227 protein-coding genes and 1 pseudogene (1 of these 228 only partly in view) are annotated in these 224,722 nt (G+C 71.2%); 107 read left to right on the top strand and 121 right to left on the bottom strand.

Annotated features, from left to right (window positions below; all coding sequences use genetic code 11):
* Positions 1-67 precede the first annotated feature (67 nt).
* The 3 genes from OHS58_RS42360 to OHS58_RS42350 form a co-directional block, all read right to left on the bottom strand.
* A complete protein-coding gene (locus OHS58_RS42360; RefSeq protein WP_328646035.1) occupies positions 68-997 on the bottom strand; it encodes a hydroxymethylglutaryl-CoA lyase in 930 nt (309 codons plus the stop codon).
* Entirely contained in the window at positions 997-1,563 is a 567-nt protein-coding gene (locus tag OHS58_RS42355) for a PH domain-containing protein (protein ID WP_247060903.1), read from the bottom strand. The genes OHS58_RS42360 and OHS58_RS42355 overlap by 1 nt, the downstream gene beginning before the upstream one ends.
* A gap of 85 nt (positions 1,564-1,648) precedes the next feature.
* Positions 1,649-2,449 carry a biotin--[acetyl-CoA-carboxylase] ligase gene (locus tag OHS58_RS42350; RefSeq protein ID WP_328646034.1) on the bottom strand — a complete coding sequence of 267 codons (801 nt, stop codon included), beginning with the start codon at positions 2,447-2,449 and terminating at the stop codon, positions 1,649-1,651.
* An 81-nt stretch (positions 2,450-2,530) separates the two neighbouring features.
* Here OHS58_RS42350 and OHS58_RS42345 point away from each other — a divergent pair, with 81 nt between their 5' ends.
* Entirely contained in the window at positions 2,531-3,604 is a 1,074-nt protein-coding gene (locus OHS58_RS42345) for a C40 family peptidase (protein ID WP_247060899.1), read from the top strand.
* A 1-nt stretch (position 3,605) separates the two neighbouring features.
* Here the strand turns inward: OHS58_RS42345 and OHS58_RS42340 are convergent, their stop codons facing one another.
* Complete coding sequence (locus OHS58_RS42340; RefSeq protein WP_328646033.1) at positions 3,606-4,034, bottom strand: hypothetical protein; 429 nt, start codon at positions 4,032-4,034, stop codon at positions 3,606-3,608.
* 104 nt (positions 4,035-4,138) lie between these two features.
* Between OHS58_RS42340 and OHS58_RS42335 the strand changes: the two genes are divergently transcribed.
* A complete protein-coding gene (locus OHS58_RS42335) occupies positions 4,139-4,477 on the top strand; it encodes a VOC family protein (protein WP_328646032.1) in 339 nt (112 codons plus the stop codon).
* Here the strand turns inward: OHS58_RS42335 and OHS58_RS42330 are convergent, their stop codons facing one another.
* The gene (locus OHS58_RS42330) at positions 4,478-5,503 is read right to left on the bottom strand and encodes an alkene reductase (RefSeq protein WP_328646031.1); all 1,026 of its coding nucleotides are present in this window, start codon (positions 5,501-5,503) and stop codon (positions 4,478-4,480) included.
* A 64-nt stretch (positions 5,504-5,567) separates the two neighbouring features.
* Between OHS58_RS42330 and OHS58_RS42325 the strand changes: the two genes are divergently transcribed.
* A complete protein-coding gene (locus OHS58_RS42325) occupies positions 5,568-6,455 on the top strand; it encodes a sigma-70 family RNA polymerase sigma factor (protein WP_328646030.1) in 888 nt (295 codons plus the stop codon).
* 9 nt (positions 6,456-6,464) lie between these two features.
* On the opposite strand, the gene OHS58_RS42320 is transcribed toward OHS58_RS42325, so the two are convergent.
* Both OHS58_RS42320 and OHS58_RS42315 read right to left on the bottom strand, forming a co-directional pair.
* Positions 6,465-6,674: a hypothetical protein gene (locus OHS58_RS42320; RefSeq protein WP_328646029.1), complete on the bottom strand. Its 210-nt coding sequence runs from the start codon at positions 6,672-6,674 to the stop codon at positions 6,465-6,467.
* A 66-nt stretch (positions 6,675-6,740) separates the two neighbouring features.
* Positions 6,741-7,739 carry a GlxA family transcriptional regulator gene (locus OHS58_RS42315; protein WP_326946225.1) on the bottom strand — a complete coding sequence of 333 codons (999 nt, stop codon included), beginning with the start codon at positions 7,737-7,739 and terminating at the stop codon, positions 6,741-6,743.
* Between the two features lie 71 nt (positions 7,740-7,810).
* On the opposite strand from OHS58_RS42315, the gene OHS58_RS42310 reads away from it, so the two are divergent.
* Positions 7,811-8,578 carry an NAD(P)H-dependent oxidoreductase gene (locus OHS58_RS42310; protein ID WP_328646028.1) on the top strand — a complete coding sequence of 256 codons (768 nt, stop codon included), beginning with the start codon at positions 7,811-7,813 and terminating at the stop codon, positions 8,576-8,578.
* Positions 8,579-8,636: 58 nt separating this feature from the next.
* Here the strand turns inward: OHS58_RS42310 and OHS58_RS42305 are convergent, their stop codons facing one another.
* Positions 8,637-9,386, bottom strand: a complete 750-nt coding sequence (locus OHS58_RS42305) for an SDR family oxidoreductase (RefSeq protein WP_328646027.1) — start codon at positions 9,384-9,386, stop codon at positions 8,637-8,639.
* Positions 9,383-10,240 carry an NAD(P)-dependent oxidoreductase gene (locus OHS58_RS42300; RefSeq protein WP_328646026.1) on the bottom strand — a complete coding sequence of 286 codons (858 nt, stop codon included), beginning with the start codon at positions 10,238-10,240 and terminating at the stop codon, positions 9,383-9,385. Before OHS58_RS42300 ends, OHS58_RS42305 begins: the two co-directional genes overlap by 4 nt.
* A 76-nt stretch (positions 10,241-10,316) precedes the next feature.
* On the opposite strand from OHS58_RS42300, the gene OHS58_RS42295 reads away from it, so the two are divergent.
* Positions 10,317-10,676 carry a winged helix-turn-helix transcriptional regulator gene (locus OHS58_RS42295; RefSeq protein ID WP_326946222.1) on the top strand — a complete coding sequence of 120 codons (360 nt, stop codon included), beginning with the start codon at positions 10,317-10,319 and terminating at the stop codon, positions 10,674-10,676.
* Here the strand turns inward: OHS58_RS42295 and OHS58_RS42290 are convergent.
* Positions 10,648-11,838, bottom strand: a complete 1,191-nt coding sequence (locus OHS58_RS42290; RefSeq protein WP_328646025.1) for an FAD-dependent monooxygenase — start codon at positions 11,836-11,838, stop codon at positions 10,648-10,650. The two genes, OHS58_RS42295 and OHS58_RS42290, sit on opposite strands and share 29 nt — an antisense overlap.
* Positions 11,839-11,911: 73 nt before the next feature.
* On the opposite strand from OHS58_RS42290, the gene OHS58_RS42285 reads away from it, so the two are divergent.
* Entirely contained in the window at positions 11,912-12,484 is a 573-nt protein-coding gene (locus tag OHS58_RS42285; protein ID WP_328646024.1) for a TetR/AcrR family transcriptional regulator, read from the top strand.
* On the opposite strand, the gene OHS58_RS42280 is transcribed toward OHS58_RS42285, so the two are convergent.
* Positions 12,481-13,044: a flavodoxin family protein gene (locus OHS58_RS42280; protein ID WP_328646023.1), complete on the bottom strand. Its 564-nt coding sequence runs from the start codon at positions 13,042-13,044 to the stop codon at positions 12,481-12,483. The genes OHS58_RS42285 and OHS58_RS42280 overlap by 4 nt on opposite strands.
* 80 nt (positions 13,045-13,124) lie before the next feature.
* Between OHS58_RS42280 and OHS58_RS42275 the strand changes: the two genes are divergently transcribed.
* Genes OHS58_RS42275 through OHS58_RS42255 form a run of 5 tightly spaced genes read left to right on the top strand, consistent with a single transcriptional unit; the run spans position 13,125 to position 17,385 of the window.
* Entirely contained in the window at positions 13,125-13,541 is a 417-nt protein-coding gene (locus OHS58_RS42275; RefSeq protein ID WP_326946218.1) for a MarR family winged helix-turn-helix transcriptional regulator, read from the top strand.
* Between the two features lie 56 nt (positions 13,542-13,597).
* Positions 13,598-14,389 (top strand): SRPBCC family protein, encoded by a 792-nt coding sequence (locus tag OHS58_RS42270; protein ID WP_328646022.1) that lies wholly within the window; start codon positions 13,598-13,600, stop codon positions 14,387-14,389.
* 34 nt (positions 14,390-14,423) lie between these two features.
* Positions 14,424-15,515 (top strand): sensor histidine kinase, encoded by a 1,092-nt coding sequence (locus OHS58_RS42265; protein ID WP_328646021.1) that lies wholly within the window; start codon positions 14,424-14,426, stop codon positions 15,513-15,515.
* A complete protein-coding gene (locus tag OHS58_RS42260) occupies positions 15,512-16,153 on the top strand; it encodes a response regulator transcription factor (protein WP_328646020.1) in 642 nt (213 codons plus the stop codon). The genes OHS58_RS42265 and OHS58_RS42260 overlap by 4 nt, the downstream gene beginning before the upstream one ends.
* A gap of 29 nt (positions 16,154-16,182) precedes the next feature.
* Positions 16,183-17,385: an FAD-dependent monooxygenase gene (locus tag OHS58_RS42255; protein ID WP_328646019.1), complete on the top strand. Its 1,203-nt coding sequence runs from the start codon at positions 16,183-16,185 to the stop codon at positions 17,383-17,385.
* Position 17,386: 1 nt separating this feature from the next.
* On the opposite strand, the gene OHS58_RS42250 is transcribed toward OHS58_RS42255, so the two are convergent.
* Positions 17,387-17,593 carry a hypothetical protein gene (locus OHS58_RS42250; protein ID WP_328646018.1) on the bottom strand — a complete coding sequence of 69 codons (207 nt, stop codon included), beginning with the start codon at positions 17,591-17,593 and terminating at the stop codon, positions 17,387-17,389.
* 233 nt (positions 17,594-17,826) lie between these two features.
* Between OHS58_RS42250 and OHS58_RS42245 the strand changes: the two genes are divergently transcribed.
* Together OHS58_RS42245 and OHS58_RS42240 are read left to right on the top strand one after the other, a co-directional pair.
* A complete protein-coding gene (locus OHS58_RS42245; RefSeq protein WP_326955928.1) occupies positions 17,827-19,464 on the top strand; it encodes an acyl-CoA carboxylase subunit beta in 1,638 nt (545 codons plus the stop codon).
* The gene (locus OHS58_RS42240) at positions 19,461-19,703 is read left to right on the top strand and encodes an acyl-CoA carboxylase subunit epsilon (protein WP_328646017.1); all 243 of its coding nucleotides are present in this window, start codon (positions 19,461-19,463) and stop codon (positions 19,701-19,703) included. The genes OHS58_RS42245 and OHS58_RS42240 overlap by 4 nt, the downstream gene beginning before the upstream one ends.
* Here the strand turns inward: OHS58_RS42240 and OHS58_RS42235 are convergent.
* Positions 19,696-21,081, bottom strand: a complete 1,386-nt coding sequence (locus tag OHS58_RS42235) for a hypothetical protein (protein ID WP_328646016.1) — start codon at positions 21,079-21,081, stop codon at positions 19,696-19,698. The genes OHS58_RS42240 and OHS58_RS42235 overlap by 8 nt on opposite strands.
* Before the next feature lie 172 nt (positions 21,082-21,253).
* Between OHS58_RS42235 and OHS58_RS42230 the strand changes: the two genes are divergently transcribed.
* On the top strand, positions 21,254-21,574 hold the full coding sequence (locus OHS58_RS42230; RefSeq protein ID WP_328646015.1) for a hypothetical protein: 321 nt from the start codon (positions 21,254-21,256) through the stop codon (positions 21,572-21,574).
* A gap of 7 nt (positions 21,575-21,581) precedes the next feature.
* Here the strand turns inward: OHS58_RS42230 and OHS58_RS42225 are convergent, their stop codons facing one another.
* The gene (locus tag OHS58_RS42225) at positions 21,582-22,022 is read right to left on the bottom strand and encodes a MarR family winged helix-turn-helix transcriptional regulator (protein WP_328646014.1); all 441 of its coding nucleotides are present in this window, start codon (positions 22,020-22,022) and stop codon (positions 21,582-21,584) included.
* Between the two features lie 9 nt (positions 22,023-22,031).
* Positions 22,032-22,925 carry an LLM class flavin-dependent oxidoreductase gene (locus OHS58_RS42220; RefSeq protein ID WP_328646013.1) on the bottom strand — a complete coding sequence of 298 codons (894 nt, stop codon included), beginning with the start codon at positions 22,923-22,925 and terminating at the stop codon, positions 22,032-22,034.
* 100 nt (positions 22,926-23,025) lie between these two features.
* Here OHS58_RS42220 and OHS58_RS42215 point away from each other — a divergent pair, with 100 nt between their 5' ends.
* Positions 23,026-23,526, top strand: coding sequence for a DinB family protein (locus OHS58_RS42215; RefSeq protein ID WP_328646012.1), 501 nt, complete (start codon positions 23,026-23,028; stop codon positions 23,524-23,526).
* On the opposite strand, the gene OHS58_RS42210 is transcribed toward OHS58_RS42215, so the two are convergent.
* Positions 23,507-23,674: a hypothetical protein gene (locus OHS58_RS42210; RefSeq protein WP_328646011.1), complete on the bottom strand. Its 168-nt coding sequence runs from the start codon at positions 23,672-23,674 to the stop codon at positions 23,507-23,509. The genes OHS58_RS42215 and OHS58_RS42210 overlap by 20 nt on opposite strands.
* Before the next feature lie 245 nt (positions 23,675-23,919).
* Positions 23,920-24,543, bottom strand: a complete 624-nt coding sequence (locus tag OHS58_RS42205; protein WP_326946206.1) for a nucleotidyltransferase domain-containing protein — start codon at positions 24,541-24,543, stop codon at positions 23,920-23,922.
* A gap of 175 nt (positions 24,544-24,718) precedes the next feature.
* Between OHS58_RS42205 and OHS58_RS42200 the strand changes: the two genes are divergently transcribed.
* The gene (locus OHS58_RS42200) at positions 24,719-25,345 is read left to right on the top strand and encodes a PadR family transcriptional regulator (RefSeq protein ID WP_247060859.1); all 627 of its coding nucleotides are present in this window, start codon (positions 24,719-24,721) and stop codon (positions 25,343-25,345) included.
* A complete protein-coding gene (locus tag OHS58_RS42195) occupies positions 25,326-26,942 on the top strand; it encodes a DHA2 family efflux MFS transporter permease subunit (protein WP_328646010.1) in 1,617 nt (538 codons plus the stop codon). Before OHS58_RS42200 ends, OHS58_RS42195 begins: the two co-directional genes overlap by 20 nt.
* Positions 26,943-27,555: 613 nt before the next feature.
* Here OHS58_RS42195 and OHS58_RS42190 read toward each other — a convergent pair.
* The gene (locus OHS58_RS42190) at positions 27,556-27,690 is read right to left on the bottom strand and encodes a hypothetical protein (protein WP_256475964.1); all 135 of its coding nucleotides are present in this window, start codon (positions 27,688-27,690) and stop codon (positions 27,556-27,558) included.
* Positions 27,691-27,795: 105 nt separating this feature from the next.
* On the opposite strand from OHS58_RS42190, the gene OHS58_RS42185 reads away from it, so the two are divergent.
* Entirely contained in the window at positions 27,796-28,428 is a 633-nt protein-coding gene (locus OHS58_RS42185; protein ID WP_328646009.1) for a Maf family protein, read from the top strand.
* Between the two features lie 100 nt (positions 28,429-28,528).
* Positions 28,529-29,881: a dicarboxylate/amino acid:cation symporter gene (locus OHS58_RS42180; protein WP_328646008.1), complete on the top strand. Its 1,353-nt coding sequence runs from the start codon at positions 28,529-28,531 to the stop codon at positions 29,879-29,881.
* A gap of 65 nt (positions 29,882-29,946) precedes the next feature.
* Here the strand turns inward: OHS58_RS42180 and OHS58_RS42175 are convergent, their stop codons facing one another.
* Positions 29,947-30,669, bottom strand: a complete 723-nt coding sequence (locus OHS58_RS42175) for a hypothetical protein (protein WP_328646007.1) — start codon at positions 30,667-30,669, stop codon at positions 29,947-29,949.
* A gap of 159 nt (positions 30,670-30,828) precedes the next feature.
* Here OHS58_RS42175 and OHS58_RS42170 point away from each other — a divergent pair, with 159 nt between their 5' ends.
* From OHS58_RS42170 to OHS58_RS42130, 9 genes are all read left to right on the top strand, one after another.
* On the top strand, positions 30,829-31,113 hold the full coding sequence (locus OHS58_RS42170) for an SAV_915 family protein (protein ID WP_247060851.1): 285 nt from the start codon (positions 30,829-30,831) through the stop codon (positions 31,111-31,113).
* Between the two features lie 106 nt (positions 31,114-31,219).
* Positions 31,220-33,013: an acetyl/propionyl/methylcrotonyl-CoA carboxylase subunit alpha gene (locus tag OHS58_RS42165; protein ID WP_326946201.1), complete on the top strand. Its 1,794-nt coding sequence runs from the start codon at positions 31,220-31,222 to the stop codon at positions 33,011-33,013.
* Positions 33,014-33,071: 58 nt separating this feature from the next.
* Positions 33,072-33,614: a DUF1707 SHOCT-like domain-containing protein gene (locus OHS58_RS42160; protein WP_328646006.1), complete on the top strand. Its 543-nt coding sequence runs from the start codon at positions 33,072-33,074 to the stop codon at positions 33,612-33,614.
* A gap of 7 nt (positions 33,615-33,621) precedes the next feature.
* Positions 33,622-34,011, top strand: coding sequence for a DUF1707 SHOCT-like domain-containing protein (locus OHS58_RS42155; protein ID WP_247060845.1), 390 nt, complete (start codon positions 33,622-33,624; stop codon positions 34,009-34,011).
* 21 nt (positions 34,012-34,032) lie between these two features.
* Entirely contained in the window at positions 34,033-35,217 is a 1,185-nt protein-coding gene (locus OHS58_RS42150; protein WP_328649945.1) for a sensor histidine kinase, read from the top strand.
* The gene (locus tag OHS58_RS42145) at positions 35,214-35,825 is read left to right on the top strand and encodes a response regulator transcription factor (RefSeq protein WP_328646005.1); all 612 of its coding nucleotides are present in this window, start codon (positions 35,214-35,216) and stop codon (positions 35,823-35,825) included. Before OHS58_RS42150 ends, OHS58_RS42145 begins: the two co-directional genes overlap by 4 nt.
* 65 nt (positions 35,826-35,890) lie before the next feature.
* Positions 35,891-36,913: a hypothetical protein gene (locus OHS58_RS42140; protein ID WP_328646004.1), complete on the top strand. Its 1,023-nt coding sequence runs from the start codon at positions 35,891-35,893 to the stop codon at positions 36,911-36,913.
* Positions 36,914-37,004: 91 nt separating this feature from the next.
* Positions 37,005-38,021, top strand: a complete 1,017-nt coding sequence (locus OHS58_RS42135) for a hypothetical protein (protein ID WP_328646003.1) — start codon at positions 37,005-37,007, stop codon at positions 38,019-38,021.
* Between the two features lie 81 nt (positions 38,022-38,102).
* A complete protein-coding gene (locus OHS58_RS42130; RefSeq protein WP_326946196.1) occupies positions 38,103-38,633 on the top strand; it encodes a GNAT family N-acetyltransferase in 531 nt (176 codons plus the stop codon).
* 278 nt (positions 38,634-38,911) lie between these two features.
* Here the strand turns inward: OHS58_RS42130 and OHS58_RS42125 are convergent, their stop codons facing one another.
* Entirely contained in the window at positions 38,912-40,651 is a 1,740-nt protein-coding gene (locus tag OHS58_RS42125; protein WP_328646002.1) for a glycerol-3-phosphate dehydrogenase/oxidase, read from the bottom strand.
* A gap of 244 nt (positions 40,652-40,895) precedes the next feature.
* On the opposite strand from OHS58_RS42125, the gene OHS58_RS42120 reads away from it, so the two are divergent.
* Together OHS58_RS42120 and glpK are read left to right on the top strand one after the other, a co-directional pair.
* Positions 40,896-41,648 (top strand): MIP/aquaporin family protein, encoded by a 753-nt coding sequence (locus OHS58_RS42120; protein WP_247060835.1) that lies wholly within the window; start codon positions 40,896-40,898, stop codon positions 41,646-41,648.
* 31 nt (positions 41,649-41,679) lie between these two features.
* The gene (gene glpK / locus OHS58_RS42115; RefSeq protein WP_326946194.1) at positions 41,680-43,194 is read left to right on the top strand and encodes a glycerol kinase GlpK; all 1,515 of its coding nucleotides are present in this window, start codon (positions 41,680-41,682) and stop codon (positions 43,192-43,194) included.
* 47 nt (positions 43,195-43,241) lie between these two features.
* Here the strand turns inward: glpK and OHS58_RS42110 are convergent, their stop codons facing one another.
* The 5 genes from OHS58_RS42110 to OHS58_RS42090 all read right to left on the bottom strand — a co-directional run bounded on the left by OHS58_RS42110 (position 43,242) and on the right by OHS58_RS42090 (position 47,637).
* Entirely contained in the window at positions 43,242-44,045 is an 804-nt protein-coding gene (locus OHS58_RS42110) for a VOC family protein (RefSeq protein WP_328646001.1), read from the bottom strand.
* Between the two features lie 80 nt (positions 44,046-44,125).
* Positions 44,126-44,776 (bottom strand): class F sortase, encoded by a 651-nt coding sequence (locus tag OHS58_RS42105; protein ID WP_328646000.1) that lies wholly within the window; start codon positions 44,774-44,776, stop codon positions 44,126-44,128.
* Positions 44,777-44,897: 121 nt separating this feature from the next.
* On the bottom strand, positions 44,898-45,482 hold the full coding sequence (locus OHS58_RS42100; protein ID WP_328645999.1) for a hypothetical protein: 585 nt from the start codon (positions 45,480-45,482) through the stop codon (positions 44,898-44,900).
* A 223-nt stretch (positions 45,483-45,705) separates the two neighbouring features.
* Entirely contained in the window at positions 45,706-46,161 is a 456-nt protein-coding gene (locus tag OHS58_RS42095) for a hypothetical protein (protein WP_326946190.1), read from the bottom strand.
* Between the two features lie 72 nt (positions 46,162-46,233).
* Positions 46,234-47,637: an NAD(P)H-quinone dehydrogenase gene (locus tag OHS58_RS42090; protein ID WP_326946189.1), complete on the bottom strand. Its 1,404-nt coding sequence runs from the start codon at positions 47,635-47,637 to the stop codon at positions 46,234-46,236.
* A gap of 128 nt (positions 47,638-47,765) precedes the next feature.
* Between OHS58_RS42090 and OHS58_RS42085 the strand changes: the two genes are divergently transcribed.
* A complete protein-coding gene (locus OHS58_RS42085) occupies positions 47,766-48,218 on the top strand; it encodes a gamma-glutamylcyclotransferase (protein ID WP_247060826.1) in 453 nt (150 codons plus the stop codon).
* Positions 48,219-48,280: 62 nt separating this feature from the next.
* Here the strand turns inward: OHS58_RS42085 and OHS58_RS42080 are convergent, their stop codons facing one another.
* From OHS58_RS42080 to OHS58_RS42055, 6 genes are all read right to left on the bottom strand, one after another.
* Positions 48,281-49,123, bottom strand: coding sequence for a DUF559 domain-containing protein (locus tag OHS58_RS42080; RefSeq protein ID WP_328649944.1), 843 nt, complete (start codon positions 49,121-49,123; stop codon positions 48,281-48,283).
* A gap of 220 nt (positions 49,124-49,343) precedes the next feature.
* Entirely contained in the window at positions 49,344-50,645 is a 1,302-nt protein-coding gene (locus OHS58_RS42075) for an amidohydrolase (protein WP_326946188.1), read from the bottom strand.
* Positions 50,646-50,871: 226 nt separating this feature from the next.
* Positions 50,872-51,174, bottom strand: coding sequence for a hypothetical protein (locus tag OHS58_RS42070; protein WP_326946187.1), 303 nt, complete (start codon positions 51,172-51,174; stop codon positions 50,872-50,874).
* Between the two features lie 59 nt (positions 51,175-51,233).
* Positions 51,234-52,229 (bottom strand): methylmalonyl Co-A mutase-associated GTPase MeaB, encoded by a 996-nt coding sequence (gene meaB / locus OHS58_RS42065; protein ID WP_247060823.1) that lies wholly within the window; start codon positions 52,227-52,229, stop codon positions 51,234-51,236.
* Between the two features lie 3 nt (positions 52,230-52,232).
* Positions 52,233-54,401 (bottom strand): methylmalonyl-CoA mutase, encoded by a 2,169-nt coding sequence (gene scpA, locus OHS58_RS42060; protein WP_328645998.1) that lies wholly within the window; start codon positions 54,399-54,401, stop codon positions 52,233-52,235.
* Positions 54,401-56,233, bottom strand: coding sequence for a methylmalonyl-CoA mutase family protein (locus OHS58_RS42055; protein ID WP_328645997.1), 1,833 nt, complete (start codon positions 56,231-56,233; stop codon positions 54,401-54,403). The genes scpA and OHS58_RS42055 overlap by 1 nt, the downstream gene beginning before the upstream one ends.
* A gap of 97 nt (positions 56,234-56,330) precedes the next feature.
* Between OHS58_RS42055 and OHS58_RS42050 the strand changes: the two genes are divergently transcribed.
* Both OHS58_RS42050 and OHS58_RS42045 read left to right on the top strand, forming a co-directional pair.
* Entirely contained in the window at positions 56,331-58,067 is a 1,737-nt protein-coding gene (locus tag OHS58_RS42050) for a serine/threonine-protein kinase (RefSeq protein WP_326955952.1), read from the top strand.
* On the top strand, positions 58,067-59,074 hold the full coding sequence (locus tag OHS58_RS42045; RefSeq protein WP_328645996.1) for a ketopantoate reductase family protein: 1,008 nt from the start codon (positions 58,067-58,069) through the stop codon (positions 59,072-59,074). The genes OHS58_RS42050 and OHS58_RS42045 overlap by 1 nt, the downstream gene beginning before the upstream one ends.
* On the opposite strand, the gene OHS58_RS42040 is transcribed toward OHS58_RS42045, so the two are convergent.
* Entirely contained in the window at positions 59,071-59,700 is a 630-nt protein-coding gene (locus OHS58_RS42040; RefSeq protein WP_328645995.1) for a MerR family transcriptional regulator, read from the bottom strand. The two genes, OHS58_RS42045 and OHS58_RS42040, sit on opposite strands and share 4 nt — an antisense overlap.
* 130 nt (positions 59,701-59,830) lie before the next feature.
* Here OHS58_RS42040 and OHS58_RS42035 point away from each other — a divergent pair, with 130 nt between their 5' ends.
* From OHS58_RS42035 to OHS58_RS42025, 3 genes are read left to right on the top strand one after another with little or no spacing between them, the layout of a single operon-like run.
* On the top strand, positions 59,831-60,787 hold the full coding sequence (locus OHS58_RS42035; protein ID WP_328645994.1) for a hypothetical protein: 957 nt from the start codon (positions 59,831-59,833) through the stop codon (positions 60,785-60,787).
* Entirely contained in the window at positions 60,787-61,206 is a 420-nt protein-coding gene (locus tag OHS58_RS42030; RefSeq protein WP_328645993.1) for an ABA4-like family protein, read from the top strand. Before OHS58_RS42035 ends, OHS58_RS42030 begins: the two co-directional genes overlap by 1 nt.
* Positions 61,203-61,982, top strand: coding sequence for a purine-nucleoside phosphorylase (locus OHS58_RS42025; RefSeq protein ID WP_326946179.1), 780 nt, complete (start codon positions 61,203-61,205; stop codon positions 61,980-61,982). The genes OHS58_RS42030 and OHS58_RS42025 overlap by 4 nt, the downstream gene beginning before the upstream one ends.
* 63 nt (positions 61,983-62,045) lie before the next feature.
* Here the strand turns inward: OHS58_RS42025 and OHS58_RS42020 are convergent, their stop codons facing one another.
* A complete protein-coding gene (locus tag OHS58_RS42020) occupies positions 62,046-63,206 on the bottom strand; it encodes a glycosyltransferase (RefSeq protein WP_328645992.1) in 1,161 nt (386 codons plus the stop codon).
* A gap of 30 nt (positions 63,207-63,236) precedes the next feature.
* On the opposite strand from OHS58_RS42020, the gene OHS58_RS42015 reads away from it, so the two are divergent.
* The 9 genes from OHS58_RS42015 (at position 63,237) to OHS58_RS41975 (ending at position 72,662) form a co-directional block, all read left to right on the top strand.
* The gene (locus OHS58_RS42015; protein WP_326955958.1) at positions 63,237-64,871 is read left to right on the top strand and encodes a phospho-sugar mutase; all 1,635 of its coding nucleotides are present in this window, start codon (positions 63,237-63,239) and stop codon (positions 64,869-64,871) included.
* The gene (locus OHS58_RS42010) at positions 64,871-65,323 is read left to right on the top strand and encodes a flavodoxin family protein (protein ID WP_328645991.1); all 453 of its coding nucleotides are present in this window, start codon (positions 64,871-64,873) and stop codon (positions 65,321-65,323) included. The genes OHS58_RS42015 and OHS58_RS42010 overlap by 1 nt, the downstream gene beginning before the upstream one ends.
* A 333-nt stretch (positions 65,324-65,656) precedes the next feature.
* Positions 65,657-66,064 carry a helix-turn-helix domain-containing protein gene (locus OHS58_RS42005; protein ID WP_326946174.1) on the top strand — a complete coding sequence of 136 codons (408 nt, stop codon included), beginning with the start codon at positions 65,657-65,659 and terminating at the stop codon, positions 66,062-66,064.
* Positions 66,061-66,582 carry a hypothetical protein gene (locus OHS58_RS42000; protein ID WP_247060810.1) on the top strand — a complete coding sequence of 174 codons (522 nt, stop codon included), beginning with the start codon at positions 66,061-66,063 and terminating at the stop codon, positions 66,580-66,582. The genes OHS58_RS42005 and OHS58_RS42000 overlap by 4 nt, the downstream gene beginning before the upstream one ends.
* Entirely contained in the window at positions 66,579-67,694 is a 1,116-nt protein-coding gene (locus tag OHS58_RS41995; RefSeq protein WP_326946173.1) for an MAB_1171c family putative transporter, read from the top strand. Before OHS58_RS42000 ends, OHS58_RS41995 begins: the two co-directional genes overlap by 4 nt.
* A gap of 1 nt (position 67,695) precedes the next feature.
* Positions 67,696-68,862 carry an amidohydrolase family protein gene (locus tag OHS58_RS41990; RefSeq protein ID WP_328645990.1) on the top strand — a complete coding sequence of 389 codons (1,167 nt, stop codon included), beginning with the start codon at positions 67,696-67,698 and terminating at the stop codon, positions 68,860-68,862.
* 746 nt (positions 68,863-69,608) lie between these two features.
* On the top strand, positions 69,609-69,998 hold the full coding sequence (locus tag OHS58_RS41985) for a hypothetical protein (protein ID WP_326946170.1): 390 nt from the start codon (positions 69,609-69,611) through the stop codon (positions 69,996-69,998).
* A 25-nt stretch (positions 69,999-70,023) separates the two neighbouring features.
* Entirely contained in the window at positions 70,024-71,313 is a 1,290-nt protein-coding gene (hisS, locus tag OHS58_RS41980) for a histidine--tRNA ligase (RefSeq protein ID WP_328645989.1), read from the top strand.
* A 59-nt stretch (positions 71,314-71,372) separates the two neighbouring features.
* Positions 71,373-72,662: a hypothetical protein gene (locus OHS58_RS41975; protein WP_328645988.1), complete on the top strand. Its 1,290-nt coding sequence runs from the start codon at positions 71,373-71,375 to the stop codon at positions 72,660-72,662.
* 71 nt (positions 72,663-72,733) lie between these two features.
* On the opposite strand, the gene OHS58_RS41970 is transcribed toward OHS58_RS41975, so the two are convergent.
* From OHS58_RS41970 to OHS58_RS41935, 8 genes are all read right to left on the bottom strand, one after another.
* A complete protein-coding gene (locus OHS58_RS41970; RefSeq protein WP_328645987.1) occupies positions 72,734-73,672 on the bottom strand; it encodes a sensor histidine kinase in 939 nt (312 codons plus the stop codon).
* Between the two features lie 266 nt (positions 73,673-73,938).
* A complete protein-coding gene (locus OHS58_RS41965) occupies positions 73,939-74,586 on the bottom strand; it encodes a response regulator transcription factor (RefSeq protein ID WP_326946167.1) in 648 nt (215 codons plus the stop codon).
* Between the two features lie 64 nt (positions 74,587-74,650).
* Positions 74,651-75,931 (bottom strand): cation:proton antiporter, encoded by a 1,281-nt coding sequence (locus OHS58_RS41960; RefSeq protein ID WP_328645986.1) that lies wholly within the window; start codon positions 75,929-75,931, stop codon positions 74,651-74,653.
* Positions 75,928-77,253: a cytochrome P450 gene (locus OHS58_RS41955; RefSeq protein ID WP_328645985.1), complete on the bottom strand. Its 1,326-nt coding sequence runs from the start codon at positions 77,251-77,253 to the stop codon at positions 75,928-75,930. Before OHS58_RS41955 ends, OHS58_RS41960 begins: the two co-directional genes overlap by 4 nt.
* Positions 77,250-78,320 (bottom strand): alpha-hydroxy acid oxidase, encoded by a 1,071-nt coding sequence (locus OHS58_RS41950; RefSeq protein ID WP_326946164.1) that lies wholly within the window; start codon positions 78,318-78,320, stop codon positions 77,250-77,252. Before OHS58_RS41950 ends, OHS58_RS41955 begins: the two co-directional genes overlap by 4 nt.
* A complete protein-coding gene (locus tag OHS58_RS41945) occupies positions 78,320-79,876 on the bottom strand; it encodes an NAD(P)-binding domain-containing protein (protein ID WP_442875498.1) in 1,557 nt (518 codons plus the stop codon). Before OHS58_RS41945 ends, OHS58_RS41950 begins: the two co-directional genes overlap by 1 nt.
* 136 nt (positions 79,877-80,012) lie before the next feature.
* A complete protein-coding gene (locus tag OHS58_RS41940) occupies positions 80,013-80,990 on the bottom strand; it encodes an aldo/keto reductase (RefSeq protein WP_328645984.1) in 978 nt (325 codons plus the stop codon).
* Positions 80,987-81,388 carry a MerR family transcriptional regulator gene (locus tag OHS58_RS41935; RefSeq protein WP_326955967.1) on the bottom strand — a complete coding sequence of 134 codons (402 nt, stop codon included), beginning with the start codon at positions 81,386-81,388 and terminating at the stop codon, positions 80,987-80,989. The genes OHS58_RS41940 and OHS58_RS41935 overlap by 4 nt, the downstream gene beginning before the upstream one ends.
* 84 nt (positions 81,389-81,472) lie before the next feature.
* On the opposite strand from OHS58_RS41935, the gene OHS58_RS41930 reads away from it, so the two are divergent.
* On the top strand, positions 81,473-82,087 hold the full coding sequence (locus OHS58_RS41930; RefSeq protein WP_328645983.1) for a TetR/AcrR family transcriptional regulator: 615 nt from the start codon (positions 81,473-81,475) through the stop codon (positions 82,085-82,087).
* Here OHS58_RS41930 and OHS58_RS41925 read toward each other — a convergent pair.
* Genes OHS58_RS41925 through OHS58_RS41905 form a run of 5 tightly spaced genes read right to left on the bottom strand, consistent with a single transcriptional unit; the run spans position 82,060 to position 85,913 of the window.
* Complete coding sequence (locus OHS58_RS41925) at positions 82,060-83,301, bottom strand: hypothetical protein (protein ID WP_328645982.1); 1,242 nt, start codon at positions 83,299-83,301, stop codon at positions 82,060-82,062. The genes OHS58_RS41930 and OHS58_RS41925 overlap by 28 nt on opposite strands.
* Positions 83,298-83,873 carry an RNA polymerase sigma factor gene (locus OHS58_RS41920; protein WP_328645981.1) on the bottom strand — a complete coding sequence of 192 codons (576 nt, stop codon included), beginning with the start codon at positions 83,871-83,873 and terminating at the stop codon, positions 83,298-83,300. Before OHS58_RS41920 ends, OHS58_RS41925 begins: the two co-directional genes overlap by 4 nt.
* Positions 83,870-84,844: a pentapeptide repeat-containing protein gene (locus OHS58_RS41915; protein WP_328645980.1), complete on the bottom strand. Its 975-nt coding sequence runs from the start codon at positions 84,842-84,844 to the stop codon at positions 83,870-83,872. Before OHS58_RS41915 ends, OHS58_RS41920 begins: the two co-directional genes overlap by 4 nt.
* A gap of 2 nt (positions 84,845-84,846) precedes the next feature.
* The gene (upp, locus tag OHS58_RS41910) at positions 84,847-85,470 is read right to left on the bottom strand and encodes a uracil phosphoribosyltransferase (protein WP_328645979.1); all 624 of its coding nucleotides are present in this window, start codon (positions 85,468-85,470) and stop codon (positions 84,847-84,849) included.
* A gap of 5 nt (positions 85,471-85,475) precedes the next feature.
* Entirely contained in the window at positions 85,476-85,913 is a 438-nt protein-coding gene (locus OHS58_RS41905) for a protein-tyrosine phosphatase family protein (RefSeq protein ID WP_326946155.1), read from the bottom strand.
* A gap of 93 nt (positions 85,914-86,006) precedes the next feature.
* Between OHS58_RS41905 and OHS58_RS41900 the strand changes: the two genes are divergently transcribed.
* The 5 genes and pseudogenes from OHS58_RS41900 to OHS58_RS41880 all read left to right on the top strand — a co-directional run.
* Positions 86,007-86,621 (top strand): DUF1707 SHOCT-like domain-containing protein, encoded by a 615-nt coding sequence (locus OHS58_RS41900; protein WP_328649942.1) that lies wholly within the window; start codon positions 86,007-86,009, stop codon positions 86,619-86,621.
* 84 nt (positions 86,622-86,705) lie between these two features.
* Positions 86,706-87,680 carry a deoxyribose-phosphate aldolase gene (gene deoC, locus OHS58_RS41895; RefSeq protein WP_326946154.1) on the top strand — a complete coding sequence of 325 codons (975 nt, stop codon included), beginning with the start codon at positions 86,706-86,708 and terminating at the stop codon, positions 87,678-87,680.
* On the top strand, positions 87,680-89,113 hold the full coding sequence (locus tag OHS58_RS41890) for an aldehyde dehydrogenase family protein (protein ID WP_328645978.1): 1,434 nt from the start codon (positions 87,680-87,682) through the stop codon (positions 89,111-89,113). Before deoC ends, OHS58_RS41890 begins: the two co-directional genes overlap by 1 nt.
* On the top strand, positions 89,106-89,972 hold the full coding sequence (locus OHS58_RS41885; protein WP_326955974.1) for an aldehyde dehydrogenase family protein: 867 nt from the start codon (positions 89,106-89,108) through the stop codon (positions 89,970-89,972). Before OHS58_RS41890 ends, OHS58_RS41885 begins: the two co-directional genes overlap by 8 nt.
* Positions 89,973-90,176: 204 nt before the next feature.
* Positions 90,177-90,488, top strand: a pseudogene (locus OHS58_RS41880) (beta family protein); the annotation flags it as partial.
* A gap of 79 nt (positions 90,489-90,567) precedes the next feature.
* Here OHS58_RS41880 and OHS58_RS41875 read toward each other — a convergent pair.
* Both OHS58_RS41875 and OHS58_RS41870 read right to left on the bottom strand, forming a co-directional pair.
* On the bottom strand, positions 90,568-91,407 hold the full coding sequence (locus OHS58_RS41875) for a GH12 family glycosyl hydrolase domain-containing protein (RefSeq protein ID WP_328645977.1): 840 nt from the start codon (positions 91,405-91,407) through the stop codon (positions 90,568-90,570).
* A gap of 104 nt (positions 91,408-91,511) precedes the next feature.
* Entirely contained in the window at positions 91,512-92,156 is a 645-nt protein-coding gene (locus OHS58_RS41870) for a TetR/AcrR family transcriptional regulator (protein WP_326955977.1), read from the bottom strand.
* Between the two features lie 180 nt (positions 92,157-92,336).
* Between OHS58_RS41870 and OHS58_RS41865 the strand changes: the two genes are divergently transcribed.
* From OHS58_RS41865 to OHS58_RS41850, 4 genes are all read left to right on the top strand, one after another.
* Complete coding sequence (locus tag OHS58_RS41865) at positions 92,337-93,569, top strand: cytochrome P450 (RefSeq protein WP_247060781.1); 1,233 nt, start codon at positions 92,337-92,339, stop codon at positions 93,567-93,569.
* Positions 93,570-93,582: 13 nt separating this feature from the next.
* On the top strand, positions 93,583-94,788 hold the full coding sequence (locus tag OHS58_RS41860; RefSeq protein ID WP_247060780.1) for a cytochrome P450: 1,206 nt from the start codon (positions 93,583-93,585) through the stop codon (positions 94,786-94,788).
* A 39-nt stretch (positions 94,789-94,827) separates the two neighbouring features.
* Positions 94,828-95,022 (top strand): ferredoxin, encoded by a 195-nt coding sequence (locus tag OHS58_RS41855; RefSeq protein ID WP_328645976.1) that lies wholly within the window; start codon positions 94,828-94,830, stop codon positions 95,020-95,022.
* Between the two features lie 142 nt (positions 95,023-95,164).
* Positions 95,165-96,169, top strand: coding sequence for a hypothetical protein (locus OHS58_RS41850; protein WP_328645975.1), 1,005 nt, complete (start codon positions 95,165-95,167; stop codon positions 96,167-96,169).
* Positions 96,170-96,218: 49 nt separating this feature from the next.
* Here the strand turns inward: OHS58_RS41850 and OHS58_RS41845 are convergent, their stop codons facing one another.
* The 5 genes from OHS58_RS41845 to OHS58_RS41825 are packed head-to-tail and all read right to left on the bottom strand — an operon-like array spanning position 96,219 to position 101,433.
* The gene (locus tag OHS58_RS41845; protein ID WP_328645974.1) at positions 96,219-97,298 is read right to left on the bottom strand and encodes an ABC transporter ATP-binding protein; all 1,080 of its coding nucleotides are present in this window, start codon (positions 97,296-97,298) and stop codon (positions 96,219-96,221) included.
* Between the two features lie 2 nt (positions 97,299-97,300).
* Positions 97,301-98,173: a carbohydrate ABC transporter permease gene (locus OHS58_RS41840; RefSeq protein ID WP_326946143.1), complete on the bottom strand. Its 873-nt coding sequence runs from the start codon at positions 98,171-98,173 to the stop codon at positions 97,301-97,303.
* On the bottom strand, positions 98,170-99,102 hold the full coding sequence (locus OHS58_RS41835; protein ID WP_328645973.1) for a carbohydrate ABC transporter permease: 933 nt from the start codon (positions 99,100-99,102) through the stop codon (positions 98,170-98,172). Before OHS58_RS41835 ends, OHS58_RS41840 begins: the two co-directional genes overlap by 4 nt.
* The gene (locus OHS58_RS41830) at positions 99,102-100,442 is read right to left on the bottom strand and encodes an ABC transporter substrate-binding protein (RefSeq protein ID WP_328645972.1); all 1,341 of its coding nucleotides are present in this window, start codon (positions 100,440-100,442) and stop codon (positions 99,102-99,104) included. The genes OHS58_RS41835 and OHS58_RS41830 overlap by 1 nt, the downstream gene beginning before the upstream one ends.
* Complete coding sequence (locus OHS58_RS41825) at positions 100,429-101,433, bottom strand: zinc-dependent alcohol dehydrogenase family protein (protein WP_326946140.1); 1,005 nt, start codon at positions 101,431-101,433, stop codon at positions 100,429-100,431. The genes OHS58_RS41830 and OHS58_RS41825 overlap by 14 nt, the downstream gene beginning before the upstream one ends.
* 128 nt (positions 101,434-101,561) lie before the next feature.
* On the opposite strand from OHS58_RS41825, the gene OHS58_RS41820 reads away from it, so the two are divergent.
* Positions 101,562-102,542: a sugar-binding transcriptional regulator gene (locus tag OHS58_RS41820; RefSeq protein WP_328645971.1), complete on the top strand. Its 981-nt coding sequence runs from the start codon at positions 101,562-101,564 to the stop codon at positions 102,540-102,542.
* A gap of 122 nt (positions 102,543-102,664) precedes the next feature.
* On the top strand, positions 102,665-103,351 hold the full coding sequence (locus OHS58_RS41815; RefSeq protein WP_328645970.1) for a hypothetical protein: 687 nt from the start codon (positions 102,665-102,667) through the stop codon (positions 103,349-103,351).
* Here OHS58_RS41815 and OHS58_RS41810 read toward each other — a convergent pair.
* On the bottom strand, positions 103,242-103,565 hold the full coding sequence (locus OHS58_RS41810) for a winged helix-turn-helix transcriptional regulator (RefSeq protein WP_247060771.1): 324 nt from the start codon (positions 103,563-103,565) through the stop codon (positions 103,242-103,244). The genes OHS58_RS41815 and OHS58_RS41810 overlap by 110 nt on opposite strands.
* 67 nt (positions 103,566-103,632) lie before the next feature.
* Between OHS58_RS41810 and OHS58_RS41805 the strand changes: the two genes are divergently transcribed.
* Positions 103,633-104,190: an NADPH-dependent F420 reductase gene (locus tag OHS58_RS41805; protein ID WP_326955984.1), complete on the top strand. Its 558-nt coding sequence runs from the start codon at positions 103,633-103,635 to the stop codon at positions 104,188-104,190.
* Positions 104,191-104,211: 21 nt separating this feature from the next.
* Here OHS58_RS41805 and OHS58_RS41800 read toward each other — a convergent pair whose 3' ends face one another.
* On the bottom strand, positions 104,212-105,264 hold the full coding sequence (locus OHS58_RS41800) for a C45 family peptidase (protein ID WP_328645969.1): 1,053 nt from the start codon (positions 105,262-105,264) through the stop codon (positions 104,212-104,214).
* A gap of 39 nt (positions 105,265-105,303) precedes the next feature.
* Positions 105,304-107,808: a DEAD/DEAH box helicase gene (locus tag OHS58_RS41795; protein ID WP_328645968.1), complete on the bottom strand. Its 2,505-nt coding sequence runs from the start codon at positions 107,806-107,808 to the stop codon at positions 105,304-105,306.
* 151 nt (positions 107,809-107,959) lie between these two features.
* Between OHS58_RS41795 and OHS58_RS41790 the strand changes: the two genes are divergently transcribed.
* Positions 107,960-109,228: a primosomal protein gene (locus tag OHS58_RS41790; protein ID WP_247060765.1), complete on the top strand. Its 1,269-nt coding sequence runs from the start codon at positions 107,960-107,962 to the stop codon at positions 109,226-109,228.
* A gap of 220 nt (positions 109,229-109,448) precedes the next feature.
* Here the strand turns inward: OHS58_RS41790 and OHS58_RS41785 are convergent, their stop codons facing one another.
* Positions 109,449-110,660: an MFS transporter gene (locus tag OHS58_RS41785; protein WP_328649941.1), complete on the bottom strand. Its 1,212-nt coding sequence runs from the start codon at positions 110,658-110,660 to the stop codon at positions 109,449-109,451.
* Between the two features lie 120 nt (positions 110,661-110,780).
* Complete coding sequence (locus OHS58_RS41780; RefSeq protein ID WP_326946133.1) at positions 110,781-111,875, bottom strand: adenosine deaminase; 1,095 nt, start codon at positions 111,873-111,875, stop codon at positions 110,781-110,783.
* 211 nt (positions 111,876-112,086) lie between these two features.
* Here OHS58_RS41780 and OHS58_RS41775 point away from each other — a divergent pair, with 211 nt between their 5' ends.
* Entirely contained in the window at positions 112,087-113,211 is a 1,125-nt protein-coding gene (locus OHS58_RS41775; RefSeq protein ID WP_326955989.1) for a PA containing protein, read from the top strand.
* A gap of 204 nt (positions 113,212-113,415) precedes the next feature.
* Here OHS58_RS41775 and OHS58_RS41770 read toward each other — a convergent pair whose 3' ends face one another.
* The 6 genes from OHS58_RS41770 to OHS58_RS41745 form a co-directional block, all read right to left on the bottom strand.
* The gene (locus OHS58_RS41770; RefSeq protein ID WP_328649940.1) at positions 113,416-114,699 is read right to left on the bottom strand and encodes a thymidine phosphorylase; all 1,284 of its coding nucleotides are present in this window, start codon (positions 114,697-114,699) and stop codon (positions 113,416-113,418) included.
* Positions 114,700-114,725: 26 nt separating this feature from the next.
* Positions 114,726-115,115 (bottom strand): cytidine deaminase, encoded by a 390-nt coding sequence (locus OHS58_RS41765; RefSeq protein ID WP_247060762.1) that lies wholly within the window; start codon positions 115,113-115,115, stop codon positions 114,726-114,728.
* Complete coding sequence (locus tag OHS58_RS41760; protein ID WP_442792255.1) at positions 115,115-116,392, bottom strand: ABC transporter permease; 1,278 nt, start codon at positions 116,390-116,392, stop codon at positions 115,115-115,117. The genes OHS58_RS41765 and OHS58_RS41760 overlap by 1 nt, the downstream gene beginning before the upstream one ends.
* On the bottom strand, positions 116,392-117,480 hold the full coding sequence (locus OHS58_RS41755) for an ABC transporter permease (RefSeq protein WP_326946131.1): 1,089 nt from the start codon (positions 117,478-117,480) through the stop codon (positions 116,392-116,394). Before OHS58_RS41755 ends, OHS58_RS41760 begins: the two co-directional genes overlap by 1 nt.
* Positions 117,477-119,048: an ABC transporter ATP-binding protein gene (locus tag OHS58_RS41750; RefSeq protein WP_326946130.1), complete on the bottom strand. Its 1,572-nt coding sequence runs from the start codon at positions 119,046-119,048 to the stop codon at positions 117,477-117,479. The genes OHS58_RS41755 and OHS58_RS41750 overlap by 4 nt, the downstream gene beginning before the upstream one ends.
* Positions 119,049-119,129: 81 nt before the next feature.
* A complete protein-coding gene (locus OHS58_RS41745; RefSeq protein ID WP_247060759.1) occupies positions 119,130-120,272 on the bottom strand; it encodes a BMP family lipoprotein in 1,143 nt (380 codons plus the stop codon).
* Between the two features lie 1,151 nt (positions 120,273-121,423).
* On the opposite strand from OHS58_RS41745, the gene sdhC reads away from it, so the two are divergent.
* The 5 genes from sdhC to OHS58_RS41720 all read left to right on the top strand — a co-directional run bounded on the left by sdhC (position 121,424) and on the right by OHS58_RS41720 (position 125,955).
* Positions 121,424-121,867, top strand: coding sequence for a succinate dehydrogenase, cytochrome b556 subunit (gene sdhC, locus OHS58_RS41740; RefSeq protein ID WP_086861784.1), 444 nt, complete (start codon positions 121,424-121,426; stop codon positions 121,865-121,867).
* A 1-nt stretch (position 121,868) separates the two neighbouring features.
* Complete coding sequence (locus OHS58_RS41735) at positions 121,869-122,282, top strand: succinate dehydrogenase hydrophobic membrane anchor subunit (RefSeq protein ID WP_247060758.1); 414 nt, start codon at positions 121,869-121,871, stop codon at positions 122,280-122,282.
* 19 nt (positions 122,283-122,301) lie between these two features.
* Entirely contained in the window at positions 122,302-124,056 is a 1,755-nt protein-coding gene (sdhA, locus tag OHS58_RS41730; RefSeq protein ID WP_326946129.1) for a succinate dehydrogenase flavoprotein subunit, read from the top strand.
* A complete protein-coding gene (locus OHS58_RS41725; protein ID WP_247060754.1) occupies positions 124,056-124,826 on the top strand; it encodes a succinate dehydrogenase iron-sulfur subunit in 771 nt (256 codons plus the stop codon). The genes sdhA and OHS58_RS41725 overlap by 1 nt, the downstream gene beginning before the upstream one ends.
* Before the next feature lie 163 nt (positions 124,827-124,989).
* Positions 124,990-125,955 carry a hypothetical protein gene (locus OHS58_RS41720; RefSeq protein WP_328645967.1) on the top strand — a complete coding sequence of 322 codons (966 nt, stop codon included), beginning with the start codon at positions 124,990-124,992 and terminating at the stop codon, positions 125,953-125,955.
* 62 nt (positions 125,956-126,017) lie between these two features.
* Here the strand turns inward: OHS58_RS41720 and OHS58_RS41715 are convergent, their stop codons facing one another.
* Both OHS58_RS41715 and OHS58_RS41710 read right to left on the bottom strand, forming a co-directional pair.
* The gene (locus OHS58_RS41715; RefSeq protein ID WP_326955993.1) at positions 126,018-127,412 is read right to left on the bottom strand and encodes a S8 family peptidase; all 1,395 of its coding nucleotides are present in this window, start codon (positions 127,410-127,412) and stop codon (positions 126,018-126,020) included.
* Between the two features lie 91 nt (positions 127,413-127,503).
* Positions 127,504-127,740: an SCO4848 family membrane protein gene (locus OHS58_RS41710; RefSeq protein WP_247060748.1), complete on the bottom strand. Its 237-nt coding sequence runs from the start codon at positions 127,738-127,740 to the stop codon at positions 127,504-127,506.
* Positions 127,741-127,783: 43 nt separating this feature from the next.
* Here OHS58_RS41710 and OHS58_RS41705 point away from each other — a divergent pair, with 43 nt between their 5' ends.
* Complete coding sequence (locus tag OHS58_RS41705) at positions 127,784-129,031, top strand: D-alanyl-D-alanine carboxypeptidase family protein (protein ID WP_328645966.1); 1,248 nt, start codon at positions 127,784-127,786, stop codon at positions 129,029-129,031.
* On the opposite strand, the gene OHS58_RS41700 is transcribed toward OHS58_RS41705, so the two are convergent.
* From OHS58_RS41700 to OHS58_RS41670, 7 genes are read right to left on the bottom strand one after another with little or no spacing between them, the layout of a single operon-like run.
* The gene (locus tag OHS58_RS41700) at positions 129,028-129,474 is read right to left on the bottom strand and encodes a winged helix-turn-helix transcriptional regulator (RefSeq protein ID WP_328645965.1); all 447 of its coding nucleotides are present in this window, start codon (positions 129,472-129,474) and stop codon (positions 129,028-129,030) included. The genes OHS58_RS41705 and OHS58_RS41700 overlap by 4 nt on opposite strands.
* Complete coding sequence (locus OHS58_RS41695) at positions 129,471-130,472, bottom strand: NADP-dependent oxidoreductase (protein ID WP_326955995.1); 1,002 nt, start codon at positions 130,470-130,472, stop codon at positions 129,471-129,473. Before OHS58_RS41695 ends, OHS58_RS41700 begins: the two co-directional genes overlap by 4 nt.
* Positions 130,473-130,480: 8 nt before the next feature.
* Positions 130,481-131,587 (bottom strand): acyl-CoA dehydrogenase family protein, encoded by a 1,107-nt coding sequence (locus tag OHS58_RS41690; RefSeq protein WP_328645964.1) that lies wholly within the window; start codon positions 131,585-131,587, stop codon positions 130,481-130,483.
* A gap of 56 nt (positions 131,588-131,643) precedes the next feature.
* Positions 131,644-132,657: an inner membrane protein YhjD gene (gene yhjD / locus OHS58_RS41685; RefSeq protein WP_326946123.1), complete on the bottom strand. Its 1,014-nt coding sequence runs from the start codon at positions 132,655-132,657 to the stop codon at positions 131,644-131,646.
* Between the two features lie 45 nt (positions 132,658-132,702).
* A complete protein-coding gene (locus OHS58_RS41680; protein ID WP_328645963.1) occupies positions 132,703-133,221 on the bottom strand; it encodes an ATP-binding protein in 519 nt (172 codons plus the stop codon).
* Positions 133,218-134,249, bottom strand: coding sequence for a tryptophan--tRNA ligase (gene trpS, locus OHS58_RS41675; RefSeq protein WP_247060740.1), 1,032 nt, complete (start codon positions 134,247-134,249; stop codon positions 133,218-133,220). The genes OHS58_RS41680 and trpS overlap by 4 nt, the downstream gene beginning before the upstream one ends.
* Before the next feature lie 46 nt (positions 134,250-134,295).
* Positions 134,296-134,655 (bottom strand): hypothetical protein, encoded by a 360-nt coding sequence (locus OHS58_RS41670; protein ID WP_326946121.1) that lies wholly within the window; start codon positions 134,653-134,655, stop codon positions 134,296-134,298.
* A gap of 524 nt (positions 134,656-135,179) precedes the next feature.
* Here OHS58_RS41670 and OHS58_RS41665 point away from each other — a divergent pair.
* On the top strand, positions 135,180-135,917 hold the full coding sequence (locus OHS58_RS41665; RefSeq protein ID WP_326946120.1) for a chitinase: 738 nt from the start codon (positions 135,180-135,182) through the stop codon (positions 135,915-135,917).
* 54 nt (positions 135,918-135,971) lie between these two features.
* Here OHS58_RS41665 and OHS58_RS41660 read toward each other — a convergent pair whose 3' ends face one another.
* Entirely contained in the window at positions 135,972-136,469 is a 498-nt protein-coding gene (locus OHS58_RS41660) for a MarR family winged helix-turn-helix transcriptional regulator (RefSeq protein ID WP_326955999.1), read from the bottom strand.
* Positions 136,470-136,534: 65 nt separating this feature from the next.
* On the opposite strand from OHS58_RS41660, the gene OHS58_RS41655 reads away from it, so the two are divergent.
* Positions 136,535-137,008 (top strand): cupin domain-containing protein, encoded by a 474-nt coding sequence (locus tag OHS58_RS41655; protein WP_326956000.1) that lies wholly within the window; start codon positions 136,535-136,537, stop codon positions 137,006-137,008.
* Here OHS58_RS41655 and OHS58_RS41650 read toward each other — a convergent pair.
* Positions 137,005-137,811, bottom strand: coding sequence for an exodeoxyribonuclease III (locus OHS58_RS41650; protein WP_328649939.1), 807 nt, complete (start codon positions 137,809-137,811; stop codon positions 137,005-137,007). The genes OHS58_RS41655 and OHS58_RS41650 overlap by 4 nt on opposite strands.
* A gap of 165 nt (positions 137,812-137,976) precedes the next feature.
* On the opposite strand from OHS58_RS41650, the gene OHS58_RS41645 reads away from it, so the two are divergent.
* From OHS58_RS41645 to OHS58_RS41635, 3 genes are all read left to right on the top strand, one after another.
* The gene (locus OHS58_RS41645) at positions 137,977-138,720 is read left to right on the top strand and encodes an MBL fold metallo-hydrolase (RefSeq protein WP_328645962.1); all 744 of its coding nucleotides are present in this window, start codon (positions 137,977-137,979) and stop codon (positions 138,718-138,720) included.
* Between the two features lie 325 nt (positions 138,721-139,045).
* The gene (locus OHS58_RS41640) at positions 139,046-139,630 is read left to right on the top strand and encodes a TetR/AcrR family transcriptional regulator (protein ID WP_328645961.1); all 585 of its coding nucleotides are present in this window, start codon (positions 139,046-139,048) and stop codon (positions 139,628-139,630) included.
* Between the two features lie 79 nt (positions 139,631-139,709).
* Positions 139,710-140,258: a permease gene (locus OHS58_RS41635; protein ID WP_326946116.1), complete on the top strand. Its 549-nt coding sequence runs from the start codon at positions 139,710-139,712 to the stop codon at positions 140,256-140,258.
* Between the two features lie 9 nt (positions 140,259-140,267).
* On the opposite strand, the gene OHS58_RS41630 is transcribed toward OHS58_RS41635, so the two are convergent.
* Together OHS58_RS41630 and OHS58_RS41625 are read right to left on the bottom strand one after the other, a co-directional pair.
* Positions 140,268-140,567 carry an SH3 domain-containing protein gene (locus OHS58_RS41630; protein WP_326946115.1) on the bottom strand — a complete coding sequence of 100 codons (300 nt, stop codon included), beginning with the start codon at positions 140,565-140,567 and terminating at the stop codon, positions 140,268-140,270.
* A gap of 201 nt (positions 140,568-140,768) precedes the next feature.
* Positions 140,769-141,992: an NADP-dependent isocitrate dehydrogenase gene (locus tag OHS58_RS41625; RefSeq protein WP_326946114.1), complete on the bottom strand. Its 1,224-nt coding sequence runs from the start codon at positions 141,990-141,992 to the stop codon at positions 140,769-140,771.
* A 258-nt stretch (positions 141,993-142,250) separates the two neighbouring features.
* On the opposite strand from OHS58_RS41625, the gene OHS58_RS41620 reads away from it, so the two are divergent.
* Genes OHS58_RS41620 through OHS58_RS41610 form a run of 3 tightly spaced genes read left to right on the top strand, consistent with a single transcriptional unit; the run spans position 142,251 to position 143,776 of the window.
* Complete coding sequence (locus tag OHS58_RS41620) at positions 142,251-142,760, top strand: hypothetical protein (RefSeq protein WP_247060728.1); 510 nt, start codon at positions 142,251-142,253, stop codon at positions 142,758-142,760.
* 25 nt (positions 142,761-142,785) lie between these two features.
* Positions 142,786-143,166 (top strand): DUF2203 domain-containing protein, encoded by a 381-nt coding sequence (locus tag OHS58_RS41615; RefSeq protein WP_328645960.1) that lies wholly within the window; start codon positions 142,786-142,788, stop codon positions 143,164-143,166.
* Between the two features lie 10 nt (positions 143,167-143,176).
* Positions 143,177-143,776 carry a class I SAM-dependent methyltransferase gene (locus OHS58_RS41610; protein ID WP_328645959.1) on the top strand — a complete coding sequence of 200 codons (600 nt, stop codon included), beginning with the start codon at positions 143,177-143,179 and terminating at the stop codon, positions 143,774-143,776.
* A 241-nt stretch (positions 143,777-144,017) separates the two neighbouring features.
* On the opposite strand, the gene OHS58_RS41605 is transcribed toward OHS58_RS41610, so the two are convergent.
* Positions 144,018-144,524, bottom strand: coding sequence for a hypothetical protein (locus OHS58_RS41605; protein WP_326946110.1), 507 nt, complete (start codon positions 144,522-144,524; stop codon positions 144,018-144,020).
* A gap of 132 nt (positions 144,525-144,656) precedes the next feature.
* Complete coding sequence (locus OHS58_RS41600) at positions 144,657-145,070, bottom strand: DUF2000 domain-containing protein (protein ID WP_328645958.1); 414 nt, start codon at positions 145,068-145,070, stop codon at positions 144,657-144,659.
* A 49-nt stretch (positions 145,071-145,119) separates the two neighbouring features.
* Here OHS58_RS41600 and OHS58_RS41595 point away from each other — a divergent pair, with 49 nt between their 5' ends.
* Complete coding sequence (locus OHS58_RS41595) at positions 145,120-145,899, top strand: helix-turn-helix domain-containing protein (protein ID WP_328645957.1); 780 nt, start codon at positions 145,120-145,122, stop codon at positions 145,897-145,899.
* A gap of 64 nt (positions 145,900-145,963) precedes the next feature.
* On the top strand, positions 145,964-146,557 hold the full coding sequence (locus tag OHS58_RS41590) for an HhH-GPD-type base excision DNA repair protein (RefSeq protein ID WP_328645956.1): 594 nt from the start codon (positions 145,964-145,966) through the stop codon (positions 146,555-146,557).
* Positions 146,558-146,605: 48 nt separating this feature from the next.
* Here OHS58_RS41590 and OHS58_RS41585 read toward each other — a convergent pair whose 3' ends face one another.
* The gene (locus tag OHS58_RS41585; protein ID WP_328645955.1) at positions 146,606-147,784 is read right to left on the bottom strand and encodes an MFS transporter; all 1,179 of its coding nucleotides are present in this window, start codon (positions 147,782-147,784) and stop codon (positions 146,606-146,608) included.
* 109 nt (positions 147,785-147,893) lie between these two features.
* Here OHS58_RS41585 and OHS58_RS41580 point away from each other — a divergent pair, with 109 nt between their 5' ends.
* Positions 147,894-148,217, top strand: coding sequence for an ArsR/SmtB family transcription factor (locus OHS58_RS41580; RefSeq protein ID WP_326946105.1), 324 nt, complete (start codon positions 147,894-147,896; stop codon positions 148,215-148,217).
* A gap of 195 nt (positions 148,218-148,412) precedes the next feature.
* Positions 148,413-149,594, top strand: a complete 1,182-nt coding sequence (locus OHS58_RS41575) for an MFS transporter (RefSeq protein WP_326946104.1) — start codon at positions 148,413-148,415, stop codon at positions 149,592-149,594.
* Here OHS58_RS41575 and OHS58_RS41570 read toward each other — a convergent pair.
* Both OHS58_RS41570 and OHS58_RS41565 read right to left on the bottom strand, forming a co-directional pair.
* Complete coding sequence (locus tag OHS58_RS41570; protein ID WP_442788251.1) at positions 149,591-149,914, bottom strand: DUF3017 domain-containing protein; 324 nt, start codon at positions 149,912-149,914, stop codon at positions 149,591-149,593. The two genes, OHS58_RS41575 and OHS58_RS41570, sit on opposite strands and share 4 nt — an antisense overlap.
* Positions 149,911-150,768 carry a bifunctional methylenetetrahydrofolate dehydrogenase/methenyltetrahydrofolate cyclohydrolase gene (locus OHS58_RS41565; RefSeq protein WP_328645954.1) on the bottom strand — a complete coding sequence of 286 codons (858 nt, stop codon included), beginning with the start codon at positions 150,766-150,768 and terminating at the stop codon, positions 149,911-149,913. Before OHS58_RS41565 ends, OHS58_RS41570 begins: the two co-directional genes overlap by 4 nt.
* Before the next feature lie 188 nt (positions 150,769-150,956).
* On the opposite strand from OHS58_RS41565, the gene OHS58_RS41560 reads away from it, so the two are divergent.
* A complete protein-coding gene (locus tag OHS58_RS41560; protein ID WP_328645953.1) occupies positions 150,957-153,833 on the top strand; it encodes a TNT domain-containing protein in 2,877 nt (958 codons plus the stop codon).
* 53 nt (positions 153,834-153,886) lie between these two features.
* On the opposite strand, the gene OHS58_RS41555 is transcribed toward OHS58_RS41560, so the two are convergent.
* Complete coding sequence (locus OHS58_RS41555) at positions 153,887-154,474, bottom strand: pentapeptide repeat-containing protein (RefSeq protein WP_247060710.1); 588 nt, start codon at positions 154,472-154,474, stop codon at positions 153,887-153,889.
* Positions 154,475-154,518: 44 nt separating this feature from the next.
* Entirely contained in the window at positions 154,519-155,001 is a 483-nt protein-coding gene (locus OHS58_RS41550; protein WP_328645952.1) for a VOC family protein, read from the bottom strand.
* A 75-nt stretch (positions 155,002-155,076) separates the two neighbouring features.
* On the opposite strand from OHS58_RS41550, the gene OHS58_RS41545 reads away from it, so the two are divergent.
* The 3 genes from OHS58_RS41545 to OHS58_RS41535 are packed head-to-tail and all read left to right on the top strand — an operon-like array spanning position 155,077 to position 157,064.
* Positions 155,077-155,916, top strand: coding sequence for a helix-turn-helix domain-containing protein (locus OHS58_RS41545; protein ID WP_328645951.1), 840 nt, complete (start codon positions 155,077-155,079; stop codon positions 155,914-155,916).
* A complete protein-coding gene (locus tag OHS58_RS41540) occupies positions 155,882-156,310 on the top strand; it encodes an acyl-CoA thioesterase (RefSeq protein WP_328645950.1) in 429 nt (142 codons plus the stop codon). The genes OHS58_RS41545 and OHS58_RS41540 overlap by 35 nt, the downstream gene beginning before the upstream one ends.
* Positions 156,311-156,341: 31 nt before the next feature.
* Positions 156,342-157,064 carry a class I SAM-dependent methyltransferase gene (locus tag OHS58_RS41535; RefSeq protein WP_326956012.1) on the top strand — a complete coding sequence of 241 codons (723 nt, stop codon included), beginning with the start codon at positions 156,342-156,344 and terminating at the stop codon, positions 157,062-157,064.
* Between the two features lies 1 nt (position 157,065).
* Here OHS58_RS41535 and OHS58_RS41530 read toward each other — a convergent pair whose 3' ends face one another.
* The 4 genes from OHS58_RS41530 to OHS58_RS41515 form a co-directional block, all read right to left on the bottom strand.
* A complete protein-coding gene (locus OHS58_RS41530; RefSeq protein WP_328645949.1) occupies positions 157,066-160,407 on the bottom strand; it encodes an error-prone DNA polymerase in 3,342 nt (1,113 codons plus the stop codon).
* A complete protein-coding gene (locus tag OHS58_RS41525; RefSeq protein ID WP_328645948.1) occupies positions 160,408-161,025 on the bottom strand; it encodes a hypothetical protein in 618 nt (205 codons plus the stop codon).
* Between the two features lie 2 nt (positions 161,026-161,027).
* A complete protein-coding gene (locus tag OHS58_RS41520) occupies positions 161,028-162,572 on the bottom strand; it encodes a DNA polymerase Y family protein (RefSeq protein WP_328649938.1) in 1,545 nt (514 codons plus the stop codon).
* Positions 162,573-163,044: 472 nt separating this feature from the next.
* The gene (locus OHS58_RS41515) at positions 163,045-163,755 is read right to left on the bottom strand and encodes a hypothetical protein (protein ID WP_328645947.1); all 711 of its coding nucleotides are present in this window, start codon (positions 163,753-163,755) and stop codon (positions 163,045-163,047) included.
* Positions 163,756-164,127: 372 nt separating this feature from the next.
* Between OHS58_RS41515 and OHS58_RS41510 the strand changes: the two genes are divergently transcribed.
* Together OHS58_RS41510 and OHS58_RS41505 are read left to right on the top strand one after the other, a co-directional pair.
* A complete protein-coding gene (locus OHS58_RS41510) occupies positions 164,128-164,616 on the top strand; it encodes a GNAT family N-acetyltransferase (RefSeq protein ID WP_328645946.1) in 489 nt (162 codons plus the stop codon).
* A gap of 46 nt (positions 164,617-164,662) precedes the next feature.
* Positions 164,663-165,415 (top strand): hypothetical protein, encoded by a 753-nt coding sequence (locus OHS58_RS41505; RefSeq protein ID WP_326946094.1) that lies wholly within the window; start codon positions 164,663-164,665, stop codon positions 165,413-165,415.
* 7 nt (positions 165,416-165,422) lie between these two features.
* Here the strand turns inward: OHS58_RS41505 and OHS58_RS41500 are convergent, their stop codons facing one another.
* The 9 genes from OHS58_RS41500 to OHS58_RS41460 all read right to left on the bottom strand — a co-directional run bounded on the left by OHS58_RS41500 (position 165,423) and on the right by OHS58_RS41460 (position 175,342).
* Complete coding sequence (locus OHS58_RS41500) at positions 165,423-166,205, bottom strand: hypothetical protein (RefSeq protein WP_328645945.1); 783 nt, start codon at positions 166,203-166,205, stop codon at positions 165,423-165,425.
* 27 nt (positions 166,206-166,232) lie between these two features.
* The gene (gene purH / locus OHS58_RS41495; protein ID WP_328645944.1) at positions 166,233-167,795 is read right to left on the bottom strand and encodes a bifunctional phosphoribosylaminoimidazolecarboxamide formyltransferase/IMP cyclohydrolase; all 1,563 of its coding nucleotides are present in this window, start codon (positions 167,793-167,795) and stop codon (positions 166,233-166,235) included.
* On the bottom strand, positions 167,785-168,402 hold the full coding sequence (gene purN / locus OHS58_RS41490; RefSeq protein ID WP_247063916.1) for a phosphoribosylglycinamide formyltransferase: 618 nt from the start codon (positions 168,400-168,402) through the stop codon (positions 167,785-167,787). The genes purH and purN overlap by 11 nt, the downstream gene beginning before the upstream one ends.
* Before the next feature lie 78 nt (positions 168,403-168,480).
* Entirely contained in the window at positions 168,481-169,986 is a 1,506-nt protein-coding gene (locus OHS58_RS41485) for a cell division protein PerM (protein ID WP_328645943.1), read from the bottom strand.
* Between the two features lie 146 nt (positions 169,987-170,132).
* Positions 170,133-170,915 carry a DUF5336 domain-containing protein gene (locus tag OHS58_RS41480; protein WP_326946090.1) on the bottom strand — a complete coding sequence of 261 codons (783 nt, stop codon included), beginning with the start codon at positions 170,913-170,915 and terminating at the stop codon, positions 170,133-170,135.
* A 207-nt stretch (positions 170,916-171,122) separates the two neighbouring features.
* Positions 171,123-172,013, bottom strand: a complete 891-nt coding sequence (gene sucD / locus OHS58_RS41475) for a succinate--CoA ligase subunit alpha (protein WP_247060690.1) — start codon at positions 172,011-172,013, stop codon at positions 171,123-171,125.
* Between the two features lies 1 nt (position 172,014).
* Positions 172,015-173,184 (bottom strand): ADP-forming succinate--CoA ligase subunit beta, encoded by a 1,170-nt coding sequence (sucC, locus tag OHS58_RS41470; protein ID WP_247060688.1) that lies wholly within the window; start codon positions 173,182-173,184, stop codon positions 172,015-172,017.
* A gap of 119 nt (positions 173,185-173,303) precedes the next feature.
* Complete coding sequence (locus OHS58_RS41465) at positions 173,304-173,648, bottom strand: hypothetical protein (protein ID WP_247060686.1); 345 nt, start codon at positions 173,646-173,648, stop codon at positions 173,304-173,306.
* The gene (locus OHS58_RS41460) at positions 173,645-175,342 is read right to left on the bottom strand and encodes a hypothetical protein (RefSeq protein ID WP_328645942.1); all 1,698 of its coding nucleotides are present in this window, start codon (positions 175,340-175,342) and stop codon (positions 173,645-173,647) included. Before OHS58_RS41460 ends, OHS58_RS41465 begins: the two co-directional genes overlap by 4 nt.
* 1,710 nt (positions 175,343-177,052) lie before the next feature.
* Here OHS58_RS41460 and OHS58_RS41455 point away from each other — a divergent pair.
* Positions 177,053-177,733: a M23 family metallopeptidase gene (locus OHS58_RS41455; RefSeq protein ID WP_326946087.1), complete on the top strand. Its 681-nt coding sequence runs from the start codon at positions 177,053-177,055 to the stop codon at positions 177,731-177,733.
* Positions 177,734-178,626: 893 nt separating this feature from the next.
* On the opposite strand, the gene pcrA is transcribed toward OHS58_RS41455, so the two are convergent.
* Positions 178,627-181,044, bottom strand: coding sequence for a DNA helicase PcrA (gene pcrA / locus OHS58_RS41450; RefSeq protein WP_328645941.1), 2,418 nt, complete (start codon positions 181,042-181,044; stop codon positions 178,627-178,629).
* A gap of 108 nt (positions 181,045-181,152) precedes the next feature.
* On the opposite strand from pcrA, the gene OHS58_RS41445 reads away from it, so the two are divergent.
* The 7 genes from OHS58_RS41445 to OHS58_RS41415 all read left to right on the top strand — a co-directional run bounded on the left by OHS58_RS41445 (position 181,153) and on the right by OHS58_RS41415 (position 188,153).
* Positions 181,153-181,578, top strand: coding sequence for a DUF1707 SHOCT-like domain-containing protein (locus OHS58_RS41445; RefSeq protein ID WP_328645940.1), 426 nt, complete (start codon positions 181,153-181,155; stop codon positions 181,576-181,578).
* A gap of 163 nt (positions 181,579-181,741) precedes the next feature.
* Complete coding sequence (locus OHS58_RS41440) at positions 181,742-182,038, top strand: chorismate mutase (RefSeq protein WP_247060676.1); 297 nt, start codon at positions 181,742-181,744, stop codon at positions 182,036-182,038.
* A gap of 64 nt (positions 182,039-182,102) precedes the next feature.
* Positions 182,103-182,417, top strand: coding sequence for a hypothetical protein (locus OHS58_RS41435; RefSeq protein ID WP_326956024.1), 315 nt, complete (start codon positions 182,103-182,105; stop codon positions 182,415-182,417).
* Positions 182,418-182,752: 335 nt separating this feature from the next.
* Positions 182,753-184,018, top strand: a complete 1,266-nt coding sequence (locus OHS58_RS41430) for a hypothetical protein (protein WP_328645939.1) — start codon at positions 182,753-182,755, stop codon at positions 184,016-184,018.
* 259 nt (positions 184,019-184,277) lie between these two features.
* Positions 184,278-185,144 (top strand): hypothetical protein, encoded by an 867-nt coding sequence (locus OHS58_RS41425; RefSeq protein WP_328645938.1) that lies wholly within the window; start codon positions 184,278-184,280, stop codon positions 185,142-185,144.
* Between the two features lie 215 nt (positions 185,145-185,359).
* Positions 185,360-187,000 (top strand): serine/threonine-protein kinase, encoded by a 1,641-nt coding sequence (locus tag OHS58_RS41420; protein ID WP_328645937.1) that lies wholly within the window; start codon positions 185,360-185,362, stop codon positions 186,998-187,000.
* A gap of 13 nt (positions 187,001-187,013) precedes the next feature.
* The gene (locus OHS58_RS41415; protein WP_328645936.1) at positions 187,014-188,153 is read left to right on the top strand and encodes a serine/threonine-protein kinase; all 1,140 of its coding nucleotides are present in this window, start codon (positions 187,014-187,016) and stop codon (positions 188,151-188,153) included.
* Here the strand turns inward: OHS58_RS41415 and OHS58_RS41410 are convergent.
* On the bottom strand, positions 188,150-189,052 hold the full coding sequence (locus OHS58_RS41410; RefSeq protein ID WP_326946079.1) for a LysR family transcriptional regulator: 903 nt from the start codon (positions 189,050-189,052) through the stop codon (positions 188,150-188,152). The two genes, OHS58_RS41415 and OHS58_RS41410, sit on opposite strands and share 4 nt — an antisense overlap.
* Before the next feature lie 103 nt (positions 189,053-189,155).
* On the opposite strand from OHS58_RS41410, the gene OHS58_RS41405 reads away from it, so the two are divergent.
* The gene (locus OHS58_RS41405; RefSeq protein WP_247060669.1) at positions 189,156-190,124 is read left to right on the top strand and encodes a DMT family transporter; all 969 of its coding nucleotides are present in this window, start codon (positions 189,156-189,158) and stop codon (positions 190,122-190,124) included.
* Between the two features lie 24 nt (positions 190,125-190,148).
* On the opposite strand, the gene OHS58_RS41400 is transcribed toward OHS58_RS41405, so the two are convergent.
* Together OHS58_RS41400 and OHS58_RS41395 are read right to left on the bottom strand one after the other, a co-directional pair.
* The gene (locus OHS58_RS41400) at positions 190,149-190,817 is read right to left on the bottom strand and encodes a response regulator (protein ID WP_247060668.1); all 669 of its coding nucleotides are present in this window, start codon (positions 190,815-190,817) and stop codon (positions 190,149-190,151) included.
* 40 nt (positions 190,818-190,857) lie between these two features.
* Complete coding sequence (locus OHS58_RS41395) at positions 190,858-192,183, bottom strand: ATP-binding protein (RefSeq protein ID WP_247060666.1); 1,326 nt, start codon at positions 192,181-192,183, stop codon at positions 190,858-190,860.
* Positions 192,184-192,362: 179 nt separating this feature from the next.
* On the opposite strand from OHS58_RS41395, the gene OHS58_RS41390 reads away from it, so the two are divergent.
* On the top strand, positions 192,363-193,658 hold the full coding sequence (locus OHS58_RS41390; RefSeq protein ID WP_326956028.1) for a PspC domain-containing protein: 1,296 nt from the start codon (positions 192,363-192,365) through the stop codon (positions 193,656-193,658).
* Positions 193,651-193,890 carry a hypothetical protein gene (locus OHS58_RS41385; RefSeq protein ID WP_326946076.1) on the top strand — a complete coding sequence of 80 codons (240 nt, stop codon included), beginning with the start codon at positions 193,651-193,653 and terminating at the stop codon, positions 193,888-193,890. Before OHS58_RS41390 ends, OHS58_RS41385 begins: the two co-directional genes overlap by 8 nt.
* 66 nt (positions 193,891-193,956) lie before the next feature.
* Here OHS58_RS41385 and guaA read toward each other — a convergent pair whose 3' ends face one another.
* Positions 193,957-195,513, bottom strand: coding sequence for a glutamine-hydrolyzing GMP synthase (gene guaA, locus OHS58_RS41380; protein ID WP_326946075.1), 1,557 nt, complete (start codon positions 195,511-195,513; stop codon positions 193,957-193,959).
* Positions 195,514-195,638: 125 nt separating this feature from the next.
* Between guaA and OHS58_RS41375 the strand changes: the two genes are divergently transcribed.
* The gene (locus tag OHS58_RS41375) at positions 195,639-196,184 is read left to right on the top strand and encodes a DinB family protein (protein WP_328645935.1); all 546 of its coding nucleotides are present in this window, start codon (positions 195,639-195,641) and stop codon (positions 196,182-196,184) included.
* Between the two features lie 92 nt (positions 196,185-196,276).
* Complete coding sequence (locus OHS58_RS41370) at positions 196,277-196,747, top strand: hypothetical protein (RefSeq protein WP_328645934.1); 471 nt, start codon at positions 196,277-196,279, stop codon at positions 196,745-196,747.
* A gap of 22 nt (positions 196,748-196,769) precedes the next feature.
* On the opposite strand, the gene OHS58_RS41365 is transcribed toward OHS58_RS41370, so the two are convergent.
* Positions 196,770-197,378, bottom strand: coding sequence for a rhomboid family intramembrane serine protease (locus OHS58_RS41365; RefSeq protein WP_328645933.1), 609 nt, complete (start codon positions 197,376-197,378; stop codon positions 196,770-196,772).
* A gap of 74 nt (positions 197,379-197,452) precedes the next feature.
* On the opposite strand from OHS58_RS41365, the gene OHS58_RS41360 reads away from it, so the two are divergent.
* Positions 197,453-198,487: a zinc-dependent alcohol dehydrogenase family protein gene (locus OHS58_RS41360; protein WP_328645932.1), complete on the top strand. Its 1,035-nt coding sequence runs from the start codon at positions 197,453-197,455 to the stop codon at positions 198,485-198,487.
* 66 nt (positions 198,488-198,553) lie between these two features.
* Positions 198,554-199,999 carry an aldehyde dehydrogenase family protein gene (locus OHS58_RS41355; protein ID WP_328645931.1) on the top strand — a complete coding sequence of 482 codons (1,446 nt, stop codon included), beginning with the start codon at positions 198,554-198,556 and terminating at the stop codon, positions 199,997-199,999.
* 1 nt (position 200,000) lies between these two features.
* Here OHS58_RS41355 and OHS58_RS41350 read toward each other — a convergent pair whose 3' ends face one another.
* The 3 genes from OHS58_RS41350 to OHS58_RS41340 form a co-directional block, all read right to left on the bottom strand.
* Positions 200,001-201,536 carry an FAD-dependent oxidoreductase gene (locus tag OHS58_RS41350; protein WP_442792254.1) on the bottom strand — a complete coding sequence of 512 codons (1,536 nt, stop codon included), beginning with the start codon at positions 201,534-201,536 and terminating at the stop codon, positions 200,001-200,003.
* Positions 201,537-201,654: 118 nt separating this feature from the next.
* Complete coding sequence (locus OHS58_RS41345; protein ID WP_326946069.1) at positions 201,655-202,377, bottom strand: maleylpyruvate isomerase N-terminal domain-containing protein; 723 nt, start codon at positions 202,375-202,377, stop codon at positions 201,655-201,657.
* Positions 202,378-202,387: 10 nt separating this feature from the next.
* Complete coding sequence (locus OHS58_RS41340) at positions 202,388-204,100, bottom strand: GMC family oxidoreductase (protein WP_328645930.1); 1,713 nt, start codon at positions 204,098-204,100, stop codon at positions 202,388-202,390.
* A 164-nt stretch (positions 204,101-204,264) separates the two neighbouring features.
* On the opposite strand from OHS58_RS41340, the gene OHS58_RS41335 reads away from it, so the two are divergent.
* Entirely contained in the window at positions 204,265-204,468 is a 204-nt protein-coding gene (locus OHS58_RS41335) for a DUF397 domain-containing protein (RefSeq protein ID WP_328645929.1), read from the top strand.
* Here OHS58_RS41335 and OHS58_RS41330 read toward each other — a convergent pair.
* The 4 genes from OHS58_RS41330 to guaB all read right to left on the bottom strand — a co-directional run bounded on the left by OHS58_RS41330 (position 204,452) and on the right by guaB (position 208,391).
* Positions 204,452-205,585 carry a GuaB3 family IMP dehydrogenase-related protein gene (locus tag OHS58_RS41330; RefSeq protein WP_247060642.1) on the bottom strand — a complete coding sequence of 378 codons (1,134 nt, stop codon included), beginning with the start codon at positions 205,583-205,585 and terminating at the stop codon, positions 204,452-204,454. The two genes, OHS58_RS41335 and OHS58_RS41330, sit on opposite strands and share 17 nt — an antisense overlap.
* 76 nt (positions 205,586-205,661) lie before the next feature.
* Entirely contained in the window at positions 205,662-206,156 is a 495-nt protein-coding gene (locus OHS58_RS41325; protein WP_328645928.1) for a hypothetical protein, read from the bottom strand.
* 2 nt (positions 206,157-206,158) lie between these two features.
* On the bottom strand, positions 206,159-206,653 hold the full coding sequence (locus tag OHS58_RS41320; RefSeq protein ID WP_326946065.1) for a hypothetical protein: 495 nt from the start codon (positions 206,651-206,653) through the stop codon (positions 206,159-206,161).
* A 226-nt stretch (positions 206,654-206,879) separates the two neighbouring features.
* Entirely contained in the window at positions 206,880-208,391 is a 1,512-nt protein-coding gene (gene guaB / locus OHS58_RS41315) for an IMP dehydrogenase (protein WP_326946064.1), read from the bottom strand.
* A gap of 129 nt (positions 208,392-208,520) precedes the next feature.
* On the opposite strand from guaB, the gene OHS58_RS41310 reads away from it, so the two are divergent.
* The gene (locus tag OHS58_RS41310; protein ID WP_247060636.1) at positions 208,521-208,916 is read left to right on the top strand and encodes a DUF5319 domain-containing protein; all 396 of its coding nucleotides are present in this window, start codon (positions 208,521-208,523) and stop codon (positions 208,914-208,916) included.
* Positions 208,917-208,983: 67 nt separating this feature from the next.
* On the opposite strand, the gene OHS58_RS41305 is transcribed toward OHS58_RS41310, so the two are convergent.
* From OHS58_RS41305 to OHS58_RS41285, 5 genes are all read right to left on the bottom strand, one after another.
* Complete coding sequence (locus OHS58_RS41305; protein WP_326946063.1) at positions 208,984-209,928, bottom strand: anti-sigma-D factor RsdA; 945 nt, start codon at positions 209,926-209,928, stop codon at positions 208,984-208,986.
* On the bottom strand, positions 209,929-210,501 hold the full coding sequence (locus tag OHS58_RS41300) for a sigma-70 family RNA polymerase sigma factor (RefSeq protein ID WP_247063912.1): 573 nt from the start codon (positions 210,499-210,501) through the stop codon (positions 209,929-209,931).
* 397 nt (positions 210,502-210,898) lie between these two features.
* Positions 210,899-211,495 carry a response regulator transcription factor gene (locus OHS58_RS41295; protein WP_003073605.1) on the bottom strand — a complete coding sequence of 199 codons (597 nt, stop codon included), beginning with the start codon at positions 211,493-211,495 and terminating at the stop codon, positions 210,899-210,901.
* A 131-nt stretch (positions 211,496-211,626) separates the two neighbouring features.
* Positions 211,627-212,481 (bottom strand): hypothetical protein, encoded by an 855-nt coding sequence (locus OHS58_RS41290; protein ID WP_328645927.1) that lies wholly within the window; start codon positions 212,479-212,481, stop codon positions 211,627-211,629.
* Positions 212,482-212,603: 122 nt separating this feature from the next.
* Positions 212,604-213,548 (bottom strand): MerR family transcriptional regulator, encoded by a 945-nt coding sequence (locus OHS58_RS41285; RefSeq protein ID WP_326946061.1) that lies wholly within the window; start codon positions 213,546-213,548, stop codon positions 212,604-212,606.
* Positions 213,549-213,739: 191 nt separating this feature from the next.
* Between OHS58_RS41285 and OHS58_RS41280 the strand changes: the two genes are divergently transcribed.
* Positions 213,740-214,060, top strand: a complete 321-nt coding sequence (locus OHS58_RS41280) for a WhiB family transcriptional regulator (RefSeq protein ID WP_305879369.1) — start codon at positions 213,740-213,742, stop codon at positions 214,058-214,060.
* Between the two features lie 271 nt (positions 214,061-214,331).
* Here OHS58_RS41280 and groL read toward each other — a convergent pair whose 3' ends face one another.
* From groL to OHS58_RS41265, 3 genes are all read right to left on the bottom strand, one after another.
* A complete protein-coding gene (gene groL / locus OHS58_RS41275; RefSeq protein WP_247060629.1) occupies positions 214,332-215,945 on the bottom strand; it encodes a chaperonin GroEL in 1,614 nt (537 codons plus the stop codon).
* Between the two features lie 97 nt (positions 215,946-216,042).
* Positions 216,043-216,336, bottom strand: a complete 294-nt coding sequence (gene groES, locus OHS58_RS41270; RefSeq protein WP_007031106.1) for a co-chaperone GroES — start codon at positions 216,334-216,336, stop codon at positions 216,043-216,045.
* Positions 216,337-216,546: 210 nt separating this feature from the next.
* Complete coding sequence (locus OHS58_RS41265) at positions 216,547-216,948, bottom strand: ArsI/CadI family heavy metal resistance metalloenzyme (RefSeq protein WP_326946060.1); 402 nt, start codon at positions 216,946-216,948, stop codon at positions 216,547-216,549.
* 73 nt (positions 216,949-217,021) lie between these two features.
* Between OHS58_RS41265 and OHS58_RS41260 the strand changes: the two genes are divergently transcribed.
* Together OHS58_RS41260 and OHS58_RS41255 are read left to right on the top strand one after the other, a co-directional pair.
* Positions 217,022-217,354: a metalloregulator ArsR/SmtB family transcription factor gene (locus OHS58_RS41260; protein WP_326946059.1), complete on the top strand. Its 333-nt coding sequence runs from the start codon at positions 217,022-217,024 to the stop codon at positions 217,352-217,354.
* 72 nt (positions 217,355-217,426) lie between these two features.
* On the top strand, positions 217,427-219,319 hold the full coding sequence (locus OHS58_RS41255; protein WP_326946058.1) for an N-acetylmuramoyl-L-alanine amidase: 1,893 nt from the start codon (positions 217,427-217,429) through the stop codon (positions 219,317-219,319).
* A gap of 61 nt (positions 219,320-219,380) precedes the next feature.
* On the opposite strand, the gene OHS58_RS41250 is transcribed toward OHS58_RS41255, so the two are convergent.
* Positions 219,381-220,757, bottom strand: a complete 1,377-nt coding sequence (locus OHS58_RS41250; RefSeq protein ID WP_328645926.1) for a glycosyltransferase family 2 protein — start codon at positions 220,755-220,757, stop codon at positions 219,381-219,383.
* A complete protein-coding gene (xrtP, locus tag OHS58_RS41245) occupies positions 220,754-221,263 on the bottom strand; it encodes an exosortase P (RefSeq protein ID WP_328645925.1) in 510 nt (169 codons plus the stop codon). Before xrtP ends, OHS58_RS41250 begins: the two co-directional genes overlap by 4 nt.
* A 312-nt stretch (positions 221,264-221,575) precedes the next feature.
* Here xrtP and OHS58_RS41240 point away from each other — a divergent pair, with 312 nt between their 5' ends.
* The 3 genes from OHS58_RS41240 to wecB all read left to right on the top strand — a co-directional run bounded on the left by OHS58_RS41240 (position 221,576) and on the right by wecB (position 223,780).
* A complete protein-coding gene (locus tag OHS58_RS41240; protein WP_328645924.1) occupies positions 221,576-222,340 on the top strand; it encodes a choice-of-anchor P family protein in 765 nt (254 codons plus the stop codon).
* 11 nt (positions 222,341-222,351) lie between these two features.
* Entirely contained in the window at positions 222,352-222,534 is a 183-nt protein-coding gene (locus OHS58_RS41235) for an LPXTG cell wall anchor domain-containing protein (protein WP_328645923.1), read from the top strand.
* Positions 222,535-222,628: 94 nt separating this feature from the next.
* Positions 222,629-223,780: a non-hydrolyzing UDP-N-acetylglucosamine 2-epimerase gene (gene wecB, locus OHS58_RS41230; protein WP_328645922.1), complete on the top strand. Its 1,152-nt coding sequence runs from the start codon at positions 222,629-222,631 to the stop codon at positions 223,778-223,780.
* Positions 223,781-223,842: 62 nt separating this feature from the next.
* On the opposite strand, the gene tsaD is transcribed toward wecB, so the two are convergent.
* Positions 223,843-224,722, bottom strand: the 3' portion of a protein-coding gene (tsaD, locus tag OHS58_RS41225) for a tRNA (adenosine(37)-N6)-threonylcarbamoyltransferase complex transferase subunit TsaD (protein WP_328645921.1). Its footprint extends 167 nt past the window's final position; only the last 880 of its 1,047 coding nucleotides appear in the window; its start codon lies beyond the right edge, outside the window; it ends in the stop codon at positions 223,843-223,845.

The following is a 224,722-nucleotide window of genomic DNA, read 5'->3' as shown; positions in this document are numbered from 1 at the left end:
TCGACGCGGCCGCGGCGCTGCCGGTCCCCCTTGATACCGCACCCCGCCACAGCCGGGTCAACCGAGGTCAGCTCAGCGCGGCGACCACCCGGGACGGGCTCGGGCGGCCGAGCTGTCCCGCCATCCACGTACTGGTCGCCACCAGGGCGGCCAGGTCGACACCGTGGGCGACGCCGAGTCCGTCCAGCATCCACACGAGGTCCTCGGTGGCGAGGTTGCCGGTGGCCGACTCGGCGTACGGGCAGCCGCCGAGGCCGCCCGCTGACGAATCCACAGTAGACACTCCACATCGGAGCGCCGCGAGGGTGTTGGCCAGAGCCTGACCGTAGGTGTCGTGGAAGTGCACGGCCAAAGTACCGACATCGCCGAACAACCCGATCAGCGTCTCGACCTGCCCCGCCGTCGCGACGCCGATGGTGTCGCCGAGCGAGAGCTGCGTGCAGCCCAGCTCCAGCAGCCGGCGGCCCGCGTCGGCGACCTGCTTCGCCGGCACGACGCCTTCCCACGGGTCGCCGAAGCACATCGACAGGTAGCCGCGGACGTCCAGCCCGGCCGCGCGGGCCCGCGTGACCACCGGCTCGAACATCGCGAACTGCTCGTCGAGCGAGGAGTTGAGGTTCTTGCGCGCGAACGTCTCCGTCGCGCTCGCGAAGATCGCGATGTGCTCGACGCCGGCTTCGAGCGCGCGGTCCAGGCCGCGCTCGTTCGGCACCAGCACCGGGTAGCGGACGCCGTCGCGGCGGTCCAGCCCGGCCAGCAGCCGCTCGGCGTCGGCCAGCTGCGGCACCCACTTCGGGTGCACGAAGCTGGTCGCCTCCAGCGTCGTCAGGCCCGCGGCGGCGAGACGGTCGAGGAACTCCAGCTTGACCTCGACCGGGACGATCGTCTTCTCGTTCTGGAGGCCGTCCCGCGGGCCGACCTCCCAGATCGTGACCCGCTCCGGCAACTCACCCGTGGCGGGGACCCGTTCCGGCAGGCCCAGTTCACGCGTGCCCATCAGCGTCGTCGGTCGCCGCGCGGTTGCGGCGGCAACGGCTCGGTCTGCTGGGGCGCCGGCGCGTGGTAGTCGTCGTTCGGGTTGTCGTTGACCTCGCGGTAGATCACCGTGTGCACCCGCTCGACGTGCGGGATGTCCTCGAACCGCAGCGGCTCGTGCGACGCCGACTCGATGATCAGCGTGCCGCAGCCGAAGACCCGGTCGAGCAGGCCGTGCTCGAACTGGACGCTGTTGATGCGGCTCATCGGGATGTCGATGCCGGTGCGCTTCAGCACACCCTCGCGGGCGATGAGGCGGTCGGTCGTCACGATGAAGTGGGTGGTGCGCCAGCGCACGAACGGCGTGAGGAACAGCCACACGACCAGCACGAGAGCGACCACCCCGATGGCGATCAGCCCGACCGTGTTCCACGGCGAGCCGGCGTCCCTCGCGAGGATCGCGAGCCAGGTGCCCGCGCCCAGGGTGACCAGCAGCGCGAGCGTCGGGAAGATCAGCATCTTGAAGTGCGGGTGACTGTGCACCACGACGTGCTCTTGCTCGCTGAGCAAATCGTCCGGATAAGCCACGGCGGACGCTCCCAAGGTCGGTGCGGCGGTGTCGTCCCACCGTACCGGCGAGACGCCTGGCCGGTACGTGCAACGCCCCAAACTTTCAGGCCGGGCGGACGTGCACCACGTCACCCGCGAACACGGTGTGCCGCTGACCGCCCGCCATGTCGACCTGGAGCTGCCCCGCGGCGTCGATGTCGGCGGCGCGGCCGACGAGGGACGTCCCGTCCGGCAGCTGCACCTCGACGTCCTGGCCGAGGGTCGCGCAGTGGGCGCGGTAGTCCCCGAGCAGGCCCGCTTCGGTGAGGTCGCCCGCCGCGTAGCGCCAGCGCCGTTCGAGGTCGTCGAACTCCGTGAGCAGCGCGATGGCGACGTCGGTGCGGTCGGTGGTCGTGGCGCCGTGCTCGGCGAGCGACGTCGCGGGCAGCCCGCCCGGCCCCGGCCGGACGTCGCCGAGCGGCAGGACGTTGAGCCCGATCCCGAGCACGATCGACGGGTCCGTGCCCCCGACGGCCTCCGCGAGGATGCCGGCGCACTTCGCGCCGCCGATGAGGACGTCGTTCGGCCACTTCAGCACGGCGTCGACGCCGAGACCGGCGGCGGCCGCGCGAACGGCCAGCCCGGCGACGACGGACAGTGACCCGAGCGCCGGGAACGACACGCCGGAGGGCCGCAGCGCGACGCTCAGGTACAGCCCCGCGCCCTTCGGCGAACTCCAGGTCCTGGCGCGCCTGCCGACCCCCGCGGTCTGCGTCTCGGCCAGCAGCACGGTCCGGTCCGCGGCGCCGTCGTCGACGGCTTTGCGCAGGTCGGCGTTGGTGGACCCGGTCGTGTCGACGACGTCGATCTTCGCGTAGCGGTCCTTGAGCGCCGCGCTCAGGCGGGCGGCGTCGATCTCAGGCATGTGCCCACCATATGGGAGTCCCCCTAACGTGCAAGCCGCTCGCTCGTTCACACAGAGGTGCGCTCTTCTAAGTTGGACCCCGTGACGACCAAGCCGACTTCCTGGGCTCGTGGTGCGGCCCTGCGCGGCCTCGTCGCGCTCCCGCTCGTCGCCGGGCTGGTCACGGCGGGCTGGCTGCTGGCGGACCGCACCCCGGAGCCCGCACCGGCCGCCGCACCGCCGCTGCCGACGGCCGCCGGCGCGGCGTCGGGCCCGTCGGTCCTCGAAGTGAGCGCACCGGTGAAGGCCCAGGAGCCGGGTCAGGGCGCGTCCGGCGCGGGCGGCAAGACCCCGCTGCAGCAGTGGGCCGACCAGCTGGCCGGCCCCCTCGACATCCCCGCGAACGCGCTCATCGGCTACGCCAACGGCGAGCTGGCGCTGCGCGGCGAAGACCCGTCGTGCCACCTGTCGTGGGTCACGCTCGCCGGCGTCGGCTCGGCCGCGTCGAACCACGGCCGCGGCGGCGGGAGCCTGCTCGGGCTGTCGGCGGCGCAGTTCAAGAAGTACGGCGCGAGCATCCCGGGCGTCGCGAAGCCTGCCGCGGACGACCCCAGCTCGGCGTCGGTCGCGGCCGGCCGGTCGCTCTGCGCGGGCGGCACCGACCTCGGCGCCGGCGCGGGCTGGTGGAAGGCGATCGCGAGCTACCACCCGGGCGGCGAGGCGGAGCTGTTCCGCCAGCGCGTGCTCGGCACGGCCCAGCTGTACGCGACGCTCTCGCTCGACCCGGCCCGCGCGGGCACCCCGTCGGTCCAGGCGGCCCGGTTCGCCCTCGGCCAGCTCGGCCTCCCGTACGTCTGGGGCGGCAACGGCCCGGACGCGGGCGCGGCCGGCTTCGACTGCTCGGGCCTGACGAAGGCGTCGTACGACAGCGCGGGCGTCGCGCTGCCGCGCACGGCGGACAGCCAGTTCCGCGCGATCCCGGCGGTCCCGCCGTCACAGGAGCCGCGCCTGGGCGACCTGGTGTTCTACGGCAGCCCGGCGACCCGCATCCACCACGTCGGCCTGTACCTGGGCAACGGCCTGATGATCAACGCGCCGACCGAGGGCCAGGCCATCCAGATCCACACGTACCACTCGAAGGGCGACGACTACGCGGGCGCGGGCCGCCCCGCCTGAGTCACGGCTTCTGCTCGATCGTCTCCGGCTTGTAGGCGAACACCGCGCCGTCGGCGGCGAAGACGTGCCAGTCCTCGCAGATCCGGTCGGTCCGGGTCTCCGCGCCGCGCGGCCACCAGTCGGCGGTCAGCGTGGCCGCCGTCTTCGTGGGCGCGCCCAGCACGCAGGTCGGCGGCAGTGCCGCGGTCGTGAACTTCAGGAGCCGCTCGGATCCCGTGGTCCGGATGACCTCGGTGACCCCCTTCGCCTGGTCCGGCACCCAGCCCGGCAGCCGCGCGTCCTGGTTCTTCTTGCCGTCCGCGCCACTGTCGTAGCCGACGGTCTTGACGTGCCCGTTCGCGTTCTCGTCGATGCCTTCCTCGAGACCGCACCCGGTCAGGGTGACCACCAGTGCCGCGCCGACGCCGATCATCTTCGTGCTCGTGTTCATGGGACGAGCTTCGCGGGCCGGCGCACCCGTCACATCGGTCGTCCGGTCGTGGACGAATGGCCATCCGGCCGATTTTGTCGGTGGTCGCCGCTAGCGTCGGCGGCATGTACGAAGTCGACTTCGTCGAGTTCCCGTCCACGTCGTCCGCGGCGTCGGGCCGGTTCTTCGAGCACGCGTTCGGGTGGGCGGTCACGCCGTACGGCCCGGAGTACGCGGACGTCCGCGCGGCCGGGATCACCTTCGGGTTCCAGGCCGACACGGCCGCGCAAGCCCCCGCGCCCCTCGTCACGATCCGCACGGACGACCTCGCGGCCGCCCGCACCGCCGTCGAGGCCGCCGGTGGGGTGGTCACGGTCGAGCCGTTCGGTTTCCCCGGCGGGCGGCGGTTCCACTTCCGCGAGCCGGGCGGGAACGAGCTGGCCCTCTGGTGTCCCGAGGAGTGATCAGCCGTGGCCCAGGTATCCGTCGACCCCGCCGCCGTAGTACGTCGCCGGGTCGCCGGCGGCGAGGTCGCGGCCGAGCGCGAACCGCGTCACCAGGTCCGGGTTCGCGACGAAGTGCCGGGCATACGAGACGGCGTCGGCGATCCCGGCCTCGACGACGGCGTTTCCCGAGTCCCGGTCGAAGCCGTTGTTGACGATCAGCGGTCCGTCGAACAGCCGCCGGTAACGCGCGAAGGCGGCGAAGTCCGGTCCCGTGTCCGGCCCGCGCAGGTGCAGGTAGGCGAGCGAGCCCAGTTCGCGGACCAGCTCGTCGAGGTCGGCCCGGACGCCATCGTCCACAGTGAACAGTCCGCCGGTCCAGTACGGCGCGAGCCGCACGCCCACGGCGATCCCGGCGCCGGCCACGGCGTCGACGACGTCCAGCACCAGCTTCCGCCGGGCCCGCGCCGAACCGCCGTACGCGTCGCGGCGCCGGTTCAGCCGCGGGTGCAGGAACTGCGCGAGCAGGTAGACGCCGTGCGCGGCGACCTCGACGCCGTCGAACCCGGCGCGCCGGGCGTTCACGGCCGCCGTCCGGTAGTCCTCGACGGTCCGCTCGATCTCGCCGGCGCTCATCTCGCGCGGCGTCACCGTGGGCCGCCGGCCGCTGGGCGTGTGCACGGACTCCGCCGGATCGACCGCGGACGGCCCCGCCGGCCGCGCGCCGAGGAACTCCGCGTGCGACACCGCGCCGGTGTGCCACAGCTGCAGCACGATCCGGCCGCCGAGCGCGTGCACGACGTCCGTGACCCGCCGCCACCCGGCGACCTGCTCCTCGGTATGCACCCCGGGCACGTCCGGGAAGCCGACGGCCCGGTCGCTCACCCAGGTCCCCTCGGTGATGACGAGCCCGGCGCCCGCACGCTGCGCGTAGTACTCGGCGTGCAAGTCCGTGGGCACGCGGCCGCGGGCGCGGGTCGTCGGCGCCAGCACCACGCGGTTCGGCAGGCGCCAGTCGCCCAGGTCGGCCGGGGTCAGCAAGCTCATCGGTCACCTCGGGTCGCGGGGATTCGTCAGGAGAGCGACGGCTGAGGCGAGCGGAAGGTGACCGATGGACGAGCTGGCGGAACGGTTCGAGGCCGAGCGCGGCAGGCTGCGCGGGCTGGCGCACCGGATGCTGGGCTCGGCGACCGAGGCGGACGACGCGGTCCAGGAGGCGTGGCTGCGGCTGAGCCGGGCGCGCGGCGTCGACAACGTCGCGGCCTGGCTGACCACGGTCGTCGCCCGTGTCTGCCTCGACGCCTTGCGCTCGCGGAAGGCGCGCCGGGAGGACCCGGTCGAGCTGCTGCCCGAGCCGGCCGCCGACGCCGACCCGGCGGGTGAGGTGGAGCTGGCCGACTCGGTGGGCCGCGCGCTGCTCGTGGTGCTCGACGCGCTGGGCCCCGCCGAACGGGTCGCGTTCGTGCTGCACGACCTGTTCGCGGTGCCGTTCGACCGGATCGCGCCGGTGCTGGACCGCACGCCGGTGGCGGCGAAGAAGCTCGCCAGCCGCGCGCGGCACCGCGTCCGGGGCACGTCTCCCCTGCCCGCCACCGACCTCGCCCGGCACCGCCGGGTCGTCGACGCCTTCCTGACCGCGGCCCGCGGCGGCGACCTCGACGAGCTGCTCACGGTGCTGGCCCCGGACGTCGTCCGCCGTGCCGACGCGGCCGCGTTGCCGGTCGGCGCGTCCCTCGAAGTCCGCGGCGCCCGCGCGGTGGCGGACGAGACGCAGGTGTTCGGCAAGCGGGCGCACTTCGCGGAACCGGCGTTGATCGACGGCTTCGTCGGCGTGGTCGTGGCCCCGCGCGGCCGGCTGACGCTCGCGTTGCTGGTGACGATCGAGGGAGAGCGGGTGGCCGGCTACGACGTGATCGCCGACCCGGCGCGGCTGGCTGCCCTGCGGATCACCTTGGTCACCGCAGCACCACCTCGACCGGAACCGGCCCCGGCGGGATGACCGAGCGGATCACCGGCGGCACACGGACGTCGTCGGCTTCGAAGACCACCGCAGCTGCTCGACGTCCGGGTCGGCGAGCAGCTCGTCCGCGCTGAGTTCGGCGTCGGCGTCGTCGATCACGCCCCAGACGTCCCAAAGGATCATCTCGTGCTTGTTCAGCGCGGCGAGGTCGAGCACGAGGTTATGCCGCGCGTACGGCAATCCGCGCAGGTGCGGCACGTCCAGGTCCGGGGAGACGACCAGCCGCCACGCGCCGTCGAGCCATGCCGGCCACGCCAGCGGGATTCAGCCGGCCTGCGCGGCCAGTTCGCCGCGGAACGTGACGCGGTAAGCGCTCGGTGACACGCCGAGCGCGGCCTGGAAGTGCTGGCGCAGGGACGCCGCCGTGCCGAAGCCGGCTTCGGCCGCGACGCGGTCGACCGGCAGGTCCGACTCCTCCAGGAGCTGGCGGGCGCGCTCGACCCGTTGCTGCGTAAGCCATTGCAGCGCCGAGATGCCGACCTCTTCGCGGAAGCGGCGGGTGAACGTGCGGGTGCTCATGGCCTCGCGGGCGGCGAGCTCGCGCAGCGTCAGCGGCCGGTGCAGGTTCTCCAGCGCCCATGCGCGGGCGGCCTTGGTCGACGACGTCCGCGGCTCGGGCACCGGCCGCCGGACGAACTGGGCCTGGCCGCCTTCGCGGTGCGGGGACACGACCGTGCCGCGCGCGACCTCGTTGGCGACCGCCGCGCCGTGGTCGCGGCGGATCATGTGCAGCACCAGGTCGATCCCGGAGGCGACCCCGGCGGACGTCAGCACGTTGCCGTCCTCGGTGTAGAGCACGCACGGGTCGACCCGGACCTCGGGGAACCGCTCCTGGAGCTCCTCGGCGGAGCGCCAGTGCGTGGTGGCCGGGCGGCCGTCGAGCAGGCCGGCCGCGGCGAGCACGAACGCGCCCGTGCAGATCGACGCGATCCGCGCGCCCGCCGGGATCAGCTCCAGCGCGGCCTTGAGGGCCGGCGTCAGCACCCGCGCCATGGGCTCGTACTCGGCGCGGGACGCCGGGACGATCACCGTGTCGGCCTCGGCGATGACCTCCGGGCCGCGGTCGACCGGGATGGTGAAGTCGGAGTCGGTGCGGACGAGTCCCGGCTCGAGTGCGCAGGTCACGACCTCGTACAGGGGCTCGCCCGACGCAGAGCGGGCCTGCCCGAACAGGCGGTGGACGATGCCGAGCTCCATCACGAGCATGCCGTGCCGGACCAGCACGGCCACGTGGTGGCGGTCAGGGTGCACGAATTCGGCCATGGCTCGATTCTTGCACAGGTTGGCCATCGGGCCACTCGATCGCGTCCGCCGGCGGCGTGATGATCGAGGTCATGAACGTCTTGTGGGTATTCGCGCATCCCGAGCCGCGCTCGCTGGGCGGGGCCCTCCGCGACGACGGATTACGGACGCTGCGGGAGCTAGGTCACGACGTCCGGGAGTCGGACCTGTACGCGATGAAGTGGAATCCGGTCGTCGACGCGGCCGACTTCGGCACTGTGGCCGGGGACGAGCGGCTGGTCGTCGGGGCGACGTCCGCTCGCGCGTACGCCGGCGGTGAGCTGAGCGCGGACATCGTGGCCGAGCACGAGAAGCTGGCCTGGGCGGACGCAGTCGTCGTGCAGTTCCCGTTGTGGTGGTACGGCATGCCGGCGATCCTCAAGGGCTGGTTCGACCGGGTGTTCGTGAAGGGTTTCGGCTACGGCGTCCGCGCCGACGACGGCCGTACGCTCCGCTACGGCGAAGGCAAGCTCGCGGGCAAACGCGCGATGGTGGTCCTGAGCGCGGGCGCCCGCGAACCCGCCCTCGGCCCGCGCGGGATCAACGGTCCGCTGAACGACATCCTGTTCCCGCTGCACCACGGGACGCTGTTCTACGCGGGAATGTCGGTCCTGCCCCCGGTCGCGGTGTACGGCGCGGACCGCGTGTCGCCGGAGGAGTTCGCCGAGTCCCAAGACCTGCTGCGCACGCGACTGTCCACTTTGGACACCGCGGGGCCACTGGGGTTCCGCACCCAGAACGGCGGCGACTACGACGACGACCTCGTCCTCCGCCCCGCCCACGCGCCCGGCGGCACCGGCCTCGCCATCCACCTCGGCTGACGTGCCGTGAGGGGCACCCTCAGGGCTTTGAAGTCCCTGAGGGTGCCCCTCACGGCGTCTACGCGGGCAGGGTCAGGCGCTGGCCCAGACCGCCGTCCACCGGGAGGTCCGCGCCCGTGGTGAACGTCGCGTCGAAGGCCAGGAACAGCACCGCCGTCGCCACCTCCTCCGGGGTCGCGTGGCGCTTCAACGGCGTCACCTCGTCGCCCGTGGCCTTGAACGCCGCCAGGACCTCGGCGGGGACGCCGGTCACGCCCATCGTCGGCGTGTCCGTGTAACCCGGGCTGACCACGTTCACCCGGATCCCGCGCGGGGCCAGCTCGGCCGCGTACGTCCGGGCGAACGACCGGACCGCCGCCTTCGCCGCGGAGTACGGGCCCATGCCGGCGATCCCCGCCCCCGCCGCGACCGACGTCGTGAACACGAACGAACCCCCGGGCCGCACCAGGCCCGCCAGCCGCTGGGCCGTGAAGTACGCGCCCTTGGTGTTGACGTCGAACGTGCGGTCGTAGACCTCGGGCGTCGCCGTTTCGTACGGCGTCAAGGTCGCGAAACCGACGTTGACGAACACCAGGTCCAGCTCGCCGAGCGTCTCCGCGGCGACCGTGCCCAGCGTGTCGATGTCGGCCAGGCTGGCCGCGTCCGAGGACAGCAGGTGCGCTTTGCCCGGCAGCGTTCCGCGCGACGACGAGACGTCGCGGCCGGTCAGCAGCACCTCCGCGCCGCCGTCGAGCAGCGCGCGGACCACCGCCAGGCCCATCCCGTGCGTGCCGCCGGTGACGACGGCCTTCTTTCCCAGGTACTTCACCGGATCTCCTCGATGACACTCGCGATCGCGTGCGCGCCGTGGCCCGCGTCGACCGCGCGGGTGAACAACTCCGCCAGCGGCGCGGGCACGACCGTGCTGATGCCCTGCGCCCGGCTCGTCTCGACCAGCAGCTTCAGCCCCGCCGCGTTGATGTCCAGGGCCGAGACGTCCGTTGCGTAGTCGCCGCTCGCCACCTGGGCACTCATGCCGGTGAGGAACCCGCCGACCGCCGAGAGCCACGGCAACGCCATCGGCGTGAACCGCTCCGGCGTGACGCCTTCGGTGCCGACCAGCGCGAGCGCGTGCAGGTAGCCGCTCATCGTCGACCACATGATGCCCAGCAGCGCCAGGTCGTACAGCGCCGCGAGCCCGGCGTCCTCGCCGAGGAACACCGGCTCCCCCAGCACTTCCAGCACCTCGCGCTGCGCCTCGAACGCCGCGGCCGAGCCGCCGTAGAGGATCCGCGCGGCCGGCGTGCCGATGCCCTGTGGGACGGCCATGATCACGCCGTCCACGTAGTCGATTCCCCTTGAGGCCGCCCACTTCGCGACGACGCGGGCCTGCTCCGGTGTGCCGGAGGTGAGGTTCACCAGCACCGCCGGCGTCAGCTCGGCCAGCACCGGCTGTTGAGTGTCGTGTGTGGACAGACAGCTGAGCACGACGTCCGCCGTGGCGACCTCCGCGGGCGTCGCCGCGAGCCGGGCGCCGCGGTCCAGCAGCGGGCCGGCCTTGAGCGGCGACCGGTTCCACACCACGACGTCGTGGCCCGCCCCCAAGAGCGCCCCGGCGAGGGCGGCGCCCATCCGCCCCAGGCCGAGCACGCCCACTTGTTTCTTGCTTTCTCCCATGCCCATCATGCTGCTGAAGCGCTTTACACTGGACAAGTACCGACTAATTCGTCGGGTACTCACCAAAACGTAAGGATCCTGCATGCTGACCCGAAGCTACCGGTGCGGGCTGGACGCCGCGATCGACGTCGTCGGCGGCCGCTGGAAGGCCCTGATCCTGTGGGCGCTGCACGCCGAGCCGCTGCGGTTCGGTGAGCTGCGGCGCAAGGTGACGGGGATCAGCGAGAAGATGCTGATCCAGGCGCTGCGGGAGCTGGAGGCGGACGAGGTCGTGCACCGCGAGGTGTTCCGCGAGGTCCCGCCGAAGGTCGAGTACTCGCTGACCGGCCTGGGTCAGCGGCTGAACACCGCGCTGCTGCCGCTGGGCGACTGGGGCGAGGAGAACATGGCCGGCATCGCGCAGCGCCGGGGCGTCACGCCGGCACCTTCGCATACTCCTTGAGCGTGATCGCGTTGCCCGCCTTGAGCGGCAGCTGCTCGATCACCTTGCGCCACGGCAGGTGCGGCAGCAGCCGCAGGTTGAGGTTCCGCAGCCGGATCCACGCGCGGGTCGGCGGCACGAACCACTTCCCGTTGCCCTCACCCAGTTTCTGGCACACGGCGACGAACTCGCGCATCTCGTCGTGGTAGGCGGTGAACGCCGTCACGTGGTCGCCGCCGGCCGCCGCGAGCTCGCCCGCCAGCACGTACGCGCCGACGACCGCCAGGCTCGTCCCCATGCCCGAGAGCGGCGCGGCGCAGTACGCGGCGTCGCCGACCAGCGCGACCCGGCCGGTCGAGTAGGTGTCGAGCTTGATCTGGCTCGCCGAGTCGAAGTAGAAGTCCGGCGCCTGCCGCATCCCGTCGAGCAGGGCAGGTGCCTCCCAGCCCGCGTCCGCGAAGGTCTCCTCGACGATCCGACGTTGCGCTTCGACGTCGCGGTGGTCGTACGCGAGCGGCTCGGAACCGAACCAGAACAAGGCTTTCGCTTCCGCGTGGTCGCGGGCGCTGTAGACGCCGATCGTGCGGTTCGGCTCGTTGTAGAACCGGCCGACGTGGTCGAGGCCGAGGTGGTTCGGCACGGTGAAGATCGAGACGTAGTAGCCGAGGTCGCGGCGGTACCGGGACTCGTCGCCGAAGACGAGGGAGCGCACGTTCGAGTGCAGCCCGTCGGCGCCGACGACCAGGTCGAATTCGCGCGGTGCGCCGTGTTCGAAGGTGACCGTGACGCCGTCGCCGTGCTCGGTGACGCCGGTGATCGAGTCGCCGAAGACGTACTCGACGTCGTCCTTCGTGGCGTCGTAGAGGATGCGCGAAAGGTCGCCGCGCAGGATCTCCAGCTCGCCGCTCTGGAACGTCGGCGGCGTGACCACCAGCGGCCGATCGTCTTCGTCCACATAGGTCACTTCGCCCATGTTCGTGGCCGCGGCCTCGACCTGGCCGAGCAGGCCCATCCGGTCGAGGACGCGCAGTGAAGCGCCGCGGAAGTCGACGGCGTAGCCGCCTTCGCGGAGCCGGGGCGCGCGTTCGACCACGGTCGGCGTGAAGCCGTAGCGACGGAGCCAGAAGGCCAGGGCGGGACCGGCGACGCTGGCGCCGGAGATGAGGACTCGTCTGTTCTGCATGCCGGCAACGGTAACCCGGATTTGGGCGATCGCGCAAGGCGATCGCATAAGACGTTCGTGCTAGTCTCGGGACATGGGCAACAAGGACGCACTGCTGGCGGGCGCGAAGCGCTGTCTCAACGAGAAGGGTTACGCCCGCACGAGCGTGCGGGACCTGGCCTCGGCGGCGAACGTCAGCATGGCCGCGATCGGCTACCACTTCGGCTCCCGCGAGGCGCTGCTCAACACCGCGCTGATCGAGGCGAACGAGGAGTGGGGCGAGACGCTGGCGAAGACCCTGCAGGTCGAGACGCCGCCGGACGCGTCGCCGGCCGAGCGCTTCGAGCTGATCTGGCAGCGGGTGATCGAGTCGTTCCCCGCGCACCGGCGGATGTGGGCGATGACGTTCGAGGCCTACACGCAGCCGGATCTCGACCCGGCCGTCCGCGCGCAGCTGGCGAAGGCGCTCGAACTGGCCCGCTTCGGGCTGGCGAACCTCTTCCAGGGCCTCGACGACGGCAGCGCCGAGGCCCGGGCCGTCGGCACCGTGCACCAGGCCCTGCTTTCGGGCGTGGTGCTGCAGTGGCTCGCCGACCCGGACCACGCCCCCTCGGGCGCCGACCTGATCCAGGGCCTGCGCCTGCTCACGAAGGACGTCCTGGCTTAGGCGGTGACGAGGTCCGCGCCGGTGAAGAAGGTCGACGCGGCCGTCATGGCCGCGTCGTCCAGCAGGACGTCGCCCGGGCGGCTGCCGTTGCCCAGCAGGACGCCGCCCCAGTTCATGCTCAGGTACTCAGCGCACAGCTCGAGGGTGCCGACCAGCGGCTGGGCCTCGCGCGCCGTCTCGCTCAGGACACTCACGCCCCACAACGACTTCCCGCGCATCCGCGGCTTGAACTCGACCGGCAGGCGCATCCAGCCGGACCAGTAGTCGAGGTACAGCTTCACGCTCGCCGCGACCGAGTACCAGTACACCGGCGAGACGATCACGATGTCCGTCGCGGCGAAGGTCGCGTCCATCAGCAGCTGTTCGTTCGCACCGGGCGCGGGGTGTTCGCCGGCGCCGTGACGGCGATCTTCGAACGGCGCCAGCGGCACCTCGGGCAGCCGGATCCAGCGCTGGTCCGCGTCACGCGGCAGCCCCTTGGCGGCCCGCCGGGCCAGCATCTCCGTGTTGCCCCCGGCCCGCGCGGCGCCGACCAGGAACAGGAAGCTGCGGTCGCTCATGATCAGGTCCCTCCAGTTACTTGCATGTACATATAAAGAGTGTCCCTACAGGTATCCTGAAGTCAAGAGGAGGTCGCGAGATGACCGTCGACGAACAGGCCTGGGGCCGCGTTCTGGTGCTGCACGCCCGTATCGAGCAGGAGCTGGGCAAGGCGCTGCACCGCCGCCACGGGCTCGGCCTGTCCGAGTACCGCGCGCTCGGCAAGCTGGCCGCGAGCCCCAAGGGCGAGTTGCGGATGCAGGAGCTCGCCGAGGCGATCGGGCTCAACCAGAGCTCGGTCAGCCGGATGTGCGCGCGCCTCGAAGACGCCGGGCTGACCGTGCGCGACCTGTGCGAAGACGACCGTCGCGGCGTCTACTCGGTGATCACCGAAGCCGGCCGCCGGCGCTACGGCGAGACCGAGCCGACCTACGGCGACGTCCTGCGCACCGCGCTCGACAAAGCCGCGAGCGACCCGGAGCTGGCCACGGCGGTCTCCGCCGTGCGCGGCGCTTGACCCTCATATTCCGCAGTGGTTATATACCGGCACAGGCAACCTAACAGGAGGACGCCGTGCCCGCGAAGCTGCAGACCGTCGACGATCGCCCCGCGCTCAGGCTGGAACGCCGCCTGAAGCACGCGCCGGAGAAGGTCTGGCACGCCATCACCGACCCGGCCGAGCTGGCGCACTGGTTCCCGGCCGCGGTCGACGTCGACCTGCGCGACGGCGGCGCGATCCGGTTCACCTTCCCGGGCACCGACGACGTCACCACGGGCCAGGTCATCACCGTCGACCCGCCCCGCGAGTTCACCTTCACCTGGAACGACGACACCCTGCGCTGGCTGATCTCCCCGGACGGCGAGGGCAGCCTCCTGGAGTTCACGCACACCTTCGGCCGCGGCGACCCGGCGATCGCGAAGCTCGCCGCGGGCCGCACTGCCGCGGGCTGGGACGTCTGCCTTGACACCCTCGAAGCCCGCCTCGCCGGTGAGAAGCACGAGCCGCCGGAGGACTGGCACGCCCCGATGGCGTCCTATGTGGACGATTTCGGCCTCGGCGACGGCGAAGTCCTCGCAGACGGCACGATCCGCTTCCGCCGTGACCTCGTCTGGAAATCCCCCGACGAAGTCCGCGCGCTGCTGCCCGGCGAACCCGGCTGGCACGTCGTCCACGACCCGCTCGAAGGCACCCGCGTCGAGTTCACGGAGGCCCCCGAAACCGACGTCGCCGCGCAGCTGGCCCGGCGGCACGAGCAGCTCGACAAGCTGTTCGCCGCCACCCACGGCGTCGAGCTGCCGGACTGGCCGGCCGAGCGCGTCGAGGCCGTGCGCAAGCACTACGCCGAGCGTCCGACTCAGGGTTGACGCGCGGCACGGGCGGCCGCATTACCGTCGGTTCATGCGATTTCGGACAGCCCTGGACGTCCTGGCGGCGGTCCTGCTGGGGCTCGGCGCCGGTGGCAACCTCGCCGCCGGAGCGTGGGCGCTCCCGTCTTGGCTGCCCGGGTGGCTCGGGTGGACGATCCTCGTCGCGAGCGTGGTTCCGATCGTCGTGCGCCGGTGGTGGCCGCTGACCACCTACGTCGGCTCCCTGGTGCTGACGGCGGCGGCCGTACCGATCGGCGGCCCGGTGCTCGGGGTCGCCGCGGTGGGTGCGGCCTGTGCGCTCTACGTCGTCGTGGGCCGGCTGGACAACCGGATCGTCCGCATCGGGTTCGTCGCCGGGCTGGCCGAGGTCGGCGTGCTCTCGTTCGCGCTGCCGACGCCGAGCGCGTCGCAGGCGGTGAACGTCGGCACGGGGGCGCTCATCGTCGGGTACGCGTTCGGCCTCACCGTGCGCGCCCGCCGGGAGCACGCGGTCACCGAACGGGACCAGGCGGTTTCGGCGGAACGGCTGCGGATCGCCCGCGAGATGCACGACGTCGTCGCGCACAGCATGAGCCTGATCGCGGTGAAGGCGGCGGTCGGCCACCACGTCGCGCCCGACCAGCCCGGCGAGGCGCGGGAAGCCTTGCGTGTCATCGAAGAGACCAGCCGCGAGGCGCTCGCCGAGCTGCGGCGGATGCTGGGCGTGCTGCGGGACGGCACCGGCGTCCCGGCGCTGGCCCCCGCCCCGACGCTCGACGACCTGCGTGCCCTCGCCGAACGCGCGCAGCAGGCCGGCCCGGCCGTCGACCTGGTCGTCGAGGGCCTCGACGAGCTGCCGAACGGCGTCGGGCAGTCGGTGTACCGGATCGTGCAGGAGGCGCTGACCAACGTCGTCAAGCACGCGGGCGCGACGACGTGCCGGATCCGCGTCACCGGCGAGGACGGCGAAGTGCGCATCGAAGTCCGCGACGACGGCCGCGGCGGCTCCGCGGAACCCGGCCACGGCCTGATCGGGATGCGCGAACGCGTGGCCGTCTACGGCGGCGAGTTCAGCGCCGGTCCCGGCGAGCGCGGCTTCCGCGTTTTCGCGCGCCTGCCCTACGAACCGGCCGTGGCGCGATGACCCGCGTCCTCATCGCCGACGACCAGGCGTTGCTGCGCGGCAGTTTCCGCGTGCTCGTCGACAGCGCGCCCGGGCTGACGGTCGTCGGCGAGGCGTCCGACGGCGTCGAGGCGGTGGCCCTGGCCCGGTACGAACAGCCGGACGTCGTGCTGATGGACGTCCGGATGCCCGAGATGGACGGCATCGAGGCGACCCGCCGCATCTGCGCGGAAACCGAGGTGCGGGTGCTGATGCTGACGACGTTCGACCTCGACGAATACGTCTACGCGGCTCTGCGCGCGGGCGCGAGCGGCTTCCTGCTCAAGGACACGCGCCCGGCGGACCTGCTGGCGGCGATCGGGATCATCGCCGGCGGCGACGCGCTGCTGGCGCCGTCGGTGACCCGCCGGCTGGTGGCGGAGTTCGCGCGGCTGCCGTCGGGTCCGGTGACGCGGCTGGACGGCGTGACGGCCCGCGAGCAGGAGGTCTTGACGCTGATCGCGCGCGGCCTGTCGAACGACGAGATCGCCGCGCGGCTGCACCTGGGCATCGCGACGGTGAAGACCCACATCGGCCGGCTGCTGCACAAGCTCGCGGCGCGGGACCGGGCCCAGCTGGTGATCGCGGCCTACGAGTCGGGGCTCGTCCGCACCGCCTGACGGCTACGGTGGGTCGAGGGAGGTACACCTTGAGTCGCAGCATCCTGATTTCCGGGGCCAGTATCGCCGGGCCCACGCTGACCCACTGGCTCGCGAAGGCGGGCTGGGCGGTGACCGTCGTCGAGCGCTTCGACCACGTGCGCGAGCAGGGCCAGAACATCGACGTCCGCGGGGTCGGGCGCCAGGTCATCCGGCGGATGGGCCTGGAGGACGCCGTCCGCGCCGCCCACACCGGGGAGACCGGCACGGACTTCGTCGACGAGCACGGCCGCGCGATCGCCGCCTTCGCCGGCGGCACCGACGACACCTCCGGTGGCACGGCCGAGCTGGAGATCCTGCGCGGCCAGTTCGCCAAGATCCTCTACACCCACTCCAAGGACGACGCCGAGTACGTCTTCGGCGACCAGATCACCGCCCTGCACGACGACGGTGACGGCGTGGACGTCGAGTTCCAGCGGGGTTCGCGCCGCCGGTTCGACGCCGTCGTCCTCGCCGAAGGCCTGCGCTCACGCAGCCGCGCGCTGGTCATGCCCGACGCGCGGATCGACGAACTGGGCCTGTACAACGCTTTCCTCGCGATCCCGCGCACCGGCGACGACACCGACCGGTGGCGCGTGCTGCCCTGCGGGCGCGGGCGAATGCTGTCGCTGCGCCCGGACAACCTCGGCACCACCCAGGCGTCGCTGAGCTTCACCTCCGACGTCCGCGGCCTGGACCGGCTCGGCCACGACGACGTCGCCGCCGTCCTGCGGGCGACCTTCGCCGACGTCGGCTGGGCGGCCCCACGCGTGCTCGCCGAGCTGGACAACGGCTCGCTGTACTTCGAGGACATCGGGCAGGCGAAGCTCGCCGGGTGGAGCCGCGGCCGGATCGCGCTGCTCGGCGACGCCGCCTACTGCGCGTCCCCGGTCAGCGGCATGGGCACCACCCTGGCGCTGGCCGGCGCGTACGTCCTGGCCGGAGAACTCGCCGGCCAGGACGACCCGCGCGACGCCTTCGCCCGCTACGAGCAGGTGCTGCGGCCGCTGGTCACGAAGGCGCAGCAGCTCCCGCCGGGGGCGCCGCAGATCGCCCACCCGCGCAGCCGGCTGCAGCTCGCCGCGTTCCGGACCGTCGTGCGCGTGGCGTCGTCGCCCCTGCTCGGCCGGGTCTCGGGCGTGGCGGGCAAGTTCATGACGCCGCCGGCCGAGGCGATCACGCTGCCGGAGTACCCGATCCCGGCCACCGCGTAGGTCAGCCCACCGCCCGGGTGAACGGGGCGAACCTCATCGCGGGGTCGCCGGGGAGCGGCCGGCCGTCGAGGACCAGCCGGTTCACGCCCTGAGCACGCAGGTCCAGCGCGACGACGTCGGACACCGAGCCCGATGAGGCAACCGGGCCGCCGCCGTCGAGGAAGGGGCCGACGTGACCATGGCACCCGCCGTCGACCTCGAAGCCCATCGTCGACGGCGTGCCGGGTGATCGCCCGGCCCAAGCCGCGCCGCACGAACCGGGGCGCGACCAGCACCATCGAGATCGACGCCACACGATCGAACGACACCAGGACGGCCGCTTCGGCCAGGTCGGCGCAGGCAAGCAGGTCGGCGGGGCCCAGGAGCCGGATCGGCGGGAAGGTCATGGACGTTGCCTACGCCACACGCGAAGTGACCGGCAAGTAGCTAAGCTCCCGTGGCATGAGCAGTGCGACGGAGCCGCTCGGGACGCCGCCCGAGGATGAACCGGACATCCACACCACGGCCGGCAAGCTGGCCGACCTGTACCGCCGGTACGACGAGGCGGTGCACGCGGGCTCGGCCCGCGCGGTGGAGAAGCAGCACGCCAAGGGCAAGAAAACCGCCCGCGAGCGGATCGAGCTGCTGCTGGACGAGAACTCGTTCGTGGAGCTCGACGAGCTGGCCCGGCACCGCTCGACCAACTTCGGCCAGGAGAAGAACCGGCCCTACGGCGACGGCGTCGTCACCGGTTACGGGACCGTCGACGGCCGTCCGGTGTGCGTGTTCAGCCAGGACGTGACGATCTTCGGCGGCAGCCTCGGCGAGGTGTACGGAGAGAAGATCGTCAAGGTGATGGACCTGGCGATCAAGACCGGCCGCCCGATCGTGGGCATCAACGAGGGCGGCGGCGCGCGCATCCAGGAGGGCGTCGTCTCGCTCGGCCTCTACGGCGAGATCTTCCGCCGCAACGTGCAGGCCTCCGGCGTCATCCCGCAGATCTCGCTGATCATGGGCGCGAACGCGGGCGGGCACGTCTACTCCCCCGCGCTGACCGACTTCGTCGTGATGGTCGACGAGACGTCGCAGATGTTCATCACCGGCCCGGACGTCGTCAAGACGGTCACCGGCGAGGACGTCACCTTCGAGGAGCTCGGCGGCGGCCGCACCCACAACACGAAGTCCGGCGTCGCGCACTACCTCGGTTCCGACGACGAGGACGCGATCGCCTACGTCAAGGAACTGCTCTCCTACCTGCCGCAGAACAACCTCTCGGACGCACCGGTCTTCGAGCCGGCGGACACACCGCCTGGGTTCTTCGAAGACGTCACCGACGCCGACCGCGAGCTCGACACGCTCATCCCGGACTCGCCGAACACGCCGTACGACATGCACGAGGTGATCAACCGCGTCGTCGACGACGGCGAGTTCCTCGAGGTCCACGAGCTGTTCGCGCCGAACATCATCGTCGGCTTCGGCCGCGTCGACGGCCAGAGCATCGGCGTCGTGGCGAACCAGCCGACGCAGTTCGCCGGCTGCCTCGACATCGACGCGTCCGAGAAGGCCGCGCGGTTCGTCCGCACCTGCGACGCGTTCAACATCCCGGTGCTCACCTTCGTCGACGTCCCGGGCTTCCTGCCGGGCACCGAGCAGGAGTGGAACGGCATCATCCGCCGCGGCGCGAAGCTGATCTACGCCTACGCGGAGGCCACGGTCCCGCTGGTCACGATCATCACGCGCAAGGCGTTCGGCGGCGCGTACGACGTCATGGGCTCCAAGCACCTCGGCGCCGACATCAACCTCGCCTGGCCGACCGCGCAGGTCGCGGTGATGGGCGGGCAGGGCGCGGTGAACATCGTGCACCGCAAGACGTTGGCCAACGCGGCGAACGAGGGCAAGGACGTCGACGAGCTGCGCGCCGAGCTGCTCCAGGAGTACGAGGACACGCTGCTCAACCCGTACGCGGCGGCCGAGCGGGGTTACGTCGACTCGGTGATCGTGCCGGCGCACACGCGCGGGCACGTCGCGCGGGCGTTGTCGTTGCTGCGCAACAAACGCGAGTCGCTGCCGCCCAAGAAGCACGGGAACATCCCGCTGTGAGCGACTCGGTGAACGACTCCGTGAGCGACGAGGTGCGGCCCCTGCTGCGCGTGGTCCGGGGCAACCCGAGCGACGCCGAGCTGGCGGCGCTGACGGCGGTCGTCGCCGCGGCGTCGGCCGCCCGGGGTCCCGGGAAGCCGAAGCCGCGGACGTCGTGGTGGGGCGACCACGCCACTTCGCTGCGCCGGCCGCACCACCCCGGCGAAGGCGCTTGGCGCGCCTCGGGTCTGCCTAACTGACGTTGAGCGCGGTGTCGTCCACGATGAACGACGTCTGCAGCTGCGAGCCCTCGACGCCGCTGAAGGCGAGCGTCACGGACTGACCCGCGAACGCGGACAGCGAGAAGGTCCGCTGCTGGTACCCGCTGGCCGCGTTGAGGTTGCTGTACGTCGCCAGCGTCGTGCTGCCCGCCTTGACGGTCAGCTTGTCGTACGCCGTCGTGCCCGTCTCGGCGGTGGTGATGCTGAGCCAGAACGAGAACGTGTACGACGAGCAGCCGGTCGGCAGCGTGACGGTCTGGCTGAGCGTGTCCGTGTGGGCGGTGCCGTAGCCGTCGAGCCAGGCGTTCCACGAGCCGCTGCGGGCGGGCGCGTCGGAGGCGTGCTGGCCGATGACGCTCGCCGACGCCGTCCAGCCGGTGTTGCCCGACTCGAAGCCCGGGTTGACCAGCAGCTGGCCGGCGGTGCAGCCGGTCGGCGGCGGCGTGGTCGTGCCGCTGCCCGCGAGCCACGCGGTCGCGTTGAGGCCGAGCGCGTCGTTGTCGGCCGTGGTGTCGCTCCAGCCGTTGTAGAGCGTGTTGCCGGACTGGCCGGTGCCGTCGTCGATGGTCGAGCTGTCACCCCAGATCGCGACGCGGCCCGAGCCGAAGGTGCTCGTCACGAAGAAAGCGTTGCTGTTGCCCGGAGACGACGTGCTCAGGAACGCGAGGCCCTTGACGTTGGGGTTGTCGGCGGGCTTGAGGGTGAACGTCGTGCCGTTGGCGATCAGGCTCTTCTTCACCGCGCCGAACGAGCCGTTCAGCACGGGGTTCGAGGAGTCGGTGATGGCCACCGGGTGATCGCTGGTGATGTTCTTGAGGTCGACCGAAAAGCCGAACGGGTCGGTGTTGTCGACGCCGTTGTTCGTCAGGAGGTCGTTGATGATCTTCGGCGAGTCCCAGCCGTCGTTGTTGCGGTCACTGCCGGTGTGGTCGGAGATCAGGAACAGGCCGCCGCCGTTCTGCACGAACTTCATGATCGCCGTCTTTTCGGCGGTGCTCAGGACGACGTTCGGTTCCGGCAGCACGAATTCGTCGAAGTTCTTGAGGTCCAGCGCGTTCGACGTGCCGTAGGTGATCGTGTTGCCCGCGGGCAGCGTCTTCAGGCTGTACTGCCCGGTCTTCTGCAGCGCGACGCCCCACGCCGAGAGCGCGCCGGTCCAGTCACTTTCCTTCTGTGGCGCGGAGTTCTGCCCGGTCGGGTCGGGCTGCGAGGTGCCGACGATCCAGTCGGCGTTGCCGGCGGTCTCGGCTTTGGTGTTGTCGAAGAGGATCCGGTGGGTGACGGCGGCGTGCGCGGGAACGGCGGTCAGCAGACCCGCGGCGAGCGTGGCGACAGCGAGCGGAATGAGGCGCTTCATGGTGCTCCTCGGCGATGGGGACCTGGACGGCATCGGTGACATCACGGTGACGAGCGGAGAAGAGGTCCTCCCGGCGGCAGGCGGACCGGCCGGTGAACTCCCGGCAACGTACCCCCGCCACGGCCCGACGAAAGTCGGGATCAGCGCACGTCGGGGTGGACAGCACGCATAGTTGCTCGCAGGTTTGAGCGGATTCGGCTGCTTCGGTCGGGCTTGGGAGGCGCCCGCAGATGTTGTCATCGGCCGCCTGCTCGACTCCTTCGCGCAGAACGGGACTTCGGGGAAGGCGCCGGAGCGGGCTCAGGACGAACCGGAGGTCCACGCGATCGACGCAGCTGAGCGCACTACCCGGTACAGCCAGGAGAAGTCGCCTGCCGGCAAGCAAGTCGAAGCCATCGACGCCGGCGGCAGGTTCGCGGCCCGACTGCTCGATTGGCGGCACATGGTCTTCTTCGCTTGGCTCGTATCACTACTCGGCCGACGCCGCCGTTGATCGTGGATCAGCGCACGTCGAGGAACACCGTCGGGACCTCGTTGTCCTGGACCACGCGCCCCAGCAACGTCGCCAGCAGATCGCGTTCGGCGGGCGGCAGGCCGCTCGCGAGCTCCTCGACCCGGCGGCACGTCGCCGCGTAGAAGTCCGCGGCCAGTTCGCGGCCTTCGCCGGTCAGGACCACCTGCACCGCGCGGCGGTCGTCCGGGACGGGCTCGCGGCGCACGAGCCCGCGCCGGACCGCGCGGTCGACGAGGCCGGTGAGGCTGGACTTCTCGAGGCCGAGCGTCGCGCCGAGGTCGCCCATGCCGTACGGCTGCGCCATCAGCACGCACAACAGCTGCCCCTGCTGCACGGTGAGCCCGTACTCGCGCGCCGACTCGGAGTAGACGGCGTTCACCAGGAACGACGACCGCACGAGTCCGGCCACCACGCCGAGAGCCTCCATCAGGCCACCCTACTTCGCGACCGCCTCGCGCACGGCGGGCGCGATCTCCCCGGCCCAGCGCGCGACGTCGTCGTCGGTGGGCGGCCGGCCACCCGGACCGAAGAGCACGAAGCCTTTCGCGTCGTGCTCCAGCACCGCACCGGTCAGCTCCTCTGTCCACTGCGCCGGCGAACCGCCGACCCAGCGGCCGTCGTCGCCACGGGTCTTCGTGAGCGGCTCGGCCGTGATGCGTCCGGGGAAGTTGTAAACGGTGACGACGTCCGCGGGCTCGCGGCCCGCTTCCTTCGCGGCTTCGTCGATCACCGGCCTCGACGTCCGGTAGCGCTCGCTGAGCCAGTCCGCGGCGTGGCCGGGCATCCACCCGTCGGCGACGCGCCCGGTGACGGCGAGGGACTTCGGCCCGACCGAGCCGGTCCACACCGGCGGAATCGCTTCCTCCGCCGGCGTCAGATTGGTGACCTGGTAGAACTCGCCGTCGAAGGTCACCGGTGCCCCGCCACCGCCAAGCTGTTTAACGAGCCGGATCCCCTCTTCGAAGGCGCGCACGGCTTGTCCCGGGCTGAGCTTGGTCACGCCGAGCCGCGCGATGTCGTCCCAGAGCCCGCCGACGCCCATCCCGAGCACGAGCCGCCCACCGCTCAGCGCGGACAGCGAGGTGACGGCCCGGGCGAGCATCGGCGCGGGCCGCGTCGGCAGGTTGGTCACGCTGACCAGCCCGGAGATCCGTTCGGTGCGCCCGAGAACGACGCCGATCTCGGCGTAGGCGTCGAGGCGGTCGGCGTTGTAGGGGTGATCGGAGACGCTGAACAGGTCGAGCCCACCCCGATCGGCCAGGACGGCCTGCCGCAGCGTGCTGCGCGCCGACGTCACCGCCGTCGAGCCGCCGATGCCGAAGAGCACCATGGTTCCTCCCAGTTGTTAGTTCGTGCTACGAACTGATTATGTATAGTTCTTACCACGAACTTCCATTAAACGGATTGCCCCGGCCGCTAACGTGGGGCGCATGACCGACCCCCACCTGGACCTGGCGGCGCGCGCCGGCGTCGCCGACGAGCGCGCCCTGCTCTCGGCGTTCGCCGACAACTACCGGGCGATCTTCCGCGCGAAGGTCGCGGGCCTGTCCGAGGCGGACGCCCGCCGCAGCCCGGTGCGGACCGGAACGTCGATCGGCGGGTTGCTCAAGCACCTGCGCTGGATGGAGCAGGCGTGGTTCCAGCGCGTCCTGGCGGACGAACCGAACCTCCCGGACCGTCCGGCGGGCGAGTTCTTCCCCACGAACGAAGACACGGTCGAGTCACTCCTAGCGGAGTACGACGCACAGTGCGAGATCTCACGACGCATAGCGGCCGCGCACGAGCTGTCGGACACGGGCGTGCACCACAACCTGGGCGAGGTGACGCTGCGCTGGATCTACGTGCACGTCATCGAGGAGACGGCCCGCCACGCCGGCCAGGCGGACATCATCCGCGAGCAGCTGGACGGCGTCACCGGCCCGGAGATCTAGCTGCGCGCTCGCGGGCGCGCAGCACAAGGGCCTCGGCGTTCCGGCCGGCCCGCTTGAACTCCTCCGCCGTGGCCGAGGTGTGGCTGTAGCCCGCCTTCGTCTTCAGCGCCAAGAGCGCCCGCAACGCCCGGCCGGCGTCCTTGTCCACCCTGGCCAAGTTCCACCGCGTCGTTGTTGTTCTCCCCCTGGGCGTGTTCGCCCAACCCGGCGCAGCAGAGCGCGTCGGCGGCCGCGATGCCCGCGTGCACGCAAAGGGTCACGTACGCGTCCCCGATCTCGCTGGGATCCTGTTCATCGACGAGGCCTCGCACCATGTCAGCCACCTCCCAGAACTGCTCGGCCTTGGCCAGCCGACCACCGAGGATCTCCGGGGTGCATCTCTTCGTCCGCACTTCAGCTCTTTCCCTTGCGCACCTGCCCGGCCAGCCACGAGTGACGACCGGCGACGGTGAGCCCCTCGCGCAGCACGTCGGCGAGCACCGGCTCGTCGCGGCCACGGGTGGCGACCTCGGTCACGGTGAATTCGAGGATCCGGGCGTCATTACCCGTCCAGCGGGAAACATCGGCAGCCAGACCGTCGACCTGAAGGGCCCAGCGATCTTCGTCGACGTCGTCCGGGCGGATCAGCACGAGGTCGATGTCGCTCTCGGCGGTCATCGAACCGCGCGCGGCCGAACCGAACAGCGCGCCGTACTTCGGTTGCGGCCGCCAGGAATCCAGCGCGGCTTCGATGCGCTGGAGCAGTTTCCCGCGCAGCCCCGACAGCGCGATGATGTGCTCCGCGGCGAGGTGGTCGCGGTTGAACCGGTAGGCGAACGCGTTGCCGACGCGGTCCGCGCCCACGATTCCCTGCAGCACCAATCGCCGCAGGACCTTCCGGATCCCCTCCTCCGAATGCGCGCCCAGGACGCGGTGCAGCTGACCGGTCGTGAACGTGCCCTCGTAGCCGGCCAGGGCGGCGAGCACGTCGCCGTCCAACGTCGGGGTCACCGTGGCCAGCGGCCTGCTCAGCTCCATCGCCACCCTCTCCAGAACCCGTACTATAGTACGTCTACCCGCACCATAGTACAGGTAGAGGTTGTTCGCACCGTGTACGCACGGTCACAGAAGACGGCGTGGACTGGTGGATAGTCTGCGCCGTATAGTCCACGTGGAATAACCGACCAGGAGTCACCCGGAGGGACCAACGATCATGGCTTCGGCCAAGCTGACCCCCCTCGGCCTCGCCGTGCTGGAACTGCTGCACGAGAAGCCCATGCACCCGTACGAGATGGCCCAGCTCATGCGCGAGCGGTACGTGAGCACCCGCGTCAACGTGAAGGCGGGCTCGCTCTACCACACCGTGGAGCGCCTCCAGCGGGACAACTACATCCAGGTCGTCGACACGCAGCGCGACGGCCGGCGGCCCGAACGGACCGTCTACGGCATGACGCCGACCGGGCTCGACGTGTTCAACCAGCGTGGCCGCGAACTGCTGGGCGATCTCGCCCAGGAGTTCCCCGCGTACCTCTCCGGGCTCGCCGTGATCGACGAACTGGGGCGCGAGACGTCGCTCATCGAGCTCGAGAACCGGCTGGTGCACCTGCGCGCCGCGGTCGCCGCGGACGACGCGGTCGTGCGGAGCCTCGTCGAGGACCAGACGCCGGAGATCTACTGGCTGGATTGGCGCTACAGCTGCGACCACCGCAAGTTCGAGCTCGAGTGGACCGAACGGCTCCGCGACGACCTGCGCTCCGGGCGGATCCCGTTCCAGGAGTGCGACGCACCCCACCTCACGCTCATCACCAGGGAAGACGACGATGAACGCAAGACAAGCTAACCCCTGGGCCGCGCTCAGCGCGCTGTGCCTCGGTTTCTTCATGATCCTGCTCGACACGACCATCGTGTCGATCGCGATCCCGACCATGCTGCGCGAGCTGAACGCCGGGCTGAACGCCGTCGTCTGGGTGATCAGCGTCTACCTGCTCACCTACGCCGTGCCGATGCTGTTCACCAGCCGCCTCGGCGACCGCTTCGGCCCGAAGCGCGTGTTCCTCGCCGGCCTGGTCGTTTTCACCGGCGCGTCGCTGTGGTGCGGCCTGTCCGGCAACGTCGAGATGCTGATCGCCGCGCGCGCCGTGCAGGGTCTCGGCGCCGCGCTGATGACGCCGCAGACGCTCGCGTTCATCACGCACCTGTTCCCGCCGGCCAAGCGCGGCCCGGCGATGGGCATGTGGGGCGGCGTCGCCGGGCTGGCGACGATCGCGGGCCCGCTGCTCGGCGGCGTGCTGGTGGACCACCTCGGCTGGGAGTGGATCTTCTTCGTCAACGTGCCGATCGGCGTGATCGCCATCGTCCTGACGGTGCTGCTGGTGCCGGACTGGCAGCCGAAGCACTCGCACGCGTTCGACGTCGTCGGCATCGTGCTCTCGAGCCTGGCGCTGCTCCTGATCGTGTTCGGGGTCCAGAACGGCCAGCAGTACGACTGGGGCACGGTCTGGGGCGGGATCACCGTGTTCGAGATCATCGGCGCGGGCGTGCTGCTGCTGGTGGCTTTCGTGGTGTGGCAACGCTTCAACAAGCGTGAGCCGCTCCTGCCGCTGCAGGTGTTCTCGAACCGGAACTTCTCGGCCGGGACGCTCACCGCGACGACCGTCGGCTTCGCGATGACCGGCATGTTCCTGCCGCTGGTCATCTACATCCAGTCGGTGCTCGGGCTGACCCCGACCATGGCCGGCCTGCTGACCGCGCCGATGTCGCTGCTGTCGGGGATCGCGGCGCCGTTCGTCGGGCGCGCGTCGGACAAGGTCAACGGCAAGTACCTGGTGATGTTCGGGCTCGCCGCGCTCGCGGCCGGGCTGGGGATCATCGCGCTGCAGGCGTCGCCGGACAGCAGCCCGTGGAGCTTCGTCCCGGCGCTGCTGGTGTGCGGCCTGGGCATCGGCTGCATCTTCTCGCCGATGAGCAACATGACGATGGGCTCGGTCGAGCCGCGGCTGGCCGGCACGGCGTCGGGCATCTTCAACACGTCGCGCCAGGTGGGCGGCGTGCTCGGCAGCGCCGCGATCGGCGTGATGCTGCAGGCGCAGGTGAGCTCGTCCATCGCGGACGAAGCCACGAAGGCGGCTACGCAGCTGCCGGAGCGGTACCGGGCGCCGTTCGCGGAGGGCATCGCCAAGGCCGCGGCGAACACGGGCGAGTTCGGTTCGTCGGGCGGCCCGTCGCCGATGCCGGGACTGCCGGCGGAGATCGCCGCGCAGGCCGGGCGGCTGGCCACCGAAGCGGTCCACAGTGGACTGACGGACGCCGCCCGCGCGACGATGCTGCTGCCGATGGGCGTGCTGCTGCTGGGCGTCATCTCGGCGTCGATGCTGCGGAAGGTCAAGCCGCGCTGGGAAACCTCGGCTCCGGCGACGGCCGAAGCCGCGACGGCCTGAGGCTCGGAACGTCCGGAGGCCGGCATCCCGCGGGGTGCCGGCCTCCGGTCGTTTCCGGGGTTGCGAACGGGCCGTTCGTGACGCCGGGGGCGCGAGTGGCCCCTTCGCGACGCAGCCGGGCGGGCACGAACGGCCCGTTCGCGACACGAGCAGCTGGAGCACGAACGGGCCGTTCGCGACGCGGGTGTTACGAACGGTCCCTTCGCGACAAAGTCAGCGGCACCAACCGGGCCGACCGTGGCCGTTCACAGCAGCGGCCCTGACGGGCCACTCGCGGCGCACCGGCTGAGCACGAACGGGCCGTTCGTGACACCGGCGGCGCGAGTGGCCCCTTCGCGACGCAGCCAGGCGAGCGCGAACGGCCCGTTCGCGGCGCACCGGTGGAGCACGAACGGGCCGTTCGCACCGCCGCCCCGGCACGAACGGGCCACTCGCGACCGGGACACCGGCACCACCACAAGGGAAACCCCGGCTCCAGCGACCGCCGAAGCCGCGACCGCCACGACGGCGTGAGACTCGGAACGTCCGGAGGAGAAACCGTGTGGGCCTCCGTTCCGGAGGTCGGGTTCCGGAGCGGAGGCCCACACGGACCGCGGGAGCGGTGGTCTGTCGGTCAGGTCGTCGCGGGTGGCGACGCCGCGGGCACCGAACCCGGCGACGAGCGAGCCGTCCGGGACTTCGAGGTCCGGCGTTTCGCCCACCACGGCGCTCGCGACGTCGCGGGCGAGTCCGTCACGCGCACGGTCATCAGCCACCTCCGCGCATATGTTGCGAGCCACAACAAAATAACTCGTCCCAGGGTGTGGCGCCGGTCACAATTCGGTCACGACGGGCGCCCCGGTACGTTCCGGGGGTGCATTCGGTCATCCTCGCCTCGCAGTCCCCCGCCCGGCTCGCCCTCCTGCGCTCCGCCGGTCTCGACCCGGCCGTGTTCGTCTCCGGCGTCGACGAGGACGCCGTCGCCGCTTCACTGCCCGATCCGACGCCCGCCGAGCTGGTCATGGCGCTCGCCGCGGCCAAGGCCGAAGCGGTGCTGGACCAGGTCGCCGCGGCGCACCCGGACGCCGTCGTGATCGCCTGCGACTCGATGCTGAACATCCACGGCACCATGGTCGGCAAGCCGGGCGATCCGGACATCGCGCGGCAGCGCTGGGCCGCGATGGCGGGGACAACCGGTGAACTCTTCACCGGGCACACGGTCATCCGGCTCGACGGCGGCGTGCGCGCGAAGGAGGCGTCCGGCTCGATGTCGACGACCGTCCGGTTCGGCACGCCGAGCGCAGCGGAGATCGACGCCTACGTCGGCACCGGGGAGCCGCTGCGGGTGGCCGGCGGGTTCACGATCGACGGCCTGGGCGGCTGGTTCGTCGAAGGCCTCGACGGCGACCACACCAGCGTCATCGGCCTCAGCCTCCCGCTGACGCGCCGCCTGCTGGCCGAGGTCGGCGTGAGTGTCGTGGATCTCTGGCGGCCTCCCGCATCCTGAGAAGAACGCCACCCGATGAGGTGATTTGGAAGAGTCCAGTTCTGCTTGACGTCGTCTTTACCCGGCAGAACTGGAAACTTTCGAGCACCGGAGTCGCCCCGTGTCTTTCGTACGGACATACACCAAACCGCGGGTGTTCGCGGCCGCGGTTCTCGGCTCGCTCGTCGTCGGCGCCCTCCTGGGCGTCGTCGCACGGCAGACCGAGGCCGGCTGGCTGACCGATCTCCTCGACCAGATCGGCACCATCTTCACCACGCTGCTGCAGGTCGCGGTGATCCCGCTGGTCTTCACGGCGATCGTGGTCGGCATCACCAGCCTGCGCGGGCTCGGCGGCGGCCGGACGGCCGCGCGCCTGGGCGGCAAGACGGTGCTGTGGTTCGCGATCACGTCGTTCATCGCGTCGCTGATCGGCATCGCCGTCGGCCGGATCTTCGACCCCGGCGCGGGCGGCCTCGGCGGCGTCGAGGCGACGGCGAAGAACGCCGACCGGGCCGCGAAGAGCGTCGACAGCTGGGGCTCGTGGAGCGCGTTCGTCAAGGGCCTGCTGCCGGAGAACTTCTTCTCGGCGTTCTCGGAAGGTGAGACGCTGCAGGTGCTGTTCCTCGCGCTCGTGATCGGCGCCGCCGCGTACAGCCTGGGCGACCGCGCGAAGCCGTTCGTGGACTTCACGACGAGCGTCTTCGAGATCATCCAGCGCTACCTCGGCTGGATCGTCCGGCTCGCCCCGCTCGGCATCATCGGCCTGATCGGCGCGGCCGTGTCCAACTACGGCGACGCCCTGTTCCGCCCGCTGTTCTCGACGACGCTCGCGGTGTACGTCGGCTGCCTGCTCGTGCTGTTCGTCGTCTACCCGATCCTGCTGCGGTTCGTGGCGAAGGTCAGCCCGCTGAAGTTCTTCGCCAAGGCGGGCACGGCGATCCAGTTCGCGTTCGCTTCGCAGTCTTCGGCCGCGACGCTGCCGCTGACCCGCCAGTCCGCGGTGAACCTCGGCGTCCAGCCGGCGTACGCGGCCTTCGCGACGCCGCTCGGCAGCGCCACCAAGATGGACGGCTGCGCGGCGGTCTTCCCGGCGATCGCGGCGATCTTCGTCGCGAACCTGGCCGGGGTGTCGCTCAACTTCTGGCAGTACGCCGGCATCGTGGTGGTCGCGGTGGTCGGCGCGCTGGCGACGGCCGGCACCACCGGCTGGCTGACGGCGTTCACGCTGACGACGTCGTTCATCGGCCTCGACGCCAAGCAGGTGGCCGTCGGCCTGGCGCTGATCTACTCGGTCAACCCGATCATGGACATGATGCGTACGGCCACGAACGTCGCCGGCCAGATCGCGGTGCCGGTGATCGTCGCGCGCGGCGAAGGCCTCCTCGACGACGAGGTCCTCAACGCCCCGACCGACAACCCGGAGCACAGCGACGACGGCACCACCGCCCGTCAGACCGAACCCGCCAACGCGTAACCCCGCAAAGCCGTGAAGGCCTCCTTACCGGCCGTAAGAGCCGGGAAGGGGGCCTTCACGGCGTTTCAGGGGCAGGCGCGCAGGTCGGCGCGGGTGAGGCGGACGGCCGGCCAGCCGCGCAGGTCCGACGGCGCGGTCACCTTCCGGGTGCAGCCGAGCGACTTGCCCGTCACGTCGTACACCTCGCCCAGCACCGGCGACGCCTGGCACTCGGGTGTGCCCGACGCCGCGTCCGGGCAGTCGTGGCGGACCACGATCACGTCCGGGCGGCCGTCGGCCGTGACGTCGTAGAGCGTGAGCGTCCCGGCGTCGGCGAAGTACGGCTTGCCCGGGTCGCGCCACACCCCGCCGCCGCGGACGAGCAGCTCGCCGTAGGCGCCGGTGCCGTCGTCCCCGACGTCGCCGCGGATCAGGCACGTCGGCGCCACGCCGTCGATGCAGGTCAGCGAGTTCGCGTCGAGCCGGGCCCCCAGCTGCGCGAGCGACAGGTCGAACACGGTGCCCGGCTCCGGGCCGACGCGCACCTGCGCCGAACCGCCGGCCGCGTCGGTCAGCAGCACCACCGGCGTCCCGCCGACGGTCATCGCCGCGAGCTGGCGGCACGGGCCGCCGCCGCAGGTCACGGCGGGCGGCTCGGTGCCGGCCGCGGGCTCGGAGACGGTGTCCGCCGGCGCGTCCGGGCGCGGGCGCAGCAGGAACACGGCGCCGATCGCGCCAAGCGTGATCACCGCGGCCAGCACGGCGGTGAGCAGCGCCGACCGAGGCGTCCGCACTGCCGAAGTCCGCATAAGACAGAGCGTAAGCCGCTTCGCCACCGTGCGTGGGCAGCGCCCCGGCGGGTGTGGCTGAAATCCCCCGGGGGGTGCACCACCTCACCGCGACCCCACGAAAGGGGGACGCCCCGAAGGGGGCACGAACAGCGGAGAGTGTCCGGTTATGTTGTCCGGGTGACGAACCCCAGCCTTCCCCCCGCGCTGTACCTCCCCACCGGCCCCGCCAGCCGCGAAGCCCAGGGCGCGTCGATCGAGCTGCGCCGCACGCCGGACGGCCGGACGGCGCTGGTCGCCTTCACCGCGCTGGACCGGCTGATCGACTGCTGCGGCGAGCACCAGCCGTGGGTGCTGGTCAGCACCGAGCACCTGCCGAAGGTGCACGCCGCGAACCCGTACGACGTGATCGTGCTCGACTCGCCGCTGCCGGACGACCTGCGCCACAGCCCGACGCTCGTCTGAGCGTGGTTCAGCTCTCACTCCGGAGACTCGTGCCGTCCTGTCCGTAGACTCCCCCGTACCGCGTGAGCGGTCAGCAATGCAGCTGTCGGGACGCAGGAGGTGCGGGGTGGCCGAGCAGGTCGGCGAATCCACCGGTGGTCCGGTGACCAAGATCCTGGTCGCCAACCGGGGCGAGATCGCGGTACGCGTGATCAGAGCCGCCAGGGACGCTGGCCTCGCCAGCGTCGCGGTGTACGCCGATCCGGACCGCGACGCACCGCACGTGCGCCTGGCCGACGAGGCCTTCGCGCTGGGCGGCACCACGGCCGCCGAGAGCTACCTGTCCGTCGACAAGCTGCTCGAGGCCGCGAAGCACGCCGGCGCCGACTCCGTGCACCCGGGCTACGGCTTCCTCTCCGAGAACGCCGACTTCGCCCAGGCGGTCATCGACGCCGGGCTGACCTGGATCGGGCCTAGCCCGCAGGCCATCCGCGACCTCGGCGACAAGGTCACCGCGCGGCACATCGCCACGCGCGCGGGCGCTCCGCTGGTGCCGGGCACCAAGGAGCCGGCGAAGGACGCGAGCGAGATCGTCGCGTTCGCCGACGAGCACGGCCTGCCGGTGGCCATCAAGGCCGCGTTCGGCGGCGGCGGCCGCGGCCTCAAGGTCGCGCGCACCCGCGAAGAGATCCCGGAGCTGTTCGAGTCGGCCACCCGCGAGGCCGTCGCGGCGTTCGGCCGCGGCGAGTGCTTCGTCGAGCGCTACCTGGACAAGCCGCGTCACGTCGAGGCGCAGGTGCTGGCCGATCAGCACGGCAACGCGATCGTCGTCGGCACCCGCGACTGCTCGCTGCAGCGGCGGCACCAGAAGCTCGTCGAAGAGGCGCCCGCGCCCTTCCTGTCCGACGACCAGCGCGCCCGGATCCACGAGTCGGCGAAGGCGATCTGCAAGGAAGCCGGCTACTACGGCGCCGGCACGGTCGAGTACCTCGTCGCCACCGACGGCACCATCTCCTTCCTCGAGGTCAACACCCGGCTGCAGGTCGAGCACCCGGTCTCCGAGGAGACCACCGGCCTCGACCTGGTCCGCGAGATGTTCCGCATCGCGCGCGGCGAGAAACTCCGGATCACCGAGGACCCCGAGCCCCGCGGTCACTCGATCGAGTTCCGCATCAACGGCGAGGACGCCGGCCGCGGCTTCCTGCCCGCGCCGGGCACGGTCACGAAGTTCCTCGCGCCGAGCGGCCCCGGCGTCCGCGTCGACTCCGGCGTCGAGTCCGGCAGCGTGATCGGCGGCCAGTTCGACTCGATGCTGGCGAAGCTGATCGTCACCGGCTCGGACCGCAACAACGCCCTCGAACGCAGCCGCCGCGCCCTGGCCGAGATGGTCGTCGAGGGCATGGCCACGGTGCTGCCGTTCGACCGCGTGATCGTCGACGACCCGGCGTTCATCGGCGACGAAAACGGCTTCAGCGTGCACACCCGCTGGATCGAGACGGAGTTCGACAACCGGATCGAGCCGTTCGTGGCGCCGGACGTCGAGGCGCCCGAAGAGGAGCCCCGGCACAACGTCGTCGTCGAGGTCGGCGGGCGCCGCCTCGAGGTGTCGCTGCCCGGCGGGTTCGCGCTCGAAGGCGGCGGTGGCGGCGGCACGGCCGTCAAGGCGAAGCCGCGCAAGCGCGCCGGTGGTGGCAAGGCGGCGGTGAGCGGTGACGCCGTCACCGCGCCGATGCAGGGCACCATCGTCAAGGTCGCCGTCGAAGAGGGCCAGTCGGTCGAGGCCGGCGAGCTGATCGTCGTCCTCGAGGCGATGAAGATGGAGAACCCGGTCACCGCGCACAAAGCGGGCACCGTCACCGGTCTTTCGGTCGAAGTCGGCGCCGCCGTGACGCAGGGCACGCAGCTTCTCGAGATCAAGTAGGGCAGTTCGTTACAGATGTCGTGGTGGGCCGCCCCCGAGGCGGCCTACCATCGGCAAGGTGACCGAAGTCCCGTCTCCGCAGCTGCGGATCAGCGACCAGAACCGCGAGTCCGCGTTGACCGCGCTCGGTGAGCACATGACCGCGGGGCGGATCGACATCGACGAGTACGGCGAGCGCTCGGCCCGCATCACCGCGGCCAAGACGCGCGGCGAGCTCACCGAGCTCTTCGCGGATCTGCCCTCGCCCCACCCCCACTACGACGAAACGCCGCAGGCCGCCGTGGCCGCGCCCGAGCCGGACAAGCAGGCCGGGCCCGCGCCGCAGCGGTCCGGCTCGCCCGAGAACTGGGCGCCGGCGCAGCGGTTCCTCGCCGCGATCGTGCCGCTGGCCTTCATCGCGGCGATCGCGCTGATCGCCACCGGCACGCTGGCCTGGCCGATCATCTTCGTCCCGATCGGGCTGACCGTGGTCGGCAAGTCGATGTGGGGCCACGGCTGGAACCACGACCAAGACCACCACGAGCGGCACCTGCACGACCGGGAGCGCCGCCGCGAGGTGCGCGACTCCTACCGCGACCGCCGGCGCGAACTGGGCCGCTGACGCCGCCGTGAGCGACATCCGCCTGAGCGACGCCGAGCGTCAGGACGCCCTCGACGTCCTCGAAGAACACGTCCGCACCGGGCGCCTCGACATCGACGAGTACGGCACCCGCTCCGCGCAGGTCGCCGCGGCCAAGCGGGTCAGCGAGCTCATCCCGCTGTTCGACGACCTGCCCTCACCTCGGCCCAGCGCCCTGGTGGGTGGCGCCGCCGCGCCCGGGGTCCCGGTGGTGACCGGGGAAAGCACCGTGACGCGCTTCCTGAACGCGAGCGCGGTGCCGATCGCCATCGTCGTCGCGATCGCGGTGCTCATCCTCAGCCGCGGGCGGCTGCTGATCATCTCGATCGCGCTGCCACTGGTGATCGCGATGCTCGCGGGGCTCCGCCGCCGGCGCTGAACCTGCGAGAATCGGCCCGTGATGGGCGTGGTTCCGGGCGCGCTGGACGCCCGGGGTGAGCGGCTGGCCGGGCCGATCTTCACCTTCGTCGGCTTGGCCGGCCTCGTCGCGTGCTCGTTCTGGGCGGCCGGCCGCGACGCGCACTGGAGCACCACGCTGGTCGTCGTCGTGGTCACCGCGCTGTGGCTGCCGCTGCTGATCCCGCTGTTCCCGCGCCGGAAGGCGCACCCGTGGCTGGCCGCCGGCTACTACGCCGGTGTCCTCGCGGGCGCGCTCGTGCTGGTGGCGCGCAACGACCTGTTCACCGGGTTCGCGTCGTTCGGCTACCCGCTCGCGTTCGTGCTGTTCCCGGCCCGCTGGGGGTTCTTCGCGGTGGCGGCGACCGCCGTGCTGCCGATGCTCGTCAACGGCTCGGACCCGCGGAGCCCGACGTGGGTGCTGGTCGCCTCGGTCGTCGGGCCGCTGCTGTACGCGGCCTGGTTCGTCGGCGCGGAGAGCGAGAAGCGGCGCAAGACGAACACCCGGCTGGAAGCGGCGCTGGCGGAGAACGCGGGCCTGCACGCGCAGCTGCTGACCCGGGCGCGCGAGGCCGGCGTGCTCGACGAGCGGCAGCGGATGGCCCGCGAAATCCACGACACGCTGGCCCAGGGCCTGACCGGGATCGTCACGCAGCTGCAGGCCGCCGACCGCGAGGACGGCCCGGGCCGCGACCGCCGGCTGGCCAAGGTGCGCACCTTGGCTCGCGACAGCCTCAGCGAAGCGCGGCGCGCGGTGCAGGCGCTGCGCCCCGAACCACTGGCCGAGTCCCGGCTGCCGGAAGCGCTTTCCGACCTGGCGGGCCGCGTCGCCGAGACGTCCGGGGTGGCCGTGCGCACCGAAACCACCGGTGACGTCCGGCCGCTGCTGCCCGAAGTGGAGGTCACGCTCTACCGCGTCGCGCAGGAAGCGCTGGCCAACGCGGAGAAGCACGCGAAGGCGTCCCGAATCGGGCTGACACTGTCCTATTCGGACGACGTCGTGCTGCTGGACGTCGTCGACGACGGCGTCGGGTTCAGCCCTGGTGACCGCGGCGACGGCACCGGCTTCGGGCTGGCGGCGATGCGCCACCGCGTCCAGCGGGTGGCGGGGACGTTGTCGGTCGAGAGCACCCCGGGCGGCGGCACGGCGGTCAACGCCCAGGTCCCGGCGCTGCCGGCGGCGTCGTGATCCGGGTCGTCGTCACCGACGACCACCCGGTCGTCCGCGACGGCCTCCGCGGCGCGTTCACCGGCGAGGCCGACATCGAGGTCGTCGGCGAAGCGGCGTCCGGGGTGGAGGCGCTGGCCCTCGTGGCCCGGCACCACCCCGACGTCGTGCTGATGGACCTGCGCATGCCGGAACTGGACGGCGTCGGCGCGATCCGCCGGCTCGCCGTCTCCCATCCCGCGGTGCGCGTCCTGGTGCTCACGACGTACGACGCGGAGACCGACGTCCTCCCGGCGATCGAGGCCGGCGCGACGGGCTACCTGCTGAAGGACGCCCCGGTCGCAGACCTGCTGAACGCCGTCCGCGCGGCGGCCCGCGGCGAGCCGGTGCTGGCGCCGAGCGTCGCGAGCCGGGTGCTGGGCGGTTTTCGCGAGGCCGGCCCGCTGACCCGCCGTGAGCTGGAGGTCCTGCGCCTGGTGGCGGCCGGGGCGACGAACCGCGCGGCGGCGCGGCAGCTGTTCGTCAGCGAGGCGAGCGTGAAGACCCACCTGCTGAGCGCGTACGCCAAGCTCGGGGTGAAGGACCGCGCGGCGGCGGTCGGTGAGGCCTACCGCCGCGGCCTGCTCTGAACCCGCCCTAAACCCGTCGCGGTGCTGACGCGTGTCGGTCACATCGAACCCGGGGAGGGAATCGGATGACTTTCGGATTCGCGAGGCGTGTCGCCGTGCTGGCGGCCGCGGCCTTGCTCACCACCACGCTCACCCAGTCCGCGGAGGCCTCGCTCGGCACCTGGCGGGTGGAGCTGCTGCCGTCGCCTGCCGGGTACCCGGGCGCGACGGGCTGGGTGCGCGGCACCGACAGCCACGGCGGTTTCGCCGGGAACCTGGTGCTGGACGGGGCATCCCAGGTCGTGACGTGGTCGGGCACGCAGGCGACGGTCCACCCGCTGCCGGCCGGGCTCCAGTCGCCCGCGGTCGCGGACGAGAACTCCGCGGGGACCGTGCTCGGCGACGTCGCCGACGCCTCGTTCCAGCGGCAGGTGTTCCTGCTGGAGGCCGGGAAGTACCGGCTGCTGCCGCGGCCCGCCGACCGGCCGTACGTGTCGGCGGCGGCCATCAACGAACGGGGTGACGTCGTCGCCACCGCGTCCGGGTGGTCCGCCGAAGACCCGGAGGTGCTGCTCTGGCGCGCGGAAGACCGGGAGCACCCGGTGGTGATCACCGGGGGCCCGTACCTGTCGGCGACCGACGTCGACGACGACGGGAGCGTGCTGGCCGACTCGTTCCCGGGTGCCGTGCTCTGGAAGGACGGCACGTTCACCCGGCTGACGGCCCCGCCGGGCGCCGGCTCCGTGCACGCGGCCGCCGTCCGGACCGGCCAGGTGGTCGGCAACTTCGCCACCGCGGACCAGACCCCGGGCGGCGTCCAGTGGCGCACCCCGGCCGACCCGGTGGTGCTGCCCGGCTCGGGCGCGGCGTTCGGCGTCAACCGGACCGGCCTGGTCGTCGGCTACGGCGACGTCTCGACGGGCCGGTTCAGCCCGCTGCGGGTCTGGCTGGGCACGCAGCCGTACGGCACGCTGCCGCCGGCCCCGGGCTTCGCGGCGGCCTGGGCGGAGGTCGTCGGCGACGACGGCGTCGTCGCGGGCACCGTGGCCAACAGCGAGCCGACGACGAACACCGGCCGGCCGGCGGTGTGGCGGTACTCCTCGCACTGACCCGTTTCGGCGGATTGCTCCTTTCGCCGGGCAACCGGACCCCGGCCTGCGACGTGGTGATCTTGCAGGTCGGGGGAAAGGGAGAAAGCCGATGAAGAGCAAGTTCTGGGTGCGGGCCGTGGCGCCCGTCGTCGCCACGCTCACCGTGGCGGCGCTGGCGCAGCCCGCCGAAGCCGTGACGAGCCGCCTCCCGTGGCAGCCGACGGTCCTGCCGCTGCCGCCGGGCAGCAGCGGCGGGTTCCTGACCGGTTCGGACGGGAAGGGCGAGTACACCGGGACGTTCCGGGTGAACGACGTGACGCAGGTCGTCAGCTGGCGCGGCGGGCAGCCCGTGGTGCGCGGCCTGCCGAGCGGGTACGAGCGGGCGGACGCCAACGACGAGAACCCGTCCGGGCAGGTGGCGGGCACCGCGCACGACTACCAGACGATGATCAGCCGGGCGTTCGTGCTGGACGCGACCGGGTTCCACCTCAAGGACGTCCCGGCGGGCTACGACTACGTGTTCGGCCTCGCGATCAACACGAACGGCGACCTGCTGGGCCAGGCCTACCGGGCCGACAACGGGCCCGGCGCCGTCGTCCTGTGGCGGGCCGGCGGGAACACGCCGGTGATCATCCCGCAGTCGGCGGACGTCTCGTCCGCGCGTGACCTGGACGACGACGGCACGATCCTGGTGAACTCGGGCACCGGCTCGGGCCTGTGGAAGGACGGCGTCTTCCGGCGGCTCTCGCCGAGCCCGTCCTCCCAGGCGACCGCCCTGGCGATCCGCAAGGGCGTGGTCGTCGGCGTCCGGAACTGGGGCGGCGAGCAAGCGGCCCGCTGGACCACGCCGGACACGACCGTCGGGCTGGAGGGCGGCGGCATGGCCTTGAGCGTCAACTCCGGGGGCTTGACGGCGGGGCTCGTGCCCAACCCGTCGGGCCCGGTGATCGTCGGGAACGGCGCGGTGTGGCGCGGCACGACCCCGGGCGTCGTCCGGGGCCCGAGCGGCTACGCCGTGTTCGAAACCCGCGTCGCGGCCGACGACGGCTCGCTGGCCGGGTTCGCCACGAACGGATCGCGGGACGCGGGCGGAGTGCCGGTGATCTGGCGCCTGCTGCCTGCGTAACCGGGCAGTCTTCTTGCCTTGACCGCGTCTTGATCGCCAGGCCGGGGGCGGTGTGCCGCCGGCCTGGCTAGGCTGGGCGGAGTGGAACCGGTGGAGATCAACGCGGGCACGTACTACCTGCGCCAGCTGCGCGCCGACCGGCACATCGACGACCGCGCGGTGCTGATGGAGGCGTTCGCCGACCCGACGCACCGCAAGTACGTCCTGAACTACCGCCTGCGCACCCTGGACGAGGCCACGGAGTACGTGACCCTGCGAGCGGCCCAGTGGGCGGGCGACGAGCGCTGCTCGTGGGCGATCGCCGAGCCGACGTCAGGACGGCTACTGGGCGAGGTGGGCCTGCGCGAGCTGAGCCTGGACGCGGAGTACGCGGAGGCGACGATCTGGATCCACCCCGCCGAGCGAGGCAAGGGCATAGCGACAACGGCGTTGAACGCGGCCCTGCGCTTCGGTTTCGGCGGCCTGGGGCTGACGGAGGTCAGCTACCGCTACGAGGAGAGCAACACGGCGTCGGCAATAGTCGCGGAGCGCTGCGGATTCACCTTGCTGGGCCCCGAAGACCACCCGGCTCCCACAGGCGAGCGCCTGATCCGCTGGCACCGCACGTCCTAGCAGCACCGGCCATCCAACGTCGCCGGCCATCACCGCCGCCGGCCGAAACTCCCCCCACCCTTCCCTGGGGGGCGGCCCCTAGGTCAGTCTATCGGCGCCCTCGGACGAAACCCGCCCAGAAGGGCGTCGGCGCCCGAGTTGCCCACAAGGCGGGGAGCCTGTGGACAACGCCGTGGCAAGCCGCCTGACGGCCTGCCGTGGTCGAACCGCCTGACGGCCTGCCGTGGCGAACCGCCTGGCAGCCAGGCCGCAGGCGGTTCGACCACGGAAAGCCGTGGTCAGCTGACCGGCGCCACGATGCCCGAACGGGCTTCCGGGGCCGCGATCCGCAGCGCGTCCGCCGCCTCGTCGCTCGGCTGGGACTGGGACTCGCGTTCCGCCTCGACCCGTGCGCGGTAGACCTCCACCTCGCGCTTCACCGTTTCGGGTGACCAGCCGAGGACCTCGCCGACCAGGTCCGCGACCTGTTCCGCGCAGTCGGCGCCGCGGTGGGCGTACTCGATCGAGATGCGCGTGCGGCGGGCCAGGACGTCCTCGAGGTGCAGCGCGCCCTCGTGCGCGGCCGCGTACACCACCTCGACGCCCAGGTAGTCCGGCGCGTGCTCGATCGGCTTGAGCAGCTCCGGGCGGCCCTCCGCGAGCGCCAGCACCTCGTGCACCAGCGAGCCGTAGCGGTCCAGCAGGTGCCTCACCCGATAGGGGTGCAGGCCGTGCTCCGCGGCCAGGTGGTCGGCCTGGTTGACCAGCGCGTGGTAGCCGTCCGCGCCGATCAGCGGGACCTTGTCCGTGATCGACGGCTGCGAACGGCCCGGCAGGTCGACCGCCGCCGCGTCGACGGCGTCCGCCGCCATCACCCGGTAGGTCGTGTACTTGCCGCCCGCGATCGCGACCAGGCCCGGCGCCACCCGCGCCACCGCGTGCTCGCGCGACAGCTTCGACGTCTCTTCGCTCTCCCCCGCCAGCAGCGGACGAAGGCCGGCGTACACACCTTCGATGTCGTCGTGCGTCAACGGCGTCGCCAGGACGCTGTTGACGTGCTCCAGCAGGTAGTCGATGTCGTGCTTGGTCGCCGCCGGGTGCGCGAGGTCGAGGTTCCAGTCCGTGTCCGTGGTGCCCACGATCCAGTGATTGCGCCACGGAATGACGAACAGCACCGACTTCTCGGTGCGCAGGATCATGCCCGACTCCGACACGATCCGGTCGCGCGGGACGACGATGTGCACGCCCTTGCTCGCCCGCACCCGGAATCGCCCGCGGCCGCCCGAAAGGCGCTGCAGCTCGTCGGTCCACACGCCGGTGCAGTTGATCACGACGGCCGCCGAGATCTCCGTCTCGCGCCCGTCTTCGACGTCGCGCACGCGCACGCCGGACACCCGGTCGGCTTCGCGCAGGAACCCGACCACCTGGGTCGACGTCCGCACGATCGCGCCGTAGTGCGCCGCGGTCCGCGCCACCGTCATGGTGTGGCGGGCGTCGTCGGACTGCGCGTCGTAGTAGCGGATCCCGCCGATCAGCGCGGACCGCTTGAGCGCCGGCACCATCCGCAGCGCGCCCGCGCGGGTCAGGTGCTTCTGCCCCGGGACGCTCTTGGAGCCGCCCATCGTGTCGTACATCAGCAGGCCGGCGGCGGTGTACGGCCGTTCCCAGACGCGGTGCGTCAGCGGGTAGAGGAAACTCACCGGCTTCACCAGATGGGGTGCAATCGTCGTCAGCATCAGCTCACGCTCGCGAAGCGCTTCCCGGACCAACCCGAATTCGAGCTGTTCCAGGTAACGCAGCCCGCCGTGGAAGAGCTTGCTCGACCGGCTCGACGTGCCCGACGCGAGATCCCGCGCCTCGAAGAGCGCGACCCGCAGCCCGCGGGTGGCGGCGTCCAGCGCCGTGCCCGCGCCGACCACGCCGCCGCCGATCACGACGACGTCGAAGGTCTCCTTGCCCAGCCGCTGCCAGGTCTCCTCCCGCTTGCGCGGGCCCAGTCGAGCCGGGTTCGTCTCCGCTGCGTGCTGCGCGCTTGCCACGTGACAGTCCTCCTCGAGCCGGCGAGGCTTCCAGCATTGCACGACCTGGTGATCCTCCGCCCGTTCGCGGAGGACACATGTGGCGTAACCCTCCGCGATCTTGAAAAGATTGCGCTAGCCGGTCCTTGGACCAGGCTTATACGCCCGGGTAACGTCGCCCGGACGTGGGTCGGCAACGGTGCCGTGGCACGCCGTGATCGACCTTGCGCAGAGTGTCCAGTGTGGCCAGTGTGGAGGTACAGCGGTGAGTGCTGGAGCAATAATCGTCTGGGAACTACTGGGAACAGCGGCGCTGATCCTGCTCGGCAACGGTGTGGTCGCGAACCACGTGCTGCGCAAGACCAACGGCAACAACGGCGGAATCCTGTTCATCAACTTCGGCTGGGCGTTCGCCGTCTTCACCGGTGCCAGCATCGCCGCACCGAGTGGCGCGCACCTGAACCCCGCGGTGACCCTCGGGCTCGCCATCGCGGACAAGACCAAGTGGGCCGACGTGCCCTTCTACTTCATCGGGCAGATGGCCGGCGCCATCATCGGCGCCCTGCTGTGCTGGGCGACCTACAAGCTCCAGTTCGACGACCACCCCGAGCCGGAGAACACGCTCGGCATCTTCTCCACGGCACCGCAGATCCCGAACCGGGTCTGGAACCTCGTCACCGAGATCATCGGCACCTTCGTCCTGGTGGCCTGGATCCTGCTCAGCCCGACCTTCGCCACCACCGGGGACGGCGGCACGCCGAACTTCGGCAACTCGGCGCTCGGCTACGCGGGCGTCTCGTTCGTGGTCCTCGTGATCGGTACCTCGCTCGGCGGGCCGACGGGCTACGCCATCAACCCGGCTCGTGACCTCGGCCCGCGCATCGCGTACGCGTTCCTGATGCCGATCCGGAACAAGGCGAACGCCAACTGGGGCTACTCGTGGATCCCGGTCGTCGGCCCGCTCATCGGTGGCGCTCTCGCCGCGCTCGTCTACCTCCTCGTGCACAACCTGACCTGATCGCCTCCCCCACGGAATTCCTGGAGCACAGATGACTTCGTACGTAGCCGCGATCGACCAGGGCACCACCTCGACGCGGTGCATGATCTTCAACCACGAAGGCCGCGTGGTCTCGGTCGACCAGCGCGAGCACGAGCAGATCTTCCCCAAGGCCGGGTGGGTCGAGCACAACGCCGAGGAGATCTGGGAGAACACCCGCCAGGTCGCCGCGGGCGCGCTCGCCAAAGCCGACCTCCACGCCCGCGACATCGTCGCCGTCGGCATCACCAACCAACGCGAGACCGCGCTGGTCTGGGACAAGTCCACCGGCAAGCCGGTGTACAACGCGATCGTCTGGCAGGACACCCGCACCGACCGGATCGTCACCGAACTCGGCAACCTCGGCGGCGGCCAGGAGCGCTACCGCGAGAAGGTCGGTCTCCCCCTCGCGACGTACTTCTCCGGGCCGAAGATCAAGTGGATCCTCGACAACGTCGAAGGCGCGCGCGAGAAGGCCGAGGCCGGCGACCTGGTGTTCGGCAACATGGACACCTGGGTGCTGTGGAACATGACCGGCGGACCGGACGGCGGCGTGCACGTCACCGACCCGACCAACGCCTCCCGCACCATGCTGATGGACCTCGACACGCTCCAGTGGGACCCCGAGATCGCCGCCGAGATGACGATCCCGCTGTCCATGCTGCCGGAGATCCGCTCCTCGTCCGAGGAGTACGGCAAGGTCCGCGAGAAGGGCGCGCTGGCCGGCGTGCCGATCGCGGGCATCCTGGGCGACCAGCAGGCCGCGACGTTCGGCCAGGCCTGCCTCTCGCCCGGCGAGGCCAAGAACACCTACGGCACCGGCAACTTCATGCTGCTCAACACCGGTACCGAAAAGGTGATGTCGCAGAACGGGCTGCTCACCACGGTCTGCTACAAGATCGGCTCGAACGACACGATCTACGCGCTGGAAGGCTCCATCGCCGTCACCGGTTCGCTGGTGCAGTGGCTGCGCGACAACCTCGGCATGATCGGGACCGCGGCCGAGATCGAAGAGCACGCGCGCAGCGTCGAGGACAACGGCGGCGCGTACTTCGTCCCGGCGTTCTCGGGTCTGTTCGCTCCTTACTGGCGATCCGACGCTCGCGGTGCGATCGTCGGGCTCACCCGGTTCGTCAACAAGGGACACCTGGCCCGCGCGGTGCTGGAGGCGACCGCCTTCCAGTCGCGCGAGGTGATCGACGCGATGAACGCCGACTCCGGTGTCCCGCTGAAGTCGCTCAAGGTGGACGGCGGCATGGTCGTCAACGAACTGCTCATGCAGTTCCAGGCCGACATCCTCGGCGTGCCGGTGATCCGCCCGGTGGTCAACGAGACCACCGCGCTGGGTGCCGCCTACGCCGCCGGGCTGGCGGTCGGGTTCTGGAAGTCCGAAGACGACATCCGCACCAACTGGGCCCAGGACAAGCAGTGGGACCCGTCGATGGACGACGCCCGCCGCGAATCCGAGTACCGCAACTGGAAGAAGGCCGTCACCAAGACCTTCGACTGGGTCGACGCCGAAGACTGACCGTCAGGGCCGGGGGCACGCGCCAACGGTGCCCTCGGCCCGCCCGCTCAGTCGTCCCAGCCCTCCGGTTTGCCGGATTGCTCGTTGGGCGCGATGACCAGGAACGGCACGCCCTGGTCGTCGACCAGCCGCACCTGCCGGCCGTGCGGTGAGTCGAACGGCTCGCCCACGGCCCGGCCGCCGAGCTCGACCGCCTTGGCCGCGCTCGCGTCGGCGTCCGCGACCCAGAAGTACACCGACCAGTTCGACGGCACCTCCGACGGCACGTCGGTGGGCATCCCGCCGATGCCGCCGATCGGACGGCCGCCGAGCAGCAGCACCGAGTACGTGAAGCCGCCGCCCGAGATGTCGTCGACGCCGTAGCCGAAGACCTTCTCGTAGAACGCCTTGGCCGCCGGGTAGTCCCGGCTCATGCACTCGTTCCAGGCCGACGTGCCCGGTGCCGCCGTCACCTGCGTGCCCGTGTGGTTGCCGGGCTCCCAGAGGCCGAACGCCGCGCCGCCCGGGTCGGTCGCGACGGCCATCCGGCCTTCCTTCATCACGTCCATCACCGGCACCACGATCCGGCCGCCGGCCTCGGTGATCGCCGCGGCCGCCTTGTCCACATCGGACACCGACAGGTAGGTCGTCCACACCGCGGGCATCTCCTGGCCCGCCGGGGTCTGGCCGATCCCGGCGACCGGACGCCCCTGCAGCATCGCCATGCCGTAGAAACCGGTCTCTTCACCGCCCGCCTGCACGTCCCAGCCCAGCAGGCCGCGGTAGAAGGCGACCGCCTTCGCCTGGTCGGGCACCATCAGGTCCACCCAGCTGGGTGTCCCGTCGGGCCATGGCTCGTCGTGGAACAACATGTCGGCTCCCTACCCTCGCTCGCGCCGCCTCGGGTGACGGCCGACACAGTGTGGCACCGGGGTCCGACAAAATCGGAAAATCAGCTCTGGACCAGGCGTGCGTAGACGACGATGTTGTCCACGTAGTTGTGCGCGCTCCGGTCGAAGACGCCGCCGCAGGTGATCAACCGCAGCTCGGGGCCGGCCGTGTCGTCGTACACGCCTTCGGCTTCGAAGTCCTTTTTGGGTACCTGGTGCACTTTCGTCACCTCGAAGAGCGCCGTCGAGCCGTCCTTGCGGGCGACCGAAACCCGGTCGCCGCTGGCCAGTTCCTTGAGGCGGAAGAAAATCCCCTTCTGGTGGTTGCCGTCGACGTGCCCGAGGACGACGGCCGGGCCGACCTCGCCGGGCGTCGGCGCGTAGGTGTACCAACCCGCCTGCAACGGCGTCGTCACCGGCGGGACCTGGATGGTGTCGTCCGGGTTGAGGCCGAGCGGGACCAGCGACGAGTGCGCGCCGATCTTCGGGATGTCGATCGAGACGGGCTCGGACTTGGGCAGCGCCGCGACGGCGTCCTGCGCGGCGCTCGTGGGCTGCGGCTGCACCGCGACCGGCTGGGCCGACGGCGGTGGCTGGGCCGTGGACGGCTCGGACCCGCCGCCCAGCGTCAGCGCCAGCACCGCCAGCGCGGCCAGCAGCGCGACGACGAGCGCGATCAGGTAGCCCCGTCTGTTCTTGATCCTCGTGGTCATGGTCTCCCCCGTGACTGGCGCCTGCGGTTCACACGTCCGGGTGGCCCGTTCGGTTGGGTCCCGACGGTACCTCCGCGGGCGGGCCGCCCCGGAACCCCCGTTCCGGAGCGGCCCTGGAGCGTCAGCGGCGTCGTGCCCGTCGGGCCACCACGAGACCGCTGCCTCCGACCGCGAGCACTCCCATGGCGGCCGCGGCCGCGAGGGGTGCGCCGGAACCGTCCGCCGGGCCGTCCGTGCCGCCGGTCTGCGGGGCGCCCGCGGGCACCTTGGCGACCTGCTTCGGAGCCGGACCCTTGGCCGGGAGCACCTGGAAGTACGCCGTCGAGGCCTCGATGCCGCAGTGCAGCGTGACGGCGTACCTGCCTGGCTTGACGTTCGCGACGGTGCCGGACCCGAGACCGGGGTTGTCGGCGACGACCGCGGCCGAGCGGATGCCGACCTTCTCGCCCGGCCAGGCCGAGCAGCCGAAGTCGAAGTTCACCCGCGCCCCGGGCAACCCCTTGCCCGGCGACAGGGACAGCTGCTTCTTGACCCGGGTCATCGGGCCGTCCGGGTACTCCGGCTCGGTCGGCTGCGCCGAGGGTGACGACGAAGCCGAGATGGCCGGCGCGGACGGCGTGGCTGTCGGCGCGGCCGCGAGCGCGGCGGTCGGCGCGAGAACCAGGAAAGCCGCGGCGACGCCCGCAACGACAACGGTGTTCTTCATTCTTTTCTCCCCTGTGGATTATGCTCGGAAACAATGGAAAACGGATGCCGTTCGCAGTTCCCCCTGCACGGCCTCATCCGTTCACCTACGCACCAAAAGACGTCTCCACCTGCGATCGGTTGCGCCCGAAGGTCACGAAAAAGGTCACGAAACCGACGGTGGGGAACTCATGAAAAAACCACCCGGGAGCGTGGCTCCGAGGTGGTCTTTTCGATTTCGGAAATCAGCCGGCCATGCTGCCGTCGCCCGCTTTCGCCGCACCGGACGGCACCTTCGCGACCTGAGCGGCGGGCACCGAGAACTGGGTGCTGTAGGACTTGTCGCCGCACGTCACGGTCAGCGGGTACGTCCCGGCCGCGGTGCCCGGCTTCAGGGTGGCGTCGGCGCTGATGTTCGCGTCGGCGCCCATGAACGGGCCCGGGGTGTAGTTGGCGAACGTCAGCGCGGGCGAGGAGAACGCCGGCGCCGCGCCTTCGCACTTCGCCAGTGCGACGTTCGGCGCGTCCCGGACGTACTTGTCCACGAGCGACTGGTTGATCGCGGTGTTGACGTTGAGCTGGACGCTGCCGGCGCTCGGCGCCGGCGCGGGGGTCGGACCGGTGCTCTGCGCTGTCGCCGGCGCCGCCAGCGTCGTCGCCCCGATCACCGCTGCCGCAACAAAAACCAACGTCTTGCGCACCTTCGCACCCTTCGCGTCCTTCAGCCTTACAACCGACAAGACGCGACGGGCGCGAAGGGGTTGCGTCGTGGATCAGTCGAGATCGTCGTGGCGCATCAACTGGCGCCCGGCCTCGGTGATCGAGCCCGACAGCGACGGGTACACCGAAAATGTCAGTGCCAGGTGGTCCACTGTGAGCTGGTTCTGGACGGCGAGCGCGATGGGAAGGATGAGCTCGCTCGCCTGCGGCGCCACGACGACACCACCGACGACCACGCCGGTGGCGGGGCGGCAGAACAGCTTCACGAAGCCTCGGCGGAGGCCCTCCATCTTCGCGCGCGCGTTGGTGGCCAGGGGCAGCATGATGGTGCGCGCGGGCACCTCGCCGGAGTCGATCGCGTGCTGGCTGATGCCGACGGTCGCGATCTCCGGGTGGGTGAAGACGTTGGCGGCGACGGTCTTGAGCTTGATCGGCGCGACGCCCTCGCCCAGCGCGTGCCACATCGCGATGCGGCCCTGCATGCTCGCCACCGAGGCGAGCATGAGCACGCCGGTGCAGTCGCCGGCGGCGTAGATCCCGGGAACGGAGGTGCGCGAAACGCGGTCGACGGTGATGAACCCGCCGGGGCCGGGCGAGATGCCGACCTTGTCGAGGCCGAGGTCGGCGGTGTTCGGGACCGATCCGACGGTCATCAGCGCGTGGCTGGCTTCGATCACGCGGCCGTCGGCGAGGTGGATCTCGACGCCCTTCTCGGTGCGCTCGACGCGGTCGGCGCGCGCCTGCTTCGCGACGGTCGTCCCGCGCTGCGAGAAGACCTCCTCGAGCACGGCGGCGGCGTCGGCGTCCTCGTGCGGCAGCACGCGATCGCGGCTGGAGACGACGGTGACCTTGACGCCCATCTCGGTGTAGGCGGACGCGAACTCGGCGCCGGTGACGCCGGAGCCGATCACGGCGAGGTGCTCCGGCAGCTCCTGGAGCTCGTAGAGCTGGCGCCAGTCGAGGATGCGCTCGCCGTCCGGCACCGCGCCGGGCAGCACGCGCGGGGTGGCGCCGGTGGCGATCAGGACGACGTCGGCCGGGAGCTTCTCGGTCTCGCCGTCCTGCTTGGTGACGGAGACCTTGTGCGTGGCGAGGCCGGGCTCTTCGTCGCAGAAGCGGGCTTCGCCGATGATCACGCGGACGCCCTCGCGCTGGACGCGCGCGCGGATGTCGGCGGACTGCGCCAGCGCGAGGCCCTTGACGCGGCCGTGGACGGTCGGCAGGTCGATGCTGGTGTCGGCCATGTCGGTGTTGATGCCGAGCTCACCGAGGTCGTGCATCTTCGCCAGCGCGCCCGAGCTCGCGATGAACGTCTTCGAGGGAACGCAGTCGTAGAGGACACAGGCGCCGCCCAGGCCGTCGCGCTCGACGATCGTGACGTCGGCGCCGTGCTGGGCTGCGACCAGCGCGGCTTCGTAGCCGGCCGGGCCCCCGCCCATGATCACGATCCTGGTCACCTGGGTCCTCCTCGAAGTGCGTGATAACGGTGGTCTCACCGTACGCGGCGAAGGTGGCCGGACACTGAAGTGGGCGAACACGCCGAGTGCGTCCACTCGGGTGAGCTGTGGGTCGCTACGCTGTCGGCGTGCCGTTGTATGCCGCTTACGGATCCAACATGGAGCCCGCCCAGATGCTGGAGCGCGCGCCGCACTCACCGATGGCCGGCTCCGGCTGGCTGGAGGGGTGGCGCCTGACCTTCGGCGGCGAGGACCTCGGCTGGGAAGGGGCCCTGGCCACGATCGTCGAAGACGCGGGTTCCCGCGTCTTCGTCGTCCTCTACGACGTCACGTCCCTGGACGAGACGGGCCTGGACCGCTGGGAAGGCGGCGAGCTGGGGATGCACAGCAAAATCCGCCTGAGAGTCCAGACGATGGACGGCTCGGTCCTGGCCTGGCTCTACGTCCTGGACGCCTACGAAGGCGGCCTGCCCTCGGCCCGCTACCTGGGCGTCCTGGCGGACGCCGCGGAAGCAGCCGGAGCCCCCGCCGACTACGTCGACGACCTCCGAACCCGCCCCTGCTCCGGCATCACCGGCTAACGGCTGTGTCGTCCCTCTAATCACGCGTGTCGACCCTTCAATCACGCGTGTCGACCTCCTGATCACGCCGCTCGACCGGATCGCCGGTCGAAGGCGCTCCGCAGGTCGGTCAGCAGCCTGCTGGGATCACGGAGATCAGCGGCGGCGGCACGGACGGTGACCCAGCCCCGACCCTGCATCTGTTCGTCTCGCTTGAGGTCGTAGTCGCGCCGTTCCTCGTGCGCGGCGAACCCGTCGTACTCGAGGGCGATGCGCCGGGTCGGCCAGGCCATGTCGAGCACGAAGAGCTTCCTGCCGTCGATGGCGGTGATCTCGTGCTGAGGCTCGGGCGCGGGAAATCCGGCCTCGACCACGATGAGCCGGAGCACGCTCTCGGGAGGCGACTCCGCCTTGCCCGTGGCGAGGTCCAGCAGCATCAGTGCCCTGTGGATACCTCGCCGGTCCCGGCGATCGTCGAGGCAGTCCCGCACGTTCTCCCGGAGCTTCGCGCAGTGGTCGGGAGGCAGGCCTCTCATCGCCTCGTCGACCGCCGCGAAGGCCGCGCGCTTGTCCCCGTCGCAGAGAAAATCTGCCAGCGCGCGATCGATCGAAAACATGGCCAGGCCATCGATCTCGATCATGTCCTGGTCCCGGAAGCCGCCTTGGTGCACGATTAAGCCGGTGCGCGATCGGATGCGGCGCGAATAGGGCACCGTTACGTGGACATCGCGGTCACCGGCGGCGGAAATACCATGCAGTGCAAGGGAAGTAGCGCCGGACAGAGTCACCGGTTGCCCCACGGCAAGCAGCGCCGCCGCGGCTCTCGTCGGCAGCTTCAACAGGTCGGAGGCATGCACCACAACGCCCCGCCACGGCTGGGTCAGTACGCCTCGTTCAAGCCCCTCGAGGACCTTCCGCCGGCCCAGAACCCGGTCAGCCTCGCTCCGCGAGAGGACCCCATGTCGCCTTGCCCAGTCGATCACGAAGTCAAGAATGAGGCCCTTCCATCGTGCGATGGAAGGGCCTCATCCCCAACCTGTGGATAACTACCAGCCTGTGGATAACCCTGTGTATGCCTCAGTCGTGACTGAAGCGTCGACACGCGTGATCAGGAGGTCGACACGCGTGATTGAAGGGTCGACACGGTCAGGCGAGGGTGGCTAGGGCTGTGTGGACCAGGGTTCGGACTCCGCAGGCCAGGGCCCGCTCGTCGAGGATGAAGGTCGGGCGGTGGATGTCCGATTGCGGGGCCGGGTCGCCTGGCCAGACGCCCAGGCGGGCGAAGGCTCCCTGGACGTGCTCCAGGTACCAGCCGAAGTCTTCGCCGCCGGAGGACTGCTCGGTGCCCGCCACCGCTTCTTCGCCCAGGGCCGCCTCGACGCCCGCGCGCATCAGGGCCGTGGAGTCCGCGTCGGAGACGACCGGGGGGACGCCTCGGCGGTAGTCCAGCTGGAAGCCGACGCCCGTGGGGGCCAGCAGGGACTCCACCGACGACGCCACCAGGGGCTCCAGCGCCGTCCAGACCTCGTGGTCGGCCGTGCGCAGGGTGCCGCGCAGGACGCCGTCCTGCGGGACGGCGTTGGCCGCCTGGCCCGCGTGGACCGCGCCCCAGACCAGCACCGTGCCGGACCGGGGGTCGACGCGGCGGGACAGCACCGACGGCAGTGACGTGATCACCGTGCCGAGCGCGTGCACCAGGTCGGCCGTCAGGTGGGGGCGGGACGTGTGCCCGCCCGGCGACGTGAGGCGCAGCTCGATCAGGTCCGCGGCCGACGTCAGGGCGCCGACGCGCATGCCGACCTTGCCGACCTCGAGCCGCGGGTCGACGTGCAGGCCGTAGATCCGGTCGACGCCGTCCAGCGCGCCCGCCGCGATCATGTCCAGCGCGCCGCCGGGCATGACCTCCTCGGCGGCCTGGAAGATCAGCCGCACCTTGCCGGGCAGCTCCGGCGCGCCGGCCAGGGCACGGGCCGCGCCGAGCAGGATCGACGTGTGGGCGTCGTGGCCGCACATGTGCGCCGCACCCTCCACAGTCGACGCGTAGGGCAGCCCCGTCGCCTCCGTGAGCGGCAGCGCGTCCATGTCCGCGCGCAGCGCGACGCACCGCTCGCCGCGGCCGATGTCGCAGACGACACCGGTGCCGCCGGGCAGCACCCACGGCTTGAGGCCGACGGCACGCAGCAGCGTGACGACCAGCTCGGTGGTCGCGAACTCGTGCCGCGACAGCTCCGGGTGCGCGTGGATGTGCCTGCGCCACGCGAGCACGTCGGTCGCGTTGGCGCGAAGCCAGTCGTCAAGCCAGAACGGGCCGCGGCCCGCACCAAGGTCCTCCACGGGAGCCATGGTTACGCCGGCTTCGGAAATGAGCGCCTCCGGCCCCTCGATAGGGGTGATGATGCGCCCGTGGGGGTCGCCTGGAACGTCCGGTCGTGAGTCGAGCACCGTCACGCCGCACCTCCTCCCGCAACACGGGTAACCCGCGCAGCGGCTGGGGTCACGCAACGTGCCGATCGTTCTTTCGTACGCATTTGCAGACGATCGTGCACCATGCAGGAGGCAAGCCGCGCCTCGAAACGAGGCGTCCTAGACGGCCGGTAGCTGATCTGCGTTGAACGGTGTGCAGTAGTTCGGCCAAGGCGAACGCCGACGGCTGCTCGCCCGTCCGGACGCAGGGTTACGACCCTTTGGCCTTCTTCGACCGGATCCGCCGGCCCCAGACGACGATGCCGAGCAGGACCACCGCGACCAGGCCGGCGATCAGCTTGGTCTTGGTCTTCTCGGCGTTCGCCTTGTCGGTCTGGGCCGGGTCGAGCACCGGTCCGGGCGCCTGGGTCTGCGTGAGCACGGGCGCCGCGCCGGCGTGCGCCACGGTCACCGTGACAGCCACCGGCCGCGCCGGTGCGGCCTGGGCGGGCGACGCGGTGAACAGCACCGCCCCCAGCAGGCCGGCAACGACCAGAGCACGCAGTATCGCCATGTCATCCCTTCGCCACGACCGGCGGTCAACCGGCATTCTGCCCGCACGGGACCCGCGGGTCAGCCACCACGTGGTGGACCGAACGCGTCGAGGATCCGCTGTGCACCGAGGGTAGCGGTCAGTTCACCGTCACGCACCGCCCGTTCGACGTCGGGAACGACCGTTCGCACGTCCGGATGCGCCGCCAGCCGACTCAGCAGATTTTCGCGCACCATCGACCACGTCCAGTCGACCTGTTGCTGCCGGCGCCGGGCGGCCAGCTCGCCGGACGCCGAGAGCGCGGCGCGGTGCTCCTCGATCGCGCCCCAGACCTCGTCGAGCCGCAGGTTGTGCAGGCCGCTGCAGGTCAGCACGGGTGGCGTCCACGCCGCGTCGGGCCCGTAGATCATCCGCAACGCGCCGGCCAGCTCCCGCGCGGCGCGGCGCGCGTCCTTCTCGTGGTCGCCGTCGGCCTTGTTGACGGCGATGACGTCGGCGAGCTCCAGGACGCCCTTCTTGATGCCCTGCAGCTGGTCGCCGGTGCGCGCGAGCGTCAAGAACATGAAGCAGTCGACCATGTTCGCGACGGCCACTTCGGACTGTCCCACCCCGACGGTCTCGACCAGGACGGTGTCGTAGCCGGCCGCTTCCATCAGCACGATCGTCTCGCGGGTGGCGCGGGCGACGCCGCCCAGCGTCCCCGACGTCGGCGACGGGCGGATGAACGCCCGCTCGTCGACGGCCAGGCGCGCCATCCGGGTCTTGTCGCCGAGGATCGACCCGCCGGTGCGCGTCGACGACGGGTCCACCGCCAGCACGGCCACGCGGTGCCCGGCGGCCGTCAGGTCCGTGCCCAGCTGGTCGATGAATGTCGACTTGCCGACACCGGGGACGCCGGTGATGCCGACGCGCCGCGCGCCACCCGCCGACGGCAGCAGCTCGACGAGCAGCTCCTGCGCCTGCGCGCGGTGGTCCTCGCGCTGGGACTCGACCAGCGTGATCGCCTTCGACAGCGTGCCGCGGTCACCCGCCAGCACGCCCTTGGCGTAGGCGGGGACGTCGATCTTGCGCGGCAACGCTCAGGACTCCTGCGCCGCGAGCTGGCCGAGCAGGTCGATGGCCGCGTCCGCGAGCACCGTGCCCGGCCCGAAGATCGCCGCCGCCCCGGCTTCGCGCAGCGCCGGGTAGTCCTGCGGCGGGATGACGCCGCCGACCACGACCATGATGTCCGCGCGGCCCAGCTCGGCGAGCTCGTGGCGCAGCGCGGGCACCAGCGAGAGGTGCCCGGCGGCCAGCGAGGACACGCCGACGACGTGGACGTCCGCCTCGATCGCCTGGCGGGCGACCTCGGCCGGGGTGGAGAACAGCGGGCCGACGTCGACGTCGAAGCCGATGTCGGCGAAGCCGGTGGCGATCACCTTCTGGCCGCGGTCGTGGCCGTCCTGGCCCATCTTCGCGACGAGGATCCGCGGCCGGCGGCCCTCCTCCTCGGCGAACTCCTCGACCAGCGAGCGGGCCTTCTCGACGTTCTGCGACTTCCCCACCTCCTCGCGGTACACCCCCGAGATCGTGCGGATCTGGCCGGAGTGCCGGCCCCAGAGCTTCTCCAGCGCGTCCGAGATCTCGCCGACGGTCGCCTTCGCCCGGGCCGCGTTGATGCCCAGTTCCAGGAGGTTGCCGCCGTTTCCGGCGCCCTCGGTGAGCCGCCGCAAGGCGTCGTCGGTGGCCGATTGATCACGCTCTTCACGCAGCCGCCGCAGCTTCTCGAGCTGCTGCGTCCGGACGCCGGCGTTGTCGACCTTGAGGACTTCGATGTCTTCATCGCCGGTGACCTGGTACTTGTTGACGCCGATCACCGGCTGCCGGCCCGAGTCGATCCGGGCCTGGGTGCGGGCCGCGGCCTCCTCGATGCGCAGCTTCGGGATGCCCGCGTCGATCGCCTTGGCCATGCCGCCGGCCTGCTCGACCTCGCTGATGTGGCCCCACGCCTTGCGCGCGAGGTCGTAGGTCAGCTTCTCGACGAAGGCGCTGCCGCCCCACGGGTCGATGACGCGCGTGGTGCCGGACTCCTGCTGCAGCAGCAGCTGCGTGTTGCGGGCGATGCGCGCGGAGAAGTCGGTCGGCAGCGCGAGCGCCTCGTCCAGCGCGTTGGTGTGCAACGACTGCGTGTGCCCCTGGGTCGCGGCCATCGCCTCGACGCAGGTGCGCACGACGTTGTTGTAGACGTCCTGCGCGGTCAGCGACCAGCCCGACGTCTGCGAGTGCGTCCGCAGCGAAAGCGACTTCTGCGACTTCGGGTCGAAGCCCTTCACCAGCTTCGCCCAGATCAGCCGGGCCGCGCGCAGTTTCGCGACCTCCATGAAGAAGTTCATCCCGATCGCCCAGAAGAACGACAGGCGCGGCGCGAACTTGTCGACGTCCAGCCCGGCTTCGGTGCCCGCCCGGATGTACTCGACGCCGTCGGCCAGGGTGTAGGCCAGCTCGAGGTCGGCGGTCGCCCCGGCTTCCTGCATGTGGTAGCCGGAGATGGAGATCGAGTTGTACTTCGGCATGTGCTGCGAGGTGTAGGAGAAGATGTCGGAGATGACCCGCATCGACGGCTGCGGCGGGTAGATGTAGGTGTTGCGGACCATGAACTCCTTGAGGATGTCGTTCTGGATGGTCCCCGCGAGCTGCTCCGGCCGCACCCCCTGCTCCTCGGCCGCGACGACGTACAACGCCAGCACCGGCAGCACCGCGCCGTTCATCGTCATCGACACGGACATCTTGTCGAGCGGGATGCCGTCGAACAGCTGGCGCATGTCGTAGATGGAGTCGATCGCGACGCCCGCCATGCCGACGTCGCCGGAGACGCGCGGGTGGTCGGAGTCGTAACCGCGGTGGGTGGCCAGGTCGAAGGCGACCGACAGGCCCTTCTGCCCGGCCGCGAGGTTGCGGCGGTAGAAGGCGTTCGACTCCTCGGCCGTGGAGAACCCGGCGTACTGGCGGATGGTCCAGGGCTGGTTGACGTACATCGTCGGGTACGGCCCGCGCAGGTAGGGCGCGATGCCGGGGTACGTGCCCAGGAAGTCCACATCGGACAGGTCGGCCGCGGTGTAGACCGGCTTGACGCCGATGCCCTCGGGCGTCTCCCAGGCCAGCGCGTCCGGGCCCTTGCCGGTGGCGTCCTGCACGGCCTTGGCCCAGGCCTCGCGGTCGCCCGGCTCGGGCGAACCGAGGTCGACGTCGGCGAAGTTCGGGATCGTCATCACGCAACTCCCAGCTTGGCGTGCAGACCGGTCAGGACTTCCAGGGCGTCGCAGCCGGCGAAGACGTTGCCGTCCACGCCGTCGTAAGAACCCTTGCCCGCCAGTAGTACGTGTTCGGCGCCCAGAGCAGCCGCGACTTCGGCGGCTTGGGCGGCGTAGGCGTCGTCGGTGCCGCAGATACAGGCGATCTTCGCGCCGGACGCGCGGAACGCGCCGGGCAGGTCGTCGGTCGCACCCGGGTTGACGACTTCGAGCCCGCCCGCCTGGAACAGGTTGGCGGCGAACCCGGCGCGCGTGGTGTGCGCGGCGACCGGGCCGAGCGTGGCCAGGAAGACCTTCGGCCGCTCGCCGTGCTCGGCGAGGTAGGCGTCGGACGCGTCGCGCAGGGCCTCGAAGCCCTCGGCGTAGCGGTGCCGCGGCAACCCACCGTCCACAGGGGACTCCAGCGGCTCCCGCTTCACGGGCTTCTCGGTCAGGTTCGGGAACTCGCTGACGCCGGTGAGCGGGTCGCGCCGGGTGGCGAGCCGCTTCGCGCGCTTGTCCCACGTCTCGGCGAGGCGGCCGGCGAGCGCGCCGGACGCCAGCTCCGCGACCAGGCCGCCCGCGGCTTCGATCGCGGTGAACTCGGCCCACGCGACGCGGGCCAGGTCGTCGGTCAGCTTCTCGACGTACCAGGAGCCGCCCGCCGGGTCGACCACGCCGGCCAGCTTGGACTCCTCCAGCAGCACCGCGTGCGTGTTGCGGGCGATCCGCGCGGAGAACGCGTCGGGCCGGCCGATCGCGGCGTCGAACGGCAGGACGGTGACCGCGGCCGCGCCGCCGACACCCGCGCCGAAGCAGGCGACGGTCGTGCGCAGCATGTTCACCCACGGGTCGCGCTGGGTCAGCATCGCCGGCGACGTCACGGCGTGCTGGCGCATCGGCGACGAGAAGCCGCACACCTCGGCGACGCGCGCCCAGAGGCGGCGGGCCGCGCGCAGCTTGGCGATGGTCGAGAACTGGTCGGCGGTCGCGGCGATCCGGAACTCCAGCTGCCCGGCCGCCACTTCGACGTCGAGGCCCGCGTCCGTCAACGAACGCAGGTAGGTGACGCCGGCGGCGACCAGCGCGCCCAGCTCCTGCACGTCCGACCCGCCCGCCTCGTGGAACGGCAGGCCGTCGGCGACGATCGTGCGCACCTTCGGGTACTTCCCGGCGACACGCGCGGCCAGCGCGGCGGCCGGTTCCAGCGCGACGCCGGCGCCGGTCCGGGCGGCGAGCCCGATCGGGTCGGCGCCCAGCACCGCGGTGGCTTCGCTCGCCGGGATCTCGCGCTCGTCGAAGATCTCGAACAACGCGGCCGCGGCGGCCTCGTACTCGGCGCCCGCGTCCAGCACCACCGGCGCGAGGTCGACGTAGACGTCGTTCAGCGCGTCGGCCAGAGCCGCGGGCGGCACGGTCAGCCAGATCGACGTGACGCCGCCTTCGAGGTCCGCGAGGATCGCCTTGTTGACAGCCTTGGGATCGGTGCCGGTGAACCGGGCGCGGACGTCCCAGCCCGTGCTGACCTGCCCTTCCGGGCTCGCCCCGCGCACGAACGGCGACAGGCCGGGGAAGCCGGCGTCGCCCGGCACGTCGTCCGCGGTGTAGAGCGGCTGGATCTCGATGCCGTCGTAGGTCCGGGTGACGAGCTTGCTCTCCGGGGCGCCTGTGAAGTCCTCCGGCAGCCTGCCGCTCTTGCGCAGCACGCCGGCCACGAGCTCCTGCCACTGCTCGCGCGTCGCCTGCGGAAACTCGGCCGCCAGGTCGAATTCGGAGATCGGCGCTGACTCCGGACCGGCCAGTTCAGTCATACCCAGTGATGGTAGAGGCACTCGACACGGACAGCCTGTGAGTCTGGTCGCCCCTGGGGGTGGTAGGGGTCGGAGCGGGGTACGACACAATTGGCGCGTGCCCCCCTCCAGCGAAGAGACACGACTGGTCGCCGGTCGCTACCGGCTGCGCTCGGTGCTGGGCTCGGGGTCCATGGGCACCGTCTGGTCGGCCTACGACGAGTTCCTGCACCGCCAGGTGGCCGTCAAGGAGATGAAGGTGCCGCCGGGCATCCCGTCGTCGCAGGCGGACGAGCTGCGGGAACGCACGTTGCGCGAGGCCCGCGCGATCGCCGTGCTGTCCCACCCGAACGTGATCATCCTGCACGACGTCGCCCGCGAGAACGACCAGCCGTTCGTGGTGATGGAGCTGCTGCCCTCGCGCAGCCTGGCGCACATCCTGCGCGACCACGGGCCGCTGACCTTCGAGCAGGCCGCCGCGATGGGCATCGCGGTCGCCTCCGCGCTGGAGGCCGCGCACGCCGCCGGCATCACCCACCGCGACGTCAAGCCGGGCAACGTCCTCGTGGCCAGCGACGGCCGGATCAAGCTGACCGACTTCGGCATCGCGCGCAACGTCTCCGAAGCGACCATGACGCGCACCGGGATCATGCTCGGCTCCCCCGCCTACATCGCGCCGGAGGTCGCCTCCGGCGGCGCCGTCACGCCCGCCGCGGACCTGTGGGGCCTGGGCGCGACGCTGTTCGCCGCGGTCGAGGGCGCGCCGCCGTACGACGCCGACGGCGATCCGCTGGAGACCGTCGGCAAGGTCGTCAACGGGAAGGTGCCCAAGCCGAAGGCCGGGCCGCTGGCCGACGTCATCTCGGCGCTGATGAAGAAGGAGCCGAACAAGCGGATCACGCTGCGCGACGTCCGGCACCGGCTGTACCCGCTGCAGACGAAGACCGCGCTCGACCTGTTCGGGCCCGAGCTGTTCCGCACGCCGGACGGCAAGAAGACGTCCGCCCAGCCGGACGCCACCGACACGCAGGTGATCAAGACCGTCCTGCCGGAGAAGGTGGAGAAGCAGGCCGAGAAGAGCGCCGAGCTGGCGTCGGACCCGGGCCCGCTGCCGTTCCTCAAGCCGCCGCCCGCCGCGCCGGCCCCGGCACCGCCGGCCGCCACGGTGTTCGTCCCGCCGCCGCCCCTGCCGCGGCCGGGACGGCGGACCGGCAAGGCCACCGCCGTGCTCATCGGCGTGGCGATCCTGCTCTTCCTGGTGGCCGCCGGCGGCGGGTTCGCGCTGGCCAGGACGGTCGGCGGCGAGTCGCTGCTGCCGCCGGCCGCCGAGCCGCGGCCGGCGTCCAACGGGCCCACCGAGGTGCCGCCGCCCGAGCTGGTGCGCCAGTCCGGCGACGCGAACGTGGCGACCGGGGTGAAGGGCGGCGAGTTCGGTCTCGGCGTGCCGAAGGGCTGGGAGAAGTTCGTCGCCCCGCACGACACCCGGTTCGGGCTGAGCACGGTCGTCCAGTACGTCTCGGACGACGGCCGCCGCGTGATCCGGCTCGAACGGCTGACGAACTACTTCGGCGACTACCCCAGCGACCAGCCCTACATCGACCAGCTGAAGCAGCTCTACCCGTCCGACGGCTTCCAGCTCTTCCCGCCGCAGCCCCTGGCGAACGGGACCACGCTGACCTTCCGCACGACCGACAGCGGCGACTCGACCAGCGTCACCCGCGTGACGTTCATGAACCTGCTCAAGGCGGGCTCGAGCCTCTGGATCTTCTCGGTCACCGCCCCGACCGAGCAGGAGGACGCGACCCGCAAGGACGTCTTCGAGCCCGTCGCCCAGTCGCTGACCATCTCCGACTGATGACCCGGTACGTCTTCGTCGGCGCGGGCGCGATCGGCAGCGCGCTCGGCGGCCTCCTCGCCCAGCGCGGTAGCTCGGTCCTGCTGGTCGCCCGCGGCGCGCACGCCGCGGCGATGGCGACCGGCGGCCTGACGCTGCGGTGCCCGGACGGCACGTCGACGCTCCGCGTGCCGGTGGCGACCGGCCCCGACAGCGTGCGGCTGACGGTCGACGACGTCCTCGTGCTGACGACCAAGACGCACCAGGCCGAAGCCGCCGTCGAGCAGTGGGCGGACGTGCCGGTGCACGACCGCGCCGGAGCCGTCGCCGGCAGCGCCGCCGAGCTGCTGCCGATCTTCACCGCGCTGAACGGGGTCGCCGGCGAAGAGATCGCGTTGCGCGCCTTCGACCGGGTCTTCGGCGTGTGCGTGTGGTTCCCGACGGTGCTGACCGAACCCGGCGAGGTCATCGTCCGCACCCGCTCGCCCCGCGGTGTCTTCCACATCGGCCGGTACGGTGCCGGCGACGACGACCTCGGTGCGCTCCCCGCGGACTGGGCCGCGGCCGGCTTCGGCGTCATCGCGGCGGCCGACGTCATGCGGTGGAAGTACCGGAAGCTGCTGTCCAACCTGAGCAACGCGCTGCAGGCGCTGCTCGGCGACACCACGGGCGCGGACGACCTGCGGCGCGCGGCCGAGGACGAGGGCAAAGCCGTCCTCGCGAGCGCCGGGATCGCCTACGCCGGCGACGACGAGGTCGACGCCGACTGGGGTGGCCTGTCGTTCGAGCCGGTACCCGGTGAGCCCGCGCAGCTGGGCGGGTCGAGCTGGCAGTCGCTCGTCCGCGGCACCGGCACGATCGAAACCGGCTACCTCAACGGCGAGATCGCCCTGCTCGGCCGCCGCATCGGACAGCCGGCGCCGGTCAACGCCAAGCTCACGGCACTGGCCCGCCACGCGGCTCGCGCGGGACTCCGGCCGGGCTCGCTGAGCGTCGAAGAGCTTCGACGGCTCCTGGGCCTCGGTTAGTCGGGAAGGTCGCCGAGGACCTCGCGGGACACCAGTTCCTGGCCGAGGTGGCGCAGGCCCGCGAAGATCCGGTCGCCCAGCACCGTCACCACCAGCCCGGCCTCGATGATCTTGTCGTACGACGTCAGGCCCGTCACCGTGTCGACGTCCAGCTCCGCGACGCGGATCGCCAGGTGCGCGTACTCCTCGAGGTGCTCCGCCAGCTTGTCGTGGCCCAGCTCCTTCGCCGTGGCCAGCGCCGCGACGAGGTTCCCGACCGCGACGTGCTTGCGCTTCAGCTCGCCCCAGCCGTTGCGGCGGACGATCCCGTCGAGCAGCTCCCACGCCCAGTCGGCGGCCTCGGCGGACACCTGGGGCGCCGGGCCGGCCAGCTCCTCCTGGACGACGCCCATCGTGCGGTGCGGGGTCTTGTCGCCGTCGATCGCTTCGAGCACCGTGCCGACCGAGGCCAGCGACAGCCCGCCGACCTCGGTGAGGGCCTTGATCAGCCGCAGCCGCTGGACGTGCGTCGCCGAGTACCGCGCCTGGTTGGGGCTGGTGCGCTCGCCCGGCGGCAGCAGGCCTTCGCGCAGGTAGTACTTGACGGTCGCGACCGGCACCCCCGACTCGGCGCTCAGTTCGGCCATCCGCATGCGTTTCCGCTCCGATCCCGCGTTCGGTTCAGGGTCAGCCTCCGGGGCAACCCTGAAGACTTCTCAGCATGGATACCTTAACTTCCCATAACGGAGAGCTTGACTATCCATTCTGGGAGGAACCATGACCATCCTTGCCGATCTCCGGACGAGAACCCGCGGGTGGCACCCGCCATCGCGGTACGCCGGCGCCGCCTTCGGCGTGGTGGCGGTGCTCTGCGTCGCCGCGATGCTCGTCGACCACCGGACGCTCGAAGGCGCGCCGATCTGGGTCAAGCCGCTCAAGTTCGCGATCTCCGGCAGCCTCTACTTCCTCACGTGGAGCTGGCTGGTCTCGCTGCTGCCGCGGTTCCGCCGCACAGCGGGCTGGCTGACGAACGCGCTCGTGGTGATCTTCACCGGCGAGTACGTCCTGCTGGCGCTCCAGGCCGCCCGCGGCCGGGCGAGCCACTTCAACAACTCGACCCCGCTGGACACCACGATCTACGACGTCATGGGCAAGATGATCATCGGGCTCTGGCTGGCGACGTTCGCGCTGACCGTCCTGGTCATGTTCACGAAGGTCGCCGACCGCGCGAGCTTCTGGGCCGTGCGCGCCGGCGCCGTCCTGTCGCTCGTCGGGATCTCGCTCGGCATGCTGATGACGAGCCCGACCGCACAGCAGCTCGCGCAGTGGAAGTCCGGTGGCACGCCGGACATGGTGGGCGCGCACACCGTCGGCCTGGCCGACGGCGGCCCCGGCCTGCCGATCCTCGGCTGGAGCACGGTCGGTGGCGACCTGCGGATCCCGCACTTCGTCGGGATGCACGCGCTGCAGGCGCTGCCCTTGCTCGCGATCGCGCTGCTCGCGCTGACCTCGCGGTTCCCGCGGCTGCGCGACGACGTCGTCCGCGCGCGGCTGGTCCTGATCGGCGCCGCCGGCTACACGGGCCTGATCGGGCTGGTCACCTGGCAGGCGCTGCGGGCGCAGTCGATCGTGCACCCGGACGCCGTGACGCTGGGCGCGGCCGCAACACTCGCGGCCGCCGTGGGACTGGCCTCGTGGGCCGTCGTGCGGACCCCTGACCGGGTGACCGTGTGATGGCCTGGTTCACCTGGGCGTTCCCGCTCGCGACGCCGTTCTGGGCGCTCATGATCCTGCTGCCGAAGTGGCGCTGGACGGCGCGGATCATGCGCTCGCCGTGGGTGCCGCTGCTGCCGCTGGTCTGCTACTTCGGGCTCGCGCTGCCGCACTTCGCGGAGTGGGGGCGGGCGATGCTGCGGCCCGACCTCGGCGTGCTGCAGACGCTGCTGGCGACGCCGTGGGGCGCCGGGCTCGTCTGGGCGCACCTCATCGCGTTCGACCTGTTCATCGCGCGGTGGATGTACTTCGAGGCGCGCTCGCTGGACGTCTCGCCGTGGATCGTGAGCCCGATCCTGCTGCTCACGATCTTCCTGTCACCGTTCGGCCTGGTGGCTTTCCTGGTCGTGCGGAGCGTCCGGATACGCTCGCGGGCATGAGCGCACAGGAAGCCGCGGCCGTCATCGCCGACCGCACTGGGGTGGACAAGCACGACATCGCCGTCGTGCTCGGTTCGGGCTGGCGCCCGGCCGCGGACGTCATCGGGGAGGCCGACGCGGAGATCCCGCTGGGCGAGCTGCCCGGGTTCGAGCCGCCGAAGGTGCCCGGGCAGGGCGGGACGGTGCGCTCGGTGCGCGTCGGCGACCGCCGGGCGCTGGTCCTGCTGGGCCGCACGCACTTCTACGAGGGCAAGGGCATCGACCCGGTGGTGCACAACGTGCGCACCGCCGCGGCCGCCGGCGCCCGGACGGTGCTGCTGACCAACGCGGCGGGCGGGCTGCGCCAGGGGTTCCAGGTCGGCCAGCCGGTGCTGATCGCCGACCACCTCAACCTGACGGCCCGCTCCCCGATCGTCGGCGCGAACTTCGTCGACCTGACGGACCTCTACTCGGCGCGGCTGCGTTCCCTGGCGAAGGAGATCGACCCGTCGCTGGAGGAAGGCGTCTACGCGGGCCTCACCGGGCCGCACTTCGAGACGCCGGCGGAGATCCGCATGCTGCGCACGCTGGGCGCGGACCTCGTCGGCATGTCGACGGTCCTGGAGGCCATCGCGGCCCGCGCCGCCGGCGTCGAGGTCTTCGGCCTCTCGCTGGTGACGAACCTGGCCGCGGGCATGACGGGCGAGCCGCTCAACCACGAAGAGGTGCTGGAAGCCGGCCGCGCGGCCGCGACCCGCATGGGCTCCCTCCTGCGCGACCTGGTCGCCCGCGCCTGACCGCAAAAGCCGTGAAGGCCTCCTTACCGGCTCTTATGGCCGGGAAGGAGGCCTTCACGGCTTTCAGGCGAACGACGGGAGCTGCGCGGCGACCTCGGCCGGGGACGGCATCGCCGCGACCTCCGCGGCCAGCACGCGGGCCGCGTCGCGGACGGCCGAGTCCGTCAGCAGGTGGCGGGCCTGCTCCGCGACGGCGTCCGGGGTGACCTCGGCGGCGAGCAGGCGGGCGCCGACACCCGCCGCGAGCACCGCGTCGGCGTTGCTGAACTGGTCGGCGCCCTGCGGGAGCAGCAGCTGCCCGACACCCGCGCCGAACGCGCCGAGCGTCGTGCCGCTGCCACCGTGGTGCACCACCAGGTCGACGTGCGGCAGCAGCGCCGACTGCGGCACCCACGCCGCGAGCCGCACGTTCGACGGCACTTCGCCCAGCGCCGCCGGGTCGACGGTCGGGCCGGTGGCGACCAGCACGTCGACGTCCAGCCCGGACAGCCCGGCGATCGCCGCGCCGAGGACACCGGCGTGGCCCATCGCGGTGCCGAGCGTCAGGTAGACGAGCGGACGCTGCTTGTCCAGCACGCCCGCGGGCAGCTCACCGGGCTCGCTCCAGCCGACCGGCCGCAGCGGGACGCGCCGCGCCCGCGCCCGGAAACCCGGTTCCTGCACCGATTCCGGGCAGATGTCGATGTACGGTCCGCCGAACGAAAGGTCGTCGCCGACGGTGATGCCCAGGCCGGCGGCGTGCGCCCGGATCGCGTCACGGATGTGCGTGACCATCGGGTCGTCGCTCGACACCCGGCCGAAACCGTGCGCCACCACGGGAATCCCGGCCTGCATCGCGGCGAACGCGCCACCGGAGTTGCCGGCCTCGCTGACGACCAGGTCGGGCCGCGCGTGCTCGAACAGCGGCAGCAGGTCGGCGACGAACCGCTTCGGCATGAGGTCGCCGAAGACCTTCGCGACGATCGGGCCGAGGACCTCCGGCGGGATCTCACCCGGCTGCCGCCGCGGGCCGGGCGGGCCGGAGGTGGCGAACGCCTGGCCGAAGGCGTCCTTGAGGGCGAGCCCGGCGGCGGCCGTCTCGAGCCCGGCTTTCCGCAGCTGGGGCAGGAAGTCTTCCGAAGTGGCGAACACGACGTCGTGGCCCGCGTCCCGCGCGGCCAGCGCCAGCGGGACGAGCGGGAACGTGTGACCGAAGGACCCCAGTGAGGTGAAGAGCAAGCGCACCCGCCCGACCCTAGCCCGTAGGCTGACGCGGTGACTTTGACCTCCACGCTGCGGGACGCCGCGTTCCGCTGGATCGCCGACGACCCGGACGCCGCCTCCCGCGCCGAACTGCAGGGGGTCGTCGCCCGGGCACTGGGCGGCGACGCCGCGGCCGCCGACGAGGTGGCCGACCGGCTGGCCGGGCCGCTGGAGTTCGGCACGGCCGGGCTGCGCGGGCCGGTGCGCGCCGGGCCCAACGGGATGAACGTGGCCGTCGTCACGCGCACCACCGCGGGAGTGGCGGCCTGGCTGACCGCGCAGGGGCACGCGGGCGCGCTGGTCGTCGTCGGCCGGGACGCCCGCCACGGCTCGGAGGACTTCGCCACGGCCGCCGCGGAGGTGCTGACCGCCGCCGGGTTCACCGTCCAGGCGCTGCCCCGCCCGCTGCCGACGCCGTTGCTCGCCTACGCCGTGAAGCACCTCGGCGCGGTGGCCGGGATCCAGATCACGGCGTCGCACAACCCCCCGGCGGACAACGGGTACAAGCTCTACGACGCCACCGGCGGGCAGATCGTGCCGCCGTCCGACGGCGAGATCGAGCGGGCCATCCAGGCCGCGCCGGGCGCGGTCGACGTGCCGCGCGAGCCGGGCGCCGGGGTCGTCGACCTGCTCGGCGGCTACCTCGACGAGATCGCCGCGCTCCCGCTCGGCGCCGAGCGCATCGTGCGCGTGGCCGCGACGGCGTTGCACGGCGTCGGCGCCGAGACGCTGCGCGCGGCCTTCGAGCGGGCCGGGTTCACCGACCTGCACCTGGTCGAGGCGCAGTCTGCACCCGACCCGGACTTCCCGACGGTGTCGTTCCCGAACCCGGAGGAGCCGGGCGCGACCGACCTGCTGCTGGCGCTGGCGGCCGAGGTGGACGCCGACCTGGCCATCGCGCTCGACCCGGACGCCGATCGCTGCGCGCTGGGCGTGCGCGAGCGGGACGGCTCGTGGCGGATGCTGCGCGGCGACGAGACGGGCGTGCTGCTCGGCTCGACCATCCTGTCCACTGTGGACCGCACGATGATGCCGGATCCCTTGGTGGCCACGACGATCGTCTCGTCGTCGCTGCTGGGCGAGATCGCCAAGGCCGAGGGCGCCCGTTACGCGGAGACGCTCACCGGGTTCAAGTGGCTGGTCCGCGCGGGCGACGACCTCGTCTTCGCCTACGAGGAGGCGCTCGGCCTCTGCGTGAACCCGGGGTTCGTGCGGGACAAGGACGGCATCGCCGCCGCGACGCTGGCGGCCGGGCTGACCGCGCGGCTGCGCGCCGAGGGCCGCACGCCCCTGGACGTGCTGGACGAGCTGGCGCAGCGGCACGGCGTGTACGTCACCGACCAGGTTTCGCTGCGGGTCACGGACCTGTCGGTGCGCGGCCGCCTGATGGGCAAGCTGCGCGAGGCACCCCCGGCCGAGGTCGGCGGCGTCGCGGTGACGCTGGAGGACCTGCTCCCCGACGCGGACGTCCTGCGCCTCACCGGCGACGGCGTCCGGATCGTGGTGCGCCCGTCCGGCACCGAACCGAAGCTGAAGGCGTACCTGCAGGTCGTCGAGCCGGTGCGCGACTCGTTGGCGGACGCGCGCGCGGCGGCGGGCACCCGGCTGACGGCGTTGCGGACCGACGTGGCGGCGCTGCTGTCCTGATGCCGAAGCTGCTGGTCGTGCACCACACGCCGTCGCCGTCGACCCAGGCGATGTTCGAGGCCGTGCTGGCGGGCGCGGCCCACCCGGACGTCGAGGGGGTCGAGGTGGTCCGCCGCGCGGCGCTGGCGGCCACGGTCTCCGACGTCCTCGAAACGGACGGCTACCTGCTGGGGACGCCGGCGAACCTGGGCAGCATGAGCGGCGCGCTGAAGCACTTCTTCGACACGGTCTACTACCCGTGCCTCGACGAGACGCGGGGCCGGCCGTTCGGGTACTGGATCCACGGCAACAGCGACACGTCGGGGACGGAGCGCCAGCTGCTGGCCATCACGACCGGGCCGGCCTGGGCGAAGGCGGCGGACCCGGTGATCGCGACGGGCGAGCCGGACAAGACGGTGCTGGCGGCGTGCACCGAGCTGGGCGGCACCCTGGCCGCGACGCTCATGCCCTGAGACGTCGGCGCCCTGATTGTCGCTCTGATTGTCCCGGAGAAAGTAAGAGGCCTGTCACCGGAAGCCCTGGGGGTCGACCTCCGGCAACAGGCCGTGCCAAGGGTTCGCCGTGAGGCGATCGACCTTGGTGCTATGAAGCGTACTACAGACGGCCGATCATGACGAGTCGGAGGCGCGCTTGCCTCTCGCCTTGTGGTTCTGTACACCCCCAGGGTACGGAAGAGCAAGGCGAGAGGCGAAGCAACTGTAAACCACTGCATACGATAGCTGTCAACATGTGCGTACAGTGGTTTCCCGGCTAGAATTTTCACGGTGGAAACTTAGGGGGCGGGGATGGCACAGGAACGCACCTTCGCGGAACGCCTTGCTGCCCTTATCGAGGCGGCCCGCCTCGACGGCCGGGCGCCGCACAGCTACCGCGAGATCTCGGCGGCCGTCGAGCGCGCCGGCGGGCCGGCGATGTCGCCCGCCTACCTGCAGCAGCTCGCGACCGGCAAGCGCGTGAACCCGAAGATCCACTACGTCGAGGCACTGGCCAGACTGTTCGGCGTGCCCGTCACCTACTTCTTCGACGCCGAAGCCACCGGCCCGGCCCCGACCGGCGAGGCCCAGCTGATGGCGATGCGCGCGCAGGAGCTGTCGCCGCAGGGCCGCCGGCAGGTGATGGACCTGCTGGACCTGGTCGAACGCTACGAGCGGGCCGAACGCGACGGCCGAAATCCGGAGGACGCGCCGCGATGAAGGAACGCGAGCTGCGCCGCCGGTGCCGGAAGCTGCTGAAGGACCTCGACATCGGGCCGCCGCTGGACGTCGAGCAGCTGTGCGCGCGGCTGGGCGAGCAGCGGGGCAAGCCGATCCGGCTGATGCCCTACCCGCTGGAGGTCCCGGGGCCGTTCGGCTGCTGGATCGCGACGTCGGCGGCCGACTACATCTTCTACCAGGCCGAAACGACGAAGCCCCACCAAGATCACATCATCCTGCACGAGCTCGGCCACATGCTCGCCGACCACCACCCGCAGGGCGACGCCGAGCCGGCGGACTTCCTGCGCGGCCCGGCTCCGGATCTTGACCCGGATGCAGTACACCGCGCCCTGCGCCGGACGTCCTACGATGACGCCCACGAGTGGGAAGCCGAGACCGTCGCGACCATCATCCTCGAGTGGGCGTCGGTCCTGAACTACACGATCCCGCGGCGCGCTGCGGACCGGGATCTTCGCCGGATCCAGGGGGCGCTCGGCGATCACCAAGGGTGGTTGTGAGCACACTTTTCAGCCCCGTGAACGTTCTCGCGATGGTGCTGTTCGCCGCGGCTTTGGCGTGGCGGATCTACCAGCTGGTCCGGGCGCCGACCCTGCCCAACTGGTCCGTCACCGCGTGCATCGCCGGGTTCGCCGCCGCGTTCCTCCTCCAGCAACAGGTGATCTCGGACGCCTTCGACGCCGTCTTCGGCCTCGGCGGCGCGCGGGTGGCGAACAACGCGCTGCTCGCCTGCGCCGTCTGCGCGCTGGTCCTGTTCTTCCTCGGCTCGGCGCTGGGGCCGATCCGCCGCTACGGGCGCGTGGTCGTCGAGCTGGTGCCGCTGGCCGCGGCGATCGCGCTGATGATCGTCGCGATGGACCTGACGCCGCCGGAGCTGCGCGGCGCCGCGCTCGGGCCGGCGACGATCCACGACAGCGGCGTCGCGTTGTTCTACCTGGGTGCCGGGCTGTACCTGATCTACGGCCTGATCGCCTGCACGGCGTGGATCGTGCGCTACCTGCGCGTCGCCGACCGGAACCTGCGGATCGGGCTGCGGATGAGCGCGGTCGGCCTCGCGAGCGCGGCCGTCGGCAGCATCTTCCGCGCGCTGTACATCGTGGTGGCGTGGGCGTTCGGGCCGGTCGTCCGGATCCTGCTGCTGCTCGGGGTGCCGTTCGTGATCATCGGCGGCGCGTTGTTCCTGGCCGGCGTCACCTACCCCGGCGTCCGGGCGCGGCTGTCCGCGATGCGGCGGCGACGGCGGCACCGGCACGAGCACCAGGCCCTCGATCCACTGTGGACGGTCCTGGTCGGCGCGTTCCCCAGCATCGTGCTGCGGACGCCGCCGCGCGAGCGGTTCTCGCCGCGCACCGTGCACCGCGTCTACTACCGCCGGGTGATCGAGATCCGCGACGGCCTGGTGCAGCTGTCCCCGTACCTGGACGCGGACTTCGGCGAGGTCGTCGCCACCGACCCGGGCGCCGCGGCGGCCGCGTTGAAGACGGCGTTGCGGCGGCACGCGGCGGGCGAGGAGAGCGACGGCCGCGCCAAGCAGGTGCTGCCCGCGGGAGCCGACGACATCGAATCCGACGTCCGGCCGCTGCTCGCGCTCTCGGCCGCGATGGGCGCGTGACGTGGACACCCTGATCACGGCCGGCCGGGTGCTGCCACGGCCGTCGACGCCGGTTCCGGATGGCGCGATCCTGGTGCGCGACGGCGTCCTCGTGGCGGTGGGTCCGCGAGCGGAGGTGCTGGCGCAGGCCGCGCCCGGCGCTGTCCGGCACGACTTCCCGACCGGCACGGCACTGGCGGGGTTGTTCAACGCCCACGTGCACCTGGCCTTCGACGCCTCACGCGAGATGCTGGCCCACTTCCTGGCGGGCCCCTCTTTGGAGGACGCCCGCGCACGGCTGGCGTCGATGCTGCGCAGCGGCGTGACGACGGTCCGGGACCTGGGCGACCGCGGCCACCTGGGCGCGGCGGTGCGGGCGTCCCTGGAGGGCGCGGCGGCCCCGCGGCTGCTGGTGTCCGGCCCGCCGATCACGGTGCCGGACGGCCACTGCCACTTCTTCGGCGGCGCCACGACGTCCGACGCGTCGATCCGGTCCCTGATCGACGAAAACGCCGCAGCGGGCGCGGACGTCATCAAGGTGATGGCCACCGGCGGCCAGATCACCGAGGGCGGCGCGGACATGTGGGAGCCGCAGTTCGACGCCCGGCAGCTGGCACTGATCGTCACGCACGCGGCTTCACACGGCTTGCCGGTAGCGGCCCACGCCCACGGCGCCGACACGATCGAGGCGGCGGTCGAGGCCGGGGTGTCGACGATCGAGCACTGCAGTTTCATGACGGGCCCCCGCACGTTCGACCGCCGGGATCCGGTGGCGGCCGCGATGGCCACCCGGGGGATTTCGGCGTGTTCGACGAGCAGCCGCAACTGGCGGACGATCGTCGAGAAGCTGGGTCCCGAGGTGGCACAGGCGATGTACGGCCGGTTGCCGTGGCTGGAGGAGCACGGGGTCAGGTTGCTGGCCGGTACGGACGCGGGCTTGCCGGGCTCGGTGTTCGACGACCCGGTCGGCGCGCTGGAGCTGTACGAGTGGCTCGGCTTCGGCCGCCGCCGGATCCTGGAGATAGCGACGGAGGACAGCGCGGCGGGGCTGGGTCTTTCGGCTGTAACGGGGCGGCTTGAGGCCGGGTTGGCGGCGGACGTGCTGGTGGTCGAGGGCGATCCGCTGGCTTCACTCGCAGCGCTGCGGAACCCGCTGCTGGTACTGGCCCGGGGCCGCGCGGCCGCGTAGGTCGGTCGGTCGGTCGGTCGCGAACGGGCCACTCGTGCCCGTTTCGGCACGAACGGTCCACTCGCGCCGGTTCGCCAAGCACGCGAACGGTCCCCTCGCGCCAGTTCACCAAGCGCACGAACGGTCCACTCGCGCCTGTGTTCGCGGCGCGAACGGACCTTTCGTGCCGACTCGCTGGACGCGAACGGACCACTCGCGCCCACTTCGGCACGAACAGACCACTCGCGCCGGTTCGCCAAGCGCACGAACGGGCCACTCGCACCCTCCGCGCACGAACGGACCACTCGCGCTCCACACGACACGAACAGACCGCTCGCATCGCGCGCCGGGCACGAAAGGGCCACTCGCGCCCGTTTCGGCACGAACGGGCCACTTGCGCCGCAGCGCTGAGCGCGCGAACGGACCAACCGCACCCTCTACGTCACGAATGGGCCGTTCGCGCCGCCCCCACCACGAACGGGCCACTCGGCCCAGCCTCAACACCAGCGGGCCACTCGCGCTGTCGCGCTGGGGCACGAACGGACCACTCGCGCCCGTTCCGGCACGAACGGGCCACTCGCGCAGCCCCCAACGTCACCCACCCGGCTGGAACCGCGCCCAGCCCACGCGCCACCACCGCCCCCCACCCCTCCCCTACGGCAAGGTCACCCCCAGCCGCTTCCCCGATCGGGGAACCCCAAGTTCCGTGACACCGTTTTAAAACAGTGTTACCGTAACTCTCGCCACCCCACCACAAAGGAGTCCCGATGCACGGCCCCATCCAGCTCTTCACCGTGATCGCCCTGGTCTCGCTGCCCACCGTGATGTACGGCGGCTACGCGCTGATGGGCGTCATGCGCGACCGGAAGCTCACCGAGCACCAGCGGGCGATGTTCCGCGCCGGGCACGCGCACGCCGGCGTTCTGCTGATCCTCGCCCTGGTCGCGTTGCAGATCCTGAGCCGCACGACCTTCTCCGACACCACCCTGTGGATCGGCAGTTTCCTGTTGCTGTTCGGGATCCTGGCGCAGTCCGGCGGGTTCTTCCTGCACCTCCTCCCGAACCGGGGGAAGCTCGGCGGGCGGGTGACGTCCGTCGGTGCTCTGCTGCTCGGTGCGGCGACGCTGCTCACCGCGTACGGGGTCGCATTCCCCTGACAAAACCGGTCGTTAAGCTGGTCACGTGCCTGAATACCTGCCGACCGCGCCCTACAAGGGGACCCGGGACTTCCTGCCCGCCGAGATGTCCGTGCGCACGCAGGTGTTCGGACATCTCTACGACGTCCTCGAGCGCCGCGGCTTCCTCCGCTACGACGGCCCGATCCTCGAATCCGCCGAGATCTACGAACGCAAGTCCGGCCAGGAGCTCGCCGACAAGCAGCTGTACACGCTCACCGACAAGCACGGGCGGCGGCTGGCGCTGCGCCCGGAGATGACGCCGTCGGTGGCGCGGATGATCGCCGGGAGCGCGAAGTCGCTGTCGTTCCCCGTGCGCTGGTACAGCCACCCGAACTGCCACCGGTACGAGGCGCCGCAGCGGGGCCGGGTGCGGGAGCACTGGCAGATCAACGCGGACATCTTCGGCTCGGACAGCGCCAACTGCGAGATCGAGATCTTCGAGCTGGTGCACGAGATGATGGCCGCGCTGGGCGCGACGCCGGACATGTTCGTGCTGCGCGTCAACGACCGGAACCTGCTGACGTCGGCGCTGACCGACGTCGCCGGCGTCTCCGAGGACCACCTCTCCCAGGTGTTCGCGCTGGTCGACCGCTGGGAGAAGTACCCCCGCGAGAAGCTGGCGGAGGGCGCTGGCGAGATCGGCCTGTCGGACAAGCAGTTCGACAAGCTGGCCGAGACGCTCGACATGGGCGAGGCGCTCCTGGAGGAGCTGCCGGCGGCGGTGCGGGAGCAGTCGAACCTGGTGAAGGTGCTCAACAGCAGCGCGGGGTCGCTGGTCAAGTACGAGCCGATCATCGTGCGCGGGCTGGCGTACTACACGTCGACCGTGTTCGAGGTCTTCGACACCGCGCCGGAGAACCGCCGCGCCCTGTTCGGCGGCGGCCGCTACAGCGACCTCGCGTCGATGTTCACCGCGCAGCAGATCCCGGGCATCGGCTTCGGCATGGGCGACGTCACGCTGATCGACTTCCTCGAGACGCACGGCCTCACCCCGGCCCCGCGCAGCGAGGTCGACGTCATGGTCATCCCGGTCACCGAAGACCTCTCGGACGCCGCCCGCACGGTCGCGCAGTCGCTGCGCCAGGCCGGGCTGCGCACGTCGACGCCGATCGAGCACCGCAAGCTGGGCAAGGAGCTCACCCGCGCGGACAAGGCGGGTGCGGTCGCGGTGGTGATCGTCGGCCAGGAGGACTGGGCGGCCGGCAACGTGACGGTCCGCAGCCTCGCCACGCGCGAGCAGAACCCGGTCGCCATCGCGGACGCGCCGGCGGCCGTCACCGCGCTGCTGGCCTGAAATCGGTTCGACTCCCCCTCGGTGCCCGGGGCATCCTGGGCGCCGAGGGGGAATGCCGGATGCTGGAAACAGAACTGACCGTCGAGGATCTCGACGAGTTCGCGGCCGGTGACGTCCGGCGCTGGGCGGAGTTCGACCTGGCGTTCCGGGGGTCGTGGTGGACCGGACACGACGCACGGCTGAGCCGCCGTCCTTCGCGGGCCGAACTGGCCGAGGCCGCGTGCCACGGGAATGGGCGCCTGCGCGAAGCCGCCGTCGAGCGGCTCGCGGTCCGCACCGATCCCGAAGTACTGCCCCTGTTGCTGATCCGCTGCGTCGACTGGGTGCGGCCGATCCGGGATCTCGCGCGGCCGCTGACACTGTCCAAACTGGACGAACCGGCGTTCCGCGCGATGCTGCCGCTGATCGGCGTGCTGCGACGGCGGCAGGTCGACGACTGGATGACCACACTGTTCCGCCAGGCGCTGACCCCTCGGCTGCTCGACGACGCGCTGGCCCTGGCGGACCGCGAGAGCCGACGCTTCGCACACAGTGAGGCGATCGGGCTTCTCCCGGCCGCGCGACTGCTCGACATCGCCACAACGGACCACGACTTCCGGATCCGATCGCGCTGCGGGGAAGAACTCCTCGACCGCGGTGCGGCCGTCGAGGAACTGCTCGCCGCCGGGACGCCGAAGATCCGGATGCGCGCTCTGACCCTTCTCGGCGAAGACACCGCGGTGGCTCACCTCGCCGACCGGGCGTCGGCCGTGCGCTCGATGGCGCAAGCGCTGGTGCTGAAGGCGGGCGGCGACCCGGCCGCGCACTACCGCGAGCTACCGATCTCCGCGGGCGTGCTCGCCGGGCTCGGCGAGACCGGGACGTCGGAAGACGCCGGACGGCTGGAGCAGAACCTCACCGACGAGCGGCCGCGGTTCCGGGCCTTGGCCGTCCGCGGCCTGCGCCGGGTGGCGCCGGAGTCGACGGCGGTGTCGCCGCTGCTGACCGACCCGTCCCCCGCGGTGACCCGGCAGGTCGTGGAGTTCCTGCGCGGCAAGCCCGCGCTGGTCGACGTGCCCGCGCTCCGGGTCCTGCTGAGCCCGGAGCACCCGGTCCACACGCGACGGGCGGCCGCGGCCCTGCTGCGCGACCGGGACACCTGGCTGCGGCTGCACACCGACCTCGGCCTGCTGCACGACCCGGACCTGGGCGCCGACGCGCACCAGGACCTGCGAGCCTGCCGGCAGCACCTGACGAACGTCTACACGAAACCGTCCGCGGAGGTGCGCGCGGACATCGAAGCGATCTACGCCGACCTCGACCCCGCACTGGCCCGCGAGATCCGCCTCGTACTGGGCTTCAGCACGTAACTCGCGTGATCAGACCCGGAACTCACGTGATCCGGCGTCGATCACGCGAGTTACGGCCTTGATCACGTGAGTCAGGCGAGGTCGGCGCGCAGCAGGCGGAGGGTGAACGTCGCTCCGGCGCCGGGGCGGGCGACGGCGGCGATCGTGCCGCCGTGGCCCGTCACCACCTCGCGGACCAGCGCCAGGCCCAGGCCGAAGCGGCGGCCGTCGCCCTCGGTGCCGCGGGCGAAGCGCTCGAAGATGCGGTCCGAATCCGCCGCCGGGAAGCCGACGCCCGTGTCGCGGACCCGCAGCTCCACGTACCGGTCGTCCGGCTGGCCGAGCCACACCTCGATCGAACCGCCCGGCGGGGTGTGGCCCAGTGCGTTGTCCAGCAACGCCGAGAGCACGCGCCGCAACGCCGTCGGGACGCCCTGGACGACGTACGGCCCGCGCTCGCGCGTCACCGCGATCCGGACCTGGCCCGCCCCCGCGCGCACCGCCTCGGCCGCGACCGCTTCCTCGGCCAGCACGCCCAGCTCCACCGGCACCAGCTCCGGCCGGCCACCGCACGCCTGCGCGGACAGCAGCAGGTCTTCGACGACTTCGCCGAGCTCCCGCGTCCCACGCACCAGCTGCTCCAGCCCGTCGCGGTCCCGCTCCGACGACCGCCGGGCCAGCAGCTGCGCCCGGGTGTGCAGCCGGGTCAGCGGGGCGCGCAGCTCGTGCGAGGCGTCCGAGACGAACGTGCGCTGCCGCCGCAGCGCGTCGGCCAGCGGCCGGATCGCCCGGCACGCCAGCACCCGGCCGCACACCACCGCCGCCAGCAGCGCCAGCAGCTCGGCGATCCCGAGCCCGAACAGCAGCGACGAGCGGTCCTGGATCTGGTACCGCTCCTCGAAGTACGCCTGCGAGACGACGCCGCCGTGGTTCTCCACGCGGATCGTGTACGTCATGCCGCCGAGCGAGCGGCGTTCCGTGTGGACATCACCCGGCGACGGCGTGAGCGCGGCCAGCCCGGCGACCGGCACCCCGGCCGGCGACGGCCCGGCGGGCGCATGTAGCGCGGGCGTGAACAGCCAGACGCAGCCGGGCGGGGTCGCGGTGGGGCCGAGTTCGATCGTGCGGGCCAGCGTCCGGTCGGCGTCGGCGTGCTGGCCCGACAGCAGCATCCCGTAGGCGATCCCGCCCGCGACGGCCACCAGCAGCGACACCACCACGGCGATCTGCGTGGTGATCACCCACCGCGCCCGGCGCAGGGCGCGGGCTTCGGGGTCTCCGGGGTCGCCGCGGGGTCTCACACCGCGCCGATCTGGTAGCCGAGCCCATGCACCGTGCGCACGACGTCCCGGCCGAGCTTGCGCCGCAGGTAGTAGACGTAGGTGTCCACAATGGACTCACCGGTCGAGTCGGCGAACACGCGGGTGCGCAACGCCGCCCGCGGGTGGATCGCCTTCGGCCGCTGGGCCAGCGCCCGCAGCAGCTCGAACTCGCGCCCGGACAACGTGATCCGCTCGCCGCGCGGTAGCACGACCTCGTGGCGCTGCAGGTCGAGCGCGGCGGTGCCGAGCGGGATGCACTCGGCGCCGTCGAGGTCACGGCGGCCCAGCGCGCGCAGCCGGGCCAGCAGCTCCTCGGTCTCGAACGGCTTGACGAGGTAGTCGTCGGCGCCGGCGTCGAGCCCGCCGACGCGGTCGGCGAGCGTGCTCAGCGCCGACAGCATCAGGACGCGCGTGGTCACCGCCCGGGCCCGGAGCCGGGCGAGCAGCTCCAGGCCGTCGAGCACCGGCAACCGGCGGTCGATGATCATCACGTCGTACCGCCCGGTGAGACCGAGGTGCAACCCCCGCTGACCGTCGTACGCCGCGTCCGTCTCGTAGCCTTCGTCCGCGAGCAGCTCGGCGAGCAGGCCCGCGAGTTCGCGGTCATCCTCGACGAGGAGCACTCTCGGTTTCTCCGCCGCATCGTGCACGACCCCATACTGGCAGTTATTTTCTGGTATTGAACCCTCAACTTTTCCCGGTTAGCGGTACCGGTTCCGCCATCAGGACCACTTCGGTGGTCCCTCTGCGGGCATCGCGGCGGTCGAGCCAGCTGAGCACCGGCGCGGTCATGACGGTCGTCACCAGAGCGACCAGCACCAGCACGGTGAACAAAGCGGGCGAAACGATCCCCGCCGCGAGCCCGACGTTGAGCGCGATCAGCTGCATCAGCCCGCGGGCGTTGATCAACGCGCCGACGCGCAGCGCGACCGGCTGCGACTCCCCCACCAGCCGGGCCGCGCCCCAGCAGGCGCCGAACTTGCCGATGATCGCGACCACGACGCAGAGCACCGCGAACAGCAGCAGCTTCGGGTCGGCGAGCAGGGCGAACCGGGTGTTCAGGCCGGAATAGGTGAAGAACAGCGGGAGGAACACGATCCGCCCGATCGGCATGATCTTCGCGAGCACGGCGTCCGCGGCGGGCACCCGCGGGAACACGATGCCGACGCAGAAGGCGCCGAACACCGCGTACAGGCCGATGATGTCGGTGAACCAGGCGGCCGCGAACAACGTCAACGCCGTGATCAGCATCTTCTGGTCGGCGGAGATCCGGTCGCTGCCCATCGCCTTCGCGAGCACCCGGCGCCCGACGAGCACCAGCAGCAGCGCGAACAGCAGCCCGCCGCCGACGGCGAGGGCCACCGGCCCGGCCGAGTCGGCGTGCATGCCGAGCACGACGGCCAGCAGGACCCACGCCAGAACGTCGTCGAGGGCGCCGCAGGCCAGCGCGAGCGAGCCGAACCGCGTCCCGCCGAGCCCGCGTTCGGTGATGATCCGCGCGAGCATCGGGAACGCCGTGATGGCCAGCGCGACGCCGACGAAGGCCGCCGACGTCACCAGCGAAACGCCGTCCTTGCCGATGCCGGCCCAGCTCGACCCGAACACCGCGACCCCGACGCCGAGCGCCAGCGGGACGACCGTGCCGGCCGCCGAAATCGCGCCGACCGACTTCACCGAGCCGCGGATGCTGCGCAGGCTGAACTCGTACCCCGCGCCGAACATGTAGATGACCAGGCCGATCTGGCCGCCGACGTAGAGCAGCGGGCGGACGCCGTCCGGGAACAACCCCGTCTGCACGGCCGGCAGGACCAGCCCGAGCAGCGACGGGCCGAGCAGCACGCCGGCGATCATCTCGCCGACCACCGGCGGCTGGCCCAGCCGCACCGCGACCATGCAGACGCCCCGGCAGACCACGAGGATGACCGCGACGGCGAGGAAGAACGCCGGCGCCGCTTCGGTGGGGGTCATGACTTTCCTCCGGCGAAGTAGGTCGAGCAGAGGGCTTGGCGACGGGCGTCGATGACCATGTACGTGCCGAACACGAGCTGGGCGAGGCTGCGCCAGACGTCTTCCCAGCGGTCGCGCACCGCGAGCCACACCAGCGGCGCGCGCTTGCGGCGGGCGCCGACGGGCGTGAGCAGCGCGGGACCGCGGTTCGGGATCGAGCGCGTGTGCCCGGCGGTCGAGGCGAGGCTGAACCGGCGCAGCACCTCCCGCGCCACGACGCGCATGGTCAGCGGCGCCAGCCCGCGTGCCGGGCAGGCGCGGTTCTGGGCGATGCCGAACGGGACGAAGTTGACGTCCTTCTTGGCCTGGACGGCGTGCGAGCACCAGCGTTCCGGGTCGAACTCCTCCGGGTGCTCGAAGCCGGCGTGGTGGAAGTCGGGGTAGCTGAAGCAGAGCACGGTGCCGGCCGGGATGGTCAGGTTCGCCAGCTCGATGTCGGCCGTCGAGATCCGGTGCGCGATGCCGAAGAGCGGGTACGTCCGCAGGCCTTCGTCGATGACGCGGTCGAAGTAGGCGTCGTCGTCCGGGTTTTCGGCGAGGCGCCGCTGCACGTCCGGGTGCTGCGCGACGATCATCAGCAGGTGCGCCATCGCCTCGGACATCTGCACGACGGCGGTGTTGAAGAACGTGCCCTGCAGGTAGTAGACCTGCTCCTGCGGCGTCAGCGACTCCGGCAGCGGGTGCGGGACGTCGTCGAGGCGCCGCCGCAGGTACTTCGTGAGCCGGGCCCGGCGGCGCATGTTCCGCGGCCGCACGCACTTCAGGGCCGAGACGACGTCGTCGGCGTTCGCCACGATGAGGTCGCGCGCTTCCGGCGGGCAGGGTTCTTCGAAGACCAGCTCGTAGTACAGCTCGGCCCAGATCGGCATCATCTCGTCGCGCAGCCGGATCAGGCCGCCGTCCAGCCGGTCCAGCACGTGCGTCGCGACCCGCCGGGTCAGCTCCTCGGAGTCCTTTTTGGACTTCACCAGGATGTGCCGGGTGCACTTGGCGACCTCGTCGTAGCGCGGCCCCGGTTCGAGGTGCTCCTGGTGCACCTCCGGGCCCGGCGCGAGCCAGTACCAGAACAGGTCCGACAGCGCCGCGCCGCGGCTGCGGCCGTTCGCCGCCGGGTCGGCGTAGACGCGCCGGAAGTCCTCGGCGCCGACCTGCTCGCCCGGGATCGTCACCGTGTCCTCGCCGTTGACCAGCGAGAAGATCTTCACCCGCAGCGCGACGACCCGGCCGGGCAGCCACGCGGGCGCGGTGGCCAGGGCCGCCGCGGCAAGCGCTTTCCCGATCATCGGCGCACCTGGTCCGGAGTGAGATCCGCCGGCTGCCGCCCGCCGCACATCGCGAGCGCCTGGTCGAAGTCCTCCCGCAGCAGTTCCAGCACCTTCGAGACGCCCTCGCGCCCGCCCGCGGCGAGTCCCCACACCACGGGACGGCCGACGCCGACCGCGTCCGCGCCGAGCGCCAGGGCCTTGACGACGTCGGTGCCGCGGCGGATCCCGCCGTCGAGCAGCACCGGCATCGCCCCGCCGACGGCCGCCGCGATCTCGGGGAGGACGTCGATGGTGGCCGGGACGGTGTCGAGCTGACGGCCGCCGTGGTTGGACACGACGATCCCGGCGACGCCGTGGTGCACCGCGAGGCGCGCGTCCTCGGGGTGCAGGACGCCCTTGATCAGCACCGGGAGCTTCGTCTTCGAGCGCAGCCAGGCGATGTGCTCCCAGTTCAGCCCGGCCGACATGACGATGTCGCGGACGTGGCTGGCGTTGCCGCCGCTGCGGTTCTCGCCGATATCGCGCAGGTTCTCGACGGCAAATCCCGACGGCAGGTCGTGGAAGTCGTTGCGGTCGTCGCGCTCGCGGCGGCCGAGCACCGGGGAGTCCACGGTGACGACGAACGCCTTGACGCCGGCGGCTTCGGCGCGCCGCACGATCGCCTCGGTGAACTCGAGGTCCGGTTGCAGGTAGAGCTGGAACCACAGGGCCGGGTCGGGCGCGACCTCCCGCGCCGCCGCGGCGACGTCCTCGATGGCCGTGGTCGAGGCCATGCTGACGATCATGATCGTGCCCGCGAGCGCCGCGGCCCGGGCCGTCGCGAGCTCGCCGTCGGCGTGCGCGAGCCGGTGGAACGCCGTCGGCGCGATCAGGATCGGCATGGACGCCTGGGAGCCGAGCAGCTCGATGCTCAGGTCCCGCTTGTCGCTGCCGCGCAGGACGCGGGGCAGCAGCTTCAGCTTCCGGAACGCGCTTTCGTTCTCGGCGAGGGTGATCTCGTCCTGCGCGCCGCCCGCGTAGTAGTCGTAGTGCGCCGGTTCGAGCCGTTGCCGCGCCACCGCCTCGAACTCCGCGATCGTGCGCATCACAACTCCTTGGTGAAGAACGCGGTCAGCGGTCCGATGTGGACTTCCCGGTCCCACTCGTTCTCGAGGTTCTCGGTCACGTGGTGGGTGGCGACCAGCTCGCCGCGGCGGTAGTGCCGGACGATCGGGTGCAGGTAGTGGCCCTCGCCGTGGTCGTTGGCCTGGTCCTGGCTGGCACGGGCGACGAAGTCGAACGGGTCGATCTTGTCGTGGTCCGGGCCGTAGTCGAGGGTGACGACGAAAGCGTTCTCCGGCGGGTCGTCCAGTACCCGCGCCACCGGCACCTCTTCGAGGTAGCGCGCGGTGTCGCCGTCGATCGTGAGGACGTCGCCGAGGAAGCCGAACTGCTGGTACAGCGCGGAAGTCCGGTTGATCCGGGTGATCACGGCCTCGGTCAGCGCGTCCGGTTTCGCAGGCAGCTCGGTGCTCGGCCACGGCGTCCCGTGGTAGCGCTCGCCGAGGACCTTGGCCAGCGCGCGGACGCCGTAGCGGAAGCCGTGGATGAACGCGCTGGTGGCCTTCTTGAAGTCGCGGACCTGCGTGATCGTGCCGGCGAAGTAGAGGCCGGGCACGTTGACCGACTCCCAGCTGGACGTCTGCGCCGGGAAGCGGTCGTTGATGGTGAGCTGCGGGCGCGTGTCGTCGTCGAAGACGTCGGCGTCGAAGCGGAAGCCGGTGCAGATGATCACGCGGTCGTAGCGGATCTCCTTGACGATCTCGTCGACCCGGGCGAAGGCGTACTTGACGTGGTAGCCGTCGGCGTCCTTGCGGATCTCGCGGACGTCGCCGTCGAGGATCGCGTGCTGCAGCTTGAGCTGGTACATGTCGAGGATGCCCGCGTTGTACGCGCGGAGGTGCCCGACGAAGTGCGTGCGCCAGGCCAGTTTCACCGGCCGCGGGCCGCCGACGTGCACGATCGCGGCCGTCTCGATCAGGTTGTCCGCCGTCTCGAAGGCGGAGTTCCCCTTGCCCAGCACCAGGACCCGCTGGTTCTTGAACTCCTGCGGGTCGACGGAGACGTCGGAGTACTGGTCGGCGAGCTCGATCCCGGGGATGTCCGGGGTGTAGGACTTGCTGACGCCGGTGGCCATGACCAGCCGTCGGGCGCGGAACTCGGCGTCACCGGCGGCGACCACGAAGATTTCGCCGTCACGCCCGATGCGCGTCACGCGCGTGTCGTACCGGACGTTGATCTGGTGCTTCGCCGTGTAATCGGCGAGGTAGCGGAGCAGATCCTCGGCGACCGGGAAGAGCTTCTCACTGTAGTCGGTGAAGAGCACCGGCTTGTCGTCGCCGTCGGCGAGAATCGAGTTCCAGTCCATCCGGAGGTTCAGCTCCGGGTCGGTCCAGCCGGTGTACTTCTTGTTGATCGAGATGAGCGTCCGGTGCCGCGGGTAGGTGCCGAAGAACGTGCCGGGCGCGGACCCGCCCTCCAGCACGAGGTACCGCCGGCCGGCGTGGCCGAGGAACTGCCCCAGCTGCAACCCGGCCGGCCCCGCGCCGACGACCAGATAGTCGAGAACTTCCTCGGACACGAAGACCTCCAGGCTCGGCACCGACCGCATGATCGGGACCGAGCCTGGCCCGGAGATCTCAGAAAACCTTCAGAGGCAACTCCCAGCGTGCCCGGCCTCGTGAGTGGTTAGGGCGGTTCTAACCGCCCTAACCACTCACGACGGGCCGGGGCGTGCGTTACTTGCCGGCTGCGCGGGCCAGGCGTTCCGGGTAGCGCTCTCCCGCGATCGCGTCCGCCGGGGCTGCCGCTTCGATGGCTTCGATGTCCGTCGCCGTCAGATCCAGCGATGCCGCCGCGACGTTCTCCTCCAGGTACTTGCGCCGCTTCGTCCCCGGGATCGGGACGACGTCCTCGCCGTGGGACTGGACCCACGCCAGCGCGAGCTGGCCGGCGGTGACGCCCTTCTCCTCGGCGAGCTTGCGCAGCGCGTCGACGATCGCCATGTTGCGCTCGATGTTGCCGTCGGCGAAGCGCGGCAGGCCGCGGCGCATGTCGCCCTCCGGCAGGTCCTTCACCGACGTCACCGCGCCGGTCAGGAAACCCCGGCCCAGCGGGGAGAACGGGACGACGCCGATGCCCAGCTCGCGGCACGTGTCGAGGATTTCGCCTTCGATGCCGCGCGTCCACAGGGACCACTCGCTCTGCAGCGCGGTCACCGGGTGCACGGCGTGCGCGGCGCGGATCGTCGCGGCGCTCGCCTCCGAGATGCCCGCGTAACGGATCTTGCCCGCCTCCACCAGCGAAGCCAGCGCGCCCCAGGTTTCCTCGATCGGCGTGTCCGGGTCGACGCGGTGCTGGTAGTAGAGGTCGATGTGGTCGACCCCGAGGCGCCGCAGCGACTCGTCGCACGACTGCTTGACGTACTCGGCGTCGCCGCGGGCGCTCATCGCGCCGTCGGTCCAGACGATGCCGAACTTCGTCGCGAGCACGACCTCGTCGCGGCGGCCGGCGATCGCGCGGCCGACGAGCTCTTCGTTGACGCCGCCGCCGTAGACGTTCGCCGTGTCCAGCAGCGTGACGCCGAGGTCGAGGGCCCGGTGGACCGTCGCGATCGACTCGTCTTCGTTGTCGAAGACGCCGTACGCCTGGCTCATGCCCATGCAGCCCAGCCCCTGCGCACCGACTTCCAGTCCGCCGAGCTTCCTCGTCTTCATGCGGAGATTTCCTCCCTGCCGGGTTCGATGCCGAGCACGCGCTGCTCGACCTGGGCGTAGTTGTCGATCTTGTAGTCGAGGACGTCGAGGCAGCCCTGCAGCTCGGCGATCCGCTCGGCGACCGACCGGCGCTGTTCCACCAGGAGCGCCTTGCGGCGGCCCGCGCTGGCGACGCCGTGGCGGCGCAGCGACGCGTACTCGCGCATGCTCTTGATGGGCATCCCGGTCGTGCGGAGCTTGGTCAGGAACCCCAGCCAGCCGAGGTCGTCGTCGGAGTACGCCCGGCGGCCCGCGGTGTCGCGGGCGGGCGGGTCGAGCAGTTTGATGCGCTCGTAGTACCGGAGGGTGTCGATGGACAGCCCGCTACGTCGAGCGGCTTCCGCTATCGAGTAGCTCATGACCTCGACACTACGACCTGGAGTGCACTCCAGGTCAACTCCACGCTCTGGCTATTCATAACAGCGTTCCGATACGCTGCGTGCATGGCTCGACCACGTACGCACGACGAAGCGCTCCGGCTGAAGCTCCTCGACCGCGCCGGTGAGCTGATCGCCGCCGACGGGCCGAAGGCGCTTTCCCTGCGGAAGCTGGCCGCCGACGCCGGGACGTCGACCACCGCCGTGTACTCCCTGTTCGGCAGCAAACCCGATCTGGTGAACGCGCTCTACACGGAGGGGTTCCGCCGGTTCGGCGTCCGGATGGCCGGGACCCCGCTGTCCGGTGACGCCGTCGAGGACCTCGTGACGCTGGGAAGCGCTTACCGCGCGAGCGCGCTGGCCGACCCGAACCTCTACGGGATCATGTTCACCAGGTCCGTCCCCGGGTTCGAGCCCAACGAGGACGCCGAAGAACTCGCCCGCGAGACGCTCAAGCCGCTGGAGCTCATCATCCGCCAGGCCATCGCCGACGGCGTCTTCGTCGACGTCCCGCCGGAGACGGTCGCGGTCGCCTGCTGGGCGTTCGTGCACGGGCTCGTCTCGCTGGAGCTGACCGGCAACCTGCCGGAGGAGTTCGACGTCACGAGCACGTACGAGACCGCCCTGCGCGCGAACGCCTCCGGCTGGCTGGCTCACACCAGCGGCAGCGTCCCGTCGTAGACGACCGCGCCGTGCGCGTCGAACGCCCGGACGTGCACCTTCGCGTCGGCCTTCCCGGCGTAACCGCGCGGCACCCAGCCGAGCGCCATCCCGTCGGTGACCACCAGGTCGCCGCCGCTACCGGTGCCGAACTCGAACCCGGCCGAGGTCGCTGAAGCGGGCAGCACCACGGCGAGCGGCATGCGGGCGATCCCTGGCGCCGCCCCCGCTTCGGGGCTGCCGAGCGTGTCCACCGGTAGCACCCGGGCCGGGACCTGGCGATTGCCAGCCAGGTCGGGGTAGGCGCGGGCCTGCGTCCCCGGCCGCCAGTAGTCCGGCTCCCGGGTGCAGACGATCACCCGGTCACCCCGGCCCCCCATGACGACCTGGTAGCCGCCTTCCTTCAGCAACGGTCCCGGCCGGTAGGCCGCGGCATCCGGGATCACCACGTCGGCGTCGGTGAGGCACTCGCCCAGGGCCCGGCCCGCGGCGGAGGTGCGGTCGGCCGGTTCCGGGCGGTCGGTCACCGCGAGCAGGGGCGCCGGCGCGTCCGGCAGCGCATTCGCCCGCCGGTCCCCGACGGCCACTTCCGACTTCGCCGGCAGCGCCCCGGTAAACGCCACGAACTGACGGCTGACCGGGGAAAAGCGGAGCCGCCACGAACTCACCGAACCACCGCCCGTCTTCACGATGAAGTCCGCCCGCGGCAAGGCCGGATCGACGACGCCGGCCGCCAGCCCGGTCGCGCTGCGCAGCAGCAGCCCGGTCCGCGTGCCGGGCGCGTACGCGGGTGTGGCTCCCGGATCCGACAGTGTCACGGTCGTCCCGGTCGTCTCGCAGAACAGCGGCTTGCCGGCGGCGGTCGCCGCGACCACCGCGTCGCCCTCCTGTTCCGCGGTGAACAGCGGGACCCACTCCGCGCGCGGCGGCACCCGATCGGTCTTGCCTGCCGCTCGGACCGCAGCCCAGCAGCGGTCCAGCGACGCGGTCGCCAGCTCGGCGTCGAGCGTCAGGCCACCACCGCCGGTGACCGCCGGCGCGGTGTCGGCAGGCGGCCGCACCTGCCGCGTCACGACCACGGCACCGGCGGCCAGAACAAGCACCGCGGCCGCCGCGGCGTACCAGACGTGCGTCTTCCGGTGTGGCTTCGCGATGCCCTCGTGGACGCTCGTCCGCAGCCGGTCGCGGACGTCGTCCGGCAGCGCACGCCGCGCCGGGAGATCTTCGATGCTCATTTCTCCTCCAGCAGGGCACGCAGCCGGGCGCGGGCCCGGGACAAGTGGGAGCGGACGGTGCCCTCGGCGACGGTCAGCAACGCGGCCGCGTCCCCGGTGCTCAGGTCGCCGAGCAGGCAGAGTTCGACGACTTCGCGCTGCGCCCTCGGCAGCGTCCGGACGGCCTCGACGATCCGCCGCAGCCGCTGCTCGCCGTCGAGCTGCTCGGCGACGGCGTCGGCGTGGTCGGACACCACCGGCGGGTCCGGGATCCGCCGGAGCAATCGCAACCGCCGTTTCGCGCCGCGGTATTCGTCGCGGGCGGCGTTGCCCGCGACCGTGTAGAGCCACGGCAACGCGCTGTCGCGCACCAGGGTGACGTCGGCGCGGCGGCGCCACGCGGTCAGGAACGTCGTGGACGTCAGGTCTTCGGCGCCGGACCACGACCCGGTCAGCCGGTACGCGTGGTTCCAGACGGCCTCGGCGTGCCGCTCGAACAGCTCGCCGAACGCGCCTTCGTCACCGCCGGCCGCCCGGTCCCACAGTTCGCGGTCACCGGCCTGGTCCACCGGTACCCCCAGATGGCTGCTCACACCTCGTCTGTGGCCGGCACCGCCGCGGGTGTTGCGCCGAACCGCGCGTCGCCGAGGTCGATGTCCGCGTGCTCGCCGCCGTCGAAGAGGACTTCGGCGTCGAAAGCCGTGTGGGAGAACTGGAACCGGCCGCCCGAGCGCGTCCGGGTGAAGCGGACCTCACGGGCGAAGTGCGCCCAGGAGAAGAAGGCGCCCTCCGCGAAGACCGACTGGTCGAAGTTCGCCGTCGAGGTGAACTCCGTGCCGTAGAACCCGGCCTGGCGCGTGAAGGTCGTGCCGCGGATGTGGACCGCGCCGAAGAACGTCGCGCGGCTGAAGTCCGCGGCCGCGACCGTGCAGCCGCTCAGCCGGAAGTCGACGAGCACAGCCCGCTGCAGGTCGATCGCCAGCCCCGGCCAGTAACCCGGTTCGTCGTGACCCAGGTGCGTCTTGAGCAGTTCCTGGGCGGCCAGCCGGACCTGCAGCTCGGCGTCGTCGTACCCGGGCGTCTCGCTGAGTTCCGCGGCGGACCGGCCACGCAGTCCGTCGGGCGGGCCGGCGAACGGCATCCGCAGGTAGGCGCACAGCACGTTGACGATCGTCTGACGCTGCTTCGGGTTGTCCTGGCCGAGCCGCTCCAGCGCGTACAGCCCGCCGAGCCGGACCGGCGCCTTGTCGTTGCCGAGCTGCTCCACGGCCTTCGTGTACAGCTCGGTGACGCGCCGCTCTTCGAGGTCCCGCTCGGTCACGCCCGCGACGCGGGTCGTCTCGGCCAGCTGCAGCTCCATCGTGCGCTGGCGGCGCGTCGCCAGCCACAGCGCGAACACCCCGCCGGCCCCCGCGCCGACGCCGAACGCCGTCTTGACCGCGTCGATCCGCACCGGCGCGTCGGGCCGTCCGGACCAGGCCAGGAACAGCCAGAGCAACGCGCCGGTGACGACCGCGACGGCGACCGCGACCACCGCGATCCACCGCCACCGCAGGACCGGCAAGGCTAGACGGCGCCGTACTGGCGGTCGCCGGCGTCGCCGAGGCCCGGGACGATGAAGCCCGAGTCGTTGAGGCGCTCGTCGATGCTGGCCGTGACCACCCGGACCGGCAGGCCGGTCCGCTCCAGGTGGGCGATGCCCTCGGGCGCGGCCAGCGCGCAGATCGCCGTGACGTCGTCGGCGCCGCGGTCGGTCAGCAGCCGGATCGTGTACTCCATCGAGCCGCCGGTGGCGAGCATCGGGTCGAGCACCAGCACCGGCCGGTTCGCGAGCGACTCGGGCAGCGACTCGAGGTACGGCGTCGGCTTCAGCGTCTCCTCGTCGCGCGCGAGGCCGACGAAGCCCATCTGCGCGTCCGGGATCAGCTTGTGCGCCTGGTCGGCCATGCCCAGCCCGGCGCGCAGCACCGGGACGAGCAACGGCGGGCTGGCCAGCTTGTAGCCCTCGGTGCGCGCGACCGGTGTGTGGATCCGCTCGGTCTTGACCGGCACGTCGCGCGTGGCTTCGTAGACCAGCATGACGGTCAGCTCGTGCAGCGCGGCCCGGAACGCGGCGCTGTCGGTGCGCGCGTCGCGCATCGTGGAGAGCCGGGCCTTCGCGAGGGGGTGATCGACGACGTGCACATCCATGCGGGTCAACTTAGCCGGTCGGCGAACCGTTTCACCCAGCCGCGCTGCCAGGGGGTTTCGACGGCGCGTTCGTCGTAGTTCGCGCGCACCCACGCCACGGCGTCTCCGGCCGGGACGCCGGAGAGCGTCGCGAGGCAGGCCATGACCGTCCCGGTCCGGCCCGCACCGCCGTAACACGCGACTTCGACGTTTTCGCCCGCCTTCGCCCGCTCGTGCAACGCGACGATCGACGCCCGCGCGGCCTTCGGGTGCAGTGGCAGCAGGAAGTCCGGCCAGGTGACCCACTCCTGCGGCCAGGTGACGCCGCCGCCGTGCTTGCGCCGCAACCGGCGCGTCCCCAGGTACAGCCCGAAATCCGGGTCCGGCCCACCCGGCGCGGGGCGCGCGAGACCGCGCCCGCGGACCTTGGTGCCGTCCGGGAATTCGACCGTTGGTGCTCCCATCGGCCCATCGTGCCCGTGTCCGCCGGAAGATGGACACGCAGTGTCGCGTTCGCCGCTAGGCTCCCCCGGGTGAGCGAACTGACGCCCGACCAGATGCGGGCCTCCGACGCCGACCGTGAGCGCGTCGCCCAGGTGCTGCACAACGCCCTCTCGGAAGGGCGAATCACGGTGAACGAACTCGAAGAGCGGCTCACCACGGTCTACGCGGCGAAGACGCTGGGGGAACTGAAGCCGGTGACGGCGGACCTCCCGTTGACCGGCGCGGCGATGGAGCAGGCGACGACGCGCGCGCTGGGCTTCCCAGACCAGCGGATCGGCGGCCACCCGGGCTCCCCGGTGTCGATCGGCGTCATGTCCGGCGCGATCCGCAAGGGCAGCTGGGTCCTGCCCCCGCAGCACAACAGCTTCGCCTTCTGGGGCGGCGCGGAGATCGACCTCCGCCAAGCGCGGTTCGCCGAAAAGCACTGCACGATCACGGCGGTCGCCATCATGGGCGGCATCCAGATCACGGTCCCGGACGACATCAACGTGGACGTCACGGGCATCGGCTTCATGGGCGGCTTCATCCTGGAGGACAAGTCGGGAGCACCCCCGGCCCCGCCGACAGCGCCGACGGTGAAGATCAACGGCCTCGGCTTCTGGGGCGGCGTGGTCGTCTACCGGAAACCGGCGCAGCGCAGCGAACCACCACAGATCGAAGGCGCCTGACCTCGACGATGTGACGCGTTATGCACCCAGCGTCACACCCAACGGGGGCTCGCGTTGTCGGACCCGCCGCCTAGACTCAGGCCCATGACAGCCACGACCAGCACGTCAGCGGCGCCGGCCACCCCGGCACCGCTGACGGACGCGACTCGCGACGAAGCGAGCCTGCGCCGCTTCCTGCTCGGGCTGCCCGGTGTCGACCAGGTCGGCGTCGAGCAGCGCGCGGCGGGCCTCGGCACGCGCAGCATCAAGAAGGACGCCAAGCGGTGGGCCATCGACACCGCCATCTCCATGGTCGACCTGACCACGCTGGAGGGCGCCGACACCCGCGGCAAGGTCCGGGCGCTCGCCGCGAAGGCGGTCCGCCCCGATCCCGAACGCCAGGACACCCCGCGCGTCGCCGCCGTCTGCGTGTACCCGGACATGGTCGAGACGGCCGTCGAGGCGCTGAAGGGCAGCGGTGTGCACGTCGCGAGCGTCGCGACCGGCTTCCCCGCGGGCCGCACCAGCCGCGAGATCAAGCTGGCCGACACGAAGATCGCCGTCGACGCGGGTGCGCACGAGGTCGACATGGTGATCGACCGCGGCGCCTTCCTCGAAGGCCGCTACATGGACGTCTTCGAGGAGATCCAGGCCATCAAGGCCGCCTGCGGCGACGCCCACCTGAAGGTCATCCTCGAAACCGGCGAGCTGGCGACCTACGACAACGTGCGGCGCGCGTCGTGGCTGGCGCTGCTGGCCGGCGGCGACTTCATCAAGACGTCCACCGGCAAGGTCTCCCCCGCCGCGACGCTGCCGGTCACGCACCTCATGCTGCAGGCGGTCCACGACTGGCACGTGACCACCGGCGAGCTGCGCGGCGTCAAGCCCGCGGGCGGCATCCGGACCACGAAGGACGCCATCAAGTACCTGGTCGCGGTGCACGAGGTCGCCGGCGAGCAGTGGCTGACCCCGGACCTGTTCCGCTTCGGCGCGTCCAGCCTGCTCAACGACCTGCTGCTGCAGCGCCGCACCCAGGTGGACGGCCACTACAGCGGCCCCGACTACGTGACGGTGGACTGATGCCCGTTTTCGAGTACGCACCGGCCCCCGAATCCCGGGCCATCGCGAACCTCAAGGACCACTACAAGCCGTTCATCAACGGCGAATTCGTCGACGGCTCGGGTGAGCCGCTCAAGACGATCAACCCGGCCACCGAAGAGGTCCTGGCCGAGGTCGGTACCGCGTCGAAGTCCGATGTGGACACCGCGGTCAAGGCCGCACGCAAGGCGTACAACAACGTCTGGTCGAAGATGCCGGGCACCGAGCGCGCGAAGTACCTCTTCCGCATCGCGCGGCTGATCCAGGAGCGCTCGCGCGAGCTGGCGGTGCTGGAGAGCCTGGACAACGGCAAGCCGATCAAGGAGTCGCGCGACTCCGACGTCCCGACCGCGGCGGCGCACTTCTTCTACCACGCGGGCTGGGCCGACAAGCTGGAGTACGCCGGTTACGGGCCGAACCCGCAGCCGCTCGGCGTCGCCGGGCAGATCATCCCGTGGAACTTCCCATTGCTGATGCTGGCCTGGAAGATCGCGCCCGCGCTGGCCACCGGCAACACCGTGGTGCTGAAGCCGGCGGAGACAACGCCGTTGACCGCGTTGGTGTTCGCCGAGATCTGCCAGCAGGCCGAGCTGCCGCCGGGCGTGGTGAACATCCTGCCGGGCGCGGGCGACATCGGCGCGTCCATTGTGGAGCATCCGGACATCGACAAGATCGCGTTCACCGGCTCGACCGAGGTCGGCAAGGCGATCCAGCGCGAAGTCGCGGGCACGGCGAAGAAGCTGACGCTGGAGCTGGGCGGCAAGGCGGCGAACATCGTCTTCGACGACGCGCCGCTGGACCAGGCGATCGAGGGCATCGTCAACGGCATCTTCTTCAACCAGGGCCACGTCTGCTGCGCGGGTTCGCGGCTGCTGGTGCAGGAGTCCATCGCCGAAGAGGTGCTGGAGAAGCTCCGCTACCGCGTCTCGACGCTGCGCCTGGGCGACCCGCTGGACAAGAACACCGACATCGGCGCGATCAACTCGGCCGAGCAGCTGGCGAAGATCCGCGGGCTCGTCGAAGCGGGTGACGCCGAGGGCGCGCAGCGCTGGACCAGCCCGTGCCCGGTGCCGGACCGCGGGTTCTTCTTCGCTCCCACGGTGTTCGCGAACGTCCACCAGTCGATGCGCATCGCGCGCGAGGAGATCTTCGGCCCGGTGCTGTCGGTGCTGACGTTCCGCACGCCGGACGAGGCCGTCGCGAAGGCGAACAACACGCCGTACGGGCTTTCGGCCGGGATCTGGACCGAGAAGGGCTCGCGCATCCTGTGGATGGCGAACCAGCTGCGGGCCGGCGTCGTCTGGGCCAACACCTTCAACCGCTTCGACCCCGCCGCGCCGTTCGGCGGCTACCAGGAATCCGGTTTCGGGCGCGAAGGCGGCCGCACCGGGCTGGAGGCGTACCTGAATGTCTGACCGAATCTCCGTAGCGAAGACGTACAAGCTGTACGTGGGCGGCAAGTTCCCGCGTTCGGAGTCCGGCCGGGTCTACCCGGTGACGGACGCGAAGGGCAAGTTCCTGGCGAACGCGGCCCACGCGTCCCGCAAGGACGTCCGCGACGCGGTGGTAGCGGCCCGCAAGGCCTTCCCGGGCTGGTCCGCGGCGACGGCGTACAACCGCGGCCAGGTCCTGTACCGGGTGGCCGAGGTCCTGGAGGGCCGCCGCGACCAGTTCATCACCGAAGTGTCCACTTCGGAGGGTCTGGCCCCGAAGAAGGCTGAGTCCACAGTGGACGCCGCGATCGACCGCTGGGTCTGGTACGCGGGCTGGACGGACAAGATAGCCACGGTCCTCGGCGCGGCCAACCCGGTGGCGGGCCCGTACTTCTCGTTCACCGTCCCGGAACCGACGGGCGTGGTGGGCATCCTGGCGCCGCAGCAGTCATCGTTGCTGGGCTTGGTCAGCGTCCTGGCCCCGGTCCTGGCCACGGGTTCGACGGCGGTGGTGGTCTCGAGCGCGGAGCGTCCCCTGCCGGCGATCACGTTGTCGGAGGTCCTGGCGACATCGGACGTCCCGGGCGGAGTGGCGAACATCCTGACGGGCCAGGCGTCCGAGCTGGGCTCCTGGCTGGCCTCCCACGGCGACGTCAACGCCCTGGACCCCACAGGAGCCGCGGCCGCGGACCGCCCGGGCCTGGCGCGAGAGGCGGCGAACACGGTGAAGCGGGTGCTGACGGTCCCGGAATCGGAGCCGGACTGGACGGTCGCGCCTGACCTCTCGCGGCTGCGCCGCTACCTGGAGGCCAAGACGGTCTGGCACCCACTGGGCGTCTGAGTTTTCGCAGGTGAAGCCACCACCCGGTCGCCGGGTGGTGGCTTTTCCAACCCTGGTCGCGTTGCGCGCGAAAGGTGGCGAGCCATCCTGGCCGTGTTCTCGGAGCTCGGCGGGTTCCGGTCCGTGAGCTTGCTGAGCGGTTCGATCCCGCGGACTCTCGCACAGACCTCGACGTGGGAGCAGCCTTGAACCGAGGAAACCCTCTGGGCGAACCTGGTCCGAGGGGCCGCCGCGGACCTTCGGCTGGGTGACTACGGCACGGTGCACCCGATTCCCGGCGGCGGCTTCCGCAGCAACCACGTCGCCATGAAGTACACCTGTCCGGACCACTGGCTCTATTCGCGGGAGCGGATGCCGGAGCCGGATGACCGCGCCGCCGATTCACCACGCGCCGGTGCGTTCCGGATCGTGTGCCGGCACCTGATCGAGTCGGACAACTTCGCCGGGCCGGACTTCTCGTGGGGCGACCGCGAGATCCACGAAGCCGCCACCGGCCGGGGGTCGCGGCTTCGGTGACAGCAGCAAGCCCGTTGCGCTGGCGACCTCGCACCACCTGGCCTACCTGGCCGGCCGCAGTGCGGCTTGACCCAATCCGCTAACTCATCGTCACCGAGAAGTCCGTCAGTGTGAACCTCGCCTTGCCGCCGCTCGTGGAGCAGAACTCGATGCCGTAGCCGATCTGGTTGACCGTCGGGTTCGGGGGGATGAAGCCCTTGCCGATGCCCCAGGCGATCATCGCCTTCAGGTCCACCGCGCCCGAGTACTGCGTCGCCTGGGAGACGAACGCGATGTAGCCGTCGTCGTCCGCCCAGACGTCGTACGCGTGGCCGTCCGCTGTGTACGTCCCGACCTTGTCGCCCGACGGTTGCTGCTTGAGGTTCTCCGTCCAGACCATCACCTCGGTCACGCCCTTGCCGTCGCCGACGCCGTTGAGCCAGAGGTCGTACGCGACGTCGTAGATGCCCGTGCCTGGGCCGCGGCCGGCGAACGTCGAGCGGATCACCGAATAGTCGTTGAACGGCTTTCCGTTCTGGTCGTTGATGTCCTTGTGGACGTTCGGATAGGTTTTCACCGACGTCGTCGACGGCTGGGTGGAATCCACGTACCAATTGTCGTACGCGCACGCGCGCAGCGTTTCCGGGCCCGCTTCGTCCGAGTTCCACATGTTGTTGTGGACGTAGTAGCCGCCGTCGGACCAGCCGCCGTCGGGGTCGCTCGTGGTGAACTCCGGGCTGCCGCAGTTGCGGACCGGGGTCGCCGACGGCGGACTAGGCGCAGGTCGAGACGCACTTCGCGGGACCGACGTCGGCGGCGCGAGGGTGCCGCTGGACGTCACCGGCGAAGACGCCGGAGGTGACGACGACGCGACGGGCGACACCGCGGCCGGAGCGGCCGGCGCCGCCGAACCGGCGTCCTGCCCGCACCCGACGAGCACGAAAAAGGGAATTACCGACAACACGGCCAGAGTTCTTCGTCGCATTTTCCCGCCTCGTCAACAATGGCAGAACGAGGCGGAACCCTAACACGGAAAAATGACGATCAGCCGGCTTCGGGATCGAGGTCGTGGGACGTGATCGGCCGGCCCGGCAACGGCGTTCCCGGCCGCGCGCTCAGCCCGTCGATCATGATGCCCACACAGCGGCTCGCCGCCATCGCCGCGACCTCGTCGGTCTTCGCGCGCATCTGACGCAGCATCGTCGCGAACAGGATCGCGACGTCACCCGCGCCGACGTCGTCGCGGAGCTTGCCCTCGGCCTGGGCGCCGCGGACGAACTCGTCCAGGACCACCAGGATCTCGTCACGCAGGCGGCGGACCTCCGGGTCGCCCTTCAGGATCACCAGCGCCCGGTGCGACACCATCGCCAGCTGGACGACCAGCTGCAGCTCGACCGACTGCCGCAGGAGCCGCTCGAGCGCGCGCCACGACGACGTCTCCTCCGCGGCGATCCGCTTGGCGTCGATCAGGACGCGCTCGAAGTTGTCCATCGCCACCGCGCGGACCAGGGCGTCACGATCCGGGAAGCGCCGGTACAGCGTGCCGACGCCGACGCCGGCCGCCCGGGCGATCTCCTCCATCGGCACTTCGGCACCGGACGCGGCGAAGATGCTCTTCGCGGCGGCCAGGATCTGGTCGCGGTTGCGCCGCGCGTCAGCCCGCAGGCTGGTATCGGGGTCTGCCGTCATGCCGTTCGCCTCTCGCTGAATCTGGCGCGGGGTGATTCTCGCATGGTCAGGCGCCCACACAGTGCATCCGCAAGATGTCACCCGTTAGCTAGTGGACGATGTCCTTCCACTTGGGTACGTTGGGTTCTAGAACCGGAATGTAATCCTCCACATACTTTCCGTCCGATTTGGGGATCCGAAATGACCGAAGTCGCCGAACCCGCCACGACCTCGACCGGGGAAGAGGTCTTCCCGCTGGTGCGCAGCTGCCCGTTCGCGCCGCCACCGGCGTACGAGAAGCTGCGCGAAGCGGGCCCCGTCCAGCGCGTCGAGCTGCAGTCCGGCCAGGAGGCCTGGGCGATCACCCGGCTCGAGGACGTCCGGCAGATGCTGACCGACCCGCGGTTCAGCTCCGACCGGTTCAACCCGGGCTTCCCGTTCCTGACCAAGCAGGGCCGCCCGGTGCGGCGGAGCAACTTCACCGCGTCGCTGATCAACATGGACCCGCCGCAGCACGGCTCGGCCCGGCGCGAGGTCGTCGGCGAGTTCACGGTCAAGCGGATGAAGGCCCTCCAGCCCCGCATCCAGCAGATCGTCGACGAGCACATCGACGCGATCCTGGCCGGCCCGAAGCCCGCCGACCTGGTCACCGCGCTGTCGCTGCCGGTGCCGTCGCTGGTCATCTGCGAGCTGCTCGGCGTCCCGTACGCCGACCACGACTTCTTCCAGGTCCGCAGCTCGACGCTGCTCAACCGCGACGTCGAGCAGGACGACCGGATCAAGGCCGTCGACGAGCTGCAGACCTACCTCGACCAGCTGGTCTCCACCAAGGAGGCCGAGCCGGCCGACGACCTGCTCAGCCGTCAGATCGCCAAGCAGCGCGAGGAACACGGCGAGGCCGACCACGACTCGCTCGTCTCGCTGGCGTTCCTGCTGCTCATCGCCGGGCACGAGACGACGGCGAACATGATCTCGCTCGGCACCGTCGCGCTGCTGGAGAACCCGGACCAGCTCGAGCTGATCAAGAACGACCCGGGCAAGACGCTCGACGCCGTCGAGGAGCTGCTCCGGTACTTCACGATCGCCGAGTTCGCGACGTCGCGCGTCGCCACCGAGGACCTCGAGATCGGCGGTCAGCTGATCCGCGAGGGCGAGGGCGTGCTCGGCCTCAGCTACTCCGGCAACCGCGACCCGGAGGCGTTCGACAACCCGGACGAGCTGGACCTGGAGCGCGGCGCGCGCCACCACGTCGCGTTCGGCTTCGGGCCGCACCAGTGCCTCGGCCAGAACCTGGCCCGGATGGAGCTGCAGATCGTGTTCGACACGCTCTTCCGCCGCCTCCCGGAGCTGAAGCTGGCCGTGCCGGTCGAGCAGCTGCCGTTCAAGCACGACTCGTCGATCTTCGGTCTGTACTGCCTGCCCGTGACCTGGTGAAAGAGGGGAAATCATGACGACAGTCGAGGAGCCGGTCCACCAGTTCCCGATGACCCGCACGTGCCCGTTCTCGCCGCCGCCCGCGTACCAGGAGATCCGCGAAGAGGAGCCGATCACCCGCGTCGGGCTCCCCGACGGCGGACGCGCCTGGGTGGTCAGCCGGCACGAGGACGTCCGGACCGTGCTGAACGACCGGCGGTTCAGCGCCGACCGGCAGCACCCGGACTTCCCGCAGCTCGTGGCGGGCGGGTTCCGGCGCCAGGGCGACGAGCGCACCATGATCACCATGGACGCGCCCGAGCACGGGCCGGCCCGCAAGGCCGTGCTCGGCGAGTTCACCGTGCGCCGGATGGAGGCGCTGCGGCCGCGGATCCAGGAGATCGTGGACGGCCAGATCGACGCGCTGCTGGCCGGGCCGAACCCCGGCGACCTCGTCGAGGCGCTGGCGCTGCCGGTGCCGTCGCTGGTGATCTGCGAGATGCTCGGCGTGCCCTACGACCAGCACGACTTCTTCCAGACCCACACGGCGAAGCTGATCAAGCGTTCGACGTCGCCGGAGGAGCGGCGCGCGGCGTTCGACACCATCCGCGGCTACATGGAAGAGCTCATCGCGGAGAAGGAGGAGAACCCGCCGGACGACCTGCTCGGCCGGCAGATCGTCAAGCTCCGCGAAGACGGTACTTACCGGCGTGCTTCGCTGGCCGCGACCGGTTTCCTGCTGCTGGTGGCCGGGCACGAGACGACGGCGAACATGATCTCGCTGTCGACGGTGGCGCTGCTCCGGAACCCGGAGCAGCTCGCGCTGCTGAAGGCCGACCCGGGCAAGACGCTCGACGCCGTCGAGGAGATGCTGCGCTACTGGACGATCGTCGACGCGGCGACCGCGCGGCTGTGCGTCGAGGACGTCGAGCTGAGCGGGCAGCTGATCCGGGCCGGCGAGGGTGTGCTCGCGCTGGGCTACGCGGCCAACCGCGACCCCGGGGCGTTCGACAACCCGGACGACCTGGACATCGACCGCGGCGCACGCCACCACGTCGCGTTCGGCTTCGGCCCGCACCAGTGCCTCGGCCAGAACCTGGCCCGGATGGAACTGCAGATCGTGTTCGACACGCTGTTCCGCCGGATTCCGTCCCTGAAACTGGCAGTTCCCGTGGAAGAACTGCCCTTCAAGGACGACGCGAACATCTACGGGCTGTACCGGCTGCCGGTCACCTGGTAGAGATCGAGCGGACGGCCCTCCCACCACAGGAGAAGAACCATGAAGATCATCGCGGACACCGGCAAGTGCGTCGGCGCGGGTCAGTGCGTCCTCACCGAGCCCGCGCTGTTCGACCAGAGCGAGGACGACGGCACCGTCATCGTCCTCGACGACCAGCCACGGGGCGAGCTGATCGAAAAGGCCCGCGAAGCGGTGCACGTCTGCCCGAGCCAGGCCCTCTCCCTCGATGAGTAGGTCTGCCGCAGCTCGTCGTGAGTGTTTAGGGCGGTTCTAACCGCCCTAAACACTCACGACCGAGTTATCCACACCGTTCCTGGTTATCCACAGATTTGCCGGGCGTCTCCTACGGGCCGATGGAGTCGACCATGGTCGAGATGTGCCTCTCAACCGACGGTGGTCCACCGACGAACTGCCGGGCTCGGCCAGACCGAGCTGGCCGGTCGTCCTCGACCGGCAACACGACATCATCAGCCACGGACAACTGCGCTCTTACGGCCACACCAAAGCGGACCTGGCCGCCAACGTGGAAGCCGGGCGATGGCAACGCGTGCTGCCGGGCGTCTACGCGACGTTCACCGGTCCGCTGCCCCGACCCGCGCGCTTGGCGGCCGCACTGCTCTACGGCGGCAGGCACGCTGTCCTGAGCCACCACTCGGCGGCGGAGGAATGGGGACTCGTCCCCATCACCGACCGGCCGGTGGAGATCACGGTGCCCTACACGAGTTCCGCCATCTCGCAGCTCCCAATCGTGGCGGTTCACCGATCGCGCGCCCTGCGGCACACGACACTGGCGACCACGCCGCCTCGTACCCGCGGCCCGGACACCATCGTCGACCTGGCCGTCTCGCAGGAGACCGCCCGGGACGCGACGCTGCTGGTGGTCGACCTCGTCAGCCGAAGTTCGATGTCGCTCGAAGCCGTCGAGAACTGCGTCTCGCAGCGCCCGCCCTTCCGCTACCGGGCTGCCATCCGCAGGGGACTCGGCCTGGTGCGCAACGGCTTGATGTCCGCTCTCGAAGTCGAGTACCTCGAGCTGGTCGAAGATCAGCACGGCCTGCCGCGAGGCGATCGGCAGACGCCGTTCGCCGTGGACGGGAAGACCTTGTGGGAGGACGTCACCTACGACAGCCACGGCGCCGCAGTGACCATCCGGCTCGACGGCCGCGCAACGCACGCCACAGCCGGAGTCGCCTTTCGCGATCGCCGCCGGGACAACGCCGCCGAGCTCGCGGGCAGGGCCCGGCTCGTCTACGGCTGGCAGGACGTCCACTCTTCGCCATGCGAGGTCGCCGCCGAAGTGCGGGCCATCCTGCTCCGCGAAGGGTGGAACCCGGACGGGAGCCGAGCGTCGAGCTGCCGACTCTGCCGCAGCTTGTCGTGAGTGTTTAGGGCGGTTCTAACCGCCCTAAACACTCACGACAAGGTGACCACTACGAGAGGCGGAGGGTTGTTTCCGGGTTGAAGGCGTGCGTTTCGCCTTTGCCGCGCAGGGCCACGCGGACGTTGTCGCCCATTCGGGGTGGGCGGCGGCCGTCGACGCGGACTACGAAACGGTCGTCGCCTACCTTGCCGTGGAGGTAGGCGTCCGCGCCCAGTTCCTCCACCAGCTCCACCACCAGCTCGAAGCCGCCCTCCGAGACCAGTTCCAGGGACTCCGGGCGGACGCCGAACGTGACCTCGCGCAGACCGGCAGAACCAGCCGCGGTGAGCACCGAACGTGGCAGCGGCAGGACGACGTCGCCGAGGCGGACGCCGCCCTCTGCCAGCGGCAGCAGAGCCAGGTTCATCGCCGGTGAGCCGATGAAGCCCGCCACGAAGGAGTTCGTCGGGTTGTCGTACAGCTCCCGCGGTGACGCGCACTGCTGCAACCGGCCGTCGCGCAGGACGGCCACCCGGTCGCCCATCGTCATCGCCTCGACCTGGTCGTGCGTGACGTAGATGGTCGTCGTGCCGAGCCGTTGCTGCAGCTGCGCGATGTTCGCGCGGGTCTCGACCCGCAGCTTCGCGTCCAGATTGGACAGTGGCTCGTCCATCAGGAACACGCTCGGCTCGCGCACGATCGCCCGGCCCATCGCGACGCGCTGCCGCTGCCCGCCGGACAACGCTTTCGGCTTGCGGTCGAGAAACCGCGTCAGGTCCAGCATCGCGGCGGCCTCGCCGACGCGTGCCCGGATGTCCGAAGCCGACATTCCCCGCAGCTCCAGCGCGAAGCCCATGTTGCCGGCCACCGTCATGTGCGGGTACAGCGCGTAGGACTGGAACACCATCGCGATGTCCCGGTCCTTCGGCGGCAGGCCCGTGACGTCGCGGTCGCCGATCCGGACAGCGCCCTCGTCGACGTCCTCCAGCCCGGCCAGCATCCGCAACGCCGTCGACTTGCCCGAGCCGGACGGCCCGACCAGCACGAGGAACTCCCCGTCCGGCACCGAAAGGTCGAGCTGGTCGACCGCCTTCACCGACGACACGCCCGGGTAGACGCGGGACGCCTTTTCGTAGACGACTGCAGCCATGGCTACTTCACCGCTCCCATCGACAGCCCGCGGACGAGGTGGTTCTGCGCGAACCAGCCGACGATCATCACCGGCAGCGACGCCAGCAGCGCGGCCGCGGACAGCTGAGCCCAGTACAGGCCCTCACTCGTGATGAACCCGACGAGGAACACCGGCACCGTGCCGGCCCGCGCCGCCGTCAGGTTGACCGCGTAGAAGAACTCGGTCCAGGAGAAGATCACGCAGATCAGCGCGGTCGCCGCGATCCCCGGCGCGACCACCGGCATGATGATCCGGCGCAGCAGCGTCGGCAGGTTCGCGCCGTCGATCCGGCCGGCCTCGATCATCTCGTGCGGCACCTCGAGGAAGAACGACCGCATCATCCAGATGGCCAGCGGCAGGTTCATCGACGTGTAGAGGATGATCAACGCCCACACCGTGTCCAGCAGCTCGGTGTTCTGGGAGATGATGTACAGCGGGATGATCGCCGCGACGATCGGCAGCATCTTCGTCGACAAGAAGAAGCCCAGTGCATTGGACGTCTTCTTCACCGGCGCCAGCGAAAGCGCGTACGCCGCCGGAATTCCCAGCAGCAGCACCAGCAGCGTCGAGATCACCGTGACGAACGCGGAGTTCGCCACGTAGGGCAGGAACCCGCCCTTCAGGACGTTCGCGATCTGGTCGAACGTCGGGCTGAAGAACAGCTTCGGCGGGTCGGTGTAGGCGTCGGACTCCTGCTTGAACGCCGTGAGGATCATCCACAGCAGCGGGAAGACGAACAGGATCGCGATCACCCACGTGACGACGGTGAGCGCGCCTGGGCCGAGCTTGCGCTTCGGCTTGCGGGCGGGAGCCGCGGTGGTGGCCGCCGAGGGGCGGGTCTCCAGGGTGGTCATTTGATGCCTCCGTCCACCGAGAACGTGCGGAACATCAAGCGCAGGGCGAAGGTCGCGACGATCATCGTCAGGATCACGACGATCACGCCCATCGCCGACGACTGGCCGACGTCGAAGCCTTCGAACGCGCGCTGGTAGATGTAGTACGGCAGGTTGGTGCTGGCCGTGCCCGGCCCGCCCTGCGTCATCAGGAAGATCGCGTCGAAGCTGTTCACGATGTAGATCGCGCCCAGCAGCGTCGCCAGCTGCAGGAACCGCGACAGGTGCGGCAGGGTGATGGAGACGAACGTCCGCCAGCGGCTCGCGCCGTCGACCGACGCCGCTTCCAGGACCTCCTTGGACTGGCTCTGCAGCCCGGCCAGGATCAGCAGCATCATGAACGGCGTCCACTGCCACACGATCTGGGCCATCACCGACGCCAGCGGGAACTGCGAAAGCCAGTCGGTGTCGGTGCCGAAGACGAAGTGCAGCAACCCGTAGGTCGGGTCGAACACCGTCGTCTTCCACAGCAGCGCGCCGGCTGCCGGCAGGATCAGGAACGGCGTGATCAGCAGCGTGCGGACGAAACCGCGGCCCATGAACTTCCGGTCCAGCAGGATCGCCAGGCCGAGGCCGAGCAGCAGCGCGACGAGCACGCACACCACGGTCAGCAGCACCGTGTTGAGCAACGCGACCAGGAACGTCGTGTCACTGAAGACGTCGATGTAGTTGTCCAGGCCGACGAAGTGCCGCGAACCCGGCCGGACCAGGTTCCAGGACTGGAACGAGTAGAACACGGTCAGCAGGAACGGCAGCTGCGTCACGGCGACGACGAAGAGCAACGCCGGCAGCAGCGGCAGGCGCCGCTTGGCCGCGGTGCTCAGGCCGCGTTTCTCCGTGACCTTCGCGTGCGACTGGGACTTGGGGGTGGATACGGAGAGCGTGGACATCACTGCACCGCCTTGTAGGAGTCGCCCACCGTCTGGGCGTAGTCCTGGGACTGCGTCAGGGCGTCGTCGACCGACTCGCGGCCGGCGATCGCCGCCGACAGCTGCTGGCTCACCCTGGTGCCCAGGTCCTGGAACTCGGGGATGCCGACGAACTGGATGCCGGGGTAGGGCACCGGGTTCGCCATGGCCTTCTGCTGGTTCGCGTCCGCGATGCCGTCGAGCGTCGGTTTCGCGTAGGTCTGCGCGGCCTTGGCGTAGTCGGGAATGTCGTAAGTGGACTGACGCACACCCGGCGGGACGCGGTTCCAGCCGTAGGTCGCCCCGACCTTCTGCACGTACGCCTTGTCGGTCATCCAGGCCATGAACTTCCAGGCCGCGTCCTTGTCCTTGGCCACCTTCGGGATGCCGAGGGCCCAGGTGTAGAGCCATCCGCTGGCCTGCGTCTTGACGACCGGCGCCGGTGCGTACCCCGACTTGCCGACGATCTTGCTGCTCGACGGGTCCTCGTTGGTGCCCGCCATGACCGTGGCGTCGTACCACATCGCCGCGTTGCCCTGCGTGTAGCGCGTGCCGCACTCGGAGAACCCGGCGCTGGAGGCCCCGACCTCACCGTGATCGCGGATCAGGTTGACGTAGAAGTTCGCGGCGTCCTTGAACTCCGGCGACGTCAGCTTGGCGTTCCAGTCCTTGTCGAAGTACTGGGCGCCGAAGGTGTTGGCCACCGTGCTGAACGGCGCGAGGCTCTCGCCCCAGCCCGGCTTGCCGCGCAGGCAGATGCCGGCGACGCCGTTCGCCTTGTCGTCCAGCTTCGCGGCGAACTCCGCGACCTGCTGCCACGTCGGCTTGGCCGGCATGGTCAGCCCGGCCTTGGCGAAGAGGTCCTTGCGGTAGGCCAGGAACGACGACTCGCCGTAGAACGGCACCGCGTACATCTGGTTCTGGTACGACAGCGACTGCTTGATGCTGGGGATGAAGTCGCCTTCGTCGTAACCCGGGGTGGCCGCCATGTGCGGTTCGAGGTTCTCGAGCCAGCCGTTGGCCGCCCACTGCGGCGCCTCGTAGTTGCTGATCATCACGACGTCGAACTCGCCGCCCTCGGTGGCGGTCGACGCGGTGATCTTGGCGCGGGCCTGGTTTTCCGGCAGTGACACGAACTTGAGGGTGATGCCGGTGGCCTTCTCGAACTCGGGGGCGAGCGAGATCGCGTCCTTCATCTGCGGGTTGGACACGATCGCGATGACGAGCGTCGAGTTGCCGGTGCCGACCGAGCCGGCGCCGGCGCAGCCGGTGACCAGCAACGACGTCGCGGCGAGGAGGGTGAGCAGCTTACGCACGGCCACCTCCCGGGAGTACCTGCACCTTGAGGCCGGAGCCGCTGCGCATCTTGGCGAGCGCGTCCGGGTACTGCTCCAGCGGCAGCCGGTCCGTGAGCAGCTCGTCCGTGTTGATGGCGCCGCCGGCCACGAGGTCGAGCGCGGTGCCGTAGCTGTTCAGCACGGCCATCGAGCCGACGACGGTGATCTCGTCGTTGTAGATGCGGAACGGCGAAAGCGCGACGCGGGCTTCGGCCGGGGCGACGCCGAAGACGAGCAGCCGGCCGCCGCGGCGGATCGAGTCGAAAGCGGCTTCGATGGCCGGGGCGGCGCCGGTGCAGTCGACGGCGACGTCGAACTTCTCGCCGTTCAGCTCGCCGACGTCGGCCGCGGTGGCGACGGCGCCCAGCCGGCTCGCACGCGGCAGCCGGTCCTTGTTGCGGTCGACCACGGTGACGTGGGCGCCGGCGCGCTGCAGCAGCTGCTGCATGATCAGGCCCATGGTGCCGGCGCCGACGACGAGAAAGCGCTCTCCGGCTTCGACGCCGACCCGGCGCACGCCGTGCACCGCGCAGGAAACGGGCTCGACCAGCGCGCCCTGCTCCCAGGTCATCGTGTCGGGCATCCGGTAGCAGTTGGCCGACGGGACGGCGACGAACTCCGCGAAGGCGCCGTCGACGGTGTCACCGGTGGCGTTCCAGTTCGCGCAGAGGTTGCCGTGGCCGGAGCGGCACGGGCCGCAGTAGCCGCAGAACAGCGAGGGGTCGACGGCGACGCGGTCGCCGATCTCCCAGCCGCCCGGCACGTCGTCGCCGAGCTCGACGATCTCCCCGGCGAACTCGTGACCGGGGACGATCGGGTACGGCGTCGGCGGGAAGTGCCCGTCGGCGATGTGCAGGTCCGTGCCGCAGATGCCGCACGCGCCCACCTTGATGACGACCTGTCGTTCCCCTGGTTTCGGATCGGGCACCTCGCCGACCCTGATCTCGCCGGGCCGGTCGATGATGGCGGCACGCATGCCTAGCCCCTTCCTCGCGCTCATATGAGCATCGTTGACCTGATGCGTCGAGAAGTTGTGAAGGCATTACAGGTCTGACGTCGGTGTTACGTCAACCTTTCGAGCAGATTTCGCGCTATAGTGCTCATATGAGCACGTCCAAGAAGCAGCCGTCGCTGACCGAAGCCATGCTGCTAGCGACCGTCGCCCGGCGCTTCTACGTGCAGGGACGCTCCAAGCTGGAGATCGCCGACGAATTCGACGTCAGCCGCTTCAAAGTCGCCCGGATGCTCGACACCGCCAGGGAGTCCGGCCTGGTCAGAGTGGAGTTCGCGCTGCCGGCGCCGGTGGACCTGACCCTGTCGGACGAGGTCCGATCGGCCTACGGTCTGGACCGGGCCCTCGTGCTGGAACGCTCAACCGAGCGTGAACCGAAGGAGGTCGTCCGGGCCAGGATCGGCGCACTCGCGGCCCGGCTGCTCGAAGAGGTCGTGACGACCGACGACATCCTCGGGCTCTCCTGGGCCCGCTCGGTGAACGCGCTGACCGAGGCGATCCGGACGCTGGCGCGCTGCCCGGTCGTCCAGCTCTGCGGAGTGCAGGCGGGGATGGACATGCGTGGCCGCTCGGTCGAGACGGTCAGCCGGGTGACGGCGGTGTCCGGCGGCGACGCCTACCCGATCTTCGGGCCGCTGGTGCTGCCGGACCGCCGCACGACCGAGACCCTGCGGCGGCAGCCCGGCATCGTCGAAACGTTCGGCCAGTTCCGGAACCTGACGAAGGCCGTGGTCAGCATCGGTGCGTGGCAACCGGGCGAGTCGACGGTCTACGACGCGCTGGACGAGGCGGAGCGAGCGGCGATAGCGGCCCGCGGCGCGACGGCGGAGGTCGCGGCCCGGCTGTTCGACGCGTCCGGCAACGCGCTGTCCACCGGCCTGGCCCACCACGTGCTGGCGATCAGCCACGAGGAGCTGATGGCGGTGCCGGAGGTGATCGCGTTGGGCTACAGCAAACCGAAGGCGTCGGCGGTGGACGCGGTGCTGCGGTCGGGCATGGTCTCGACGCTGATCACGGACGCGGCGGCGGCGGTGCCGCTCCTGGCCCTGGCGGCGAAGAACCCGCCGCGCTGAGCCGTACTCCCGGGGAGGTAGCCGGCGCCCGGCGCGCTACCCCACCGGGCGCAGATCGCGTGACGCGGGCTCCGGGGTTACGCCCGATGTGCGCGCGGGGTTCCTCCGCGAGCCTGGAAACCGTGACCCGAACCAAGGCTTCTCCCCGCTGGCGCCACGCCGTCGTCTGGCTGCACGTCCTGTCGTCGGTCGCCTGGATGAGCCAGGCCCTCGCGCTCGTCGTGCTCATGTCGCTGGCGCTCACCCGCCGCGCCCAAGCCGGCGCCGCGACCGCGATGGCCGACCGGCTCGACTCCGTGCTGCTCGCCCCGATGGCGAACGTCTCCGCCTTCACCGGCCTCGTGCTCGCCGGCGCGACCGCGTGGGGCTACACGAGACACTGGTGGGTCCTCACGAAGTTCGCCCTGACGCTCATCCAGCTCTACGCCGGCATCTTCCTGCTCTCCCCCGCCCTGCGCGACGCCGCGGACACCGCCACCGTCGCGTGGCCGCAGATCGCCGGCGCCTCGCTGATGGCGAGCGCGCTTTCCTTCCAGGCGTGGCTTTCGATCGCGAAGCCGTGGAAGAAGACGCCGTGGTCGCCCGCCGCGAAGCCGCCGGCCGCGCCGACCTGGGTGTTCGTCACCGGCGTGGCCGCGCCCGCGTTCGACGTCGGCGCCGGGCTCCTCGCCGGCTACCCGCTGCCCGCGTTGTCGCTGGTCACGCTGGTCGTGCTCGGGTTTGAGCGGCGACGACGTCGTCGCCGTGCTCAGCCGCCCAGCGCCCGAAGCCTTCGATCGGCTCCAGGAAACTCGAGCCCAGTGGCGTGAGGGCGTAGCCGCCGTCGCGGCGCTCGAGGAGACCGTCGGACTCCAGGCGCCGCACGGTTTCCGTGAGCACCTTGGCGCTGATTCCGCCGATCGAGCGACGCAGTTCGCCGTGCCGGCGCGGGCCGTGGCGCAGCGCCCACAGCACCACCGGGTTCCAGGTGTTGGCGACGAGGTCGAACGCGAGCCGCGTCGGGCAGTCGGCGAGAAAGTCCATGGTTACCTTTCGGTTCCTGCCGGGGTCCCTAACGTCGTGCCGGTACAGCAAAGCACGAGGAGGACACATGCGGATCGGGATCTTCGGCACGGGCGCCATGGCGACGGCACTGGGCCCGCACTGGACGAACGCCGGACACGAGCTGAGGGTCGCCGGCCGCGGCACCGGGACGTGGGCCGAGGTGGCGGCCTTCGCGGACGCCGTGCTCCTGGCGATTCCCGCGGACGCCGTCTTCGACGTCCTGCCGAAAGCGGGCCCGCTGCGCGGCAAAGTGCTGGTGGACTGCACCAACCAGCCCGGCCCGACCGGCACCGAGCCCCCGCCCGGCACCCCGGTGGCGACCCGGATCGCGGCCGCCGCGCCGGGCGCGCACGTCGTCAAGGCGTTCAACCTGGCCCACGTCGACGTCTGGCGCAAGCCACCCGCGACGCTCACGGTTCCGCTCTGCGGCGACGACCCGGCGGCCCTCGACGTCGTCCGCACGCTGGTCCGCGACGTCGGCTGCACCCCGGTCCTCGGCGGCGGCCTGGACCGCGCGCACCTGCTGGAGGCGACGGCGGCGTTCGCCATCGGCCTGTGGTTCGCGGGCGAGGACGCCCAGGCGATCCTGGTCCCGGCCTCGTGAGTGGTAATGCGGGTTAGAACCCTAATTACCACTCACGACGGCGTCGACGTGGCCCGCCGCGAGGTCCGCGACCCGGGCCCGCAGGGGTGCGCCGCCGCGCGGGATGAGCGTCACCGTGCCGTCGGCCAGGTCCGTGACCAGCGTGCTCAACGTCAGCTGCGGGTCGCCGCCCGCCGCGTCGCGGTGCACGTCGTTCGTCAACGTGTCCGCCAGCCACGTCACGTCCGGGGCGGCCGGTGACAGGTGCGCGCAGACCTCGGCGCGGTCCAGGCTCTCCTCGCCCGCCGCGTCGAGGTCCGGCGGCAGCTGGCGGAAGTGGTTGGTGTGCCAGGAAAGCCCACTGGCCACAGTGGTCACGGCCGTCTCGTGACCGGCCTTCTCGACCACCGTCACGCCGGCCGAACCGACCTGGCCCATGGTGTACGCGAACCCGCCCGCCGAAGCGTGCGAGCGCAGCGACGACACGGCTTCCGCGACGTCGACAGCCCGCTGCAGCGACCGCGCGACGAAGTGCCGCCCGGCGCACGGCGAAGGCGTCACCACGTTCACGCTGTCGATGCCCCAGACCAGCCCGTGCGTGGTGAGCGTGAAGGTGTTGGCCGGCACGAAACCCGGGTACCACCAGACGCAGACGCCGGGCTCGCCGTCGATCAGCAGGGTCAGCAGCCGCCCGATGCCGTCGAACACCGGGGCGCCGTCCTCGTTGTGCCCGAGCAGGCTCCGCGCGCCGACCCACGCGAGGTCGGTGCAGCCGGTGCCGTCGCCGGTGCCCAGGTCACCGCGCAGGTTGGCCAGCAGCAGGTCGTCGAACGGCACCCCCGCGCCCGACGCCAGCGCGGCGAGCTCGGCGTAGGCGTCCGGGTGCTCGACCTGCGACGCAGATTCGATCGCCCGGAACAGCACCGGCGACCGCCGTGCCCGCCCGGTGACCGGCCACTCGGGCAGTCCGGCGAGGACGGTCCGGATGTCGGCCGCCGCATACGCCCCCAGCTCGGAGAACGCGGCTTCGCGGGGGCCGCGGACGACCGTCCAGCGCACGTCACCGATCCGGTGCTCCACGACCGTCGCCGCCATGCGCTCACGATGCCTGAGCAGTCAGGAAAAGGCAACGCTCTAGTGCGCGCCCACCGCGACCACGCGGACCACCGCCGAGCCGGCTTCGTCGGACGCGGCCAGGTCGATCTCCGCGCTGATGCCCCAATCGTGGTCGCCCGCCGGGTCGTCGAAGATCTGGCGGACCTTCCAGACGTCCGGCAGCTGCTCGATGATGATCAGCGCCGGGCCGCGCGCGTCCGGGCCGGCGCCCAGTGCGTCGTACTCCTCGAAGTAGTCCTCGATCGCGTCTTCCCACGCCCCGGCGTCCCAGCCCGAAGCCGCGTCCAACTCGCCCAGCACGTTCCACGCGCGGCGCCCGAACAGCTCGACCCGGCGGAACAGCTCGTTGCGCACCAGCACCCGGAACGCGCGCTCGTTGCGCGTGACGGCGGGCGGTTCGGCCGGCGGCCGGTGGGAGACCGGCCCCTCCTCGTCCGGGTGGCGCAGGGCTTCCCACTCGTCGAGCAGGCTGGAGTCGACCTGCCGGACAAGCTCGCCGAGCCACTCGATGAGGTCCTGCAGCGGCTCGGTCTTCGCCTCGTCGGGCACCGTGTGGCGCAGCGCGTCGTAGGTGTCCGCGAGGTAGCGCAGCACCAGGCCTTCGGACCGCGCGAGCTGGTAGAAGCCGATGTACTCGACGAAGTTCATCGCGCGCTCGTACATGTCGCGCACGACCGACTTCGGCGACAGCTCGTAGTCGTCGACCCACGGGTGGCCCTGCCGGTAGCTGTGGAACGCGCCCTGCAGCAGCTCTTCCAGCGGCTTCGGGTAGCTGACGTTCTCGAGCAGTTCCATCCGCTCGTCGTACTCGATGCCTTCGGCCTTCATGGCGTTCACGGCCTCGCCGCGCGCCTTGAACTGCTGCTGCGACAGCACGGGCCGCGGATTGTCCACAGTGGATTCCACAGTGGACACGACGTCGAGCGGGTAGCTCGGCGACTCCAGGTCGAACAGCTCGATCGCGGCCAGCGCGAACGGCGAAAGCGGCTGGTTGAGCGCGAAGTCGAACTGCAGGTCGACGGTGAGCCGGACGATCCGGCCCTGCTCGTCCGGCTCGGGCAGCCGCTCGACGATGTCGGCGGACAGCAGCGCGCGGTAGATCGCGATGGCGCGCAGGATGAGCTTGCGCTGCGACGCGCGGTCCTCGTGGTTGTCCTCCAGCAGGTGGCGCATGGAGTCGAACGCGTTGCCCGGCCGCGAGATCACGTTCAGCAGCATCGAGTGCGTGACCTTGAAGCTGGACGTCAGCGGCTCGGGCTCGGCCGCGATCAGCCGGTCGAACGTGCTCTCGGTCCAGTTGACGAACCCCTCCGGCGCCTTCTTCCGGACGATCTTCTTTTTCTTCTTCGGGTCGTCGCCCGCCTTCTCCAGCGCCTTCGCGTTCTCGACGACGTGGTCGGGCGCCTGGACGACGACGTAACCGTCGGTGTCGTAGCCCGCCCGGCCGGCGCGGCCGGCGATCTGGTGGAACTCACGCGCCTTGAGGTGGCGCTGGCGGACGCCGTCGTACTTCGTCAGCGCGGAGAAGACCACTGTCCTGATCGGTACGTTGATGCCGACGCCGAGCGTGTCCGTCCCGCAGATCACCTTGAGCAGCCCGGACTGGGCGAGGGTTTCGACCAATCGGCGGTACTTCGGCAGCATGCCGGCGTGGTGGACGCCGATGCCGTGGCGGACCAGCCGCGAGAGCGTCTTGCCGAAGCCCGCGGAGAACCGGAAGTCGCCGAGCAGCTCGGCGATGGCCTCCTTCTCGGCCTTGGTCGTGACGTTGATGCTCATCAGCGTCTGCGCCCGCTCGATGGCCGCGGCCTGCGAGAAGTGGACGACGTAGACCGGCGCCTGGCCGCCGTGGAGCAGCTCGGACATGGTCTCGTGCAGCGGGGTCAGCGCGTACCGGAAGGTCAGCGGCACCGGGCGCTGCACCGACGTGACCACGGCCGTCGGCTTGCCGGTGCGGCGGGTGAGGTCCTTCTCGAAGAAGGACACGTCGCCCAGGGTCGCCGACATCAGGACGAACTGGGCCTTCGGCAGCTCGAGGATCGGCACCTGCCACGCCCAGCCGCGGTCGGGCTCGGAGTAGAAGTGGAACTCGTCGGCCACGACCTGCCCGACGGGGGCGTCAGCCCCGAACCGCAACGCGATGTTCGCCAGGATTTCGGCCGTGCAGCAGATGATCGGCGCGTCCGGGTTGACGGCGGAGTCGCCGGTCATCATCCCGACGTTGTCCGCCCCGAAGATCTCGATGAGCTGGAAGAACTTCTCCGACACCAGCGCTTTGATGGGCGCGGTGTAGTAGCTGCGGCGGCCCTGGGCGAGCGCGGTGAAGTGCGCGCCGACCGCGACGAGGCTCTTCCCGGAGCCGGTCGGCGTCGAGAGGATGACGTTCGATCCGGAGACGACCTCCATCACCGCCTCCTCCTGCGCCGGGTACAGCGCGATGCCCCGATCGGCCGTCCAGGTCGTGAACGCTTCGAAGAGGGCGTCGGGGTCGGGATCCGCAGGCAGGAGGTCTGTGAGAGTCATGAGACGTCCATCGTGCCATCCGCTCGTCGCAAAGTCGGCAGGGGCGATCGCATCGCGAGTGGTAAACCCGTAGGCTTCGCGGTACCGCGCACCGACCGGGGCATACTTTCGGTCTCGCGCGCACACGGGCGGTAATCCGGAGGGCTTAGGAATGGCACAGGACATCATCCCGATCGAACTCGGCCTGCCGCAGGGGGACGTCGTCACCCTGTGGGCGCCGCGCTGGCGGGAGGACGGCGAGGAGTGGGAAGCGTTCCTCGGCGACGAGGACGACCTGTACGCGTTCCCGGACGCAGCCCACTTGGCCGCGTTCGTACGCACCTCCGAGCGGCACGACCTGCTCGATCACCCGGCGTGGGACGCGGTTCCGTCGCTGAACGTCCCGGAGCTGATCCCGGACGAGGACCACACGTACGACCTCGTCGGCGTGCCCGAGCTCGTCGCCGAAGAGCCGGACATCTGGCACATCGCGGAGCTCGCCGAGATCATCGGCATCGTGCGATCGCTCGCCGACGTCTGCGACCTCGAAGAGGTCCACGAGATCCTCGACTCGACCGAGGGCTTCTCGCTGCTCGACCAGGGCACCCTCCCGTTCACCGGGAGCGTCGGCGTCCAGGTGTGGAACGACCTGTCCGAGACGGTGTCGCAGAAGTGGGACACCGTGCTGGACGCGATCGACGGCCTGGTGACCGCACCCGACGTCGACGAGAAGATCCTGGAGCAGACCGCCGAGGAGCTGGCGGCGTTCCACGAGGAGTCCGCGGCGGCCGAAGCCGGCGCCGAGGGTGAAGAAGACCTCGAGGCGATCGACTCCGCCGACTCGGACGACGACGCCGAAGACGAGGAAGAGGACGAAGGTCCGGTCGGCTTCTGGGCCGAGGTCGGCATCGACCCGATCAAGATCATCACGTCCGGCGCGGAGTACTACACGCTGCGCTGCTACCTCGACGACTCGCCGGTGTTCCTCGGCAGCGAGGGCGAGATCGACGTCTACACCTCGGAGAAGGCCCTCGCGAGGGCCTTGGCCGACGGCAAGGACCTCGCCGACACCGACCTCGCCGACGTGTCCACCTGGGAAGAGGTGCTCGCGAAGGCCACCGCCGGCGAGCTCGAGATCGAGGTCGACCCGGAGAACACCTACGTCCTGTCCGGCATCGACGCCGACATCGCGGAAGGCCCGGAGGCGATCGACCCGACCCAGCTCGAGCTGGCCGTCGAGCTGATCACCGACGCCGCCGACTGGGCGGGCGACGACACGGCCGACACGGCACTGGCGAGCAATGAAAGCCTGGGCTGGCTGGTCTCGTTCGTCCTGCGCCCGGACCCCACGCGCCTCGAGCCGAGCGCCCCGTTCGACGCGGAGCAGGGCTCGTGGCGCAAGCTGGTGGAGACGTTCGAAAACCGCCTCACGGTCGCCTGACCTTCCGACCTCACGAAGGCCGCCTCCCGGGTTTAGGGAGGCGGCCTTCGTCGTGTTGACCCTTCAATCACGCGTGTCGTCCATCCAGGCACACGTGTCGTCCGTCCAGGCACGCATGTCGGCCGTTCAGGCACGCGAGTTGGCCGAACCGGTCTGTGCGGGAACGGTCGACTCGCGTGATCAGAGGGTCGACACGCGTGCTTGAGGGGACGACACGGGGTCAGTCTTCTGCGGATCGCTCCGCGCGGGTCGGGACCACCAGCACTGCCAGCGCCGGGAAGATCGCCGCGACGCAGAAGGCCAGCGCGTAGCGGCTGTCGCCGATCACCAGGCCCAGCAGGGGCGGCGTGAGGGACGCCGCGATGTTCTGGCCCGTGTTCTGCGTGCCCATCGCGCGGCCCGACCACGCCAGGCCGGCCAGCTCGGCCGACGCCGTGAAGCCGAGACCGTTGTCGGCGACCGTGATGATCCCGGCCAGCGCCAGCGCGAGCAGCACCAGCCAGAGCCACGTCGTGTCGCCCAAGGCGACCAGCAACATCACGAAGCAGCTCAGCACGGCGAGCTGGCGCATCGGGCGCAACCGGCTGCCGACCCGGTCGGACCACCAGCCCGACCCCAGCCGCCCCGCGGCGCCGAGGATCTGGACCACCGCCAGGTACCAGCCCGCCGACAGCGCGCTCCAGTGCTGCACCGTGACCAGGTACACCGGCGCGAAGGCCGAGACGGCGAACTGCGGGACCACCAGCAACGCGCTCGCGCCGTGCACCCGCCACAGCGTCGCGTGCCGGTACGGCGACGGCGGCTTCTCACCCGAAGCCGGCCGAGGCGGCCGGGGCGGGTCCGTGACGAGCCAGGCCACCAGTAGCGCGACGACGATCGCCAGCCCGGCCGGCAGCAGCACCGCCGCGCGGAACCCGAAGTGCGCGGCCAGCGGCGGCAGCCCGAGCGCGGCGACGCCGACACCCAGCGGCTGGGCCGTCTGGCGGATCCCCATCGCGACCCCGCGCTCGGACTTCGCGAACCAGCCCATGACGACGCGGCCGCTCGCCGCGTTCACCGAAGCCGAACACGCTCCGGCAGCAAGGAACACCCCGAAGAGCAGCCCGATCGAGTGGGCGCCGAGCCCGGCGTACACCAGGAGTAACCCTGAGACCCCCAGCCCGAGGGCCATAATCAGACGCTCTCCGTAACGGTCCGCAGCCGCGCCCCACACGATCAGGGTGCACAACAACCCGATGCTCGGGGCCGCGACGACCGTGCCGGCCTGGGCCAGGGTCAGCCCCTCGGCCGCCCGCATCGCCGGGACCAGGAACGGGATGCCGTAGAGGAACGAACAGCTCGCGGTCTGCGCGGCGAGACCGAGCGCGAGGATGAGCCACCGTCGTGAACTCGCCTGAACCTGCTCGATCGAATCGCCCTTGACCTGCGCCATCGTCTTCACCGTCTCAAATTCTGAGAACAACTTCCTATATGGTGAACGATAGTTGTCGTGCCTAAGGACCGCAACCGCCTATCGGCGGTCACGGTCCCGAGGGCCTCGAGGGCCCCGAGGTCAGCGCAGGGCGGCGTACCCGGGCTTGATCACGTCGTCGATCAGCGCGAGCCGGGAGTCGAAATCTATGAAGGCGGATTTCATCGCATTGATCGTGAACCAGCGCAGCTCGTCCAGGTCATAGCCGAAGGTCTCGTGCAGCGCGGCGAATTCGCTGGTCATCGTGCACCCGCTCATCAGCCGGTTGTCCGTGTTGACGGTGACCCGGAAGCGCAGCTTGGCCAGCAGGCCGATGGGGTGCTCGGCGATCGAGCGCGCGGCGCCTGTTTGGACGTTCGACGTCGGGCAGATCTCCAGCGGGATGCGGCGGTCGCGGACATAGGCGGCCAACCGTCCAAGGTGGACCGTGCCGTCGGCGTCGCTCTTGATGTCCTCGATGATCCGCACACCGTGCCCGAGCCGTTCGGCGCCGCAGTGCTGAATCGCCTCCCAAATGGACGGAAGACCGAACGCTTCACCGGCGTGAATGGTGAAATGCGCATTGTTCTGCCGCAAATACTCGAAAGCGTCGAGATTGCGGGTCGGCGGGAATCCGTCCTCCGGTCCGGCGATGTCGAACCCGACGACGCCGGCGTCGCGGTAGCGGACCGCCAGGTTCGCGATCTCGAGGGCCCGGGCGTGCTGGCGCATCGCGCAGAGCAACGTCCCGACGCGGATCGAACCGCCGGCGGCGACCACGCGGCGTGTGCCCTCCGTGAACCCCGCCTGGACAGCCTCGACCACCGTATCGAGTGACAGACCGCGTTCGACGAACAACTCCGGTGCGTAGCGCACCTCGGCGTAGACGACGCCGTCGGCGGCCAGGTCTTCGACAGCTTCCGCGGCGACTCTGACCAGGGCTTCCTCCGTTTGCATCACCCCGCAGGTGTGCGCGAAGGTCTCGAGGTAGGAGACGAGCGAGCCGGAATCGGCCGCCTGGCGGAACCAGCTGCCCAGCTCGGCGGGGTCGCTGGTGGGCAGGCCGGTATAGCCGGTGGCGTCGGCGAGCTCGGCCACGGTCGCGGGCCGCAGCCCGCCGTCCAGGTGGTCGTGCAGCAGCACCTTGGGCGCGCGGCGGAGCGTCTCGATGGGCAGAACAGGGGTTTCGTCGGACATCCCTCAACGGTAACCTCGGTGTCATTCCCCTACATGGCCGTAACTCTCAGTCTCTGGCTAACCCTGAGCGTCGAGATCAGGTAACGAATCGGCCATCCGGGGGCGGCCTCCGCAATACCCGCTTCACGGGGGCCATACGCACAGCAATTTCGCAATCGTTAAGCTTCGTGGCACGTCCCTCCATTTCCCCGCCGACGAAGGACACACAGCAGTGACCACTGACAACCACATTGCCGCCCCGTCCTTCGACCGGATGCGCAACATGCTGGTGCGCGCGGCCGAAGTGCGTGAGAGCGAGCAGCAGCAGATCTTCGACGCGCTCGACGACATCTACGCCCGCCTCGCGCCGGTCGACTCGCTGGGCGCGGTCCGCAAGCGGCTGTCCGAGATGCCCGACCGCACCGAGGTCAGCGTCCTGGCCGAGCGCCTCGACGAGACGATGTCCCGGCTGGAGGCCCAGGACAACGCCATCGCCGCGCTGACCCGCGCCGTCGAGAGCATCGTCGACAAGCTGGCCAAGCCGTTCGCGCAGCTCGACGGCCGCCTCGACGGCATGGCCTCGCGCTTCGAGGGCGTCGCGGGCCGGATGGACGGACTCGAGGACAAGCTCCAGAACATCCACCGCCGGATCGACGAGGTCGGCGGCCACCTCGACAAGCAGGACGCGAAGCTCGACTCGATCCCGCAGTCGGTGCTCGGCCCGGTCCGCGAGCGGATCGAGCAGAGTGAGGCGTCGCTGCGCGACCGCGTCGACCACGCCGACCACGAGCTGCGGAACAAGGTCGACGAGCTGAGCCGCGTCACGCAGGAGCGGATCGGCGAGCTGGACCGCGTCACCGGCGAGCGGATCGGCGCGAACACCGAGGCGCTCAAGGTCGCGCTGACCGAGACCGGCGAGATGATCGACGCCTCGGACCGCCTGGAGAAGCTCGGCAACCGCCTCGAGACGGTCACCACCCGCCTCGACGACCTGGCCGGCCGCCTCGACAAGGTGGAAGACGGCTTCCTGTCCGGCATCGGCGACCTCGACGGCGCGCTCAAGGCCGGGCTGTCCAAGGTCGAGGGCACGCTGTCCAAGCAGCCGGACACCGACTCGCTCGACTCACTGGTGCGCAAGAGCAACGACGAGAGCGTCCGCCGCATCGGCGGCCAGCTCGACGAGGCGATGGCGACGTTCGCGGAGCTCATGCTCGGCGGCGGCCCCGCCGTGCAGCAGATCTCGCCCCCGCCGCCGGCCCCGCGCCAGCCGCGTCGCAGCTCCCGCAACGGCCGCGCGCCGAAGCCGGCCGACGCCAAGGCCAAGCCGGGCGAAGGCCCGGAAGAGCCCACGGAGTAAGCAAGCCAGTCGAAGAGGCCCCCACCGGTACGCCGGTGGGGGCCTCTTCGTATCTCACGTGTCTGGGGCCGTGACTCACGTGATCAGAGCCGGAACTCGCGTGTCTGGGGCCGTACCGGCTCCGATCACGCGAGTTCCGGGCTCAATCACGCGGGATACGACTTCGGACGTCACTCGGTCGAGTGATCATCTTCGCGATGATCATCACACCGTGCCGCGGATCGTCTCCCGGACGATCGGGGCCGCGGCGGGAGCCGCGGCGGCCACCGTGAAGCCGCCTTCGAGGGCCGCCAGGGCTGCCGGGACGGCGGACGGCGTGTCCGTGTGCAGTTCCAGCAGCGGCTCGCCCTCGGTGACCGCGTCGCCCGGCTTGGCCAGGCACAGCACGCCCGCCGCGGCCTGGACCGGGTCCTCCTTGCGGGCCCGGCCCGCGCCCAGCCGCCACGAGGCGACGCCCACCGCGTACGCGTCCAGCGAAGCCAGCACGCCCGAAGCCGGGGCGACCACCGTGTGGATGTGCGACGGCTTGGGCAGCGGCGCCGACGGGTCGCCGCCCTGGGCCGAGATCATCCGGCACCACGTCTCGTACGCCTCGCCCGACGCCAGCACCTCGGCCGGGTCCGTGGAGATCCCCGCCAGCGCCAGCATCTCCCGGGCCAGCGCCAGCGTCAGCTCGACGACGTCCGACGGGCCGCCGCCCTGCAAGACGGACACCGACTCCGCCACCTCGACCGCGTTGCCGACCGCGCGCCCCAGCGGGACGTTCATGTCGGTCAGCAGCGCCGTCGTCGGGACGCCGTGCGCGACGCCGATCGACGTCAGCGTCGAGGCGAGCGTGCGCGCCTGGTCGAGCGTCTTCATGAACGCGCCGGACCCGAACTTCACGTCCAGGACCAGCCCGGACGCGCCTTCCGCGATCTTCTTGCTCATGATCGAGCTGGCGATCAGCGGGATCGACTCGACCGTCGACGTCACGTCCCGCAGCGCGTACAGCTTCTTGTCCGCCGGGGCCAGCCCGGACGTCGCCGCGCAGACCACCGCGCCGACGTCCTCCAGCTGACGCGCGATCTCCGCCGTGGACAGCGAAGCCCGCCAGCCGGGGATCGACTCCAGCTTGTCGAGCGTGCCGCCGGTGTGCCCGAGCCCGCGGCCGGACAGCTGCGGCACCGCCGCGCCGCACGCGGCCACCAGCGGCGCCAGCGGCAGCGTGATCTTGTCGCCGACCCCGCCGGTCGAGTGCTTGTCGACGGTCGGGCGCGAGACGTCCAGCGTGAGCCGCTCCCCCGACGCGATCATCGCGCCGGTCCAGCGGGATATCTCCTCAGAGTCCATACCCCGCAGGAAGATCGCCATCGCCAGCGCCGACATCTGCTCCTCGGCGACGACGCCGTGGGTGTAGGCGTCGACGACCCAGTCGATCTGCTCGTCGGACAACCGGCCGCCGTCCCGCTTCGCACGAATCACGTCTACTGCCGAGAACGCCCGCAGTGCCGATGGTTCGCTCGCAAGCTCGCTCACGGCAGGTCGTCCGGGCCGAAGGCGTCCGGCAGCACGTCCGACATCGGCAGGATGCCGCTCGGCGTGTCCACCAGGCAAGCGGAGCCGCCCAGCTCGAACAGGATCTGCCGGCAGCGCCCGCACGGCATCAGCAGGTCACCGGCGCCGCTGCGGCACGCGACGGCGACCAGCTTGCCGCCGCCGGACAGGCGCAGCTGCCCGGCCATCGTGCACTCCGCGCAGAGCCCGAGCCCGTAGGAGGCGTTCTCGACGTTGCAGCCGATGACCACGCGGCCGTCGTCGACGATCCCGGCGACCCCGACGTGCAGGCCCGAATAAGGCGCGTACGCATGGGAAGCCGCTTCGATAGCGCGAGAACGCAGCGCGTCCCAGTCCACTGTAGACACTAGTCCTCACCCCGCCGGTACGGCTGCCCGTCGGCCTTCGGCGGCCGCAGCCGCTGCGAGGCGACGGCGAGCACGATCAGCGTCACGAAGTGCGCGGTGTACGGGATCAGGTCCGACGGCAGCGTGTCGTTGGCCCAGTAGATCAAGTACAGGATCCCGGCGCCGACGACGCCGAGCCCGGCCGCGATCCACTGCTTGCGGAACAGCTGGACGACGACGATCACGGCGACCAGGATCACCGCGCCGTACAGCAGCGCGAGCACCGCTTCACCGCCGCCCGAGAGCTGCAGGCCGTCGGCGTAACCGAACAGCGCCGCGCCGCCGAGGAGGCCGCCCGGGCGCCAGTTGCCGAAGATCATCGCCGCGAGGCCGATGTAACCGCGGCCGTTGGTCTGGTTCTCCAGGTAGTCCGCGCCGCCGCGCAGCAGCACCAGCGACGCGCCGCCCATCCCGGCGAACGCGCCCGAGATCAGCATCGCGACGTACTTGTGCCGGTAGACGTTGACACCGAGGGACTCCGCGGCCACCGGGTTCTCGCCGCACGAGCGCAGCCGCAGGCCGAAGCGCGTGCGCCACAGGACCCAGAAGCTCACCGGCACCAGGATGATCGCGATCATCGTCAGCGGCGCCACCTCGGTGACGAGCCCGCGGAGGATGCCGGCGACGTCGGAGATCCCGACGCGCTGCTCCTTTTCGAGGTCACCGAGCCAGTCGGACAGGCCCGAAGCCGAGTAGGTGTCGAACTTCGGCACCACCGGCGACTGCCGCGGGTTGCCGGAGATCGGCTCGAAGATCAGGTTCGCCAGGTACTTCGTGACGCCGAGGCCCAGCAGGTTGATCGCGACGCCGGAGACGATGTGGTTGACGTTGAACGTCACCGTCGCCACCGCGTGCAGCAGGCCGCCCAGCGCGCCGAACACGAGCGCGGCCAGCAGGCCGACCCACACCCCGCCGTTGTACGAACCCCAGGCGGCGCCCCAGGTCCCGAGGATCATCATGCCCTCGAGCCCGATGTTGACGACGCCGGCGCGTTCGGCCCAGAGGCCGCCGAGCGCGCACAGCAGGATCGGCAGGGCCAGGCGCAACGCCGTCGACGCGGTGTTGGACGACGTCAGCGTCGAGACGCCGGTGGAGTACGACGCCGTCGAGACGACGGCGATGGCGATCACGGCCCAGATGACGCCGCGGAGCCAGCCGGGGACGCGGGGCCGCTTGCGGTGCACCGGCATCGCGCCGGGGCTGCCGGCGTCAGGCCGGGAAACGTCGGTGACGGCCATCAGACGGCACCTCCCCCGGCGACCGAAGTGCTCTTGCCGCTGAGTGCGCGGCCGACTCTTCGTTGTTCGGCCGCCAGGTCGGCGCGCCGCACGATCTCGTACGCCACGACGACCGACAGCACGATGATGCCCTGCATGATCGTCGCGATCTCCTTGGACACGTTGATCTGCTCCAGCGACACCGCGGAGGTGTCCAGGAACGCCCACAGCAGCGCGCCGAGCGCGATGCCGCCGGGGTGGTTGCGGCCCAGCAGCGCGACCGCGATGCCGGTGAAGCCGTACATCTGCGTCGAGGTGATGCCGTAGGTGTAGTCGCGGCCGAGCAGCTCCGGCATGGCGACCAGGCCGGCGACGCCGCCCGAGAGCACCATCGCGATCAGCGTCATCTTCTTGGCGTTGACGCCACCCGCGGCGGCCGCGGTGGTCGACTCGCCGGACGCCTTGAGCTCGAAGCCGAACCGCGTGCGGTTGAGCATGAACCAGTAGGCGGCGCCGATGATCGCCGCGATGATCACGAAGCCGAAGAGCGTGCCCGAGCCGAGCGGGATGCCCGGGATCCGGCCGGACGGCGCGATCTCCCGGGTCCCGATGTTGTTGCCCCGCTGCACGCCGAACTGGTCGGCGTTGATGAGGAAGGCGATGATCCCGCCGACGATCGAGTTCAGCATGATCGTCGCGATCACCTCGCTCACCCCGCGGGTGACCTTGAGGATCGCCGGGACCGCCGCGTACGCCGCACCGGCGACGACCGCGACGATGAGGATCACCAGCGTGTGGATCACCGGCGGCAGGTTCAGCGCGCCGCCGGCGATGGCCGCGACGACCGCGGCGAACCGGTACTGGCCCTCGACGCCGATGTTGAAGAGGTTCATCTGGAAGCCGATGGCGACCGCGAGCCCGGACAGGTAGTACACGGTCGCGAGGTTCGCGGTGTCGACCGCGGTCGAGCCCTTGAACATCTGGCCGATCATCGTGCCGTAGGCCTCGAGCGGGTCGGCCCCCGAGATGACCAGCGCGATCGCCGACAGCAGCACGGCGAACGCGATCGCCAGCAGCGGTGGCAGCAGTTTCGTGCGCCAGGAGGTCATTCGTCGTCACCCTCTCCGGCGCCGGTCATCGCCGAGCCCAGTTCCTGCGGCGTCACGGTCGCGGGGTCGGCTTCGCTGACGAGCCGCCCGCGCAGCATGACGCGGATCGTGTCGGACAGGCCGATGAGCTCGTCGAGGTCGGCCGAGATCAGCAGCACGGCGAGGCCGGCGGCGCGGGCCTGGCGGATGTTCTCCCAGATCAGCGCCTGCGCGCCGACGTCGACACCGCGCGTGGGGTGCGAGGCGATGAGCAGCACCGGGTTGCCGGACAGTTCCCGCCCGACGATCAGCTTCTGCTGGTTGCCGCCCGAGAGCGCCGCGGCCGGGACGTCGATCCCCGGCGTGCGGACGTCGTACTCCCGCACGATCCGCTCGGTGTCCGCGCGCGTGCCCGCGATGTCGAGCAACTGTCCTTTGGAGACCGGCTCGCGGGTCTGGTAGCCGAGCATCCGGTTGACCCACAACGGTTGCGTGAGCAGCAGGCTGTGCCGCGTGCGGTCTTCGGCGATGTAGCCGATGCCCGCCTCGCGGCGGGCCAGCGTGCCCGCCTTGGTGAGGTCGCGGGCCACGCCCTCGGCGTCGACCAGTTCGATCGTGCCGCCGGATGCCTTGCGCATGCCCATGATCGTCTCGACGAGCTCGGTCTGGCCGTTGCCCTCGACACCGGCGACGCCGAGCACCTCGCCCGCGCGCACGGTGAACGTGATGTCGTCGAGCGCGTTGCGGTCGGAGCCCTCGGCGCCCAGCGTCAGCCCGGTCAGCCGCAGCACGGCCCGGTCGGTGACGGTGGACTCGCGGGTCTCCGGGCTGGGCAGCTCGGAGCCGACCATCATCTCGGCGAGCTGGCGCGAGGTGATGGTCTTGGGGTCGGCCGTGCCGACGGTGGTGCCGCGGCGGATCACCGTGACGGTGTCGGCGATCGCGCGCACCTCGTCGAGCTTGTGCGAGATGAAGAGGAACGTGTAGCCGTCGGCCTTCATCTCCCGGACGGTCGCGAAGAGCGCGTCGACCTCCTGCGGCACGAGCACCGCGGTCGGCTCGTCCAGGATGATGATCTTGGCGCCGCGGTAGAGCACCTTGACGATCTCGACGCGCTGGCGGTCGGCGACGCCGAGCTCCTCCAGCAGCGTTTCCGGCTTCGCGCGCAGGCCGGTCCGCTGCGCGAGCTCCGCCAGCCGCGCGCGGGCGGCGCGGCCGATGCCGTGCAGGCCCTCGGCGCCGAGGAAGACGTTCTCGCCGACGGTGAGGTTGTCGGCGAGCATGAAGTGCTGGTGCACCATGCCGATGCCGGCGCGGATGGCGTCCTGCGGGTTGCGCAGTTTCACCTCGTCGCCGTTGATCGCGATGGTGCCCTCGTCCGGCGGCTGCATGCCGTAGAGGATCTTCATCAGGGTGGACTTGCCGGCGCCGTTCTCACCACAGATGGCGTGCACCTCGCCGGCGGCGACGGTGAGGTTGACGTCGGAGTTGGCCACCACGCCAGGGAAACGTTTGGTGATCCCGGTCAGCTGGACGGCGGGCACGCCCCGGTCGGGGACGGCCGCGGCCGGGGCCTCGGCAGTGCTCATGGGCGGGAGAGTTCCATCTCTGTCAAAACACGTGAGGGCTCGGAGGGGAGAAACCCCTCCGAGCCCTGTCCGCGTTGTCAGTTACTTCTGCGGCTTGTCCGAAACGGTGATCGCGCCCGAGATGATCTGGGCCTTGTACCCGTCCAGGACGTCCTTGATGTCGTCGACCTTGCCACCGGAGGTGGCGTAACCGACGCCGTCGACCTTGAGGTCGAACCGCTTCGGCAGGGTCGTCAGGTCACCCTTGGCGACAGCCTGGATGTAGGAGAACACCGCGACGTCGACGCGCTTGAGCATGGACGTGATGATGACGTCCTTGTCGGCCGCGACGGTCTTCTGGTTGTACTGGTCGGAGTCGACGCCGATGGCCAGCGCGTTGCCCGACTTGGCGGCGTCGAAGACACCCTTACCGGAGGCGCCGGCGGCGTGGTAGATGACGTCCGCGCCCTTGGCGATCTCGGCCTGCGCCTTCGCGTTGCCCTTCGGCGGGTCCTGGAACCCGGAGAAGTCACCGGCCGGCGTGAGGTACTCGTCCTCGATCTTGATCTTGCTGGAAACGGTCTTCGCGCCCTGCAGGAAGCCGGCCTCGAACTTCTGGATCAGCGGGGTGTTGACACCGCCGACGAAGCCGACGTGGCAGCTCTTGCTCTTGTACGCGGCGGCGACGCCGGCCAGGAACGAGCCCTGCTCCTCGGCGAACACCAGCGGCGTCACGTTGGGGAGCGTGATCGAGTCGTCGTCGACGATCGCGAACTTGGTGTTCGGGTACTTGGCCGCGACGGCCTTGACGGAGTCGGCGTAGGCGAAGCCGACCGCGACGATCGGGTTGAGGCCCTGCGAAGCCATCTGCTCGAGGCGCTGCTGCTTGGCCGACTCGGCCTCGCTGGCGGACGCGGTGCTCTCGTTGACCGTCGTCACGCCCAGGTCGGACTTGGCCTTGTCGGTACCCGCGGCGGCGGCGTCGTTGAAGGACGCGTCACCCCGGCCGCCGACGTCGAAGGCCAGGCCGATCTTCAGCTGGCTGCCGTCGACCTTGCCGGTGGCGGCGGTGCTGCTGGAGGCGACGGCGGGCGCCGCGGGCGGCTTCTGCGCGGTGACGCAGTCCGAACCGCCCGACGAAGGCGCGGCACTGTTGTTACTGCTGCCACCGCTCGAGTCCTTGGCGCACCCGGCCAGGGTGAGCACCCCGGCCATGGCCACGGCGGCCAGCGCGGTTCCACGCATGCGACGCAACGTGTGTCTCCCTCCCCGCTGATCCAGCGGATGGTCAAGGGCGCGTCCCGGCCCAACTGCCGGGTCGACCGCCAGACCGTACCCAACGGACAGGAAAGCGCCATAGGAAAGGCACGCTACGTAACACAAACGTTTACTCACGAGTCGCACGCGCGACGAGATGTACACCCAACGTGATCACCAGACCCACCGCGAGTCGCTTTCGGTGGCTTCTCGACGCCTTCACGGCGCCCGGGACGGCCAAAATGCCACCGATTGTCACGGAACGTGCCGAAGGTGGGTGCCGGTCGCGTCGGGTTGTCCACACCGTTCGGCGGTTGTGGACAAGTCTCTCGGTGCCGGCCGTTCCAGGCCTTGCTGTCGGGGGGCGCCGATAGACTGGACTGGGGACGTCCCCCCGGAGAGGGTGGGGGACGGGGTTCGGCCGGAAGCGATTCGCGGGGGCGAGGGCAGCGGCTGGAGGCGGCTGGAGGCGGCCGCTCGGAGCGAGCGCAGCACCCGGCGCTGGGGTCGCCAGGACGCGAGCGGGGCGCTCTCCGGAACGAGCGTGAGCCGGACACCGACCGGGCGAGCGTGAGCCTCGCACCCACGCACTCCCCGGCACCCGGCACTCCCCGGGCGCGTGCGCAAGCGGGGCATCCTCCGGAACACCCATGAGCCGGACATCGGCCGGAGCGAGCCCGGCACCCGGCACCCGGCACCCGGCACCCGGCACCCGGCACCCGGCACCCGGCACCCGGCACCCGGCACCCGGACGAGGGTCCGCCAGGCGGGCGAACGGCGCGCCACCCGTGCACTCAGCGTCCACAGTGGACCCCCATTGGCTGTGACGGCGCCCACATCGCGACGCGTGCGCCGCAGGTAGAGCCGATACCCGCTGCGGCGCCCCGAAAGCCGTCACCCGTGTGCTCCAGACCACACCTCCGGGTGGCCCTGGCACCACTCCGGTGTCTGGTCCATCACAGAGGGGAACCCGGAGGTGAGCCGTCCGTCCGAGGCGGGTCTAGCATCCTTGGCATCCACGCTCGATGACCCTTGATCTCGGCATTGCCGCCGTAGTTCGTCCCCAGTGGACCAGCGACGATCAGTGCGGACCTCACCGGTCACCCGGGCACAAGTCAGACGTTGGAGGCCGTTCACCGATGTCCACCACGGCGAGCACTGCCACTGAGGCAGGGGCGAGCGATCGGGCGGGTGCCTCACGCCGGCAGGGGACCTTCTACCGGGGCGACCCCGGCATGTGGTCCTGGGTGCTGCACCGCATCACCGGCGTGCTCACATTCTTCTTCCTGTTCGTGCACGTGCTCGACACCGCGCTGGTGCGCGTGTCGCCGAACACGTACGACCAGGTCATCGAGACGTACAAGACCCCGATCGTCAACCTCCTCGAGGTGGGCCTGGTCGGCGCGGTGCTGTTCCACGCGCTCAACGGCATCCGCGTCATGCTCGTCGACTTCTGGTCGAAGGGTCCGAAGCTGCAGAAGGCGATGCTGTGGGTGATCGGCGTGGTCTGGGTCGTCGTGATGGTCCCCGGTGCGTTCTTCATGCTGAAGCGCACCGTCGAAACGCTCTTCGGGGGTAACTGACATGGCCGACCTCGCCCTCGCGAACCCCCGCGCGCCGAAGCGTCCCGCCGCCCGCCGCAGCAACTTCGAGCTCTACAGCTGGCTGTTCATGCGGATCTCCGGCCTGGCGTTGATCATCCTGGTGCTCGGCCACCTGCTGATCATGAACATCCTCGACGGCGGTGTGCACCGGATCAACTGGGGCTTCGTCGCCGGCCGCTGGGCGTCCCCGTTCTGGCAGTTCTGGGACCTGGCGATGCTCTGGCTCGCCGAGATCCACGGCGGCAACGGGCTGCGCACCATCATCGACGACTACGCCCGCAAGGACAGCACGCGGTTCTGGCTGAAGATCCTGCTGTACGTGTCCATGGTCCTGATCCTGGCCGTCGGCACCATGGTGATCTTCACGTTCGACCCGAACATGCCCGCGAACTGAAGCCCGGAGAGCTCCCACCATGCAGTTCCACAAGTACGACGTGGTGATCGTCGGCGCCGGCGGCGCCGGGATGCGCGCGGCCATCGAGTCCGGCCAGCGCACCCGTACGGCGGTCCTCACCAAGCTCTACCCGACCCGGTCCCACACCGGCGCGGCCCAGGGCGGCATGTGCGCCGCGCTGGCGAACGTCGAAGAGGACAACTGGGAGTGGCACACCTTCGACACGATCAAGGGCGGCGACTACCTGGTCGACCAGGACGCCGCGGAGATCATGGCGAAGGAGGCCATCGACGCGGTCCTCGACCTCGAGAAGATGGGCCTGCCGTTCAACCGCACGCCCGAGGGCAAGATCGACCAGCGCCGCTTCGGCGGGCACACCCGTGACCACGGCAAGGCCGCGGTCCGCCGCGCCTGCTACGCCGCGGACCGCACCGGCCACATGATCCTGCAGACGCTTTACCAAAACTGCGTCAAGTACGGCACGGAGTTCTTCAACGAGTTCTACGTGCTCGACCTCGTCACCAGCCCGGACGAGGAAGGCAACCCGGTCGCGTCCGGCGTCGTCGCCTACGAGCTGGCCACCGGCGAGCTGCACGTCTTCCAGGCGAAGTCGATCGTGATGGCCACCGGCGGCGCGGGCAAGATCTTCAAGACGACGTCGAACGCGCACACCCTCACCGGTGACGGCCTCGGCATCATCTTCCGCAAGGGCCTGCCGCTGGAGGACATGGAGTTCTTCCAGTTCCACCCGACCGGCCTCGCGGGCCTGGGCATCCTGATCTCCGAAGCCGTCCGCGGCGAGGGCGGGATCCTGCGCAACGCCGACGGCGAGCGGTTCATGGAGCGCTACGCCCCCACCATCAAGGACCTCGCGCCGCGCGACATCGTCGCCCGCTCGATGGTGCAGGAAGTGCTGCAAGGCCGCGGGTGCGGGCCGAACAAGGACTACGTCGTCCTGGACGTCACGCACATCCCCGAGGAGACGCTGAACGCGAAGCTCCCGGACATCATGGAGTTCTCCCGGACCTACCTGGGCGTCGACCCGGTCAAGGAGCCGGTGCCGGTGTTCCCGACCTGCCACTACGTGATGGGCGGCATCCCGACCAACATCCACGGCGAAGCGCTGCGGGACAACGAGAACGTCATCCCCGGCCTGTACGCCGCGGGCGAGGTCGCGTGCGTGTCCGTGCACGGCTCGAACCGCCTGGGCACGAACTCGCTGCTGGACATCAACGTGTTCGGCCGCCGCGCCGGCATCGCGGCCGCGGAGTACGCGCTGGCGCACGAGCACGTCGAGCTGCCGGAGAACCCGACCACGATGGTCGAGGAACAGCTGGCGGGCCTGCTGTCGGAGCACGGCGACGAGCGCGTCGCCGACATCCGCAAGGAAATGCAGCAGACGATGGACTCGCACGCGTCGGTGTACCGGACCGAGGACACGCTGAAGCAGGCGCTGACCGACATCCAGGCGCTGAAGGCGCGGTACGAGCGGATCACCGTGTCGGACAAGGGCAAGCGGTACAACACCGACCTGCTCGAGGCCGTCGAGCTGGGCTTCCTGCTGGAGCTGGCCGAGGTGCTGATCGTCGGCGCGATCGCGCGCAAGGAGTCCCGCGGCGGCCACGCCCGCGAGGACTACCCGACCCGCGACGACACGAACTTCATGCGGCACACCATGGCGTACAAGCAGGGTTCCGATCTTGCTTCCGACATCCGGCTCGACTACAAGCCGGTTACCTTCACCCGCTACGAACCGATGGAGCGGAAGTACTGATGACTGCCATTGCCGAAGCTCCTTCGTCTTCCGCGTCCGACGAGCACACCCCGATCACGGTCACGCTGAAGATCCTGCGGTTCAACCCGGAGGTCGACACCGAGCCGCACTGGGAGTCGTACGAGGTCCCGGCGCAGCGCACCGACCGCCTGCTGAACCTGCTGTTCCACGTCAAGGACTACATCGACGGCACGTTCTCGTTCCGCCGCTCGTGCGCCCACGGCGTGTGTGGCTCCGACGCGATGCAGATCAACGGCATCAACCGGCTGGCCTGCAAGGTCCTGATGAAGGACCTGCTGGCCAAGGACGGCAAGCCGACGACGATCACGATCGCCCCGATCAAGGGCCTGACGACGTTGAAGGACCTGTACGTCGACATGGACCCGTTCTTCGAGGCGTACCGCGCGATCAAGCCGTACCTGATCACGTACGGCAACGAGCCGACGCGCGAGCGCATCCAGTCCCAGGCGGACCGCGACCGCTTCGACGACACCACGAAGTGCATCCTCTGCGCGTGCTGCACGTCGTCGTGCCCGGTGTACTGGAACGACGGCTCGTACTTCGGCCCCGCGGCGATCGTCAACGCCCACCGCTTCATCTTCGACTCCCGCGACGAGGGGGCGGAGGAGCGTCTGGACATCCTGAACGACGGCGAGGGTGTGTGGCGCTGCCGCACAACGTTCAACTGCACGGACGCCTGCCCCCGAGGCATCCAGGTGACAAAGGCGATCCAGGAAGTAAAGCGAGCCCTCCTCTTCAAACGCGTCTGAGTTTCTGCCGCGGCTTTAAAGCCGTGAAGGCCTCCTTACCGGCTCTTATGGCCGGGAAGGAGGCCTTCACGGCTTTCGGCAGTTATCCACAGGGGGCGGGTTATCCACAGGTCGTGGCAGTGGGGCTGGTCGGTTAGGGCACCGCGGTTACACGATGTGTGGCATGCCGAAACGAGGACGGTGGGAACTTCACCCGGAGCTGCTGCGCGAGCGGAGCCGCGACGGCGTTGTGCGTGTCACGGACCTGGAAGCTGCCGGCATCGACAGCAAGACCGCCTACCGCAAATGCCTTCCCGGGGGCCAATGGCGAAGGCTGCTGCCTGGCGTAGTCCAGCTGCACAACCACGATCCGACCACGGATCAGCGTGCGACGGCGGCCTTGCTTTACGCCGGGGCGGGCGCGCAGATCACCGGTGTGGAATCCTGCCGGCGCCAAGGCATGCGGCAGGCTCAGCTGCCCGCCACCCACGACCTGCATCTGCTGATTCCCCATGAGCGCAAGATTCGGAGCACCGACTTCGTCACCGTCGAACGCACGCTCCGGCTGCCGACACCGACTGTCAGGAACGAATTCCCGCTGGCGCCGCTGACCCGCGCCACCACTGATGTGCTTCGCCGGCTCTACGACGACGAGACGTGTACTCAGGTACTGATCGAAGCAATCCAACGCGGACGCTGCACGCCGGAGATGCTGCTCCGGGAGTTGAACAACGGCAGTCAGCGAGGAACAGCGATCCCGCGGCGGCTCCTGATGGAATGGACAACCGTCCGTTCCATGGCCGAAGCCCACGCGAAGCGGTTGAGCAGTCGACTGGTGAATCCGCCCAGCCATTGGAACGTCGATGTCCACGACGCGGCAGGCAGGTACGTCGCCTGCCCTGACGGCTGGTGGGACGACGTGGGCCTCGCATGGGAGATCGACTCGTTCGAGTTTCACTTCGCGCGCGGCGACTACGCCCGCACGCTTGACCGGAACACCCGATACGCGGCAGCCGGCATCCCAGTCGTCCAGACGCTGCCGTCCGAACTGACCCACAACCCGGCAGGCGTGCTCGCGAAACTGGAAGCCGCCCACCTCGCCGCCAAGGCCCGCCCACGACCGGCCGTGCACCTGACCCGCGTCGCCTGAAAGCCGTGAAGGCCTCCTTACCGGCTCTTATGGCCGGTAAGGAGGCCTTCACGGCTTTAGAACTAGCGGACTGCGTCCAGGGCGTTTACCTGGCCGTGGCCGTAGTAGGAGTTGTCGCGCGTCGGGCCGGAGCAGGTTGCTTCGGCTGTCGGGCAGGCCACCGGGTCTGCCTCGCCCGTCAGGAACCGGGACAGCAGCTGCGGCGGGATGCCCCGGAACCGGGACGCCAGCAGCGCCGCGACGCCCGCCGCGTGTGGGGACGCCATCGAGGTGCCGCACTTCGAGCCGTACTGGCCGCCGAAGACCGTTGATGACAGCGGGCACGCCGGGCCGGCACCGGCGGGCGGGGTCTGGGCGAAGTCGCCACCCGGGGCCGTTACGTCGATCTCGCCGTAGTTGCTGAACGACGACTTCGTGCCCGCGTAGCCCACCGAGGACACCGTCACTACCCCGTCGATCGCCTTGGGCAGGATGCCGCACGACGAATCCACCGGGTGGGGGCGGTTCGGGTCCGTGGTCTGCGTTGTCGTGTCGAAGCCCGAGTTGCCCGCCGCCGAGATGTTCAGGACTCCGTGGTGCGTCGAGTAGGTGATCGCGCGGCGGACCGCTTCGTACGCCGCCGCGTCGCCCGGCTCGCGGGAGCAGAAGAACATGCCCGGGTCGATGTAGTAGCTGTTGTTCGTCACCGGGAAGCCGTGCTTCGCCGCCCAGACGAAGCCGCAGACCGCGGACTCCGGGAAGATGTAGCCGTCGTCGTTGACGACCTTCACCGACGCCAGACGAACACCCGGCGCGATGCCCGTGAAGCCCGCCGCCGGGTCCTTGCCCGCGATCGTGCCCGCGACGTGCGTTCCGTGGTCGGACGTCGTCGGCGCCCACGACGCCGGCGTCAGGTCCGGCGCTCCCGTGATGCAGCCCGCCGACTCCGACGGGGAAATCGCAGCGCGAAGGGCCGGGTGCGTGGCGTCGATGCCCGAGTCCAGGACGCCGACCGTCACCGCGCGGCTGCCCTGGTACTTCTTGTTCGCCTCCGGCGCGTGGATCGCCTTCATGTCCCACTGCTGCGCCGACAGGTCACCCGCGGCGGCCACCGACTGGGTGTCCTCCAGCGTCCGGACCGCGCCGAGAGACGACCGGGCCGCACCGGCGGAAGCGACGTCCTTGCCGCCCGAGTAGGCCCGGTAGACGCCGATCTTCTGCTGGAAGTCCGCGTTGCGCGAGCTGGCGATCGCGACGCCGATCTCGCCGTAGTACGCCACCTTCGTGCCGCACTTCGCGGCCAGCTCCTTGTCGACGGCCGACGCGCGGGTGCCCGGCTGGTAGGTCACGACGTACGTGTAGGCCGTGCTCGTGGTGTCGCAGGCGACCGGGGCGGCCTCGGCGGCCGGCGCGGCGGCCAGCAGGCCACCTCCGACGACCAGCGCCAGCGGAGCCGCCATTCGGCGTAAACGGGACATTCCACCTCCATGTTCGGTGGCGTCAACCTAAACCGAGGGGCAACCGGGCGCCACCGACCAAAGTCAGGAGGCGACAGTCAGGAGGCGACAGTCAGGAGGCGACGCGAGCCGCACGCACGCCGCGCCAGCCCAGCACCCCGATGAGCGTGCCCAGCACGAACGACACGACCGTCAGCACGGCGTGCACGACGAAGTACGCGGTCGGCGAGCCGTCCGGCGTCCAGGACTGGTCGCTCGCCCAGAGGTTCTTGGCGAAGGTGATCCAGATGATCCACGACCACACGCCGAAGGCCAGCAGGAACAGCGAGGTGCGCTTGGAAATCCGCATGCCCCTGAGTATGCGCGGGCCGCGGCGACGCTAGATTGCGTGGGTGCACTCCGTCGCCTCCCGGTCGCTCAAGGTCTTCACGACGACGCTCACCGCCGGTCTCCTGGCCATGGGCACGCCGGTCCTCGCGGCCGCCGCGCCGCCGCAAGGAGCGCAGTGCGCGAACCACCAAGCGCCGCCGCCCGCGGTCGACACGTCGGAGCGGCCCGCGCCGGGCCGGGCGGCGCCCGCGGCGCTGCCGGTGCCCAGCGTGCCCGTCGGCGGCCCGCGGCTGGCCGAGTGCGGCCTCGTCACCCCGGACGGCGCGCTCAACCCGCCGGACGGCAACACCGCCGCGTCCTGGGTGCTGCAGGACCTCGACACCGGCGCGATCATCGCGGCGAAGGACCCGCACGCCCGGCAGCGGCCGGCGTCGCTGATCAAGACGCTGCTCGCGCTCGTCGTCGTCACCCAGCTCAAGCCCGAGCAGGTGCTCGTCGCGACGAAGGAGGACGCCGAGCAGGAGTGCACCTGCGTCGGCATCGTCGCCGGCGGCGGCTACACCGTCGACCAGCTGCTCCACGGCCTGCTGATGCACTCGGGCAACGACGTCGCGCACGCGTTCGCCACGGCGCTCGGCGGGGTCGACTCCACCGTCACGAAGATGAACGCGATGGCCGTCCGCATCGGCGCCCTCGACACCCGCGCCGCGACGCCGTCGGGGCTCGACGGGCCGGGCATGTCGACCTCGGCCTACGACCTGAGCCTGATCTTCCACTACGCGATGAAGCAGCCGGAGTTCGCGAAGGCCGTCGCGACCAAGGACTTCGAGATCCCGCCGGCCGGCGGCAAGCCGGCCATCCCGGTGTACAACGACAACAAGCTGCTCGGCGTCTACCCGGGCTTCCTCGGCGGCAAGACCGGATTCACCGACGACGCCCGCCACACCTACGTCGGCGCGGCGCAGCAGCAGGGCAAGCGGCTCGCCGTCGTCATGCTGCGCGCCGAACAGAAGCCGACCAAGGTCGTCGACCAGGCGGGCAAGCTGCTCGACTACGGCTTCGCGCTGGAGGCCGACCACGCCGAGCCGGTCGGCCGGATCACCTACCAGCCGCCCGCGACGCCCGAGAGCGGCGAGCCGTCGATCCTGCCCGACGGCAGCACCGCGACCAACAGCGGGACGTCCACTTCGGCGGCCGCCAAGGACGACCCGTTCGGCGTCACCGGCTGGATCATCACGCTGGTGGTGTTCCTGATCATCGTCGGCGCGTTCGTGGTCGGGCACCAGCGCAAGAAGGCCGCGGGGAGCTAGCGGAACGCGGGCCCGGGCTCCGGGGTCACCTTGTCGGTGGCGATCGCGCCGCCGCAGTGCCCGCAGGCGACGTACGTCTCGGCGATCTCGCCGCAGTCGTTGTGCCGCAACAGGATCGGCGGCCCGTCCGGCCCGGCGAGGTGCTTGTCGCCCCACTGCATGAGCGTGACGACGGCGCCGAAGAGGTCACGGCCGGCCTGCGTCAGGTGGTACTCCGGCCGGTCCGGAACTTCCTCGACGCGCTCCAGCACACCCGCCTCGGCCATCGTCTTGAGCCGCGCGGACAACGTCGGCCGCGGGATGGACAGGTTGCGCGCGAACTCGCCGTAGCGCCGGACGCCGAAGAACGACTCGCGCAGGATGAGCAGGCTCCACCGCTCCCCGACCAGGTCGAGCGCCCGGCCGACCGAGTCCGCCGTGAACCGGTGCCGGAGGTCGGTCACAGCGCCAGCACCAGCTTGCCGGTGTTCTCGCCGCGGAACAGCTTGAGCAGCGTCTCCGGGAACTTCGCGATCCCGCCCGTGACGACGTCTTCGCGCGTCTTCAGCTTGCCCTCGCGCACCCAACCCGCCAGCGCTTCGATCGCCTCGGGGTACCGGTCGGCGTAGTCGGAGAAGACGAAGCCGGTCATGGACGCGCGCTGCACCAGCAGCTGCATGTAGTTGGCCGGGCCGCGCGGGCCTTCGGTGCTGTTGTACTGCGAAACCGCGCCGCTCAGCACGATCCGGGCGCCGCGCGCGAGCCGGGCGAGGGCCGCTTCGAGGACGGCGCCGCCGACGTTGTCGAAGAAGACGTCGATCCCGTCGGGCGCGTGCTCCTTCAGGTCCGCGCGGAGGTTCCCGGCGCGGTGGTCGACGGCGGCGTCGAAGCCGTACTCCTCGACCAGCGTGCGGCACTTGTCCGGGCCACCCGCGATGCCGACGACGCGGCAGCCGTGGATCTTCGCCAGCTGGCCGGTGACGATGCCGACCGACCCGGCCGCCGCCGACACCACGACGGTCTGGCCCGGCTCCGGGCGGCCGACGTCGAAGAGCCCGAAGTACGCGGTGATGCCGCTGATCCCGAGCGTCCCGAGGAACGTCGGCGCCGGGGCGAGGGACGTGTCGACGACCTGGACGCCCTGGCCGTCCGAGACGGCGAAGTTCTGCACGCCGAACGTGCCGAACACGCTCTGCCCGGGCTTGAACCCGGCGTGGTTCGACTCGACGACCGTGCCGATCCCGGCGGCGCGCATGACCTCGCCGATCCCGACCGGCGGCACGTACGAGCGGCCCGGGTTCATCCAGGTGCGCATGGCCGGGTCGAGCGACAGGTACTGGACCTCGACGAGGAACCGGCCGTCACCGGGCGACGGGACGGCGTCCTCGGTGTACTGCCAGTCGTCGTCCTTCGGCAGGCCGGACGGCCGGGCGGCGAGGCGGTACTGGGCGTTGACGGGCACGGGGCTCCTCAGAACTGTTCGGTGCGGGCCGGCACGCCCAGCAGCAGCTTGCCGGACAGCTCGAAGCTGGCCGGGTTGACCTGGAAGTGCGCGGTGGCCGTGTGCGCGTCGCGGAACCGGCGTTGCAGCGGTGACGTCTCGTAGATCGCCGCGCCGCCGGCGAGGTCGTACATGCTGTCGGCGACCTTCGCGGCCGTGAGCGTGGTGTGCGTCGCGGCGAGTCTGAGGCCGAGCTTGAGCCGGTCCGGGACCGGGTCGGTGCCCTGCGCGGCCTGCCAGGCGTCGTCGATGCCGGTGTAGAACAACAATCGCGCCGCGCGCAGGGCGGCTTCCGCCTCCGCGACGGCGGCCTGGGTCTGCGACCGCTCGGCCAGCGACCGGCTGGAGCCGAGCGGCTTGCGCGTCGAAGCCAGCTCGACCAGGTCGTCGATCGCGCCGCGCGCGTTGCCCAGCGCGGCCGCGGCGACGGACAGCGCGAAGAAACCGAAGAGCGGGAACCGGTGCAGCGCAACGGCTTCCTCCGGCGGGCCGCCCAGCACCGAGAAGACGCGGTGCTCCGGGACGAACAGGTCGTCGGCCACGCAGTCGTGGCTGCCGGTGCCCCGCAGGCCGTTGGTGTGCCAGGTGTCGAGCACTTCGATCTCGGTCTTCGGCAACGCGGCGACGTACAGCGCGCTCTCGTGCACAAAACCCGCGAAAAGCCAGTCGCAGTGCGGGATTCCGCTGCAGAACGGCCAGCGGCCGGAGACGACGTACCCGCCGTCGACTCTTCGGCCGGTCCCGCGCGGCGCCCAGACGCCCGCGGCGACCGTCCGGGGGTCGCCGAAGACCTCCTCGGCGCACTTCCGCGGCGCGTAGGCCGAGAGCAGGCTGCTCGTCACGGCGATCGAGACGCACCAGCCGGCCGACGCGTCACCGCGCGCGACCGTCTCCGCCGTCTCCAGGCTGACGGCGGGCGGCGCTTCGGGGCCGCCGAGGTGACCGGGGACGCCGCTGCGCAGGAGCCCGCCGTCGGTCAGCTTCGCGACCAGCTCGGCCGGCAGCGCGCGCTGCCGCTCGGTTACCGGCGCGAGCGTCTTGGCGAGCGCGGCGCACTCGCGGGCGGCGTCCAGCATGAAACCTCCGGTTCAGAATTCTTACCGGTTCAGTTTCTTTACCGCACGGGTCGCTGTCAAGACTTGCGACGGCCGCCCAGCCACGCGAGCAGCGCCCCGGCGCCGAACGCCCCCGCGACGGTGCCGAGCCCCGGCCCGCGCTGCACGGTGACGCTCTGCTCGAGCCGCACCGGCGCCGGCGGCTGGACGATCTTGTGCTGGTTCTCCTTCGCCGTCGCCGTCCACGCCGTGATGAGCAGGAGGAAGCGCGAGACGAGGTTCGCGAACACGAGCAGCCCGATGACCGGCCCGAACAGCGCGGCCGACGGCGACTTCGTGACGCTCGCCAGGTAGATCGAGCCGACCTGCTGCAGGATGACGAACCCGATGGCGGCGACCACGGCGCCCTTGACGGCGCTGCGCAGCGCGACCTGCTCCCGCGGCAGCCGCGCGATCACCCAGAGGAACACGAGGGTGTTGGCGGCCAGGCCGAGCACGATCGTCGCGGCCCGCAGCAGGTAGATCGCCCAGGTCTGGTGTTCGAGCCCGACGAGGTCGAGCAGGAACTGCCCGACACCGCCGCCGACCGCGGTCAGCGCGAACGAGACGATGAGCGCGACCCCGAGGCCGATGAGCGCGACCAGGTCCTTGAGCGTCTGCTTGACGACCGGCTGCGACTGCTTCTCCTGGCCCCACTGCGCGGTGAGCGCGTCGCGCAGGTTCGACATCCAGCCGATGCCGGAGTAGAGGGCGATGAGCAGGCCGAAGATCCCGATCCCGCCGCCGGAATCCAGCGCGCCCTTGACGATGCCGTTGACGAGCTCCTTGAGGCCGTCCGGCACGGAGCTGTTGATGCCGTCGGTGATCTTCGTGATGATCGTCTGGTCGTGGTTGACGACCAGCCCGACCACGGCGAACGCCACCATGAACAGCGGGAACACCGACAGGACGCTGAAGTAGGTGATGGCGGCCGCGTAGTGGTTGCCGTACCGCTCGCTGAAGGCCTCGTTCGCCCGGATCAGGTGATCGAGCCACGGGTACTTCCGCCGCAGCCGCGGCAGGAGCTTTTCCTTCGTTTCTTCGTTCGCCACCGTGAAACGCTAACCACGCCGGGTGACTCCCGCAACGCGAGCGGCCTACGTGAGGGAGGCGAGAAGGGCCTGGTAGGTCCGATCTTGATCACCGGCGGCCGCCGGGACGACCGTGATTCCGGGCCGCTGCGCGCAGAACTCGATCACGGCGTCGTACGCGGCGCTCACCTGCCGCTCGGTGAGACGGGCGGCCGACTCGATCTCCGACGAGCCCCGCTCGGCGACTCTTCGCACGACCTCGTCGCGACCGGGCAGCAGCAGGATCTCGTGGAACCTCGCACCCGTCTGGCGGGCCAGCGCTTCGAGGCGTTCGGCGAACTCCGGCCGGGCCAGCAGCTGCGGCACGACGACGTCGTGACCGGCGGCGAGGTGTGTCCGGGCGGCGGCTACCGCGAGGTCCCGGGCCAGCAGACCCGCCGGACCCGGCGACTCGCGCCAGCCGCCGATCAGCGCGCGGACGCGGTCGACGTCCAGGGCCAGCGCCGGCGGGTGGTCGTCGGCGTAGCGCCGGGCGAGCGTCGACTTGCCGCTGCCCGGCGGGCCGTTGAGCAGGATGAGCTTCACCGCACCGGCGGCAGGAACCCGATCCGCTGGTACGTCTTGGCCAGCGTCTTCGAGGCCACCTCACGAGCGCGTTCCGCGCCCGCGGCGAGGACCTTGTCCAGCTCGGTCACATCGTCCAAATAGGACTTGACCCGGTCCTGGATCGGCGTCACCCACTCGACGAAGACCTCGCCGAGGTCCTTCTTCAGGTCGCCGTAACCCTTGCCCTCGTAAGCGGCTTCGAGGTCCGGGATCGTGCGCTCGGCGAGCGCCGAGAAGATCGTCAGCAGGTTCGAGACACCCGCCTTGTTCTCGGCGTCGAACACGACCTCGCGGCCGGTGTCGGTGACCGCCGAGCGGATCTTCTTCGCCGAGCGCTTCGGGTCTTCGAGCAGCTCGACGAGACCGTTCGCGGCGGACGCCGACTTGCTCATCTTGCTCGTCGGGTCCTGCAGGTCGTAGATCTTGGCCGTGTCCTTGATGATGTACGGCTCGGGCACGACGAACGTCTTGCCCAGCCGGTTGTTGAAGCGCTGCGCGAGGTCGCGCGTCAGCTCCAGGTGCTGGCGCTGGTCCTCGCCGACCGGGACCGCGTCCGCCTGGTAGAGCAGGATGTCCGCGGCCTGCAGGATCGGGTAGGTGAACAGGCCGACGCTGGAGCGGTCGGAGCCCTGCTTCGCGGACTTGTCCTTGAACTGCGTCATCCGGCCGGCCTCGCCGAACCCGGTCTGGCACTCCATGACCCAGCTCAGCTGGGCGTGCTCCGGCACGTGGCTCTGCACGAACAGGGCGCTGCGCTGCGGGTCGATGCCGATGGCGAGCAGCTGCGCGGCCGAGACGCGGGTGCGCTGGCGCAGCACCTTCGGGTCCTGCTCGACGGTGATCGCGTGCAGGTCGACCACGCAGTAGAACGGCTCGTGCGTGTCCTGCAGCCGCACCCACTGGCGCAGCGCGCCGAGGTAGTTGCCGAGGTGGAACGAGTCGGCGGTCGGCTGGATCCCGGACAGGACCCGCGGACGGCGGGCGGCTGCGATCTGCTCTTCGGACACACTGGAATTCTTTCAGGCCGCGACGCGCCGACGGCGTCGAGGGGCCTCAGGCGTGCGGGTGCGGGGCCAGGAACGGGCGCGTCGGACCGGTGTCGGGCTCGGACAGGACGGCCTCCGCCAGCGCCGTCACCGGACCCGTGACCTCCGGGACGACCGGAACGGCCTCGACGATCTCGGCGGTGGAGCGGGTCTTGCGGCGCTGGCGCAGCACACCCAGCGTCATGCCGACGATGCCGAGCGCGACGGCGACCAGGCCGACCGGGCCCAGCACACCGAAGCTGTCGGTGTTGGTGTCGGCCTGCGCGGTCGTGACGTCGGCCAGCGCGACCCCACCGGCGGCCAACAGGCCGGCCGGGACGAGGGCGAGGACCGCGACGGCGCGGAACCCGCGCAGCGTGGACCGCATCAGGAGATGACCTGGGTTGCGCACCGGAGTGCCTCCCGCGAGTGACGAGCGAAACGCTCACCCAAATGAGTGAGACGCTGCGTGCTACTGGTCAAAAAACTACCGAGCGTGTCAAGGCCTGAAGACCCGCTCGACTCGGGGGCCGAGACTAGCGCCCATCTCGTACCACGATCCGGGCACCCCCAGGGTTCACAGCGATCACCCGAACGGTGTTGCGGAAGACGGAACGCTCATACCCAGAGTAGAAGCTGACCGATCGTTGTCCGGCCGTTGGTCACCCGTTCATCGCAACATCACCTCACGTTCTGCCGTTTGTCGCAGTTCACACTGCTCCGATCGCGGCCTCTTCGCCCCGACCCCGTTTCACTCGATGGTGATTGGTCTATACCTCTTCACGTAACTCCGAAAGAAATTCTGTGACAACCGGGGCTCCGCCCCGGGCCGGGGGCTCCGCCACCCGGGCCCCCGAAATCCGCCAGCTTGGTCGGACCGCGCACGACCGGCATGACCAGAGGAGTCCCAGCATGTCGATCCCACGGTTCCTGAAGCTCGCCGGAGTGGCGGTGAGCGCACTCGCCGCCACCGCCGCGGCCGTCGTGCTCCCCACCGCGACCGCGTCCGCCGCACCGGCCACTTCGGACGCCGCGTTCGTGGTCAGCGAGGCCCAGTTCGACCAGATCTTCCCGGGCCGCAACAGCTTCTACACCTACAGCGGCCTGACGGCGGCGCTCGACGCGTACCCCGGCTTCGCGAACACCGGTGACGACACCGTGAAGAAGCAGGAAGCGGCCGCGTTCCTGGCCAACGTCAACCACGAGACCGGCGGTCTCGTCTACGTCGTCGAGCAGAACACCGCGAACTACCCGCACTACTGCGACACCAGCCAGTCCTACGGCTGCCCGGCGGGCACCGCGGCCTACTACGGCCGCGGCCCGATCCAGCTGAGCTGGAACTTCAACTACAAGGCCGCGGGCGACTCGCTCGGCATCGACCTGCTGAACAACCCGTACCTGGTCGAACAGGACGCGGCCGTCGCGTGGAAGACCGGCCTCTGGTACTGGAACACGCAGACCGGCCCGGGCACGATGACGCCGCACGACGCGATGGTGAACCAGCGCGGCTTCGGCGAGACCATCCGCAGCATCAACGGGTCCATCGAGTGCAACGGCGGCAACCCGGCGCAGGTCCAGAGCCGGGTCGACAAGTACACGCAGATCACCGGGATCCTCGGCGTGCCGACGGGTGACAACCTGTCCTGCTGACCTCCTCCGGCGCGGCGAACAGGGCCTTCCCCCGCGGGGAGGCCCTGTTCGCGTTCACGGGGTGTCGTACTCCCGCAGCAGCTTGCGCAGGACGTCGTCGAGCAGGCCGAGTTCCTTGCCCCGCAACGAAGAGAGCAGCTCGGTGACGTTCGCGGTGTGCTCGGTCATCGCCGCGTCGACGACCTCGAAACCTTTGTCCGTCAGGCGGATGCGGAAACTGCGGCGGTCGTTCGGGTCGAGCGTGCGCTCGACGAATCCGGCGGCTTCGAGCCGGTCGAGGCGGCTCGTCATGCCGGCGCGGGACATCATCAGCGTCGCGGACAGCTCCGACGGGATCAGGGTGTAGGGCTTCCCGGAGCGGCGCAGCGCGGCCAGGACGTCGAACTCCCCGCGTTGCAGGCCGAACTTGCCGAAGACGCGCTCCTGCGCCGGGCCGAGCACGAGGCTCAGCCGGCTGAGCCGGCCGGCGACGCCGATGGCGGTCAGGTCGAGTTCGGGCCGTTCGCGGGCCCACGCCGACACCACGGCGTCGACGGCGTCTTCGTCAGTCACGCGGGCAGTCTATTCGCTCCCAGATAGTTTGACAGCGAACTATCAGCCGTGGAACCATCTCCGGCATGACAACCTTGCTGGTACGCCACGACGAAGCCGAGCAGCTCGGCACCACGCCCGACACGATGACGCTGCTGGCCGACGTCTCCCGGACGGACGGGCACCTGAGCACCAACCGCGCGTCGCTGGGCCGCGGGCGCGACGGCGCGACGCCGCACTTCCACACGGCGTCGGCGGAGATGTTCTTCATGCTCGACGGGGAGCTGGAGGTCCTTCAGGACGATGAGGTGGTGACCGTGCGGACGGGCGACATGCTGTTCGTGCCGCCGCACACGACGCACGCCTTCGGCGCGTCTTCGCGGTCCGGCGCGGACGTGCTGATCGTGTTCACGCCCGGCGTCGAGCGGTTCGAGTACTTCCGGATGATCGACCGCATCCGGCGCGGCGAGGCGTCACCGGCGGAGATCCTGGCGTCGCAGGAGCGGTTCGACAACCACTTCGTGGACAGCGAAACCTGGCGCGCGGCCCGCGCGGCCTAGATGTCGTAGGTGGCGGTGACGGGCGCGTGGTCGGACCAGCGCTGGTCGTAGGCGGCGGCGCGCTCGACGACGACGGACACGACCTTCTCGGCGAGCCCGGGGGTGGCGAGCTGGCAGTCGATGCGCCAGCCGGAGTCGTTGTCGAAGGCCTGGCCGCGGTAGGACCACCAGGTGTAGGGCCCGGGGCCTGCGGGATCGAGGCGCCGCTGGACGTCGGCGTAGCCGGCCTCGGTGTAGACGCGGCCGAGCCACTCACGTTCCTCGGGCAGGAAACCGGAGCTCTTGCGGTTGCCGCGCCAGTTCTTGAGATCGGCGTTGTCGTAGGCGATGTTCCAGTCCCCGACGACGACGACCTCCCGCCCATCCGCGGCGGCCTTGGCCCGCAGCTCGACGAGGTAGGGCAGGAACGCGGCCATGAAGCGTTCCTTTTCGTCCTGGCGCTCGGTACCGACGTCCCCGCTGGGCAGGTAGAGACTCGCGACGACAACCTTCGGCAGGTGGACCTCGAGGTACCGCCCGCTGTCCTCGAACTCGGGCTCCCCGAAACCGACGCGGACCGCATCGGGCTCCACGCGGCTGTAGACGGCGACACCGTTGCGCCCCTTCGCGGCGGAGGGAGCGTGCGCCGCGAACCAGCCATCGGGGTCGACGACGTCCGCGGGAAGCTGCTCCGCGGTGGCACGCACCTCCTGGCAGGCGACAACGTCGGCCTTGGTGGCGGCAAGCCACTCGACGAAGCCCTTTTTGGCGGCGGCGCGAAGGCCGTTGACGTTCACGGTGGAGACGGTCAGCACGAACAGCACGCTACCGGCCGGGGTGCGGGTGGTTGCGGCGCCGGGTCGGGTGTGCGGTGTTTCGCGGCCTGACGCGGCGTCGGCGGTCGCGGGCATGGCGGCCTTCGGGCGCGCGCCGTGTTCCGGGCGGCGAAATCAGGGCGAGGGACACGACCGCTCTGTCAGACTGCGGGCATGAGCCGGCTGACGGTGCTCGGCAGTTGCGGGGCGTTCCCGGAGGCCGGGCGGGCGTGCACCGGGTTCCTGCTCGAACACGATGGATTCCGCGTCGTGCTGGACCTCGGGTACGGCGCCGCCTCGCGGTTGTTCGCGCACAGCCGGGACCGGCTGCCCGACGCCGTCGTCGTGACGCACGAACACCCCGACCACTGCGCGGATGTGAGCGCGCTCGGTCGAGCCTGGCACTTCACCGTCCAGGATCGGTCGCCCGGCCGGCCGCGGCTGCCGTTGCACTGCACGCCCGGCACCGTCCGGCGGCTCGAAGCGCTGGAGCCGCGCCCGGACCCGAGCGAGCTGTTCGAGGTGCACGACCTCGGCGAGCCGACGACGCTCGGACCGTTCCGGCTCACGACGTTCGCGCTGCCGCACCACCTGCCGAGCTTCGGCGTGCGGCTCACCGCGCCCGGGCTGACGGTGGCGTACACCGGCGACACGGGCCCGTCGCCGGTGCTGGCGGACCTGGGCCGCGACGCGGACCTGCTCGTCAGCGACGCCACCCACCGGACGCCACCCGACGGCCCCCGCTTCCTGCTGACCGCGGCGGAGGCCGGCCACTGGGCAGCAGCCGCCGGCGCCCGACGGCTCCTGCTCACCCATTTCTGGCCGGGCACCGACCGAGTCGCGGCGGCAGCCGAGGCCGGCGCCGAGTTCGACGGGGAAGTGCTGGTCGCGGAGGAGGATCTCACCGTCGTGCTCTGACCCCCGTCAGGCACGGTCCCCGGGCTCGATCCTCCCCCGGACGACCTACGCGAGCACCCCGCGCTCCCCAGCTCGGTGTGCCGCCATTCCCGGCCGCCGCTCAGCCGGCTCATGCGCCCGCGAAACTCCCCCTGGAGACTCCGCGGCCGCCGCCGCCGCTGTGGCGCACCCAATCACCCAGCCAACCCCTCCTCCCTCGGCAATCCCCTCGCCGACCTGCGGTTTCCGATGGGGTCAGTTCTAACACCCACCACCGACAAAAAACGCGCCTTGACGCCATAAGCTACGAGCCTTAGCTTTAAAGCTATGCCAAGTAGCCAGAGTCATGTCGCCTAGGGCCGGGCTCACCACCAAAGCCGTCGTCGACCTCGCGCTCGTGCTCGTCGACGAGCACGGGACCGGTGAACTGACCCTCGCCAAGGTCGCCGAGCGGGCCGGGGTGGCCGCGCCCTCGCTCTACAAGCACGTCAAGAACCTCGCCGACCTGCGGCGGCTCGTCGATCTGCGGGTGGTTCAGGAGATGGCCGACGTCCTGCGCACCGCCGCCACCGGGCGCGCGGGGGACCAAGCCGTCGGGGCGCTCGCCGACGGCTATCGCGGCTACCTGCGGGAACACCCGCGCCGGACCGGGGCGCTCACCGCCGATCCGGACCGTGGGGACGTCGAACTGAGCACCGCGACCCACGCCGTCGCCGAGGTCGTCTTCGCCGTGCTCCGGCCCTTCGGCTTCGACCACGCGCGGGCCGTGCACGCGACGCGCTGTCTTCGCGCCGCCGTCCACGGCTTCGCCGGGCTCGAGGCCTCCGGCGGCTTCGGGCGGCCCGAAGACGTCGACGAGAGCTTCGAAGTCCTCAAGACCATGCTCGTCCAAGGCCTGAAAACCTATGCAGAGAAAGAGAATCCACGATGACCTTCATCATCGCCGTGCTCCTGTTCACCGTCGGGCTCGGTGTGCTCGACGCCCGCTTCCCCTGGACGGCGGCCCGCCGATGATCGCCGGGCACTTCGGGCTGGCGGCCGCGGTCAAGGCCGGCCGCCCGGCCATTCCCGTGTGGACGCTCATGCTCGCCACCGCGTGGCTGGACGTCGTGTTCGTGCCGCTCTACCTGTCCGGCGTCGAGACGATCGACGGCGAAGGGTACGGCGGCGGCGTCATCCACGCCGACTACACGCACTCCCTCGTCGGCGCGCTCGTGCTCGCCGCGTTGTTCGGCGCCGTCGCCGCGTGGCGACTCGGCCGGGAAGCCGGCCTGGTCCTCGGCGGCGTCGTGTTCTCGCACTGGCTGCTCGACCTCGTCGTGCACCGCGCGGACCTGCCGATCCTGCCCGGCAACGCGGGCGACCTGCCGACGTTCGGCTTCGGGCTCTGGCGGCTGCCCGCCGTTTCGGCCGTCGTCGAACTGCTGATGCTGGTGGTCGGCATCGGCCTCTACTGGCGCGCCGCGGCCAAGCGCGACCCGAAACGCGCGCGGGTGCTGGGGCTGACCGCCGCGCTGTGCGGCGTCATCACCCTCGGCACCGACCTCCTGGGCGTCTGACCGGGACGATCAGCAGGCGGACCCGGCGACCGGCTCGGTGAACGCGGCGGCGACCCACTTGTCGTCGGCCACCTTCCGGAAGCCGTTCTGGACACCCGGCAGCGCGTCGAACTGGGCGTCACGCAGGTACTTCCCGACAACCTTCGCGTTGCCGTCCGCGGATTCGCGGGCGTTGAGGACGTCCGCGATCACCGTGACCTTGCAGCCGGTGGCCGACGCCCCGGCGGACGCCTGCTTGTTCGTGTTCAACGCGTAGATGACGATGACCGCGACGATGGCACCGACGATGATCAGCGTTTTCTTCGACATACGAGGACCACGCCTTCCTTCACCACGAATCCCGTCCTGCACGTCAGGGTAGGCAATCCTTTACCCAGACGAATAGCGCCGGGCGGCGTAACCACCCGGAGGCGCCAATCAGAGCCCTCCGATGGTGACGCAGTGTGCTCGGCCGAACCACGCAAAAGCCCCCTTCCCGACATTCCGGGAAGGGGGCTTTCGTCCGATCGATCAGCCCTGGGCGATCTTCTTGGCCAGGTTGTCGTCCAGCGTCGCGAGGAACTCCTCGGTCGTCTGGAACGGCTGGTCCTTGCTGATGAGCAGCGCCAGGTCCTTCGTCATCTGGCCGGACTCGACCGTCTCGACGACGACCTCTTCCAGCTTGTTGGCGAAGCCGATGAGCTCGGAGTTGCCGTCCAGCTTGCCGCGGTGCTCGAGGCCGCGGGTCCAGGCGTAGATCGACGCGATCGGGTTCGTCGACGTCGGCTTGCCCTGCTGGTGCTGGCGGTAGTGCCGGGTGACCGTGCCGTGCGCGGCCTCGGCCTCGACGGTCCGGCCGTCCGGCGTGCGCAGCACCGACGTCATCAGGCCGAGCGAGCCGAAGCCCTGCGCGACCGTGTCGGACTGGACGTCACCGTCGTAGTTCTTGCACGCCCAGACGTAGCCGCCCTCCCACTTCATCGCCGCGGCGACCATGTCGTCGATCAGGCGGTGCTCGTAGGAGATGCCCTTGGCGTCGAAGTCGGCCTTGAACTCGGCCTGGAAGATCTCCTCGAAGACGTCCTTGAACTGGCCGTCGTAGGCCTTGAGGATCGTGTTCTTGGTGGAGAGGTACACCGGCAGGCCGCGGTCGAGGCCGTACTGGAGCGAGGCGCGCGCGAAGTCCTCGATCGACTTCTTGTAGTTGTACATCCCCATGGCGACGCCGCCGCCCTCGGGGAACTTCGCGACCTCGAACTCCATCGGCTCGGAGCCGTCGTCCGGGGTGTAGCTGATGGTCAGCGTGCCCGGGCCGGGGACCTTGAAGTTGGTCGCCTTGTACTGGTCGCCGTGGGCGTGACGGCCGATGATGATCGGCTTCGTCCACGTCGGCACCAGCCGCGGGATGTTCTGGATGACGATCGGCTCGCGGAAGATCACGCCACCGAGGATGTTGCGGATGGTCCCGTTCGGGGACAGCCACATCTTCTTGAGGCCGAACTCTTCGACGCGCGCTTCGTCCGGGGTGATCGTGGCGCACTTGACGCCGACGCCGTGCTTCTTGATGGCGTTCGCGGAGTCGATGGTGACCTGGTCGTCGGTGCGGTCCCGCTCCTCGATACCCAGGTCGTAGTAGTCCAGGTTCACGTCCAGGTACGGGTGGATCAGCTTGTCCTTGATGAACTGCCAGATAATGCGGGTCATCTCATCGCCGTCGAGTTCGACGACGGTGCCCTGGACCTTGATCTTGGCCATGAGCAGCGGTGCTCCTTCCGCGGATCTTCGCGTTCTTCTTCTACGTCTCGCCGGTAGCGGTACAAGCGTACTGCTTGACGCAGCTGGATGGTTCAAGTAGTGGTCGGCATCAAGTCTCCACCCGTGGATTGTGGCCGGGATCACCGGGCACGACCTGCCGGTCACCCGATCCGACCGCTCGCCGAGCGATCGTCGCGCCGATGGGGTGAACCAGGGCACGATGCCATCCGTGAACTCATCATGCGGGAGGTGACGGCCATGTCGACCCATCGGTACGCCGAATACGAAGACGAATACGACGACTACGACGACACCCCGGACGTGCTCGAAGAACGGCCGCGCCGCGGCGTCGCCCACCTGGTGAGCGCGCTGGGCGGGCTCCTGCTCACCCCGGTCGCGCTGGGTCTGCTGAGCTGGGGCGGGCTGCGGCAGCAGCAGCTGATCCAGGCCACCCTGAGCACCAACCGCGACCCGCTCGGCATCGCGCTGCTGGCCGGCGGCGCGATCCTGCTGCTGCTCGTCGCCGCGCTCGGCGCGCTGTCCGCCGCCGGCCCGATCCTGGGCGGGCTGATCTACGGCGTACTGCCCGGCGTCGCCGCGATGGCCGTGCCCGAGTGGGGCTTCAAGCTGGTGAACCTGATGCCGAAGAGCGACATCGCCTACGGCGTCATGGACTTCCTGTTCATCGGCGGGCTGCTGGGGGTCGGCTTCCTGCTCGTCGGCAGCGGGCTGGCCAACGCGCTGGTCCGGCGGCGCCGCGAAGCCTGACGCGCGCCGATGGCAAAATCGGCGGATGGGACTGTTCACCGTCGCGGAAGCGTATGACGAACTGGCGCGGCTGCGGCCGGTCCTCGACGAACTGGTGCGCGTCCGCGCCGACGCGGCCGAGCTCGCCGCGTCACTGCGGCCGGGTGGCCGGGCGACGGTGCTGGGCGGGCTGCCCGAGTGGAAGGCCGCGCAGGCCCGGCTCGACGACCTGATGACGACGGTGCAGCACACCGGCGCCGAGCTGAAGGGCTTCGCGCCGCTGCTGGTCGACTTCCCGGCCGAGCTGGACGGCGTCGACGTCCTGCTGTGCTGGCTGGAGGGCGACCCGGAGCTGGGCTGGTACCACCGCACGGATCTGGGGTTCGCGGGCCGCCGGCGACTGAAAACCGCTGGTCCGCCCGGCTAGGTTGGGTGCTGTGGACCACGACACCAGAGCCGATTTCTTCGACAGCACAGCCGAGAACTACGACGAAGACACCTTCCACGCTTCGGTGGCGGAAGCGCTGGTCCTACCCCTGCCGGAGGGACCTGAGCTGGTCCTCGACGTCGCGTGCGGGACGGGCTTCGCGGCGTACGCGGCGTTGCGGCTGAAGCCCTCACGGGTGCTCGCCGTGGACCTCTCGCCGGCGATGCTCGCGCGGGCCGAGGCGAAGGCGCCGTCGCAGGACCCGTCGGGGGTGATCACGTGGCAGGCCGGCCCGGCGGTCCCGATGCCGGCCGAGGACCACACGGCCGACGTCGTGCTGTGCGCGTCCTCGCTGCACTTCCTGGGCGCGGTGGCCTTCGCCGACTGGCGCCGCGTGCTGCGCCCGGGCGGCCGGCTGGCGTTCTCGGTGGTGTCGGGCCTGCGGTTCCGGCCGTCGGGGCAGTTCGAGGCGTTCGTCCCACGGGACCTCACGTTCCCGACGGACGAAGCCGAGGCGGCGGCACTGGCCGCGGGGTTCGTGGACGTCTCGGCGACGACGTTCGCGGTCGGGACGCGCAGTGTGTTCGTGGTGCACGCGACGGCTCCGTGAATCTTGACCTGACGCGGTTCGCCGACGGCCGTCTGACGGCGGTCAGGACGGACGGGAGCCGCGTCTCGCTGCGGTTGGAAGCCGCCGAGAGCGCGAGCCGCGTGTGTGTGGGAACTGCGTGTTCGCCCCGGCCGACTGGGTCACCTGGCTGACGACCGGGGCGCTGCCGCCGCTGGAGCGCCTCGTGCCGTGAGGGGCACCCTCAGGGACCTAAGCGCCCTGAGGGTGCCCCTCAGGGACTTCAGGCGTGGAAGTGCGCCTCGCCGTGGGTGGCCGGGCCGTCCGGGGTGCCGCAGTGCTGGACGAACGTCGCGTCGAGGTCCGTCACCTTGCCGTCGGCCGCCCGGTCGAGGCGGTCGATCGTGAACTCGGCGTAGTCGTCGCCACAGGCGAAGCCGCCGGTCACCGTGAAGAAACCCGGGTTCGCCGTGGCCGGGTCCGACGACCAGCGGAATCGTGCTCCCGTATAGGTCCCGGTGTGCAGCGTCTCGCCCGCCGGCGCGCTCAGCTCGACCCGCAGGTCCTCGAAGCCGGACTGGACGTCGATCTTCAGGATGCCTTCGTTCACCCAGACACGGATCTCGTCGCCGGGTCCGCTGTAGTTCGCGAAGCTCTTCAGCGGCCAGGCGCCGTCATCCGAGGTGTACGCGACCGTCGACACCGGATCCGCCGACGCCACCGGCACGAAAGCGAGACCCAGCGCCAGCGTGGATGCGGCGAGAACACCGGTGCGCAGCAAGGATTTCATCAACAAACCTCCCCAGTCAGGGCCGCCTCCCGCGGCACTGATGGCGATGATGGCACCGGCCGCCCGGCGCGCGCCGGGTTTGCGCGGTTCGCCACTTTTCGGCGGGCCTTGCAACCGTTTCCGGTGTTCCGCTCACCGGTGCAGGGACGCGCCCTTGAGGATCTTGTCGACGGCGTTCTTCGGGCCGTGCACCGCGAGGCCCGCCAGCGCGAGCTTCTCCCCCGGCACCGCGCGGACCGCGGCCCGGTTGTCGTCGTCGTTGCCCGTGTGGAACAGCTCGTCGGTGAAGATCGAGATGCGCAGGCCGCGGCCGAGCGCGCGGCCGTGCGCCGCGGTCAGGACGTCTCCATTGCCGGAGAAGACGAGCACCGGCTGGCCGAACATCGGCAGGTACGCCGTGCCGTCGGCGTCTTCGTAGGGCTCGCCCATCAGCTCGGGCGTGACGTGCGCGATGCCGCTGACCAGGAACGCCGTGACGTTGAGCCGTTGCCAGGACGCCAGGTCGTCCCGCAGCAGGACGGCGATCTTCGTGTCGAAGGAACTCATGCGAAAAGCGTCGCCCGCCGCCGACGCCCGCGTCTTGTACGTTCTTGACATGGAGGCGCGCGTCTCGGCTTGGCGACCGGCGGTCCCGGGGATCGCCGAGGTCTTCCACGCGCGGTTCACCACCCACGCCTACCCGCTGCACACGCACGACACGTGGACGCTGCTGATCGTCGACGACGGCGTCATCCGCTACGACCTCGACCGCCACCACCACGGCGCGCTCGGCCCGGCGGTGACGCTGCTGCCGCCGAACGTCGCCCACGACGGGCGCGCCGCGACCAGCCACGGCTTCCGCAAGCGCGTGCTGTACCTGGAGGCGCCGGTGCTGGGCGAGGACCTGATCGGCGCCGCGGTCGACCGCCCGAGCCTCGCCGACGGCCTGCTGCGCACCCGGATCCACCAGCTGCACGAGTCCCTGGCCGACGCGGGTGACGCCTTCGAAGCCGAAAGCCGGCTCGTGCTGGTGGCCGACCGGCTGCGCACCCACCTCGGGCGACCCGCGGCCCACGAACCGAAGCGCGGCCTCGCCGACGAGCTGCGCGACCTGCTCGACGCGAAGCTGCCCGAAGCGATGACGCTCGCCGAAGCGGCGGACACGCTCGGCGCGCACCCCGCGTACCTCGTGCGCTGCTTCGGCGCGCGGTTCGGCCTGCCGCCGCACCGCTACCTGACCGGCCGCCGCGTCGACCGCGCGCGGCGGCTGCTGCTCGACGGCACGCCGGCCGCCGACGTCGCCGCGGCCGCCGGCTTCACCGACCAGGCGCACCTGACGCGGCACTTCAAGCGCTACCTGGGCACGACGCCGGCGCGGTACTCGAAGACGCGCTGACCGGCCCGGGCGAACCCGCGCGACGGAGCACGTTCGGAGACGGCGTTTGTGTCAAAATGGCCACATGCTGCGTGAACTGCACCTGACCGGCGACCCCGCGGCCGACAAGCTGCTCAACGACGATCCCTTCGCCCTGCTCGTCGGCATGCTCCTGGACCAGCAGTACCCCATGGAGCACGCGTTCGCCGGCCCGCGGAAGATCGCCGACCGGATGGACGGCTTCGACATCGCCAAGATCGCCGCGACCGACGTCCAGACCTTCGTCGAGATGTGCGTCGTGCCGCCCGCCATCCACCGCTACGGCGGGTCGATGGCGCGCCGCGTCCACGCGCTCGCCGAGCACATCATCGAGAACTACGACGGCCACACCGAAGGGCTCTGGACCGCCGGACGCCCGAAGCCCGACGGTCCCGAGGTCCTCAAGCGGCTGCGCGCGCTGCCCGGTTTCGGTGAGCAGAAGGCGAAGATCTTCCTCGCCCTCCTCGGCAAGCAGCGCGGTGTCGCCCCGAAGGGCTGGCGCGAAGCGGCCGGCGCCTACGGCGACCGCGGCTCCCACCGGTCCATCGCGGACGTCACCAACGCCCAGTCGCTCGCCCAGGTCCGCGCGTTCAAGAAGGCCGCCAAGGCCGCCGCGGCCGAACCCGTCTCACCCGCGTAAGCCCCGCCGCGACGCACTGTCCGAAGTGGACTGACGCGGTCTCGTCGGCTAACCGACGGCGACCTCTTCACGGCGTTCCCGGACCCGGCCCCACGCCATGCTCACGAGCAGCAGCGCGACGAGCGTCAGCGCGGCCGCGACCTCGGGCAGCACCAGCGGGCCGGCGGAGTCGAGGACCGCGCCGCCGACGACGCCCGACAGGCCGACGCCGAGGTAGATCGCCGACGCATTGAGCGAGAGCACCAGGCCCGCGTGGCCTGGGGCCAGCTCGATCAGGCGGTGCTGCACCGGCGGGCTGAACGACCACGTCGCCACGCCCCACACGAACAGCGTGACGGCGGCCGCGATCGGCGTCGTCGTCGTGATCGGCAGCAGCGCCAGCACGACGGTGATCCCGGCCGTCACGACGAGCAGCGGCGCGCGTGAACCCCAGCGGTCGGCCGCCCGGCCACCGGCGAAGTTGCCGACCGCCCCGCCGACGCCGTAGCAGAAGAGCAGCACCGTGACCGCCGTGCCGTGGACACCCGCGGTCGCGGCCAGCAGCGGGGACACGAAGGTGTAGACCATGAACGCGGCGAGGCACCCGAGGACCGTCACGGCCAGCATGACGAGCACGCGCGGGTCGCGGCCGGCGGCGAACCGCTCGGCCAGGGTGACCCGCGGCGGCGCGGCGACCGACGGCAGCGCCAGCCGCACGGCCAGCGCACTCGCCAGGGAGAACACGGCGACCAGCGCGAACGCCGTCCGGTAGCCGAGGTGCTGCGAAATGAGGCTGCCCAGCGGCACGCCGAAGATGAGCGCGACGGTCAGGCCGCCGAACACGAGCGCGATCGCGCGGCCCCGGCGTTCGGGGCTGGTCAGCTCGGCCGCGACGGCACTGGCCGCCGGGGTGAACACCGCGGCACCGATCGCGGTCACGACCCGGGCGAGAAGGAGCGTGCCGTAGCCGGGCGCGAGCGCGGCGAACAGGTTGCCGGCCGCGGTGACGACGAGCGCGGCGACCAGCAGCGTGCGGCGTTCCCAGGTGCCGGTGACGGCGGCGAACAGCGGCGAGCCGATCGCGTAGGCGATGGCGAACGCGGTCACGAGCTGCGCCGCGGCGGTGGCGGAGACGTGCAGCTCGCCGGTCAGCGCGGGCAGCAGCCCGGCGACGATGTAGCCGCTGGTCCCGACGCCGAACGCGCCGAAGGCGAGCACGGAGATCCTCGAGGACGAGGGTGCGGACATGGTGGAGCCCCCAAAGCGAAGCAGGCGATTGGTTCGACGAACGTCGTAGTTCGATGGCTACCGTACTACGCGGTGGCGACAATTTCGACCGGCGTCGTACTATGAACCCATGGCCAAGTCCGTCACGCTGTCGCCGCTCGTCCACCCCGGGCAGGACGAGATGACCGTCGAGGGCACGCTCCGCGCGCTCGCCGATCCCGTGCGCCTGGCGATCGTCCGGCAGCTCGCGGCGTCGGAGCGTGAGGTCTCGTGCGGCGCACTGGCCGTCTCGGTGACGAAGTCCACACTCACGCACCACCTGGGCATCCTGCGTCAGGCCGGTGTCGTCGCCAGCCGCCAGGAAGGCACAACCCGGTTCAACTCGTTGCGCCGCAAGGATCTTGACGCCCTCTTCCCGGGCCTGCTCGACGGCGTGCTCGCGGCGCCTCGCTGACCCGCGCGCCCCGGGTGTGGATCGTCACCCGATATCGGGATGACAACGACCCCCCTCGTCGGTTGGACTGTCCGTAGGGCAGCTCACGGCGTCGGTGCCGGGTAGCTGTCTTCCTTTTTGCCCCCGGACTGAACCGATCCAGAAGATGGTCCAAGATCGTCCGGGTAATCGATTTCTCACCTTGGAAGGAGTGCCGTGCCCGTCGCGCTGCTCGCGCTCGCCATCGGAGCCTTCGGCATCGGGACCACCGAGTTCGTCATGATGGGCGTGCTGCCCCAGACGGCCGCCGACTTCGGCGTCGACATCCCGACCGCCGGCTACCTCATCTCCGGATACGCCCTCGGCGTCGTCGTCGGCGCCCCGCTGCTCACGGCAGCCGCGGTCCGATTGCCGCGCAAGACCATGCTGCTGGCCATGATGGGCCTGTTCACGCTGGGCAACGCCCTCTTCGCGCTCTCGCCGAACCAGGAGTTCGGCGTCGCGTTCCGGTTCCTCGCCGGCCTGCCCCACGGCGCGTTCTTCGGCGCCGGCGCGGTCGTCGCGTCCGGCCTCGTCGGCCCCGGCCAGCGCGCCAAGGCCGTATCGATGATGTTCCTCGGGCTGACCCTGGCGAACGTCATCGGCGTGCCGCTGGGCACGCTGCTCGGCCAGCAGGTCGGCTGGCGCGCCACCTTCGGCGTCGTCGCCGTGATCGGCCTGGTCGCCGCGGCCGCCATCGCCAAGCTGGTGCCGCACCAGGGCAAGCCCGCCGAAGCGTCGCTGCGCACCGAGCTCAGCGCGTTCAAGCGGCCGCAGGTGCACCTGGCGCTGGCGATCGTCACGTTCGGGCTGGGCGGCGTGTTCGCCTGCCTGAGCTACATCACGCCGATGCTGACCGACGTCGCCGGCTACTCGCCGTCGAACGTCACGCTGCTGCTGTCCCTGGCCGGCGTCGGCATGACGATCGGCAACCTGCTCGGCGGCCGGCTGGCCGACAAGGCCCTGATGCCGGGCCTGTACGCCGCGCTGCTCGCGCTGGCCTGCGTGCTGGGCATCTTCACCATCACCGCGCAGGGCAAGGTCGGCGCCGCGATCACGATCTTCTTCGTCGGCGTCGCCGGGTTCATGATCGGCCCGATGATGCAGGCCCGGATCATGGAGAAGGCCGGCGGCACGCCGTCGCTGGTCTCGGCGGCGGTCCAGTCGGCGTTCAACATCGCCAACTCGATCGGGGCCTACCTCGGCGGCCTGGTCATCGCCGGCGGCCTCGGCCTGGTCGCACCCAACTGGGTCGGCGCGCTGCTGGCCGTCTTCGGCCTGTCGCTGGCCATCGTCTCGGGCACATTGGACCGTCGCGAAGCCAAAGCCGAACGACGCGAACTCGCGATGGCGTCCTAAGAGGAGCTGAGCGGGCCGCCGATGATCGTCAGCGCCACGAACAAGATCAAGGCGGCCAGGCCCACGTAGGTGACGATGTCGACGACCTTGCCGCGGATCGCCAGCAGCCCGGCCTTCTCCGTCGACAGCACCGCCCGCAGCACCGCGGCAACGAGGAGCGCGGCGCCGATCAGCGCCGCGCCCTCGCGCCAGTGGTACTGGAAGATCCGCAGGGCGGCGACCGCCACGACCACCAGGACCGCCGCGAACGGCAGCTGGCTGAACCGCGCCTGCCGTGGCCGGCGGTCCCGCTGGTCCCGCCGGTCGTCGGTCATGGTCATCGGGCCTGGGCCGAGCGCTCCGCCGCTTCGACGACGTTGCTCACCAGCATCGCCCGGGTCATCGGGCCGACACCGCCGGGGTTCGGCGAGATCCAGGCCGCGACCTCGGCCACGTCCGGGTGAACATCGCCGGTGAGCTTGCCGTCCACGTGGGACACGCCGACGTCGAGCACCGCGGCGCCCGGGGCGACCATGTCCGGCGTGATGATCCCCGGCACGCCGGCGGCGGCGACCACGATGTCCGCGCGGCGGACCTCGGCCGCGAGGTCGCGGGTGCCGGTGTGGCACAAGGTGACGGTGGCGTTCTCGCTGCGGCGGGTCAGCAGCAGGCCCAGCGTGCGGCCGACGGTGATGCCGCGGCCGACGACGGTGACGCGCGCGCCGTTCAGCTCGACGCCGTGACGCCTGAGCAGCTCGATGATCCCGTACGGCGTGCACGGCAGGGCGCCGCGCTGGCCGAGCACCAGCCGGCCGAGGCTGACCGGGGCGAGGCCGTCGGCGTCCTTCTCCGGGTCGATGCGCTCGAGGACGCGGTTGGCGTCGAGGTGCTTCGGCAGCGGCAGCTGGACGATGTAGCCGTGACAGGCCGGGTCGGCGTTGAGGTCGTCGACGACGGCCTCGAGCTTCTCCTGGGTGATGTCGGCCGGCAGGTCGCGGCGGATCGAGTTGACGCCGATCTTGCCGCTGTCGGCGTGCTTCATCCGCACGTACGAGTGCGACCCCGGGTCGTCTCCCACCAGGACGGTGCCCAGGCCGACCGTCACCCCCTTCGCGGCCAGCGCCGCGACGCGCGGCTCGAGCTCCGCGAAAATGGCGTTCTTGGTGGCTTTGCCGTCGAGAATCTTCGCCGTCACAACGCCCATTCTGGCAAAGGGGCGCCCGCGCGTCGCTTCCAGGCGTACGCGGTCGCAGCCCGTAAACTCATCGCCACTCCCGGAGCGGCCCTCCGTGATCTTGTCCGCGACCAACCTGTGATCTATGGCACGTCGCATCACGCGAGGTCAGGGCGTGTGCGGCTGACCCGTCGAGCGGCAAAACCCACATGCGGGGTGCACTCGCGCGCGCGAACAGTCAAAATGTCCCCGTGGCACAACCGACGACGCAGTTGAACGCGACGGAGCAGGACACCCTGGTCAAGCAGATCGGGCTGGCTTTGCTGCGCGCCGCCCCCCGCGACTGGCGCAAGGTCAGCGCGGAGTACCGAGCCGTCGGGAGGTACCACGAGCTCACCGGCGAGATCGTCACCGAGGACGGCACGGTGCACGAATGGCTCGCCACCCACGACATCGCGACCCTCTTCGGACGGTTGCGCGGTGGGATGTACCGCGACGGCCGGGGTACCTGGTTCAACGCGCGGTACCAGCTGGACCACCCGTCCAGCTACAACCTCGAGTACAACCGCGACGAACCCGTGTGGAACCTCGCGCCGCCCCCGCAGGCCTATTCGGACGAACTGCGCATGTTCCCCCGCACGGAGGAGAACGTGCCCGAGTGGCTGATCCGGCGGATGTCCGGGCTCGGCCCGGAGCAGCCGGGGCCGCACTTCCGGATCGCCCGGATCTTCGACACGATCGGCCCGGCCGGCCGCCCGGTGATCAACCGGCCCGACCTCGAGGTCGACGAGCAGGACCGGATGCTCGAGTACCTCGACCGGGCCCCCCTGGTCGTCACCGAGCGCGGGTACGACATCGACCGGCTGGCGCAGACGCCCGAGGCGACCGTGCCGGTCGCGTTCCACAGCGACGGCCAGTGGATCTGGCCCGCCGCCGTCAACTTCTACCTGCGCAAGTACGGCGTCTCGCCGGAGCCGGACCTGGTCGAGCACGTTCGCGCCGTCGGCTTCAAGCTGCCGCCGGTCGACGAGCCGACGCTGCAGGCCGCCGGGGCGTACCTGACCCGGGGCAACCCGCAGCAGCGTCCCGCCGGGCCGCCGCCGCAGGGGCCGCCCCCGCCGCAGCAACAGCAGGGGCCGCCCCCGCCGCAGCAACAGCAGGGGCCGCCACCGCAGCAGCAGGCTCCCGCGGGCCCGCCGCAGGCGGCCATGGCCGCGCAGGCTCCCCCCGCCCCGCCGGCGCCGCCCGTGGCGCCGCCGCAGCAGCACCAGGAGCCGCCCGCCCAGGTCGAGCCGCCGCTCCTGACGCACACGGCGGAGCCCGAGGCCCCGGCCGAGGAGCACTACGAGGACGAGGCGTACCCCGCCGCGGGCGCACCGCAGCAGGAGTACACCGAAGAGGCCGAGTACGCCGAAGACGGCTACGACGACCAGGAGTTCGACGACCGCTTCGCCGAAGACGACCAGTACACCGAGGACGGTCACTACGAGCCGGCCGGGCACGCCGCCGGGACGAACGGCACGACGCCGGAGCCCGGCCGGGTGCCGGACCTCGAGGAGACCGCGGAGTACGTCCCCGACCAGCCGATCGGGCAGGAGGAACCGGCGCACGACGGCGTCGCGTTCGACGCCGGTCAGCCGGAGCCGGCCGACCCGCACGGCTTCCCGCAGGGCCGCCACGACGAGGAGCCGGCCGCCGACGAACCGGCGCACGCCGCTTTCGAGCCCACTCAGGACGCCGCGGGGCGGACCGTCTTCCAGCCGCCGGTGCGGGACGACGACGGGTTCGACGACCACGTCGCGCACGACGACGACGAGCCGGCGCGGTCCGCGTTCGAGCCCGGCCCGCCGCGGCGGGAGGACGAGCCGGCGCACGCGGCCGCGTTCGACCCCGGCCCGCCGACCATGATCACCCAGCCCGAGGTACCCGGCGTGCTGCCGGTGCCGGAACCGCCGGCACCCCAGCCGGCCGTCCAGGCGCCGGCTCAGGCCGAGCCCGCCGCCCCTCGCTCGGGCCGGCGCGCGCTGCGCCGCGAGACGCCGGACCACCCGGTGCTGGCCGGGCTGCAGTCCAAACTGGACGAACTGGACGTCCCGGAGAGCGGCTACAAGCTGGGCGAGCCGGCCGAGCACGGCTGGAGCGTCGAGCAGGTCGACGACGGCTGGCGCGTCGGCTGGTACGACGGCAAGCTCAGCAACCCCGCGGTGTTCGGCGACGCCGAGGACGCGGCCGCGTTCATGCTCGGCAAGCTGCTGCTCCACCCGGAGGGCCACGTGGTCGCCGAGGAGCCGCCCGCGCCGGAGCCCGAACCGGAACCCGAGCCCGAGCCGGAACCCGCGCCGCAGCGGGTCGTCGCGACGCTGTCGCCGGAGATCGCGACCGGCTCGTACCCGGTCCGCAAGCCCGAGCCGGTGCCGCTGCAGGAGCAGACGGCGTTCACCAGCGCCGACGAGCTGTTCGGCGACCTCGAAGACGACGAGCCGCCGACGCCGGTGCGTCAGCCCGGCCCGCCCGCGCCGGTCGCCGCCGGCCCGGGTGGACCGCCGCCGCTGGCGCAGCAGCAGGCCGGACCGCCGCCCGTGGCCCCGGCCCCGCCGCGCCGTGAGCCGCCGCAGGCCGCGCCGACGGTCCTGGCGCCGGTGCCCCAGGGCGCCCCGCTGGTCCCACCCGGCCAGGGTCGTCCGGAGCCGGTCCGCCCAGCCGTCAACGGCGGTGGTGGCGGCGGTAACCAGCAGTGGCCGATCGGGCCGATGTCCGGGGAGCCGCCGCTGACGCTGTTCCGCGGCAAGGAGCTGCGCGAGCTGCCCGCGGGCAGCGAGCTGGACCGCTTCGGCGGCCCGAACGGCAACCTGACGTACGCGGCGGGCACGCCGTTCGCCGAGCGGTCGCTGGTGCCGGAGTGGATCAACCGGCCGTACCACGTGTACCGGGTGCAGCGGCCGCTGGAGACGCTCGCGGGCGTCGCGATCCCGTGGTTCAACCAGCCCGGCGGCGGGTCGGCGTACCTGCTCCCGGCGTCGATCGAGGAACTGGTCGCCGACGGCGCCCTGCTCGAGCTCGACCCGGGCGAACCGCCGATCGACTGAGTGTCTGTGGATATGAAACCGGCGGCGAGCTTCGTGCTCGCCGCCGGTTTGTCTTAGCGGACGATCAGGCCGTGCGCGGCGGCGAAGGAGACCGCGGTCTCCATGTCGACCTGCGCGCCCCGGAGATCGGCCTGCACCAGGGCGTTCGCGTCGAGCCGCGCGCCGCGCAGGTCCGCGCCGTCGAGCTTCGCGCCCTGCAGGCGGGCGCCCGTCAGGTCGCTGCCGCGCAGGTCGGCGCCGGTCAGGTCGGCTTCCATCAGGTTGGCTTCGCGCAGCCGCAGCCCGGACAGCCCGAGCCGGCGCAGCCGCGCCTTCGCCAGCGACGCCAGCGAGAGGTCGCACTCGGTGAGCGCGATCCCGCCGAACCCGCTGTCGCCGAACGACGAACCCAGCAGCGAGCACGACGACCAGCGGCTGTCGACGAGCACCGTCCGGTCGAACGTGCACGAGCGGAACGCCGACGCCTCGTGCCGCGAGCGCGACAGGTCGGCCCGGCTGAAGTCGCAGTCGTCGAACGTGCAGCCGCGGGTCTGCAGCCCGCTCAGGTCCGCCCCGGTGAAGTCGCAGCCGGTGAACCGGCGCTTTTCCCACCACTGGCCGGACAACCCCGCTTCGCGGTAGTCCTCACCGGTTTCCAGCACGGCCCCAGGGTGTCACACCGCCGCGGCCGCGCCGCAACCGTCCACTATGGACGACGGCTGACCAGGTCCGCGCCCTGGACGTAGTTCATCGCCGCGACGTACTCGGGCAGCTGAGCGCGGCGCATCATCTCGGCTTCGTCCAGGTTCTCCAGCCGGGTCTGGATCCACCAGAGGTTGCCGAACGGGTCGCGCACGCGTCCGACGCGGTCGCCGAAGAACAGCTCGGTCTGCCGCGTCACCTCGGTCGCGCCCGCTTCCAGGGCCTTCCGCTGCGTCTCTTCGCTGTCCGGGACGTACAGGCGCAGGTACGCCGGGGTCTCCGGCCAGTCGTCCGCGGCGTCGAAGGCCATCACGACCGCGTCACCGACGCGGACCTCCGCGTGCCCGATCTTCCCGTCCTCGCCGACGACCCGGCCGAGCTCTTCGGCGTCGAAGGCGTGCTTCAGGAAGTCGAGCAGGCCGGCGGTGTCGCGGCCGATGATCCACGGGGTGACCGTCGTGTAGCCGTCGGGAACGGGGTTGACCATGGTGCCTCCATCTCGGGTGTGCGACCGAAGCTAACGGCGAAATAGGTCGGATCCTGACCGCTGCATACTGGCGTCATGGGAGTTCCGCTGCGGCCGCTGGCGGTCACCGCGAGCACGCGGTCGAGCTACCGCGAAGTCGCGCCGCCGCCCGCGCTCGCGGGCGTGCTGGCCTGCGGCTGGCACGGGCGCACCGGCTGGGCGCGGCCGCTGCGCGTGCTCCCGGACGGCTGCGCGGACCTGGTCTGGGACGGCGACGCGCTCACGGTGGTCGTCACGGCCGGCGCGTCGCTGCGGCTGTGGGTCCCGGCCTCGGCGTCCCGCGTCGGCGTGCGGCTCCGGTGCGGCGCCGCGGGCGCGGTGCTCGGCACGCCGATGGCGGACCTGCCCGCGGGCGCGACCCGGCTGAGCGACCTCTGGGGCGCGGCGGCCCGGCGTGCCGAAGACGTCCTCGCCGCCACCGAGGATCCCTTGACACAACGGGAAGTTCTCGAAGACCTGGTCGCCTCGCGCGGCGTGATGCCCGACCGGCGCGTGCTGGCCGCGGTCCACGCGCTCGGCGGGCCGGGGACGCGGACGACCGACGTCGCGGGCGAGCTGGGCGTCAGCGACCGCGCGTTGCGGCGGCACCTGGCGCACGCGGTCGGCGCCGGGCCGAAGCAGGTGCACCGGATCCGGCGGTTCCAGCGCTTCCTGCGCCGGCTCGAACCGCTCGCGGCCCGGCGGACGTCGCTGGCCGCCGTCGCCGCCGACCTCGGGTACGCCGACCAGTCGCACCTCGGCCACGACTGCCGCCGGCTGTCCGGCTCCTCCCCCGCCGCGCTCGTGCGCGTGGCCGAAAAGTTCCAGACGCCGCCCGCCGCGCGCCGCGAAGATCCGGGGCATGACCTTTCGCGTCACGATCGCGGTGCGCGCTGACGACCTCGACGTCAACGGCCACGTCCGCGGCCCGGCCTACCTCGCCTACGCCGACCACGCGCGCTGGACGTGCGTCCAGGCCGCCGGGATCGACCCGGCCGAGCTGACCGCGCGCCGGATCGGGCCGGTGAACCTGGAGACGACCGTGCGGTTCCGCCGTGAGCTCCGGGGTGGCGAGGTCGAGGTCGGCTGCGCGTTCCACTGGGGTACCGGGAAGACGTCGCGGGTGACCCAGGAGTTCCGCGCGCCCGACGGCACGCTCGTCGCCGAGGTCGAGAGCGTCTCCGGCCTGCTGGACCTGGACCGGCGGCGGCTGGTCGCGGACCCCGGCTCGTACTGGCGGGAGCTGGCCGCACGGCCGGAACTGCTCGGCCTGGCGCCGAAAACCGGGTGAGTTCCTCTCCGTCGGACATTACCGTGACGACGTGCCTGATCACGCCTTCGCCGACACCGGCCTCGCCGCGCTGTACGACGCCTTGAACCCGCGGGAGAGCTCCGGCGACTTCGAGTTCTACCTGCCGATGATCATGGCCGCGGAGTCGGTGCTGGACGTCGGCTGCGGCACCGGCTCGCTGCTGCACTGGGCCCGCGAGTCCGGCCACACCGGCCGGCTGGTCGGGCTCGACCCGGCTCCCGGGATGCTCGCGCAAGCCCGCCGTCGTGACGACGTCGAGTGGGTGCTCGGCGATTTGTCGACCGCGCGCTGGGACAGCGAGTTCGATTTCGCCGTGATGACCGGGCACGCGTTCCAGGTGCTGCTGACCGACGACGAGCTGCGGACGGCGTTCGCCGCGATCCACCGCGCGCTGACCCCGGCCGGCCGCTTCGGGTTCGACACGCGCAACCCCGCGCGTCGCGCCTGGGAGCGCTGGACGCCGGAGAACGTGTCGCAAGCGGGCACGGTGCGTTCGTGGAACGACGCCGGCCCCTTCGAGGACGGCCGCGTCACCTTCAAGACGACGTTCGAAAGCCCGAGCTGGGACGCGCCGCGATTCAGCGAGTCCACGTTGCGTTTTCTCGATGTGCCGGCGCTTTCCGCCTTCGTGGCGGAGGCCGGCCTGGTCGTCGACGAGCAGTACGGCTACTGGGACCGCACGCCGGTGACGGACGCGAGCCCGGAGATCGTCACGATCGTGCGCCGCGCCTGAGTCACTGGAAGTCGCGCGACTTCGCCTTGATCCGCATCGGCAGCGCCTCGACGCGGTCGGCGAGGACGCTGATCACGCCGTCGGCCTTCTCGACGACGCCGCGGATCAGCAGCGCCGAACTGCCGCGCGCGACGCGGTGGTAGCGCTGCCACAGGCCGAGCGTGCAGATCACGTTGACCATCCCCGTCTCGTCCTCGATGTTGAGGAACGTGATCCCGCCCGCCGTCGCCGGGCGCTGCCGGTGGGTGACCGCGCCGCCGATCAGCACGCGCGCGCCGTCGTCGTGGTCGGCCAGGCGGGCCGCCGGGACGACGCCGAGCGCGTCGAGGCGGTCGCGGATGAACTCGGTCGGGTAGCTGCCCGGCGAGACGCCCGTGGCCCAGACGTCCGCGGCCGCGACGTCGAGGCCGTCCATCCCGGGCAACGTCGGAGCCTGCGCGCTGATCAGGCCCGGGAGCTTCTCCGCGCGTTCGCCGGCGACCGCGCCCGCGGTCCACAGCGCCTGCCGCCGGTCGCCGCCGAAGCTCTCGAACGCGCCCGCCGTGGCCAGCGCCTCGATCTGCGGCGTGGTGAGCCGGACGCGGCGGGCGACGTCGGCCATGTCCGTGTAGCCGCCCGTTTCCCGTTCGGCCACGATCTTCTTCGCCAGCTCCTCGCCGATCAACCGGATCGTGCTCAACCCGGTGCGCACGGCGTGCAGTTTTCCCTTGTCCGGCTCCAAAGTGGCGTGCGGCAGGCTGCGGTTGATGTCCGGACCGTGCACGGTGACGCCGTGGCGGCGCGCGTCGGCGACCAGCGACTGCGGTGAGTAGAAACCCATCGGCTGCGCGCGCAGCAGGCCAGCCAGGAACGCGTCCGGGTGGTAGAGCTTGAAGTAAGCGCTGGAGAACACCAGGTGCGCGAAGCTCAGCGCGTGGCTCTCGGGGAAGCCGAAGTTCGCGAACGCCTTGAGCTTCAGGAAGATCTTCTTCGCGAGCTCCTCCTCGACGCCGTTCGCGGCCGCGCCTTCGAGGAACCGCTGCCGCAGCCGGTCCATCTTGCTCTCGGAGCGTTTCGAGCCCATCGCGTGCCGCAGCTGGTCGGCCTCCGCCGCGGTGAAGTTCGCGACGTCCAGCGCGATCTGCATCATCTGCTCCTGGAACAGCGGCACGCCCTTGGTCTTGTGCAGCGCCTTCTCCAGCAGCGGGTGGTCGTAGGTCCAGCTCTCCCTGCCTTGCTTGCGGCGGATGTACGGGTGCACCGAGCCGCCCTGGATCGGCCCGGGCCGGATCAACGCCACCTCGACGGCGAGGTCGTAGAACTCGTCGGGCTTCAGGCGCGGCAGCGTCGCGAGCTGCGCCCGGCTCTCGACCTGGAAGACGCCGACCGCGTCGGCGCGGCAGAGCATCTCGTAGACCTTCTGGTCGGTGAGGTCCAGCTCGGCGAGGTCGATCTTGTCGCCCTTGTACTCCTCGACGAGGTCGAGCATGTAGTGCAGCGCCGAGAGCATGCCCAGGCCGAGCAGGTCGAACTTGACCAGGCCGGCGGCGGCGCAGTCCTCCTTCTCCCACTGGATCACGCTGCGGTCGGCCATCCGCGCCCACTCGACCGGCACGACCTGGCTGACCGGTTCCTGGCACATGACCATCCCGCCGGAGTGGATACCGAGGTGGCGCGGGAAGTCCTCGAGCGCGAACGCGAGCTGCACAACCTCGTCCGGGATGTCGTGGTCGTGGTCCTTTTCGGTGTCGCGCAACGAGCCCCAGCGATCGATCTGCTTGCTCCAGGCGTCCTGCTGGCCGGGCGAGTACCCGAGCGCCCGCGCGGCATCCCGGACCGCGGACCGGGCGCGGTAGGTGATGACGTTCGCGACCTGCGCGGTGTTGAGCCGCCCGTGTTTCGCGAAGACGTACTGGATGGCCTCTTCGCGGCGGTCGGACTCGATGTCGAGATCGATGTCCGGGTAGCCGTCGCGGTCCGGGGCGAGGAAGCGTTCGAAGAGCAGTTCGTAGGCGACGGAGTCGACCTTGGTGATGCCGAGCGCGTAGCAGACGGCCGAGTTCGCGGCCGAACCCCGGCCCTGGCAGAGGATGTCGTTCTCGCGGCAGAACCGCACGATGTCCCAGACGATCAGGAAGTACCCGGGAAAGCCGAGTTCTTCGATGATGGCGAGTTCGTGCTTGATCTGCGCTTTCGCTTTGGTTTCGTGGTCCTTACCGCCGAAGCGTTCTTCCGCGCCCGCTTTCGTGAGTTCGCGCAGGTAGGTCGTCTCGGTGTGGCCGTCGGGGACGTCGAACGGGGGCAGCTTGGGCGCGAGGAGCTTCAGCGGGAACGCGCATTCGATGCCCAGCAACGCCGAACGTCGTACCGCGCCGGGATAGCGCCGGAACATCACGTCCATCTCCGCGCCGGAGCGGAGGAAAGCCGCTCCGCCCGCGGGCAGCCAGCCTTCGAGGTCGTCGATCGCCCGCCGGGCCCGGATCGCGGCGAGCGCGTCGGCCAGCCGGGCCCGCTCGGGCCGGGCGTAGTGCGCGGCGGTGGTGGCGACGGTCGGCAGGCCAAGCTCTTTCGCCATTCCGCTCAGCAGATCGTTGTGCGTGCTGTCGAGCGGCTGGCGGTGGTCGGTGAGCTCGACGTAGACGTTGTCGCGGCCGAATCTCTTCGCGAGGTCGTCGAGCTTCTCCGCGGCGGCCGCCGGGCCGTGCGCGACGAGGGCCGAGCGCACCGCACCCTTGCGGCAGCCGGTGAGCACCACACACTGCCCGGCGACCTCCTCGGCGACCGCGTCGAGGTCGTAGACGGGCCGGCCCTTCTCGGCCTTGGCGCTTCGGCCGTCGAACCCGGACAACTGCCCGGCGGTGATGGCGCGGCAGAGGGCCCGGTACCCCTGATCACCGCGGGCGAGCAGCAGGAGGTGCTCACCTTCGGGGTCGGCGACGCCGTTCTGCGGACCGTGGAGCCCAAAGCTGAGTTCGGTGCCGAAGACGGTGTTCACGCCGAGTTCCCGCGCGGCTTCGGCAAAGCGCACGACGCCGTACATGCCGTCGTGATCGGTGAGGGCGATGGCGTCGAGGTTGAGACGGGCGGCCTCCTCGACGAGTTCTTCAGGGTGGCTGGCGCCGTCGAGAAAGCTGAAGTTGGAGTGACAGTGCAGCTCGGCGTAGGGCACCCGGACGGCCTCGCCGCCGTCGTCGGTGCTGCGTCCGGGCAGGTCGTCCGGCCGCTGGTAGCCCTCACGGTGCCGGCTCCAGGCGGGGCTGTCGCCGTGGTCGCCGCGCGCACCGTGGTCGCCGGGGTCGCTGGGGTCGCCGTTCAGCCGCCTCGCGAGGTCCTTCCAGGGGACGGGCGGGTTGTTCCACCCCATCTAGCGGCTCCGGTTCCCGGGATCGTCGTTGTCGTTGTTCCGGTCGTGGTTGTTCCGGTTGCGTTCCCGAGCCGCGTCAAGCTCTTCAAGGCGGCTTCGATCGATGGCGTCGTCCAGCTCCCGCCAGGGCCGCTGCTCATCGAGCCGATTCGAGCGGCTTGGCCGTCCGGCCTGGATGTCGGGATCGCGCAGCGGCCAGCGCGGTACCTCGGGCTCGGCCACGCGATCGCCGATCTCCGCACGCTCCGCAGCTTTCCGGCGATGCCAGTTGGAGGGATGGTTCCAGCGGCTCCGCTCCTCGGCCGCACTCCGGCTTTCCGGCTCCGGAGCCGGGCCGCTTCGATCTTCGACCCCACCGCGGCTGTCGGAATTCAGCAGCCACGCCGCCCCAGTTCGGCCTTCTGCCGCAGTCCGGCCCTCCTCCTCAGCTCGGCTCTCCGGCTCGCCGCCGTCTCGGACTTCGGGCGCGGTCCGGTCCTTTGCGTCTCGGGGGCGGCGGTTCTCCTCGGAGCGCCGGGGCAGCGGAATCGCCACGTCGTCGGAGTCCGGGCGGGGGCTCGGCGTCCCCGGGTCGGCGCGCAACCAGTCGCGTAGCAGGCGTGCGTAGTCCTCGTCCATGCTCAGTCGTACACTCCCTCAACCGTCCACAAAGGATTCTCAGTGCCCGCGCAGTGCACCAGCACCGCTTCGGGTGGCTCATCCGGTCCGGCCGCGAGCAGCAGCTGGAGCCGCGCCCGCTGCGGACCCGGCCGCCGTCGGTCGCCCGCGAGCGGCCACGGGCCGACCCAGCCCACGACGTCCCGCTGTGCCCCGCCCGCGACGCTCAGCCGCCGCGGCGGCGCGGTGACCCACTCGCGCGCGGTGATCCCGACGGCGCGGCCTTCGGCGTCGAAGACCTGGGCGGGCACCGGCCGGTCGAGGACGGTCGCCGGGGAAGGCGCGGGGAGGCGTCCCGGCCAGGTGGCGCCGGCCGGCGTCGTCCGCTCGCGCGGGTCGCCCCACGGCACGAGCCGGAGCCGGGCCGCCGGGTCGCGGCCGCCGTCGAGCAGCGGGGTGAGCACGCCTTCGGGCCCGAGCAGGCCCTGGACCCGCACGAATGCCCGCGCCGCGCGTTCGTCGGCCTCCGCCAGGCCGCCTTCGCCGCCCAGCTCGAGCTGCAGCGACCGCCCCTCGACGGTCTCCTCGGGTTCCAGCCGCAGCCGCACCACGCCGGACTTCGGCCGTTGCCCAGGCCGCAGCCAGCCTTCGAACTGCCAGCGCACGCGATCGGCGACCCCGGCGGGCGTCAGCGGTTCCGCGCAGCGCCACACCCGGCCGAGCTGTTCGCCGTCTTCGGTGACCGCGTGGATGCCGAGCCGGGTGCAGGCGAGCCCGTGGCCCGCCAGCCCGGCGCAGAACCGCGTCGCGAGGCCCTTCGCGAGGAACGCGGCGACGTCCACCCGCTCGATGACGGGGTCGAACTCCTCGGTGAGCGTCAGCTCGGGCGGTGGACGTCGCCGCAGCGGCGGACGTTCCGAGCGCCCCCGGGCCAGCCGGTGGGCAAGCATCCCGTCGGCGCCGAACCGGTTGACGACGTCACGCTCCGGCAAGGCCGCGAACGCCCCGAGCGTCCGCAACCCGAGCCGGCGCAGCAGATCGACGAGTTCGGGGCGGTCGTCAAGCTCGGTGATCGGCAGCGGCGCGAGAAACTCGGCCACCCGCCCGGGTTCGACGAACTGGCCGTGCCGCGCGGCGAGCGTCGCGGCGAAAAGCCCCTCGGCGACGCCGACCTGACACTCCACACCCGCGGCGGCGGACACCTCGTCGACAAGCCGTTCGACGAGCGCGTGCTCACCCCCGAAGTACCCCGCGGCCCCCGCGACCGGCACGGCCACGAGCCCAGGACGTACAACCTCGACCCCGACGACAAGCGCCTCGACAGCCCGCGCGACGGCCTCGAACAGCCGAGCGTCACGCCCGTCATCGCTCCCGAAGACGGCCAGGTCGGGACACCGCGACTGAGCCTCCCGCCGCCGCATCCCCCGCCGCACCCCCTCCCGCCGAGCGACGGCGTTACAGGCGACAACCCGGTTGCCGGCGAAGACGGCAGCAGGCCGGGTAACGGCAACACCGCCCACGGCCGCCGCGGCGACGGCAGGCCAGTCCGGACACCACAGGACCAGCATCCGGGTCGGGAGGTCGGAAGAGCTGCGCTGGCTGGGGACGGTCACGCGACCTCCCTCAGCCGGCCGCCGACGCCGCCCCGGAACGCCCGGACGACGACCTTCGGCATCCGGGCAAGACCGCCGGCGACATCGGGTACCGCGTGATCAGCGGGCCGACACACGTGCTTGAAGGGACGACGCACGTGATTGAAAGGTCGACACGCGTGATCGACGAGACGACACGCGTACCCAGACAGCCGGGTCGCGTACCCGGACGGTCGGCCCGCGCGCCCAAGCGGTCGGGTCGCGCAACCGGGCAGTGGGCTCGCGTACTCGGGCAGTCGGGCCGCGCACCCAAGCGGTCGGCCCACGTACCCAGGCGGTCGGGTCGCGTACCCGGACGGTCGGCTCGCGTGATTGGGGAGTCGACACGTGTGGGCGGGTGGGCGGCGCGTGGTGGGGCGCACGAGTCGGGTGTCTGCTTTGGACTGGGTCATGCTGTTTCCTCGCGTAGCGAGGTGACCGTGCCTAGCCGGGGTGCGGAGATGGCGGCCGCGGAGCCCGTGGCGGTGGGGAGGTCGACGTGCGCCGAGAGTGGGCGGGCCGCCGCGCCGCGGCCTCTTGCCCGGACCACGGCCCGGCGTTGGCGGAGGTGGCCGTAGCCGTCCTCCAGGCCTGACCAGGCGTCCAGGCGGCAGGACAGCTCGATGTCCGCGGCCGGCCATGCGCCGAACGGCAGCAGGACCGCGCCGCGGTGGCGGGCACGTGCCGACAGCCGGCGCGCCACGGCCGGCTGGATCGTCGACGTCGATGTTGCCACCAGGTCGACTCCGTCTAGCAACGCCGCGACCACCGCCGGCAGCTCCGGGCCCGGCCGCGGGACCAGCGCCACCCGGCCCAGGTCCACGCCGTACTCGGCCGCCGCCGCGAGGCCCAGCGAGGGCAGGCCGACCACCGCCGCCCATGAGCCGGCGGCGGTGGCTTCGGCCAGCAGGGCGAGGAGCAGTGAACTCGCCCCGTGGACCGCCACGGTGGTTCCGCGCCGGAGGCCGGCGTCGGGCAGCAACCCGGCCAGCGCCGGGACGACCGGGAGCACCCTTCCCGTCGCCCGCGCCTGGCCGGCCTGGGCCGCGACCCGGCTCGCCGTGCTGACCCCGGGCAGGGCCGCCAGCCGGGCCACCGGCGGCTCCACCACAGCGGTCACCGCACGCACCTCCCCACCAACGGGCCAGCGACGACGGCCGCGCCTCTCCCAAAACACGACCGGCGGCCCTGGCACGCCGCGGGGAAGGCGGCGGATCCATTACCTGCGTCGAACACCTGTTCGACGCATTCAGTCAACCGCGAACGCCCACCCCTGTCAAGTCACCCACAAGTGGGTAACGCCAGCCACGCAACGGCGCCCAGGAAGAGCAGCGGCAGGCGAAGCCAGAGGAGCGGAAGTGACCGTGCTCAGCGACGCCGCCAACGCCCAGGCCCGCAGTGCGAGCGAGGGCCAGGCCGGAAAGAGCCGGAAGTCACCCCGCCGCCGTAATGAAGTTGCCCGCGTCCCGGCCGCGTCACTAAACAGACCGCCGTGGACATCACCGACGCCCGGCCCGACGACTGCCCCGAACTGCTGGTCCTGCAGCGCTGCTGCTGGGTCCAGGAAGCGATCCTCAACGGCACCCTCGACATCCCCGCGCTGCACGAGACCCTCGAAGACCTGCGCGACTGGACGAAGAAGTGGTCGGTGTGGACGCTGCGGGACGGCCACCGCCTGGTCGGCGCGGTCCGCGCCCGGCTCGACGGCGACCGCTGGGAGCTCGGCCGGCTGATGGTCGCCCCCGACCTCGCCGGCCGCGGGCTGGGCCGGCGGCTGCTCGAACACGCCGAGGCACACGCGCCCGCGGAGGCGCGCACGTTCGTGCTGTTCACCGGGGCTCGCAGCGTCCGGAACATCCGGCTGTACGAGCGGGCCGGCTACCGGCTCACCGACGTCCCGGACGCGCCGGGCCACATCCCGGGCGCCGTTCATCTCGAAAAGGACGTCACAGAGCGCGAAAAGCCCGGTCCGCCCGCCTGACGCTGCGGGGTCGGCTAGATTCCCGGGTGGACTTCCGGGGGTGGCGATGACGAAGAGACCGATCCTGTGGGCGGCCGGGGTGCTGGTCGTGGCGGGCGCGGTGCTGGCCGTCGTGCTCGCGTCCGGCGGCAGCGGCCTGCCCGGCGCGAAGGCCGCGGCCCCCGGGCCGACGACCATCGGCCCGGAGTGGCGCTCGTTCCGCGCCGACGTCACCGGTATCCGCCCCGGTCCCGACCCGTTCAGCCTGTTCGTCCAGGTCGCGCTGCCCGGCCCGGACCCCGGCTGCGTCCGGGAGCCGCGGATCGAGCAGGTCACCGAGGCCAAGACCGACATCCGCGCCGACGTCGTCTACTCGACGCGGCCCGCGGCGGGTGGCTGCGAGGACAAGGTGCCCGCCGAGCTGCGGCTGGCCACGACCGGGCCGGTCGCGGACCGCACGGTGATCCTCAACGCCGACAACGGCAACGCCTGGCACAAGCTCGGCGCCGGCTGGGGTCACTGCGCCCCGCAGGGCACCTGCGCCCCGCCCGCCGACCACTGCGACCCGGCGTGGATCGGCGCGGCGGTGTCCGCGACGGGCGCCGAGAGCAGCGGCGCCACCCGCGCCTGCGACTCCAACTGGCTGGTCATCGACCTGCTGCTGCACCAGACCGAACCGCCGTCGCGCACGGCCTTCCGCTGGAGCGACGCCGGGTGGACGGCGTTCGCGCAGGCGAAGTCCGCGGGCTGCGCGGAGATCCGGGCGGCCGACCCGAAGTTCCCGGCGGCGCTCTGCAAGGCGCTGCCGGCACCCGCGTGAGCCGCTCCTAGCGCGGCAGCTTCTTGACGACTTCGGCGCCGACGGCCTTCACCGCGTCGTCGGCTTCCTGCTGGGGGATCGGCGAGTTCGAGAAGAAACCCTTGTCCCAGCCGGAAACCTCGACCGTGACGACGTTCGTGCCCTTCAGCACGTGCAGTTCGGCGCCGCTGAACGCGCTCTGGGTGATCAGGCGGACCAGCGCCGCCTTGTCGCCCAGACCGCGCACCTCGATCGGCGGGTTTTCCGGCTTCGCCGGCATGAAGTTGTTCTTCGCCTGCTGCAGCGCGCCCTCGCCGGAGTACTCGACGACCCGGACGTTCAGCGTCGCGTCGCGGACGTTCTCCTCAGGACCCGGCTTGAAGCCGCAGCCGATCTGCTTCAGGCCTGGCACCGTCGCGGCGGCGCCGGGGTTGCCGCTCACGAAACTCGGGAACCCGGCCTTCGCCAGCACCTGCGGCGGCACCTGGCATTCGGCGGGCGCCGGCGACGACACCGGATCCGCGCCGGTGCTCGCGTAGTAGTCACTCGCGAAGATGCCGAGCGGGATACCGGCGCCGAGCAGCACCACGACGCCGCCGACGATGCCGAGGATCAGCCCGGTCTTCTTTTTCTTGGGCGGCTGGTGCGGCGGCAGCGGACCGCCGTACCCGGGCGGCGGATACCCCGGCGGCGGGTAGCTCTGCTGCGGCGGGTGACCGGGTTGCTGGGGCGGGTACCCGGGCTGCTGCCCGTAGCCCGGGTACCCCTGCGGCCCTTGCTGACCTTGACCGTACTGCGGTGGTTGCTGCATCGAGCCCTCCCTCTCGAAGCCCGCGGGTCAGTGCGCGAAGTGGCGCGTCCCCGTCAGGTACATCGTGACGCCCGCCTTCTCCGCGGCCGCGATCACCTCGGGGTCGCGGACCGAGCCACCGGGCTGCACGATCGCCCGGACGCCCGCCTCGACCAGCACTTCCAGGCCGTCCGGGAACGGGAAGAACGCGTCCGACGCGCCGACCGAACCCGTGGCCCGGTCACCCGCGCGCGAGACGGCCAGCCGCGACGAGTCGACGCGGTTGACCTGGCCCATGCCGACGCCGACGGTCGCGCCGTCGGCGGCCAGCAGGATCGCGTTCGACTTCACCGCGCGCAGCGAACGCCACGCGAACTCGAGGTCGCGCAGGGTCTGCTCGTCGGCCGCCGTGCCGGTGGCCAGCGTCCACGACGCCGGGTCGTCGCCCGGCGCGTCGATCGCGTCGACGGTCTGCACCAGGACGCCGCCGGAGATCGGGCGGAACTCGATCGGCGACGGCCGGTCGATCGCCGGCAGCTTGAGCAGCCGGATGTTCTTCTTGCGCTGCAGGATCTCCAGCGCCTCGGCGTCGAAGTCCGGCGCGAGCACGACCTCGGTGAAGACCTCGGCGATCTGCTCGGCGGCCTCGCGGCTGACCGGCCGGTTCGTCGCGATGACGCCGCCGTAGGCCGAAACCGGGTCGCACGCGTGCGCCTTGCGGTGCGCCTCGGCGATGTCGGTGCCGACCGCGATGCCGCACGGGTTGGCGTGCTTGATGATCGCGACGGCGGGCTCGGCGAAGTCGAACGCGGCGCGGCGCGCGGCGTCGGTGTCGACGAAGTTGTTGTAGGACATGGCCTTGCCGTGCAGCTGCTCGGCGTGGGCCAGGCCCGGGGCCTGGCTCTTGTACAGCGCGGCCCGCTGGTGCGGGTTCTCGCCGTAGCGCAGGACGTCGGCGCGCTCCCAGGTGGCGCCGGTGAAGTCCGGGAAGCCGGAGTCGTCCGCGGGCGCGTAGACGTTGGCGAACCACGACGCGACGGCCGTGTCGTAGGCGGCCGTGTGCGCGTACGCCTGGGCCGCGAGCCGCTTGCGGTCGCCGAAGTCGAAACCGCCGTCGGCGACGCGCTCGAGCACCCAGCCGTAGCGGGCGGGGTCGACGACGACCGCGACGCTGCCGTGGTTCTTCGCCGCCGCGCGGACCATCGCCGGGCCGCCGATGTCGATGTTCTCGACGCAGTCCTCGGGGCTCGCGCCGGACGCGACGGTCTGGGTGAACGGGTACAGGTTCACGACCAGCAGGTCGAACGCCGCGATCCCGAGCTTTTCCAGCTGCGCGACGTGGTCGGCGTTGCCCTGGTCGGCGAGCAGCCCGGCGTGCACGTTCGGGTGCAGCGTCTTGACGCGGCCGTCGAGCGACTCCGGGAACCCGGTGACCTGCTCGACCGGCGTGACCGGGACACCCGCGTCGGCGATGGCCTTCGCCGTGCCGCCGGTGGACACGATCTCGACGCCGGCCGCGTGCAGGCCGGCCGCGAGGTCCAGGAGGCCTGCCTTGTCCGAGACGCCGATCAGCGCCCGGCGGACCGGCCGCCGTCCCAGGTCAGTGCTCACGAAATGTCACCTTTCGTCCGTCCACGGTGCAGCCACCGCGGCCGAGTCGCTCGATCGTTTCCACCAGCAGCCTGCGCTCGACGGCCTTGATCCGTTCGTGCAGGACGTCTTCGTCGTCGTCGTTCTCCACGACGACCGCCTCCTGGGCGATGATCGGCCCGGTGTCGACGCCGGCGTCCGCGAAGTGCACGGTCGAGCCGGTGACCTTCACGCCGGCCGCGAGCGCGTCGCGGACCGCGTGCATCCCGGGGAACGACGGGAGCAGCGCCGGGTGCGTGTTGAGCACCGTGAACCGGCCGAGGAACTCCTCGCCGAGGATCTTCATGAACCCGGCCGAGACGACCAGGTCGGGCTGGTAGGCGGCGACGGCCTCGGCCAGCGCCTTGTCCCAGGCGGCGCGGTCGGGGTGGTCGGCGACGCGGACCGTGAACGACGGGATGCTCAGGCGTTCCGCGCGGGCCAGCGCCTCGATGCCGGTGCGGTCGGCGCCGACGGCGACGACCTTGGCCGGGAAGCCCGACCGCCCGGCGGCGTCCAGCAGCGCCTGCAGGAGGGTGCCGGAGCCCGACGCGAGCACGACGAGCTTCACCGGAGTGGGCAGCTCCAACCGTTGAGACAGAGCAGGCTCCTTGCCGCCGGCGGTGCGCAGCCAGGGCGCACGGCGCTTCACCAGGTCGCGTCAACCCTAACGGTCGGCCTCGCCCGGCTCGACGTCGCCGCAGGTCTCGGTGCCTCCGGTCACAGCCTCGTCGGGCTCGGCGGCACTTTCACGTGAAAGTGCCGGGTCCGCGAAGGCGTCACTTTCAGGTGAAAGCGCCGGGTCTTCGAGGCCGAGTTCGGCGTCCGCCTCGGCGTCGAACTCCGTGTCCTCGTCGGGCTCTTCCTCGTCGAAGGGCTCTTCGTCCTCTTCGGACTCTTCGAAGTCTTCTAGCGCTTCGGCTGCTTCGTCGGCGTCGACGTCTTCGGCGTCCTCGAAGGCTTCGTTGTCTTCGAGGGCCTCCGGCGGCGCGGGCGGCTCGTGCTCGCCCGCGAAGAACGCCGTGAACGCGCCCGGGATGACGATCCAGCAGAACGCGACCACCGAGGCGACCCCGACCGGCACGTTCACCGGGTCGAACGGGCCGTCGCCGAGCCGGCCGCCGGACAGCGTGCCCAGCAGGACGCAGCCGAGCGCGACCACCGCGCCGGCGACCGCGACCGTGCGGATGCGCTGGGCCGGGTCGGCGTCGACCTTGCGCAGCGACCAGCCGACCAGCACGCCGGTCGCGGCCGGCAGCACCAGCAGGGCCGGCCACCAGGTGCTCGAGTGCTCGGGCAGCCCGCCGAGGATCGGGACGCCGGGCACGGCGCCGCCGTGGTAGCCGAACATCCCGACGTTCAGGCCGCCGATCGAGAACCCCGGGCCGGTGACGAACGACAGCGCCGCCGTCACGGCGTTCGGCAGGTACAGCACGGAAAGCAGGAAGAGCCCGAAGCTGTTGCCGAGCCCGGGCTCGTACATGTCGGCCACGGTCGACCAGGACGCCGCGGTCGCGACGGTGAAGACCGCGGCCCCGCAGGCCAGCAGCACCGCGAGGCCCATGGCGCCGGCCCGGATCCCGCGCAGCGCCATCGGGTCGACGCGGTCGGCGACGAAGTCCGGCAGCCCGCAGGCCGCGGTGATGCCCACGGCCGAGGCCACGGCGGCGAGCAGCCCGGGCACGGCGCAGGCGACCAGCGGGTTCGCCGTCACCGGCGAGCCCTGCGCGCAGAGCGCGATGACGAGCCCGAACACCGCGTGCGCCGCGGTGACCGTGACGAACACCGGCAGCGCCGCACGCGGCGAGCGGCAGCCCAGCCGCTGGGTGGCACCGGACGCCGTCCGCGCGGCCAGCGCGACCGCCCCGAGGGTCGGCAGCAGCGGCAGCAGGCCGAGCGGGTGCCCGCCGATGCCGAGGCGCACCTGGTGCGCGGCGAGCCAGCCGGGCGCCGCGGCCAGCAGTACGCCGAAACCCGAGAAGACGGTGCGTTCGGCGGTGAGCGTGACGAGGGTCAGCACAGTGGCGACGACGGCGTAGCCGGTGACCAGCGGGCCCAGCGCGACCGCGAGCAACACCCGCACCCGCGCCACGCCGGTGGGGTCGACGTCGGCTTCGAAGTCGCTCACCGGCTCTTCGCGGGGGTCGCGGGTGAGCAGGTCCATGATCCGCACCTTGACATCCGGGCTGGTCCGTACGGGTGAGCCACGCCGCCTCCGACCTGCGTGGCGAAGCTAACCCACCCGGTCGGGTAACCCCCTGAGTGCAAAACACCCGCTGTGACACGGTGCGTCACAGCGGGTGTTTCACGCGGTCGGCGTCAGCTCGACTTGCCGAATCCCCCGGGCGGCGTGCCCGGGTTGTCGGACGGCGGCTGCTGGAAGAACTGGCCCTGCATCGGGGCGTACGTCGTGGCCTGCGGCGGCGGGTTGGTGGACGGCGGGTTCGGCGAGCCGTACTGGCCCGGCTGCGCGAACGGCGCCGAGGGCTCCCCCGTCGAACCGGCCGGACCAGGCTGCTGCTGGCCGTACTGGGGCCCGCCCTGGGGGCCGCCCTGGTTGAACTGCTGTCCGCCCGGCTGGCCGTACTGGCCGCCGTAGGACGGCGCGGCGGGCTTCGGCGCCGGCGGCTTGAGCACGTCGTGCTCGATGAGCAGCGCGCCGACCGCGCCGACCATCTGCAGGATCGCCAGGATCAGGACGACGATGACGAGGCCCGGCGTGTTCTGCAGCGAGACCAGCGTGTCCAGGACCTCGAGGGTGCCGAGGACGCTGAACAACGCGGCGAACGGCAGGGTCCGCGGGCCCTTCGGCAGGGCGTGCATCGCGGCGAGCAGGCCGCCGGCCAGCAGGAACGTCGTGCCGAGCCCGAGGTCGGCGTTGTCGGAGAAGCCCAGGAAGTACTGGACGAGGCCGAGGACCGCGACGATGAGCGCGAGCAGCAGCGGCAGGTTCTGCGGCAGGCCCGCGAGGCCCGACGGCGCCTGGTGCGAGTGCTGCGGCTGGTGCTGTTGCTGCTGGAAGCCACCGGGGGGCGGGGGTCCGGGGGGCTGCTGGCCGCCACCCTGCTGGGGGTAGCCAGGCCCACCGCTGGGGAAGGTCATCGGGATGCACTCCTGTCGGTTCGACCGGCACTCCGGGGCACGAGGGCGCCCGGGAAAGACGAGGCGGCTTGTGTGCGCAGAACGCTAGCGCACTCGCAGGCCACCAGCCCATCAGACGCGTGAATACCTCAGGAGGTTTCGTCTTGAAACCAGGAAAGGCCGGGCACCCTGTGGGTGCCCGGCCTCACCAGGAGTTACTCCTCGGTGTCAGCCGAGGTTGTTGTACAGCTCACGCGCCAGGACGGCGGTCTCGCTCGGGGTCTTCCCGACCTTGACGCCGGCGGCCTCGAGGGCCTCCTTCTTGGCGGCGGCCGTGCCGGAGGAGCCGGAGACGATGGCGCCCGCGTGGCCCATCGTCTTGCCCTCGGGCGCGGTGAAGCCCGCGACGTAACCGACGACCGGCTTCGTCACGTTGTCCTTGATGTAGGCCGCGGCGCGCTCTTCGGCGTCGCCACCGATCTCGCCGATCATCACGATGACCTTGGTCTCGGGGTCCGCCTCGAACGCCTCGAGGGCGTCGATGTGCGTGGTGCCGATGATGGGGTCACCGCCGATGCCGACCGCGGTGGAGAAGCCGATGTCCCGCAGCTCGTACATCATCTGGTAGGTCAGCGTGCCGGACTTCGACACGAGGCCGATCTGGCCCGGGCCCGAGATGTCGGCCGGGATGATGCCGGCGTTCGACTTGCCGGGGCTGATCACGCCGGGGCAGTTCGGCCCGATGATCCGGGTCGTGTTGCCCTTGGCGACCGCGTGCGCCCAGAAGTAGGCCGAGTCGTGCACCGGGATGCCCTCGGTGATGACGACGGCCAGCGGGATCTCGGCGTCGATCGCCTCGACGACCGCGTCCTTCGCGAACTTCGGCGGCACGAAGATGACCGACACGTCGGCGCCGGTCTCCTTGATGGCCTCTTCGACCGTGCCGAAGACCTTGAGGTCCTTGCCCTCGATGGTGACGGTCTGGCCGGCCTTGCGGGCGTTGACGCCGCCCACGATGTCCGTGCCGGACTTCAGCATCTTGGTGGCGTGCTTCATGCCCTCGGAGCCGGTGAGCCCCTGGACGATGACCTTGCTGTTCTCGTTGATGAAGATCGACATCTCACGCACCTGCCGCGGCGAGCTCGGCAGCCTTGTCGGCCGCGTTGTCCATTGTGTCCACCACGGTGACCAGCGGGTGGTTCGCGTCGGCCAGGATCTGGCGACCCTCGACGACGTTGTTGCCGTCCAGCCGGACGACGAGCGGCTTGGAAGCCTCGTCACCCAGGATCTTCAGCGCCTCGACGATGCCGTTCGCCACCGCGTCGCAGGCGGTGATGCCGCCGAAGACGTTGACGAAGACGCTCTTCACGTCGGTGTCGTTGAGGATGACGTCCAGCCCGGCCGCCATGACCTCGGCCGACGCGCCGCCGCCGATGTCGAGGAAGTTCGCCGGCTTCACGCCGCCGTGCTTCTCGCCCGCGTACGCCACGACGTCCAAAGTGGACATGACGAGGCCCGCGCCGTTGCCGATGATGCCGACCTGGCCGTCGAGCTTCACGTAGTTGAGGTTCTTGGCCTTGGCCTTCGCCTCGAGCGGGTTCTCCGCGTCCTTGTCGACCAGGGCCTCGTGGCCCGGCTGACGGAAGTCCGCGTTCTCGTCGAGGGTGACCTTGCCGTCGAGGGCGATGATCTTGTCCTGCGGGTCGCGGACCAGCGGGTTGACCTCGACGAGGGTGGCGTCCTCGGAGACGAAGGTCTCCCAGAGCTTCACGACGACGTCGGCGGCCTCGTCGATGATGTCGGCCGGGAAGTTGCCGGCCTTCAGGATCTCGAGGGCCTTCGCCTTGTCGACACCGGTGATCGAGTCGACCGGGATCTTGGCGAGCGCCTCGGGGCGCTCGACGGCGAGCTGCTCGATCTCCATGCCGCCCTCGGAGGACGCCATCGCCAGGAAGGTCCGGTTGGACCGGTCCAGCAGGAAGGAGAAGTAGTACTCGGACGAGATGTCCGAGGCTTCGGCCACCAGCACGCGACGCGTGATGTGGCCCTTGATGTCGAGGCCGAGGATGGCTTCCGCCTTCTCCTTCGCCTCGTCGGGCGTCTGGGCCAGCTTGACGCCGCCCGCCTTCCCGCGGCCGCCGACCTTCACCTGCGCCTTGACGACGACCTGGTTACCGATCTGCTCCGCGGCGGCCTTGGCTTCTTCGGGGGTGCTAGCCACCGAGCCCGGCAGAACCGGTACTCCGTGGGCGGCGAAGAGATCCCTCGCCTGGTACTCGTAGAGGTCCACTACTCCAGTCTCCTGACGACACGCCACTGTGGTGGTCCGCACTACCGGACCGCGCTGTCGGACCAGTCGAGGTTAGCGACCTGCGCGAACGGTCGGGACTCCGCACCTGGTGAAGTCGGTCACCGTACGCGGTCAGACGGTGTTCCCGAGGTGTGAGACCGCCCACCGCGCAACCATTCCGCCGCTTCTTCGGGGGTTTCGAAGACGCCGCTCGCCGGGTCCGCGGGCTCGTCGAGGTAGAAAACGCGAACGTCTTTCAGGGTCGCCCGCAGCTCGCCGCCGAGCACGCCGACCGCGTCCGGGTCCTCCTGCTCGGCGATGCGGAGGACCTGCTCGGTCGTGTCCAGGGGGCCGGCGTGGACGACCTCCATGCCTTCGTCGCGCAGGACGCGGCCCAGCGCGACGGCGCGCGGGTCGGGCCCGCCGAGCTCGACGACGAGCACCCGCGGCATCGCCCGGCTCACGCCGTCCGCCGGGCACCCGCGGCCGACATGGCCGCCGCGGCCAGCAGCGCGACGGCCGCGGCGAGCGCGACCCAGAACCCGGTCGCCGGGCTCGCGCCGCCGAGCGAGCCGCCGACGAGCGGCAGCTCCGCGGCGTGCAGCAGGGCGAGCAGCGCGGCCCCGGCCAGCAGGGCCGCCGCCGGTTTCGGCCGCGACCGCAGGGCGAGCACGGCCGCGCCGGCGACCACCGCGGCGGCCGTCAGCAGCCCCCACGAAGGCGTGTCGAAGTCCGACCAGAGCCCGGGCGCGACGTAGCCGGGCACGCTGAAGACGGGCAGCCCGAACGCCGCGACGGCCAGCACGGCCCCGGCCACGACCGGCGTGAGCACACCGCCGTCGGCCCGGCTGCCGTCCACCGCGTCCTCGCGTTCGACGACGCCGGTCCCGACGGCGGCGAGCGCGGCCAGGACGGCGAGCACGAGCGCGGCGAACGTCCACGCGGCGCCGGCCCCGAGGTCGTAGGTGAAGGCGGGCGTGGCGCCGGAAGCGCCGTTCAGGTCGGCCCCGCCGAAGCCGGCGAGGTTGCCGGCCTGGGTGGCGGTGAGCGCGGTGTTCAGCACGGCCGTCCCGGCCAGGACGATCCCCGCCCAGGCGAGCCCGAGCAGCGCCCGCGCGCCCGGCGCCGTTTTCGGTGTCAGGACGCCGAAGCTCAGCACGGCCACCACGATCGCGGCGGTGAGCAGGAACCACCGGGCCGGGCTTTCGGCGGCCGCGCTGACGGGCGTCGCGGCGGCCGGGTTCAGCGCGGTGACGGCGACCTGCGGCGCGAGGGTGCCGATCACGGCGGCCAGCGCCGTGGCCAGGCCGAGGAGGCCGGTCGTCAGCCGCCACCAGAACAGGCCGGGCAGTTTCGCTTCGCCGGCCAGGTTCTCGGCGTCTTCTTCCGAGGTCTCGGTCAGCCGGGTGCCCGCGAGCCCGGCGACGGCCGCCATCGCGACGAGCACGAGGACCGGCCCCCAGGTGACGTGCAGGTCGTCCCGGACGAGGCCGGCCACCACGGGCGGCGCCGCGACACCGAACGCGGCCGCGGCGAGCCCGCCCAGGGCCCCGCGGGCCACGTGTTCGGACGGCGCGGCCAGCGCCAGCACGGCCGCGAACGGCAGCGCGACGGCGAGCAGGAGGTACCCGCCGAGAGCGGGCCACGGCCCTTCGAACGCAGAGCGGGCGAGCAGGAAACCGTTGTCCGACAACACAGGCGCGGTCAGCAGCCCGACGGAAGCCGTCACGGCGAGCAGCGGGACGAGCAGCCGCCACCGCCGCCGTTCGGGCTCGTCGTCCCGGGCCCGGACGGCCCGCCAGGCGAGCACCCCGGCGACCGCGGTGAGGACGTCCCCGGCGACGAGCAGCCAGAACCCGCCCCCGACGGCCGAGCCGCCCACGAACCGGTCGGGCAGGTAGAGCTCGGGCCGGATGGTGAGCGGCCCGTTGACGGCGAACTGCAGGTCGAGCACCAGCCGCCCGGGAGCGAGCGCGGCCAGCCCGACCACGACGCCGGCGGCCAGCCCGGGCTTGCCGCGCACGAGGAAGGCGGCCACGACGGGCCCGAGCGCCAGAACGGCCAGCCAGGGCCAGCTGGTGAACCCGGGCCCGGCGGCCGGGGAGACGTGGACGAAGGCCGCGACGGTCAGCGCGACCGCACCCAGCGCGACCAGCACGAGGGCGACGGTGAGCTGCGGAGTGGGGCTGGGGTCGTTTTCCCAGGGGGCGATCGGGGGATCTTCCGGGGGTTCGGCCGGCTTGCCGGGGCGTCGGGTGGAGGGGGCGCGTGAAGGTGTGGCCACAGTGGAACCTGACTCGGCTGAGGGCTTGCGCCGGTATTCGGCGGCGGAGGAAGTCCGCGCGGGCACAGGGGAATCGCCGGAATCCGACGCCGCGTCGCCGGCAGGGTCGGTTGGCTCGGCGGATTCACGCGGGGCTGTGAAGCCGAGTGCTGGCGTCGCGGTGGAGTCCGGCGCCGACGCGGGGCCGGCTGGCTGAGGGGATCGCGCGGCGGCGGGGCCCAGCGCGGAAGTCGCCGCAGGGTCCGGCGCCGATGCGGGGCCTTCCGGCTCCGGGGACCGCGCGGCGGCGGAGCCCAGCGCGGAAGTCGCCGTCGGGTCTGGCGCCGGTGCGGAGCCAGCCGACTGGATAGATCGGCGCACAGCGGCGGAGCCCGGCGCGGGCGTTTCCGCAGGGTCCGGCGCCGATGCGAGGCTGGCCGGTTGGGGGGATCGGCGCGCAGCGGCAGGGTCCCGCGTCGAGGCAGGGCCGGCCGGTTGACGGGATCGGCGCGCAGCGTCGGAGCCCTGCGTGGTCGCCGCAAGCTCCGGCGCTGATTCGGAGCCAGTCGGCTGAGGGGATGGGCCCGCAGCGGCAGAGCCCAGCGCGGGCGCCTCCGCAGAATTCGGCGCCGAGGCGGGGCTGGCCGGCTGACGGGATCGGCGTCCGGCCGCGGAGCCCTGCGTGGAAGTCGCTGCAGGGTCCGGCGCTGATGCGGCTGCGGGGTCACGACGCTGTGCGGCCGCGCCTTGGGCGGGGGTCTGCTGCGCCCGATCGGGCTCCTGGGCGGGTTCGCTCGCAGCCGTGAAGCCGAGTGCGGGCGTCTCCGTGGCGTCCGGCGCCGGTCGGGTGGCGGGGAAGCCCACCGTTGGCGGGTCCGGTGTGGAGTCCGTCGCTGCGGGCTTTGGGGCGTCCTTCGCCGCCTCGGCCGGTGCCGGTTGGTCTGGGCGCGGCTGGGGAAGCGTCCGCTTGGCGGTGGGACTTGGGGCCTCGGGGGCCGGGTTCTGCGGGGGGCCCGGGGAGGCGGGGGCGCTCCCGGCTGGGGGCTCTGAGCGTGGGGGCATTGCCCGCGAACCTAGCAAGTCCGGGCGGATTCGGGCGGGTCGCCGGCGCTCCGGTCGTCGAGCGGTGTTCAACGCCCGTCCGCAAATCCTTATTCCGGCGGGCGGCGGCCCGGAGCACCCTCGGAGGTCTCCAACCAACCGGGGATCCTGTAAGCCAAGTCACACCGAACGCAGTAACTCCCCTTTAACTTTGCGTAATTCCCACAGGTGGACGCAAGATCGACGCCACCCGATCGGCCGACGCGGGGGGCAGATCTTGCCTACAGTGGTGCCCCTTCGTTACTGTCCCCCGGTCCCCATTACAGTCAGGTCACGAAGTAGGACACCGAGCAAACCACCCCCGAGGTTGGCTCACCGGGTTCCCCCGCCCGCAGTCCTAGGCCCGGCTCCCCGACGATGGAAGGCCCTGTCTTGGCTTCACACCGCTCCCCCGGCGGCCAAGCTCCTTCCCCGGCATTGAAGGACGCACTGGAAGGTGCGGTCGTTCGTGTCCGGGGTGCGCACCGCATCGCTCCGCCCTCTTCGGCCCTTCGCGGCCGTGTCGTGGTTGCCGCTGTCGCGGCCGGTGCGTTCGCTGCAGCTGCTGCGGGCTCGACCCTCAAGACAGTCACCGACTCGGACGCCGCGATCACGCCGCTGGCCAGCAGCCAGGACGCCAGCGCCTCGTTCACCGCCGGAGGTGCGGGTTCCGGGGGCGCTCCCGAGCTCCTGCCGACCGGCCACGTCGTCGACGCCTCCGCCGAAGCCGCGAAGCTCGCCGACAGCGCCTCGATCACGCAGGCCCGTGAGCAGCGCGAAGCCGACGCCGCGAAGAAGGCCGCCGAAGAGGCTTCCCGGCCCAAGACCTGCCTGCCGGCGCACGGCACCTTCACCTCGGGCTTCGGTGCCCGGTGGGGCACGAGCCACCTCGGCATCGACATCGCCAACGCGATCGGCACCCCGATCTACGCCGCCTCCGACGGCACCGTGATCGACGCCGGCCCGGCCAGCGGCTTCGGCCTCTGGGTGCGCGTCCAGCTCGACGACGGCACGATCCAGGTCTACGGCCACATGAACAGCTTCTCCGTCAAGGAGGGCCAGAAGGTCAAGTGCGGCCAGCAGATCGCCGAGATCGGCAACCGCGGCCAGAGCACCGGCCCGCACCTGCACTTCGAGGTCTGGCAGGACGGCACGAAGAAGATCGACCCCCGGCCCTGGCTGGCCGCGCGCGGCATCGTCGTCTGAGTCGTCCAAGCTGCCTGATCCGTAGTTCGCTCCACTCATGACGGCCGCGCGAGAGCTGCACAGCAGCCGCGCGGCCGGGGTGTCGAAACCGCCCACGGGTCCCTGAGCCGCCGGCGACGGCCGAAGACGCCCACCGGCCACGGGAATCACCGCAGGCTCGAAGCGCCGCTCCGGACACGGGTTCTGGACGCGGCCGCCGACCACAGGACTCGCCGCACCTTCGACCGGCGGCTCGAGCACCGCACGACGCCGGAACACCGCCAGCGCCACAGAGCGCCTCAAGACCTCGCGGGTGGTCCGGACCACCGATCGCACCCCGGCGCCCGCCCAGCGGCTCCTCAGCGCCGGAAACCACCTACCGGTGACCGCCTGGCAAACGGCGGATGAAGTACCCCACCGCGACCTGCCACACCGTGCACAGCTCCGCCGGTCTTCGCACCGGCAGCCAGCCCCACGCCACCGAGGCCGGCTCGGTCTTCGCGGAGCGGACACGCGCGGCTCTCCGGGCCCTGGTCGTCCAGCGGCGTCCCCGGCCGCAGGTGACACAGTGCCCGTCCGCGCCGAGCTCGTGCTGCCTGAGCAGCGCTCGCCAGGCGGCGGCCAGCCGGCACGCCTCCGCTCCCGCACGCGAGGTGCTTCCCGAAGCCCCCGATGGCTCCCGACCCCGATCCGGAACCGTCGTCTCCAGGACTCCTCGCAAGTATTTTCGTACCCCTTCGGCCAGGAGCCCAAACAGCACCGCGTCCACACCACGTTCCCCCTTCGTCGAACTCGTGTTCGATCACGGGGTCAGTTCTACCGGTGGGGTACGACGATTCCGGCGGCGATCGCGGAGATCGCCGCCGGAATCACTCGGACGGGTGGTGCGGCCCTGAACAGGGCCGATGACCGGGCTAGAGCTTCACCATCGGGACGCTGCCGATCAGCATCAGCCGGACCTTGCCGGCCGCGCCGAAGTCGATCGTCGCCGTCGCGCGCGGGCCGACGCCGTCGCACGAAACCACCGTGCCCAGGCCGTACTTGTCGTGGCTGACGCGGTCGCCGACGTCCAGTTTCAGCGCCACCGTGTCCTTCCAGCCCTTGCCGAAGGAACTCACGCCCGGGGACGAAGCGGACGGCGACGAAGACCGGTTGCCCCACGTGGTCGCCGCCCGCGGCGTGCCGCGCGAACCGCTGCCGAAGGACCCGAAACCGCGGTTGGACGGCTCCAGGCGCCGCCAGTCGACGAGGTCCGGCGGCAGCTCGTCCAGGAACCGCGAAGCCGGGTTCATCGACGGCTGGCCCCACGCCGACCGCGTGATCGCGCGCGAGACGTAGAGCCGCTTGCGGGCCCGCGTGATCGCGACGTACGCGAGCCGCCGCTCCTCGGCCAGCTCGGTCGGGTCGCCCAGCGCCCGCATGTGCGGGAAGACGCCGTCCTCCCAGCCGGTGCAGAACACGACCGGGTACTCCAGGCCCTTCGCGGTGTGCACGGTCATCAGCGTGACCACGCCCGCGCCGCCATCGCCTTCTTCGCCGCCGTCGGGCGACGGCACCGAGTCGGCGTCCGCGACCAGCGAGACGCGCTCGAGGAACGCGGGCAGCGAACCCGGCGCCGGAACGCCTTCGTCGACGATCAGCTCGGCGTTCTCGTCGGCGACGATCTCGGCGGTCAGCTCGGTGAACTCCCGCGCGACCGTGACGAGCTCGGTCAGGTTCTCCACGCGCGAAGCGTCCTGCGGGTCTTCCGACTCCTCGAGCTCGACGCGGTAGCCGGTCTTGTCCATCACCGCTTCGAGGACGTCGTGCACCTCGGCGCCGTCCGCGATCATCGTGCCCAGCTCGTCGAGGATCGCGACGAACCCGCCGATCGCCTTGACCGAGCGCGGGTTCAGCAGCGGCACCTTGTCCTCGACGGCGTCGCGCAGCGCCTGCGCGAACGAGATCCGCTCGCGCTCGGCGTGCGTCGCCACGACGGCTTCGGCGCGGTCGCCGATGCCGCGCTTGGGCACGTTCAGCACGCGCCGCAGGCTGACCGTGTCCTCCGGGTTCGCCAGCACGCGCAGGTACGCGATCATGTCGCGGACCTCGCGGCGCTCGTAGAACCGCACGCCGCCGACGACCTTGTACGGCAGGCCGAGCCGGATGAAGATCTCTTCGAAGACCCGGGACTGGTTGTTGGTGCGGTAGAAGACGGCGACGTCGGAGTAGTCGGCTTCGCCCTTCTCCGCCAGCGCGTCGATCTCGTTCGCGACGAACGCGGCTTCGTCGTGGTCGTTGTCCGAGACGTAGCCGACGATCTTCTCGCCGTCGCCCGAGTCGGTCCACAGCCGCTTCGCGCGGCGGTTCGGGTTCCGCTCGATGACGGCGTTGGCCGCGGACAGGATCGTCTGCGTGGAGCGGTAGTTCTGCTCCAGCAGGATGGTGTGCGCGTTCGGGAAGTCCCGTTCGAACTCTTCGATGTTCCGGATCGTCGCGCCGCGGAAGGCGTAGATCGACTGGTCCGCGTCACCGACGACGACCAGCTCGGCCGGCTCGACGCCCGACTCGTTCGGCGTGGTCCCGGCCAGCTCGCGCACGAGGGTGTACTGCGCGTGGTTCGTGTCCTGGTACTCGTCGACCAGCACGTGGCGGAAGCGCCGCCGGTAGTACTCGGCGACGGCGGGGAACGCCTGCAGCAGCGAGACCGTGCGCATGATGAGGTCGTCGAAGTCGAAGGCGTTGGCCTGGTTCAGCCGCCGCTGGTACTCGACGTAGACCTCGGCGACCCGGCGTTCGAGGTCGTTGGCCGCGTTGGCCGCCGCCTCGTCCGGGTCGACGAGCTCGTTCTTCAGGTTCGAGATGTGGATGGCGAGCGTGCGGGCGGCGTAGCGCTTCGGGTCGATGTCGAGGTCCCGCGCCACGAGCGTGATGAGCCGCTTGGTGTCGTCCGAGTCGTAGATGGAGAAGCTCGACGACATGTCCAGCGTCTTGGCTTCCCGGCGCAGGATCCGCACGCACATCGAGTGGAACGTGGAGACCCACATCGCGTTGGCGCGGCGCCCGACGAGCGCGGCGACGCGCTCGCGCATCTCGGCGGCGGCCTTGTTGGTGAACGTGATCGCCATGATTTCGCCGGGGTGCACGTGCCGTTGCCCGAGGAGGTAGGCGATCCGGCGGGTCAGCACCCGGGTCTTGCCCGAGCCCGCACCCGCGACGACCAGCAGCGGGCCACCGGCGTGGGTGACGGCTTCGCGCTGAGCGGGGTTCAGGTCGTCGAGCAGATCGGCCTGCCCGCCGGAGGCGGGCTTGCGCGCGGGGGTCTCGGCGGGGAGATCGAAGAGGGTGTCCATCGCCTGTCCACGCTACCCCGGGCGGGTGGGCTACCGCGCCAGGCGTAGCGGGAGATGTCGCCTGGCGTCCGACGCGCCGCCGGCCCGCCGCGCGGAGCATCGGCGGGTATGGAAGACATCCGCCCCGCCCGCATCCGGGCCGCCGACGCCGATCGCGAGCGCGTCGCCACCACCGTCCAGTCCGCCGGCGCCGAAGGCCGGCTCACCCTCGACGAGGTCGAAGAGCGCCTCACCCACGTCTATTCCGCGCGGTTCACCGACGAGCTGACCGCGCTCACCGCCGACCTGCCGCGGCCCGTGCCGCAGTGGCCCGGCTTCCCGCTCTCCCCGGCCGCGCTGCGCCGTCATCCCGCGCTGCGGCTGCACCTCGCCGTGGTGGTCGCCATCGCGGTGGTGGCGATCGTGCGGTGGGCCGTGCTGGGCGCCGGGTTCTTCTGGCCCGCGTTCCCGATGTTCTGGCTCGCGGCAAGCCTCTTCATTCATGCCGGGGTCCGCTCGGCACGGGAACGCGTCCGGACGCCTGTGCCATACTGAACCCATGCGGCACCACGCAAAGCGATTTTTCTACGGGACCCGGACCCCGGCTCCCGTGATCGCGTAGTGCCCGAACCCGCCATCACGCCAGCCCCGGAGTCCACGGACCCGGGGCTGTCGCCGTCCCTGGGGCCGGATCCGGGCTTCAAGGAAGAGGTTCCCGATGAACGCACAAGCGACGAACGCCGACGGCCAGCCCGCCGAGGACACTCCCGCCGGTGACGACATCGCGTCGCTGCGGCAGGAGATCGACTGGCTCGACAAGGAGATCCTGCGGCTGGTGAAGCGCCGGGTCGAGGTGTCCAAGACGATCGGGGCGGCGCGGATGGCCGCCGGCGGCACGCGCATCGTCTACAACCGCGAGATGGACGTCCTCGCGCGCTACCGCGAGCTGGGTCCCGACGGCCGACAGCTGGCCATGGCGCTGCTGAACCTGGGCCGCGGGCGGCTCGGCCGGTAACGGTTGACCGAATTCGGGGTCTTCCCCGAGGCACCGGTGGCCCCGGTACGGGCAGACTGGGGCCATGGACTGGATCGTGAACCTCATCGCCGTCATCGTCGCTCTCGCGAGCGTGCTGGCCGCACTGGGCCATGTGGGTTATCTGGCCCTGCTCAACAACGCGGCGGGTAAGCGTGCCGGCGGTGCTCCGGTCGCGCAGTACGTCCGCGGCCGGTGGGCGGTTGCCGGCGGTACCACTGCGGCGTCACTGTTCGCCTGGCTGCTCACGGCCGGGGGAACGACGCTCGACATCTTCGCGATCATCGTCGCTGCGGGTAGCGGCGTGGTGGCCACGAAGGCGCTGCAGTCGACCCGGGATCGGTACCGCACCGGCGGCTGAATCCCGTTGAGCTGCGGCGATCGCGCTGCGTGAAGTTTCGCAGCGCCCGTCTCCCCCTTTCGGTCGCGCCCGACCGAGTGAAACCTCTGCAACTTGCAGGTTTGGGGGCGACTTTCTACGCCGGATGCTCCTAGGGTTGACGCCGTGAGGACCCTTGCGCCTGGGTCGGGCGACGCCCGGAAGGCGCGCGGGGGCACTGGCCCCGCGCGTCCATTCTCGCATGCGCGTGCATCTGCGCAGGATTCCGAACAGGATTCCGCGCGTGAGGGTGCTCCGTTCGGGTTGACCCGGCCCCGGCCGGCGTCAGACCCGGACCGGCGGGTGGTCGAGTCCGCATGAGCAACGGCACGGAGTTCCACGGCCGCGGCACCGCCCCCGCGCACCCCGGACGGCACCGGCAGGGCGTCACCGACGGCTGGACGCCGACGGCGCCGCCGTACCGCCCCGTGCGGCACTGCGCGGACGACACGGCGCCGATCGACGTGCCGGTGTCCGGCTCGCTCCCGCTCCCCCAGCCCAGCCGGCCGCTGCTGCCCCAGCCGCGCGACCGGCGGCCCGCGCTCTTCCCCGCCGCGCAGGGAAACCTGCCGCTGACCGAAGCCCCCGAGATCCCCGCTGCCCCCGGCTTCGGCGACCCGGGCCCGGGAACGGGACCCGTCTCGATGCCCGACACCGAGTCCCGCGCGGAACAGGCCGCCCGGCGCACCCGGGTGTCGCTCGCCACCCCGAAGCCGCGCTGCCCGGAGCCCGACGACGACGAGGTCCGGATCTACGCCGCCCCGCCGATCGACGCCATCGACGGGCTCGGCGGCTTCACCATCGGCTCGGTGCCCGCGTCGGTGACCCCGCCGAAGACGTGGCGGAAGGCGGCCTGGTTCGCCACGGGCGCGTCCGGTGCCGTGGTCGTCGGCCTGCTGTTCGCCGGGTCCTTCCTGATGGGCAAACCACCGATGGACCAGGCCGTCCAAGGCGCGTGGCCGGGTTACCAGGGCGCGCCGACGGTCGACGACCCGGTGAACGGCGGCGGCGACCGGCAGCAGCAGCCGACCTCCCGCCCGGGCGCGTCCGCGGCCGGGCCCGACAGCACTTCGCAGCAGCAGCAGGACGACGCGACCAGGACGAGCAGCGGCGGGGGCGCCGGGCCGGTCGACGGCACGGTCCCGCCGCCCCCCGAACACTCTTCGGGCTCTTCGGGGTCGACGACCACCGGCGACACGGCCACGACGAGCGGCCTCCCGCAGAAGCCGCCGGTCACCGCGGCCGAGCGCGAAACCCCGGTGAAAGCGCCATGGTGGTACTCCTTTCCGCCCGACGTCCAGACGCTGGGCGACAACTCGGAGAAGTTCTTCAACACGGTCACGACCGACCCCGGCACGGCGTCGACGGTGACCACCGGCGAGCTGCACGACCAGGGCCCGCACGCGCTCGCCGAGCGGTACGCCGGCATCGCGTACTTCGAGGTCAAGAAGGTCAGCATCGACCAGCAGCGCGGCGTCACGGTGAACACCGTCGAGATCACGCACGATGACGGGACCAAGACGATCGAGGAGCGCACGCTGACGTTCGGGGACGGCGACAAGATCAGCAGCGACGGTCAGTAGTCGATCTTGCACGTGCGGTTCGCCCGTTCCGATGCACGTGCGGTGCGCCCAGCGGTTATGCCTGGTCCGGGTGGGTGACATAAGCTGCCGCTCGTCGTATCGCGACGGCATTCCGGCGACAGAGCCTGGCGATTGCCGTCCGCACAGGGTTACCTGGCGACAGCGGCTCCGGATCCGGTCACAAGTCGGCCATCCGGAGCAACGGACATCCGGCCGAACGGCCGAGTGCCCGTCCCCGGAACCCAGAGCGAGGACTTTCGTGCTTGATCGGCAGCGCACTCGGCGTGAGGCACCCAACGCCGTCCGCGTCGAGGACGTGATCCCGGCCGAGATTCTCGACGGCGTCGGTGACGCCGATCGCGACTATCTCGAGCAGGTCTTCCGTGATCCGCAGAAGTTCCTGCCGCCGCGCCCGGAACCGGTCCGCGACGCCGAGCAGGCCGTTGACCAGGGTGAGCCGGAGAGCCGCTTCGCCCGCCGGGCCAAGCTGGCCGGGCTCCTCGCGGCCGGCGCGCTCGTCGCCGGGGCCGTCATCGCCGCACCCATGCTGACCAGCGCGCACCGTGCCGTCTCCGCGGGCGACGCGGCCACGCCGGCCGACTTCACCGGCGCCGCGGAACTCGGCGGCCTCGCCGTCCCGCAGCGCCAGGCCGGTGGCGGGGCGCCGGAGCAGTCCAGCCCGACCACGCCGCAGGGCACGCACTCCGGCGGCGCGCCGTCGGCCCAGGAGTCGACGTCCGGTGGCAGCCCGCAGCCGCAGGCGGCCCCGAAGTCCGACACCACGGTGCCGGACGCGGCAGCCGATCCGCGCAGCGCGACCCGGAAGATCCAGGCCGTCAAGAACTTCTACGCCGCGATCGCCAAGAACTCGGACGGCGCGCTGGCCCTGCTGAGCCCGACGCTGGCCGACGGCGCGGCCGGTGAGCTCGTCCGCACCTGGAGCGCGATGGACGCCATCGACGTCCAGGAAGCCGACACGCAGATCAAGCCGGACGGCTCGATCGTCGCGGTCGCCACGCTCCACCGGCCGGACGGCGCGCTGGTGCGCGTGACCCAGCTGTTCCGGGTCGCCGACACGGGCGGGTTGATCACCGAAGCCGAGCTCGTGTCCGCCCAATACATGTAGCCCAGCGCGATCACTCCTTCACCCGTGGTTCAAGTGCCTGTACCGGATTCGTGTGCGCAGAGTGAGCGCCTAGCCTTGTCACGCGTCGGTCTCGGAAATGCCGGCACACAGCCCACGACATGTGCATACGCTCCAGCGAAGCGGCGTGCGCCTGGCCGCGTCACCGGGAACCCATCCTCACGCCCTGGTGAAGTCGGAGCCCAAAGGGAGGTCGCGTGAGCGACGAGGGTCGCCTGGTCGCCGGTCGGTACCGCATCGACGGCCGGATCGGCACGGGCGCGATGGGGGCCGTCTGGCAGGCGCACGACGAAGTCCTGGGCCGCACCGTGGCCATCAAGCAGCTCCTGCTCCATTCCCACCTGGACGAGCACGACGCCGAGGACGCCCGCCAGCGCACCATGCGCGAGGGCCGGATCGCGGCCCGGCTGCACCACCCGAACGCCATCTCCGTGTTCGACGTCGTCACCGACGACAACGGCCAGCCGTGCCTGATCATGGAGTACCTCAACTCCACCAGCCTGGCCGCCGTGCTGCAGGAGCGCCGCACGCTGCCGCCGACCGAGGTGGCGCGCATCGGCGCCCAGGTCGCCGCGGCGCTGCGCGAGGCGCACGCGGTCGGCATCGTGCACCGCGACATCAAGCCGGGCAACATCCTGCTCGGCGGCAACGGCGTCGTGAAGATCACCGACTTCGGCATCTCCCGCGCCAAGGACGACGTCACGGTCACCAAGACCGGGATGATCGCCGGCACGCCCGCGTACCTGGCTCCCGAGGTCGCCATCGGGGGTGATCCCGGTCCGGAGTCCGACGTGTTCTCCCTCGGGTCCACGCTCTACGCCGCGTGCGAGGGCCAGCCGCCGTTCGGCCTGTCCGAGAACACGCTGAGCCTGCTGCACGCCGTCGCCGCCGGGCAGATCAACCCGCCGCGCCAGTCCGGGCCGCTGGCGAGCGTCCTGGCCGTGCTGCTGCACCCGGACATCGAGCACCGGCCGACCGCCGAGGAGTGCGAGGAGCTGCTCGCCGCCGTCGCGCGGGGCGAACTGCCGCTCGGCGGCCCGGCCGACGAGACCGTGCTGGCCCCCGCGGCCGGTGTGCTCGGCGCGGCCGCCCTCGCCGACCCCGGCGCGACCCAGATGTTCGACGAGATCCCCGCGGGCCACTCCGGCACGTTGCTGGGTGGCGGCGCGGCGCCGACGCAGGCCGTGCCGTTCTACGACGATGACGACTACGCCGAGGGCACCGGCTACCCCGAGGACGACTACGACGGGTACGACCAGTACCCGGAGGACCGCCGGTACGCCTCGACCGGCGGCGTCCCGCCCGGCCTCGCGGCGACCCGTGCGGTGCCCGTGCCGCCGCACGGCCAGCAGGACCCGTACGCGGACGACCAGTACGACGACTTCGACGACGAGCCGGCCCCGCCGCCGCCTCCCCCGCGGCAGCGGCCGCAGGCGAGCCCGCCGCCGGACGACGACGACAAGCCCGGGGCCTGGAAGCGCCCGGCGATCATCGGCGGCATCGTGGTCATCGGCCTGGTCGCGCTGGGCGTCTGGCTGCTGAGCCCGAACAACCCGGAAGCGCCCGCGACGCCCGTGTCGAGCAACAAGCCGACGGTCGCCGCGACCTCGGAGTCGCTGCCGTCGACGACCGAAGAGCCGACGGATACGGTGACACTGCCGTCGACGACCGAGGAAGCGACCTCGTCGTCGAAGCGGACGACGCAGCGGCAGACCGAGCCGCAGCAGACGACTCCGAAGACCACGCCGAAGACGACGACGTCCGTGCCGACCACGAGCAGTTCCGCGCCTGAGACCACATCGGACCCGCCGACCTCGCCGCCTCCGGCTGGCGGATGATCAAGGATCAGTCTTGAGTTCTGAAGGAACGATTGTCGGCGGCCGGTTCCGGCTGGACCAGCCGATCGGCCGCGGCCGCGCCGGGATCGTGTGGCTGGCGTTCGACACGCGGCTGTTCCGCACCGTCGCGATGAAGCGGATGTACCTCCCGGTCGGCGCCGGCGACCGCGCCGAGCAGGCGCGCGCGGCCGCGATGCAGGAGGGCAAGGACGCGGCCCGGATCGAGCACGCGTCCGCGATCAAGGTGTTCGACGTGCTGCCCGAGGGCCAGGACGTCTGGCTGGTGATGGAGTACATCCCGTCGCGCAGCATGGCGACGTTCCTCGCCGAGCACGGCCGGCTCACCCCGGACCAGGCGGCGGCGCTGGGGATCCAGCTCGGCAACGCGCTCGCCGCGATCCACGCGGCCGGGTTCGTGCACCGCACGCTCGAACCGGGCACCGTGCTGCTCGCCGACGACGGCGGCGTCAAGCTCACCGACATCGGCATCAGCGGCGGCGGGCCGAGCCCGGCGTACGTGGCCCCCGAGGTGGCGCGCGGCCTGCCGCCGTCGCCGCCCGCGGACGTCTTCTCCCTCGGCTCGACGCTCTACACCTCGGTGGAGGGCGTGCCGCCGTTCGGCGACGACGGGCAGTCTTCGGAGCGCCCGGCGCAGAACGCCGGCGTGCTCACCGCGGCGCTGCGCAAGATGCTGCGCGCGGACCCGGCGACCCGGCCGACGATGGCGGACACCGTCCGGGCGCTCAGCGCGATCACCGAAGGCCGGGAGACGGCGTTCATCCCGCCGACCGCGCCCGGGATCCCGCCGCCGCCACCCCCGCCGCCCCCGCCCTTCAACCCGGCGCACACGCCAGCGGCACCGCCGCCGCCGTCGGGACCGCAGTACCAGCAGCAGATCCCGCTCAACACGCCCGCGCCCGGCTACTCCTCGGCGGAGGAGACGCAGCGGATGCAGCCGGTGCCGCCGTCGCAGCAGGCGACGCAGTACGTGCCCGCACCGGTTCCCCAGTCGCCGGCTCCGCAGGCCTCGCAGCAGGCGGCGGCCACGGACGAGTGGAACCTCCCGGTGTCGAAGAAGACGCTGATCACCGTGGCCGCGATCCTCGCGGCCGTGCTGGTGGGCATCCTCGTCTCGGAACTGTTCTTCGTTTAAGCCACTTTCGCGGTCGCCGCGCGCATCGCTTCGAGCAGCGTGCGGACGGCCGGGTGGCCCCAGGCGCGTGACGCGACGGCGGCGTGGATCGCCCGGATCGGCTCCGGGTGGCGGATCTTGCGCACGACCACGCCGGGGTGCTGCGAGCCGAGCCCGAGTTCCGGGATCAGCCCGACGCCGATGCCGGCGGCCACGAACCCCTGCGCCGTCTGGTAGTCCTCGGACTCGACGACGACGTTCGGCGCGAAGCCGGCCTGCGCGCACGCGCCGAGCAGGATGTCGCGGCAGACGCCGGGCATGCCGTCGACCCCGACCCACGGCTCCTCGGCGAACTCCGTCAGGTCGATGACGCGCTTGCGGGCCAGCGGGTGGGTCTTCGGCAGCACGGCGCGGTACGGGTCGTCCAGCAGGTGCACCAGTTCGACGCCCTTGCCGGGCGGGGTCTTGCGCGGGAAGACGGTGATCGCGACGTCGGCCTCGCCCGACTCGACGTCGGCCAGCGGGTCCAGGGGTTCGACGAGCTTGAGGTCGAGGCGCACGCCTGGGTGCTCGCGGCGGACCGCGGCGATGGCGGGCGGGACCAGCGACGCGCCGGCCGTCGCGAAGTAGCGGATGGTGATGCGGCCGATGCGGCCCTCCTTGAGCTCGGTCAGCGCGGCTTCGGCCCGCGCGAGCTCGGTGCTGAGCGTCTCGGCGTGCTCGGACAGCAGCGAGCCCGCCGGTGTCGGCCGGACGCCGCGCCCGACGCGTTCGAGCAGCTCGGTGCCCGCCTCGCGTTCGAGCGCGGACAGCTGCTGGCTGATCGCGGACGGCGTGTAGCCCAGGTTGCGGGCCGCGGCGGTGATCGACCCGCTGGTGATCACGGCGCGGAGGACCTGCATGCGGCGGACGTCGAGCATGACCCGATCTTACAGCTCGGCTTAAGTGTTCCTGCAGTTATTTTCGCTTGTCCTTACGTCTCGTGGGCGCGAAGCTGGCGATGATCGTTGAAGGAGGACAGGGGTGGGCGAGACGAAGACCCTGCTCAGGATCGCCGCGCTGGCGCTGATGTGGGGCTCGAGTTTCTTCTGGATCAAGCTGGGGCTGGGGATGTTCTCGCCGGTGCAGCTGGTCCTGGCGCGGCTCGTGCTCGGCGCGGCCATGCTCCTGCTGCTGTGCAAGCTGCAGCGGGCCCGGCTGCCGCGCGACCGGCGGACGTGGGGGCACCTGACCGTCGCGGCGTTCTTCCACAACGCGCTGCCGTTCCTGCTCTTCGCGATCGGCGAGACGACGGTCGACTCCGGGATCACCGGCGTCCTGAACTCGACGACGCCGCTGTGGGTGCTGCTCGCGGCGCCGATGATGGGGACGTCGTCGCGGATGACCGGGACGCGCCTGGCCGGGCTGCTCGTGGGCCTCGGCGGGATCCTGCTGATCTTCGCGCCGTGGCAGGCGTCGGGCCTGCTGAGCTGGGGCGCGCTGGCCTGCCTCGCGGCGGCGGCGAGCTACGGCTTCGCGTTCGTCTACGAGGGCAAGTACCTGTCGGGGACTCCGCTGTCGCCGTACGCGCTCTCGGCCGGGCAGATGCTGATCGCGAGCGGGTTCCTGCTGCTGGCGCTGCCGGCGGGCGGGTTCACGCCGGTGCACTTCTCGGTGGGGCCGCTGCTCGCGATGCTGGTGCTCGGCATCGGTTCGACGGGCATCGCGTTCGCGCTGAACTACCAGCTGCTGGCGAGCGAGGGCGCGGTGGCGGCCTCGGTGGTCGGCTACCTGCTGCCGGTGGTCTCGGTGCTGCTGGGCGCGGTGTTCCTGGGCGAGCAGCTGAACCTGCGGGTGATCGCGGGGATGGCCGTCGTCCTCGGCGGCGTCGCGTTGACCCGGCTCCAGAAGCCGGAGCGAGGGGTCCTGGAGGAGCCCGGTGACCAAGCGGATGGGCTTGGTGACGACACCACCGGCCGCACGTCCAGGCCTCTCGCTCCTCTGGCGGACTGAGGCGGTCCGACCGCCGACTCGGACTCAGACCAGGCGGCGGTCGGAGGCCCAGCGGGACAGCTCGTAGCGGTTCGACAGCTGGGTCTTCCGCAGGACGCTCGACACGTGCGTCTCGACCGTCTTCACCGAGATGAACAGCTCCGACGCGATCTCCTTGTACGCGTACCCGCGGGCCAGCAGCCGCAGGACGTCGCGCTCGCGGGGTGTCAGCAGGTCCAGCTCGGGGTCGTTGATCGGGGCCGAACCGGGGCGGTCGGCGAAGGCGTCCAGCACGAACCCGGCCAGCCGCGGGGAGAACACCGCGTCGCCGTCCGAGACGCGGACCACCGCGCGGACCAGTTCCTTCGACGAGATCGTCTTCGTGACGTAGCCGCGGGCGCCGGCGCGGATGACCGCGATGACGTCTTCCGCCGCATCCGACACCGAGAGCGCCAGGAACACGATGTCCGGCAGCTCCGGGCGGACCCGGCGCAGCACCTCGGCGCCGCCGCCGTCGGGCATGTGGACGTCCAGCAGCACCACCTGCGGCTTCGTCCGGGCGATCCCGGCCACCGCCTCGGCGACCGAACCGGCCTCGCCGACCACGCGGACCTCGTCCGTGATCGAGTCGAGCTCGGTGCGGACGCCCGCGCGGAACAACGCGTGGTCGTCGACGAGGAAGACCTTGACCGGTTCCCGCTTGCTATCCGTCACGACTCTCCCTCACTGGCCCTGGCCCCCGAGCATAGCCGCCTCACGCCGCCCCCTTGCCCGCTTTCACCGGCATGGCGAGCTGCACTTCGGTGCCCTCGCCCGGCGCGGTCCGCAGCTTGCACGTGCCGCCGTGGCGGGTCATCCGGCCGCGGATCGAGTCGGCGAGGCCGTGGCGGTCGCCCGGGACGACGTCCGGGTCGAAGCCCTTGCCGCGGTCGCGGACGAACACCGTGACCGACGTCGGCTCGACCTCGGCGTAGACGCTGACCTCTTCGACCCCGGCGTGCTTGGCGGCGTTGACGATCGCCTCGCGCGCGGCCTGGACCAGGGCGATCAGCGCCTCGTCCAGCTCGGCGTCGCCGACCACGACCTGGCCGACGGAGATCGCGAAGGTGTCCTCGACCTCGCCGCACGCCGTCGCGAGCGCTTCGGACAGCTGTCCCGAAGTCTGGGTCTCTTCACCTTCGGCGGTCTTCTCGACGGGCTTGCCGTAGCCGTTCGGGCCGTAGAGCCAGCCGCGCAGTTCCCGTTCCTGGCTGCGGGCGAGGCGCGCGACCTCGCGCGGCTGCTCGCTCTGCTTCTGGATCAGCGCCAGCGTCTGCAGCACGGAGTCGTGCAGGTGGGCGGCGATCTCGGCGCGTTCGTCGGTGCGGATGCGGGCCTTGCGCTCGTCGGACAGGTCGCGGACCAGCCGCAGCCAGAACGGCACGGTCAGCACGGCGACGCCGATCAGCGTCGCGATCACCGCGATCAGCGCGAACTGGACCTGGTCGAGGCTGCCGCTGCGGAGCACGACGACGCCGATGCCGGTGATCACCAGCGCGACGCCGGCGACGATCCGGATGGCCGCCGACCAGCCGCCGCCCCCGAGGAAGGCGCCGGCGACGCTGTCCTTCGCGCCGGTGCGCCAGCGGCGGCGCTGCGACTCGTCGGCCTCCCGCCAGACGACGGCGGCACCGATCATGGCGACGGCGAGCGGCACGGCGACCCAGCCGCTGATGAACCCGGTGAGCGTCCCGCTGGCGACGGCGAGACCGACACCCAGCGCGATCAGCCCGAACGCCTGCTGACGCTCTTTCGACGTCGGCGTCCTCGCGGTTTCTTCGGACTGCTGCTGGACGAACACCCAGAGCAGGCCGTACGCGAGCAGGCCGGCGCCGTTGAGGGCGGCCAGCAGCGCGAACCCGGTCCGCACCCAGACAACGGGCACGCCGAGGTGATCGGCGAGACCACCGGCGACACCGGCGATCGCCCGCCCGGACCGGCGCCGGAACATCTTCGGCGAGGGCGGGACGGTGACGGCCTGCGTCACCGTCTCGGGGACGACGACCTGGTCGTGGGACTCCTGCACGCCGTCCATGGTCACACGCGCGGACGTGGGGGTGCATCGGGGAAACCCCCTGATCCGGTGGATCGACGCCCTTCCAGCCCGCGGAACGCCCGACGAGGCGAAAGCCAGTGGGGCGGCCTCGGGGGACCCTCTCCGGGGAGAATCAGGGTCCTTCCCGGATGTCTCCGGGACCGCCGTCGCGCATGCTTTGGCCTATGAGTGGTGCGAGTGAGACACGGGCACCGAAGCCGAGTCCGTTGAACGGCTTCGAGGAGACCGTCAAGGACTTCTGGGGCAGCCGGCCGCGGCGGCCGCACGGTGGGCGCAAGGTCGCCGGGGTGGCCGCGGCGATCGGGAACCGGTACGGGATCGATCCCGTCGTGGTGCGGGTCGCCCTGGTGGTCGCGACGATCTTCGGTGGCTTCGGGGTGACCTTCTACCTGCTGGGGTGGCTGTTCCTGCCCGGCGAGAGCGACGACGTCTCGGGCTTCGAAGGGCTGATCGGGCGGGGGCGCTCGTCGGTGTCGCCCGCCTTCGCCGTGGTGCTGTCGATCCTGACCGTCGTGAGCGTCGGCGGGAGCTTCAGCGGCTCGTGGTTCGACGGCGGCGGCCTCATCAGCTTCGCGCTGCTCGGCATCGCGCTCTACCTGCTGCACCGCAGCCGGGGTCACGAGAACCGGCCGGCCCCGGTCACGCCGCGGTCGCCGGCCGCGGCCTTCACCGGGAACGGAGCCTTCACCATGACCGACACCGCGACCGCCGAAGCGCAGTCGCCGTCCCAGCGGGGCTGGGACCCCCTCGCCGCCGACCCGGCCGGCTGGGACCTGCCCGACGCACCGTCCTACCGGGAACCGCCGCCGCCCGTGCCGCCCAAGGCGTTCAAGGCACCGGTGCCCCGCCACCGCTCGAAGGTGGGCTCGGCGACGTTCGGCCTGGCCGTCGTGACCGCCGGTGGCGGCGTGCTCGCGAACCTCAACGGCGTCACCTGGTTCTCCGCGCAGCACATCATCGGGCTGGTGCTCGGGGTGGTCGGGATCGGCCTGGTCACCGGCGCGTTCGTCCGCGGCGGGCGGGGCCTGATCGGGCTCGCGGTGCCGCTGGCGATCGTCGGGATGATCCTGACGACGGCGCCGTTCCAGAACTTCGACTTCCGCGGCGGCGCCGGCGACCTCAACGTGACGCCGGTCGTGGCGACCGACGTCAAGCCGCTCTACCAGCACGCGGCGGGCGACATCGACCTCGACCTGACCAAGCTGCCCGTCGGTTCGCCGATCACCACGAACGTGGTCAACGGCGCCGGCAACTCGACGATCACCGTGCCGGACACGGCGGACGTCACGTTCGACTGCCGTACCGGCGCCGGTACGGCGGAGTGCTTCAACCGGTCGACGGACGGCATCAGCCAGGACTCGCTGACCGGGACGGACTACGGCACCGACGGCGTCGGCGGCCAGAAGATCACCCTGCACGTGTCGAACACTGTGGGCGACGTGGAGGTGCGCCGTGGCTGACCAGAACCCTTACGCCTACGACAATCCCGCCGAGGCGGCGCCCGCGCGGCGCGGCGTGGACTTCTTCACCCTGATCGTCGGGGTCGCGACGCTGCTGATCTCGGCGTACGTCCTCTCGGACGGCGCGAGCTGGCTGCCGCACTTCGACTTCCGCTGGGTGATCGCGGGCGGCGCGGTGTTCGTGGGGCTGATGCTCCTGGGCGCGTCGTTCGGCGGCAAACGCCGACGCTGAGCCAAAACACACCACTCTCTCGAGGCCCCGGATCCCACGCCGGGGCCTCGAGTCCGTCTTAAGGCCTTACTCCCACTCGATCGTGCCCGGCGGCTTGGACGTGACGTCCAGGACCACCCGGTTGACCTCCGCCACCTCGTTGGTGATGCGGGTCGAGATCCGCTCCAGGACCTCGTACGGCAGGCGCGTCCAGTCCGCGGTCATCGCGTCCTCCGACGACACCGGACGCAGGACGATCGGGTGGCCGTACGTGCGGCCGTCACCCTGGACGCCGACGCTGCGGACGTCGGCCAGCAGCACCACCGGGCACTGCCAGATGCTGCGGTCCAGCCCGGCCGCCGTCAGCTCCTCGCGGGCGATCAGGTCGGCCGCGCGCAGGGTCTCGAGGCGCTCGGCGTCGACCGCGCCGATGATGCGGATGCCCAGGCCGGGGCCGGGGAACGGCTGGCGCTGGACGATCGTCTCCGGCAGGCCCAGCTCGGTGCCGACCTTGCGGACCTCGTCCTTGAACAGCAGCCGCAGCGGCTCGACCAGCTCGAACTGCAGGTCGTCGGGCAGGCCGCCGACGTTGTGGTGGCTCTTGATGTTGGCCGTGCCCTCGCCGCCGCCGGACTCGACGACGTCCGGGTAGAGCGTGCCCTGGACCAGGAAGCGGTAGTCGCCCTCGGCCTTGAGGTCGCGCTCGGCCTGCTCGAAGACGCGGATGAACTCGCGGCCGATGATCTTGCGCTTCTGCTCCGGGTCGGTGACGCCGGCGAGCGCGTCGAGGAAGCGGTCGCGGGCGTCGACGGTGACCAGGTTGACGCCGGTGGCGGCGACGAAGTCCTGCTCGACCTGGGTGCGCTCCCCCGCCCGCAGCAGGCCGTGGTCGACGAACACGCAGGTCAGCCGGTCGCCGATGGCGCGCTGCACCAGCGCGGCCGCGACGGCGGAGTCGACGCCGCCGGACAGGCCGCAGATCGCACGGCCGTCGCCGACCTGCTCGGTGATCCGCTGGACCTGCTCCTCGACGATCGACGACGTCGTCCACTGCGGCTTGATACCCGCGATGTCGTGCAGGAAGCGGCGCAGCACCTCCTGGCCGTGCGGCGAGTGCGCGACTTCGGGGTGGTACTGGACGCCGGCGAAGCGGCGCTCGACGTCTTCGAAGCCGGCCACCACGGCGCCGTCGGAGGAGGCCGTGACGACCGAGCCCTCCGGGGCCTTGGTGACGCTGTCGTTGTGGCTCATCCAGGCGGGCTGGCGCGCGGGCAGGCCGGCGTGCAGGACCCCGCCGTCGCCGGTGACGCGGACCTCGGTGCGGCCGAACTCGCGGACGCCGGTCGGCTCGACGACGCCGCCGAGCGCGCTGGCGAGCAGCTGGTGGCCGTAGCAGATGCCGAAGATCGGGACGCCCGCTTCGGTGAGCTTCGGGTCCATGCTCGGGGCGCCTTCGGCGTACACGCTCGAGGGGCCGCCGGACAGGATGATCGCCGAGGGGTTCTTCGCGAGGAGCTCTTCGACGGACGCGTTGTGCGGCACGACCTCCGAGTAGATCTGCGCCTCCCGGACGCGCCGGGCGATCAGCTGCGCGTACTGCGCCCCGAAGTCCACGACGAGAACCGGACCGGTGGGACTGGGCACCTGGGAACCTCCTGGCGACGGTGGGATTCGTCTCCATCGTCCCAGGTGGGCCGGGTCACCCGGGCCCCGCCCCCACCGTCGAACGAGGACAGCCGCTGTCCGCGAAAGGCTCTACGGTCTGCGGCATGACTGTCGATTGGACCACCCAGCTCGCCGACCAGCTCGACTTCCACTGGCAGAACTTCTTCCGCCCGAAGCTCGACGGCCTCACGGACGACGAGTACCTGTGGGAGCCGGTGCCGGGCTGCTGGACGGTGCGGCCGCGCAAGTCGGACGACGAACCCGGCTCGGGCGAGTTCACCATCGACTTCGCCCACCCCGCGCCCGAACCGCCTCCGGTCACGACGATCGCCTGGCGGCTCAGCCACATCCTGGTCGGCGTGCTGGGCATGCGGACGGCGTCCCACTTCGGCGGGCCCGCGATGGACTACGACTCCTACGTCTACCCGGGAACGGCCGCCGAGGCGCTGGCCCAGCTCGACGAGCTGTACGGCCGCTGGATCGCGGGCGTGCGCGCGCTGGACGCCGAGGGCCTCGCCCGGCCGTGCGGCCCGGCGGAGGGCCCGTACGCCGCGGAACCACTGGCCACGCTGGTCCTGCACATCAACCGCGAGACCCTCCACCACGGCGCCGAGGTCCTGCTGCTGCGCGACCTCTACCGCAACCGCTGACCGAAGATCCTTGTAACGCCGAGTCACCGCCGGTGCGACTCAACGGGTGGAAGGTGGCTCCGACCGGGACCGCCGCCGAGGGGGACCCGCGCATGCTCTACCGACTCCGCCCGTCCGGCCGGCTGACCTGGTGTGACGTGCCCGGGTACGCGGTCTGCCGCGCCGACGACCAGCCGCCGCCCGACTGGGAACGGCTGTCGTGGGTGCCCGCCGAGACGCGGGCGTTCAGCAACGACCTCCTGCGGATCGCCGTCCGGCACGGCGTGCGCTCGGGCAGCGGGATCGTCCTCGACGCCCGGCACACCGAGGACCTGGGCCGGGCCGACGAGCTGCGCTGCGACCGGATCGCCGCCGCCCACGCCCGGGCGGAGCTGCGCAGCGGCGCGGGCGGGCAGCCGGTGGGGGTGCTCGGCTCGGACACCCGGTGGGAAGCCCAGGACTGGGACCGCACCGAGGAAGCCGCGTGCAAGGCCGAGGCGGACCTCGCCGAGATCCTCGCCGTGCCCGTGCAGCCGCACCTGGTCGCGCACTGGCGGCAGCTCGGCGGTCACTACCCGGACTGAGTCGTGAGTGTTCAGGGCGGTTCTAACCGCCCTGAACACTCACGACGGGCCGCGGCAGGAGCGCGAAGCCGAGCGCCATGCCCAGCAGGCAGGGCACGCCGTGGTTGTCGTGGACGACCGTGTCGACCACGGCCAGCACCGGCAACGCCCACGCCAGCACCCGGAACTGCATCGGCAGCACCACGCCGTAGCGGCGTGACGCCACGATGACCAGCACGGCCAGCGCGCCGAGCAGGCCGGCGACGCACATCGAGTTGCCCGCGCCGACCGGGTTGAGCCAGACGTAGCTCATGAACTGCCCGAACCACCCGCAGCCGAAGTACAGCACCAGCCACCGCCACCGGCCGAAGGCGCGCTCGGCGAGCGTGCCGAACACCGCCAGCCAGAGCAGGTTCGAGACCAGGCCGAACGCCCAGGCGTCCTGGAAGAACATGCCGGTGAGCAGGCGGTACCACTCGCCGTCGTCGATGCGCGCGGCGTCGCGCACGACGTGGTCGTACAGCGGCGGGTGCACCAGCTGCGCGATCCCGCACGCCAGCGTCACCAGGAAGACCACGCCCGTCAGCACCGGCAGGCGGGGACCGGTGGCGAGGGCCCCGAACGGGTTGCGAGCTGCGGCGCGAGTGGTCATGACGGAAAATCTAGGGGCGACGACGTGGTCGCACCCCCGACGTTTGTCACGTTCCACCCGAGAAAGGCACCTGCATGCGAGCGACAGTCATCTACGGCGCCGGCGACGTGCGGGTGGAAACCGTCCCCGACCCGAAGCTGGTCGAGCCCACCGACGTCGTCCTGCGCGTCGTGCGGTCCTGCATCTGCGGCAGCGACCTCTGGCCCTACGCCGACATGAAGCCGAGCGAGCACGGCCGCCGCATCGGGCACGAGTTCCTCGGCATCGTCGAGGAAGCAGGCGCCGACGTCACGACCGTCGCGAAGGGCGACCTCGCCGTCGCCCCGTTCCTCTACTCCGACAACACCTGCGAGTTCTGCCGGGAAGGCCTCCAGACGTCCTGCCTGCACGGCGGCGGCTGGGGCTCGAAGGGCGTCGACGGCGGGCAGGGCGAGGCCGTGCGCGTGCCGCAGGCCGACGGCACCCTGGTCAAGCTCCCGCACACCGAGGATGACGCGCTGCTCTCGTCGTTCCTCACGCTGTCGGACGTCTTCTCGACCGGTCACCACGCCGCGGTGAAGGCGCGCGTGAGCGCGGGCCAGAACGTCACCGTCATCGGCGACGGCGCCGTCGGCCTCTCCGCCGTCCTCGCGGCGAAGCGGCTCGGCGCCGACCGGATCGTCCTCATGGGACGCCACCAGGCGCGCACCGACCTCGGCCGCGAGTTCGGCGCGACCGACGTCGTCGCCGAGCGCGGTGACGAAGGCGTCGAGAAGGTCCGCGAGCTGACCGGCGGCCACGGGACGCACGCCGTGCTCGAGTGCGTCGGCACCAAGGGCGCGTTCGAGATGGGCATCGGGGCCGTGCGGGCGGGTGGCGCGGTCAGCCGCGTCGGCCTGCCGCAGTACGACGAGGGCCCGATCGGCGTGGGCGTGTTCCGCCGCAACGTCACCGTCACCGGCGGGGTCGCGCCGGCGCGGCACTACATCCCCGAGCTGCTGCCGGACGTCCTCGACGGCAAGTACCAGCCCGGCAGGGTCTTCGACCGGACCATCGACGTCGAAGGCGTCCCGGACGGCTACCGGGCCATGGCCGGCCGCGAGGCGCTGAAGGTGCTCATCAAGCCGTGACCCGTCCGGGTGGGGGTGGGCGGGGTGCGACTCGGCCGGACCCCCACCCGGATTACGTTGGTACGCATGGACATGATCACCCCCGAGCCGCGCCCCGCCTGGATCGCCGGCCGCCCCGAACCGGGCGCGACCACCCTCGTCGTGCACCACCCGTACGACGGCAGTGAGGTCGCCACGGTCGCGGTTCCCGGGCCGGAGCAGGTCGAGCGCGCGGTCGTCGCCGCGGTGGCGAGCGCGAAGGAGCTGCGACGGCTGCCCGCGCACGTCCGGGCCGGCGCGCTCGAGCACGTCTCCCGGGTCCTCGCCGCCCGCGCCGACGAGATCGCCGAAGTGATCACGGCGGAGAACGGCAAGCCGCTGAAGTGGGCCGAGGCCGAGGTGAACCGCGCGGTGTCGGTGTTCCGCATCGCCGCCGAGGAGGCCCGCCGCTTCACCGGCGAGGTCCAGCGGCTCGACACGGACCCCGCAGGCGAGGCGCGGCTGGCGCTGACCCGCCGCGTCCCGCGCGGGCCGGTGCTCGGCATCGCGCCGTTCAACTTCCCGCTCAACCTGGTGGCGCACAAGGTCGCGCCGGCCCTCGCGATCGGCGCGCCGATCATCGTCAAGCCCGCGCCGCGGACGCCGCTCTCGTCGTTGATCCTCGGCGAGATCCTGGCCGAGACGGACCTGCCCGAGGGCGCGTTTTCCGTGCTGCCACTGGGAAACGAGGAAACGCAGGCGCTCGTCGCCGACCCGCGGCTGCCGGTCGTGTCGTTCACCGGCTCCGGTCCGGTCGGCTGGTCGATCCGCGACGCCGCGCCGCGCAAGCACGTCGTGCTCGAGCTCGGCGGCAACGCGGCGGCCGTCGTGCTGCGCGACTGGCCCGACCCCGAAGGCGCCGCGCACCGCATCGCCACCTTCGGCAACTACCAGGCCGGGCAGTCCTGCATCGCCGTGCAGCGCGTGATCGTGGACGCCGCGATCGCCGGCGAGTTCGTCCCCGAGCTGCTGGAAGCCGTGCAGTCGCAGCGGACCGGCGACCCGTACGACCGCAACACCGACGTCGGCCCGGTCGTCGACGAGACCGCCGCCGAGCGGATCGTCGCGTGGGTCGACGAGGCCGTCGCGGCGGGTGCGAAGCTGCTCACCGGCGGCACGCGGGACGGCGCGACCGTCGCCCCCACGCTGCTCACCGACGTCCCGCCGGACACGAAGGCGTGGGCCGAGGAGATCTTCGGCCCGGTGCTCGCGGTGTCCGTTGTGGACGGTGTGGACGAGGCCTTCCGGTCGGTCAACGACTCCGCGTACGGGCTGCAGGCCGGCGTCTTCACCACGGACGTCCAGCTGGCCTTCCACGCGTCGGCGGAGCTGGAGGTCGGCGGCGTGATCATCGGCGACGTGCCGTCCTACCGCGCCGACCAGATGCCCTACGGCGGGGTCAAGGGCTCCGGCATCGGCCGTGAGGGCGTGCTCGCCGCGATGCACGACCTCACCGAGGAGCGCGTCACGGTCTTCACCGGCATCGACCTCTGACTCAGACCTGGATGCCCTGCCCGAACCGGAAGACGTTGAAGGGGTCGTACTTCTTCGCGACGTCCTGCAGCCGGTTGACGTTGTCGCCGTAGTAGGCGGTCTTCCAGTCGGGCAGGGCCGGGTCGATGTAGTTGACGTAGCCGCCGCCCGCGCCGGCCGCGGCGAGGCCCGCGACGACGTCGGCGACGGATTGGCTCACCTTGGCCTGGTTCTTCGCCGTCGCCTGCGCGTAGACCTGCACACTGGCCAGCGCGTCGCGGTGCCAGAACGCGGTGGCGTTCTTGGCCGGTTCACCGACCTTGCCGCCGAGGCCGTCGATGAGCAGGTCGGTGCCGGCGCGGCCGGTGGCGAGTGCGACGACCTTGGCCGCGTCGACCGGGGCCGTGATGATCCGCGACGACCCGAGGAACGACTGGCGGTCCGAGCTGCCCTCGAAGTACTTCATGGCGCCGAGGTAGTCGAGGCTGCGGACGGTGCGCTGCGTCGGCTTCGCGCCGGCGTTGGTCGTCAGGTTGTTCAGCAGCGTGTTCAGCCCGGACGCGCCGCCGACGTAGCAGCCGCCGACCCGGCACTGGACCGGCGAACCGCCCGAAACGACCAGGTTCGCCCACAGCTCCGGCGGCATCGCGGGGATCCACTGCTGCCACGCGTTGAGCACGTCGGCCGCCGAACCGACCGGGAAGTGCAGCGAAAACACGGTCAGGTTCGGCGCCGGGTCGGTGTCGAAGGTGAACTCGGTGACGACGCCGAAGTTGCCGCCACCGCCGCCGCGCAGCGCCCAGAACAGGTCCGGCTCGGACGTCGCGGACGCCGTCACGAGCTTGCCGTCGGCCGTGACGACCTTGGCGGAGCTGAGGTGGTCGCAGGTCAGGCCGTACTTGCGGGCGAGCACGCCGATGCCGCCGCCGAGGGTCAGCCCGGCGATCCCGACCGTCGGGCACGACCCGGCGGGCAGCGCGCGCCCGGCCGCGCCGAGCGCCGCGTAGACGTCCTTGAGCTTCGCGCCGGCACCGATCACGGCCTTGGTGCCCTGGACTTCCACCTTGTTCATCGCGGACAGGTCGATGACCATCCCGCCCTCGGGCACGGAGTACCCGGCGTAGCTGTGCCCGCCGCTGCGCGCGGCGATGCTCACGCGGCCGGCGATGGCCTGGACGCATGCCTGCACATCCTGGGCCGTCGAGGCCTGGGCCACGGCGACGGGGTTGCGGCCGTCGAAGAGCGGGTTGAAGGCGTGCTTGGCGGTCTCGTAGTCGTCGTCGCCCGGACGGAGGAGGCCACCGGTCAGCCGGGTGCGCAGGTCGTCCCAGTTCGGCGGCCCGGTCGGCGGCCTGCTGGTCGTCGGCGAGGCCGGGGGCGCGGTGGTGGGCGCGGTCGAGCCCACGGGCACCGGGCTGCCGCCGGTCGAGCAGGCCGCCGCGACCGCGCCTACCGCCGAAACGCCCGCGATCCGGAGGAACGCCCTTCGGTCCAGGTCCATACGGGGGTAGACGTCCGGCTGTCCGGCGGGTTGTCCCGCGTCCTGCTCGCTGTCCACATCGGACTCCTCAGCCCCGGGGGAAGCACCCGGCGCGGCCAGTCTAGGTCCGCCGGAGAACATCAACACGCTGAGCCGCTCCGGCTCGATGGGTACACGCGCCCGCGCCGCGGCGCGTTCAGGACCAGGCGGGAACGCGCGGCACGGCACCGTCCAAGGCGGACCCGTCGGACCGGCCGCTCAGCCAGGCCAGCAGCGCGCCGGGCGTGCCCGTGACGGTCTCCTTCGGCGCGTCGCCCATCGTCCACTCGAAGCCGTCGGTGACCAGGCGCAACGCCGGCAGGTGGGCACCGCGCGAGGTGATCGCGTGCTGGACGACGTCCTCGGTGAGCGGGCCGAGCAGGGCCAGCACCTGGTCGAGGTCGGGCCCGATCCCCAGGTCGGCGAGGTGGATGGTCAGCTCGGACAGCCGCATCCGCGCGACGACGGCGCCGGTCACGGGCCCGCCTTGGCGGTTGCGGGCCTCGCGCGCCCACGCGTCGTCCGGCATGGCCGCGGCGTACTGCTCGAACCGCCCGGCCGACGCGACGAAGTCCGCGAGGATGTCCGGCACCGCCTGCCGCGCACCGGCCTCGATGTCCGTCTCGCGCGCCTCGGGGCTGGCGTACATCGGCGTCTCGGCACCGGTGTTCGCCCAGGTCAGCAGGTTGCGCAGGCCATCGGCGTTGCGCGCGACGTGCGCCACGACGTGCGCCCGCGTCCAGCCGGGCAACGCACTCGGCGCGCGCAGTTCGGGCTCACCGAGCCCGCCGGCCACACGGGCCCATTCGTCGTCGAGCCGCCGCACACCGTCGAGCAGCGCGTGTGCCTTCCCGGATGCCTGTTCCGATGCCGTCGTCACGGGCCCGAGTCTAGGACCGCCGAAGGGCCGCCGGGGCGTCCGCCGGGACGGCCGGGTTCTTCGGCGCGATCGGCTCCAGCCGCACGTACGGCACGTCCTGTGCGGGGCGCTCGTCCGGTTCGCCCTTGTTCGGCCAGAACGAGAACGCCCGCTCCGCCTGGGCCGTGATCGTCAGGGACGGGTTCACGCCGAGGTTGGCCGTGATCGCCGCGCCGTCGACCACCGACAGGCCCGGGTAGCCGAACACCCGGTGGTAGGGGTCGATCACGCCCTCGTCCGTCGTGGCGCCGATCGGGACACCGCCGATGAAGTGGGCCGTCAGCGGGATGTCGAAGATCTCGCCCCAGGTGCCGCCCGCGAGGCCGCCGATGCGGTCGGCCGTGCGCTCGTTGGCCTCGTGGCCCGCCGGGATGAAGCTCGGGTTCGGCTCGCCGTGGCCCTGCTTCGACGTGTACTTGCGCCGGCCGAACAGGCCGCGCTTCGTGTACGTCGTGATCGAGTTGTCGAGGCTCTGCATCACCAGCAGGATCACCGTGCGCTCGCTCCAGCGGTAGCCGTTGAGCAGCTTCGCCGTCTGGAGCGGGTGCTTGACCATGAAGCTGACGGCCTGCCGCCAGCGCGGCACCGGCGAGGCGCCGTCGGTGGCGATGGTCTGCAGCAGGCTCATCGCGTTGCTGCCCTTGCCGTAGCGGACCGGCTCGATGTGGGTGTTCTCGTCCGGGTGGATCGACGACGTGATCGCGACCCCGCGGCTGAAGTTGCGGCTCTCGTCGACGTCGGTGCGCGCGGCGCCGATGATCGCCTCGGAGTTCGTCCGGGTCAGCTCGCCCAGCCGCCGCGAGAGCGCGGGCAGCGTGCCGGTGTCCTTCATCTTGTGCAGCAGGTTCTGCGTGCCCCACGTGCCCGCGGCGAAGACGACCTTCTCGGCCGTGATGGTCGTCCGGAACCGGCGGGACGTCGTCCCGGTCTTCTTCAGGTCGACGTCGTAGCCGCCGCCCGAACGGGGCCGGACCGACGTCACCGTCGTGAGCGGGATGACCTGCGCGCCGTCCTGCTCGGCGAGGTACAGGTAGTTCTTGACCAGCGTGTTCTTCGCGCCGACGCGGCAGCCGGTCATGCAGGCGCCGCACTCGGTGCAGCCGGTGCGCGCGGGCCCGGCGCCCCCGAAGAACGGGTCCGCCGCCTTCTCCCCCGGCTTGCCGAAGTAGACGCCGACGGGGGTCGGGTGGAACGAGTCGCCGACGCCCATGTCCTTCGCGACGTCGCGCATCACGACGTCCGACGGCGTGATGGTCGGGTTCGTGACGACCCCGAGCATCCGGCTCGCCTGGTCGTAGTGCGGCGCGAGCTCGGACTCCCAGTCGGTGATGTGCGACCACTGCTGGTCGGCGTAGAACGGCTTCAGCGGCCGGTAGAGCGTGTTCGCGTAGACGAGCGACCCGCCGCCGACGCCGGCGCCCGCGAGCACCATGACGTCGTTGAGCATGTGGATGCGCTGGATCCCGTAGCAGCCGACCTGCGGCGCCCACAGGTAGCGCTTGAGGTCCCAGGACGTCTTCGCGAACTCGTCGTCGGCGAACCGGCGCCCCGCCTCGACGACGGCGACCCGGTAGCCCTTCTCGGTGAGCCGCAGCGCCGCGACGCTGCCGCCGAAACCCGACCCGACCACGACGACGTCGTAGTCGAAACCATCTGCACTGGTGGTGGTGTTACTGGCAGTCACACCTTGAGCGTAACCCCGGGTCCGCTTCCTGACCAGAGGTAAGTTACTGGCCAGTCACCCGTCTGCACGCTTCTCGGACGGTGATTGTGGGTATACAAACAGTAGCTCGATGTTCACGTCGGCGAGACCCGTTCGGCGGGACACGATTTCCGGGAGGGACCGACATGGGCCCCCAGAAGCTCACCGGTTGGCGCAAGTCGAGCCACAGTCACTTCGAAGAGAACGCCTGCGTGGAGATCGGTTCCGCGCCCGGCGTCGTCGGGGTTCGGGACACCAAGCAAGCGGCACTCGGTGCCGCCCGCCCGCTGCTCGTCTACCCCGCGGAGGCCTTCGCGGCCTTCGTGCGGCACCTCACCGGCGAACGGTGAGCCCCACCCGCTGGAACTCCTTCAAATCCGAATAACCCGTCTTCGCCATCGCGCGACGCAGGGCGCCGAAGAGGTTCACCACGCCCTCCGCGTCGGACGACGGCCCGAACAGCAGGGTCTTGAGGTCGACGGCGTAGTCCGGCCCGGCCGCCACGCGCGAGCGCGGCAGCGACGGGTGCGCGGCCGCCGCCGTCCAGTACAGGCCCTGTCCGGGCGCGTCCGACGCGGCGGCCAGTGGTGAGCCGAGCATGACGGCGTCCGCGCCGCACGCGATGGCCTTCGCGATGTCCCCCGACGTCGTCATGCCGCCGTCCGCCAGCACGTGCACGTAGCGGCCGCCGGTCTCGTCGAGGTAGTCGCGGCGGGCGGCCGCGGCGTCGATGACGGCCGTGGCCATCGGCACGCCGATGCCGAGCACGCGGTCGGTGCTCGTCACGCCCGGCGTGTAGCCGTGGCCGACGATCACGCCGGCCGCGCCGGTGCGCATCAGGTGCATCGCCGTGCGGTAGTCGCTGACGCCGCCGGCGATCACCGGCACGTCGAGGCGGCCGATGAAGTCCTTGAGGTTCAGCGGCTCGGCGTCGCGCACCACGTGCTCGGCCGAAATGATCGTGCCCTGCACGACGAGGATCTCGACGCCGGCCGCGATCAGGTCCGGGGTCAGCTCGGCGGCGTGCTGCGGGCTGACGCGCGCGGCCACCGTGACACCGGACTCGCGGACCGTCTTGATCGCCTCGGTCAGCAGGTCGAGCCGGATCGGCGCGGCGTGCAGCTCCTGCAGCACCCGGCCGACGGCGGTCGGGTCCTCGACGTCCTCGGCCGCGCGGACCAGCTGGAAGATCGCGTCCTCGACGTTCGGGTGCCGGGCCCAGAGCCCTTCGGCGTTGAGCACGCCCAGGCCGCCGAGCTCGCCGACGGCGACGGCGGTGCCGGGCGAGACGATCGCGTCCGTCGGGTGGGTGACCAGCGGCAGGTCGAAGCGGTAGGCGTCGATCTGCCACGAGGTGGACACCACCGACGACGACCGGGTCCGCCGTGAGGGCACGATCTCGACGTCGTCGAGGTCATACGCCCGCCGCGCGGTGCGGCCCATCCCGATCTCGACCAGGTCCCGCACGTGAAGCCTCCTCCGACGACGACAATCTGCCGTGCCCCATTGTCGCCAGTCCGTGTGGGTGACCCGCGCACGGGGGTTAGAACAGCAGGAACACGGGCAGTGCGCCGGCTCCCAGCCCGGCCACCGCACCCGCCATCGCCGGGATCGGGCGCTCGGCGTCGGCGCACGCGCCGAGCGCGCCGGCCAGGAACCCGAGCCCGATCAACGCCGCGAGGAAGACCCCGAGACCGCCGGAGTCGACGGTGGTCCGCCTGCCGTCGGCCTCGACGGCCTGGACCTCCCGCCCGACATCGGAGATCTCCGCCCGGAGCCACGTCCCCGCCGACTGGCCGAGGTGCCGGTCCTTGCCCCAGACCTCGAAGTGCTCACCCGACGCCGTGCGGAGGACGAGGTGGTGCTGCTGGTCCTCCCCCGCACCCGGCTCGGTGCTCACCGGCCACTGCACGGGGTCCGCCGCCTCGACCACGGCTTCTTCCCAGCCGGACGGGCCGACGGCCTGGAGGAACCAGAACACGGCGAGGGTGGACGCCGCCCCGGCGACGACCGCCCACAACGCCGGCCTGACGTCCACGGCTACACGCGGACGAACACGGCGACCGGTGACAGGATCGCGCCCAGCGCCAGGGCCAGCCAGGTCGCCATCGGTGGATAGACGTTGAGCCGGACCGCGCCGAAGTAGACCGCGCCCAGCGCGAGCAGCGACGCGACGATCAGCAGCACCGGCCGGATCACGCCCGCCCGCAGGTCGAGCACACCGCCGCCGGCCCGCAGGTAGGCGATGGTGCCGTCCGCGGTCGAGACGTCGAGCGCGACCGGCTGCCCCGGCGGCAGGTCGAGGCCGGACCCGACCGTGGTGATGCTGTAGTGCCGCCCGTCGGCCGCGTCGATGCCGATGGTGTGCCGGACGGCGCCGTCGTCGCCGCCGACCGGGAGCTCGCCCCGCTCGTGGGACGCCACGTGCCCGTCGACGCGGTAGGTGGGCGCGTCCCGGCCCGCGAGCACCTGACACATGAGACAGACGACGCCGCCGAGGAACAGCGAGACGAGCGCGACTGCCGTGAAGAACACCCTGCGGAGCAAGCGCGTGAAGCGGCCGGCCGTCATGGCGTCCAGTGCACACCAAGGTGGCCACGGAAGGCGATAGGCCAGTTACCGTAAGCACTCTGGGTAACGAAGGTTCAGCCGAAGAGGCCTATGGCCCAGGCCGAACGGGGGCATTTGCCGCCGGAAGACCCGCGATCTTGTAATCAGAGCAGGTCGCGAGCGGTGCCGTGGGGCACCGCTCGCGCCTCTCCTAGCGAGTCGTGTAGTTGGGGGCCTCGACGGTCATCGTGACGTCGTGCGGGTGGCTCTCCTTGAGCCCGGCCGCCGTGATCCGGACCAGCTGCGCCTCCTGCAGCTGCGGGATCGTCTCGGCGCCCGCGTAGCCCATGCCCGCGCGCAGGCCGCCGACCAGCTGGTGCACCACGTTGGCGAGCGGGCCGCGGAACGGGATCCGGCCCTCGATGCCCTCCGGGACCAGCTTGTCCTCGTTGAGCACGTCGTCCTGGGCGTAGCGGTCCTTGGAGTAGGACTTGCCCTCGCCGCGCGACTGCATGGCCCCCAGCGAGCCCATGCCGCGGTAGACCTTGAACTGCTTGCCGTTGACCAGGATCAGGTCGCCGGGCGCCTCGGCCGTGCCGGCCAGCAGGCTGCCCAGCATCACGGTGGACGCGCCGGCCGCGATGGCCTTCGCGATGTCGCCGGAGTACTGGATGCCGCCGTCGCCGATCACCGGGATGCCCGCCGGGCGGGCGGCCTGGTCGGCCTCGTAGATCGCCGAGATCTGCGGGACGCCGACGCCGGCGACGATCCGGGTGGTGCAGATCGAGCCCGGGCCGACGCCGACCTTGATGCCGTCCGCGCCCGCGTCGACCAGGGCCTGCGCGCCCGCGCGGGTCGCGACGTTGCCGCCGACGATGTCGACGGCGTCGCCCAGCTCCTTCTTCAGCAGCGAGACGGTGTCGACGACCGCGCGGGAGTGCCCGTGCGCGGTGTCGACCATCAGGACGTCGACGCCCGCGTCGGCCAGGGCCATCGCGCGCTTGTGACCGTCCGCGCCGACGCCGACCGCGGCGCCGACGATGAGCCGGCCGTCCGGGTCCTTCGTCGCCTTCGGGTACTGCTCGGTCTTCACGAAGTCCTTGACCGTGATCAGGCCGCGCAGCTTGCCCGCGCCGTCGACGATCGGGAGCTTCTCGATCTTGTGCCGGCGCAGCAGGCCGAGCGCGGCGTCCGCGGACACCCCGACCTGCGCGGTGATCAGCGGGGCCTTGGTCATGACCTCGGACACCGGGCGGCTGTGGTCGACCTCGAACCGCATGTCGCGGTTGGTGATGATGCCCACGAGGGTGCCGGCGGCGTCGGCGACCGGCACGCCGGAGATGCGGAACTTCGCGCACAGGGCGTCGACCTCGGCCAACGTGGCGTCGGGCGCGCAGGTGACCGGGTCGGTGACCATGCCGGCTTCGGACCGCTTGACCACCTCGACGGCGGCGGCCTGCTCGTCGATCGGGAGGTTGCGCTGGAGCACGCCGATGCCGCCCTGGCGGGCCATGGCGATCGCCATCCGCGCCTCGGTGACGGTGTCCATGGCGGCGGAGACCAGCGGCACGCCGAGCGTGATGTTCCGGGTCAGCCGGGTGCCGGTGTCGACCATGCTGGGGACGACGTCCGATTCCGCCGGCAGCAGCAGCACGTCATCGAAGGTCAGGCCGAGCATGGCGAACTTGGCCGGAACGGGGGCGGTGATGCCGTCGCTGGTCATAGCGGGTGAAGGGCCTTCCTGGCGCGGGGTGAGCGGCGTCGCTGTGGCGACTCGGAGCCTTCCCCTCATGATATCCGGGTCCGGCCCCCGCCCCGGGTGGTGGGCGAGCCGCGAGGACCGACCGGTAGCGTGCAGGCCGTGGCGCATGACGTTCTGCCTCCGGACCCGTTCGCGGACGACCCGGACGACCCGGCCCGCGCGTTCCTCGACAACGAGGAGCGGCTGGACGAGCCGATCAGCGACCAGGAACGCACCGAGCTGCTGGCCGATCTCTCGGATCTGGCCGTCTACCAGGCGCTTCTCGAGCCTCGCGGGGTCCGCGGGATCGTCGTGGACTGCGGCGAGTGCGACGAACCGCACTACCACGACTGGCACCTGCTGCGGGCCAGCCTGGAGCAGCTGCTGGCCGACGGGCGGATGCGCCCGCACGAGCCGGCCTACGACCCGAACCCCGGCGACTACGTCAGCTGGGACTACTGCCGCGGCTTCGCGGACGGCGTCACGGCGAACGAAAGCGCGTACTGAGCGCCCCTGACCGAACGAAGAAGCCCCGGTGAGTTTCCTCACCGGGGCTTCTTCGGTATGTCGACGTCTACGGCGTATCGGTGACGCCCTGCTGGCCGGCACCGCCGACCGTCTCGCTGCGGGGTGACGTGCCCGGGTCGTTGCCGCTCGCGGCCGTGGTGGTCGGCGTGGTCGGCGGCGGGGGCGTCGTTTCGGTGGTCGGCGGCGGGGGCGTCACGGTCGGCGTCCCGGTGCCCGGCAGGCTGGTCGTGCCGCCGCTGCTGCCCGGGATCGACGTCGCCGAGCCGGCCGGCGGCACCTGCGTCGCCGAGACACCACCGGGCGGAATCTGCGTCGACGTGGGCTGCTGGGTCGGGCCCTGCACCGGCGCGTCCGGGTTCTGGAGCTGGGCGGCGAGCTGCCGGTGCTGCTCCATCAGCTGGCCCTTGTTGTCCTCGTCGCTGACCTGCGAGAGCGCGGTCTGGGCGTCTTGGAGGGCCTGGCGGGCGGCGACGAGGTCGCCGCCGGCGATGGCGAGGTTCGCCTTCTCGAGGTCGAGCTTCGCGTTCGCGGCCGCCTCGACCGAGTGGGTGTGATCGGAGTACAGGACCTTCGCGAGGCCCCAAAGCGTGTCGCCGGGCTCCGCGGAACGCGCGGCCAGCCCGGTTCCGGTGAACGCGATCGCCAGCACAGCGGCGGCGACGGCGACCGGGACGAGCAGCCTGCGGCGGCGTCCGCTCGAGGCGTGCCGCTGCGCGAGAGCGGCGGTGGTGACGGTGCGTACCGCGGTGTCGACGTCGACCAGTTCGGCCAGTGGCTCACTGTCGATGTCTCTTCGCCACGCCACCAGCAACGCGTTGAGCTCCTGGTCGCCGAGGCCGTCGGCCAGAGCCGGGTCGGATCCGCCGAGCGCGTCGAGCAGGGCGTCGTCCGCCTGCACCGCCGTCAGATCGGCGGCGAACTCCGCCTCCGAACCCGACAGGCCGCCGGCCCAGACGTCATCCGGCTCGAAACCCTTTTCGTGACCGGTCACTCAGAGCACCTCCTCCGCGGCCAGGACCTTTCTCAGCCGCGCGAGCGCGCGGTGCTGAGCGACGCGGACGGCTCCGGGGGTGGACCCCACGGCGTCCGCGGTCTCCTCCGCCGACAGGCCGACGACCACGCGCAGCACCACGATCTCCCGCTGCTTGTCCGGCAGCACCTGCAACAACTGGGACATCCGCTCGTTCAGCTCACCCTGCAACGCCCGCTGCTCGGGACCGACGCCACCCTCGACCTCGTCGGGGATCTCGGCGACCGGTTCGGCGCGGTTGCGAGCCGCCGCGCGGTGCGCGTCGGCCACCTTGTGCTGGGCGATCCCGTAGACGAAGGCCAGGAAAGGGCGCCCTTGGTCACGGTACGAAGGCAATGCCGTTAGCACCGCGAGACACACCTCCTGCGCAACGTCGTCCGCCGAAGCGAACGATCGCTCCTGCCTGCCAACCCGAGCGCGGCAATACCGCACTACCAGTGGACGGATAGCAGCCAGCAGCCGCTCCACTGCCTGGGGATCTCCCTCGACAGCAGCGGCGACCGGTTCATCCAGTCCATCCCCCACATTGGCCATCGCAGACAACAGTCCCAGTGTTACGTGTAGGCGTGCAAAGAGTCCGGCTCGTGGCTGCCCGCGCCGCGGACCGGTGACCGTTACCGTACCTGCGGCCGGCTCGGACCGGCGCGCGCGGTGCTCCCCGGCGCGCCGCGCCTGCCGGCGCCGCGAAAATACGGATTAGCCTCTGAAGCCCACGATCGATGTCGTCGAATCAACGAGCGACCGGGGCCACAGGTACGAGTTCCCGTCCGGAGGGCGGGAACCGGGGCGGGAGACCGCCCCGAGGGCTGCCCCGAAGGGCGCCGGAGTGTGATGGGGACCACACAGGTACGGGCCAGGACGATACGTCGCCCTGGCCCGCTGTCACCTGTATTCCGGCCGTGTCAGGATCGAGGAGAGTTCCGCGGAACGGTCAGCTGACCAGGCCGCGGCGGAAGCCGTGAGCCACGGCCTGCGCGCGGTCGCGCACGCCGAGCTTGCGGAACAGCCGCCGGGCGTGGGTCTTGACCGTGTCCTCGGACAGGTACAGCTCGCGGCCGATCTGGCCGTTGCTCTTGCCCTGGCTCATCCCGCGGAGCACCTGAAGCTCGCGCTCGGTCAGCTGGACGCCCGGGTCGGACGGCTGACGGGGCGCGGGCACCGAGGTGCTCGCGAGGGTGTGGGCCAGTGCGGCGACCAGCTCCGGCCGGGACGCGTCCCAGCGGAGGTAGCCGCGGGCACCACCGGCGATGGCGGCAGCGATGCTGCCGGCGTCGTCGGGGGCGCCGAACACGATGACGTTCGCCTGGGGGTTCGCGGAGACGAGCCGCCGGGTGGCTTCGACACCTGTCGGGACCGCGCGTTGCGTCCCGACCAGCACGACGTCGACGGGCTGACGGGAGTACCGGGCCAGCAGCTCGTCACCGTGCGCTACGCAGTCGATGCGACTGACCCCAGGGACCGCGGACATCACTCGGGTGAGCCCTTCACGGACACTGCGTCGGTCGTCGCAGATCAAGACCGTCGTCACGGGGTTTCCTTCCTGCAGCCGGGTGACATTCCACTTCCCCTATCGGACGCTTTAGCCCGAACCTTGACACGATCCGGTGGCTTTTTTTGAAACTTCTTAGCCCGGATGCCGGAACACCCCATTCCGACGGCTCAACCACCCGGGGCGGGGACCCATGGCGATTCCCCCGCGATCCTCCTCCCGCAAGGATCTGCGCTTCGTAACACTGCGTGCAACACCTCGGCGACTCTGAATCGATACTCCTCGGCGTGTCCTGGGCGCAGGTCGGCCGCGACGAGGGCGGCGGGCCACAAAAGTGAAAGCAATTCGCATTCTTCGGCCGCCGCCATTGCCTTTCCGACGAGAGCGTCCGAAATGTTCCGGTGATCGGGTGCTCCGGCCGCCCGCAGGGCCACGGCCAGCACAATGCCGGATTTGGTCGCGTGGCGGCGGGCACCACGGGCGACGGCGGTTTCGAACGCGCGCTCGGCGGGCGCCACGGCGGCGGCGCCCTGACCTGCGGCGAGCTCGATCTCGGCGCCGACCCAGCCACCTCGGACCTCGGCCCGCCACCCGGCGTCCTGCGCCGCGGCCCGCGCGGCCAGCCGCCGCGCGGCGCTCAGCCGGCCCAGGGCGAGGTTGTCGGCGGCCAGCCCCAGCAGCGCGTCGGCCCGGGCACCGGCGGGGTCGAGGCCGTCCGGGTCGGGGTGGCCGCGCAGGGTCGCCGCGCGCGCGAAGGCCTCGCCGTCGAGCGCGCGGGCCCGTGCGTGGCCACCCAGCTGCCGCCGGTGCGCCGCGAGGGTGCTGGCGGCCAGGGAGCCGAGCAAGGGGTCGCCCGCGGCACGCAAGGGGTCCAGGAGCGCCGCGGCGGCCGCGTACCGCCCCTGGGCCCCCAGGACGACGGCGGCGAGCAGGCGGGCGCGTGGCGGCCCGGTACCGCGCAGGACGGCGGGGTCGGGCCGCGGGTCGCTGCCGAAGGCCGCGGCGCGGAGGGCGGGTTCGTGCACCCGTCCTTTCTAGCGCCTGCCACCGACAAGAACGTGATCGAAGCGGGCGCGGAGGTCGTGAGGGGCACCTTCAGGGACCTGAGCGCCCTGAAGGTGCCCTTCACGGCGTTCCCTCGGGCCGGCTAGTGGTGGACCCCGACCAGGACGTGCTCGATGCGGTCCGCCGCGCCCTGCAGGTCCGGGAGGTGCTCCACCTTGTCCGGCAGCCCGGACGGGTCCCAGCCCGGGCCGCAGGCGAACAGCCGGCTCCGCTGGCGCCCGCGCGAGACCCGGGCGAACAGGCGGGTGTCCGCCATCCCGTGGCGGTGGGCCCACAGCACCACCGCCGCCGGCGCGCTGCGGCGGACCGCCACCGCCAGGACGTCCGCGGGCAGCGGGACCCCGAACAGCTGGGCGCCGATCCGCCGGCCGGCCAGTGACGCCGCGAGCGCGTACATCGGCATCGTGTCGCGCTCCTCCGGGACGCAGCCGAGCAGCACCGGGCGGGTGTTGCGCGGCTCGTCGAGCACCGGGGTGGCGCGGATCAGGGCGGCGTACACGCACTCGGCGAGCAGGTACTCGACCTCGGCGCCCGCGCTGGCCCCGCGCCAGCGGGCCCGCAGCGCCGACAGGACCGGTTCGAGGACGCCCGTCCAGGCGGGCAGCACCCCCAGCTCGGCGACGGTGTCGGCGAGCATGCGCTGCACGGCGTGGACGTCCATGGCGAGCGCGGCGGTGCTCAGCCGGCGCGCGAGGCGGGAGCGGACCTCGTGACCGTCGTCGGCGGTGCCGGGGTCGGGAGGCTCCTCGGGCTCCTCCGGCTGCGGTGAGCCGGAGCGCGGGATCTGCTCGAGGGCGTAGCGCGCGGCCTCCGCCGTCGACGCGCCGCTGAGGAGGGCCCGCTGCATCAGTTCGAGCCGGCCGATGTCGGAGGTGCCGTAGCGGCGGTGACGGCCGTCGGTGTGGCGGCTGGGACCCAGGCCGTAGCGCCGGTCCCAGGTTCGGAGGGTGGACGGCGCGACCCCGAGCCGGCGGGCGACCGAGGCCACCGGCAGGGTGGGTTCTTCGGTACCCGACCCAGCTCCCACGAGCCTCAATATCCAGGCACTCACCGAGGTCGGCAACCGGAGGCAGACCCCCCGCTCACACATCCGGGGGATGCCTAACGGCTGAATCGAACCGAATCGCTTGAACAACTATTGGCGCGCTTCTAACGTTACGGCCGTTGCACCGAATGGAGTATCGGCACCACAGCAGAGCAGCTAGCGGCATCGACCGAATGACGGAGGCGGTCAGGATGGCAGACACGCGCAGGCTCCCAGGACCCAACGCCGACATGTGGGACTGGCAGCTGGAAGGGTCGTGCCGGGGGATGGACAGCGCGTCCTTCTTTCACCCGGACGGCGAGCGCGGCCCGGCGCGGGCACGGCGGGAGGCCAGGGCGAAAGCCGTGTGCCTGAGCTGTCCCGTTTTGGAGATGTGCCGCAGCCACGCGCTGGCGGTGCACGAGCCCTACGGCATCTGGGGCGGGCTCTCGGAGTCCGAACGCGAACACTTGATCAAGGCCGACAAGCGAACGCTCAGCATGTCGGGCGGCTGAAGGCCCACGAACATCGGAGGGCGGCGCCGGGTGGGGTGGCCGCCCTCCGTGGTTTCCGGGTGAGTTCTGCCCGGGACGGAACCGGGGCGGCATCCCTCACGGGGTGCCGCCCCGTTTTCGCGCGCGCCGAGCGCATCAGTCGGCCGCGCACGCGCCGAGCGGGTACGCCCACGCATCCGGCGCTCGACCGAAGAACGGCCTCCACCTGCGCGTACACGAGAAAGGGCGGCACCCCTTGCGGGATGCCGCCCCTCTCGTGCTCAGGACTGCGTCAGTGCGAGTGGCCGTGGCCCGCTGCGGCGGACTCTTCCTCGGCCGGCTTCTCGACGATCGACGACTCCGTCGTCAGCACCAGGCGTGCGATCGAGGCGGCGTTCGCCACCGCGGACCGGGTCACCTTGACCGGGTCGACGATGCCGGCGGCCAGCAGGTCCGTCAGCTCGCCGGTGGCGGCGTTGAAGCCGTGTCCCCAGCTCTGCTCCCGCACCTTGTTCACGATGACCGCACCTTCGTGGCCCGCGTTGGTCGCGATCCAGAACAGCGGGGCGGACAGCGCGTCGCGCACGATGCGGACACCGGTCGCTTCGTCGCCCTCGAGGCCGAGGCCGTCTTCGAGCTCCTTGACCGCGTGCACCAGCGCCGAGCCGCCGCCGGGCAGGATGCCCTCTTCGACAGCCGCCTTGGTCGCCGCCACGGCGTCCTCGATGCGGTGCTTGCGCTCGTTCAGCTCGGTCTCGGTGGCCGCGCCGACCTTGATCACCGCGACACCGCCGCCCAGCTTCGCGAGCCGCTCCTGCAGCTTCTCGCGGTCCCAGTCGGAGTCGGTGGTCTCGATCTCCTTGCGGATCTGCGCGATCCGGCCCTGGATGGCGTCCTTGGCCCCGCCGCCGTCGACGATCGTGGTGTCGTCCTTGGTGACGACGATCCGGCGGGCCTTGCCCAGCGAACCGAGGTCGGTCTCGGACAGCTTCTGGCCGATCTCCGCGGAGACGACCTCACCACCGGTGACGAACGCGAGGTCGTCCAGGAACGCCTTGCGACGGTCACCGAAGAACGGCGCCTTGACGGCGACCGCGGTGATCGTCTTGCGCAGCGAGTTCACCACGAGGGTGGACAGCGCTTCGCCGTCGACGTCCTCGGCGATGATCAGCAGCGGCTTCTTGGCCTCGACGACCTTCTCGAGCACCGGCAGCAGCTCCGCCAGCGACGAGACCTTCTCGCGGACGAGCAGGATGTAGGCGTCCTCGAGGATCGCCTTCTGCTCCTCCGGGTTGGTCGCGAAGTGCGCCGAGAGGAAGCCCTTGTCGAACTGGACGCCCTCGGTGATCACCAGCTCGGTCGCCAGGGTCGACGACTCCTCGATGGTGATGACGCCGTCTTCGCCGACCTTCTCGACGGCTTCGCCGAGCAGGGCGCCGATGTTGGCATCACGCGAGGTGACGGTGCCGACCTGCGCGATGCTCTCGCGGCCCTTGACCGGGGTCGCCTTGCTCTTGAGGACCTCGATGACCTTCGCCGCGGCGGCTTCGATGCCACGGCCGATCGAGGTCGGGTTCGCGCCGGCCGCGACGTTGCGCAGGCCGACCTTCACCAGCGACTGCGCGAGCACCGTCGCGGTCGTGGTGCCGTCGCCGGCGACGTCGTTGGTCTTTGTGGCCACGCTCTTGGCGAGCTGGGCGCCGAGGTTCTCGAACGGGTCGTCGAGCTCGATCTCACGGGCGACGGTCACGCCGTCGAGGGTGATGGTCGGGCCGCCGAACTTCTTGTCGAGCACGACGTGGCGACCGCGCGGGCCGAGGGTGACCTTGACCGTGTCGGCGAGCTTGTTCACCCCGCGCTCCAAGGCGCGACGAGCGTCCTCGTCGAATCTGATCTGCTTGGGCATAGCGTGTTCCGCTTACCTTTCGGTGGGTCTGAAACGCACGAACGCCCCGCTCCCCGGCTTGTGCGGGGCCCGGGGCGTCATGCGCTGCGAGCGGACGTCAGTTGATGACGGCCAGCACGTCGCGGGCGGACAGGATCAGGTAGTCCTCACCGTTGTACTTGACCTCGGTGCCGCCGTACTTCGAGTAGATGACGACGTCGCCGACGGAAACGTCGAGCGGGACGCGGTTGCCCTTGTCGTCGATCCGGCCCGGGCCCACGGCCAGAACCTTGCCCTCCTGGGGCTTCTCCTTGGCGGTGTCGGGGATGACGAGACCGGAAGCGGTCGTCTCCTCGGCCTCACTCGTCTGGACAACGATCTTGTCCTCGAGCGGCTTGATGTTCACGCTCACCGGGTTGACCTCCACGGTCGTCGAAAGCGTTGGCAGGTTGTGGTTACGGCTCTACCACCCCCGCCGTCGCGGGTGCCGGGGCTGTCGGGCCGTGCGATTAGCACTCTAGCCACGGGAGTGCCAGTCTCGCAAGGAGGGTGCGTCTTGCCGGTGAGAACGCGCCTGACCGGCGGCTTTGTTCCGCCGCCCCAGCCGCCGGTCAGGCGCCGCTCAGGAGCAGCAGCCCCCGGACGGCGCCGCGCTCTCCGCGTCGGCCTTGACGACGTAGACCTCCCACGGCTCCCGCCCCGGCCCGTGCACCCACACCTTGTCCTGGACGGCGTAGCAGCAGGTGGTGCCGGTCTCGGTCCGGGTTTCGAGGCCTTCGCCGGCGAGCCGCCCGGCGGCCGACCCGACCTGCTCGGCGGACTCGACCTCGACGCCGAGGTGGTCCAGGACCGTGGCCTGCCCGGGCTCGCCTTCCAGGAGGACGAGCTTGAGCGCGGGTTCGGCGACGGCGAAGTTCGCGTAGCCGGGACGGCGCTTGGCGGGGCCGGTACCGAACAGCTTCGAGTAGAAGCCGATCGAGCCTTCGAGGTCGCCGACCCGCAGAGCGAGCTGTACTCGGGACACCACTGCCTCCTTGGATAGATGGTCGTCTAAGCAGAGCATTGCGCCTTGGATAGACATCCGTCAAGATAGAGAAGTGTCGAATCAGCTCCCCGTCGCCTGCTGCGCGCCGCTCGTCCGCGAGCCGCTGACCGAACCGCAGGCCGTGGAGCTGTCCGCGTTGTTCAAGGCGATGGCCGACCCGGTGCGGCTGCGGCTGCTGTCCCTGATCGCCTCCCACGGCGGCGGCGAAGCGTGCGTGTGCGACCTGACCGAGGCTTTCGACCTGACCGGCCCGACCATTTCGCACCACCTGAAGGTGCTTCGGGAGGCCGGCCTGATCACCGGCGAACGGCGCGGGACGTGGGTCTACTACCGCGTCCACCCCGAGGTGCTGGCCCGGCTGGCCGCCGTGCTCGTCCCCGCCTGAGCGCGGGCTCTTACCCCCAGCGTGAGTTTCTGGTTAGGTTCTCACCGTCTGGCACCTGAACCCTGGGGGTTTATGCCCATGTCGTCTCGTTCGCTCTCCAGAACGGCGGCGCTGGCCGCCGCCGTCGCCCTGCTCGGCGGGGCCCTCACCGGCCAAGCCCATGCCGCGACCACCACCACCGATCAGCGGCAGCGGGACTTCGCCGCCGCGGCGGCCGAGTTCGGGGTGCCGGTGGACGTCCTGCTCGGCGTCTCCTACCTCGAATCCCGGTGGGACTTCAACGCCGGGACGCCCAGCGCGTCCGCCGGGTACGGCCCGATGCACCTCACCGACCTGCGGGAAGCCGGGGTCGCCGGCAGTCACCACGACGTCGGCAGCGAGGACCCGCGCGGCGACGACGCGCGGCCCGCGTTGCACCCGGCCGCCGGGCCCGACGTGCCGCCGCAGACCGGGCTGCAGACCGTCGACGAGGCCGCGGCGCTGACGAAGACCGACGCGCGGACCCTGCGCACCGACACCCGGCAGAACATCCGGGGCGGCGCCGCGCTGCTCGCGAAGTACCACGCCGGCGGGACCGGCTGGTACGACGCCGTCGCGCACTACAGCGGCTCGACCGGCGACGCCGCGCAGACGTTCGCCGACGAGGTCTTCGAGACGATCAAGAGCGGCATGAGCCGCACCACCGACGACGGCCAGCAGGTCACCCTCGCCGCCACGCCGGGCCTCGCGCTGCCGAAGCACGCCGAGGCCGCGGTGAACCCGGCGAACGTCGAGTGCCCGCGGACCGTCACCTGCGAGTCCGTCCCGGCGCCCTACCAGGAGCTGCCGAACGACGACTACGGCAACCACGACCTGGCCAACCGGCCGGTGAGCCAGAAGATCGACCACATCGTCATCCACGACACCGAGGGCTACTGGGACAGCGTCCTCAAGCTCGCCCAGGACCCGACGTACGTGAGCTGGAACTACACCATCCGCTCGGCCGACGGCCTGATCGCGCAGCACGTCCCGACCAAGGACGTCGCCTGGCACGCGGGCAACTGGTACATCAATGCGAAGTCGATCGGCGTCGAGCACGAGGGCTTCGCCGCGAAGGGCACCTGGTACACCGAGGCGATGTACCGCTCGAGCGCGAAGCTCATCGGCTACCTGGCGCGCAAGTACGACATCCCGCTCGACCGCGCGCACATCATCGGCCACGACAACGTGCCGGGCACGGTCCCGTCGACGATCGCGGGCATGCACTGGGATCCGGGCCCCTACTGGGACTGGTCGCACTACTTCGACCTGCTGGGCGCGCCGCTCGGCGGGTTCGGCCTGCCCGGCTCGTCGCTGGTCACCATCGACCCGGACTTCGCGAAGAACCAGCCGCTCTTCACCGGCTGCGACACCGCCGGAACACCTTGCGCGCCAAGGGGTTCCGAGGCCGTAATGCTGCACTCGCAGCCCAGTGACGCCTCACCGCTGCTGGTCGACATCGGCCTGCACCCGGCGGGCGGACCGTCCACAACGGACGTCTCCGACGTCGGCAGCCGCGCCGCCACCGGGCAGCAGTTCGCCGTCGCCGGCACCAGCGGCGACTGGACGGCGATCTGGTACCTCGGCCAGAAGGGCTGGTTCCACAACCCGCACAACGCGCGCGTCGCGAAGCCCGCGATCGGCCTGGTCGTGACGCCGAAGCCCGGCCTCGCCACGATTCCGGTGTACGGCCGCGCCTACCCCGAACCCGAGGCCTACCCGGCGAACCTGACGCCGCAGGCGATCACGCCGCTGCCGTACACGCTGGCCGCCGGGCAGAAGTACTCGTCGGCCGGGGTGGTCGGGTCGGAGTACTACTCGGCGACCACGTTCGACGTGGCCGACCACGTGGTCGTGAAGGGCAAGCTCAAGTACGTCCAGATCCAGTTCGGGCACCGGATCGCGTTCGTCAAGGCGGACGACGTCCGGTTCCTGCCGGCGTTCTAGCCCAAAGCCGTGAAGGCCTCCTTACCGGCTCTTATGGCCGGGAAGGGGGCCTTCACGGCTTTCAGGCGTCGAGCGCGACCTTCGCTCCCCCGGACCGCTCGGTGTTGCGGCGTGTCTTCGCCCAGCCGTTGCGGCGGCGGATCAGCCGGAACAGCGCTCGCCACGACGTCACGTAGAACGTGTAGATGTACGCCGCGTACGCGAAGCCCAGGCCGATGCCCCGCAGGATGTTCTTGCTGCGCAAGCACTTCAGCTGATAGATCGGGCCCCAGACCAGGAACGGCAGCAGGCCGAACGAACCGTAGATCGCGAACAGGATCCAGGCGCCGCCGGTGAACCACGTCCACATCTGCGCCGGGTCGCCGGCGGTGCTGAAGATCAGCAGCAGGAACGGGATCGGGTACAGCAGCGAGCCGAGCAGCTGCAGCCACGGCTGCGCGAGGTAGTACATCATCTCCGCCGCGCCGAGCGTGCTGACGTGCGGCGAGTCCCAGATCCGCCGCAGGTACCGCGCGCACTGCATGGTGCCCTGGCCCCAGCGCGTGCGCTGCACCAGGAACCGCCGCAGGCTGTACAGACCTTCCTGCGCCACATGGGAATCCGGGGTGAACCCGGTGCGCCAGCCCGCGGTCAGCAGGTGGACGCCGAGCTCGAAGTCCTCCAGCAGCGAACCGCGCCACGGCTGCCCGCCCGGGCCGGCGATCGAGTCGAGCGCGGTGAGCCGGGTGAACTGGCCGTTGCCGCCCATGGAGATCGTGCCGGTGAAGCCGCGCGACGTCTGGATCGCCGCGATCGCCGTCCGGAACTCCAGGTCCTGCAGCTGCGCGAGCTTCAGCCCGAACCAGCGGCCAGCCGGGTTGCGCGTCGGCGGCGGGGTTTCGACGTTGCTCATCCACACGTCGAGCTGCACCGCGCCGATCCCCAGGTCGCCGAAGAGGTGGTCCGCCGCGCAGACCTCGAGGCAGTTCGGCGCCGGGCGGCCGTCGGCGTCGACCACCACGACCACGACGTCGTCGCGGGTCGCGTCCGGCCCCATCCAGTCGTTCAAGGCCCGGTAGGCCGCGTTGAGCGCGTCACCCTTGCCGGTGCGGGCTTCGGGCCGGACGCGCGGCACGAGGTGCAGGTACGGGTCGTAACCACCGTTGCGCCGCCACAGCATCCGGACGACGCGGGCGGTGCGGTCCTCCGAGTCGTCGTCGACGACCCAGACGTGCGCGTGCCGGAACGTCGTGCGCAGGTAGCGGATCGTCTCGCGGATGACGGTCTGCTCGTCGCGGCACGGGACGAAGAAGTGCCACGTGAAGTCCGCCGGGTCGCCGACCGGGCCGGGCTTGCGGCGCAGGTACGGCACGACGATCAGCACGACGTAGACCAGGAACGCCACGCTCATCGTCAGCGCGAAGGCCTGGGTGATCGCCAGCAGGACCTTGCCGCTCATGCGTTCTTCTTCCGCGTGGCCAGCCAGACGAACAGGACGAGCGAGACGGCGCCGCCGAACACGCTCACCATCGAGCCGAGCAGCGTGTGCCCCCAGTAGTAGCCCTCGTCCGGGCCGAGCTGGTGGACCAGGCCGACGATCGTGAGAATGCGCAGCTGGTTCACCAGCACCACGACGACCGCGGAAACGCCGAGGGAAAAGAACAACCGGCGCGCATTCGCGGGCCGGAACCAGAGCATGGCCATCGTCACAACGAGCAGTGGCAACAGAAGAAACGCCGACGAACATTCCGGGGTCATTCTCAACCCGAATGGAGTAGCGCCGCTCAACCCAAAGTAAACGGACTCTCGATCACCGGCGACATAAACACCCGATGTAGTGATGATGTTGAGGATCGCGCCCGCCAGCTGTACTTCCAGCTCGCGGTACAGCCGCTCGGCCAGCACCACGACGGCGCCCGCGGCGGCCAGCGCACCCAGCCCCACGACCAGCGGGAACTTCGCCATCCCTGAGTTCGGAGCGCTCGCTACGGCCACGACGTTCCTCTCGGTGTCGATTTCTCATGGAGGTTCAAGCGGCCATTCGGCAGGTGCGGCGGCGAACTTGCTAGACCGTCCGAGTGATGCCGTATTCGACCTGCGAAGACGTCCGAAAGCATTACCCGATCCGGTGATTCGGTGAATTTCGTGTGCTATTCGAGGTCGTGTTGGCGATAGTCGATTCGCGTGCCGACTCGAGGCTGGCCGGATCGATCCGCGCCGGAGTCGGACACACCACGCGAACCCCCGAGAAACTCAGCGAATTCGGAGGACCAGTTGATGAAGAGCTCCCTCGTGCGCCGTGGCGGACTGCTCGCCGCGGTCGTGGCGAGCGTCGTGCTCGCCGGCGCGGCCCCCGCTTCGGCGGCCCCCGGCGACGGTTCCGCGTACGGCGTCAGCGTGAACGTGACGCTGCTCGGCCAGCCCGCGGTGAAGGTGGGGCCGCTCGCGGCCGCCAACACCGCGGGCCCGACGACGAACACCGTGGCCAGCGCCAACGCGGCCGGGATCCTGACCGCCGGGGTGATCACCGCCGAGGCCAAGCGCGACGACGAATCCGGTGCGGTGACGGCGAAGGCGACCACCGCCGACGTCGGCCTGCCGCTGCTCAAGGCCGCGCTCGGCACCGTCGGCGTCAAGACCGTCGAAGCCGTCTGCACCGCCACCCAGGAAGGCGTCAAGGGCAGCAGCACGCTGGCCGACGCGAAGCTCGGCAGCGTCGGCGCGGTCGACGCCAACCCGGCGCCGAACACCCAGGTCAAGGTGGCCATCGGCCTGGTCAACGTCGCGACGATCATCCTGAACGAGCAGGTCCAGAACAAGGACGGCAGCCTCACGGTCAACGCCCTCCACGTGAAGCTGCTCGGCGGCGTCGTCGGCGCGCTCGGCTCGGGTGACGTCATCGTGTCGTCGGCGACCTGCGGCCCGGCCGCGCCGCCGATGCCGCTGGCCTCCGGTGCCGGCCTGTGGGTCGGGCTCGGCCTGCTCGGCGCCATCGCGCTGCCGGTCGGCACGCGCATTCTCCGCAACCGCCGCACGGTCTGAGCGAGGTCCGGGTGTACAGGATGCCGGGTGCCGGCGTCGGCGTGGCCGGTGGCGGGGTGGGCACCCTCGCCGCCACCGGGGCCGACGTCGGGTGGTGGCTGGCCGTCGGCGTGCTGCTGGTCCTGCTCGGGACCGTCGCGCTGATCGCCGTCCACCGCCGCAACCGCCGGCTCTCCCAGGCGCGGGAGCACTGAGGCCAGGGCCGTCGGCGTGCGCCCCTCGCACGCCGGCGGCCCTTGGCAGAGATTTTCGTGGAAACTGGACGATGTGGAAAAGAGGCACCGCGGGGTGGATGTGATGTTGCTGGCCGGGACCCGCCCGGAAGCGCTCAAACTCGCGCCGCTGGCGCTGGCCATGGACGCGCACCCGACACTCCGGCCGATCCTGGTCCACAGCGGCCAGCACGCCGGCATGGTCGAACAGGCACTGCTGCCGTTCGGCCTGGTCGCCGACGCGTGGCTGGACGTCCCGCCACGCGTCACCGGCGGCCAGGCGGAGCTCGTGGCGGGCCTGCTGCCGGCGCTCGACGACGCGCTGCGTCGCTACGCCCCGGCCGCGCTGGTCGTCCAGGGCGACACGACGACGACGCTGGCGGGCGCGCTGGCCGCGTTCTGGCTGGGCATCCCGGTGGTGCACCTGGAGGCCGGGCTGCGCACGCACGACCTCACGGCGCCGTTCCCCGAGGAGGGCGCGCGGCAGATGGTGTCGCGCCTGGCCGCGCTGCACCTGGCGCCGACGCTCAGCGCGGCGGCCGAGTTGCGCGCGGAAGGCGTTGCGCGGCAACGCATCGCGGTCACGGGCAACACGATCGTCGACGCGGTGCTGGAGATCGCGGCGCGCGACCTCCCGGCGCGCGACACGGCGCTGGCGCTGCTGGAGATGGAGATCGCGGAGGCCGGCGAGCGGCTGGTGCTGGTGACGTCGCACCGCCGCGAGTCCTGGGGCGAGCCGCTGGAGCAGACGCTGGCGGCGGTGCAGCTGATCGTCGCCGAGCACCCGGACGTCCAGGTGCTGTTCCCGGCGCACCCGAACCCGCAGGTCAGGGCCCAGGTGGATGCCTCGCTGGGCGGCCTGCCGCGGGTGACGGTGACGGACCCGCTGGAGTACCCGGACCTGGTCCGCGCGCTGCGGCTGGCGTCGCTGGTGCTGACGGACTCGGGCGGTATCCAAGAGGAGGCGCCGACGTTCGGCACGCCCGTGCTGGTCCTGCGCGACGTCACCGAGCGCGCGGAGGTCGTCGACGCGGGGTGCGCGTGGCTGGTGGGCACGGACACGGCCCGCATCGCCGACACCGCGGCCCGGCTGCTGCGCGGCGAGCTGCGCACGGCCCAGGTCGGAAACCCTTACGGCAACGGCAATGCGGCCGTCTTGGCGGTAGCGGCGATCGAGGAGCTGCTGGGCGTCGGGACGCCAGCGCACAGGCACGCCGCGGCTTCCTAGGACCAAGACTTGTCGTGAGTGGTAATGCGGGTTCTAACCCTCATTACCACTCACGAGCGGTACTAGAGCGAGATGACGGTGACCGGGAGGGCCGGGTTCGCGCTGAAGTCCAGGGCCGCCGTCGGGCGCTTGGCCGCCACCACGTGGGCGCCCAGCGCGGCGATCATCGCGCCGTTGTCCGTGCACAGCCGCGGCCGCGGGACGCGCAGCTCGATGCCCGCCGCGGCACAGCGTTCCGCCGCGAGCGACGACAGCCGCGAGTTCGCCGCCACGCCGCCGGAGATGACGATCGTGCCGATCCCCTGCTCCTTCGCCGCGCGGATCGCCTTCGCCGTCAGCACGTCCGCGACGGCTTCCTGGAACGACGCCGCGACGTCGTCCACCGGGATCTCTTCCCCGCGGCGAACAGCGCCTTCGACCCAGCGCGCGACCGACGTCTTCAAGCCGGAGAAGGAGAAGTCGAACTTCGCGTCACGCGGGCCGGTCATGCCGCGCGGGAACGCGATCGCGGCCGGGTTGCCGTTCTTCGCCGCCTTGTCGATCGGCGGGCCGCCCGGGTACGGCAGGCCGAGCACGCGCGCGACCTTGTCGTACGCCTCCCCCGCCGCGTCGTCCACAGTGGACCCCAGCTCGGTGATCGACGACGCGATGTCGTCGACGCGCAGCAGCTGCGTGTGCCCGCCGGAGACCAGCAGCGCCAAGCACGGCGTCGGCAACGGCCCGTGCTGCAACGTGTCCACCGCGATGTGCCCGGCCAGGTGGTTGACGCCGTAGAGCGGCACGTCCAGCGCCGTCGCGTACGCCTTCGCCGCGGAGACGCCGACGAGCAGCGCGCCCGCGAGACCCGGCCCCGCCGTCACCGCGATGGCGTCCACATCGGACAGTGACAGCCCGGCTTTCTCGAACGCGCGGGAAGTCGTCGGGACCATCGCTTCGAGGTGC

The sequence above is a fragment of the Amycolatopsis sp. NBC_00348 genome (genome assembly GCF_036114655.1).
Lineage (GTDB): Bacteria > Actinomycetota > Actinomycetes > Mycobacteriales > Pseudonocardiaceae > Amycolatopsis.
The sequence above is the reverse complement of the archived record's forward strand: the minus strand, read 5'-3'. Positions and strand labels throughout refer to the sequence as shown.

Coding starts and splice junctions, on each gene's coding strand:
- OHS58_RS42360 (WP_328646035.1), bottom strand. CDS start 997: ATGGGCACGCGTGAACTGGGCCTGCCGGAACGGGTCCCCGCCACGGGT.
- OHS58_RS42350 (WP_328646034.1), bottom strand. CDS start 2,449: ATGCCTGAGATCGACGCCGCCCGCCTGAGCGCGGCGCTCAAGGACCGC.
- OHS58_RS42340 (WP_328646033.1), bottom strand. CDS start 4,034: ATGAACACGAGCACGAAGATGATCGGCGTCGGCGCGGCACTGGTGGTC.
- OHS58_RS42335 (WP_328646032.1), top strand. CDS start 4,139: ATGTACGAAGTCGACTTCGTCGAGTTCCCGTCCACGTCGTCCGCGGCG.
- OHS58_RS42330 (WP_328646031.1), bottom strand. CDS start 5,503: ATGAGCTTGCTGACCCCGGCCGACCTGGGCGACTGGCGCCTGCCGAAC.
- OHS58_RS42325 (WP_328646030.1), top strand. CDS start 5,568: ATGGACGAGCTGGCGGAACGGTTCGAGGCCGAGCGCGGCAGGCTGCGC.
- OHS58_RS42315 (WP_326946225.1), bottom strand. CDS start 7,739: ATGGCCGAATTCGTGCACCCTGACCGCCACCACGTGGCCGTGCTGGTC.
- OHS58_RS42310 (WP_328646028.1), top strand. CDS start 7,811: ATGAACGTCTTGTGGGTATTCGCGCATCCCGAGCCGCGCTCGCTGGGC.
- OHS58_RS42300 (WP_328646026.1), bottom strand. CDS start 10,240: ATGGGCATGGGAGAAAGCAAGAAACAAGTGGGCGTGCTCGGCCTGGGG.
- OHS58_RS42295 (WP_326946222.1), top strand. CDS start 10,317: ATGCTGACCCGAAGCTACCGGTGCGGGCTGGACGCCGCGATCGACGTC.
- OHS58_RS42290 (WP_328646025.1), bottom strand. CDS start 11,838: ATGCAGAACAGACGAGTCCTCATCTCCGGCGCCAGCGTCGCCGGTCCC.
- OHS58_RS42285 (WP_328646024.1), top strand. CDS start 11,912: ATGGGCAACAAGGACGCACTGCTGGCGGGCGCGAAGCGCTGTCTCAAC.
- OHS58_RS42280 (WP_328646023.1), bottom strand. CDS start 13,044: ATGAGCGACCGCAGCTTCCTGTTCCTGGTCGGCGCCGCGCGGGCCGGG.
- OHS58_RS42275 (WP_326946218.1), top strand. CDS start 13,125: ATGACCGTCGACGAACAGGCCTGGGGCCGCGTTCTGGTGCTGCACGCC.
- OHS58_RS42265 (WP_328646021.1), top strand. CDS start 14,424: ATGCGATTTCGGACAGCCCTGGACGTCCTGGCGGCGGTCCTGCTGGGG.
- OHS58_RS42260 (WP_328646020.1), top strand. CDS start 15,512: ATGACCCGCGTCCTCATCGCCGACGACCAGGCGTTGCTGCGCGGCAGT.
- OHS58_RS42250 (WP_328646018.1), bottom strand. CDS start 17,593: ATGGGCTTCGAGGTCGACGGCGGGTGCCATGGTCACGTCGGCCCCTTC.
- OHS58_RS42245 (WP_326955928.1), top strand. CDS start 17,827: ATGAGCAGTGCGACGGAGCCGCTCGGGACGCCGCCCGAGGATGAACCG.
- OHS58_RS42235 (WP_328646016.1), bottom strand. CDS start 21,081: ATGAAGCGCCTCATTCCGCTCGCTGTCGCCACGCTCGCCGCGGGTCTG.
- OHS58_RS42225 (WP_328646014.1), bottom strand. CDS start 22,022: ATGGAGGCTCTCGGCGTGGTGGCCGGACTCGTGCGGTCGTCGTTCCTG.
- OHS58_RS42220 (WP_328646013.1), bottom strand. CDS start 22,925: ATGGTGCTCTTCGGCATCGGCGGCTCGACGGCGGTGACGTCGGCGCGC.
- OHS58_RS42215 (WP_328646012.1), top strand. CDS start 23,026: ATGACCGACCCCCACCTGGACCTGGCGGCGCGCGCCGGCGTCGCCGAC.
- OHS58_RS42205 (WP_326946206.1), bottom strand. CDS start 24,543: ATGGAGCTGAGCAGGCCGCTGGCCACGGTGACCCCGACGTTGGACGGC.
- OHS58_RS42200 (WP_247060859.1), top strand. CDS start 24,719: ATGGCTTCGGCCAAGCTGACCCCCCTCGGCCTCGCCGTGCTGGAACTG.
- OHS58_RS42195 (WP_328646010.1), top strand. CDS start 25,326: ATGAACGCAAGACAAGCTAACCCCTGGGCCGCGCTCAGCGCGCTGTGC.
- OHS58_RS42190 (WP_256475964.1), bottom strand. CDS start 27,690: ATGACCGTGCGCGTGACGGACTCGCCCGCGACGTCGCGAGCGCCGTGG.
- OHS58_RS42175 (WP_328646007.1), bottom strand. CDS start 30,669: ATGCGGACTTCGGCAGTGCGGACGCCTCGGTCGGCGCTGCTCACCGCC.
- OHS58_RS42150 (WP_328649945.1), top strand. CDS start 34,033: ATGGGCGTGGTTCCGGGCGCGCTGGACGCCCGGGGTGAGCGGCTGGCC.
- OHS58_RS42140 (WP_328646004.1), top strand. CDS start 35,891: ATGACTTTCGGATTCGCGAGGCGTGTCGCCGTGCTGGCGGCCGCGGCC.
- OHS58_RS42135 (WP_328646003.1), top strand. CDS start 37,005: ATGAAGAGCAAGTTCTGGGTGCGGGCCGTGGCGCCCGTCGTCGCCACG.
- glpK (WP_326946194.1), top strand. CDS start 41,680: ATGACTTCGTACGTAGCCGCGATCGACCAGGGCACCACCTCGACGCGG.
- OHS58_RS42110 (WP_328646001.1), bottom strand. CDS start 44,045: ATGTTGTTCCACGACGAGCCATGGCCCGACGGGACACCCAGCTGGGTG.
- OHS58_RS42105 (WP_328646000.1), bottom strand. CDS start 44,776: ATGACCACGAGGATCAAGAACAGACGGGGCTACCTGATCGCGCTCGTC.
- OHS58_RS42100 (WP_328645999.1), bottom strand. CDS start 45,482: ATGAAGAACACCGTTGTCGTTGCGGGCGTCGCCGCGGCTTTCCTGGTT.
- OHS58_RS42070 (WP_326946187.1), bottom strand. CDS start 51,174: ATGGCGATACTGCGTGCTCTGGTCGTTGCCGGCCTGCTGGGGGCGGTG.
- scpA (WP_328645998.1), bottom strand. CDS start 54,401: ATGACGATCCCGAACTTCGCCGACGTCGACCTCGGTTCGCCCGAGCCG.
- OHS58_RS42055 (WP_328645997.1), bottom strand. CDS start 56,233: ATGACTGAACTGGCCGGTCCGGAGTCAGCGCCGATCTCCGAATTCGAC.
- OHS58_RS42045 (WP_328645996.1), top strand. CDS start 58,067: ATGACCCGGTACGTCTTCGTCGGCGCGGGCGCGATCGGCAGCGCGCTC.
- OHS58_RS42040 (WP_328645995.1), bottom strand. CDS start 59,700: ATGGCCGAACTGAGCGCCGAGTCGGGGGTGCCGGTCGCGACCGTCAAG.
- OHS58_RS42035 (WP_328645994.1), top strand. CDS start 59,831: ATGACCATCCTTGCCGATCTCCGGACGAGAACCCGCGGGTGGCACCCG.
- OHS58_RS42030 (WP_328645993.1), top strand. CDS start 60,787: ATGGCCTGGTTCACCTGGGCGTTCCCGCTCGCGACGCCGTTCTGGGCG.
- OHS58_RS42025 (WP_326946179.1), top strand. CDS start 61,203: ATGAGCGCACAGGAAGCCGCGGCCGTCATCGCCGACCGCACTGGGGTG.
- OHS58_RS42010 (WP_328645991.1), top strand. CDS start 64,871: ATGCCGAAGCTGCTGGTCGTGCACCACACGCCGTCGCCGTCGACCCAG.
- OHS58_RS42005 (WP_326946174.1), top strand. CDS start 65,657: ATGGCACAGGAACGCACCTTCGCGGAACGCCTTGCTGCCCTTATCGAG.
- OHS58_RS42000 (WP_247060810.1), top strand. CDS start 66,061: ATGAAGGAACGCGAGCTGCGCCGCCGGTGCCGGAAGCTGCTGAAGGAC.
- OHS58_RS41985 (WP_326946170.1), top strand. CDS start 69,609: ATGCACGGCCCCATCCAGCTCTTCACCGTGATCGCCCTGGTCTCGCTG.
- OHS58_RS41975 (WP_328645988.1), top strand. CDS start 71,373: ATGCTGGAAACAGAACTGACCGTCGAGGATCTCGACGAGTTCGCGGCC.
- OHS58_RS41960 (WP_328645986.1), bottom strand. CDS start 75,931: ATGACCCCCACCGAAGCGGCGCCGGCGTTCTTCCTCGCCGTCGCGGTC.
- OHS58_RS41955 (WP_328645985.1), bottom strand. CDS start 77,253: ATGATCGGGAAAGCGCTTGCCGCGGCGGCCCTGGCCACCGCGCCCGCG.
- OHS58_RS41950 (WP_326946164.1), bottom strand. CDS start 78,320: ATGCGCACGATCGCGGAGTTCGAGGCGGTGGCGCGGCAACGGCTCGAA.
- OHS58_RS41940 (WP_328645984.1), bottom strand. CDS start 80,990: ATGAAGACGAGGAAGCTCGGCGGACTGGAAGTCGGTGCGCAGGGGCTG.
- OHS58_RS41935 (WP_326955967.1), bottom strand. CDS start 81,388: ATGAGCTACTCGATAGCGGAAGCCGCTCGACGTAGCGGGCTGTCCATC.
- OHS58_RS41930 (WP_328645983.1), top strand. CDS start 81,473: ATGGCTCGACCACGTACGCACGACGAAGCGCTCCGGCTGAAGCTCCTC.
- OHS58_RS41925 (WP_328645982.1), bottom strand. CDS start 83,301: ATGAGCATCGAAGATCTCCCGGCGCGGCGTGCGCTGCCGGACGACGTC.
- upp (WP_328645979.1), bottom strand. CDS start 85,470: ATGGATGTGCACGTCGTCGATCACCCCCTCGCGAAGGCCCGGCTCTCC.
- OHS58_RS41905 (WP_326946155.1), bottom strand. CDS start 85,913: ATGGGAGCACCAACGGTCGAATTCCCGGACGGCACCAAGGTCCGCGGG.
- OHS58_RS41900 (WP_328649942.1), top strand. CDS start 86,007: ATGCGGGCCTCCGACGCCGACCGTGAGCGCGTCGCCCAGGTGCTGCAC.
- deoC (WP_326946154.1), top strand. CDS start 86,706: ATGACAGCCACGACCAGCACGTCAGCGGCGCCGGCCACCCCGGCACCG.
- OHS58_RS41890 (WP_328645978.1), top strand. CDS start 87,680: ATGCCCGTTTTCGAGTACGCACCGGCCCCCGAATCCCGGGCCATCGCG.
- OHS58_RS41885 (WP_326955974.1), top strand. CDS start 89,106: ATGTCTGACCGAATCTCCGTAGCGAAGACGTACAAGCTGTACGTGGGC.
- OHS58_RS41870 (WP_326955977.1), bottom strand. CDS start 92,156: ATGACGGCAGACCCCGATACCAGCCTGCGGGCTGACGCGCGGCGCAAC.
- OHS58_RS41865 (WP_247060781.1), top strand. CDS start 92,337: ATGACCGAAGTCGCCGAACCCGCCACGACCTCGACCGGGGAAGAGGTC.
- OHS58_RS41860 (WP_247060780.1), top strand. CDS start 93,583: ATGACGACAGTCGAGGAGCCGGTCCACCAGTTCCCGATGACCCGCACG.
- OHS58_RS41855 (WP_328645976.1), top strand. CDS start 94,828: ATGAAGATCATCGCGGACACCGGCAAGTGCGTCGGCGCGGGTCAGTGC.
- OHS58_RS41845 (WP_328645974.1), bottom strand. CDS start 97,298: ATGGCTGCAGTCGTCTACGAAAAGGCGTCCCGCGTCTACCCGGGCGTG.
- OHS58_RS41840 (WP_326946143.1), bottom strand. CDS start 98,173: ATGACCACCCTGGAGACCCGCCCCTCGGCGGCCACCACCGCGGCTCCC.
- OHS58_RS41835 (WP_328645973.1), bottom strand. CDS start 99,102: ATGTCCACGCTCTCCGTATCCACCCCCAAGTCCCAGTCGCACGCGAAG.
- OHS58_RS41825 (WP_326946140.1), bottom strand. CDS start 101,433: ATGCGTGCCGCCATCATCGACCGGCCCGGCGAGATCAGGGTCGGCGAG.
- OHS58_RS41820 (WP_328645971.1), top strand. CDS start 101,562: ATGAGCACGTCCAAGAAGCAGCCGTCGCTGACCGAAGCCATGCTGCTA.
- OHS58_RS41810 (WP_247060771.1), bottom strand. CDS start 103,565: ATGGACTTTCTCGCCGACTGCCCGACGCGGCTCGCGTTCGACCTCGTC.
- OHS58_RS41805 (WP_326955984.1), top strand. CDS start 103,633: ATGCGGATCGGGATCTTCGGCACGGGCGCCATGGCGACGGCACTGGGC.
- OHS58_RS41800 (WP_328645969.1), bottom strand. CDS start 105,264: ATGGCGGCGACGGTCGTGGAGCACCGGATCGGTGACGTGCGCTGGACG.
- OHS58_RS41795 (WP_328645968.1), bottom strand. CDS start 107,808: ATGACTCTCACAGACCTCCTGCCTGCGGATCCCGACCCCGACGCCCTC.
- OHS58_RS41790 (WP_247060765.1), top strand. CDS start 107,960: ATGGCACAGGACATCATCCCGATCGAACTCGGCCTGCCGCAGGGGGAC.
- OHS58_RS41785 (WP_328649941.1), bottom strand. CDS start 110,660: ATGGCGCAGGTCAAGGGCGATTCGATCGAGCAGGTTCAGGCGAGTTCA.
- OHS58_RS41780 (WP_326946133.1), bottom strand. CDS start 111,875: ATGTCCGACGAAACCCCTGTTCTGCCCATCGAGACGCTCCGCCGCGCG.
- OHS58_RS41760 (WP_442792255.1), bottom strand. CDS start 116,392: ATGGCCGTCACCGACGTTTCCCGGCCTGACGCCGGCAGCCCCGGCGCG.
- OHS58_RS41755 (WP_326946131.1), bottom strand. CDS start 117,480: ATGACCTCCTGGCGCACGAAACTGCTGCCACCGCTGCTGGCGATCGCG.
- OHS58_RS41750 (WP_326946130.1), bottom strand. CDS start 119,048: ATGAGCACTGCCGAGGCCCCGGCCGCGGCCGTCCCCGACCGGGGCGTG.
- OHS58_RS41745 (WP_247060759.1), bottom strand. CDS start 120,272: ATGCGTGGAACCGCGCTGGCCGCCGTGGCCATGGCCGGGGTGCTCACC.
- sdhC (WP_086861784.1), top strand. CDS start 121,424: ATGTCCACCACGGCGAGCACTGCCACTGAGGCAGGGGCGAGCGATCGG.
- OHS58_RS41735 (WP_247060758.1), top strand. CDS start 121,869: ATGGCCGACCTCGCCCTCGCGAACCCCCGCGCGCCGAAGCGTCCCGCC.
- sdhA (WP_326946129.1), top strand. CDS start 122,302: ATGCAGTTCCACAAGTACGACGTGGTGATCGTCGGCGCCGGCGGCGCC.
- OHS58_RS41725 (WP_247060754.1), top strand. CDS start 124,056: ATGACTGCCATTGCCGAAGCTCCTTCGTCTTCCGCGTCCGACGAGCAC.
- OHS58_RS41720 (WP_328645967.1), top strand. CDS start 124,990: ATGCCGAAACGAGGACGGTGGGAACTTCACCCGGAGCTGCTGCGCGAG.
- OHS58_RS41715 (WP_326955993.1), bottom strand. CDS start 127,412: ATGTCCCGTTTACGCCGAATGGCGGCTCCGCTGGCGCTGGTCGTCGGA.
- OHS58_RS41710 (WP_247060748.1), bottom strand. CDS start 127,740: ATGCGGATTTCCAAGCGCACCTCGCTGTTCCTGCTGGCCTTCGGCGTG.
- OHS58_RS41690 (WP_328645964.1), bottom strand. CDS start 131,587: ATGCTGGACGCCGCCCGCGAGTGCGCCGCGCTCGCCAAGACGCTCGCG.
- OHS58_RS41670 (WP_326946121.1), bottom strand. CDS start 134,655: ATGCGGTCCACGCTGCGCGGGTTCCGCGCCGTCGCGGTCCTCGCCCTC.
- OHS58_RS41665 (WP_326946120.1), top strand. CDS start 135,180: ATGTCGATCCCACGGTTCCTGAAGCTCGCCGGAGTGGCGGTGAGCGCA.
- OHS58_RS41655 (WP_326956000.1), top strand. CDS start 136,535: ATGACAACCTTGCTGGTACGCCACGACGAAGCCGAGCAGCTCGGCACC.
- OHS58_RS41645 (WP_328645962.1), top strand. CDS start 137,977: ATGAGCCGGCTGACGGTGCTCGGCAGTTGCGGGGCGTTCCCGGAGGCC.
- OHS58_RS41640 (WP_328645961.1), top strand. CDS start 139,046: ATGTCGCCTAGGGCCGGGCTCACCACCAAAGCCGTCGTCGACCTCGCG.
- OHS58_RS41635 (WP_326946116.1), top strand. CDS start 139,710: ATGATCGCCGGGCACTTCGGGCTGGCGGCCGCGGTCAAGGCCGGCCGC.
- OHS58_RS41630 (WP_326946115.1), bottom strand. CDS start 140,567: ATGTCGAAGAAAACGCTGATCATCGTCGGTGCCATCGTCGCGGTCATC.
- OHS58_RS41625 (WP_326946114.1), bottom strand. CDS start 141,992: ATGGCCAAGATCAAGGTCCAGGGCACCGTCGTCGAACTCGACGGCGAT.
- OHS58_RS41620 (WP_247060728.1), top strand. CDS start 142,251: ATGTCGACCCATCGGTACGCCGAATACGAAGACGAATACGACGACTAC.
- OHS58_RS41615 (WP_328645960.1), top strand. CDS start 142,786: ATGGGACTGTTCACCGTCGCGGAAGCGTATGACGAACTGGCGCGGCTG.
- OHS58_RS41605 (WP_326946110.1), bottom strand. CDS start 144,524: ATGAAATCCTTGCTGCGCACCGGTGTTCTCGCCGCATCCACGCTGGCG.
- OHS58_RS41600 (WP_328645958.1), bottom strand. CDS start 145,070: ATGAGTTCCTTCGACACGAAGATCGCCGTCCTGCTGCGGGACGACCTG.
- OHS58_RS41595 (WP_328645957.1), top strand. CDS start 145,120: ATGGAGGCGCGCGTCTCGGCTTGGCGACCGGCGGTCCCGGGGATCGCC.
- OHS58_RS41590 (WP_328645956.1), top strand. CDS start 145,964: ATGCTGCGTGAACTGCACCTGACCGGCGACCCCGCGGCCGACAAGCTG.
- OHS58_RS41585 (WP_328645955.1), bottom strand. CDS start 147,784: ATGTCCGCACCCTCGTCCTCGAGGATCTCCGTGCTCGCCTTCGGCGCG.
- OHS58_RS41580 (WP_326946105.1), top strand. CDS start 147,894: ATGGCCAAGTCCGTCACGCTGTCGCCGCTCGTCCACCCCGGGCAGGAC.
- OHS58_RS41570 (WP_442788251.1), bottom strand. CDS start 149,914: ATGACCATGACCGACGACCGGCGGGACCAGCGGGACCGCCGGCCACGG.
- OHS58_RS41560 (WP_328645953.1), top strand. CDS start 150,957: ATGCGGGGTGCACTCGCGCGCGCGAACAGTCAAAATGTCCCCGTGGCA.
- OHS58_RS41550 (WP_328645952.1), bottom strand. CDS start 155,001: ATGGTCAACCCCGTTCCCGACGGCTACACGACGGTCACCCCGTGGATC.
- OHS58_RS41545 (WP_328645951.1), top strand. CDS start 155,077: ATGGGAGTTCCGCTGCGGCCGCTGGCGGTCACCGCGAGCACGCGGTCG.
- OHS58_RS41540 (WP_328645950.1), top strand. CDS start 155,882: ATGACCTTTCGCGTCACGATCGCGGTGCGCGCTGACGACCTCGACGTC.
- OHS58_RS41530 (WP_328645949.1), bottom strand. CDS start 160,407: ATGGGGTGGAACAACCCGCCCGTCCCCTGGAAGGACCTCGCGAGGCGG.
- OHS58_RS41525 (WP_328645948.1), bottom strand. CDS start 161,025: ATGGACGAGGACTACGCACGCCTGCTACGCGACTGGTTGCGCGCCGAC.
- OHS58_RS41520 (WP_328649938.1), bottom strand. CDS start 162,572: ATGCTGGTCCTGTGGTGTCCGGACTGGCCTGCCGTCGCCGCGGCGGCC.
- OHS58_RS41505 (WP_326946094.1), top strand. CDS start 164,663: ATGACGAAGAGACCGATCCTGTGGGCGGCCGGGGTGCTGGTCGTGGCG.
- OHS58_RS41500 (WP_328645945.1), bottom strand. CDS start 166,205: ATGCAGCAACCACCGCAGTACGGTCAAGGTCAGCAAGGGCCGCAGGGG.
- OHS58_RS41480 (WP_326946090.1), bottom strand. CDS start 170,915: ATGACCTTCCCCAGCGGTGGGCCTGGCTACCCCCAGCAGGGTGGCGGC.
- sucD (WP_247060690.1), bottom strand. CDS start 172,013: ATGTCGATCTTCATCAACGAGAACAGCAAGGTCATCGTCCAGGGGCTC.
- pcrA (WP_328645941.1), bottom strand. CDS start 181,044: ATGGACACCCTCTTCGATCTCCCCGCCGAGACCCCCGCGCGCAAGCCC.
- OHS58_RS41445 (WP_328645940.1), top strand. CDS start 181,153: ATGGAAGACATCCGCCCCGCCCGCATCCGGGCCGCCGACGCCGATCGC.
- OHS58_RS41440 (WP_247060676.1), top strand. CDS start 181,742: ATGAACGCACAAGCGACGAACGCCGACGGCCAGCCCGCCGAGGACACT.
- OHS58_RS41435 (WP_326956024.1), top strand. CDS start 182,103: ATGGACTGGATCGTGAACCTCATCGCCGTCATCGTCGCTCTCGCGAGC.
- OHS58_RS41430 (WP_328645939.1), top strand. CDS start 182,753: ATGAGCAACGGCACGGAGTTCCACGGCCGCGGCACCGCCCCCGCGCAC.
- OHS58_RS41410 (WP_326946079.1), bottom strand. CDS start 189,052: ATGCTCGACGTCCGCCGCATGCAGGTCCTCCGCGCCGTGATCACCAGC.
- OHS58_RS41390 (WP_326956028.1), top strand. CDS start 192,363: ATGAGTGGTGCGAGTGAGACACGGGCACCGAAGCCGAGTCCGTTGAAC.
- OHS58_RS41375 (WP_328645935.1), top strand. CDS start 195,639: ATGACTGTCGATTGGACCACCCAGCTCGCCGACCAGCTCGACTTCCAC.
- OHS58_RS41370 (WP_328645934.1), top strand. CDS start 196,277: ATGCTCTACCGACTCCGCCCGTCCGGCCGGCTGACCTGGTGTGACGTG.
- OHS58_RS41365 (WP_328645933.1), bottom strand. CDS start 197,378: ATGACCACTCGCGCCGCAGCTCGCAACCCGTTCGGGGCCCTCGCCACC.
- OHS58_RS41360 (WP_328645932.1), top strand. CDS start 197,453: ATGCGAGCGACAGTCATCTACGGCGCCGGCGACGTGCGGGTGGAAACC.
- OHS58_RS41355 (WP_328645931.1), top strand. CDS start 198,554: ATGGACATGATCACCCCCGAGCCGCGCCCCGCCTGGATCGCCGGCCGC.
- OHS58_RS41335 (WP_328645929.1), top strand. CDS start 204,265: ATGGGCCCCCAGAAGCTCACCGGTTGGCGCAAGTCGAGCCACAGTCAC.
- guaB (WP_326946064.1), bottom strand. CDS start 208,391: ATGACCAGCGACGGCATCACCGCCCCCGTTCCGGCCAAGTTCGCCATG.
- OHS58_RS41300 (WP_247063912.1), bottom strand. CDS start 210,501: ATGGCCAATGTGGGGGATGGACTGGATGAACCGGTCGCCGCTGCTGTC.
- OHS58_RS41280 (WP_305879369.1), top strand. CDS start 213,740: ATGACGGAGGCGGTCAGGATGGCAGACACGCGCAGGCTCCCAGGACCC.
- groL (WP_247060629.1), bottom strand. CDS start 215,945: ATGCCCAAGCAGATCAGATTCGACGAGGACGCTCGTCGCGCCTTGGAG.
- OHS58_RS41255 (WP_326946058.1), top strand. CDS start 217,427: ATGCCCATGTCGTCTCGTTCGCTCTCCAGAACGGCGGCGCTGGCCGCC.
- OHS58_RS41250 (WP_328645926.1), bottom strand. CDS start 220,757: ATGAGCGGCAAGGTCCTGCTGGCGATCACCCAGGCCTTCGCGCTGACG.
- xrtP (WP_328645925.1), bottom strand. CDS start 221,263: ATGGCGAAGTTCCCGCTGGTCGTGGGGCTGGGTGCGCTGGCCGCCGCG.
- OHS58_RS41240 (WP_328645924.1), top strand. CDS start 221,576: ATGAAGAGCTCCCTCGTGCGCCGTGGCGGACTGCTCGCCGCGGTCGTG.